This is a genomic window from Thermorudis peleae (assembly GCF_000744775.1).
Taxonomy (GTDB): Bacteria; Chloroflexota; Chloroflexia; order Thermomicrobiales; family Thermomicrobiaceae; genus Thermorudis; species Thermorudis peleae.
Map to the genome: position 1 here is coordinate 286946 of NZ_JQMP01000003.1, position 230686 is coordinate 517631.

Annotated in this window: 216 protein-coding genes and 3 riboswitches (2 of these 219 cut by a window edge); of the genes, 126 read left to right on the plus strand and 90 right to left on the minus strand. The window is 60.2% G+C overall.

Going from position 1 to position 230686, the window contains the following annotated elements:
- A protein-coding gene (locus N675_RS04290) for a TrmH family RNA methyltransferase (protein WP_038038226.1) crosses the window boundary here: on the minus strand, window positions 1-175 show its start. The gene continues 491 nt to the left of window position 1, outside the view; 175 of the gene's 666 nt are visible here — the first part of the coding sequence; its start codon is at window positions 173-175; its stop codon lies off the left edge, out of view.
- A 51-nt stretch (window positions 176-226) separates the two neighbouring features.
- Here N675_RS04290 and N675_RS04295 point away from each other — a divergent pair, with 51 nt between their 5' ends.
- Window positions 227-1381, plus strand: a complete 1155-nt coding sequence (locus tag N675_RS04295) for a class I SAM-dependent methyltransferase (RefSeq protein ID WP_038038227.1) — start codon at window positions 227-229, stop codon at window positions 1379-1381.
- Here N675_RS04295 and dnaA read toward each other — a convergent pair.
- Window positions 1378-2766, minus strand: a complete 1389-nt coding sequence (dnaA, locus tag N675_RS04300) for a chromosomal replication initiator protein DnaA (protein ID WP_038038228.1) — start codon at window positions 2764-2766, stop codon at window positions 1378-1380. The two genes, N675_RS04295 and dnaA, sit on opposite strands and share 4 nt — an antisense overlap.
- Window positions 2767-3065: 299 nt before the next feature.
- Between dnaA and N675_RS13540 the strand changes: the two genes are divergently transcribed.
- From N675_RS13540 to solA, 8 genes are all read left to right on the plus strand, one after another.
- Window positions 3066-3539 carry a MarR family winged helix-turn-helix transcriptional regulator gene (locus N675_RS13540; protein WP_051914137.1) on the plus strand — a complete coding sequence of 158 codons (474 nt, stop codon included), beginning with the start codon at window positions 3066-3068 and terminating at the stop codon, window positions 3537-3539.
- Between the two features lie 12 nt (window positions 3540-3551).
- Window positions 3552-3992, plus strand: a complete 441-nt coding sequence (locus tag N675_RS04310) for a YkvA family protein (protein ID WP_231577931.1) — start codon at window positions 3552-3554, stop codon at window positions 3990-3992.
- A 357-nt stretch (window positions 3993-4349) separates the two neighbouring features.
- A complete protein-coding gene (locus N675_RS04315) occupies window positions 4350-4904 on the plus strand; it encodes a hypothetical protein (protein WP_038038229.1) in 555 nt (184 codons plus the stop codon).
- Window positions 4901-5263 carry a winged helix-turn-helix domain-containing protein gene (locus N675_RS04320; RefSeq protein WP_051914141.1) on the plus strand — a complete coding sequence of 121 codons (363 nt, stop codon included), beginning with the start codon at window positions 4901-4903 and terminating at the stop codon, window positions 5261-5263. Before N675_RS04315 ends, N675_RS04320 begins: the two co-directional genes overlap by 4 nt.
- On the plus strand, window positions 5260-6174 hold the full coding sequence (locus N675_RS04325; protein ID WP_038038230.1) for an ABC transporter ATP-binding protein: 915 nt from the start codon (window positions 5260-5262) through the stop codon (window positions 6172-6174). The genes N675_RS04320 and N675_RS04325 overlap by 4 nt, the downstream gene beginning before the upstream one ends.
- A 20-nt stretch (window positions 6175-6194) precedes the next feature.
- Entirely contained in the window at window positions 6195-6932 is a 738-nt protein-coding gene (locus tag N675_RS04330) for an ABC transporter permease (RefSeq protein WP_038038231.1), read from the plus strand.
- 237 nt (window positions 6933-7169) lie between these two features.
- Window positions 7170-8948, plus strand: a complete 1779-nt coding sequence (locus N675_RS04335; protein ID WP_038038232.1) for a M28 family metallopeptidase — start codon at window positions 7170-7172, stop codon at window positions 8946-8948.
- Window positions 8949-9350: 402 nt separating this feature from the next.
- The gene (gene solA, locus N675_RS04340; RefSeq protein ID WP_038038234.1) at window positions 9351-10505 is read left to right on the plus strand and encodes an N-methyl-L-tryptophan oxidase; all 1155 of its coding nucleotides are present in this window, start codon (window positions 9351-9353) and stop codon (window positions 10503-10505) included.
- Here solA and N675_RS04345 read toward each other — a convergent pair.
- Complete coding sequence (locus N675_RS04345; protein WP_038038235.1) at window positions 10499-11482, minus strand: queuosine 5'-phosphate N-glycosylase/hydrolase; 984 nt, start codon at window positions 11480-11482, stop codon at window positions 10499-10501. The two genes, solA and N675_RS04345, sit on opposite strands and share 7 nt — an antisense overlap.
- 157 nt (window positions 11483-11639) lie before the next feature.
- On the opposite strand from N675_RS04345, the gene N675_RS04350 reads away from it, so the two are divergent.
- The 3 genes from N675_RS04350 (at window position 11640) to ndk (ending at window position 14278) form a co-directional block, all read left to right on the plus strand.
- Entirely contained in the window at window positions 11640-13352 is a 1713-nt protein-coding gene (locus tag N675_RS04350; RefSeq protein WP_038038236.1) for a tetratricopeptide repeat protein, read from the plus strand.
- Between the two features lie 8 nt (window positions 13353-13360).
- Window positions 13361-13711 (plus strand): hypothetical protein, encoded by a 351-nt coding sequence (locus N675_RS04355; protein WP_038038237.1) that lies wholly within the window; start codon window positions 13361-13363, stop codon window positions 13709-13711.
- 120 nt (window positions 13712-13831) lie between these two features.
- Window positions 13832-14278, plus strand: coding sequence for a nucleoside-diphosphate kinase (gene ndk / locus N675_RS04360; RefSeq protein WP_038038238.1), 447 nt, complete (start codon window positions 13832-13834; stop codon window positions 14276-14278).
- A gap of 86 nt (window positions 14279-14364) precedes the next feature.
- Here ndk and N675_RS04365 read toward each other — a convergent pair whose 3' ends face one another.
- Window positions 14365-14778 carry a hypothetical protein gene (locus tag N675_RS04365; RefSeq protein ID WP_038038239.1) on the minus strand — a complete coding sequence of 138 codons (414 nt, stop codon included), beginning with the start codon at window positions 14776-14778 and terminating at the stop codon, window positions 14365-14367.
- Window positions 14779-14901: 123 nt separating this feature from the next.
- Here N675_RS04365 and N675_RS04370 point away from each other — a divergent pair, with 123 nt between their 5' ends.
- Window positions 14902-15465: a DUF1648 domain-containing protein gene (locus N675_RS04370; RefSeq protein ID WP_038038240.1), complete on the plus strand. Its 564-nt coding sequence runs from the start codon at window positions 14902-14904 to the stop codon at window positions 15463-15465.
- Window positions 15466-15722: 257 nt separating this feature from the next.
- A complete protein-coding gene (locus N675_RS04375) occupies window positions 15723-16082 on the plus strand; it encodes a zinc-ribbon domain containing protein (RefSeq protein ID WP_038038241.1) in 360 nt (119 codons plus the stop codon).
- Between the two features lie 122 nt (window positions 16083-16204).
- Here N675_RS04375 and N675_RS04380 read toward each other — a convergent pair whose 3' ends face one another.
- From N675_RS04380 to N675_RS04390, 3 genes are read right to left on the minus strand one after another with little or no spacing between them, the layout of a single operon-like run.
- Window positions 16205-16783: an FHA domain-containing protein gene (locus tag N675_RS04380; protein ID WP_038038242.1), complete on the minus strand. Its 579-nt coding sequence runs from the start codon at window positions 16781-16783 to the stop codon at window positions 16205-16207.
- A 50-nt stretch (window positions 16784-16833) separates the two neighbouring features.
- The gene (locus tag N675_RS04385) at window positions 16834-17361 is read right to left on the minus strand and encodes a hypothetical protein (RefSeq protein WP_038038243.1); all 528 of its coding nucleotides are present in this window, start codon (window positions 17359-17361) and stop codon (window positions 16834-16836) included.
- Between the two features lie 18 nt (window positions 17362-17379).
- Complete coding sequence (locus N675_RS04390) at window positions 17380-18567, minus strand: MFS transporter (RefSeq protein WP_156100815.1); 1188 nt, start codon at window positions 18565-18567, stop codon at window positions 17380-17382.
- A gap of 101 nt (window positions 18568-18668) precedes the next feature.
- On the opposite strand from N675_RS04390, the gene N675_RS04395 reads away from it, so the two are divergent.
- Entirely contained in the window at window positions 18669-19724 is a 1056-nt protein-coding gene (locus N675_RS04395; protein ID WP_038038245.1) for a threonine aldolase family protein, read from the plus strand.
- Between the two features lie 132 nt (window positions 19725-19856).
- On the opposite strand, the gene N675_RS04400 is transcribed toward N675_RS04395, so the two are convergent.
- Together N675_RS04400 and N675_RS13545 are read right to left on the minus strand one after the other, a co-directional pair.
- Entirely contained in the window at window positions 19857-20366 is a 510-nt protein-coding gene (locus tag N675_RS04400) for a DinB family protein (protein ID WP_038038246.1), read from the minus strand.
- 179 nt (window positions 20367-20545) lie between these two features.
- Window positions 20546-22144 (minus strand): lysozyme family protein, encoded by a 1599-nt coding sequence (locus N675_RS13545; RefSeq protein WP_051914143.1) that lies wholly within the window; start codon window positions 22142-22144, stop codon window positions 20546-20548.
- A gap of 403 nt (window positions 22145-22547) precedes the next feature.
- Between N675_RS13545 and N675_RS04410 the strand changes: the two genes are divergently transcribed.
- Complete coding sequence (locus N675_RS04410) at window positions 22548-22853, plus strand: 4a-hydroxytetrahydrobiopterin dehydratase (protein ID WP_038038248.1); 306 nt, start codon at window positions 22548-22550, stop codon at window positions 22851-22853.
- Here N675_RS04410 and N675_RS04415 read toward each other — a convergent pair.
- Complete coding sequence (locus N675_RS04415; RefSeq protein ID WP_038038249.1) at window positions 22850-23524, minus strand: HAD family hydrolase; 675 nt, start codon at window positions 23522-23524, stop codon at window positions 22850-22852. The two genes, N675_RS04410 and N675_RS04415, sit on opposite strands and share 4 nt — an antisense overlap.
- 128 nt (window positions 23525-23652) lie before the next feature.
- Here N675_RS04415 and N675_RS04420 point away from each other — a divergent pair, with 128 nt between their 5' ends.
- From N675_RS04420 to N675_RS04440, 5 genes are all read left to right on the plus strand, one after another.
- Window positions 23653-24054 carry a DUF2089 domain-containing protein gene (locus N675_RS04420; protein ID WP_051914145.1) on the plus strand — a complete coding sequence of 134 codons (402 nt, stop codon included), beginning with the start codon at window positions 23653-23655 and terminating at the stop codon, window positions 24052-24054.
- The gene (locus N675_RS04425; protein WP_038038251.1) at window positions 24051-25475 is read left to right on the plus strand and encodes a DUF4097 family beta strand repeat-containing protein; all 1425 of its coding nucleotides are present in this window, start codon (window positions 24051-24053) and stop codon (window positions 25473-25475) included. The genes N675_RS04420 and N675_RS04425 overlap by 4 nt, the downstream gene beginning before the upstream one ends.
- A gap of 43 nt (window positions 25476-25518) precedes the next feature.
- Window positions 25519-25728, plus strand: coding sequence for a hypothetical protein (locus N675_RS04430; RefSeq protein WP_038038252.1), 210 nt, complete (start codon window positions 25519-25521; stop codon window positions 25726-25728).
- Window positions 25729-25798: 70 nt separating this feature from the next.
- Complete coding sequence (gene rmuC / locus N675_RS04435) at window positions 25799-27031, plus strand: DNA recombination protein RmuC (RefSeq protein ID WP_038038253.1); 1233 nt, start codon at window positions 25799-25801, stop codon at window positions 27029-27031.
- A 45-nt stretch (window positions 27032-27076) separates the two neighbouring features.
- Window positions 27077-28093: a uroporphyrinogen decarboxylase family protein gene (locus N675_RS04440; protein WP_038038254.1), complete on the plus strand. Its 1017-nt coding sequence runs from the start codon at window positions 27077-27079 to the stop codon at window positions 28091-28093.
- Here N675_RS04440 and N675_RS04445 read toward each other — a convergent pair.
- Window positions 28064-29566, minus strand: coding sequence for an aminotransferase class I/II-fold pyridoxal phosphate-dependent enzyme (locus tag N675_RS04445; protein WP_038038255.1), 1503 nt, complete (start codon window positions 29564-29566; stop codon window positions 28064-28066). The genes N675_RS04440 and N675_RS04445 overlap by 30 nt on opposite strands.
- A 177-nt stretch (window positions 29567-29743) precedes the next feature.
- Between N675_RS04445 and N675_RS04450 the strand changes: the two genes are divergently transcribed.
- From N675_RS04450 to N675_RS04480, 7 genes are all read left to right on the plus strand, one after another.
- A complete protein-coding gene (locus tag N675_RS04450) occupies window positions 29744-30532 on the plus strand; it encodes a hypothetical protein (protein ID WP_038038256.1) in 789 nt (262 codons plus the stop codon).
- 413 nt (window positions 30533-30945) lie between these two features.
- Window positions 30946-31488, plus strand: a complete 543-nt coding sequence (locus tag N675_RS04455; protein ID WP_038038257.1) for an OsmC family protein — start codon at window positions 30946-30948, stop codon at window positions 31486-31488.
- A 47-nt stretch (window positions 31489-31535) separates the two neighbouring features.
- Complete coding sequence (locus N675_RS04460) at window positions 31536-32438, plus strand: sulfurtransferase (protein WP_051914147.1); 903 nt, start codon at window positions 31536-31538, stop codon at window positions 32436-32438.
- Window positions 32439-32516: 78 nt separating this feature from the next.
- Complete coding sequence (locus N675_RS04465; RefSeq protein WP_038038258.1) at window positions 32517-33014, plus strand: beta-class carbonic anhydrase; 498 nt, start codon at window positions 32517-32519, stop codon at window positions 33012-33014.
- Between the two features lie 120 nt (window positions 33015-33134).
- The gene (locus tag N675_RS04470) at window positions 33135-34526 is read left to right on the plus strand and encodes a selenium-binding family protein (RefSeq protein ID WP_038038260.1); all 1392 of its coding nucleotides are present in this window, start codon (window positions 33135-33137) and stop codon (window positions 34524-34526) included.
- Window positions 34527-34614: 88 nt separating this feature from the next.
- Window positions 34615-35319 (plus strand): hypothetical protein, encoded by a 705-nt coding sequence (locus tag N675_RS04475; protein ID WP_051914149.1) that lies wholly within the window; start codon window positions 34615-34617, stop codon window positions 35317-35319.
- A gap of 147 nt (window positions 35320-35466) precedes the next feature.
- Window positions 35467-37104, plus strand: a complete 1638-nt coding sequence (locus N675_RS04480) for a thiamine pyrophosphate-dependent enzyme (protein WP_038038261.1) — start codon at window positions 35467-35469, stop codon at window positions 37102-37104.
- Window positions 37105-37225: 121 nt separating this feature from the next.
- Here N675_RS04480 and N675_RS04485 read toward each other — a convergent pair whose 3' ends face one another.
- From N675_RS04485 to N675_RS04495, 4 genes are read right to left on the minus strand one after another with little or no spacing between them, the layout of a single operon-like run.
- Window positions 37226-38920, minus strand: a complete 1695-nt coding sequence (locus tag N675_RS04485; protein WP_038038262.1) for a cbb3-type cytochrome c oxidase subunit I — start codon at window positions 38918-38920, stop codon at window positions 37226-37228.
- Window positions 38917-39384 (minus strand): cytochrome c oxidase subunit II, encoded by a 468-nt coding sequence (locus N675_RS04490; protein ID WP_038038263.1) that lies wholly within the window; start codon window positions 39382-39384, stop codon window positions 38917-38919. The genes N675_RS04485 and N675_RS04490 overlap by 4 nt, the downstream gene beginning before the upstream one ends.
- 3 nt (window positions 39385-39387) lie before the next feature.
- On the minus strand, window positions 39388-39531 hold the full coding sequence (locus N675_RS14260) for a hypothetical protein (protein ID WP_156100816.1): 144 nt from the start codon (window positions 39529-39531) through the stop codon (window positions 39388-39390).
- The gene (locus tag N675_RS04495; RefSeq protein ID WP_038038265.1) at window positions 39518-39748 is read right to left on the minus strand and encodes a hypothetical protein; all 231 of its coding nucleotides are present in this window, start codon (window positions 39746-39748) and stop codon (window positions 39518-39520) included. The genes N675_RS14260 and N675_RS04495 overlap by 14 nt, the downstream gene beginning before the upstream one ends.
- Window positions 39749-40107: 359 nt before the next feature.
- On the opposite strand from N675_RS04495, the gene hemW reads away from it, so the two are divergent.
- Window positions 40108-41388, plus strand: coding sequence for a radical SAM family heme chaperone HemW (hemW, locus tag N675_RS04500; protein WP_081886860.1), 1281 nt, complete (start codon window positions 40108-40110; stop codon window positions 41386-41388).
- A gap of 284 nt (window positions 41389-41672) precedes the next feature.
- On the opposite strand, the gene N675_RS04505 is transcribed toward hemW, so the two are convergent.
- The 6 genes from N675_RS04505 to metG all read right to left on the minus strand — a co-directional run bounded on the left by N675_RS04505 (window position 41673) and on the right by metG (window position 47318).
- A complete protein-coding gene (locus tag N675_RS04505; RefSeq protein ID WP_038038266.1) occupies window positions 41673-42053 on the minus strand; it encodes a hypothetical protein in 381 nt (126 codons plus the stop codon).
- On the minus strand, window positions 42010-42393 hold the full coding sequence (locus N675_RS04510; RefSeq protein WP_038038267.1) for a hypothetical protein: 384 nt from the start codon (window positions 42391-42393) through the stop codon (window positions 42010-42012). The genes N675_RS04505 and N675_RS04510 overlap by 44 nt, the downstream gene beginning before the upstream one ends.
- A 216-nt stretch (window positions 42394-42609) precedes the next feature.
- Window positions 42610-42996 carry a hypothetical protein gene (locus N675_RS04515; RefSeq protein ID WP_038038268.1) on the minus strand — a complete coding sequence of 129 codons (387 nt, stop codon included), beginning with the start codon at window positions 42994-42996 and terminating at the stop codon, window positions 42610-42612.
- Window positions 42997-43050: 54 nt separating this feature from the next.
- Window positions 43051-43341 (minus strand): hypothetical protein, encoded by a 291-nt coding sequence (locus N675_RS04520; RefSeq protein WP_038038269.1) that lies wholly within the window; start codon window positions 43339-43341, stop codon window positions 43051-43053.
- Between the two features lie 1137 nt (window positions 43342-44478).
- The gene (locus N675_RS13550) at window positions 44479-45177 is read right to left on the minus strand and encodes a helix-turn-helix transcriptional regulator (RefSeq protein WP_231577932.1); all 699 of its coding nucleotides are present in this window, start codon (window positions 45175-45177) and stop codon (window positions 44479-44481) included.
- 383 nt (window positions 45178-45560) lie between these two features.
- On the minus strand, window positions 45561-47318 hold the full coding sequence (gene metG / locus N675_RS04535) for a methionine--tRNA ligase (protein ID WP_038038273.1): 1758 nt from the start codon (window positions 47316-47318) through the stop codon (window positions 45561-45563).
- A 165-nt stretch (window positions 47319-47483) separates the two neighbouring features.
- On the opposite strand from metG, the gene N675_RS04540 reads away from it, so the two are divergent.
- From N675_RS04540 to N675_RS04565, 6 genes are all read left to right on the plus strand, one after another.
- The gene (locus N675_RS04540) at window positions 47484-48506 is read left to right on the plus strand and encodes a hypothetical protein (RefSeq protein WP_038038275.1); all 1023 of its coding nucleotides are present in this window, start codon (window positions 47484-47486) and stop codon (window positions 48504-48506) included.
- A 279-nt stretch (window positions 48507-48785) separates the two neighbouring features.
- Window positions 48786-51512 carry a bifunctional acetate--CoA ligase family protein/GNAT family N-acetyltransferase gene (locus tag N675_RS04545; protein WP_038038277.1) on the plus strand — a complete coding sequence of 909 codons (2727 nt, stop codon included), beginning with the start codon at window positions 48786-48788 and terminating at the stop codon, window positions 51510-51512.
- 264 nt (window positions 51513-51776) lie between these two features.
- Window positions 51777-52157 carry an ArsR/SmtB family transcription factor gene (locus tag N675_RS04550; protein WP_051914154.1) on the plus strand — a complete coding sequence of 127 codons (381 nt, stop codon included), beginning with the start codon at window positions 51777-51779 and terminating at the stop codon, window positions 52155-52157.
- A complete protein-coding gene (locus tag N675_RS04555; RefSeq protein ID WP_081886862.1) occupies window positions 52147-54303 on the plus strand; it encodes a heavy metal translocating P-type ATPase in 2157 nt (718 codons plus the stop codon). The genes N675_RS04550 and N675_RS04555 overlap by 11 nt, the downstream gene beginning before the upstream one ends.
- A 247-nt stretch (window positions 54304-54550) precedes the next feature.
- Window positions 54551-56488: a S8 family serine peptidase gene (locus tag N675_RS13555; RefSeq protein WP_051914156.1), complete on the plus strand. Its 1938-nt coding sequence runs from the start codon at window positions 54551-54553 to the stop codon at window positions 56486-56488.
- A gap of 84 nt (window positions 56489-56572) precedes the next feature.
- Window positions 56573-57049 carry a hypothetical protein gene (locus N675_RS04565; RefSeq protein WP_038038279.1) on the plus strand — a complete coding sequence of 159 codons (477 nt, stop codon included), beginning with the start codon at window positions 56573-56575 and terminating at the stop codon, window positions 57047-57049.
- On the opposite strand, the gene N675_RS04570 is transcribed toward N675_RS04565, so the two are convergent.
- The 4 genes from N675_RS04570 to N675_RS04585 form a co-directional block, all read right to left on the minus strand.
- The gene (locus N675_RS04570; protein WP_038038282.1) at window positions 57046-57993 is read right to left on the minus strand and encodes a PRC-barrel domain-containing protein; all 948 of its coding nucleotides are present in this window, start codon (window positions 57991-57993) and stop codon (window positions 57046-57048) included. The genes N675_RS04565 and N675_RS04570 overlap by 4 nt on opposite strands.
- Before the next feature lie 219 nt (window positions 57994-58212).
- Entirely contained in the window at window positions 58213-59721 is a 1509-nt protein-coding gene (locus N675_RS04575) for a DUF4129 domain-containing protein (RefSeq protein ID WP_038038283.1), read from the minus strand.
- Window positions 59722-59786: 65 nt separating this feature from the next.
- Window positions 59787-61109 carry a DUF58 domain-containing protein gene (locus N675_RS04580; protein ID WP_038038285.1) on the minus strand — a complete coding sequence of 441 codons (1323 nt, stop codon included), beginning with the start codon at window positions 61107-61109 and terminating at the stop codon, window positions 59787-59789.
- On the minus strand, window positions 61109-62056 hold the full coding sequence (locus N675_RS04585) for an AAA family ATPase (protein WP_038038287.1): 948 nt from the start codon (window positions 62054-62056) through the stop codon (window positions 61109-61111). Before N675_RS04585 ends, N675_RS04580 begins: the two co-directional genes overlap by 1 nt.
- Before the next feature lie 247 nt (window positions 62057-62303).
- Here N675_RS04585 and N675_RS04590 point away from each other — a divergent pair, with 247 nt between their 5' ends.
- From N675_RS04590 to N675_RS14265, 5 genes are all read left to right on the plus strand, one after another.
- Window positions 62304-64058, plus strand: a complete 1755-nt coding sequence (locus N675_RS04590) for an ABC transporter substrate-binding protein (RefSeq protein WP_038038289.1) — start codon at window positions 62304-62306, stop codon at window positions 64056-64058.
- Between the two features lie 21 nt (window positions 64059-64079).
- A complete protein-coding gene (locus N675_RS04595) occupies window positions 64080-65048 on the plus strand; it encodes an ABC transporter permease (protein ID WP_051914158.1) in 969 nt (322 codons plus the stop codon).
- 15 nt (window positions 65049-65063) lie between these two features.
- A complete protein-coding gene (gene opp4C / locus N675_RS04600) occupies window positions 65064-65957 on the plus strand; it encodes an oligopeptide ABC transporter permease (protein WP_081886864.1) in 894 nt (297 codons plus the stop codon).
- 56 nt (window positions 65958-66013) lie between these two features.
- Entirely contained in the window at window positions 66014-67201 is a 1188-nt protein-coding gene (locus tag N675_RS04605) for a M24 family metallopeptidase (RefSeq protein ID WP_038038291.1), read from the plus strand.
- 102 nt (window positions 67202-67303) lie between these two features.
- Window positions 67304-67450, plus strand: coding sequence for a hypothetical protein (locus N675_RS14265; RefSeq protein WP_156100817.1), 147 nt, complete (start codon window positions 67304-67306; stop codon window positions 67448-67450).
- On the opposite strand, the gene N675_RS04610 is transcribed toward N675_RS14265, so the two are convergent.
- Entirely contained in the window at window positions 67447-68118 is a 672-nt protein-coding gene (locus N675_RS04610; RefSeq protein WP_038038292.1) for a helix-turn-helix transcriptional regulator, read from the minus strand. The two genes, N675_RS14265 and N675_RS04610, sit on opposite strands and share 4 nt — an antisense overlap.
- A 64-nt stretch (window positions 68119-68182) precedes the next feature.
- On the opposite strand from N675_RS04610, the gene N675_RS04615 reads away from it, so the two are divergent.
- The 5 genes from N675_RS04615 to N675_RS04635 all read left to right on the plus strand — a co-directional run bounded on the left by N675_RS04615 (window position 68183) and on the right by N675_RS04635 (window position 74173).
- A complete protein-coding gene (locus tag N675_RS04615) occupies window positions 68183-69370 on the plus strand; it encodes a hypothetical protein (protein WP_038038294.1) in 1188 nt (395 codons plus the stop codon).
- A 134-nt stretch (window positions 69371-69504) separates the two neighbouring features.
- Complete coding sequence (locus tag N675_RS04620) at window positions 69505-71229, plus strand: ABC transporter substrate-binding protein (protein WP_051914160.1); 1725 nt, start codon at window positions 69505-69507, stop codon at window positions 71227-71229.
- 15 nt (window positions 71230-71244) lie between these two features.
- Complete coding sequence (locus tag N675_RS04625; protein WP_038038296.1) at window positions 71245-72189, plus strand: ABC transporter permease; 945 nt, start codon at window positions 71245-71247, stop codon at window positions 72187-72189.
- A gap of 17 nt (window positions 72190-72206) precedes the next feature.
- Window positions 72207-73091, plus strand: coding sequence for an ABC transporter permease (locus N675_RS04630; RefSeq protein WP_038038297.1), 885 nt, complete (start codon window positions 72207-72209; stop codon window positions 73089-73091).
- A gap of 305 nt (window positions 73092-73396) precedes the next feature.
- The gene (locus N675_RS04635; RefSeq protein ID WP_231577933.1) at window positions 73397-74173 is read left to right on the plus strand and encodes a DoxX family membrane protein; all 777 of its coding nucleotides are present in this window, start codon (window positions 73397-73399) and stop codon (window positions 74171-74173) included.
- Window positions 74174-74183: 10 nt separating this feature from the next.
- On the opposite strand, the gene N675_RS04640 is transcribed toward N675_RS04635, so the two are convergent.
- Window positions 74184-75104, minus strand: coding sequence for a DMT family transporter (locus N675_RS04640; protein WP_038038298.1), 921 nt, complete (start codon window positions 75102-75104; stop codon window positions 74184-74186).
- 270 nt (window positions 75105-75374) lie between these two features.
- On the opposite strand from N675_RS04640, the gene N675_RS04645 reads away from it, so the two are divergent.
- From N675_RS04645 to N675_RS04655, 3 genes are all read left to right on the plus strand, one after another.
- Complete coding sequence (locus N675_RS04645; protein WP_231577934.1) at window positions 75375-78755, plus strand: vitamin B12-dependent ribonucleotide reductase; 3381 nt, start codon at window positions 75375-75377, stop codon at window positions 78753-78755.
- Between the two features lie 149 nt (window positions 78756-78904).
- On the plus strand, window positions 78905-79381 hold the full coding sequence (locus tag N675_RS04650) for a methyltransferase family protein (RefSeq protein ID WP_038038300.1): 477 nt from the start codon (window positions 78905-78907) through the stop codon (window positions 79379-79381).
- 10 nt (window positions 79382-79391) lie between these two features.
- Complete coding sequence (locus tag N675_RS04655) at window positions 79392-80495, plus strand: winged helix DNA-binding domain-containing protein (RefSeq protein WP_038038301.1); 1104 nt, start codon at window positions 79392-79394, stop codon at window positions 80493-80495.
- 11 nt (window positions 80496-80506) lie between these two features.
- On the opposite strand, the gene N675_RS13560 is transcribed toward N675_RS04655, so the two are convergent.
- Complete coding sequence (locus N675_RS13560; RefSeq protein WP_051914162.1) at window positions 80507-80986, minus strand: universal stress protein; 480 nt, start codon at window positions 80984-80986, stop codon at window positions 80507-80509.
- Window positions 80987-81000: 14 nt separating this feature from the next.
- The gene (locus N675_RS04665) at window positions 81001-82272 is read right to left on the minus strand and encodes an SLC13 family permease (RefSeq protein ID WP_038038302.1); all 1272 of its coding nucleotides are present in this window, start codon (window positions 82270-82272) and stop codon (window positions 81001-81003) included.
- A 99-nt stretch (window positions 82273-82371) separates the two neighbouring features.
- On the opposite strand from N675_RS04665, the gene N675_RS04670 reads away from it, so the two are divergent.
- From N675_RS04670 to N675_RS04690, 5 genes are all read left to right on the plus strand, one after another.
- The gene (locus N675_RS04670) at window positions 82372-83217 is read left to right on the plus strand and encodes an MBL fold metallo-hydrolase (RefSeq protein ID WP_231577935.1); all 846 of its coding nucleotides are present in this window, start codon (window positions 82372-82374) and stop codon (window positions 83215-83217) included.
- Between the two features lie 152 nt (window positions 83218-83369).
- On the plus strand, window positions 83370-84791 hold the full coding sequence (locus tag N675_RS04675; protein ID WP_038038303.1) for an alpha/beta fold hydrolase: 1422 nt from the start codon (window positions 83370-83372) through the stop codon (window positions 84789-84791).
- 32 nt (window positions 84792-84823) lie between these two features.
- Window positions 84824-85837, plus strand: a complete 1014-nt coding sequence (locus N675_RS04680) for a thiamine pyrophosphate-dependent dehydrogenase E1 component subunit alpha (RefSeq protein WP_422396422.1) — start codon at window positions 84824-84826, stop codon at window positions 85835-85837.
- 17 nt (window positions 85838-85854) lie between these two features.
- Window positions 85855-86874: an alpha-ketoacid dehydrogenase subunit beta gene (locus N675_RS04685; RefSeq protein WP_038038304.1), complete on the plus strand. Its 1020-nt coding sequence runs from the start codon at window positions 85855-85857 to the stop codon at window positions 86872-86874.
- Window positions 86875-86885: 11 nt separating this feature from the next.
- Entirely contained in the window at window positions 86886-87878 is a 993-nt protein-coding gene (locus N675_RS04690) for an ATP-NAD kinase family protein (RefSeq protein ID WP_038038305.1), read from the plus strand.
- Here the strand turns inward: N675_RS04690 and N675_RS04695 are convergent.
- Together N675_RS04695 and N675_RS04700 are read right to left on the minus strand one after the other, a co-directional pair.
- Window positions 87875-88255: a hypothetical protein gene (locus N675_RS04695; protein WP_038038306.1), complete on the minus strand. Its 381-nt coding sequence runs from the start codon at window positions 88253-88255 to the stop codon at window positions 87875-87877. The two genes, N675_RS04690 and N675_RS04695, sit on opposite strands and share 4 nt — an antisense overlap.
- A gap of 20 nt (window positions 88256-88275) precedes the next feature.
- Window positions 88276-88599: a hypothetical protein gene (locus N675_RS04700; RefSeq protein ID WP_038038307.1), complete on the minus strand. Its 324-nt coding sequence runs from the start codon at window positions 88597-88599 to the stop codon at window positions 88276-88278.
- 174 nt (window positions 88600-88773) lie between these two features.
- Here N675_RS04700 and N675_RS13565 point away from each other — a divergent pair, with 174 nt between their 5' ends.
- From N675_RS13565 to N675_RS04725, 5 genes are all read left to right on the plus strand, one after another.
- Window positions 88774-90366 carry an HD domain-containing phosphohydrolase gene (locus N675_RS13565; RefSeq protein WP_051914164.1) on the plus strand — a complete coding sequence of 531 codons (1593 nt, stop codon included), beginning with the start codon at window positions 88774-88776 and terminating at the stop codon, window positions 90364-90366.
- 103 nt (window positions 90367-90469) lie between these two features.
- Window positions 90470-90685, plus strand: coding sequence for a hypothetical protein (locus N675_RS04710; RefSeq protein WP_038038308.1), 216 nt, complete (start codon window positions 90470-90472; stop codon window positions 90683-90685).
- Window positions 90686-90748: 63 nt separating this feature from the next.
- On the plus strand, window positions 90749-90961 hold the full coding sequence (locus N675_RS04715) for a hypothetical protein (RefSeq protein WP_038038309.1): 213 nt from the start codon (window positions 90749-90751) through the stop codon (window positions 90959-90961).
- Window positions 90958-92361 (plus strand): amidase, encoded by a 1404-nt coding sequence (locus tag N675_RS04720; RefSeq protein WP_051914167.1) that lies wholly within the window; start codon window positions 90958-90960, stop codon window positions 92359-92361. Before N675_RS04715 ends, N675_RS04720 begins: the two co-directional genes overlap by 4 nt.
- 8 nt (window positions 92362-92369) lie before the next feature.
- The gene (locus tag N675_RS04725; protein WP_038038310.1) at window positions 92370-93443 is read left to right on the plus strand and encodes an LLM class flavin-dependent oxidoreductase; all 1074 of its coding nucleotides are present in this window, start codon (window positions 92370-92372) and stop codon (window positions 93441-93443) included.
- Here N675_RS04725 and N675_RS04730 read toward each other — a convergent pair.
- A complete protein-coding gene (locus N675_RS04730; protein WP_081887012.1) occupies window positions 93421-94620 on the minus strand; it encodes a glycosyltransferase family 4 protein in 1200 nt (399 codons plus the stop codon). The two genes, N675_RS04725 and N675_RS04730, sit on opposite strands and share 23 nt — an antisense overlap.
- Window positions 94621-95091: 471 nt before the next feature.
- On the opposite strand from N675_RS04730, the gene N675_RS04735 reads away from it, so the two are divergent.
- Complete coding sequence (locus tag N675_RS04735) at window positions 95092-95817, plus strand: response regulator transcription factor (protein ID WP_038038311.1); 726 nt, start codon at window positions 95092-95094, stop codon at window positions 95815-95817.
- On the opposite strand, the gene N675_RS13570 is transcribed toward N675_RS04735, so the two are convergent.
- The 9 genes from N675_RS13570 to N675_RS04780 form a co-directional block, all read right to left on the minus strand.
- Window positions 95804-98467: a hypothetical protein gene (locus N675_RS13570; protein WP_051914169.1), complete on the minus strand. Its 2664-nt coding sequence runs from the start codon at window positions 98465-98467 to the stop codon at window positions 95804-95806. The genes N675_RS04735 and N675_RS13570 overlap by 14 nt on opposite strands.
- Before the next feature lie 170 nt (window positions 98468-98637).
- On the minus strand, window positions 98638-98874 hold the full coding sequence (locus tag N675_RS04745; RefSeq protein WP_038038312.1) for a hypothetical protein: 237 nt from the start codon (window positions 98872-98874) through the stop codon (window positions 98638-98640).
- Window positions 98875-99048: 174 nt separating this feature from the next.
- Window positions 99049-99312 (minus strand): hypothetical protein, encoded by a 264-nt coding sequence (locus tag N675_RS04750; protein WP_038038313.1) that lies wholly within the window; start codon window positions 99310-99312, stop codon window positions 99049-99051.
- Window positions 99313-99534: 222 nt separating this feature from the next.
- Complete coding sequence (locus N675_RS04755; protein WP_038038314.1) at window positions 99535-102564, minus strand: AfsR/SARP family transcriptional regulator; 3030 nt, start codon at window positions 102562-102564, stop codon at window positions 99535-99537.
- Window positions 102565-102710: 146 nt separating this feature from the next.
- Window positions 102711-103586, minus strand: a complete 876-nt coding sequence (locus tag N675_RS04760) for an ABC transporter permease (RefSeq protein ID WP_081886867.1) — start codon at window positions 103584-103586, stop codon at window positions 102711-102713.
- 16 nt (window positions 103587-103602) lie between these two features.
- Window positions 103603-104541 carry an ABC transporter permease gene (locus N675_RS04765; protein WP_051914555.1) on the minus strand — a complete coding sequence of 313 codons (939 nt, stop codon included), beginning with the start codon at window positions 104539-104541 and terminating at the stop codon, window positions 103603-103605.
- A gap of 93 nt (window positions 104542-104634) precedes the next feature.
- On the minus strand, window positions 104635-106359 hold the full coding sequence (locus N675_RS04770; protein ID WP_051914171.1) for an ABC transporter substrate-binding protein: 1725 nt from the start codon (window positions 106357-106359) through the stop codon (window positions 104635-104637).
- 41 nt (window positions 106360-106400) lie between these two features.
- A complete protein-coding gene (locus N675_RS04775; protein ID WP_051914173.1) occupies window positions 106401-107393 on the minus strand; it encodes a succinylglutamate desuccinylase/aspartoacylase family protein in 993 nt (330 codons plus the stop codon).
- Window positions 107390-108088 carry a GntR family transcriptional regulator gene (locus N675_RS04780; protein WP_197066270.1) on the minus strand — a complete coding sequence of 233 codons (699 nt, stop codon included), beginning with the start codon at window positions 108086-108088 and terminating at the stop codon, window positions 107390-107392. Before N675_RS04780 ends, N675_RS04775 begins: the two co-directional genes overlap by 4 nt.
- A gap of 466 nt (window positions 108089-108554) precedes the next feature.
- On the opposite strand from N675_RS04780, the gene N675_RS04785 reads away from it, so the two are divergent.
- Entirely contained in the window at window positions 108555-109799 is a 1245-nt protein-coding gene (locus tag N675_RS04785) for a YeeE/YedE family protein (RefSeq protein WP_038038317.1), read from the plus strand.
- 89 nt (window positions 109800-109888) lie between these two features.
- On the opposite strand, the gene N675_RS04790 is transcribed toward N675_RS04785, so the two are convergent.
- On the minus strand, window positions 109889-111085 hold the full coding sequence (locus N675_RS04790; RefSeq protein WP_051914175.1) for an enolase C-terminal domain-like protein: 1197 nt from the start codon (window positions 111083-111085) through the stop codon (window positions 109889-109891).
- A gap of 113 nt (window positions 111086-111198) precedes the next feature.
- A riboswitch (Fluoride riboswitch) is annotated at window positions 111199-111281 on the plus strand.
- A gap of 38 nt (window positions 111282-111319) precedes the next feature.
- On the opposite strand from N675_RS04790, the gene N675_RS04795 reads away from it, so the two are divergent.
- Window positions 111320-112537: an MFS transporter gene (locus N675_RS04795; protein WP_338417742.1), complete on the plus strand. Its 1218-nt coding sequence runs from the start codon at window positions 111320-111322 to the stop codon at window positions 112535-112537.
- A gap of 58 nt (window positions 112538-112595) precedes the next feature.
- Here the strand turns inward: N675_RS04795 and N675_RS04800 are convergent, their stop codons facing one another.
- From N675_RS04800 to N675_RS04825, 6 genes are all read right to left on the minus strand, one after another.
- Complete coding sequence (locus N675_RS04800) at window positions 112596-112985, minus strand: DUF4383 domain-containing protein (protein ID WP_038038318.1); 390 nt, start codon at window positions 112983-112985, stop codon at window positions 112596-112598.
- 127 nt (window positions 112986-113112) lie between these two features.
- A complete protein-coding gene (locus N675_RS13575; RefSeq protein WP_051914179.1) occupies window positions 113113-114456 on the minus strand; it encodes a polysaccharide deacetylase family protein in 1344 nt (447 codons plus the stop codon).
- 680 nt (window positions 114457-115136) lie between these two features.
- A complete protein-coding gene (locus N675_RS04810; RefSeq protein ID WP_038038319.1) occupies window positions 115137-115844 on the minus strand; it encodes an ABC transporter permease in 708 nt (235 codons plus the stop codon).
- 11 nt (window positions 115845-115855) lie between these two features.
- A complete protein-coding gene (locus tag N675_RS04815; RefSeq protein WP_051914181.1) occupies window positions 115856-116884 on the minus strand; it encodes an ABC transporter substrate-binding protein in 1029 nt (342 codons plus the stop codon).
- A gap of 78 nt (window positions 116885-116962) precedes the next feature.
- On the minus strand, window positions 116963-117838 hold the full coding sequence (locus N675_RS04820) for an LLM class F420-dependent oxidoreductase (RefSeq protein WP_038038321.1): 876 nt from the start codon (window positions 117836-117838) through the stop codon (window positions 116963-116965).
- 187 nt (window positions 117839-118025) lie between these two features.
- A complete protein-coding gene (locus N675_RS04825; protein ID WP_051914556.1) occupies window positions 118026-118502 on the minus strand; it encodes an Hsp20/alpha crystallin family protein in 477 nt (158 codons plus the stop codon).
- A gap of 208 nt (window positions 118503-118710) precedes the next feature.
- Here N675_RS04825 and N675_RS04830 point away from each other — a divergent pair, with 208 nt between their 5' ends.
- From N675_RS04830 to N675_RS13585, 4 genes are all read left to right on the plus strand, one after another.
- A complete protein-coding gene (locus N675_RS04830) occupies window positions 118711-119454 on the plus strand; it encodes a polysaccharide deacetylase family protein (RefSeq protein ID WP_038038322.1) in 744 nt (247 codons plus the stop codon).
- On the plus strand, window positions 119441-120262 hold the full coding sequence (locus N675_RS13580; protein ID WP_051914183.1) for a glycosyltransferase family 2 protein: 822 nt from the start codon (window positions 119441-119443) through the stop codon (window positions 120260-120262). Before N675_RS04830 ends, N675_RS13580 begins: the two co-directional genes overlap by 14 nt.
- Entirely contained in the window at window positions 120166-120864 is a 699-nt protein-coding gene (locus N675_RS04840) for a glycosyltransferase (RefSeq protein WP_081886869.1), read from the plus strand. The genes N675_RS13580 and N675_RS04840 overlap by 97 nt, the downstream gene beginning before the upstream one ends.
- Window positions 120865-120941: 77 nt before the next feature.
- Window positions 120942-121532, plus strand: coding sequence for a YkoP family protein (locus tag N675_RS13585; protein ID WP_422396426.1), 591 nt, complete (start codon window positions 120942-120944; stop codon window positions 121530-121532).
- Here N675_RS13585 and N675_RS04850 read toward each other — a convergent pair.
- Both N675_RS04850 and N675_RS04855 read right to left on the minus strand, forming a co-directional pair.
- Window positions 121529-122026, minus strand: a complete 498-nt coding sequence (locus N675_RS04850; RefSeq protein ID WP_081886870.1) for a vitamin K epoxide reductase family protein — start codon at window positions 122024-122026, stop codon at window positions 121529-121531. The genes N675_RS13585 and N675_RS04850 overlap by 4 nt on opposite strands.
- Window positions 122023-122772, minus strand: a complete 750-nt coding sequence (locus N675_RS04855) for a DsbA family protein (protein ID WP_051914188.1) — start codon at window positions 122770-122772, stop codon at window positions 122023-122025. Before N675_RS04855 ends, N675_RS04850 begins: the two co-directional genes overlap by 4 nt.
- Window positions 122773-122945: 173 nt before the next feature.
- Between N675_RS04855 and N675_RS04860 the strand changes: the two genes are divergently transcribed.
- The 12 genes from N675_RS04860 to N675_RS04920 all read left to right on the plus strand — a co-directional run bounded on the left by N675_RS04860 (window position 122946) and on the right by N675_RS04920 (window position 138259).
- Window positions 122946-124967: an endonuclease/exonuclease/phosphatase family protein gene (locus tag N675_RS04860; protein WP_038038325.1), complete on the plus strand. Its 2022-nt coding sequence runs from the start codon at window positions 122946-122948 to the stop codon at window positions 124965-124967.
- A 76-nt stretch (window positions 124968-125043) separates the two neighbouring features.
- A complete protein-coding gene (locus tag N675_RS04865; protein ID WP_051914192.1) occupies window positions 125044-126045 on the plus strand; it encodes a TIGR01777 family oxidoreductase in 1002 nt (333 codons plus the stop codon).
- A gap of 15 nt (window positions 126046-126060) precedes the next feature.
- On the plus strand, window positions 126061-126804 hold the full coding sequence (locus tag N675_RS04870) for a DUF72 domain-containing protein (protein WP_038038326.1): 744 nt from the start codon (window positions 126061-126063) through the stop codon (window positions 126802-126804).
- A 51-nt stretch (window positions 126805-126855) separates the two neighbouring features.
- Window positions 126856-126938: riboswitch (Fluoride riboswitch) on the plus strand.
- Window positions 126939-127024: 86 nt separating this feature from the next.
- Entirely contained in the window at window positions 127025-128209 is a 1185-nt protein-coding gene (locus tag N675_RS04875; protein WP_038038327.1) for a cation:proton antiporter, read from the plus strand.
- 3 nt (window positions 128210-128212) lie between these two features.
- On the plus strand, window positions 128213-128638 hold the full coding sequence (locus N675_RS04880) for a universal stress protein (protein ID WP_038038328.1): 426 nt from the start codon (window positions 128213-128215) through the stop codon (window positions 128636-128638).
- 60 nt (window positions 128639-128698) lie between these two features.
- The gene (locus N675_RS04885; protein WP_038038329.1) at window positions 128699-129460 is read left to right on the plus strand and encodes a DUF6062 family protein; all 762 of its coding nucleotides are present in this window, start codon (window positions 128699-128701) and stop codon (window positions 129458-129460) included.
- Window positions 129461-129478: 18 nt separating this feature from the next.
- Complete coding sequence (locus N675_RS04890; protein ID WP_038038330.1) at window positions 129479-131131, plus strand: hypothetical protein; 1653 nt, start codon at window positions 129479-129481, stop codon at window positions 131129-131131.
- Between the two features lie 138 nt (window positions 131132-131269).
- Entirely contained in the window at window positions 131270-134413 is a 3144-nt protein-coding gene (gene fdh, locus N675_RS04900; protein ID WP_156100819.1) for a formate dehydrogenase, read from the plus strand.
- Between the two features lie 14 nt (window positions 134414-134427).
- Window positions 134428-135264, plus strand: a complete 837-nt coding sequence (locus N675_RS04905; protein ID WP_051914194.1) for a 4Fe-4S dicluster domain-containing protein — start codon at window positions 134428-134430, stop codon at window positions 135262-135264.
- A 10-nt stretch (window positions 135265-135274) separates the two neighbouring features.
- Window positions 135275-136297, plus strand: a complete 1023-nt coding sequence (nrfD, locus tag N675_RS04910) for an NrfD/PsrC family molybdoenzyme membrane anchor subunit (RefSeq protein ID WP_231577936.1) — start codon at window positions 135275-135277, stop codon at window positions 136295-136297.
- Between the two features lie 103 nt (window positions 136298-136400).
- Entirely contained in the window at window positions 136401-137375 is a 975-nt protein-coding gene (locus N675_RS04915; RefSeq protein WP_038038334.1) for a daunorubicin resistance protein DrrA family ABC transporter ATP-binding protein, read from the plus strand.
- Window positions 137376-137392: 17 nt separating this feature from the next.
- Window positions 137393-138259 carry an ABC transporter permease gene (locus tag N675_RS04920; protein ID WP_051914196.1) on the plus strand — a complete coding sequence of 289 codons (867 nt, stop codon included), beginning with the start codon at window positions 137393-137395 and terminating at the stop codon, window positions 138257-138259.
- Here the strand turns inward: N675_RS04920 and N675_RS04925 are convergent.
- Complete coding sequence (locus tag N675_RS04925; RefSeq protein ID WP_038038335.1) at window positions 138256-139068, minus strand: fumarylacetoacetate hydrolase family protein; 813 nt, start codon at window positions 139066-139068, stop codon at window positions 138256-138258. The genes N675_RS04920 and N675_RS04925 overlap by 4 nt on opposite strands.
- A gap of 121 nt (window positions 139069-139189) precedes the next feature.
- On the opposite strand from N675_RS04925, the gene N675_RS04930 reads away from it, so the two are divergent.
- Entirely contained in the window at window positions 139190-140068 is an 879-nt protein-coding gene (locus tag N675_RS04930) for an HAD family hydrolase (RefSeq protein WP_038038337.1), read from the plus strand.
- Here N675_RS04930 and N675_RS04935 read toward each other — a convergent pair.
- Window positions 140065-140712 (minus strand): cyclase family protein, encoded by a 648-nt coding sequence (locus N675_RS04935; RefSeq protein WP_038038338.1) that lies wholly within the window; start codon window positions 140710-140712, stop codon window positions 140065-140067. The genes N675_RS04930 and N675_RS04935 overlap by 4 nt on opposite strands.
- A 143-nt stretch (window positions 140713-140855) precedes the next feature.
- Between N675_RS04935 and N675_RS04940 the strand changes: the two genes are divergently transcribed.
- From N675_RS04940 to N675_RS04950, 3 genes are read left to right on the plus strand one after another with little or no spacing between them, the layout of a single operon-like run.
- A complete protein-coding gene (locus tag N675_RS04940; protein WP_038038339.1) occupies window positions 140856-142658 on the plus strand; it encodes a glycosyl hydrolase in 1803 nt (600 codons plus the stop codon).
- 29 nt (window positions 142659-142687) lie between these two features.
- A complete protein-coding gene (locus N675_RS04945) occupies window positions 142688-143236 on the plus strand; it encodes a VOC family protein (protein ID WP_038038340.1) in 549 nt (182 codons plus the stop codon).
- Window positions 143237-143250: 14 nt separating this feature from the next.
- Window positions 143251-143685 (plus strand): hypothetical protein, encoded by a 435-nt coding sequence (locus N675_RS04950; protein WP_038038341.1) that lies wholly within the window; start codon window positions 143251-143253, stop codon window positions 143683-143685.
- A gap of 9 nt (window positions 143686-143694) precedes the next feature.
- Here N675_RS04950 and N675_RS04955 read toward each other — a convergent pair whose 3' ends face one another.
- Window positions 143695-144489 (minus strand): LLM class flavin-dependent oxidoreductase, encoded by a 795-nt coding sequence (locus N675_RS04955; RefSeq protein ID WP_038038342.1) that lies wholly within the window; start codon window positions 144487-144489, stop codon window positions 143695-143697.
- Window positions 144490-144545: 56 nt separating this feature from the next.
- Window positions 144546-144893, minus strand: a complete 348-nt coding sequence (locus tag N675_RS04960) for a hypothetical protein (RefSeq protein WP_038038343.1) — start codon at window positions 144891-144893, stop codon at window positions 144546-144548.
- 210 nt (window positions 144894-145103) lie between these two features.
- On the opposite strand from N675_RS04960, the gene N675_RS04965 reads away from it, so the two are divergent.
- The 8 genes from N675_RS04965 to murJ all read left to right on the plus strand — a co-directional run bounded on the left by N675_RS04965 (window position 145104) and on the right by murJ (window position 152034).
- A complete protein-coding gene (locus tag N675_RS04965) occupies window positions 145104-145808 on the plus strand; it encodes an HAD family hydrolase (RefSeq protein WP_051914199.1) in 705 nt (234 codons plus the stop codon).
- 109 nt (window positions 145809-145917) lie between these two features.
- Complete coding sequence (gene ispH, locus N675_RS04970; RefSeq protein ID WP_081886872.1) at window positions 145918-146910, plus strand: 4-hydroxy-3-methylbut-2-enyl diphosphate reductase; 993 nt, start codon at window positions 145918-145920, stop codon at window positions 146908-146910.
- Window positions 146894-147643, plus strand: coding sequence for a phosphatase PAP2 family protein (locus tag N675_RS13590; protein WP_051914201.1), 750 nt, complete (start codon window positions 146894-146896; stop codon window positions 147641-147643). The genes ispH and N675_RS13590 overlap by 17 nt, the downstream gene beginning before the upstream one ends.
- Before the next feature lie 4 nt (window positions 147644-147647).
- Window positions 147648-148535, plus strand: coding sequence for a glycerophosphodiester phosphodiesterase (locus N675_RS04980; protein ID WP_038038344.1), 888 nt, complete (start codon window positions 147648-147650; stop codon window positions 148533-148535).
- The gene (locus N675_RS04985) at window positions 148510-149472 is read left to right on the plus strand and encodes an LLM class flavin-dependent oxidoreductase (RefSeq protein ID WP_038038345.1); all 963 of its coding nucleotides are present in this window, start codon (window positions 148510-148512) and stop codon (window positions 149470-149472) included. Before N675_RS04980 ends, N675_RS04985 begins: the two co-directional genes overlap by 26 nt.
- 62 nt (window positions 149473-149534) lie before the next feature.
- The gene (locus tag N675_RS04990) at window positions 149535-149726 is read left to right on the plus strand and encodes a hypothetical protein (protein ID WP_038038346.1); all 192 of its coding nucleotides are present in this window, start codon (window positions 149535-149537) and stop codon (window positions 149724-149726) included.
- A gap of 179 nt (window positions 149727-149905) precedes the next feature.
- Window positions 149906-150436: an adenylyltransferase/cytidyltransferase family protein gene (locus N675_RS04995; RefSeq protein WP_038039351.1), complete on the plus strand. Its 531-nt coding sequence runs from the start codon at window positions 149906-149908 to the stop codon at window positions 150434-150436.
- A complete protein-coding gene (murJ, locus tag N675_RS05000; protein ID WP_051914202.1) occupies window positions 150433-152034 on the plus strand; it encodes a murein biosynthesis integral membrane protein MurJ in 1602 nt (533 codons plus the stop codon). Before N675_RS04995 ends, murJ begins: the two co-directional genes overlap by 4 nt.
- Here murJ and N675_RS05005 read toward each other — a convergent pair.
- Window positions 151993-152256 (minus strand): hypothetical protein, encoded by a 264-nt coding sequence (locus tag N675_RS05005; protein ID WP_038038347.1) that lies wholly within the window; start codon window positions 152254-152256, stop codon window positions 151993-151995. The genes murJ and N675_RS05005 overlap by 42 nt on opposite strands.
- A gap of 613 nt (window positions 152257-152869) precedes the next feature.
- Between N675_RS05005 and N675_RS05010 the strand changes: the two genes are divergently transcribed.
- From N675_RS05010 to N675_RS05030, 5 genes are all read left to right on the plus strand, one after another.
- Window positions 152870-153835 carry a PrsW family glutamic-type intramembrane protease gene (locus tag N675_RS05010; RefSeq protein ID WP_038038348.1) on the plus strand — a complete coding sequence of 322 codons (966 nt, stop codon included), beginning with the start codon at window positions 152870-152872 and terminating at the stop codon, window positions 153833-153835.
- The gene (locus tag N675_RS05015) at window positions 153832-154611 is read left to right on the plus strand and encodes a hypothetical protein (protein ID WP_038038350.1); all 780 of its coding nucleotides are present in this window, start codon (window positions 153832-153834) and stop codon (window positions 154609-154611) included. The genes N675_RS05010 and N675_RS05015 overlap by 4 nt, the downstream gene beginning before the upstream one ends.
- Before the next feature lie 10 nt (window positions 154612-154621).
- Entirely contained in the window at window positions 154622-155776 is a 1155-nt protein-coding gene (locus N675_RS13595) for a PrsW family intramembrane metalloprotease (RefSeq protein WP_051914205.1), read from the plus strand.
- Complete coding sequence (locus N675_RS05025) at window positions 155731-157605, plus strand: hypothetical protein (protein WP_038038351.1); 1875 nt, start codon at window positions 155731-155733, stop codon at window positions 157603-157605. The genes N675_RS13595 and N675_RS05025 overlap by 46 nt, the downstream gene beginning before the upstream one ends.
- 605 nt (window positions 157606-158210) lie before the next feature.
- The gene (locus N675_RS05030) at window positions 158211-158462 is read left to right on the plus strand and encodes an SHOCT domain-containing protein (RefSeq protein WP_231577937.1); all 252 of its coding nucleotides are present in this window, start codon (window positions 158211-158213) and stop codon (window positions 158460-158462) included.
- A 164-nt stretch (window positions 158463-158626) separates the two neighbouring features.
- On the opposite strand, the gene N675_RS05035 is transcribed toward N675_RS05030, so the two are convergent.
- The gene (locus N675_RS05035; protein WP_038038352.1) at window positions 158627-160948 is read right to left on the minus strand and encodes a xanthine dehydrogenase family protein molybdopterin-binding subunit; all 2322 of its coding nucleotides are present in this window, start codon (window positions 160946-160948) and stop codon (window positions 158627-158629) included.
- Between the two features lie 218 nt (window positions 160949-161166).
- Here N675_RS05035 and N675_RS05040 point away from each other — a divergent pair, with 218 nt between their 5' ends.
- From N675_RS05040 to N675_RS05050, 3 genes are read left to right on the plus strand one after another with little or no spacing between them, the layout of a single operon-like run.
- Window positions 161167-162672: an ABC transporter substrate-binding protein gene (locus tag N675_RS05040; protein ID WP_051914206.1), complete on the plus strand. Its 1506-nt coding sequence runs from the start codon at window positions 161167-161169 to the stop codon at window positions 162670-162672.
- An 11-nt stretch (window positions 162673-162683) separates the two neighbouring features.
- Window positions 162684-163577, plus strand: coding sequence for a carbohydrate ABC transporter permease (locus tag N675_RS05045; RefSeq protein WP_038038353.1), 894 nt, complete (start codon window positions 162684-162686; stop codon window positions 163575-163577).
- Window positions 163578-164492, plus strand: coding sequence for a carbohydrate ABC transporter permease (locus tag N675_RS05050; RefSeq protein WP_081886875.1), 915 nt, complete (start codon window positions 163578-163580; stop codon window positions 164490-164492).
- Between the two features lie 63 nt (window positions 164493-164555).
- Here N675_RS05050 and melA read toward each other — a convergent pair whose 3' ends face one another.
- Window positions 164556-165974: an alpha-glucosidase/alpha-galactosidase gene (gene melA / locus N675_RS05055; protein ID WP_038038354.1), complete on the minus strand. Its 1419-nt coding sequence runs from the start codon at window positions 165972-165974 to the stop codon at window positions 164556-164558.
- Window positions 165975-166111: 137 nt separating this feature from the next.
- Between melA and N675_RS05060 the strand changes: the two genes are divergently transcribed.
- The gene (locus N675_RS05060) at window positions 166112-167293 is read left to right on the plus strand and encodes an NAD(P)/FAD-dependent oxidoreductase (protein ID WP_038038355.1); all 1182 of its coding nucleotides are present in this window, start codon (window positions 166112-166114) and stop codon (window positions 167291-167293) included.
- A gap of 33 nt (window positions 167294-167326) precedes the next feature.
- Here the strand turns inward: N675_RS05060 and N675_RS14270 are convergent, their stop codons facing one another.
- A complete protein-coding gene (locus N675_RS14270) occupies window positions 167327-168226 on the minus strand; it encodes a hypothetical protein (protein WP_038038356.1) in 900 nt (299 codons plus the stop codon).
- Window positions 168227-168593: 367 nt separating this feature from the next.
- Here N675_RS14270 and N675_RS05070 point away from each other — a divergent pair, with 367 nt between their 5' ends.
- From N675_RS05070 to N675_RS05080, 3 genes are all read left to right on the plus strand, one after another.
- On the plus strand, window positions 168594-169985 hold the full coding sequence (locus N675_RS05070) for an FAD-binding oxidoreductase (protein WP_038038357.1): 1392 nt from the start codon (window positions 168594-168596) through the stop codon (window positions 169983-169985).
- 20 nt (window positions 169986-170005) lie between these two features.
- On the plus strand, window positions 170006-170302 hold the full coding sequence (locus N675_RS05075) for a putative quinol monooxygenase (RefSeq protein WP_038038358.1): 297 nt from the start codon (window positions 170006-170008) through the stop codon (window positions 170300-170302).
- 173 nt (window positions 170303-170475) lie between these two features.
- A complete protein-coding gene (locus N675_RS05080) occupies window positions 170476-171369 on the plus strand; it encodes a VOC family protein (RefSeq protein WP_051914208.1) in 894 nt (297 codons plus the stop codon).
- A gap of 166 nt (window positions 171370-171535) precedes the next feature.
- Here the strand turns inward: N675_RS05080 and N675_RS05085 are convergent, their stop codons facing one another.
- The 16 genes from N675_RS05085 to rlmN form a co-directional block, all read right to left on the minus strand.
- Window positions 171536-172513, minus strand: a complete 978-nt coding sequence (locus N675_RS05085; protein WP_231577938.1) for an alpha/beta hydrolase — start codon at window positions 172511-172513, stop codon at window positions 171536-171538.
- 56 nt (window positions 172514-172569) lie between these two features.
- On the minus strand, window positions 172570-174687 hold the full coding sequence (locus N675_RS13600; protein WP_051914210.1) for a glycoside hydrolase family 20 zincin-like fold domain-containing protein: 2118 nt from the start codon (window positions 174685-174687) through the stop codon (window positions 172570-172572).
- 66 nt (window positions 174688-174753) lie between these two features.
- Window positions 174754-175977, minus strand: a complete 1224-nt coding sequence (locus tag N675_RS05095; RefSeq protein ID WP_038038359.1) for an anhydro-N-acetylmuramic acid kinase — start codon at window positions 175975-175977, stop codon at window positions 174754-174756.
- 3 nt (window positions 175978-175980) lie between these two features.
- The gene (locus tag N675_RS05100) at window positions 175981-177111 is read right to left on the minus strand and encodes a serine hydrolase domain-containing protein (protein ID WP_051914212.1); all 1131 of its coding nucleotides are present in this window, start codon (window positions 177109-177111) and stop codon (window positions 175981-175983) included.
- On the minus strand, window positions 177098-178297 hold the full coding sequence (gene nagA / locus N675_RS05105; protein WP_051914214.1) for an N-acetylglucosamine-6-phosphate deacetylase: 1200 nt from the start codon (window positions 178295-178297) through the stop codon (window positions 177098-177100). Before nagA ends, N675_RS05100 begins: the two co-directional genes overlap by 14 nt.
- Before the next feature lie 15 nt (window positions 178298-178312).
- Window positions 178313-179350: an SIS domain-containing protein gene (locus N675_RS05110; RefSeq protein WP_038038360.1), complete on the minus strand. Its 1038-nt coding sequence runs from the start codon at window positions 179348-179350 to the stop codon at window positions 178313-178315.
- The gene (locus tag N675_RS05115; RefSeq protein ID WP_051914217.1) at window positions 179347-180654 is read right to left on the minus strand and encodes a Gfo/Idh/MocA family protein; all 1308 of its coding nucleotides are present in this window, start codon (window positions 180652-180654) and stop codon (window positions 179347-179349) included. Before N675_RS05115 ends, N675_RS05110 begins: the two co-directional genes overlap by 4 nt.
- A 27-nt stretch (window positions 180655-180681) precedes the next feature.
- On the minus strand, window positions 180682-182580 hold the full coding sequence (locus tag N675_RS05120) for an ABC transporter substrate-binding protein (protein ID WP_038038362.1): 1899 nt from the start codon (window positions 182578-182580) through the stop codon (window positions 180682-180684).
- A gap of 115 nt (window positions 182581-182695) precedes the next feature.
- The gene (locus N675_RS05125) at window positions 182696-184588 is read right to left on the minus strand and encodes an ABC transporter substrate-binding protein (RefSeq protein WP_038038364.1); all 1893 of its coding nucleotides are present in this window, start codon (window positions 184586-184588) and stop codon (window positions 182696-182698) included.
- A gap of 66 nt (window positions 184589-184654) precedes the next feature.
- Window positions 184655-184840, minus strand: coding sequence for a hypothetical protein (locus tag N675_RS05130; protein WP_038038365.1), 186 nt, complete (start codon window positions 184838-184840; stop codon window positions 184655-184657).
- 20 nt (window positions 184841-184860) lie between these two features.
- The gene (locus tag N675_RS05135) at window positions 184861-185931 is read right to left on the minus strand and encodes an ABC transporter ATP-binding protein (protein ID WP_231577939.1); all 1071 of its coding nucleotides are present in this window, start codon (window positions 185929-185931) and stop codon (window positions 184861-184863) included.
- Entirely contained in the window at window positions 185924-186952 is a 1029-nt protein-coding gene (locus tag N675_RS05140) for an ABC transporter ATP-binding protein (protein ID WP_038038366.1), read from the minus strand. The genes N675_RS05135 and N675_RS05140 overlap by 8 nt, the downstream gene beginning before the upstream one ends.
- 7 nt (window positions 186953-186959) lie before the next feature.
- Window positions 186960-187868, minus strand: a complete 909-nt coding sequence (locus tag N675_RS05145; protein ID WP_231577940.1) for an ABC transporter permease — start codon at window positions 187866-187868, stop codon at window positions 186960-186962.
- Window positions 187865-188968, minus strand: coding sequence for an ABC transporter permease (locus N675_RS05150; protein WP_231577941.1), 1104 nt, complete (start codon window positions 188966-188968; stop codon window positions 187865-187867). The genes N675_RS05145 and N675_RS05150 overlap by 4 nt, the downstream gene beginning before the upstream one ends.
- A 17-nt stretch (window positions 188969-188985) precedes the next feature.
- Window positions 188986-189798, minus strand: a complete 813-nt coding sequence (locus tag N675_RS05155; RefSeq protein ID WP_231577942.1) for a GntR family transcriptional regulator — start codon at window positions 189796-189798, stop codon at window positions 188986-188988.
- Between the two features lie 293 nt (window positions 189799-190091).
- Entirely contained in the window at window positions 190092-191228 is a 1137-nt protein-coding gene (gene rlmN, locus N675_RS05160; protein WP_051914559.1) for a dual-specificity RNA methyltransferase RlmN, read from the minus strand.
- A 127-nt stretch (window positions 191229-191355) separates the two neighbouring features.
- A riboswitch (Fluoride riboswitch) is annotated at window positions 191356-191431 on the plus strand.
- A gap of 41 nt (window positions 191432-191472) precedes the next feature.
- Between rlmN and N675_RS13605 the strand changes: the two genes are divergently transcribed.
- Window positions 191473-193071, plus strand: a complete 1599-nt coding sequence (locus N675_RS13605; protein ID WP_051914219.1) for a dynamin family protein — start codon at window positions 191473-191475, stop codon at window positions 193069-193071.
- A 213-nt stretch (window positions 193072-193284) separates the two neighbouring features.
- Here N675_RS13605 and N675_RS14275 read toward each other — a convergent pair whose 3' ends face one another.
- Window positions 193285-196104, minus strand: coding sequence for a right-handed parallel beta-helix repeat-containing protein (locus tag N675_RS14275; protein ID WP_197066271.1), 2820 nt, complete (start codon window positions 196102-196104; stop codon window positions 193285-193287).
- Between the two features lie 307 nt (window positions 196105-196411).
- On the opposite strand from N675_RS14275, the gene N675_RS05175 reads away from it, so the two are divergent.
- Entirely contained in the window at window positions 196412-196972 is a 561-nt protein-coding gene (locus N675_RS05175) for an OsmC family protein (protein ID WP_081886880.1), read from the plus strand.
- Here N675_RS05175 and N675_RS05180 read toward each other — a convergent pair.
- The gene (locus tag N675_RS05180; RefSeq protein ID WP_038038367.1) at window positions 196969-197649 is read right to left on the minus strand and encodes an RraA family protein; all 681 of its coding nucleotides are present in this window, start codon (window positions 197647-197649) and stop codon (window positions 196969-196971) included. The genes N675_RS05175 and N675_RS05180 overlap by 4 nt on opposite strands.
- 153 nt (window positions 197650-197802) lie before the next feature.
- Here N675_RS05180 and N675_RS05185 point away from each other — a divergent pair, with 153 nt between their 5' ends.
- Complete coding sequence (locus N675_RS05185) at window positions 197803-199422, plus strand: amidase (RefSeq protein WP_231577943.1); 1620 nt, start codon at window positions 197803-197805, stop codon at window positions 199420-199422.
- A 116-nt stretch (window positions 199423-199538) separates the two neighbouring features.
- Window positions 199539-200150, plus strand: coding sequence for a superoxide dismutase (locus tag N675_RS05190; protein ID WP_038038368.1), 612 nt, complete (start codon window positions 199539-199541; stop codon window positions 200148-200150).
- 84 nt (window positions 200151-200234) lie between these two features.
- Here the strand turns inward: N675_RS05190 and N675_RS05195 are convergent, their stop codons facing one another.
- From N675_RS05195 to N675_RS05235, 9 genes are all read right to left on the minus strand, one after another.
- Window positions 200235-201221 carry a ring-cleaving dioxygenase gene (locus tag N675_RS05195; RefSeq protein ID WP_038038369.1) on the minus strand — a complete coding sequence of 329 codons (987 nt, stop codon included), beginning with the start codon at window positions 201219-201221 and terminating at the stop codon, window positions 200235-200237.
- 78 nt (window positions 201222-201299) lie between these two features.
- Window positions 201300-202112 carry a 2-keto-4-pentenoate hydratase gene (locus tag N675_RS05200; protein WP_038038370.1) on the minus strand — a complete coding sequence of 271 codons (813 nt, stop codon included), beginning with the start codon at window positions 202110-202112 and terminating at the stop codon, window positions 201300-201302.
- Window positions 202105-202857, minus strand: a complete 753-nt coding sequence (locus N675_RS05205; RefSeq protein ID WP_038038371.1) for a 2-keto-4-pentenoate hydratase — start codon at window positions 202855-202857, stop codon at window positions 202105-202107. Before N675_RS05205 ends, N675_RS05200 begins: the two co-directional genes overlap by 8 nt.
- Window positions 202854-203051 (minus strand): tautomerase family protein, encoded by a 198-nt coding sequence (locus N675_RS05210; RefSeq protein WP_038038372.1) that lies wholly within the window; start codon window positions 203049-203051, stop codon window positions 202854-202856. Before N675_RS05210 ends, N675_RS05205 begins: the two co-directional genes overlap by 4 nt.
- Window positions 203052-203054: 3 nt before the next feature.
- A complete protein-coding gene (locus N675_RS05215; protein WP_038038373.1) occupies window positions 203055-203918 on the minus strand; it encodes an alpha/beta fold hydrolase in 864 nt (287 codons plus the stop codon).
- 23 nt (window positions 203919-203941) lie between these two features.
- Window positions 203942-204487: a flavin reductase family protein gene (locus tag N675_RS05220; RefSeq protein ID WP_051914220.1), complete on the minus strand. Its 546-nt coding sequence runs from the start codon at window positions 204485-204487 to the stop codon at window positions 203942-203944.
- Complete coding sequence (gene dmpG / locus N675_RS05225) at window positions 204484-205542, minus strand: 4-hydroxy-2-oxovalerate aldolase (protein ID WP_051914223.1); 1059 nt, start codon at window positions 205540-205542, stop codon at window positions 204484-204486. Before dmpG ends, N675_RS05220 begins: the two co-directional genes overlap by 4 nt.
- Window positions 205539-206462 carry an acetaldehyde dehydrogenase (acetylating) gene (locus N675_RS05230; RefSeq protein ID WP_038038374.1) on the minus strand — a complete coding sequence of 308 codons (924 nt, stop codon included), beginning with the start codon at window positions 206460-206462 and terminating at the stop codon, window positions 205539-205541. The genes dmpG and N675_RS05230 overlap by 4 nt, the downstream gene beginning before the upstream one ends.
- Complete coding sequence (locus N675_RS05235) at window positions 206399-207220, minus strand: IclR family transcriptional regulator (RefSeq protein WP_038038376.1); 822 nt, start codon at window positions 207218-207220, stop codon at window positions 206399-206401. Before N675_RS05235 ends, N675_RS05230 begins: the two co-directional genes overlap by 64 nt.
- A gap of 202 nt (window positions 207221-207422) precedes the next feature.
- Here N675_RS05235 and N675_RS05240 point away from each other — a divergent pair, with 202 nt between their 5' ends.
- From N675_RS05240 to N675_RS05305, 15 genes are all read left to right on the plus strand, one after another.
- Window positions 207423-208952, plus strand: coding sequence for a 4-hydroxyphenylacetate 3-hydroxylase family protein (locus N675_RS05240; RefSeq protein ID WP_038038377.1), 1530 nt, complete (start codon window positions 207423-207425; stop codon window positions 208950-208952).
- A gap of 89 nt (window positions 208953-209041) precedes the next feature.
- A complete protein-coding gene (locus N675_RS05245; RefSeq protein WP_038038378.1) occupies window positions 209042-210028 on the plus strand; it encodes a VOC family protein in 987 nt (328 codons plus the stop codon).
- 70 nt (window positions 210029-210098) lie between these two features.
- The gene (locus tag N675_RS05250) at window positions 210099-211466 is read left to right on the plus strand and encodes an ABC transporter substrate-binding protein (protein WP_038038379.1); all 1368 of its coding nucleotides are present in this window, start codon (window positions 210099-210101) and stop codon (window positions 211464-211466) included.
- 14 nt (window positions 211467-211480) lie between these two features.
- On the plus strand, window positions 211481-212338 hold the full coding sequence (locus N675_RS05255) for a branched-chain amino acid ABC transporter permease (protein WP_038038380.1): 858 nt from the start codon (window positions 211481-211483) through the stop codon (window positions 212336-212338).
- Window positions 212339-212357: 19 nt separating this feature from the next.
- Window positions 212358-213401, plus strand: a complete 1044-nt coding sequence (locus tag N675_RS05260) for a branched-chain amino acid ABC transporter permease (RefSeq protein ID WP_156100823.1) — start codon at window positions 212358-212360, stop codon at window positions 213399-213401.
- Window positions 213398-214168, plus strand: coding sequence for an ABC transporter ATP-binding protein (locus tag N675_RS05265; protein ID WP_038038381.1), 771 nt, complete (start codon window positions 213398-213400; stop codon window positions 214166-214168). Before N675_RS05260 ends, N675_RS05265 begins: the two co-directional genes overlap by 4 nt.
- Window positions 214146-214862 carry an ABC transporter ATP-binding protein gene (locus N675_RS05270; RefSeq protein ID WP_038038382.1) on the plus strand — a complete coding sequence of 239 codons (717 nt, stop codon included), beginning with the start codon at window positions 214146-214148 and terminating at the stop codon, window positions 214860-214862. The genes N675_RS05265 and N675_RS05270 overlap by 23 nt, the downstream gene beginning before the upstream one ends.
- Window positions 214863-214955: 93 nt before the next feature.
- The gene (locus tag N675_RS05275) at window positions 214956-215957 is read left to right on the plus strand and encodes a substrate-binding domain-containing protein (RefSeq protein ID WP_038038385.1); all 1002 of its coding nucleotides are present in this window, start codon (window positions 214956-214958) and stop codon (window positions 215955-215957) included.
- 17 nt (window positions 215958-215974) lie between these two features.
- A complete protein-coding gene (locus tag N675_RS05280) occupies window positions 215975-216685 on the plus strand; it encodes a class II aldolase/adducin family protein (RefSeq protein ID WP_038038386.1) in 711 nt (236 codons plus the stop codon).
- 17 nt (window positions 216686-216702) lie between these two features.
- Entirely contained in the window at window positions 216703-217695 is a 993-nt protein-coding gene (locus tag N675_RS05285; protein ID WP_051914227.1) for an amidohydrolase family protein, read from the plus strand.
- A 157-nt stretch (window positions 217696-217852) separates the two neighbouring features.
- A complete protein-coding gene (locus N675_RS05290; RefSeq protein WP_051914229.1) occupies window positions 217853-218680 on the plus strand; it encodes an ABC transporter ATP-binding protein in 828 nt (275 codons plus the stop codon).
- A 3-nt stretch (window positions 218681-218683) separates the two neighbouring features.
- A complete protein-coding gene (locus N675_RS05295; RefSeq protein WP_081886881.1) occupies window positions 218684-219514 on the plus strand; it encodes an ABC transporter permease in 831 nt (276 codons plus the stop codon).
- A gap of 130 nt (window positions 219515-219644) precedes the next feature.
- Window positions 219645-219842: a hypothetical protein gene (locus tag N675_RS13995; protein WP_081886882.1), complete on the plus strand. Its 198-nt coding sequence runs from the start codon at window positions 219645-219647 to the stop codon at window positions 219840-219842.
- Entirely contained in the window at window positions 219829-220050 is a 222-nt protein-coding gene (locus N675_RS05300; protein WP_038038388.1) for a tautomerase family protein, read from the plus strand. The genes N675_RS13995 and N675_RS05300 overlap by 14 nt, the downstream gene beginning before the upstream one ends.
- Before the next feature lie 534 nt (window positions 220051-220584).
- The gene (locus N675_RS05305; protein WP_038038389.1) at window positions 220585-221661 is read left to right on the plus strand and encodes an ArsR/SmtB family transcription factor; all 1077 of its coding nucleotides are present in this window, start codon (window positions 220585-220587) and stop codon (window positions 221659-221661) included.
- 291 nt (window positions 221662-221952) lie between these two features.
- Here N675_RS05305 and N675_RS05310 read toward each other — a convergent pair whose 3' ends face one another.
- Window positions 221953-222597 (minus strand): cysteine dioxygenase family protein, encoded by a 645-nt coding sequence (locus tag N675_RS05310; RefSeq protein ID WP_038038391.1) that lies wholly within the window; start codon window positions 222595-222597, stop codon window positions 221953-221955.
- A 513-nt stretch (window positions 222598-223110) separates the two neighbouring features.
- On the opposite strand from N675_RS05310, the gene N675_RS05315 reads away from it, so the two are divergent.
- Window positions 223111-223605, plus strand: coding sequence for a cupin domain-containing protein (locus tag N675_RS05315; protein ID WP_051914231.1), 495 nt, complete (start codon window positions 223111-223113; stop codon window positions 223603-223605).
- 91 nt (window positions 223606-223696) lie between these two features.
- A complete protein-coding gene (locus N675_RS05320; RefSeq protein ID WP_038038392.1) occupies window positions 223697-224605 on the plus strand; it encodes a VOC family protein in 909 nt (302 codons plus the stop codon).
- Between the two features lie 205 nt (window positions 224606-224810).
- Here N675_RS05320 and N675_RS05325 read toward each other — a convergent pair whose 3' ends face one another.
- Complete coding sequence (locus N675_RS05325; protein WP_051914232.1) at window positions 224811-225059, minus strand: Zn-ribbon domain-containing OB-fold protein; 249 nt, start codon at window positions 225057-225059, stop codon at window positions 224811-224813.
- Window positions 225056-226222, minus strand: a complete 1167-nt coding sequence (locus tag N675_RS05330) for a thiolase domain-containing protein (RefSeq protein WP_038038393.1) — start codon at window positions 226220-226222, stop codon at window positions 225056-225058. The genes N675_RS05325 and N675_RS05330 overlap by 4 nt, the downstream gene beginning before the upstream one ends.
- A gap of 198 nt (window positions 226223-226420) precedes the next feature.
- On the opposite strand from N675_RS05330, the gene N675_RS05335 reads away from it, so the two are divergent.
- Window positions 226421-227413, plus strand: coding sequence for a daunorubicin resistance protein DrrA family ABC transporter ATP-binding protein (locus N675_RS05335; RefSeq protein ID WP_038038395.1), 993 nt, complete (start codon window positions 226421-226423; stop codon window positions 227411-227413).
- Between the two features lie 4 nt (window positions 227414-227417).
- Entirely contained in the window at window positions 227418-228191 is a 774-nt protein-coding gene (locus N675_RS05340; protein WP_038038397.1) for an ABC transporter permease, read from the plus strand.
- 108 nt (window positions 228192-228299) lie between these two features.
- On the opposite strand, the gene N675_RS05345 is transcribed toward N675_RS05340, so the two are convergent.
- Window positions 228300-228503 carry a hypothetical protein gene (locus N675_RS05345; protein ID WP_038038398.1) on the minus strand — a complete coding sequence of 68 codons (204 nt, stop codon included), beginning with the start codon at window positions 228501-228503 and terminating at the stop codon, window positions 228300-228302.
- Between N675_RS05345 and N675_RS05350 the strand changes: the two genes are divergently transcribed.
- On the plus strand, window positions 228443-228805 hold the full coding sequence (locus N675_RS05350; protein ID WP_479685944.1) for a hypothetical protein: 363 nt from the start codon (window positions 228443-228445) through the stop codon (window positions 228803-228805). The genes N675_RS05345 and N675_RS05350 overlap by 61 nt on opposite strands.
- On the opposite strand, the gene N675_RS05355 is transcribed toward N675_RS05350, so the two are convergent.
- A complete protein-coding gene (locus tag N675_RS05355) occupies window positions 228802-229299 on the minus strand; it encodes a hypothetical protein (RefSeq protein ID WP_038038401.1) in 498 nt (165 codons plus the stop codon). The two genes, N675_RS05350 and N675_RS05355, sit on opposite strands and share 4 nt — an antisense overlap.
- Window positions 229300-229477: 178 nt before the next feature.
- On the opposite strand from N675_RS05355, the gene N675_RS05360 reads away from it, so the two are divergent.
- Window positions 229478-230686: the 5' portion of a glutamine synthetase family protein gene (locus tag N675_RS05360; protein WP_051914233.1), read on the plus strand. 126 nt of this gene lie beyond the right edge of the window; only the first 1209 of its 1335 coding nucleotides appear in the window; it begins with the start codon at window positions 229478-229480; its stop codon lies off the right edge, out of view.

Below are 230686 nucleotides of genomic sequence, written 5' to 3' on the forward strand. Positions count from 1 at the left end.
AGACGAGATGGACGGTCAGCACCCCGACCGCATCGCAGGAACGCAACACCGCGCTGACATTGTGGGGATCATGCACGTTCTCCAACACAACAGCCAAATCAGGCTGCCGCCGCGCTAAGACACCCGTCATCCGTCGCAGTCGCCGCTCAGTGATCGGTCGTCCTGTCTGCCCCATCGCGCTTCTGCTCCCGCGCTAGACTTTCCTTCGGAAGGAGTGCCGGCCGCGATGTCAGCGAACGGTGACCCAGCACTGATTGCGCTTCTTCACGACGAGATCCGCGCTCACGGGCCAATCACCTTCGCGCGCTTCATGGCTCTTGCACTCTACCACCCAACCCACGGCTACTACCAGAAAGCGGTACGGGTCGGCCGCGAAGGCGACTACTTGACCGCGCCGGAAGCACACCCGATCTTCGGCTGGACCCTCGCACGCCAGCTCGACGACTGCTGGCAACTGCTCGGCCGGCCCGAACCGTTCGTCCTGCGCGAGTATGGTCCTGGCCCTGGCACGCTCATCCACTCACTGATCGAGGGACTCGACCGTATCGGCACGCCGTTGTCCCAGCGTCTGTGGTACCAGCCAGTTGAGCCCAGCGCAGCTCACCGTGCTGCCCTAGAAGAGCGATTGACCGCTCATGGCCTCGGCCAACGTCTTCTGGACGCAACGGCACAGCCGATCACCGGCGTTGTGTTAGCCAACGAAGTCCTTGATGCATTACCTTTCCATCGTGTCAGCTGGCACGACGGCCAACTGTGGGAACAGTATGTTGATTGGCAGGAAGGCCGCCTAGTCGCCGTCGAGGGGCCTCCGTCCACTCCAGCACTCGCTGAAACACTTCACGCGCTCGGCGTCACCCTTGCCGAAGGCCAAACGACCGAAATCTGCCTCGCCTTAGCTGACTGGGTCGCCGAGGTAGCTAAGGCACTCGAACGTGGCTACGTGCTTGTCCTCGACTACGGCTATCCTGTTCCCGAGCGCTACGACCCCCAGCGCTTCCCACATGGCACGCTCAAGACGTATCGCGCGCATACCGTCAGCGACGATCCATTAACCGCCGTTGGTGAGCAAGACATCACCGCCCATGTTGACTTCAGCCTGCTCGCCCACTATGCTCACCAGCACGGGCTGACGGTACTCGGTTTGACGACGCAGGCCGAGTTTCTTGCCCAAGCCGGCCTTGGCGACATTCTTGTAGCACTGCAGCACGAACCCGGCATGACCGCCCACCAGTACCTTGCCGCCCGGGCCGCTGCCTTTCACTTGCTTGATCCGGCTGGACTTGGCCGCTTCCGGGTCATGATCCTTGGCAAGAACGTGCCACCGACGCCGCCCCGCGGCCTCGGCCAGCGTCTCCTCTGCGGGGTTGCGCCAAGCCACTAACCAGCAAGTAACCGCTCTCGTACAGCCAGAACCTCGCCACGCAACTGCGCATCGTGCTGGAGTTGCTGCTCAATTTTTTCGATCCCGTGCAGCACGGTTGTATGGTCACGGCCACCAAGCCGCTGGCCAATTTCCACCAGCGACAACCCCAGTTCTTCGCGCAGGAGATACATGGCGACCTGCCGAGGCACAACGATGTCACGCCGCCGGCCTGGTCCCACGAGGTCGGCAGTCGAGATGCGATAGTAACGGCAGATCGTGTCGAGCACCGCCTCTGGCGTGAGCTGACGCCGCTGGGCCTCGGTATGCGCATCAGTCAGTGCCTCAACCGCGAGCTCAAGCGTTACTGGCCGATGGTAGAGTTGGGACAACGCCACCACGCGGTTCAGTGCCCCTTCGAGCTCACGGATATTCGACTCCACCTTGCGGGCAATGTACTCGAGCACGTCTGGAGGGATGGTGACGCCAAGTTCACGGCCTTTTTCGGCCAGGATCGCCTGCCGCGTCTCTAAGTCAGGAGGCTGAACGTCGGCAATCAGCCCGCCTTCAAAGCGTGAACGCAAGCGATCCGTCAAGTTATGGATCGCTTTGGGCGGGCGATCGCTGGAGAGCACGATCTGCTTGCCAGCCTGGTAGAGCGCATTGAACGTATGGAAGAACTCCTCCTGCGTGCTTTCTTTGCCGGCAATGAACTGGATGTCGTCGATCATCAAGATGTCGATCGTGCGATAGCGGTTGCGGAACTCCTCGGTCCGCTGCAACCGAATCGCCTCAATCAGATCATTGGTGAACGTCTCCGATGAAACATAGCGCACTTTGAGATCGGGATGTCGGGCTAGCGCACGATGACCAATCGCATGCAGGAGGTGCGTCTTTCCCAGACCTACTCCGCCATAGATGAAGAGTGGGTTGAACTTATCTGCAGGTCGATCAGCAACCGCCAGCGCCGCTGCGTGCGCGAGCCGGTTATTCGGCCCGACAACAAACTTCTCAAACGTATAGCGGGGATTCAGCCCATGCTCAGGGGTAACCGCCAGCTCGAGCTGACGCGGGGAAGCTGGCGGTTCCGGTTCAACCACCGTGCTACGCCGCCCGCTGCGTCGCTGTCCCACGCTCGCAGCTGCCGGAACTGGCGCTTCACTGTTCAAGACCGTGAACTGTACGCCGACTGGCCGGCCAAGGATCAACTCGAGCGCTTCCTGGATCAGCGGGGCGAATTTACTGCGCAACTGCTCAGCTGCAAAACTGTTTGGCGCTCCAACGGTCGCGACATCACCCTCGAGTGAGACGAGTTCCGTATGACGGAGCCAGGTCTCAAAGTTTGCGCGCGAGACCCGCGTCTCAAGCTCCCCTAATGCTGTTTGCCAGAGTTGCTTGGCTCGCATTGGCCCGGCCCCTCCCACCGTGTACGTACACATGGTGGGATCAGCGTAGCACGTCGTGAGGTTGCTGACAAGGTGTGTCAGCCAGACAACGCCGAGCCGGGCAGGGCGCCCGGCTCGTGCGCGGGAAGGGGAGGGGTGGAGCGGGTCTCGCTCCAGCGGGATCAGAAGCGGGCTGGGGAACCCCGCTTCCACTATAAGTATACGGCCGACGGTTGCAGAAGGTTCCCAGTTCCCCAACGCGCCAGATCATGGTACCCTGTGACAAGCACGACACGGTCTTGGGTAGCTCGGGAGGAAGAATGACCGATCCAAGTCGTGAGCGGTTGATTCAGGAGATCTGGAACGCACTTGATGTTGTCCTGCGCACGACGCACGCGCGCGCCGCGCCTGTCTGGCGAGAACTCGATCTCTCCACTGCCCAACTGAAAGTGCTCTATCGCCTCGCGCATACTCAGCCTGTGACGGTGGGTAAACTCGCACGCTGGCTCGGCGTCAGTGGGCCAACCGCCAGCCATCTCGTCGACCGACTCGTCCAGGCCGGTCTGGCTGAACGCGCTGAAGACCCGCATGACCGACGCCGGACGCTCGTTCGTCTCACTGAAGCTGGTGAGCAACTCCATCAACGGCTGCGCGATGGCAACCGCGCTGCATTGAACGAGTTACTCACCCGGCTTTCGCTCGACGAATTGTCCGCGCTTCACCAGGGAATGGCTGCGCTCGCCCGCGTTGCTGAGGCCGAGCAGGAACACCCCGCTCCAGCGCCATCGCGGTAGGTGTTGCCGGCCATGAACGAGCCCAAGGACCGATCACCACAGCTACCACGTTCGCTGTTCGGTCGTGCTCGCACCTGGGCGACGGAAACCTTGCCGGCCGATGCCGCGATGCTTGCAGCATTGCTTGCGGCACTGATTCACGACCGGCGCGTTCCGTGGTCATCACGTGTGCTGGCTGCTCTCGCCCTTGCCTATCTCGCAAGCCCAATTGACCTGATTCCTGACGTTATCCCCGTTCTTGGTCAGCTCGACGACGCCGTGATCACTCCTGGCTTACTTACCCTCGCGCTCCGGCGGATCCCACCTGACGTCGTCGCCGAAGCGCGCCAAACTGCGAGGAGTTGGCAAACGCACTGGCGCTTGGTTGGCATCGCACTCGTCGCGCTCGTCTGGCTTCTCATTCTCGCCCTCATCTGGCAAATCATCGCAGCCGTGCTCACGACCATCAGGTAGTCTTCCAGCTTGTCTGCTTCTACGCCACGCCATATACGGGCGCATTCCACAGGGCGACGCTCGCTTCTCCCGCACAAACGCTTCATTCCCAATCCGTTGCGGGGAAGAGCCGACATGATCCAGAAGAACTGCAAGCTTGCCTACCCTCTTACCGACTGAAAGCCTCACGGTGAGGCCTTGCCTGCGTCTATCAGACGAAAAGTCGCAGAACGTCTCTCGGCTGAGAGGCTCAAGCAGGACATTCGCACCGAGCATGAGCAATGAACCAGGGCTTGACAAGCACGTCATCATAGAGTACTCTGCATTGCAGAGTACTCTACAGATCTTGTGAGTACTCGATGGAATGGAGCGACGTCGATGCAAACCGAGGAAATCCGCCAAGCGTTGGTCCTTGTCGATCAAACGAGCCAGAAAGTGCGGCGTGCTCTCCTCCGCGATTCCTTCGCCCCATTTGCCATCCTCTGGGGAGCAATCTGGATCGTTGGATTTTCGACCAGCGCCTTGTTTCCAGCCGCTGCGGGGATCCTTTGGATAGCGCTTGATATCGTTGGCTTGGTCGCCAGCATCATCATCGGAAACCAGTATTCCGGTCGTGTCCTTTCGCCGAATGGGCTACGGCTGTTCTGGTCCTGGATCGCGTTGGCCGGATACGCGGGACTCGTCCTCTTTGTAGCGCGGCCTCTTCCCCCGCTGAGAAGTAGCATGCTGCTCGTGATCATCATTATGGCTGGCTATGTCATCCAGGGCATCTGGCTGTGGCGAGGCCAATTGATCGTCGGCCTCGTCATTACGGCGGTGACGCTCCTTGGAGGATGGTTGCTGCCAGACTACTACTTGTGGTTAATGGCGCTCCTCGGCGGCGGCACGCTCCTCGGCACTGGCCTCTATCTCTGGATTGCCTACCGGCCATGAGTCAATTGAACGAGCTAATCCACCAACCGACACGGTTACGCATTATGGCAGCGCTGAGTGCGCTCGGGCCTGGAACTGAAGTTGAGTTCACGTATCTCCGTGATATCCTCGACCTTACCGACGGTAACCTTGGTACGCACTTGGCGAAGCTCGAGGAAGCAGGATACGTCGCTGTGCGCAAGACGTTCGTTGGTCGGAAGCCCCGCACCTTCGTGAGCCTCACACCCCATGGGCAACATGCCTTCGCCGAGCATCTCGCGGCGCTCCGCGCCATCCTCAACCCAACGCTCGTTGAGCCAAATGGTGCATCACCTGCCACAACCGACACGCAGCCGAATCGAAAGGGGGACAAAGCATGACGCCGATCATCGTCGTTGATCACCTTCGAAAAATCTACGGAACTACCGTTGCAGTTGACGACCTCTCGTTTACTGTTGAACAGGGAGAGATCTTTGGTCTGCTCGGACCAAACGGGGCAGGCAAAACAACGACCGTCGAATGCCTCGAGGGGTTGCGGCGGCCGGACGGCGGCAGGGTTGCGGTACTTGGACACGATCCCTGGCGCGAACGACACGTGTTGGTGCATGAGATCGGCGTCCAACTCCAAGAATCGGCCCTCCCAGACCAATTGAAGGTGCGCGAAGCTCTCGATCTCTTTGGCTCGTTCTACCGACGCACGCGCGACGCGGCCCAGCTCCTTGAACAGCTTGGCCTTGCCGAACAAGCGCGCACACCGTTTGCCAAACTCTCGGGCGGGCAAAAACAGCGCCTCTTCATCGCCCTCGCGCTTATCCACGATCCCCAGGTCCTCTTTCTCGATGAATTGACGACCGGACTTGACCCTCAAGCCCGCCGCGCTATCTGGGAGTTCATTCGCCAGATTCGCGAGCACGGGAAGACAATTCTCCTCACCACCCATTACATGGAAGAGGCGCAAGCGCTCTGTGATCGGATCGCCATCATTGACCGCGGACGGCTGATTGCCCTCGATTCCCCGGCAAACCTGGTGCGGCAGTTTGCTGGCCAAGTCCGCGTCCTCCTCCAGGCTGGAGCAACCCACGAATGGGATTGGCTCCGCCAAATTCCGGGGGTCAGCGCCGTCGAATTCCGCGATGGCCAGGTAGTGATCACCGTCTGCAACGAGCAGGTCGTCAGCGAGATTATTCAGGCCTTAGCGGCTCGCGGAATTCCCCCACTTGGACTCACGGTACAGCACGGCTCGCTCGAAGACGTGTTTTTGGCGCTCACCGGCCAACAGGTGCGCGATTAGCGTGGATGAGGAGGCAGACAATGCGCGGCTTCTGGATGCTCACCTGGACTGAATGGAAACTCTATCTCCGCAATCCGTTCGCAGCGTTCTTCACACTCATTTACCCAGTCATGCTCATCTTCTTGTTCGGCAGTATCTACGGAAACGAACCTCGTTTCGCTGGTTTCGGCACCATTGATCTTTCTGTCCCAAGTTACATTGTCCTTATTATCACAACTGTTGGGTCACTCTCACTGCCAATCCACCTCTCGACCTATCGTGAGCGACGGATCCTCCGTCGGCTGGCAGTTACCCCAATCTCGCCGCTCGCGCTATTGGGAGCTGAAGGACTGACCCTCTTCGCCTTCACGTTGAGTGGCACCCTGCTTATGATCGTGGCAGCGCGCCTCTTCTACGGCTTACGTTTTGCCGGAACCATCACCAGCGTGGCTGTCGCGTTCGTGCTCAGCTGCCTCGCCCTGTTCTCCTTTGGATTCCTCGTTGCCAGCCTCTGCAATTCGGCACGCATGGCTCAAGCAGTCAGCTTCGTCATCTTCTTTCCGATGATGTTTCTTTCCGGCGCCGCTCTGCCACGCGAGATTCTCTCTGAAAACCTGCGACGCATCTCCGTGATCTTCCCGGCAACCCCAGCTGTTACACTCCTCCGTGCAACGTGGGTCGGAGAATCACTCCGCACCCACCTTCCGGCACTTGGTGGCCTGTTAGCCGTCTGGATCGTCTCTTCAGTGCTTGCCAGCCGCCTCTTCCGCTGGGAATAGAGGCGCTCTGTGGGCGTCGCAGGACTCCCGCCCTGCGATGTCCTCTCCATCCAGCAGGAGGCAAGGAAAGCGACTCCCTCAGTCGCTCTCCAGTGCCTCCTGCTGGTGCATCTCAGGCCGCCTGCAGCGTGACTACTCAGCAGCGCGTTCCTCAGTTACGATTCCGCGGGAAGCGAGCACGCGGCGGCAACGATGCACGCAACGATGCCCGGCTGATGGATAACCAGGGAGGAAGGCATGCTGACACAGTGGCGCGACCCAGAAGCTGAACAGGCCATTCTCGAGCAGATTACGATCGATGAGCCGTGGGCTCTCCTTGAGCGCTTTAGCACGCTCGAACGCCTCTCCGGCAGTCAGGACGAAGCCGAAGCGGTTGCGTACATCCAGGAACGGCTGGAAAGTTGGGGTATCCCTTACCGGCTCTATCACCCTACATGCCTCATCAGCCTGCCGCGCCGCGCAACACTCCGCACCCTCGCCCCTGTTGAGCGACCGATCCGTGCCAAAACTCTTTCGTTCAGCCCATCAACCGACGGGCACGAGATTGTAGGCGAACTGGTCTACGTTCCAGGCGAGCAGCCGACTGACATCGCCGGCGTCCTTGGCAGCGGCCCAACTCGCCTCACTGCCGATGTCCACGGCAAGGTCATCCTGACCGACGGCATGGGCATGGCCGCACGCGGTGTCGAGCTTGGACAGAGTGGCGCACTCGGGGTGATCTTTATCCACCCTGGCCAGTACATCCATGAAGGCATTGCGACGACGAGCTGGGGATCACCTGACCTTGATGCCCTCGGCCGCGTGCCGCATGCCCCACTCCTGTCAATCGCTCGGCCTGATGGCGAGTGGCTCAAAGAACAACTTGCCAAGGGGCCGGTTACTGTTGCCCTTTCCACGGTCGTCGAAACCAGCTGGCGTCCTATCCCCGTCCTTGTCGCCGAAATTCCGGGTTCGCCAGCAACTGATGAGTTCGTCCTGCTGCACGCGCACCTTGACTCCTGGCACGTTGGTATCGGCGACAATGCGACTGGTGACGCGACGTTGCTTGAGCTCGCCCGCGTCTTCTGGCAGCATCGCGATCGCCTCCGCCGGACACTCCGCGTCGCCTGGTGGAGCGGCCATTCACACGGTCGATACGCTGGATCGACCTGGTTTGCCGACACATTTGCCCAAGATCTCGTGCCAAACTGTATTGCTCACATTAACTGTGACTCTCCGGGCTGCCGCTGGGCCACCGAATACCGCGACCTCTCATGGATGGCTGAGGCAAGCGACCTGCTCCGCACTGTCGTCTACGATCTGACACGGCAGCAGGCAACGGGTACGCGCCCATCACGCGCCGGCGATTACTCGTTCAACAACCTCGGGATCACTGGTTTCCTCATGCTCTCATCGACCATGCCAGAAGAACTCGCCCGTGCGAAGGGCTTCTATCCCGTCGGTGGCTGCGGCGGCAACATTGTCTGGCACACGGAAGACGATACCCTCGAGGTTGCCGACCCCGATAACCTGCTGCGCGACATGCGGGTCTATGCTGCCACAGTCCTGCGCGTGCTCAATGCGCCCGTTCACCCCTTCGACTATCGTGCGACGGTTCGCGAACTTGAAGGAGCGCTGCTCCGTTATCAAGAAGCTGCGGGCGACGCGTTTGACTTTGGGCCAGCCTTCCGTGCTGCCGGCAACTTGCTCACCACCCTCGACCGATTCTATGAGCTTGCCGAAACCCTGCTCGATCGCGAAGTCGATGACCCCGATGTCCGACGGATCAATGCTGCCCAACGTGCACTTGCCCGACACCTTGTTCCGCTCGGCTACGTCCGGCAGGGACGGTTTCGCCACGATCCAGCACAAAACCTCCCACCGATTCCGGAAATTGCGCCTGCCGCTGAACTGGCGCATCTCCCACCCGAGAGCGACCGCTGGCACGCTGTTCGCGTTCACCTTGGCCGTGGACTGAATCAGGTCGTCTGGACGCTTCGCGCCGCCCAACGACGAATTGCCGAGATCCTTCCGTGATACGGCGCGTGCTCTACCCCACTGCATGCTTCTGCCTGCCAGGCACAGCGCTACGCGGCTTCGCCAGGAGCCAGCCGTGGGATGTGGAGAACTTACCCGCAAATGTGGATAACTCCATCAGGTTATCCACACCATCCGGGGAGAGTTGGCGCTTTCTTCGGGGATATCATGGGGATCACTCCTCCCGCAACGGGGATAGTTCCCCGACTCGTCACTGCGTCACAGGGCACCAGGGAAAACACCAAGCTGAAACGGGCTGTTGCCCACACAGTCATCCAGGGCAACATTGCCGTCCCGACGAGGGAACGTGCGGATTTCCCCACAATCCACACGCCCGACGAAGGACGACGAGATATACACAAAGAAGAGAAGAAGAGATCCACACGAGGAAAGGAACGGTGCGTGGAACACTACGATGTAATTGTCCTTGGTCTCGGAATTATGGGAAGCGCAACCGTTGCTACGCTTGCTCAACGTGGCTACCACGTCCTGGCACTTGAGGCGTTTTCGCGGCATCATACCAATGGCTCATCCCATGGCCGGACACGGATTATCCGTGAGGCCTACTTCGAATCGCCGGAGTATGTGCCACTGGTCCGGCGAGCGTATGCGCGCTGGCGCGAACTCGAGGAGGTGACTGGACGCCGCCTTCTCCACATCACTGGCGGCTTGAGCATTGGCCGACCAGAGAGTGCATTCGTTGCGGGAGCGCTGGCAAGCGCCGAGCGCCACCAGATTCCCTATGAACTCCTCGATGCCTCAGCACTGATGACGCGGTTTCCTTTCCGCGTGCCTGACGACTTTGTCGGCTTACTTGAATCACGTGCTGGCTTTCTTGATGCTGAAGCTTGCCTCGATGCCTGCTGGGACGTTGCCCAACGCCACGGAGCCGCGTTGCGCTTTGAAGAACCGGTGCTGCAGTGGTGGGTTGACGGAGAAGGGGTAGCTGTTCAGACAGCAAAAGCCCGCTATGCCGCTGACCGACTCGTCATAACGCCTGGTCCATGGGCTCCGCAGGTGCTCGCCGGCCTTGGCCTTCCCTTGACTGTCCGACGAATCGTGAATGTCCATTTCGCGCCTGCTGACCCAAGCCGGTTTGCCGCTGATCGCCTACCGATCTATCTTCTTGCGGTCGATGAAGGGCAGTACTACGGCTTCCCGGCCTTGCCTGAGCAGGGCGTGAAATTCGGCCGTCACGATGCTGGCGAGCCATGCACCCCTGAGACCTGCCGTCGGACTGTCACCGCTGACGAAATTGCCGCGCTCCAGTCTGTGCTCAACCGGTATGTGCCCGGTGCGGCGGATGGTGTGCTCTGGTCGTTTACCTGTCTCTATACTATGACCCCGGACGAGCACTTCATCATCGATCGCCATCCCCTCTGGCCACAGGTTGTGCTGGCTTGCGGCTTCTCGGGCCATGGGTTCAAGTTCGGGAGCGTTGTTGGAGAGATCGTGAGTGACCTTGCTCTCAACGGCAAAACCGAGCATCCAATCGGCTTCTTGCGCCTGCAACGCTTTGCCGAGAGCACAGGGAGCCAGGCGGCTAAGCATCAGTAGAAGATAGTTCGCGTTCGGTGGTAGGGCGGCGCCTCGGGCGGCAATGTTTGACCAATTTGCCAAAGTGCCCAATCGACTCGCCACGCTGGCCAGTTGCCGCTTCGTTGGTCGAGCATTGCTGCGAGCCGTTCAACTGCTTGTACGGTCGCAGCGCGGATTTCGACCTCCCACGCACTCCCAGCGGGAATGAGCATTCGCTGGTCAATATGCGCTGCCAGATCAGGCGTGTAACGCAGTACCCCATGCCAACGGAGTACCTGGGGCAGCTTGTAATCAGCGAAGGCGGTCAATATCGTCATATCCGTGAACTGCCCCAGAGGATGCCCGTGCAGCGCCCCAGCGATATCGCTCACCAGCAACTGTGCCCGCTTGTAAAAGCGCACTTCCTGCCCCTCATAAATGGCGATGTCGTTGAATGAAGGAAAAGCCTGCACGACGAGCCGGACGAGCGTGGCTGCGCTTCCCTGTGCACGTGCAAGCAATGTGTGAAAGTGCCCGTCTGCGTGCGCAAGGAGCCCCTTCCCGACTTCGCGCATGTGGCGCACGCGGGCAGAAAACAGGGGGATTTCGCCCTCTCCTGCAAGAATCGCTGCCACCTCGTTGTCCGTGATCGTGGCCAGGTAGTGCGCGTCCCAGAGTGGTTTACCTTGTTCAATAGCGCGCCGCAACGCTGCTGCCAACGCCCAGTACCCGTCGTATGTGACGCCGCGGTACTGCACGCGCCAGCGTGGCTCACCCCAAAAGCAGAAGTTCAGTGCATCGAGCACCAGCACATAGTTTGCCGTTGCTTCTGGTGCCCTTCGCCAGTGAAGCGGATGGTCCCAACTTGGTTCCCCCTCGGCATAGCGAGCAATTTGGTCAGCGAGTGCAGGAAGTGCTTCGTCCGCAATGGCAACACTTTTTGCCCGGCTCATGACCCAGGCTGTTGTCTCGCGCACGCCAAGGGGGTCGCTAACCGGTTCTCGCCGTTCTGTCATCGCTCTTCCTACCGTTTCCTCTCGCCGATCTAGGACGAATGGCAGCTGTAGCTCTGCCGCGCAAGCTCGTATACTGGCGGTGAAGTATTCCGGATCAGCCGCGAGGCGTGGGAGTAGGAGCGGACGCCGCGTCGGCGCAGGGTGGGGGTGAGTGGGAATGACCATGCGACCCATAACTGAAGTGGTGCAGCAGGCGGAAATGGCGCTTGAACAGGGTCGCCAGCTTGAGGCAGTGCGGCTTTGCCAAGCGTTGGTGACTCGCTTCCCGAAATACTTCCGGGCTTATCTCCTCCTGGGCCAGGCGGCGCTGCGACTTGGCGACCTCCTTCTTGCTGAAGAAGCGTTGCAGGCAGCCCGCCGCTATCATCCTGGCTCGTCCGAAGCTCTGCTTGGCCTTGCCGATATTGCCGAGCAGCGTGGCCAGCGTGAGCTTGTGTTGCGTTATTGTCAGGCTGCGTGGGAACTCACTCCATGGCAAAGCTCGCTCCGCCAACGCCTCGCCCGCTTGAGTGCCGCCCTCTTTGGCGAAGGTCAGCTCTTCTTCACGCTCCCCGCTCTTGCTTCAATGTACATCCATCAGGGGCGCTGGATGCGGGCTGCTTTGGCTCTGGAAAGCGCGCTCCGTGATCTGAATGATCGTCCGGATCTTGAGCAGATGCTGGCGCTCGTTCTCTGGCGTGCTGGTCGCGTGCGTGACGCGTCGCAGTGGGCACATCGAGTGCTTGAGCGGTTGCCAGATGCTATCGTACCGTTGGCGGTGGTGATCGGTACTGACAATGGTGACGCGTCGGTGATTGCTCCTCGCTTGTACGACGTTGACCTTGATGGTCAGGTCATGGCACAGGTGCTTGCTGAGTTCGGGGCGGTGGATGCATACCAGAAGTTGAAGTATCCCGAGCCGCCGATGATTGACGAGGATGCGTTGGTAGCAGCGCAGCGTGAGCCTGCTCCCTTGCCCTCAGCTGAATCGACCGTCTCGCTCGAGCAAGAACTGGCGCTCCTTGACCAGCTCTTTCGTCTCCCGTCCCTCGACGAGCTCAGTACCCCGCCATCGCAACCAGCGGCACAGGGTGAGCCCGTTGCTCACACGCAGGATCAAGCTCCTCCACCAGAACCGCTCCTTTCCTTGCCGTCGGATGAAGAGCTTGAGGCGGCGCGGCCTTCGGATATCCCTGCCGCGCCCGAATTCGTACCGCTTGATTCTTTGCCCGATATTGCACCGTTCTCTCCCGAGGAACTCGGCCTCGTTGAGGCTGCTAGCCCTCAAGCTAGTGAGTCTACCCATCATCCCTCGGCTCAGGCTGAGCCGAATGAGGCTGAAGATCAGGTCGCCGAAACGCTCGCGCACCTCGGCGTTACTGACGACGTCGTTGAGCGTGCCCGTGCGGCCAAGCAGCAACTGCGCGAAACCGGCATCTTGCCGCCACTCCCGCCTGAGCCGCCATCTGAGCTACCTTTCCAGCTTCAGCAGGAAGCGCCAGCCGAACCAGCAGCGGCAAGTCCATCGGCTGACGTCCCGCCAGCAGTACCTTCACCTGCCGTGTCCGCTGAACCGGTTCCTGACCAGCCGAGTTCCGCCGGTGCGCAGGCGCCTGCTCCACCAGGTGATTCAGCGGACGCTCTTTTCGCTGCAGCGCAGGCTCAGCTTGAAGCGGGCCATCTCGATGAAGCATTGCGCCTCTTTCATCGAGTTTTCCGTCTTGGTCCGGCCTACGACCAGCAGCTTGTTGCTGTGCTGAGCAGGATTGCTGAAGAAACGGAAGGGCGTGAGGCGGCTGCGGCTGACCGTCTACTCGGTGCCATCTATCGTCGGCAAGGTGCCGATGCCCTCGCTCGCCGCCACTATGAGCGTTCGCTTCGTCACCGCTAGGGGTTCGTATGGTGCTCCACGAGCAGGTGCGTGCGGTGTTACTTCGGCTCCTTGCCGAGCAAGCCGTCCTCGGTGCGCTTGCTGCCACGGTCGACGGATTGATTATCGACACCCTTGCCTTGAGTGCTGAAGATGCTGAACGACTTGGTGCTGCCTCAGCGCTCCTTGCACGCCATGCATTGGCCCGTGGCGAGCGCAGCGGCGTCGTCGCGCTTGGTACGGGCGCGCTTGCCTTTGCGCTTGGCGAACGGATTTTGGTGGCTGCGTTGCTCGATGCGACACTTGCTGGGCAGTCAATTCCTTCGTTCCTGACTTCGGCGGCTGATCAACTTGATGCGGTGTTGATGAGTGAGCGCTGAGTGCTGGCGTGCGTTGTCGCAACGCCGTTTGCCATGCTAGGCTAGGGAGTCCGGCATGTGCCGGCTTTGTTTGTGTATTGTGCATGCTTGCCGATGTGGAGATGTGGAGAGGAGTTGAGTGTGGAGCGCACGCTCATCATTATCAAGCCGGATGCCGTTCAGCGTGGCTTGATTGGCGAGATCCTCGCCCGCCTCGAGCGGCGTGGACTCCGCTTCGCTGGTCTCAAGCTCATGCACGTCAGTCGTGAGTTAGCCGAAAAGCACTATGCAGTGCACCGGGAGAAGCCGTTCTTCGCCGACCTCGTGCAGTTCATTACCTCTGGGCCGGTGGTTGTGGGCGTCGTCGAAGGCCCAGACGCGATTGCGATTACCCGGCGCACGGTTGGCGCGACGAATCCTGCGGAAGCGGCTCCTGGCACGATCCGTGGTGACTTTGGCTTGACGATTGGCCAGAACTTGATCCATGCCTCTGACAGTCCAGAGTCGGCTGCGTACGAAATTGACCTCTTCTTCCGCCCCGAGGAATTGCTGAGCTATCAGCGCGCAATTGACCCTTGGATCGCCTAATCCCGGCAATGTTTCACGTGAAACATGATGCGGCCGCTGACAGAGGCGGCCGCGCTGTTTTGCTGTCCTGCTGGTCTTGGTACACGCTACGTATCTGACTGGTAGATGAATAGTGGCTGGGCATGCCAGGCGCCAATAAGCCGTGCTAGTTCATCGCGGAGTTCAGCATCGCTCAAATTCGGTGCAAGCGAGCGACGGATCACGCGCGGCGTTGCTCCAAAGCGCTCGTGCCCGGCACTTCGCCCTACCTCGCGGTCTCGCCAGTCCGGCCGGATGATCTCGACCACGAGGTGGTCACCTTCTTGCAAGACGGTGAGGCTGTGTCCGGGCGCAAGTTCTAATCCTATCGCTCCACTACCCTCGATATCATCAAAAATGACGGGATAGCCTGGATAAAACGCCCGATCGCGAAACTGCGCGACAAGCGCCCGAAGAATGGGCAGCAGCCGCGCACGCAACGCCTGCAACTGTACCTGCCCTGTCCTTGTCTCTGCCGTCACGGTTGCCTCCTCACTCGCTCCCTCTGCTGCTCAACTATATACTGTCGCGTTACCCTTCATCCTCCCGAGGCTTCGTTCCTGTATTCTTTGCGAGGGTAACGTTATAGGGTGAGGAAACAAGCTGTGGGAATTGTCCACGTACCGCCACAGCCGCTCAGCCGCCGGGGACAGTGGCTCGCTGGGTTGCTCGTGCTCGAACTTGTCGCAATCTGGGGAATTGGACTTGGACTCTTCTTCCGCCTCCCGCCCGTTGTCCCAGTGCACTTTACCCTGCACGGCGAGCCGGATCGCTATGGAAGTCGCACCGAATTGCTCTTCCTGTTGCCAGCGTTGAGCATTGTTCCGGTGCTGTTCTTGGCTATTGTCCGCTGGCGCTTCGTGCTCGTTAACCGGTTCCCTTATCTCATCAATCTGCCGGCCTTCTTTCTCGCCCTACCATCGTTGCCGCCTGAACGGCGCTCTGCCTGGTTCAACCGGTATATCGAGGCAATGGTGGTCTTTGCCGTTCTGACCACGCTGTGGCTCCTGGTTCTTGAGGTTAGTATCCTGACGAGTGCACTTGTCCAGATTCCGGGATCGATCTTTCTGCTCGTGATGCTCATTGTGCCCTTCGCTCTCGTCGTAGCCTTTCTCGTCTGGCTTCGTTCGCTCGACCGTGCGCTACGGGCGGAAATCCAGCATGGGTAGCCGGTATGTCCTGCTCCCTTTGTCAAGGGAAATGGGGAAGCGGAAGAAACACGGTCTGCCCCTCTTGCGAAAACGGGAAACGTGTGATAAAGTGAAGTGGCTGGTCTGGGGTGCCGCGTGAAGCCCGAGGCGACAGAGAGGGCCTGTCCCCGAGTTCATCTCAGCGAGATACCCCCTGCAGCCAGTGTGAAGTGTGTTCGTTTGTTGTTCGCACCAGCAATTGGTGCGATGAGCCCTACTAAGGAGTACCGGAAGAGATGAGCTTCGGGTTCCAGGATAAGACCCTCGTCTGTCGTGACTGTGGTGAGACCTTCGTCTTCACCGCGGGTGAGCAGCGCTTCTACGCTGATAAGGGATTCACTAACGAGCCAACGCGCTGCCCTTCGTGCCGCCAACTCCACCGCTCCCGCAGGAACAGCCGTCAGGAAGGTTCCGGTGGGTACCGCGGCCGTGACAACCGCGATCGCGAGCCGCGTGGCGAGCGTCAGCTCTACCCCGCGATCTGCAGCGACTGCGGCCGTGAGACCATGGTGCCGTTCGTCCCGCGGGAAGATCGGCCCGTCTACTGCTCAGACTGCTATCGCGCTCACCGGCAGTTCTCGCCGCGCGGGTACTAACCGCGCAGCGTAAAGCGTGAAATCACCGCCGCTCGGTTGCCCTCGCCGAGCGGCGGCTCTTTTTCTCCTACACGAGGTGGCATGCCTGCTGCACGCGTTCGCTTGTGCGAGTGCTCTACTTCCTAGCGGCGGATCGGCATCCCGCCACGGTTCAGCGCCTGCTCCGTCGTCGATGTCGCTAAGTAGTGCACGGTGATCGCGCCAAACGTAATCTGGTCACCGTGGCGCAAGATCGCGTTGCGTACCGGCGTGCCGTTAATTCGCGTCCCGTTGCGACTCTCGCGGTCAATCAATTCGTATCGTCCATCTGGCCGTCGGATCAGTTCGGCGTGGTATGCCGACACGGTGGGGTGGTCGATCACGATGTCGTTGTTGGGGTAACGTCCAATCCGAACCCGATCTTGCACGAGCAGCACCGTCCGCCCCGGCATGACGAGCCGGGGCGTGGACTGAAGCTCAGGTGTCGCTCGCCCGGTCAGCGCCTGCACAACGCGTGCCCAGAACTCGCCGACCTTCTCGACGATGCCTGGCGCGGTGTTCACGACTGGCAATGCCAGCACAAAGAAGATCACTGCCCCCGAGAGTAACGTAAGTGGATCACGGCCAAGCAACGGAGCTCGCCGATACACGGCTACAAGCTCAACGACCCAGAGGACGATGAGGACGATGTAGATTAATGCTAGCCAGGGATGTGCGCCCACTGGTCGCCTCCACCCTCTTGCTATTTCGAAGTATACGGTCAGTGTATCCTCTATTGTATCCGACGGTTATCCTCATCCAATGCAAGCTGTACGGCAAGGGTCTGCAGGGCGCCTTCGCGATCGGCTCCGGCAGCTGCCAGTTGGCGAAAAACCCGGCACAGGACTGCTCGAATTCGCTGCTCACGTTCAGCATAGGGCGCGGTGGCAGCATTAGCCCACGCGTCGGCAAGCGCAGCGAAAACGGTGTACGCATGGCCCGGTGCGAGCTCGTTGACGAGCGTTGCCAGGAGCGCGCGCCCAGCTTCATCGGGTTTCGCATGTCGAGCGCTCAACGTGGTGATGGCAAGGAGGGCCGGTGCGCCGAGTTCCGCAGGCACGCGATCAACGAGTAGCCGCAAGAGGTCGCTCTGCGCATCCCAGAGTGCTTCCCAGGCGAGCGAGGTGTGTTTGGCCAACGCCGTTCGGTAGGCCGTCACGCTGGCTTCACCGGTAAACCAGCGCGCCCATTCTTGCGCTCGTTCGATCCGCAGTTCCGCTGTTGTCTTCTGTCTCGTCCCTCGCTCGTCGGATCGCCACATGCTCCCCCCACCCGTTGCTTAGGGGATAAGCGTACGCTCGTCATGTGCGACTGGCTCGGGCGCCGGCGCTTGGGCTAGCTTCTGCTTAATGGCCACAATTCCCCAACAGAGCGGCACAATTGCGCCGAGTGCCGCCACGATGGGCGTTCGCGGATGAATAATGTAGAGCCAGCCAGCAGCATACGGTGCAAGGGTTGAGCTGGCACTTCCGATGATTTCAGCCAGGGCAAACGCTGGTGGACGCAGGTGCTCCGGGGTTACTTCGCCGTAGGCTGCGTAAAAGACTGACCAGGCTACCAGGAATCCTCCCCGCAGCACGTATGCGACAACAAAACTTGCCAGCGAGTGGCCGATCAGGAGGAGCACCATACCCGCCGCAACGAGCCCAACCGAGACCATGAGTGCGGTAAACGGGGCCTGAAGTGCTCGCACGCGGCTGATGGCAATGCTCAGGACGACGCTTCCCACCGCGGCAGCTGATCCGAACCAGCCAATCCACTCGACCGGCACGCTGTGCACGTCTTGCAAGTAGTTCGGCGCAAGAATAAGCCCGAGTTGCAGGACTGTCAGCGTAATGAGCATCAGTGCGCTGACCCAGCGCACTCCCGGATGGGCTAAGGCGATTCGGTATCCGGTTGCGCTACCAGGGGCAACCGGCGACGTTGGGGCTGGCACCGTTGCGAAGGTCAACGCTGCACACGCGGTGAGGATGCCTGCCCCGATCAGCGTCCAGCGAAGCCCAAATGTTTGCCCGATCATCCCACTAATGGCCGGCGTGATCACGTAGGCGAACGATGGCGCGACAGTGTAGACGATCGTAAAGATACGTGTTCGCTCAGCCGCATCCCCACCGAGTCCAGCAAGGAGGTTGGAAAGCGCTGGAAACGCCAGCACGCCCACGCTTACCAGGACGAGCGGCAGGAGCACATGCCACCAGTGCTGTGCAATGCCACATCCCAGCAAGCCAAGCGCAGCAAGTCCCCGCATTGCCACGATCAAACGCCGTGGTGGTACGCGGGTAGCGAGCATGGTGCTTGGCAGAAGAAACACCATGCGCGCTAAGCCAGAAAGACTAATGACCAGCCCGATTTGTGGCGGTGACGCGCCAAGTGACGCTAAGTACAGAGGCCACAGGGTATTGTAAAGCCCGATCGCCCCTTCATTGAACAGCATGCCGATGGAGAGTCGGAGCATTGTTCCGCGCACAGTGTTCCTCCCACACCCTGACCCGGCAGGTCATCTGGAGTAGTATACGGGGCGCAAACGCGGTACCGTGACCGCGTCATCGATGGGAAAGGCAGGACGGTATGATTGACCTGTATAGCGATACGGTAACGCAACCAACACCGGAAATGCGCCGGGTGATGGCTGAGGCACCGGTTGGCGACGAGCAGCTTGGTGAAGATCCCTCAGTCAATCGGCTGCAGGACATGGTAGCGGCACTGACTGGCAAGGAGGCCGCGATCTTCCTTCCTTCTGGCACGATGTGTAACCTCATCGGCATCAAAGTCCATACGCAACCCGGTGATCGTGTCATTCTCGAACGGACTGCTCATCCGATGACGTCAGAAGCTGGCGGTGCTGGCCTGGTCTGCGGCGTCCTCACCGTTCCGCTCGACGGCGTCCGCGGCGTCTTTACGCCCGAGCAACTTGAGGCGGCTGCCTATCCCGGCGATGGCGTGCACACGCCACCTGTCACCCTTGTCTGCCTCGAGAACACCCACAATCGCGGCGGTGGCAAAGTCTGGCCGTTCGAGACGTTCAAGGCCGTGACTGACACAGCACATCGCCTTGGCTTGAAAGTCCACCTCGATGGTGCACGATTGCTCAACGCCGTCATCGCTTCCGGTATTCCTGCTCATGTCTGGAGCGCCAGCGTTGACACCGTTTGGATCGATCTCTCCAAAGGGCTCGGTTGCCCCGTTGGTGCCGTGCTTGCTGGCGACCGGGAGACGATCCAACGAGCGCGCCGCTACAAGCAGATGTTCGGTGGGGCAATGCGCCAGGCTGGCATTCTCGCTGCAGCGGGCATTTATGCCCTTGAGCATCACGTTGAGCGACTTGCCGAAGACCATGCAAATGCTCAACTCCTCGCTCGGGGCCTGGCTGAAATTCCAGGTATCCGCCTTAATCCTGCCGATGTTGAGACGAATATCGTAATCTTCGATGTTCGTGATACCGGGTGGACGGCGGACGAGCTGAATCAGGCCTTTATGGCGCGAGGCGTTCGCTGCAGTGTCTTTGGCCCGTACCTCCTTCGCGCGGTCACGCACCTGAACGTCTCACGGGCAGATATCGAGCGCGCCATCGAGATTATGCGAGAGGTTCTTGTTGGTCAGCGCTCGTCTTCGAGCTATGCCTAGCAGGCGATCCCTTCTCCGCGCTCGCTGCTGAGCTATCGCGGCAGTGATCGTGCGTGTGAACACCAGCGTGGGTGTGGACAACGCTTTTCGAACCCGGCATCCGTTTACGAGACGGGAATGCCGGGTTCGACTCTAGTTCTCTGTCAGTGTGATCACGCCCTCTTCCTCAGCATATGCCCAGAGGTCAAGTTCTGGTGGCGTGAAACCAAAAAGCGTCAACGCGGTTGCAAGCTGTGAGCGATGATCACAGCCATGGGCGATTGCCTGCCCAAGTATGACCCACGCCGGCAAGGATTGTGGCTGGGGAAGCCGTGCTGATCGCCGCAGGACACGTTGCTCCCCGTCCAGCGTTCGTGCAAGCTCAAGGAGCGCACTGCCCGATGCTGCAAGTGCCGCGCTGATCTCATCGAGTGTCGCATCTTCTGCGACAGTCGCCACTGGCTTCACTGTCGGAGCTGCGCTCGCAAGTACGCTCACGTAACGCGATTCTGCTGCCGCGATATGGACAAGTGTCGCACGCACACTGCCGTACAGTCCTGGTACTGCCTGGTCGAGTTGCTCAGGCGAGAGCTGCCGGCAGGCTTTGACCATTTCGATGTTGGCCCAGCGATTAAATTCGAAGAGTCGTTCAAGTGTGCTCATACCTTACCCCTCCACTCGCTGCCCACCGTCGCAGGTGGGAGCTGCCAAAGAGGAAGCGAGTGTATTCCCCGCTTGCTCTTTTGTCAATGGTCGCCGGTCGTTGCTGAGCCAGACATGGCGATAACAGCAGGAGCGCCTGGATTGTATCCAGGCGCTCCCCAGTAGTGCGGGCCAGTGGTCTAAGACGGCTGGTAGACCGCGACCCAATTTGCGTTGTTCAACCCAAGGGCCTGGAACGTATCCCAGGCGAGCTCAATCACCCACTTGCTTCGCCAGGCTGGGATGTCGCCGGGGCTCACCGTATCACCAATGGTGCACCAGAGTGCATGCCCGTTTGCAATCAGCAGCAGGCGCTGGCCCGGCCGGAAATCTGGATGCACGCAGTAGTACCCATTGGGATCAGGCTGTGCCCCGGGGGTTGCACCTCCCCAGCTGGCATACGATTGCAAGGTGCTGTCCCACCATTGCCGGGTGTAGTTCGGCGAGTAGAATGCCGCTTGCCCTTGACCAATCAGCCGATACGTCGTCGCGCTGGGCGGCTCACTCAAATGGGCGAAGCGAGCGCGATAGGCGTTAGCAGTCTGGCGCAAGGTATCGAGACTGACCGCAATCCCAGCGCGCTGGAGATAGGCTCCCCAGGCGGCATCGTCATCGCCGTTGCCACGGAGTGACGCCACGGTTTTCGCCGCGAGTTGCGCATTCGCCGTCGGGTCTTGGGCTGCATTACCGAGCGAAGCGGCTACGTCGCGTGGCAATCCCAGTAACCCGATGCCGTTGCCCGTCTGCGCAAGCGGATCGAAGTGGCTTGCAAGCTCAGCCAATGCCACAAAGCGATAGGGATCGAGTCCATTCGCCAGCGCTTGCGTGACCAGGACTTCTCCGGCTGGCACGTTCCGGGCGAGCGCCGCCAGGGTTGGATCGTCAGGTGTCTGTTCCTGCCGCCAGATCCGATAGTGGATCCCAACGTTCTCGGATGTCACCTGCCATCCTTGCGGGCTTGCGGGATTGTATGCCAGCACCCGACGTTCGAATGCTTGGATGAGCACGGTCGTCGGTTGGCCATTGATGTTCGTCTCAACCCAGTACGGATCGGTGAGTGGCAAGCCCGTCAACGTGACCCACGGGAGCGGCTGGGCTTGCATCCACTGCCAAAAGACATCCGCAACGTTGTGGCCAAGGGTCGGCTCGTACCAGCCAACTGTCACGCCATGATCTGGCACAGCATCGGAGTGCACGGTACCGTCGGCATCGAGCAGTGTGGTTACTGCCTGGCCAATGCGGTTTGGTTGCCGTCGCCCGGCCAGATCGTTGCCGACCGAAGCGAGGCGACCAAGCACAGCATAGGTCGGCGCTCGTGGATTGGCGCTCACATCGCCAGCGACCGGCACAGATGCTGGCTGGGCAGTAACGTAGAGCTGGTCGCCAACCTGGATTTGCCCGGAGAGCAAATCACGAACCAGCGAGGCAAGCTGCGCAGGACTGTTGTCCCCGTTCAAATCGAGACGTCCCTTGTCGAAGTAGTAGACTGTCCGAGCACCGCCTGGGGCCTCGCGGTATGGCTCTTTGCCAACTGCTCGGACGCTCGGACCAAGCAGCCATGGCTGCTTTCCTCCGTTGAATGCGTTCGCCCCATCAAGTTGAAACCACACAGCGCTGACCGATGGTGATATCCGGAGCGGGTCATATTGCCGATCGGCAGCGCGCACCGGTAAAGCTCCAAGGCTGGCGACAAGGAAGAGACAAGCGGCCAGCCGGAGCGCGCGTCGGAACCCCGTCACGATACCCCTTCCCTTGGCGCGTTCTTTTTGATCCCCCACTGTTGGGCGCTCGTTCGGCGGCCGCCATCACGCCCTATTGCGTTGTCTTGCTGTGTGATTCCATCTATCACACAGCGTTCGCTACTCTACTCATACGTGATGCTCTTGTCAAGGATGAATCGACTTCTCACACATCCATCACGAATACCTCAAGATCATGTTCTTGGGGTAAATCTCTCCGTTCTCCGAATATCGATCATCTATGACGAGCATATTCGAGGGGATGGTCAAATATGTGATAAGCATGCATTTTGCCGATCTAGTTGGCGATGTTGTCGCCTTTTGGTCCGCAGCCAGGCATACTTGCGCTGAGGCTATTCACCGTCGATGATCGGTCAACGCGTGTAGCGGAAAGGACACGGAGATGCCCCGCTTGTCAGACGAACAAATCGCCCAGGAGTTAGCGCAGTTACCGGACTGGGAATACGCGGACAATGCGTTGCGCCGGGAGTTCCGCTTTCGCACCTTCCGTGAGGCGATGGCATTCGTCAATGCGGTTGCCGACCTCGCGGAGGAGCTTCGGCATCATCCTGACATTACGATCACGTATAACCGCGTGCAGCTCGCGTTAACGAGCCACGATAGCGGTGGCGTGACGGAGCGCGACGTCAACTTCGTCAAGCAACTTGAGCAACGCCAGCTTTGGCATGTGCGATGGGGAGAAAGCTAGGGGTCACAGGCAAGCGCCGCGAGGTCGCGAATCGCTTCCCAGCTCAGGGTCGAGACGATGCGATCTGCTCCGAGCCCAGCACTGAACGTCCCGGCGCGGTCGACGGCCAGGCAGCGCATCTGGGCAGCTTTGGCTGCCTGGATACCTGCCGGTGTATCTTCAACAACGACGCAGGCAGTGGGAGGCAACTGTAGCCGCTGCGCCGCGAGAAGATAAGGTTCGGGGTCAGGCTTGCCGTACCGCACATCGTCTCCCGTGACCAGCACGTCGAGTTGAAGGCCATCGAGCAAGTGCTGTACCACCCACTCCGCTTCATGACGGCGTGCGCCGGTCACGATGCCAAGGTGCACTCCAGCCTGGGTGGCGCATTGCAGCGTCGCGGCAGCGTCGGGAAACAGCCGGAGCGCGCTGAGATGCTCGGCAAAGGCCCGGGCTTTTGCTGCAACGAGTTCCTCAACCAGCGTGTCATAGGTCGGGAGCCCTCGCGCGGCGAGGTAGTCGCGAAAGCTCGGGCGGTCAGGCCGCCCATACATCCAGCGGGTGTACTCCTCCCATGGCAGTGGACCGAGTCCCAGCGCCAGCAGCGCTGCATTACTGGCGGCGTAGTGTGCCTGTTCGCTATCGAGCAACGTTCCGTCCAGATCGAAGAGCACAGCCAGGGCGCAGCCCATCACCCCATCCTTCCCTTGCTCCAACTCTAGCGGGTTTCATTGCCGCAAGCAAAAATTGAAAATTTTCATCTTTTGATTGACATTGGACAGGAACTCTGCTATGCTTTTGCATGATAAAGGAGGTGCCAATGTTCCCTGCACCGACACAGTGCCCAACCTGTAACGAGCCCCTGCAGCTCCGTGAGCTTGCCTGCCCAAACTGCGGCACGGTTGTCCGCGGTCACTGGGCGCCGGGCCCGTTTGCTCGCCTCTCGCGCGATCAGCAAGCGTTCCTGCTCCTCTTCGTCCGCAGTCGCGGCAACCTCAGTGAGGTTGAACGAGCGCTGGGAGTTTCCTATCCCACCGTCCGCGCCAAGCTGGAAGAGGTCATCGATGCCTTGCGTGATGAACCGGCAGCCCAACCCCCGCGGCGGCCAAATCCCCGCCGCGAGGTGCTTGAACGTGTCGCCCGTGGCGAGCTCAGTCCCACCGAAGCTCTCGCGCTACTGCGTCAACAAAAGCCGGCTGAAGGACAAGGAGGTGAAGGATGACCGAGAACCAGCGTCAATCTTTTGCGATAGGCCATGCCTCACGGCTGTTTCTCCGCTTTGACCGTGCCCGCGTCGCCGTGCGCTGGGAGCCGGTTGATCAACTCATTGTCGAGCATGATCCAGACCTCCCTGTCCGCGTCGATGTTGGTGGCAGCGATATCACTGTTGTTGCTGAGCGGAATGATGGCGATGAACCTGAAGATTGGGGATGGGGATTAACCGGCGACTGGTGGGCTGGGCAACATCACCGGGCAACAAGTCGGCCTGGCCGCTTCACCGTCGGCGAGGGTGGCGTTCATGTCAGCCTCGGCCCTTTTGGTCACGTTGCAGTGACCGAGCAAGGTGTCGACGTCAAAGTTGAGACGCGGCTCGAAGCGCTCCGCGGCCTTGTCGATTGGCTCTTTGGCGGGTGGCGTGGCGGTGCCGAGCCTGTCGGACTCGTCCTCCGTGTTCCGCTTGCTGTCACCCAGCTGGAAGCACGTGGGAAACGTGGCACGCTTGTCCTCTCGAACCTCAACGGTGAGGCAACGTTGCATCTACGCTCTGGCGATCTCCTCGTCTCTGGTGGTCGCGGCCACATTACCGCGTCGCTTGGTTCGGGTGATGTCCAGGTTGTCGATCTTCAAGGAGATGTTGATGTCCAGGCTGGTTCTGGCGACATCACCCTGAGCGCAATTGATGGAGCGATTCACCTCAAGGGCGGCAGCGGTGATGTCATGATTGAGGGCGGATCTGGGGCAACACAGATCGCCTTTGGCTCTGGCGACGTGCGGTACATCGACCGTATAGCGTCGTCGCTTGTTATCCAAAGCGGCTCTGGCGATATTGACCTGCAAAGTGGACGCGCTCAGCAGACCTCAGTGCAACTCGGCAGCGGTGACATCATCAGCCGACTCTGGCTTGACGTTGGCCAGCACGAGTTCGTTACCGGAACTGGTGACGTCAAGATCAGCATCCCGCAAAACCTGCCAGCTCGCATTGAAGTCGTTGCCCGTGGTGATATCGACTCCGATATCCCTCTCGTAACAGTCGGCCAACGGGGACCACGCAGCATGTTTGGTCGGCGTATGGTCGGGAGTATCGGCACGGGCGAACCACGCGCTGAAATCCTCATCCGCTCAGGGCAGGGCGACGTAACGCTTCGCTGGCTTGCTTCTCGCGCTCCCTCATCTCCCGCGGCCGCGCCAGAGCCGCCCACACCACCGCAGCCCCAACCGGCCGATACACCGTCTGCGCCAGCCGAGCCGGCTGGCCCTACGGCATCGGCTGAACCAGCCGCAGCCACAACTCGTACCGCTGATACTGAAACCAGCGAACAGCGCATGTCGGAGCGAGCTGTGCTCGAGGCCCTTGCTCGGGGAGAAATCAGTGTTGCGGAAGCCGAAGAGTTACTGGAGTTACTGTCCCGCCGCTCAGAATAGACCATGTATTGTGCATATGTGGTAAGCAAAGGAAGAGAAGAAGATGCATCCGTGGATAGCCCAGGAACTGAGTCGTTTCCATCGCGAGCAGGTGCTTGCATATGCTGCCGCGGAGCGCCGAGCGCGGCAGCTCCCGCGGGCGCGCCCGCGTCATGTACGGCTCTGGATCGGCCTCGTGTTGCTGCGTCTGGGGTCTTGGCTCGTTGATGCGCCAGCTCCGGCTCTCCTGATGCCGTTACCGCCACGAGCCTAGTCTCGTTTTCCCTTCTCCTGCCCGGTGATCTATACTGCGTTGTGCCAGCGGGCAGGGGAAGGGGGCAGCAGTGACAGTCTCGCTTGGGGTTCTGGTAGTTCTTGTTATCCTCGTGCTTGCTGTTGGGTTCTTCCTTGGGCAGTTGCTGTCTCGCCGCCAGGCCACGTCGCTGCCATCTCCCTTGCCGGAAACAATTGCCCGTCTCGAAGCCGTCCAGAGTCAGCTTATGCCAACACTTGCTGCTCTCCGTGAAAGCGTTGGCGAAGTTCGGGGACGGCTTGATGACACGAGCCAGCGCCAACAAGCGCTTGAATCCACACTGCTCGCGATTCAAGAAAAACTGGTGACGCTGCAAAACAACGAAGAAGAGACGCGGCGCCGGCAGCAAGACATGGCGGCGATCCTCAGCCGCCTCGAGAACGCCAGCCAGCATCAACAGACGATCGTCTCTTCCCTGCAGAACTTGCACAACGTGCTGAGTGACGCGCAGTTGCGGCTGGCTGCGTTGCAGCGTGGTGAGCAGGAAACCCAACGTCGCCAGCAAGAGATGACGGAGACGCTCAGCCGGCTGGAAGCCGTTGTTGCAGGTGTGCGTTCTCGTGGCCTCGCGGGTGAGCGCATTCTCAAAGCAGTTCTCGAGGCACTCCCGCCAGACTATAAAGTTGTCGGGCAGAAGATTAATGGGCGTGAGGTCGAGTTAGCCTTTCGCCTTCCCAATGGCAAGTGCATTCCGATTGATTCCAAATGGATCGCGGCTCAGGAACTGGAGCGGCTTGCGACCTGCACTGATGACGTTGAGCGCGATAAGCTCGTCCGTGAGATCGAACGAGCTCTCGAGCGGAAAGTCGACGAGGTTGCGAGCTATCTTGATCCTGAGCTGACGATTGGCATCGGCATTGCTGCCGTTCCAGAGGCGGTGTATCAGTCGGTTGAGCGCGTTCATGCGCATGCCCTGCAACGTGGCGTGGTCATCATTGCGTATAGCATGGCCGTGCCTTATCTCCTCACCCTTCTCCAGCTCTGCATCCGGTTTCTACCGCGGAGCGATCTTGATCCTGCCCGCTTGAACGCGCTGATTCACCAGCTGAGTCAGGCGTTGATGCAGGTCGACAATGAACTGAACGGTCGCTTCTCTCGTGCGCTCACCCTCCTGCAGAATAGCCGCAATGATCTTCAACGCCACATCGCTGATGCGCAGGGCGCGCTGACCCGTCTCTCGCAGTCCACGAGCGCGCTGCTTGGTGAAGAGAACGCGTTGCTGCCTCCCCCGACATCATCGTCATCGCCCGAACTTCCGGCATAATCCTGCTGATAACGCAATGCGCTGCATACCGTGGAGGAAGTTCCAATGCCCACCGCGTTCGAGCGAATACAGGCAATAGTCGCCGGAGAACAGCTTGATCGTCCGCCGGTGAGTCTCTGGCGACACTTTCCGATTGTCGATCAGACGGCTGACGGTTTAGCTGCCGCAACACTCGCCTGGCAGCGTGCATTTGGCTTCGATCTCATCAAGCTTATGCCACCAGGGGATTACCCGACGATCGACTGGGGAGCGGAAAGTGTCTACCGTGGGAGTCCTGGCGGTACGCGGGAGACAACGCGCTTTCCTGTCACGACGCCAGAAGATTGGGCACGGCTGGCGAGCGTGCCGGTCGATCGGGGCATGTTTCGTGTTGTTATCGAAGCAGCTCGGTTAGTTCGTGCAGCGATTGGCGACAGCGTCCCAATCCTCCAGACGGTGTTCAGCCCGCTGACCGTTGCGGTGAAGCTCTCGGGTGGCCGTGTCTTTACCCACCTCCAGGAGCATCCTGACCTTGTCCGCCAAGGACTTGAGACAATAACTGCAGTAACTCGGGCATTTGTTGCGGCGACGCTTGATCGTGGGGCACATGGCCTCTTCTTTGCGACACAATGCGCAACAGCCGATGTCTTGTCCCGTGAAGCGTATGCGACATTCGGCGTGCCGTACGACCTCGCTGTTCTGGAGGCGGCAGCTGGCGCCTTTCCGGTGCTCCTCCACCTCCACGGCGCACAGCCGTTCCTTGATCTTGCTCGCGACTATCCTGTGCACATCGTGAATTGGCATGATCGGCGTGCTGGCCCGTCGCTTGCGGAGGGTGCGCAGCGAACTGGTCGCGCCGTTGCTGGCGGGATCGACGAGCGGGCGATCCTCTTCCTCCCGCCCACAGAGGCCGCTGCCCAAGCTCGTGACGCGGTCGCCCAGTGCGCCGGCCGTGGGCTGTTGGTTGCTCCTGGCTGTGTTATTCCGGTTGCTACCCCATGGGAAACCGTTCGCGCTGTCGTCACCGCCGTTCGCGGCAGAAACGACGGCGAATTACTCCGCCACGACGCGGATAGTGTGTAAGCGCGGATCGGCTGGCCCGCTGGCATACATGCCGGCGGCTCGGCCTGCTTCAAGATAGGCAATCGCCTCAGCAGTAATCAGCTCTCCCGGTGCAATCACCGGAATTCCCGGTGGATACGGCGTGACCGGCTCAGCAGCGATTCGCCCGATTGCTTCGCTGAGCGGCACAGCGACACTTGGCGCGAAGAAGGCTTCGCGGGGAGTAAGTGCGGGTGGGCATGCCGTTAACACCGCGCCGGTCGAGCGGAACGCTGCGAATGCTGATGCCCTGGCTGACGATGCTGGCCCTTGAGCCCGTGCCCATTCGGCGAGTCCACGCATGCCGTCGACCAGACGGTCGATGGTTTCCTGAGTATCGCCAAGCGAAATCACAAACATCACGCTTACGAGATCGCTCATCTCCACGGCAACACCAAAGCGCTCGCGGAGGACGCGTTCAGCCTCGTATCCCGTGATGCCAAGTCCCTGCACATCCACCAGAATGCGCGTTGGATCAAACGCTGCTCCTGGGCGATCAGCAATCAGCTCCGGCCCGTGTACCCACAAACCACGGATCTGTGCTAAAGCAACCCGGGCCTCAGCCGCTAAAGCCAGCACTCGATCGAGCAGTTCTTGCCCCTCGAGAACCATACGTCGACGGGCTGCATCAATTGATGCGTACAAGAACGCCGCAGGACTGGTCGTCTGCACCAGTTCAACACAAGGTCCAAGGTGGGCTCGCGTCACGCGCTCGCCCCGGCAGAGCAGGAGCGCTGCCTGCGTAATCCCCCCGAGGAGCTTGTGAATACTCGTTACTGCTGCATCAGCCCCAGCCTGGACCGCTGGTGTTGGCAACGCTGGGTGAAACGCAAAGTGTGGTCCCCAGGCCTCGTCGACATACAGTGGTACGCCTGCCTGCTGGCAGATGGCAGCGATTGCTGGCAGATCACTTGCCACACCGGTATAGGTCGGGCTGACAAGCATCACGGCTGTCGCGTCAGGATGCTCCGCCAGGGCTCTGGCGACGACCTCAGCTGGCATATCCAGCAAGAGGTTGGCTTCGGGGTGTAAGGCTGGTGTGAGGTAAACGGGCCGGGCGCCACTCAAAATGAGCCCGGCGAGCAACGATTTATGCAAGGCCCGTGTCACAATGAGCGGACGTCCTGGCCGAGCCAGGGCAAGCATAGCCGCGACATTGCCGGTCGTGCTGCCGTTGACGAGGAAGAGAGCATCATCAGCACCCCATGCTTCAGCTGCTAACTGCTCGGCCTGCCGCAGTGTTTCCGCTGTGAGATGCGTGTCATCAACACCGCCGGCGTGCGGGATATCCAGCGCCAATGCCTGCGCCCCAAACACTTTGGTTAACTCTGGAGGCGCACCGCGTCCTTGCTTATGCCCAGGCACCGAAAACGAGACAAGCTGCTGCTCCTGGAATGCTTGCCAGGCGGTAAAGTATGGCGCCTCGACTTGTGCTCGCGTTGCTGCTCGTGCCACTGCGCCAGCTGTCCTCCCGTCACGCCCATGCCCCATAATGGGGCTGCCAAGGCGATAGGTTTACCACAGATCGCGCGTTATACTCCAGCATAAAAGGCTAGACGGCGTCGCGTTGACGTGCCACAATTGCACAGTGAACGCCAACACGCCATGCGTGGCGAGTAGCGGAGTTCGGCAGTGGCAGAAGAACCGATCCGCGACGGGCAACCGACCGAAGACGATCTGTTTGAAGCGATTCAGCGTTTCTTGGCTGAGCAGACTGGCGATGAGCTCGATGCCGATCTGCGTGCTGCCTATGACGGTGCCCGCCATTTTGTGCAACAGCAACTCCAAGGGCGACCGGAGTTAGCACGCTTACTCCTTGCCCTCGAGCGCTTGATCGAAAGCGAATTTCCTGGCTTATTCACGGCTCCTGTCCGGTCTCGCTTGGCCGAGATGCTGTATACCTACGGCATTGCGCACCTGCTGCTTCTCCAGGGGCAGCGCATTCCCGCCTTGCCGATTACGCCCGAGTCCTATAGCGAGGCTGAGGACGAGGAAGAAGATGACGGAGGCGAGGCTCGGCCGCTCGTTATCTACGATCTGTGGTTCCCGCATGATGTTGCCCTCGAGCAGGCTGAAGATGGCTACTATCTCCATGTCAGCGACGGGCGCATCGACCTTGCCCTCTACCTTGGCGAAGAGCCGAACGAGCGTGGAGCGCTTACCGACTTGCTCAACCACCTCCGCTATGCCCGGGCGCATACGCCACCGGGTGAGCCGCTTGCGGAGTCTGACCGCATCACGCCAGTCCTGACGGTTGAGCTCGACTATAGTGGCTCCGAGTTGGTTGAAGCCAACGACCATGTCGATATCCTTTTCCTCGACCCTGATGGTGAGCCGATTGTCCGCATGCATGCGCGCGCAGCTGAGCTGCAGCTCATTGTTGAGGAACTCCAGGCAACGGGCCCTGACCGTGGCCTCTAACATCCAGTGTCCTCACCGGCCCAGGAGAGGCACCTGGGCCGGTTTGACGTTGTCGTAACATTCTCGCTATACTCGGGAATTGGCTGCTGCAGTGAGGGCGGAATGATGGCGACCATGCAGCTTACGATCGACAAGCAACTGCTTCACCTTAATGCCACGCGCGCATGGCTCGTACCGCCCTGCCCGCCGATGATTGGCGTCTTCTCCTTCTGGCCCCGTATCTGCAACTGTACCGGGCGCTGACCGTCGCCCTCTGGTGGGCGGGTCAGCGAACGTCGTGCCTGACGGGAGCGTCGGGCACTGTGCCATCCTGCACGGCTCGTGCACACGATGGCCAGTTTGCCTCGACATCTCGCTTTTGTCGCCGTTGTTTTGACACCCTGACACCAATGCAGAGGGAGGTTTGAAGGACGATGGCGCGCAACGGCAATGGCGAGCAGATCAAGGAGACCTTTGCTACGCTGGCTGAGGCGATCAAGGCCAATCCGCTCATGGCCGAAGGGCTGATGACGGTTCATACCCGCTGGATTGGCGGGACGCAGGTTGAAGGACATGTCCGGAATTTCCCACCGATGATTATCGACGAGCCGCCTGCCCTTGGTGGCCAGGATACTGGGCCAAATCCCGTGGAACTCTTGCTCCTCGCGCTCGGAGCCTGCCAGGAAATTACGTACAGCGTCTTAGCACATCAGCTGGGAATTCAGCTTGATGGCGTTGAGATTGATCTCACTGGCACGCTTGACTTACGGGGCTTCCTTGGGTTGGATCCGAATATTCGCCCTGGCTTTACCAAGATTGAAATGCGTGTCCGGCTGCAGAGCCCAGAGCCTGAGGAGCGGCTCCGCGAGCTTGCTGAACGGGTTGCTCGCGTCTGCCCGGTCGAAGACATGCTGACGCGCCCAGTACCGATCGCAACGCAACTCGAAATTACTCGTCCGGCTGTAGCAGCCGATTAGCGCACCAAGCGAAGCAACGAGGAAAGTCGAGAAGGAGGGAGGAAACAATGGCACAGGTACAGCTTGAGGTTGATCCGCGTATCGCCAACCGTGGCTATGCTCACCCTGAGGTGCTGGTGTCGACCGAGTGGGTTGCCGAGCACCTTGATGATCCCAATGTCCGTATCGTCGAGTCCGATGAGGACGTGCTGCTCTATGAGCTGGGTCACATCCCGGGTGCGGTCAAGATTGACTGGCATACGGACCTGCAAGATCCGTTGGTCCGTGACTTCATCGGCCCGGAGCAGTTCGCTCAGCTCATGAGCCGGCTCGGCATCACGCCGCAGACGCGCGTCGTCTTCTATGGTGATAAGAACAACTGGTGGGCCGCGTACGCCTACTGGTTCTTCCGCTACATGGGCCATGGCCCGCTCTCGATCATGGACGGTGGACGCAAGAAGTGGGAGGCCGAAGGACGCCCGCTCGTCCGCGAGGTGCCGAGCTACCCACCCACGGAGTATCCAGTGCCGACGCCGAATCCGGAATTGCGAGCGTTCCGCGACGAGGTGCTCGCTCACATCGGGTATCGGGGTCGCCAGAAGGTTGGTGAGGGTAAGCCGCTGGTCGATGTGCGCTCGCCAGGCGAGTACCGTGGTGAACTCCTCCACATGCCGGATTATCCGCAGGAGGGTGCGCTCCGTGGTGGCCACATCCCCGGCGCAGCCAATATTCCGTGGGCACAGGCAGTGCGCGAGGATGGCACCTTTAAGGATGCGGAAGAGCTGCGTCAGCTCTACCAGAGTCAAGGGGTGACTCCTGATAAGGATGTGATCGTCTACTGCCGCATCGGTGAGCGATCGTCACACACCTGGTTCGTGCTCCACGAGCTGCTTGGGTATCCAAAGGTCAAGAACTACGATGGCTCGTGGACAGAATGGGGCAACGCCGTTGGTCTGCCCATCGAGCGGTAACCGTGTCGTGAAGTCTCGGCCGGGCGGTTGACCTGTCCGGCACGCCCGGCCGAGCTATCGTCGGAAGGGAGAGGCACTGTGTCTGCAGTCTCCCAGTTCCTTGAGGCGAATGCACGCTATGCATCGTCGTTTGCCAAGGGCGATCTTGCCGCACCGCCAACCAAGCGCGTGGCGATTGTGACATGCATGGATGCTCGCCTTGATCCAGCGAAATTCCTTGGGCTTGAAGAAGGTGATGCGCACGTCATTCGCAACGCTGGCGGGCGCGTCACGGCTGATGTTCTCCGGTCCCTTATCATTTCCCAACAATTTCTGGGCACCCGTGAAATCCTCGTGATTCACCATACAGACTGCGGCATGCTGACCTTTACCGATGAGCAACTGCGTCAGCGGCTCCGTGAGCAGTTTGGCGTACCCGCCGACGATTGGGCCTTTCTGCCGTTTACCGATCTCGAACAGAGTGTCCGTGACGATATAGCGCTTATTCGGCGTTCGCCGTTCATTGTGCCGGAGACAACGGTTACGGGTTGGATCTATGATGTACGAACGGGGAAGCTCTTGCCAGTTGACCAGTGATCCTTGCCCTTGACAGTGGCAGCCTTGGTGAGGATGATACCACGTATCCAATGCACGCTTCGACGCATGCGTGGTGCTTCGCATCGCGTTTGAGCGGCAAAAGAAAAGGAGGGAGTCTCCATGGCAACGTGGCGCCCAGATCCAACCTTCTATCCGTCGCCTCGCTCGGCAATGAAAGCGCCGCCCGAAGAACTGGCCTATGTTGTCCGTCTCAATCCCAATGGCGATGGGCGGCCCGACGCCTTGTGCGTCGTTGATGTCAATCCACAGTCATCGACCTACAGCAAGATTGTGGCGACGGTCGAGATGCCATACACCGGTGGTGAGTTGCACCACTTTGGCTGGAATGCCTGCAGTTCGGCACTCTGCCCAAATGCCCCGCATCCGCATATTGAGCGTCGCTACCTCATCATCCCTGATATTCGCAGCTCGCACATCACCGTGATCGACACAAAACCTGATCCCTCAAACCCCAAGGTCGTGAAGGTGATCCAGCCGGAAGAGGTTGCTGACCGCGCTGGCTATTCGCGTGGTCATACCGTCCACTGTGGACCGGATGGCATTTACGTCAGTGCGCTTGGGTCACCTAATGGCGAGGGTCCAGGAGGCATCTTCGTGCTCGATCATGATTCATTCGATGTCCTGGGACGCTGGGAAATCGACCGTGGCGAGCAGTACCTTGCCTACGACTTCTGGTGGAACCTTGGCCATGACACGCTGGTCACCAGCGAGTGGGGTACCCCGAAGATGGTCGAGCACGGGGTTCAAGCTGACTTGCTGCTCAATGCGCAGTATGGCCATAAGCTCCACTTCTGGGACTTGCGCCGTCGCCGCGTGATCCAGACCGTTGATTTGGGGGCTGAGCACCAGATGGCGCTTGAGCTGCGCCCAGCGCATGATCCGACCAAGGCCTACGGATTTGTGAATACGGTAGTCAGTCTGCACGATCTCTCAGCGAACATCTTCCTCTGGTATCGTGAGAATGGCAAGTGGGCGGCACGCAAGGTTATTACGATTCCAGCCGAGCCAGCTGAAGAAGACCAGCTGCCACCCGTCCTCAAGCCATTCAAGGCGGTGCCGCCGCTGGTCACTGACATTGATCTCTCGCTCGATGACCGCTTCCTCTACGTCTCCTGCTGGGGCACTGGCGAGCTGCGTCAGTATGACGTCAGTGATCCATTCAATCCCAAGCTCACTGGTGTCGTCCAGATCGGCGGCATTGTCCGCCGGGCAGGACACCCTGCAGTCAATGGCCCGCTCAACGGCGCCCCGCAGATGGTTGAAATTAGCCGCGACGGCCGCCGAGTCTACGTCACGAACTCGCTTTACGCCGCGTGGGATGCCCAGTTCTATCCTGATGGCATCCGCGGGTGGATGGTGAAGATCGACGTGAATCCGGAGGGTGGCATCGCGCTCGATCCGAACTTCTTCATCGACTTCGGCGACCAGCGAGCGCATCAGGTGCGGCTCCAGGGCGGTGATGCATCGTCCGATTCCTACTGCTTCCCATAACGCATGGGGCAGTGATGGATGTCTGCTGCCCCGGGTATGGTGACGCCCGGGGCAGCGCTGTGTCTCTGGCTGAAAGGACGACCGAGCAATGAGCCCGCTCTGGCCCTGGCTTTCACTCATCTTCCTCGGAGCGTTTCACGGTGTAAATCCAGCGATGGGCTGGCTCTTCGCCGTTGCGCTTGGCCTGCAGGAACGGCGCACGCGTGCCGTCGTCGAAGCAATGGGGCCGATCGCGCTTGGCCACGCTCTCGCGATTGGTGTGGTTGCGGTCGTCGTTGGCGTGTTGCGAGTTGTTCTCCCCCAATGGCTCCTGCTTCTCTTCGGTGGCGTCGCGATCCTCGGTTTTGCTGCCTATAAGCTTGTGACGCGCTTCCGTCATCCGCGATGGGTTGGGTTCCGCGTTAAGCCGTACGAGCTCGTGATCTGGTCGGCCTTGATGGCAACGGCTCACGGCGCTGGCCTGATGCTCGTGCCGGTCATCGCCGCGCTCCGTGGCGGCCCAGCGCCTAATGTTGGTGGCCATGCAGCGCACCTCGTCCTCGCTGGCCAATCACTGGGCATGGCCCTACTCGCAGTTGTGGTGCATACAGTGGCGATGCTGGTCGTCATGGCGGCCGTTGCCCTCGTCGTCTACCACGAACTCGGTGTTGATATCCTGCGGAGTGCGTGGATCAATCTCGATTTCATCTGGCTCGCAGCGCTCGTTCTTGCTGGGGGCATTACCCTTGCGCTCGGGTTGTGGCCCGTTGTGCACGGTACCGCACACCTGTCAGTGCTCGGGCGCACAGGCTAAGCTCAGGGTAGAATAGCCCGGGTGCGTGACGCGCGCTGACCGAGCAATGCCCTGACCAATGGCGGTAGGGGCCCTGGGCGCAACGGCGCGCGATTGCGGCGCGGCGGGCACCATGTCATCCTACGGCGTCATTGGAAGGGGTGAACCATGCCGCGAATGACCGGCGGGCAGGCGCTTATTCAGCAGTTGCTTCGTGAGGGAGTCGATACCGTCTTTGGCCTCCCTGGTGTCCAGCTCGATGGTGCCTTTGATGCCTTGTATGAGGCTCGCGACCGCATCCGCGTGATCCACACGCGCCACGAACAGGCAACCTCCTACATGGCCGACGGCTATCATCGCACCACCGGGAAGATTGGGGCGTGTCTCGTCGTACCCGGACCGGGGTTGCTCAATGCCATGGCCGGTTTGTCAACGGCCTATGCTTGCAACTCCAAAGTGCTCTGTATTGCTGGTCAGATTCCCAGCGACCAGATCGGCAAAGGCCGGGGCATGCTGCATGAGATTCCCGATCAACTGAACGCTGTCCGCTCGGTTACGAAGTGGGCAGCACGAGCGATGCGCCCGGAAGAGGTGCCCGGTATTGTCCATCACGCTGTGCAGCAACTCCACACGGGCCGCCCGCGTCCTGTCGAAATCGAAGTCCCTCAGGACATACTGCTCATAGAAGGTGACATCACGTTGATTGATGAGCCGGTCCAGCCATCGTTACCTGAGCCTGATCCTGATGCGCTTGATCACGCTGCACGATTGCTTGGCCAGGCCGAACGCCCAATCATCTTCGCTGGCGGGGGTGTCGTTGCTGCCAACGCGAGCGAGGAATTGCAGGCGCTGGCCGAGATGCTTGAAGCTCCGGTGATCCTTTCGATGAACGGCAAAGGAGCGCTTTCGGATCGTCACTACTTAACGCAGGCGATGGTTGCTGCCTGGACGCTGTTGCCCAAGGCTGACGTGATCTTCGCCGTTGGCACGCGCTTTCTGCAGCCGGCAACGGCCGACTGGGGGCCGAAAGGACAGCCACTGATCCACCTTGATATCGACCCTGAGGAAATTGGTCGCAACTACCCGGCGACGGTTGGTATTGTCGCTGATGCGAAGCGCGGCCTGGCGGCGCTGCTCGAACGTGTTCCAGCGTATAACCGCAAGCGCGCGAGCCGTAAAGATGAACTGCTTGCGCTGAAGGAGCGCGTCCATGACCTCTTCTGGGAAGTGCAGCCCCAAGCGGCATTCGCACAAGCGCTCCGTGACGCGTTGCCCGAAGAGGGGATTCTGGTCAGTGAGAGCACGCAAGTCGGGTATTGGACCTGGCAGGCTTTCCCTGTCTATCAACCCCGAACCTTCTTGACTTCAGGGTACCAAGGGACCCTTGGCTACGGGTTTGCAACGGCCCTTGGGGCAAAGGTTGGCAACCCTGATCGTCCAGTTGTCTCGATTAATGGCGATGGCGGCTTCATGTACAACGTCCAGGAGTTGGCGACCGCTGTCCAGCACCACATCAATGTCGTCACTGTCGTGTTCAACGACAATGCCTATGGCAACGTGAAGCGGATTCAGAAGGAGCGCTTCAACGGCCATGTGATCGCTTCTGACCTTGTCAATCCTGACTTTGTGAAGTTAGCAGAAGCCTTCGGCGTCGAAGGCCGGCGTGTCACAACGCCCGATGCGCTCCGTCGCGCCCTGGAAGAGACGATCTCTGCCGACCACCCGGTACTCATTGAAGTCCCAGTCGGCGAAATGCCGAGTATCTGGCCAATCTTGTTGCGTGGGCAGCACGGTATCGTCGACTAGCAACGGCGTGTCCGCTGCGTGGTCGGACAGGCGTTGCCGGCGCAGGTGCCGGTGCCATCGGAGAAGCAGCGGGTCGGAGGATGCCCCGACCCGCTGCTGACCGCCGAGCGCATGTGCAGCGTTAGTAGACCTTAACCGGTGGCGAGACGGGATGAAGTGGCAGATAGGTCAGTAGGAACGGCCCATAGGCTAGCACGACAAGGGCAACAGCAAGGCCGAACCAGAGGCCAAGGCGGTCAAATCCTGCCCAGGTTTCCTCTGGTCCGTGAACATAATCAGTCTGCGGGATGGTGACCGGCTCAGCTAACGGCGCACCAGCCAGGACCGTGCCGAGTGTCACAACGAAGAAGAGTAGGCCGCTGATTCCAAGGATTGTTCCACCGATTGCTGTGAGCCAGTTCGCCAGATCCCAGTGAAAGAGGTGGAGATAGGTCGCGTTGCCGATCATCGTGCGGCGTGGCTCGCCGGTCAGTCCGCCAACGAACTGGCCGTTCGAGAAGAGGAACATGCCGATAGCCCACAGCCAGGCTTGCCAGCGAGCGAGTCCTGGCCAGGCAAGTTGCCGCCCAGTGAAATAGGGAACGAGCCAGTAGCAGACGCCAATGATCGTCAGGGCAACAGCCGTACCAACGGTCAAGTGGAAGTGCGCTGGGATATACGCCGTGTTGTGAACAACCAGGTTCAGCGTGTAGCTCGCGTTGACAATACCGGTTGCCCCACCGATCACGAACAGCAGCATTGCCAGGAGTTGTGCGGTCACGCTCGGATTGTCCCAGGGCAAGGTGCGAATCCAGCCGAGCAGTCCCTTGCCGCCACGTGCTCGCCCGCCTGATTCCAGCGCCGCCCCGACGGTAAAAGCGGTAATGAAACTGCCCGCTGCAACGAAGAAGGTGAGGCTCATTTGCAGTGCCTTGACGAAAATTGGGATGCCTGGATCAAGGAACTGGTGATGGACGCCGACCGGCGTTGAGAACAGCAGGAAGATAATGAACGCCAGTCGCCCCAGCGCATCGCTCGGCAGCCGCCCCCCAACCTGCTTGGGGATCATGACATACCAGGAGACATACGCCGGCAGAAGCCAAAAGTAGACGATGGCGTGACCGGTATACCAGAAGAGCGTTCGCGTAAACTCCGGATCAATGGTCTCGACCCAGCCAAGTGACCAGGGGAGCAGGAAGAAGATTACCTCGACCGCAACGCCGAGCGAGGCGAGATCCCACATAAGGTAGGTCATGATCGATATATAGGCGAGAAGAGGAATGCGCTCGCCGGGATGCTCCCGTCGCCAGGCTCGCAAGGTCAAGAGCTGGTTAGCCGAAACCAGCCAGGTTGAGACGACCAGGAGTGCGGCGCCGAGATAGAACAGGGGACTGGCTGGCAACGGTGCATAGAAGGTGTAGAGCACAGTCGCCTGATCCGTGAACATGGTATAGCCGGCAAGTAGCGCGCCCAGCAGAAGCGTCACAAACGAGAGTTGGAGCAGCCACGTGCTTGCCAGCGGACGATTGAATCCTTTAATCGTCGTCAGCGAAAGGAAACTGTTGGCAAAGGCAAAGGTAAACAGAAACGCCAGGAGAACGCCATGAATCGTCAGCCCCTGGTAGTAATACGCACGGCCCATGATCGGCGTTGGGTAGAGATCGAGTCCAATGCGATTGAGCGCCTGCAGGATGCCATAGAAGCCGCCGATGGCAAGACCGACGAGTCCGATGACGAGTTGTCCAGCGATTGGCCAGCGCTGGTTTGCTGCAATTTCGAGCGCGCCAACCGCGCCACTGCCGCCGCGTGCCGCAGCAACTGCCGCCGTCCCGCTCATCGCACCACCACCTTCCCGTACATCGTCTGGTGGCCGAACCCGCAGTATTCGTTGCAGAGGAAAACGTAGTCCCCTGGCTTCGTAAAGTGCGCCGTAACCTTTGTCACTTCACCAGGAACGACCATGGCATTGACATCAGTGCCAGTGAGCTCGAACCCGTGTGTGACATCAGGCGAAGAGACAAGGAACGTCACTGTGGAACCAACCGGCACCGTAATTTCATTGGGATTAAACTGCCACGCCTGCGCAATAATGACCGCTTCGTAGGTGTTCGGCCCGGTTTGGCGCAACCCCGGCTGGTTAAACGGCGGGGTTTGGCGGAGCGTGCGAGCGTCCACACGCTCGACCGGTGCGGGAAGGCGTACGCGCGTTAGAGCAACGCTGATGCCAATGGCTGCTTGGAAGCCAAGGAGAACAGCGACGGCGACGATCAGGAACATGCGCTCATAGCGGTCGAGCTTCATTGCTCACCCCCGCTGAATCAGCAAGAGCAACACTGCGCCCCAGGTTCCAAGGATGATGAACAGAAAGAGCAGGGATAAAAACAACGTGCCGACCGGGCGGGTTTCCTCCCCGTCCGATCGGCGAGCCGAGGGATCAGTCGTGGCCATGGCTCCCTCCTTCGCCAAGTTGCCGGTCAACGGCCTCGACCGCTTGACGCCAGACAAGCAGTGCGGCGGCAATGATAAGCAGTGCAACACCACCGAGCAAGAGTGTTCGCGGTGTCGCTCCGCCGCTCAGTATCACCAGTGCACTGTGAAGGAAGACCACTGCACTGATCCCTCCAGCCACAAGGAGTCCGATCCAGAGCAGAAATAGCCGATTCATTGCTTATCCTCCCGCCAGCGCCGATTTCGTCAGGAGTTGCGCTGGCCTTCTAGCAAAAGCCTAGAATGCGCCGGATGCCTACGCCTCACCCCGGAGGAGAGTTTTTCCCTACCCGTTTGGGTAGGAGCATTGTGCGGAAGTTATTGGACACGGCTGCTGTCCGCGCTCCTCGCGCACGCTGATCTGTGTGAAGTTGGGCGCACGAGCCGGGTTCGCTCGAGATCAGCGCTCTCTCGTCGAGAGGGTAAGGAGAAGACGAACGAGGCAATGGGCGGACTATCGTGTGCTGCGTGTGTCGTAACACCGTCGAGCACGTCAAAAAGAGGTTGCTCAGGCATACTTGCATGAAGAGATGCTGCATGATCTCGTCGCATTGCCGCTTGCTCATGGTGAAAGCTGAAAATCAAATGCTGACCCGCGCGCCATTGCCAGACGATGCACCGCTTGGCTGCTATATCCACATCCCCTTCTGTACCCGCATCTGCCCCTACTGCGATTTCACTGTCTATCGGGCACGGGGGGCACCGATCGAGCAGTACGTTGATGCTGTCATCCGTGAGCTTACGCTGACAGCTGAGCACTACGGTTGCCTGCCAATCGCGACCGTCTACTTCGGTGGCGGGACGCCGTCACTGCTTCCTCCTCAAACAGTTGGGAACATCCTTGACACCGTCGCCCGCTACTTCCAGCTCTTGCCTGGCGCAGAAATAAGCCTTGAGGCAAATCCGGAATCGGCACAAGTGGAGAACTTGCGCGGCTATCGCGCAGCAGGAGTAAACCGGCTGAGCATTGGCGTGCAGTCGTTTCAGCGCCGGGGACTCAAGATATTGGGCCGAGCGCATACACCGGAGACGCCGCGGCAGGCTGTTCAGGCTGCAAGGGCGGCAGGCTTTGCCAATGTCAACCTCGATTTCATCTATGGCTGGCCAGGCCAGACCCCGGCTGAATGGGCTGATGACCTTGCCCAGGCACTCGCCCTTGAGCCAGAGCACCTGTCGCTCTATGCGCTCACCATCGAGCCTGGCACGCCGTTTGCCCGCGGTGTCGCGCGTGGCGTGATCCGTCCACTCGACGACGATACGGTCGCTGACTTCGCGGAACTGGCGATCGATAGACTGGCTACTGCTGGCTGGGAGCAGTACGAGATTTCAAATTGGGCGAGCGAACCGCAATTCCGCTCACGCCATAACCAGCTGTATTGGCAAAACGGCCGTTACCTCGGCATTGGCGTCGGTGCCCATGGCTATCTCGGCACCGTGCGGTATCGCAACACGCGTCGGCTCGACCGTTACATAGCGATGCTCGCCGAAGGTCGCTTGCCAGTGGCCGAACAAGAGGAGATCGATCACCAGACGGCGATGGCCGAAACCATGATGTTGGGGTTGCGGCTGGTGCAGGACGGAGTAGATGCTGCGGCGTTTGCCGTTCGGCATGGCAGTGCACTTGAGAGCGTCTACGGTCCTGTGCTGCATGAACTTGCGGAGCTTGGGTTGCTAGAGTGGGATGGACGGTGTGCACGGCTGACCCGTCGCGGCATCTTGCTTGCCAACGAAGTAGCCGTGCACTTTCTACCAGAGCAACTGCCGACTGCTGTTGCTACGAGCGCGCGGGGATCGTCCAGCGAAAAGCAGCCTGTCTGACTGGATCGCGGGGACGTCTGGCAGACAACAGGAGCAGGGTGTTTCTCACCTGGCTGCATGCGAAACCAACAAGGCTGCCCTTCTGACAGCAGGAAGTTGGGCGTGAGAGCCGCTGACCTGCGTGCAGCGCGACAAGCGCGAGGGACAGGGGGTGGCGATGGAAGAAGCGTTCGTGTTGCCAACACGACGTCGACAGCCAGGAAGAGCCCAGACATTCCGGGTGGTGCCTGGTGTACTCCCCGGACTAGTGCAGCAATGCGGCAAAAGATGTTCCCTTCGTGACGCTACTCTGACCCGCGTTGGGCAGCCTGACGAGCGTGCTGCCAATACCATCGTCCCCTCAGGAGCACAACTGCCCAGATGAGGAGCATAGTGACAAGCCGGAGTAAGGATAGGTGCGTGGTAAGCTCTTGGGGAAGCGGGCCGGGCTGGAGTAGCCCTCGCAGACAAGCGATTCTTGCGGGACAAGCCAGAAGCAGGAATGACACTGTCCCGAAGACAAACCACCCCTCGACGAGAAACGTCAGCAGCAAGCGCCACCATGTCCGACGCGGCGCAGCTCGCACGTTACCCCAAAACGGTGTGCCAAACCAGAGTGAAAGGCCAAAGGTGAGCAGGCATTCACTGAAGACGATCAACCAGGCGAGACGCACGACGAACGCCATCGGCAGCCCCTTTCCAGGATCGGACCAGTGGTGAGACAGCCGGAATGACAGCCGTGCGAAGGAGCATCACGCTCTCGGATACACTCCAGAGCGTCAGGCAGAACGTAAGAGAAACCAAAACCGGATCCGGTAAGGAGCCCCGCAAGATGGTGCGAAAAACAACATCGGGTGAGCCGAAGAACAGGAGTTGGGCGAAAAGGAGAAGTAACCAGAGGATACCGTCCAAACGGGCAAGTCCGGGAGGCTGTGAGGGCCACCAGCCAGTTACGAGCCGAACTATACTGAACGTTACGAGCAGCGCCACATCGAAAAGCCAGAGCCGCGTAATCAGGAAGTCCATACCCATTCTCCGTTTGTGTCAGGTCGCGTCAAACGAAATTGTATAGCACTCTCTGCGCCGTAGTAACACTGAGGCGCACAGCAGCGAGTGGCGAGCAGGTAGGTCAACTGAGCCAGTACCGTTGGCTTTGGCCTGGTCGACAGCCGGGCTAGACGTGTACGCCAGGATTCAGAAGTCAGCCGAAGCTCTCTATCGTATGGTTCGTTGCTCGCCATGTCACGTCGCTCCCTGGGCATCCTTCTGCAACGGAATTCGCCGGGCACGCCGCCATATGAGCACGAGCAAGACCGCCACATATGCAAACAGCATAACGAGGCGAATAATGGCAGCGGTGCTGGTCAACAAGGGCGGTAGTGGTCCCGGATGGAGAAGGGCCAGGAAGCAGGCCGTCCGTGAAGAGCAATCGAGCAGGAGCCAGAAGATGCTGGAATACCCGAACCAAAGCATGAGGAGAAGAGTGGTGAGGCGTTGCCACACTTCCCGTCGCGGCAAGGCACGAGGGATAAACCGAGCCGGTTCCCTCCATTGAAAGAGCAAGAGATACGTCATCAGCAGATATTCGCTGAAGAGGAGTACCCATGCAAGCCGGACCACAAGCGACATCGTCCATCTCCTTTGAGTTTAGCTAGACCGTGCTGCAGCGCTGGTGTGCCTCCCTCACCGCCGATCGCTGGCACCCGGTCGCCAGCGCAACACTGCCTCGAACGCCAGGGTGAGCAGAAAGAGCACCAGGCTCCACGCCAGCGCCCGGCGCCAGGCGAAGGGTTCCAGGTGGCCGGTCTGCGTGACAGCGAGCAGGCTACCGAACAGCAGCGCCGTGCCGCCGATGAGGACGAGGGTACGCCAGGTCAGCGGGCGAGGAGGCTGGCGCTGGCTGACCAGGGCGTAGGCTAGGATGATTAGGAATGGGAAAGCGATCAGGAGCAGGTTCATGATGTTGCTGATCATCACTCACTCCTTTTCGTGTTCACTTATGGGAGGCAAGATAGACAATTGCAACCGGCTGAAATAGAACATTCACTAGCTGCGGTAAGGCATGAACCAACGACCTCGGGGCAGCAAGCAAAGGCAAGCGGACTCCCTGTAACACAGCAAATGAAAATGCCAGCACAAAGTGCATCTAAGGCTATGCACGTCACACATACAGGACAACAAGTGTCCGCGACTGAGAGAACCGGTTCATCCACTTGTTGATGCTGAAGTAATAAGGCTAGTCCTTGGTTATGGATAGAAGTTGGTCGGTTGGTAGATACAATGCTTTCTCCTTTAGCATAGATAAGGATCATGCTATTTGCAGAATCCATTTTAGCAGCGTATGGTTTTAGTCCATTAATAGTAACTACCACGCTTTGGCCAAGCTTGTCTCTGATGATTGCTCCTGAGTAGGTTTGCTGTTTGATCGAAGTTGAAAAAGCCCAGCCGTGATCAGGGATCCAATTCTCTTCACGCCTAAGCCAATTAACAATTGTGGATGTCTCGTGACTCTGTGCCTGAAGATAACTCTTTATAGACTGCAAGGCGGTAAAAGAATTCACCTCAATATTACTCTTCGTCGCTCGTGCGCTGCGCGGCAGTGAAAGGCTACCACTGAGCAGCACGTTTGCGGCGAGGGCCATGCCACCCAGCTGGCGCAACACTGCCCGCCGACTCCCTCGCCAGCCCCCTGATGTCGCTGCCAGCTGACTCGCCAGGGTGAGTGCTCGCCCCGGGCCAAGGAGCCGGGCCAGTTGCCAGGCCATCTGCCTCCCGGTCCAGGCTTGCACCTGATCCCCCGCAATTCGAAACAGGGTCGGCGTCCAGGGCGCATCTGGTCCCAGCGCCTGCACACGCCAGGCGGCTACCTCTGGTTCCCGCAGGCTGCGGACAGTGAGCCGGCCGTCGGCCAGGCGGGCGACTTCCGCCGCCAGTTGCGCACAGGTGGCACAGTCGCCGTCGAATCCAAGGATCCAGGTCGGTGCCATTCCTGCACCTCACATTCCTATGACGGCAGTGTTCTGTTGAAAGGGTAGGTGGGGAAGCGTGGGGCCGTCAAGGCACAACGTGATGAATTTTTGTGTCGCCATTCAGAGGCGACAGCGGGCGTCCTCACCGGTGCAGGAGTCCTCGCGCTCGAGCGGCGTCGACAACTGCCCTGCGGGTTGGAGGCACACCGAGCTTAGCGGCAAGTCGGCGCACGTGCGTGCGGACCGTGTGACGCGAGCAGAAGAGTTGCTGGGCGATGGTGGCGTAGTCAAGGGTGGCGTCGGCCAGTAAGGGCAGGATTTCCTGTTCCCGGGCACTCAGCAGCGGCGTCGGTCGACTGATGCGGTCCCGAGCCAGCGGGAACAGGACATCGGCGAGTGCCTGACTGATCATGACAAGGCGGGGGTTGCTACAGAGCAGGGCGCAGTAGAGGGAGAGCGCCTCGCCCGTCAGCTCGTGCCAGAGGAAGTAGCCGGTGATGGCGAGTGCTGGATCGAGCCACGGGGCAAGAAAGGTCAGATCGGCATACCGAGCAAGGGCGAGGGCCGAGCACTGGTCAGCGGGACAAGGTCCCTGGCGGAGCGCTCGCAGGATCGCTGCAGTATGCGCGGCATCACGCGTAGCGCTGAGAATCAGCAACTGGGGACGTTCTTGGCGAGCAGTTGCCTCAGCTGCTGCCTGGGAGGCCGCATCGCCAATGAGCCGTACGGCCTGGCTGGCTGCCAGCAGCGCACAGATGGCGTCCTGGTCGGCTGGAGCAGCATCGTGGATCAGGAGGGTGGGGACTGGCTCGAGTGGCATGATCGCCATGCGTGCCTTCAACCGTTCTCCTAGGCCCCTCGGAGACGAATGAAGTATTTGGCTCTGACTATCTCCGGGGGCCATAAAAAGGATAGCTGGGGTTGCGGCACCTGGCAACAAGTCAATTTGGTAAGGGAAACCATCGGGAAGCCACCCGGAAGGGCAAGCCGATGGGCATAAGCTCGAGCGGGAGTAAACGGCACAGTTCGGCTACCGCACAGTGCGGCAGATGCGTATCCCAGCATGGATTCGCTGGATACGATCGCACCATGCCTTCAGCGTGGGCTGTTTGTGGAGCTCGTCACGTGGGCAGGCTCGCCGGATGCGATCGTATCGCGCATTCGTGAACCAGAGGTCGGAACCTCTGGTGTGCAGGCCAGGATGACGGTTTTCCAGCGAATGATTTAGCCGCGCGATTGTGCGAGCAGGCGCTGACGCTCTGCTTCAATCACCGACTCGTCCAGTTTCTGGAACAGCACCTGGGGTGGCTGGAGCGCCCGCCCGGGCTCGAGCGTGCTCGGTTGCCAGCGGTCGTGTGCCTCGTCCGGTGTCGGACGATACACCAGCACCTCATGCCCGCCGTCAGCGACCTCACCCGCGATCTCGCTTTGGCCAAAGAGCGGTGCCTGATAGCCGAGGAAGCGGCGAACCTGTTCGCTTGAGAATGGCAGTACTGGAGCAAGCAGTAGCGCAAGGCTGTCGATCGCCCGCAGTGCTACAAAGATGGTCGTTGCCGCCCCTTCAGGATTGTCACGAATCTGTGCCCACGGAGCTTTCTCGTCCAGGTAGCGGTTCACTTCCCGAGCCAGCGCCATTGCCTCACGCTGGGCAGCCTTCAGTTCAACGCGCTCATAGAGCGTAGCAATGGCCGGAAATGCCGCGGCAATCTGGTCAAGCAAACTAGCATCGCGGTCGGCCAGTGGACCAGGCTGTGGGACACGCCCATCGAAGCGGCTGTGGGTAAAGCTCAAGACGCGGTGGACGAGGTTGCCCCAGGTAGCCAGCAGTTCATTGTTATTCCGCTCAACGAATCCCTGCCAGGTGAACTCGCTGTCCCGCGTTTCTGGCGCAATGCTCGTCAGGTAATCACGGAGTGGATCAGGCGCATACCGGTCGAGAAAATCAGGTGCCCAGATCGCCCAGTTGCGGCTCGTCGAGAACTGCTGCCCTTCAAGGTTGAGGAACTCGTTGGCTGGGATGTCGTAGGGAAGGTTCAGGCTCGGGTCATAGCCCAGCAGTTCCGCCGGCCAGATAATAGCGTGGAACGGAATATTGTCTTTGCCGATGAAGTAGTAACTGCGTGCTGCAGGGTCACGCCACCAGGCCTGCCATGCTTCTGGATCGCCCTGACGCTTTGCCCACTCGATACTTGCTGAGAGATAGCCAATCACTGCTTCAAACCAGACGTAGAGCACCTTTTGCTCATAGCCAGGCACGGGAACTGGAATGCCCCAGTCAAGGTCGCGGGAAACCGGCCGGGGTTTGAGCCCTTCCTGCAGGAAGTTGCGGACAAAGTGCTGGACATTCGGACGCCAGTGCCGCTGCTGGTCGATATAGGCGAGGAGTTGGTCCGTGAAAGCTGGCAGGTCGAAGAAGAAGTGCTCGGTCTGGCGTACCACTGGTGTGCGACCGCAGAGCCGGCAGCGTGGGGAGATCAACTCCGTGGCATCAAGCGTTCGCCCACAGTTATCGCACTGGTCGCCGCGCGCGCTCGGATAGCCACAGAAGGGGCATGTACCTTCAACATACCGGTCGGGAAGGAAGCGCCGGTCGAACTCACAGTAGAGTTGCGTCTGTGTCTGGGTAAACAGATACCCACGCTCGAGAAGCCGAAGAAAGACGTCCTGGGAGATGGCGAAGTGATTCGGCGTGTGGGTATGGGTGAAGAGGTCGAAACTCACTCCAAGCCGCACGTAAGTGTCAAGGAAGCGGCGATGGTAGCGGCGGAAAATCGCTTCCGGGGTGACGCCTTCGCGCTCGGCAGCTACAGTAATCGGCGTCCCGTGTGCATCGCTTCCACTCACCATCAGCACGCGGTTTCCACGCAGCCGGTGGTAACGGGCGAAGGTATCGGCAGGCAGGTACACGCCAGCAATGTGGCCAAGGTGCAAGTCCCCGTTCGCGTATGGCCAAGCAACGAAGATGCCAATTTGTGCAGGCATGGTGTCTGCTCCACCCCTTCTGGTGCTCACGCGGACATTCCCGCGCCGGTCTTTCCCTTGATTAAAGCAAATTGCGTCGTGCCTGCGCTGTGTGCTTGGTTCCCAGAGGATAGGAGGAGGCGGTATACTTCGCTGCCGCACACCCGGTGTGGCGGGAGGTGGTAGATGCACGCGGTTTGGGCGGCCTTCAGCGCGGCATTCCTCGCCTCGGCAGTCGAGTTTGTTGAAGCTTTTACCATTGTGCTCGTCGTCGGGCTGACGATTAACTGGCGGAGCGCGCTTGCTGGCACTGCAGCGGCGACCGCGACCCTCGCGTTGATTGTTGTCACACTCGGCGTGGCCATCACGCGCTGGGTGCCCTTGGAGACACTACGCCTTGTCATTGGCGTGCTGCTCTTACTGTTCGGCTTGCAATGGCTCAAGAAAGCGATCTTGCGCGCGAGCGGATTAAAGGCCCAGCACGATGAGCTCGCTGTCTTTGAGAAGACGGCGGCCGCGTTGCGCGCTCAGGGGTTACGACCGGTGCATCGGCTTGAGCCTGCTGGGGTTGTGCTTTCGTATAAAGCCGTCTTCCTTGAAGGGTTGGAAGTCGCGTTTATTGTCGTCACCATGGGTGGCAGTGTCACAGCCCCCAGCTGTGATGCGCGCTGTGGACTGGGCAGTGCTGCCCTTGGAGCACTCGCAGCTGGATTGCTAGTGGTGCTCGTCGGCTGGCTCGTACGGGCACCACTTGCTCGCGTGCCCGAGAATACACTCAAGTTCATCGTTGGCCTTATGCTGACGACGTTCGGCACATTTTGGTCTGGTGAGGGCCTCGGCCTCGATTGGCCGCTGGCTGACGCCTTCCTGCTCGTCCTCCTCGCCGGATACACTGCTGTCGCTCTTCTCCTCGTTGCACTCTTGCGACGGCAAACGCCTGCAAAACGCGCTGGCACAACGCCGCAGTGGACGTTCTGGCGTGCGAATGCGCTCGGACGGGCGCTCTACGCCGTCTACGACTTTGTCGCAGGCGACAGCGTGCTCCTCGTTGGTGTCGCCGTGACACTGGTTGTGCTGGCGGCCCTCCGTGCGCTGGTCACGCATGCGCCCGGCGGCGTCGAGCTAGCCCTCCTGGTTGTCGCCATTGTCGTGACGCTGCTGGCATCACTTGGCCATGAAGTTGGAATGCCCGTAGCGCGAACACGGTAAGTCCGCGTTACGGTAAAGAGGGCGGGTACAGGCGAGCGTTCAGGTACGCTGAAGTGCAGTTTGCCTGTACCCGTCTGACTAGGCGGCGAGGCATCTTCACTGCTTGCAAGGCGAAGCGGGATACTACCGCTTCTACCGAGGAGCGTACCAGCTGCTGGAACGACTTCGCCCTACCCGCCTGCACGTTTTTTTACCTACCCAGTTGGGTGGGGCGTTTGCCAGCACGCTCGGTTATGCTGGAACTGCAGTGGTGTGCGGCCTGGCTGAAGGAGGCCGACAATGGCGACGCCAGTCTACCCTGCCCACCGCGAAGCTGATGTTGCCCTGCGTGATGGCACAACCGTTCACGTCCGTCCCGTGCGACCAGACGATGCCCCAGCGCTCCAGGCATTCTACGAAGGCCTGTCACTCGAAGCTCGAATCTTGCGCTTCTTTTCTCCCGCAGTCGACTTGGCTGCTGCGGCCCGGCGCGATACCGAAGTGGACTATGTGAACGACTGCACGCTCATTGCGCTAGCCGGGCCAGAGGCGCGGATTGTCGGCGTCGCAACGTACCGGCGTATCCGTGGGGAGCGTGCGGAAGTCGGGATCACGATTGCGGATGATTACCAGGGGCGCGGTCTTGGCACGATTTTGATCGGGCACCTTGCCGAGATCGCTGCCGCTAACGGCATAACCATTTTCGAGGCGATTGTCTTGCCTGAGAACTACCGTATGGTCGAAGTCTTCCGTAACCTTGGTGTTCCCGTTGAGGTTCGAACTGGCCCTTCGGAAATTCGCGTCATCTTCCCCACCTCGCTCACGCCTGAAGCGATCGAGCGGTTTGAGCAGCGCGAACAGATTGCCGCGGCCAGTGCCTTGCGCGCGTTCCTGTGTCCACGGGCTGTTGCGGTCATTGGGGCGTCGCGCCAACGGGGAACGGTGGGCGGCGAGCTGTTCCACAATCTGCTCGACTTCGGCTTCAACGGCCCGGTCTATCCGGTAAACCGCAACGCGCCAGTGGTCCAGTCGGTGGTCGCATATCCCTCGATCGAGGAAGTTCCTGGGCCGGTTGACTTGGCGGTGATTGCGGTTCCAGCCCCGGCTGTGCCTGAGGTCGCTGAGCAGTGCGGTCGGAAGGGCGTGCGCGCCTTAGTGGTCGTCTCGGCTGGCTTTGCTGAAGTCGGTGGCGAGGGCCGAACCTTGCAGGATGAACTCCTGCGGATTTGCCGAGCATACGGTATGCGGCTTATTGGCCCAAACTGTATTGGCATCATCAATACCGATCCCGAGGTACGACTCAATGCAACGTTTGGCCCACTTCCGCCGCTGGAAGGGCGGATCGGGTTTGCTTCGCAGAGCGGCGCGCTTGGCCTCGCAATTATTGACTATGCGCGTTCGCTTGGGCTTGGCCTTTCGAGTTTCGTCTCGATGGGGAATAAGGCGGATATCTCTGGGAATGACTTGCTGAACTACTGGGAGACTGATCCACGGACAAGTGTCATCCTGCTGTACCTGGAATCGTTCGGGAATCCGCGGAAGTTCAGCCGCATTGCACGTCGTGTTGGCCGTGTGAAGCCAATTGTCGCGGTGAAAAGCGGACGAACCGCTGCCGGCGCGCGAGCAGCATCCTCGCATACGGCTGCGCTGTTGTCTTCGTCAGACGTGACCGTTGATGCGCTCTTCCGGCAGTCTGGTGTGATCCGCACAGAGACGCTCGAAGGGCTCTTCGATGTGGCGGCATTGCTCGCAAATCAGCCGCTGCCGCCCGGGCGGCGCGTTGGCATTCTCACCAATGCTGGCGGCCCGGCGATTCTGGCTGCTGATACCTGCGAGGCACAGGGGCTGACTGTGCCGGTCTTAGCGCAAGAGACGCAGGCAGCGTTGCGAGCCGTGCTTGCTCCAGCTGCGAGTGTGACGAATCCAGTCGATATGACGGCGACGGCAACGGCTGAGCATTATCGCCAAGCTATCCCGATCCTCGCCCGCGATCCATCGGTCGACGCCGTCATGGTGATCTTCTTGCCGCCGTTGCGCTTGCCTGAGGAGTCGGTTGCCCGGGCCATTGTCGAGGCAGCACGCGACGTCAACGCACAAGGCAAGCCGGTCGTCTCCGTCTTCCTCTCGTCTCACGGCGTCCCTGAGGCATTACGAACAGCTGACGTTCGTGTGCCGTCATATGCCTTCCCTGAAGCAGCCGCGATTGCTCTTGCCCGGGCAGCACAGTACGCTGCCTGGCGCAATCGTCCTGTTAGCCAGCCGCCGTCGTTTCCGGATCTCCGTCGTGATGAGGCGGCGGCAATCGTTGCTGGTGTCCTCGGTCGAGGAGGCGGCTGGCTTGATCCAGCAGAAATCGAGCGCCTGCTTGCGTGCTACGGCATTCCTGTCGCCGAGCAGGCATTTGCCGAGACGCCCGAGGAAGCGGTCGAAGCAGCATTGCGCATCGGCTTCCCGGTTGCTGTTAAAGGCATTGCACCGGGACTACTCCACAAGACCGATCGTGGCATGATCCGCCTCGCGCTTGCCTCACCGGAGGCGGTGCAGGCAGCGAGTCGCGAACTCTTGGATCGGCTCAAGGCCGAGCAGTCTCCAGCAACACCCGTCCGGCTCCTCGTCCAGCGGTACGTCTCCGGCGGCGTTGAGTTACTCGCTGGCATGACGCATGATCCCCACTTTGGCCCGGTCATTGTCTGTGGCATCGGCGGTGTCCTGGCCGAGCTTGTCCGAGACATTTCCGTCCGCCTGACCCCGCTCACGCCCGAAGACGCACGCGAGATGCTCGAAGAATTGAAAGGGTATCCCGTGCTGCAGGGTTATCGCGGTTCACCGGTCGTTGACCTTGCTGCGTTGCAGGACCTGCTGCTCCGGCTCAGTACCCTTGCCGATGATCTGCCTGATATCGCTGAGCTTGATCTCAACCCAGTTATTGCATTGCCACAGGGAGCGGTTGTCGTTGACGCTCGTGCCCGGATTGCGCCAGCTCAGCCGCCGTTGCCGTTAAGCGCCCGCACCCGTCCCTGGTGGTAGGCTCTCCGCATGCCTCGTCACCTGGCCTGGCTCCCAGCCGCGATTGCGTACGACGACAAGGGCTGAATCGGCTGGATGCCAGGTGCAATCGCGTGCGTACCGGGTATCACGCGCATACGCATCTGGCGCAGACTCTGCCGCCGATCAATCCTGCGTACTCTGCCGAAGTTCCACCGCGAGCGGCGTAAGCAACACTTGACGGGCGACGCGAAGGAGGGTAGACTATACTTCAGTATTGACTGAAATGTTCCGGGGAGGGCATCGATGGTTCCTGATCGTGCTGATGTGTTGTGGCTGAAGGCCAAGCTCTTTCGCGGCTTTGCTGATCCAGCGCGCCTCGCCGTCCTCGAAGCTCTCCGCGATGGCCCGCAGACGGTCGCACGCTTGCGGCTGCTTACCGGCCTGACTGCGTCGAACTTGTCCAATCACCTGCGTTGTCTGCTTGACTGCGGCCTCGTCGAGCGCCAGCCTGCTGGGCGAACGGCATACTACCGGCTCCGCGATGATCGGGTAGCGATGGTGCTTGCGCTGGCTGAGGCGGTCGTTACCGAGACTGCCCATGGCGTCGCCATGTGTTCGAACTATGAGCTTGGTGATCACCACAGCGTATCCCCTGGATGTGTGGAGGTGGCCCATGGCCGCTAAGCGTGCCGAGCAGTTTCCGACGCTCACCATGGTGGTCGAAGGGCTCGACTGTGCTGACTGCGCTCGCCTCATTGAGCGCACGCTTGGTGCATTGCCCGGCGTCACGAGCGTGATGGCCCTACCGGCCAGTGGCGCGGTTCGCGTGACCTACGACCCGACGCAGGTAGATCCAGCGCGCATGCATGCAGCGCTATCAGCTGTTGGCCATCCTCCAGTGCTTCCGGAAACTGCAGCGCCACGTTCACGGCAGGCTGACCGCCGTCTCCTTATGGCCGGCCTGGGTATTGTCACGCTGGTCATGTTGACGGTGCTTGGCGAAGCGATGGGGTGGCTTGACCGGCTCCAGGCCATTTTGCCCTGGCCAATCTGGCTTGGCCTGACGCTGATAGTTAGTGCGCCGGTAATCCGTGACGTTAGCCGTGCTGCCTGGCATCGACACGTCACGGCCCATACGGTGATGACGCTTGGGTTGCTTGCTGCTCTGGCCCTCGGGCAATGGGTTACAGCGTTGCTCGTGGCAACGTTTATCCGTTTCGGGGACATGGTCGAACGGATCACCACAGCTCGCGCGCGGACAGCTATCGCAGCGCTTGCTGCGTTTGCCCCGCACGCCGCCCGAGTGGAACGCGAGGGGCAAGAAGTGCTTGTGCCGGCAGATGCAGTACAACCCGGTGACATCGTTGTCGTTCGACCAGGCGAAACGATCCCCGTTGATGGCCTTGTGATCAGCGGTCAGGCAACCGTCGAGCAGTCAGCGCTGACGGGCGAGAGCGTGCCCGTCGAGGCAGAAGCAGGGATGCCAGTCTATGCCGCAAGTATCGTGCGCCTTGGTGCGCTCCGTGTCCAGGCGACTGCCGCTGGGGAGGGGACGACATTCGGGCGGATGCTCCGGCTTGTGCAAGAAGCAGAGGCGAACCGGACGCCGATCCAACGCATTGCCGATCGCTTTGCTGGAGCGTATTTGCCTGTCGTGCTCGCCGTCGCTGGGATCACGCTCCTGCTCCGTCATGATGGGGTAGCCGCTGCGGCTGTCTTGGTCGTTGCCTGCGCCTGCCCAATTGCGCTGGCCACCCCAGTTGCGGTCCTCGCGGCGATCGGCGCTACTGCACGCAAGGGGATTGTTGTCCGAGGGGGTGCCGTTCTCGAGGCATTGGCCCAGGCTGACGTGTTGCTGCTCGACAAAACAGGGACGCTCACGACTGGGCGTCCGTCACTCACCGCCGTTGTCCCAGCCGATGGCTGGTCGGCTGATACCGTGCTTGCGCTTGCTGCGGCGGCTGAGCGAGACTCCGAGCATCCCCTGGCTGAGGCCGTACGGGAAGCCGCTCGCATGCGCGGGCTCGCCATTGAGCGGCCAGACAGGTTTAGCGCGCGTCCAGGCTTTGGCGTTGTTGCTCAGGTTGCTGGGAAGACGGTTGTTGTCGGTCGCGAGCCGGAAGGGAGTGTGCCGGAGACGCTCGCCACAGCTGCTGCATCTCTTGTTCAAGCCGGGAACACGCTCCTGTGGGTGAACGTCGACGGCCAACCGGCAGGGGTGCTTGCTGCAGCTGACACGCTCCGAGGTGACGTGCCACTGGCGCTTGCTGAGCTCCGAGCGCTCGGCTTTCGCGAGATTATGCTCCTGACTGGTGATCACCCACAAGTTGCTGCCGCGTTTGCTCAATCACTCGGGATCCCCTACCGTGCAGGTATGTTGCCCGAAGAGAAGATCAGTGTGGTGCAGGATTACCAAAGGCAGGGGCGACGCGTGGTAATGGTCGGCGATGGCGTGAACGATGCTCCTGCATTAGCGCAGGCTGATGTTGGGGTTGCGATGGGAGTGATTGGCACGCCAGCGGCAATTGAGGCAGCATCCGTTGCGCTGCTGCGCGAAGATTGGATGCTACTGCCGGCGCTTGTGCGGCTCGCACGCCAGACTCGCCGCGTCATTTGGCTCAACCTTGGATTCGCCGTTACCTATAATGTGCTTGGTCTTTCCCTCGCTGCGAGCGGGATGCTTTCTCCCGCGCTTGCTGCGGCAGCGCAAACATTGCCTGATCTTGTCGTGCTGGGCAACAGTGCGCGCCTACTCCGTGGGCTGCGCCCTGTTCACGCAGTGCCTCAACCTGGGGCGGCGCATTGCCAGAGATCGCATTGTCGCAGCTGACCTGTGTCGGTGCCTGGCCATGTGGAAGGCGTGTTTCCTTCGACCGTGACCACCTTCTGATAGGGGATAGCCTTTCGGTACCACGCGCTAGCCCAATTCACCCTATCCGGTTGATGCCAGGCGGCATAGGAAAAACCAGCGGGTGAATTGGGGACGGTTGTCCCTCTCTCCTCCGTGTCACTCACTCGAAAACCATCAACGAAATGCCTGCCCGCAGGCATGTGTGTTGGTGACAGGAGGAGAGCTCATGCGGCAGCGTGTACTCATTGCCTTGCTCGTAGTCAGCCTGCTGGTCGGGTGGCTCGTTACCGGTGGGAAGGTCGAGCGTGCACAAGCGGCAGACACGCCGCAGCGTTACATTGTCCTCATCCGGACAAACTCGGGGGATCTTGCAGAGAGTGTCGTAACAGCGCGCGTCGCTCAGCTTGCCGCTCGTCTCCAATTTCGCCCTGAGCGTGTCTTCACACGAGCATTACACGGCTTTGTCCTGCAGGCGACGCCTTCCCAGGCCCTTGCGCTCGCAAGCCAGCCCGAGGTTGCCCTTGTTGCGCCAGACGTACCCCTGAAAACCTCGGCTCAGACGGTGCCAACTGGTGTCCAGCGCATCGGCACACTCCAGAACACAACCGCCAAGATTAATGGCGTCGACGATCCGATGCCCATTGATGTCGCGGTGCTCGACAGCGGGATTGCCAGCCATCCAGACTTAAACGTTGTTGGTGGCTATGATTGCACCGGGAGCGGTGATACCCAAGACCGGCTCGGGCATGGTACGCACGTCGCTGGCATTATCGGCGCTCGTGATAACGGATTCGGCGTCGTCGGTGTTGCTCCCGGTGCTCGCCTCTGGGCGGTGAAAGTCTTTAATGACCAGGGGACTGGCTATACCTCGTGGCTGATCTGTGGGCTTGACTGGGTCACTGCCCATGCCAATACCATCAAGGTCGTCAATTTCAGCGGTGGTGGAAGTGGCTCAAATACCCCGAACTGTGGCGCAGGTGTCGATCCACTACATCAGGCAATTTGCCGCGCTGTGGCTGCCGGTGTGACGGTTGTTGTCGCCGCCGGTAATGACGGCCGTGATGCAAGCAACACGATTCCCGCAGCCTATCCCGAAGTTATCACCGTGGGAGCGATTGTCGACACGGACGGCAAACCTGGTGGGCTTGGCCCAGCAACAACCGTTGGAGCTGATGATACGCGGGCGAGCTTTAGCAACTATGGTCCTGCAGTGACGCTCTATGCTCCTGGCGTGCTCATCCTCTCGACATATCTCAATGGTGGCTATGCTACGCTTTCTGGGACCAGCATGGCCACACCACATGTGACGGGAGCCGCAGCGCTGTATCTTGTGACCAATCCAGGAGCTAGCCCGAGTGCTGTCAAAAGCTGGCTGGTCAACCACGGCGAAGCTGGCCCCTGGGGCCCCCAGCCACTGGTCAATGTCGCGTGGTCATCGAGCGCAACCCATGACCTGCAGGTTACCAACCTCACCGTACCGTCGACTGTCACTGCCGGGGTAACCGCGACGGTTCAGGTCACGGTTCGCAATGCGGGAACGACCACGGATACAGCGCTTGTTTCGGTCACGGCCAATGGCAGCGCGATAGCCCCAACGCAGTCGGCTTCATTAGCTCCTGGTGCGAGCCAGACCCTGAGCTTCTCCTGGAAGCCAGCAAGCGCTGGCACGGTGACTCTCACAGCACAGGCAGCTCTGAGCAGTGGCACTGATGCGAACCCCGCTGACAATACCCGCAGCGTGACTGTCACTGTGCAGTCGGGCTCGAGCCAGGTTTCACCAACGCCATCACCAACTCCGAGCCAGCCAGCTCATGACGTAGCGGTCACGGCTATAAACGCACCGAGTACGCTACGCCAAGGGGAAACAGCGAGCGTTCGTGTCACGGTCGTCAATCGGGGCACTGTTGCCGAGACAGTTACTGTTCAGTTAGCCAGCAATCCTACAAACCCATCTGCTGGCACTATGACAACGACAATATCGCTCTCGCCTGGGCAGACGAGCGGAATAACCTTTGCCTGGCGTACGACGGGAGCAACAGCGCCTGGCACCTACCAGTTGACCGCAACTGCCTCCATCGCCAACGATGTCGTACCCAGTAATAACACGGCCTCGACAACACTCACGGTCACTGGGCGAACGACTACCACCGGCCGCTGGCGCTAGCTCGACCGTTCCCCGCGCAGTTGCGCCCGCTCCCGTGCTCAGCTACCCTCAAGACGGAACGTGAGCACGAGAGGAGCGGGCGCCGTGCGCGATGCACTCCAGCAGGCCCAGCAGGTCTTTCGTGATGTTGCCCAACGTGGGCCGCAGTATCTCGACCTTGCGCAGCGTCTCGCCAACGATGTGCGCCTCGCAGGACAAATCCCTGCCCTTCCGTCAGGAGCGGAGAGACTGACCGGAGCAGCGTTCCGGCTCTTGCCTGGTCTTGGCGGTGTTCTCCGGAGTTTGCAAACCCTGCTACGTGGCCTCCGCATGCTCCAGGCGGCCGTGCGCACAGCGCAACCAGACGTTGTGGATGAGCACCTTGCGGCCGTTGGCTTGACCCGGGATCAGCTTGATGCTGATATCGCAGCCTTGACTGCGGCGCTTGCCCAACTCGGCGTTGCTGCCAAGAACGGGGCGGCCGACGTGCTAGAACGTGGCGCGCGCTTTGCTGGGAAGATGGTCGGCCGCGGGTTGCGCGCGCTGCGGTCGCGCCGGCCGCCGGACAAGACCACGCCTTAGCTTTCAACATCGGGCAGTTGATCAAACTCGGCAGCATCGATGACGAGCACAACGGTATGCTCTTCGACATGGTCGATGACGTCGGCTGGAAGTCGCTTACGCTTTCGTCCAAAGAGCCCATGCGTAACTGTAAATCCTGTCAGTTTCCCGCTCGTGCTGTCTCGGAAGACTTCGTCGATTGTCCCAAGCTTCTTGCCGTGAGCTCCAAGCACATCCATCCCGTTCACGATACCGAGATCGGTGGCGTGAGTGGCCGCGATCTCGGCGTGTGCTACTGCGGTGATGGGCACTGCCCCAACAAGCCGGCCCTCGGTATCAACGACCGGCAGGGCATCAACACCGCTGAGCTGGTCACCCAGGGTGCGTAACCAGGCTTGTGCAGCATGAATCGGCATTGTTGGCGTCAGCTCTGGCGTGATTGGCAGTGCAACGGCGCGAATTGGCTGATCGAGCGCATCATCAGGGAGTGAACTCAGGTCGCGGAGCCGCACGATGCCGACAGGTCGGTCGCCTTCGACGACGATGAGCGAAAGGCGACTTTCACCGCCAAGCCGTTCATGGGCTACACGTGCTGGCTGATCGATCTCGATCACGCTTGGCGTCGGGGTCATCAGTGATGCAATCGTTGGCTCGGTGCTCGCCGCTGTCTCCGCTGTCTCTGGCATTGGCGTCTCTGGGGCGATGAGCGGTAGGTCTGGTTGCGAAGCATGCGTGGTGTCGTGCATAGCATCGAGTTCGTCACGCGAGACACGCAACGTGACACGCCGCTCTTCGGGAAGCGCTTCCGCCACAGCGGCGAGTGGAATGGCACGTGCTGGCCCCCGTTCTGAGCCAACAAGCAACACTGGGGGGTCGACGGCTTGGACAATCCCGAGTTCTTCGCCAGTAGCATCGAAGACACGCATACCAGGTTGCACCCATGCAGATTCTGGTGTCGTCATCATGATTCCTCTCCTTCCTTTTGAGTTATCCATGAAGATATATCGAGAGTATATCAAAAGAATGTGAAGAGTGCAAGCTTGGAAAGACAACTTATCACATACTTCATATAATCGATTATGAACAGATTCTTCCCTTCTTTGTTTTGAGATTGCTGATTTAGCTCACAAGGATGCGATGGTAAGTGTAAAACAGGGCACTAATCGATGATCGTTTTTGGGGAATCAGCGGTGGGGCGGGAGTGTTTGCTGGAGTGTTTCCCACGCCTGTTCGGCGGTTTCCGCAAGCACCGCATCAGCTGGCTCAGGACGATAGCGAGCGACAATGTATGCCTGAGTAAGCTGTTGGAGAGCGGGCGCTGCCTCGGGGAAGCGTTCAGCGAGCTGAGCTGCATACTCGCTCGGCGTTTGGTTGGGCTTCTGGGGTAGTCCAAGGCGCTGCCCGAAGCGGAGCAGCCGGCGCCAGCAAAGTCGAATCGCAACAGTATATCGCCACCGTGGATCACGGCGGAGTGCATCAAGGGGGTCTGGACGTGCACGGCGAAGCAAACGCGCCAGTCGATGTCCAATCGTGGCAAGCGGTGCCCGTTCTCTGGCGAGCGGCTCGCGATCGAGCTGATAGGTTCGCCGCCAGCGCCATTGCCGGCGGAAGACGCGGCGGACCAGCCATGAACCCAAAACAGCAAGGACAGCTGCAGCGAGGAGATAGCGTGCTGGATCCGTGAGCGAGAGCTGTATCCGCGCGAAACGCTCGGCCTGCCCCAGCGCCTCAAGCACACTGCTCAGGCGACCACCCCCGGTTAGGTGCAAGTGCTGGTGCTGGAGCAGCCAAAGCACGGGAAAGAGGATGACGAAGGTTACTGCAGCAAGGAGTAAGATCACCGCTTGGACGAGGAGTGCCACCAGCCAGAGGATCGGCAACATGATTGCCCAGATAACGATCAACGTTCGATAGGTGAGCAGCAAGGCGAGGCCCACCGCCACCACGAGTACCGCCGTAAGCGCAAGCACCGTGAGCGCGATCCAGCTGCGATAGGGAAGAGGTGCGCTTGCCCGTAGTGCTTCGATCCGCAGCCGCGCAAGGCCGATCGCAGCCAAGCTGGCGACCATATACCAGAGGACAACGAGCGGGAGTTGTCGATGCAACGCTGCTCCGGGCGGCAGGAGAAGAAGCGCCAGGATCAGTCCAAGTACGATCCCGCCGACGCCGAGGCGAAACTGCTCATACGTGCTCTCCGTGTCCGGCGGCTCACGCGTTCGACCGCGCCACCATGCATAGGCGACCAGTGCGACGATGCCCCACACGGGGCGTTCAGCCGTGCTCGGTCGGAAGATCAGCGCATGGGCAAGCTCACGCGGCCAAGGGGCTATCCATGCAATCTGGGAAAATCCCAAAAGCTTTGTGCTGAGGACGAAGGCAAGTCCGAGGCCAATCCAGAGAACTGGCTCCTCTGAGGTGCGAGGCAGACGACGGCGCTCCACCAGCCGGGCGAAGGCCGTGCAGGCGAGCAGCAAGAGGGCAATCCCCCAAGCTGGAGGCGGGGCGTACGGAGGCTGATAGGCTGGTATCAGGGCTCCGGCAAAGAGGTAAACGATCGCCGCTTCGGCCAGGACGAGCGCTGCTGTCACCAACCAGCCAGGGACGTCGTGCACCGCTGTGGCGAGCTGGACTTTCCCTTGGCGTCTCCAGCGCCAGGCGCCAAGGTGACGCCGGAGTAATGCTGGGAATGCCATCCCATGCCCTCCACCGTGTGCTGCCTCGTCACCAGCATAACCATGCGGATGTGAGTTCGCCAGGGTTACGGTGGGATTGGCGAAGGTGGGAGATGAGCGTCAAGTGGCAGACTGTACCGCGGCGTATGATGGACAAGACGCGCTGGCAAGACAAGGAGAGGAAGGCCAGCCGGAGGAATGCATTCTGGCTGGCCAAGCGTCACCAGTACCAGTGGACGCCCAAGCAGATGTTGCTGTGCCAAGAGTTGCACAAGCGTCGGTGAAAGCAGCGGTGTCACGACGGCAAGCGTACAGCCTGAAGGCAGGCAGCTTATTTCGTGCGCGAGGAAGCGCGTGAAGCGTAGCGCAGCCAACGGCGTCAGCTTCGCTAATGCCTCCATAATGGCACGTAGTTGCGATGGTCCGCTGCTTGGCCCAAGGCGCAGCGGCTGGTCAGACCCGGCAAGGACACCGTTGGCGTAGACGCCGACAGCCCATCGTGCAGCCAGCGCGTCTCGCGCAAAGGCGGCCGCTGCGGCGATGACGCTCTCTGCCCGTTCGAGATCAAAACCCTCCCAGGGGCGCTCCGTTGTCTCCAGGTTCAGAAAAAGCGCAAGCTGAAGCGATGCTGCTGGTTCAAATTGCTTCACCATGAGCCGTTGCGTACGTGCCGTCGCCTTCCAGTGAATGAGCCGAAGCGAGTCCTCGGGACGATAGTCACGGACGCCAATTGGGCGAAAAGGGTCCGCAAGCAGCGCACGGGGCAAACGCGCTTCTCCCGAAGGCGTTTGCGGCGGCGGGACAAGAGCCGGGACAGTAATAGGGTGTGGATAGACCAGCAGCCGCAGGGTTATTGGGCGACTTTCGGCCCGGCTAAAGAAGCCAAACAGGTCGCCAGCCCGCAGGTCAACTGGCCCAATGGCAAAAGCGCCGCGCTCGGGGCTGCTGAGCGTATAGGTCAAGCGAATTCGTTCGCGCCAGCGCAGTGCTGTCGTAAGTTGGATACTGACCATGCCATAGCGTTCGCTTGGCGCAGGATCAGCACCAGCCACCTGGAGCCGATCAGCAAGATGGATGACGAGCTCGAGCCACGGGAGGGGAAGCCACCGTCGGTTTACCACACTGACTGTCAGCTGCGTCTGTTCCTCAGGAAAAAGGCGCGATGCAGCAAGCTGGAGGGTTACCTCCACGCCGTCGAGGCTCATCCGCGTCCACACCCAACTCACAATGATCGCTGCCAAAATGCTTGCTCCAAGGACCCGCAGTGCCGGTTGTCCTATCAGGACGCCGAGGACAAGCACGAGGGCGGCACCCCACGTCCACAAGCTCGAGAAGAACCGCCATTCAACTGGCACAGCCCGAGTATGTTGACGTAACCAGAGAACGATACGATGCCAGAAACGGCACATCAGCGGGACTCCACAGGAACCGGCAGGGTATCGAGTAATTCGGCGACGATCTGTTCCGCGTCTCTGCCGCGCAGTTGCGCTTCCGGACTGAGAATCAGCCGGTGACTCAGCACAGGAATCGCCAGCGCCTTCACGTCGTCTGGGATGACATAATCGCGTCCCTGCAACGCAGCACGCGCTTGAACGCTCTGGAAGAGTGCCAGCGTTGCGCGCGGACTTGCCCCCAGCCGAATTGCCTCATGGGCGCGCGTAGCGCGAACCAGGTCAAGCAAGTACCCGCGCACGTCGTCGCTGACAGCGACAAGTCGGCAGGCTCGGGCTGCGGCTACGACCTCCTCGAGTGCAGCGACGGGTTCAATGGCTGCTACTGGATCGGCATCCTGAAAACGCGTGAGCAGTGCGTCCTCAGCTGCGCGATCAGGATAACCAAGACGCACCCGGAGCAAAAACCGATCAAGCTGGGCTTCGGGGAGTGGGAACGTACCCTCTAATTCAACCGGGTTCTGGGTGGCAATCACCAGGAATGGCCGGGGTAGAGGAAAGGTTTGCCCTTCAATGCTGACCTGTCGCTCTTGCATGGCTTCTAGCAGCGCGGCCTGCGTGCGCGGTGTTGCGCGGTTCAGTTCATCAGCCAGGAGCACGTTGCTGAAAATTGGCCCTGGATGAAAGACGAAATCACTGCTTCGTTGGTCATAGATCATCAACCCGGTGATGTCCGAGGGCAGCAGGTCGGGAGTGCATTGAAGACGCCGGAACTGGCCACCGATTGCTTGCGCCAGTGCTCGTGCCAGCGTGGTCTTGCCAACGCCTGGGACATCATCAATCAACACATGTCCCTCGCAGAGCAAGGCGACGAGGACCAACTCAATGACCGTTGGCTGGCCGATGAATGCGCGGGTGATGGTAGCGGCGAGTCGTGCGCCGAGGTCAGCAACCGGTGTAACCATGCCAAGAAAACCTCCTGATCTGTATGGTCATTGTACGCGCACGCTTGACAAACGAGGCAATTGCGCCGTCTTCTGTTTTCGGCAGGGCAGCAAGCAGGCAAGCACAAAAGAAGCCGAAAACAGAAGAAAACCCGCAATAAGGTTATTTCTCGGCACGATCTCCCCAGAATATTGCCGAGCTGATCTTCATCGGTTACAGTACGCTGTAACGAAACGTTTACGGCGTGAGTAGAGCAAGGGGGAACAGGTGACAGAGTGGGGTGAGCCAGGACAAGATTGGATTTGGGTATTCCTCCATCAGCAGCTCGGACGACGGGCCTTTTTGCGCCGCGCTGCCGAACTCGGGTTGAGCGGGCCAGCATTGCTTGCTGTGCTTGCAGCCTGTGCAGGTGAGACGAAGACGCCGACGACTGGCCCAGGTGCCGGAACGCCGCTTGTTGCCAGTCCAACGAGTGCTGGCACGAGCGTAGCGACCAAACAAGCCACACCAGCTGGGCAACCCAAGCAGGGCGGGCAGATTATCATCGGTACCCTTGGCGAGGCGCAGACGATTAACCCGTTTGTCTCCAATGAGTCTGAAGGCAACTGGCGAGTCAAGATGCTCTTCGACCAGTTCGTCCGCCTCAAGCTGGACACGCTCGAACCAAAACCGGGACTTGCCAAGTCGTGGCAGCGTGACAATCTGACCTATACGTTCCAGCTCCAAGACAATGCCAAGTTCTCCGATGGCTCTGACCTGACGGCCGACGATGTCGCCTTTACAATCAAAGGCATCTTGGCCAAGGCGACGGCGAGCCCGCGCCAGTCGCGGTTCCTGTCAATCCAGGGGGCGAAGGCCTATGCCGCTGGCAGTGCCGACGACGTTGCTGGGATCAAGGTGCTCGACCCGAAGCGGCTCCAGATCACCCTCGAGCAGCCGGATGCCTCCTTCCTCATCAACTTGCGCTACGTCAGCCCAGTGCCCAAACGCTTGCTTGAAGGCAAAGACCTCTCCGCCAAATCCCAGGATCCGTTCTTCCAGAAGCCAATTGGGGCTGGGCCATTCAAGTTCGTCTCCTGGACAGTTGGCGGTGATTTTGTGGCCGAGCGCAATCCCTACTACTACGAGCAGGGCCTTCCCTATCTGGATCGCTTCACGCACCGCGTGATTGCTGATGCGCAGTCATTGGCGAATGCCTTGTTATCGGGCGACATCGACGGCTCACTCTATCCCACCCCAGCAACCTACCAGCAACTCAAGAACAACGCGAACCTGACCGTCATCGTCCCGCCGTTCACGCAACCAGATGGCTGGCTCTTCAACCTGAAGCACCCCTATTTGTCCAAGAAAGAGGTGCGCCAGGCAGTTGCCTATGCCCTCGATATGAACCAGTTTGCGAACGACTCGCTCTATGGGCTCGGCAAGCCTGGGCGTGGTCCAATCGCGCCGAGCAACTGGGCCTTCGATGACAGCATTCAGCCATGGCCCTATGACCTGGACAAGGCGAAGCAGTTGTTGCAACAGGCTGGCCCGCCCCCGAGCGATATCGAGTTCCTGGCTAACAAAGGCAATATTCTTCGCGAGGACTTCCTCACCTACACGCAGCAGCAATTGGAGAAAATTGGTTGGAAGATCAAGGCCTCGGTCATCGAGTGGACGGTGCTGGTGACCCGGACCATTAACAAGAACTTCGATGTAAGCCAGGCCACCTTCGTTGGCACCACGATTGATCCTGGCGATCTTGCCATCCAGTTTATGACCAACGGTTCGCAGAACTATGCGAGCTACAGCAATCCGCAGCTTGACACGCTGCTGGATCAGGCCCGGAAAGAGCTTGACACCCAGAAGGCCAAGGACTTATACAAGCAAATCCAGCGGATCTTGCTTGATGATCTCCCGGCGTATTGGGCCTGGTACCGGCCATTCTTGCACGTCATCAAGAAGCAGTTCGCCGGGTATGTGCCAACAGTGGAGACAGGCGGAATCTTCGCCGAACTCGAGCGCGTCTACGTCGCGAAGTAGTCAGCGAGAGGGAGTGTTGCTGTGACGACTGGCATCGTCGCGTATCTCATTCGTCGCCTGGTGGCGGCGGTGCCATTGTTGCTCGGGCTCACGCTTTTGCTCTTCGTGCTTGTCCATCTTGCGCCGGGTGATCCTGTTGCTGCCTTTGTCTCGGAGCAGAGCGCGAGTCCTGAGTTTATTGAGCAGGCGCGCAAGAATTTTGGGCTCGATAAGCCATTGCCGGTACAGTACGTGATCTATCTCTCGCATCTCCTTCATGGTGACCTCGGGCGGGCGTATGGCTTTGGTGGCAAGCCCGTGCTGGTCCTGATTAAGGAGCGGGTAACGGCGACGCTGGTGTTGCAGGCACTGGCAATCGCCTTAGCGCTACTCTGTGCCATCCCGTTAGGGATCATCTCGGCTGTGCGGCAGTACAGCGTGCTTGATCACACGGCAACGGTCGGAGCCTTCATCGGGTTGGCCCTGCCAAATTTCTGGCTTGCCCTGCTCTTGCAGTTCTATTTGAGTGTCAAGCTTGGGTGGTTGCCAGCGTTGAGTGCTGGGCAAGCCCAGGCGCCGCTTGCCGAACGCTGGAAATTCGTGCTCATGCCTGTGCTCGCGCTCGCTCTGCCGCTCATCGCGTACTTTACTCGATTCGTCCGCTCCGCAATGCTCGAGGTCTTGCGTCAGGACTATCTCACCACGGCGCGTGCCAAAGGGTTAAGTGAACGGGTGGTCCTCTGGCGCCATGCCTTGCGCAATGCGCTGATTCCACTTATCACGGTGACTGGGCTTCAGGTCGCGCATATTGTTGGCGGCGCAGTGATTATCGAGCAGATCTTTGCCTGGCCTGGATTGGGGAACTTAACCTATGAAGCCATTACGCGCCGGGATTATCCGGTAATTCTCGGAGTAACCCTTCTCGCTGGAGTCTTTGTGGTCGTCGTCAACATTGTTGTTGATCTCCTCTATGTCCTTGTTGATCCTCGCGTGACGTTCGACCGAGCATAGGACGGAGGAGCGGACGTGCAGGCCGTTGACGTTGCAACGCAATCCCAGCGCTCGCTTCAAGCGCCGCCGCGGCAGGCGACATTCTGGCGCCGCTTTGCCCGCAACCGGCTCGCTGTGCTTGGACTCGGCATTTTGATCGTCTTCTATGTCATCGCATTGCTTGCGCCGTTGATCTCACGCTATCCCCCTGATCGCATTCAGGCGGGCTATCGTGACCGGCCGCCTTCGGCCGAGCACTGGCTTGGCACGGATCGGAACGGCCGTGATGTCTATGCACGGCTTATCGTTGGTGCGCGCATCTCCTTGTCCGTTGGCCTCGCTGCTGTTGCCATCATCATGTCAGTTGGGGTCGTGTTGGGAGCGCTTGCTGGTTATTTCGGCGGCTGGGTGGACATGGTCTTGATGCGCTTAACCGATGTGCTCTTGACAGTTCCACAGTTACTCCTACTCATCGTTGCTGCCGCACTCTTTTCACCGGGATTGCCGACGACCATCGTGGCAATTGGGCTGACCTCATGGCCTGGAACCGCGCGCCTTGTCCGAGGTGAATTCCTCTCCTTGAAACAGCGGGAGTTCGTTACCGCAGCACGTGCGCTCGGGGCATCGACTCCCCGGATCATCTTTCTTCATCTCTTCCCCAATGCCATCGGTGTCATTGTCGTGCAAGCGACGCTGTGGTTGTCCTATGCTGTACTGCTTGAGGCAAGCCTGTCATACCTCGGCCTTGGCGTGCAAATCCCCACCCCGTCCTGGGGAAATATGTTGCAGGACGGACAACGTGAACTCTTGAACGGTGCGTGGTGGCTCACCGTCTTTCCCGGGTTGGCGATTTTCTTGTTCGTCTTGGCGTTTAACCTGGTTGGCGATGGGTTGCGTGATGCCCTCGACCCACGTCTGCGTCGGCGATAGACTGCCGGAAGAAGGCCTGTCTGGTAACAGGAAGCATGAGCGAAAGGATGGAAGCGATGCCACGACTGCGTTTGAGTGACGCGGAGTACGCTCGGCGGCGAACAGCGATCCTCGACCGACTCGGCCAGCAGCAGATCGATGGCCTGGTCGTGTTTGGCCCCAACAATGTCTCGTACTTCAGCCGTTTCGGTTTCATCCCGACCGAGCGGCCGATGGCGTACGTGCTCACGCGAGATGCCTCGGCTCTGCTGGTTCCGCGGCTTGAGCTCGAGCATGCTGAAGCCTTTGCGCTTGTCGATCGTGTCACTGCGTATCCCGAGTATCCCGATGCGCGGCACCCCATGGAATACCTGAAAGACCTGCTCATTGATATGGGGATGGGGCGAGCACGGATCGGAGTCGATTCCGATGGTTATGGCCGGCTCTATGGCTATCGCGGGCCGAAGCTGAGCCAGCTCCTGCCAGATGCGACCGTCATTGATGTGGCCGACGATGTCGAGTATCTCCAGATGATCAATTCGGAAGAAGAGCTCGAACTCCTGCGTGAGAGCGCGCGCTGGGCGAACCTTGCGCATGCCTACCTCCAGGAGTATTGCCGGCCTGGAGCAACCGAGACCGAAGTCTCGATGCGCGCGTCCTATGAGGCATCGCAGGCCATGCTGCGTGCCCTTGGGCCAGAATTCCTGCCGCGTGGCTCCGGACTTGCCTCAGCTGGTTTCCGTGGCCAGATCGGCAAAGCGTCGGCCCTGCCACACGCGATGACGAGCAATGCCCGCATGCAGGCGGGGGACGTGCTGGTAACCGGCGCAACGGCATACATCTGGGGCTATAGCTGCGAGCTTGAGCGAACAATGATCCTTGGTGAGCCGACGCCTGAGCAGGCGCGGTTTTTTGACCTCATGCTCCAGGCGCAAACCCTCGCCATTGAGACGATTAAGCCAGGCATCCCCTGCTCAGCGGTTGACCAGGCTGTGCGCGCCTTCTTCAAGGAACACGGCCTTGAGCAATACTGGCGGCACCATACGGGGCATGCGAAGTCGACTCAAGTCCACGAAGCGCCATTCCTTGACATCGGCGATCATCGGATTATCGAAGTCGGCATGGTCTTCACCGTTGAACCGGGGATCTACGTGCCAGAAATCGGAGGATTCCGTCACTCAGATACGGTCGCGGTTACACCCGACGGTGTGGAGATGATCACCTATTATCCGCGAGATCTCGAGAGCTTAACTATCCCGGCGTAAAGAAGCGTGTCAATACCGCGTGGCCTGGGAGGGAATAACCACCTTCCAGGTCACGCTTTGTCTCGTGCCTCACATTTCCACCGAAGATGGGAGTCTGTGGCAGTGTCGGAGAGTCCCTCACCGCGTGGATCACCAGAACGTCACGCAGTACGGCGTGCCGCCTTGCTCGGCATTGCCTTTGGCCTTGTGCTCGTCGTGATCGTTATTGGGATCGCGCTGCTCTTGGCAGCGTTGACACTGGTGCGCTAGTCGTGGTGCGCGCCAGTGCCCGCTGGTGTACGTGGGCGAATCGTGTATGCGCAGCAACCGTCACCGTCGAGCAAGTAGCAACACCGCTCGATTTCAGCACCAAGCACGTCGCGGTATGCCTCAAGCTCAAACCGGCAGGCAGCTGGGAACGCTTCGGCAACATGGCGGAGTGGGCAATGGTGCTGGATAAGGCGATAGGTTCCGTCGGGGAGCACTTCGCAGCGGGCAAGGTAGCCAAATTCGTCGAGTTGCTCAGCCAGAAGCTGGACGCGTTCGGCAAACGACGGCGTGTTACCGAGCGCCGTCGCAAGTGCCGCTCGCATGCGATCCGCCCGCCGTGCGAGGAGCAACTCGACCTTTGCTGAACCATCAATCGCCGCTAAATCGGTCAGGATATCCCGAGCAATGCCTGCATACTGGGTTGGGAACAGGGTATCTGCTTGGGCCGACAATCGATAGAGCCGAGCCGGGCGGCCAACGCGCCGGCGGATCATGGTCGTCTCGACAAGCCCATCACGCTCAAGCGCAGCCAGATGCTTCCGTACAGCCATCGTCGTGAGGCCAAGTGTATGCGCAAGCTGGTCAGCAGTCAGCCCGCTGCTCTGCTTCAGAAGCGAGAGGATCGCTTGTCGCGTCGGCTGCCGCTTCGTTCCTGTCTCAATGCGCATATGCGCCTCCAGTCGCTTATCATACCATATGAAGTAATCCGGACGGCGTAAGGAGAACGGCGCGATGTCGGCGTGGCAAGCCAGTGCAAGGGAAAAAGGAGAACCGTTGCGCTATTCGCTGCGAGCACGTCTCCTCGCTGCTGCAAGCTATGTTGGTGCACTCTGTGCACTCTGGTTGGTCTGGCCAGTACGCAGTCCGTTTATCTTGCGACATGCCCGTGTTGCTCTTGTGGTCCATGGTATGCGTGCCCTCCTCCTCATCAGTGCGCTGCTTGTTGTCGGGGTACGTGCTGGCCTTGATCTGTGGCAAGGCGTGCAAATTGCCCTCAGCAGCGTGCTCGTCTTATTCGTGGGTATACCCTGGGTGCCATCGCTTGCATCGGTGTGGCATGGGCCGATTTTCTGGCTGACACTCGGGACGTGGGTGCTCAGCCTGTTGGGAGCAGTTCTTGCACTCGCCGGCAAGACGATTGATATCGGGGCAATGCTCAACGCTGGGTGGCCAGAGGAACCACCAGCCGAGCCAGTTCAGTTCGGCAGCGCTGAAGATCCCGAGCGTCTGCGCGCCCTCTCTCAAGCGCGGCTGACGCGGATACAGGAGGCCTCTCGTACCGCAGCCCTTGAGCGACAGCGGTGGGAGCGCATTGCGCTTCTCGAAGCCCAACGCCAGCTTGTCGCTGAGCGGCGGACACAATTGCGGCTCCTGGCAAGTCAAGGCGAATTGAGCGAAGTGCAGCGCGCCTTAGCTGACCGCGAGCTTGCGGACTATGATCGTGCATTGGCTGCTGAGCTCGAGGACTGGCGACAGCGCCGGCCAGTACGTCAGCCTGCCCCAGCCGCTCCCGCCGTCCTTACCCATCTGCCCGAAGCTGTGGTGCAAGCGGTGACCATCATCGACCAGGCGGGCGTTCCACTTGCCAGCTGGGGAGACCCAGTCATGGATGATGCACCAGCTGCGGGCATGATGCTGGCGCTTGAATCGTTAACCGAAGGCATGACTGGAAGTCCCGTGCAAAAGACAGGCCTGGGAGAAGGCACAGTCGTCCTGGTCGCTCGCGGCAACTGGACACGGTTGCTCGCCTGGTTCTCGGGTGATCCTGCCCCGGCACAAGAGCAACGACTCCGGGCCTATCTTGAAGCGTTCGAGCAAGCCAACGAGCGGCTACTCCAACATGTGGCCGTGCGACCGGAACACCTCACGCTTCCGCCCTTTCCCTATGCTTTACCACCCCGTACCCCTTCCACCCGATAGCGAGCATTGCCGAATTGGCATCGAATTTTGTCTCTTGACAGGTAAAGCTTGCTCGATTACTCTCCTCTTCTGTCGGAATATGGCGTGTTAGCACGCAGGATGACTCGCGGCGGTATACACAGGAGAGGAACACAATGGGGCAGGAGCGTCGGAGTGGATTCATCATCTGGCGGCGAACAGCGACTCGACGTGAGCTTCTCCAGGGCGCAGTAGGGCTCGTCGGCGGTGGGATTGCCGCAAGTGTGCTTGCCGCCTGTGGCGGGAGTAGTGGTGGGCAAGCAAGCCCAACCTCGGCGGCAAGTGCTGGTGGTAAGGGGAGCACCCCTGCGCCAAGCGGGACGAAGGCCAGCACGGGGACAGCGCCAACGGCGACAGTGCCACCGTTAAGCCAAGGCAAGAAAGGCGGAGTTCTGCGCGTTGCCATTATCGGCGAGCCTCCCGCGCTTGACCCAATGTTTACTACGGCAACCATTACGAGTAATCTTGCGTGGCATCTCTTTGAGCCTCTCTTTTATCGTGATGCACACTTCACACCCAAGCCCTTGCTTGCTGATTCATTCCAGTTTCAGGATGACAACAAAACCCTTGTCATCATCCTGCGCCAGGGCGTGAAGTTCCATGATGGACGACCAATGACGGCCGACGACGTTATTGCCTCCCTCGTGCGCTATAGCAAGCTCTCGGGGCGTGGCAAGATCCTCTTTAAACGTGTCAAGAACCTTGACAAGGTTGACGATCACACAATTCGCTTCCAGTTCTCTGATCCAACTGGCATTGCTCCCATCTTCCTGTCGCAAACAGACGCGTTCATCATTCCCAAGGATCTGGCGGAAGCCTATCCCGATAAAGCGCTGGGCCAGTTTATCGGGACCGGACCGTTCAAGTTTAAGGATTGGCAGCATGACCGACAGATTACCTTTGTCCGTTTTGACGACTACGCTCCGCTCAAGGGCAATCCAGACGGCTATGGCGGGGCGAAAGTCGCGTTCTTTGATGAGCTGCGTTTTATTCCCGTCCCGGAACAAGCGGTTCGTGGGGATGGGTTGACAACGAAGGAGTTTGACTTTGCTGAGCAATTGAGCCTTGACAATTATCAAGAATTCAAGTCACAACCTGACCTCGGTCTGCAGATTACCTTACCGTACTATTTCTATGGCGCCCATTTCAACAAAGCAAAAGAGAGCATGATGAGCAACCGCACACTGCGCCAGGCGTTACTGGCGGCTGTCAACGTTGATCCAGTTGCGAAGGCAGGCTTTAGTGCTCCTGACTTTTACCGGCTCTATTCGAGTCAATCGGCTCCCGAGACCCCGTGGTATACCGAAGGGGGCAAGGAGTACTACAACCAAAAGAATCCTGACAAAGCCAAGCAATTGCTGAAAGAGGCTGGGTATGACGGCAAGCCAATTCGATGGCTTGCGACGAAGGAGTACTCCTATAACTACAACATGGCCGTCGTGCTCAAGCAACAACTTGAGGCGATCGGCGTGACGATCGACCTTCAGGTAATGGACTGGGCAACACTTGTCAAAACGCGCAGCCAGCGTGATGCGTGGGATATTTTCATCACCGGGCATGAGTCCTACCAGCATCCTGTCCTGCAGCCGTACATGAGCCCGACCTGGCCTGGTTTCTGGGAAAATGCGCAGCGGGATGACCTCGTGGCAAAACTCATGGGTGAAACTGATGAGGCAAAGATCAAGCAATACGTCACTCAGCTTGATCAGGTCTGGTGGGAAGATGCTGCAATGATCAAGGTGTGTGAAGGTGCTGTCTTGCGCGGCTACACCAAAAAGCTCCAAGGATACGCGAATCTACCCGACTGGTTCTTCTGGAACTGCTGGTTCTCAGGTGCATAAGCAGGAGCCAGCACCGTGATTGCGTACATCGTTCGTCGCGTGCTCATGGCTATTCCGGTGATGCTGCTTGTTGCGGTCACGACGTTTCTCTTGCTCCATATGACACCGGGTGATCCCGTGGCCGTCTTACTTGGCCCTGATGCAACGACTGACCAGATCGCGGCTCTGCGTCGGCAGCTCGGCTTGACCGACCCCCTCTATCTCCAGCTCTATCACTGGTTTGCTCGTCTGCTGCATGGGGATCTCGGACAAAGCATCTTCCTACAGAAACCCGTCACCGCAGCAATTGCTGAGCGTCTTGCACCAACGCTCGAGTTGAGTATCCTCGCTCTCGTTGTCGCAGTCATTATTGGGATCCCAGCTGGCGTGCTCGCAGCTGTTCGCCAGGGGAGACTGCTTGATGTTGGCGTCATGCTTGTGGCGATGATTGGGATTTCCATGCCAACGTTTTGGCTCGGCTTGAATTTGATTTTCCTCTTCGCCGTAACACTGCGGTGGCTCCCCGCTCAGGGGTATGTGCCACTCAGCCAGGGGGTTTGGGACAATCTCAGTCGGCTTATCTTGCCTGCACTTACCCTTGGTGCTGGGCAAGGAGCCTTCCTGGCGCGTATGACCCGTTCGGTGATGCTGGAAGTGCTCAATGAGGATTTTGTCCGGACGGCACGCGCCAAAGGGCTCGTTGAGCGACGCGTGCTGCTCGGCCACGCGCTCCGTGCTGGACTCGTTCCGATCGTGACCGTGATCGGCATTACCTTTGCCTTGCTCATGGGTGGCGCAGTGGTGACCGAGCAAGTTTTTAACCTCCCTGGCGTTGGTCGCTTGCTCGTTCAAGCTGTCCTTCGACGAGATTTTCCCTTAATCCAAGGGATCGTCTTAGTTATCGCCCTTACCTATGTCCTGATTAATCTTGGTGTCGACTTACTGTATGCTTTGCTAGATCCACGCATCCGCTATAGCTAATAAGAGGATGGATGCGAATGGTCGTGCAAGAGCACATCGTGCTGTCCCCAGTCCAGCGGCGCCATCGAGGTCAGCTTCTGCGCGTTGTCCGCCGCTATCCAAACGGTGTTATCGGTGGGGTGATTGTGCTCCTTGTTGTGCTCATTGCGCTCTTCGCTGGATTGTTGACGAATCAAAGCCCGACGCGTGTCGATCCAGCGAACCGCTTGAGTCATCCCAGTGCTCAGCACTTCTTCGGGACGGACAATTTTGGACGCGATCTCTACGCGCGGACGCTGTATGGCGCGCGAACCTCACTCCTGGCCGGGTTCGGCGTCGCCGCGCTCGCTGTTGCCGGCGGGATCATCGTTGGATTGTTAGCTGGGTACTATCGACGGCTCGATGGGCCCCTCATGCGTATCATGGACGCGATCATGGCCTTCCCGGGCATTGTGCTTGCCATCGGTATCGTTGCGGCGACGGGGCCGAGCCTTTTTAACGTGATCCTCGCACTCGGTGTCATTGCGATGCCGCGTGTGGCGCGTGTTGTCCGGAGCATCGTCCTCAGTGTGCGTGCGCAGACGTATGTCGAGGCCGCACGAGCGATTGGTGCAAGTGACGGCCGCATTGTGCTTCGCCATGTATTGCCCAATGCCTGGTCGCCGATTGTGATTCAGGGAACGTTTCTTTTCGCTGAAGGAGTGCTTGGAGAGGCGACGTTAAGCTTTCTTGGCGTTGGGCCTCCGCCTGAGTTTCCCAGTTGGGGAAATATCCTTGGTGAGGCGCGCCTCTATATTCGTGAAGCGCCGTGGATGATGCTGCTGCCGGGGATTGCCCTCACGCTCACAGTGCTGAGTTTGAATTTGCTGGGGGATGCTATCCGCGATTTGCTTGATCCCCGTGTGCGGCGGCGAGAAGGGTAGACACCTCGATCAGTAAAGGTAGGGCTGGCGATCACGGCACAGCCGAGCTATCGTGCCGTGATCGCTGGTTTCGGCATGAGATTGTCAGGTTACCCATCTGACATGCGCGATCGCATGCGTGGCGAAAGATATTGCCAACGTTACGAATGGTAATCCGGTGGCACTTCCCTCCCTCGCAGGCACCCCAAATCCCATCCAAACGGATGGGGGCAAACGCTCCGTTGGGGTGGGGTCATCTGGCCTGTTGCCCACGAGAATATCTCCTGGAAGCACGGAATGCGCCGTGCAGAAAGGAGAGTCAAGCCATGCGACGTCTCAGTCTTGTTGAAGTGATCGCGCTTGTGGTCGTCGCTGGATTCTTCGCGCTCCACATCATGCGCTCGTTTGGTGGAGGTGGTGCATCGTCGTTGATTGCCGCGTTGACGGTGCTTGTTGTGCTTGGAGGGATCGCGACCTTCGTATATGAAGGATATCTTGGGAGCCGAGCGGCGTCGCCGGCGCCAACCTTTACTGAGCCTCGGCTTGCACATGCACTGTTCAACGATACACGGGCGGCTGGTCTGTGGTTCGTCGTTCGTCTCTATGTCGGTGCGCAGTGGCTCGAGGCTGGATATCACAAGTTGACCGATCCAGCCTGGATGCAGGGTGGCGTTGCACTCAAAGGCTTTTGGCAGCGCGTTGTGCAAGTGCCGGCAAACGGCCAACCGCCGATTACCTATGGCTGGTATCGGAGCTTCATCCAGTACATGCTCGATCAAGGCTGGTATAGCTGGTTTGCCAAGCTGGTGGCAATTGGCGAGTTCCTGGTCGGCATTGCCCTCATCTTGGGCCTCCTGACTGGCATTGTGGCAGCAATCGGCGCCTTCATGAACTTCAACTTCATGCTGGCGGGTGTGGCAAGCACCAACCCGGTGCTGTTCGTGCTCGAGATCGGGCTCATCCTTGCCTGGAAGGTCGCTGGTTGGTGGGGCGTCGACCATTACCTGCTGCCATTGCTTGGTGTGCCCTGGCAGCCCGGTCAGCTCTTCCGGCATGAACCGCAGACGCCACCCGCTCCAGCGCCTGGGACCGGCAATGCCTAGTAAGAACGCCTCAGCCTGCGTTTCCCGCGGGTGGCGGTGGGATGCTCAACCGCGCATCTCGCCGCCACCGCGGTGTGATCGCCAGCCACACAAGGCCGCTGAGCAGCAGGAGCATGCCAACGGCTGCCATCAGCGGCGGCCGTTCGCCGAGTACAACGATTCCGAGCGTCGTGGCTGTGAGCGGCTCAGCAAGCGAAAGCGTTGTCGCGGTCGACGCAGGCGTGACTCGGAGTCCACGGCTAAAACAAATGTAGGCAAGTGCGGTAGCAATAAGGCCGAGGTGGAGCGCGACTGCAAGCCCGCGGGGATTCGCAAGCCAGTCATGTGGACGAAGCAGCAACAGCGGGAGGAGCAGTGCCGCGCCGCCGGTGAACGCAATTGCCATCGTGCCGGTTTCCGGAGTGCCAGCCAGCAGTGCTTGCCGACTCGCCACCGTGAACATCGCATACGCAGCCCCAGCCCCGGCACAGAGCATGACACCGAGGAGATCGACATGATTCGCTCGGCCAGGCAGGAGAATACAGGCGAGCCCAAGCAATGCCAGGAACGTGGCAATCGGCCAGCCAGGTTCCCATGGTTCGCCGCGAAGCTTGGTCACCATGCCGGTCAGGATCGGGGCGCTACCAAGGGCAACGACTGTGCCAAGCGCAACCCCAGCGCGGACAACGCCAGCAAAGAAACAGAGCTGATACGCTGCAACCCCCAGCGCTGCAAGGAGGAGAGGAAGCCGAGGCCAGCACGCAGCGTGCCGGGAGAGTTGCCCTTGCAGACCAGCAACAACCAGAAGCGCAAGGCCGCCAATAAGGATGCGGCTTGCGCCAACACTTGGTGGCGTTGCGCCCGGCGGGGCAAACGCTTGGGCGGTGCCGGTGGTTCCCCAGAGAATCGCCGCTGCAACAATCCAGAGGCGCCCAAACGCTTTTCCTCGCATGCCCCCTCCCACTGAAGGATAACGCGCCTGCTTGCAGGAGAGGGCAGCCGCTGGTAGACTAATAGTAACACTGTACGTACAGTTCTGATGTTCGGCTTTCGGTGACAAAGAGACACATCTAGACAGGTAGCTGCCGGCAGGCTACACTAGATATCGTGGTTCTGTTGAATGGGGCCCTAGATATCGGGTGTACCCAGTCTGTATCGCGGGTGCTGCGCCGCAGCAAAGGATGGGGGACAGACGATGGGAGCGGCGAGCAAGCGGAGTGAAATGACTAAAGGATTGCGAATCCCACGGTTCTACACGCGGCCAGGTGAAGATCCATACAGTACGGTGCGCTGGGTGAAGCGCACATCGCGGATTACGAATCCCGATGGCTCGGTCGTCTTTGAAATGGCCGATGCCGAAGTGCCGGAAGACTGGTCGCAGGTCGCGACGGATATTGTCGTCTCAAAGTACTTCCGCAAGGCCGGCGTACCGCAGTATGACGCTGATGGCAAGCCGCTGCTCGACGAAGATGGCCAGCCAGTGCTTGGGCCGGAGCGAAGCGTGCGGCAAGTCGTGCGTCGACTCGTTGGCTGCTGGCGCGATTGGGGTGAGCGCTACGGGTACTTCGCGAGTGCCGAAGATGCCCAGGCGTTTGAAGATGAGCTTGCCTACATGCTGCTGCACCAGATTGCGGCGCCGAATTCGCCACAGTGGTTCAACACAGGACTGCATTGGGCGTATGGCATCACCGGACCGGCTCAGGGACATTACTATGTCGATCCTGCAACCGGTGAGGTCAAGCCGTCGCCCGATGCTTATTCTCACCCAGCCGCCCATGCCTGTTTCATTCAGTCGGTTGAAGACGACCTCGTGAATCCCGGCGGTATCTTCGACCTGGTGCTGCGGGAAGCACGTGTCTTCAAGTATGGCTCGGGTTCGGGGACGAACTTCTCCAAGATTCGCGGTGAAGGTGAGCCGCTCTCTGGCGGTGGTACGTCCTCGGGCTTGATGAGCTTCCTCAAGGTCTTTGATCGTGCTGCTGGCGCCATTAAGAGCGGCGGCACGACACGCCGCGCAGCCAAGATGGTGGTCGTCGATATCGACCATCCGGACATCGAGAAGTTCATCCGCTGGAAGGCGGAAGAGGAGAAGAAGGTTGCTGCCCTTATCGCCGCCGGATATTCAGCTGACTTCAATGGCGAGGCCTATGCAACAGTCTCTGGCCAGAATGCCAACAATTCCGTCCGCGTTCCTGACGAATTTATTCATGCCGTGTTGACTGATGGAGACTGGCATCTTCGCTGGCGTACTGATGGACGGATTAGCAAGACGCTGAAGGCGCGCGAACTCTGGGACATGATCGCCGAGGCGGCCTGGCAGTGCGCCGACCCAGGTATTCAGTTCGATACCACCATTAATGACTGGCATACCTGCCCTGCCTCTGGCCGGATCAATGCCTCAAATCCCTGCAGCGAGTACATGTTCCTCGACGATACGGCCTGCAACCTCGCCTCGCTCAATCTGTTGAAGTTCTATGACGTCGAGACTGGCAAGTTCGACCTTGCGGCCTTCCAGCATGCGGTGCGCCTCTGGACGATCGTCTTAGAAATCACTGTGCTCATGGCGCAGTATCCCAGCGAGACGATTGCCCGCAAAAGCTACGAATTCCGGACACTCGGCTTGGGTTACGCCAATCTCGGCTCGCTGCTCATGACGATGGGGCTGCCCTACGACTCCGATGCAGCGCGCGCAATCGCGGGCGCCATTACTGCCATCATGACCGGCCAGGCCTACGCGACTTCGGCTGAGATGGCGAGCGTGTTGGGGCCATTCCCGGGCTTTGCTGCCAATCGCGAGCACATGCTCCGGGTCATTCGCAATCATCGTCGCGCGGCCTACAACGCGCATCCCGCTGAATACGAGGGGCTGCATACCCCGCCGGTTGGTCTCGATCCGCAGCATTGCCCGCCGGATCTCCTCTCAGCCGCGCGCGCGGCGTGGGATCGCGCGCTCGAGTTAGGCGAGCGCTACGGGTATCGGAACGCCCAAGTAACCTGCATCGCTCCGACCGGTACCATCGGCTTGTTGATGGATTGTGATACGACCGGCATTGAGCCAGATTTTGCCCTCGTCAAGTTCAAGAAGCTGGCAGGCGGTGGATATTTCAAGATTGCGAATAAGTCGATTGCTCCGGCGCTGAAGCGACTCGGCTACAGCCCTGAGCAGATCGAAGATATCCTGCGCTACGTCCTTGGTACCCTCTCGCTTGATGGCGCTCCCCATATCAATCGCGATTCACTGCGTGCCAAGGGCTTTACCGATGCTGATATTGCCCGTGTTGAGCAGGCCTTGCCCGGTGTTTTCGATCTCACCATGGCCTTCTCTCCGTGGGTGCTCGGGGAGGAGACGCTGCGCCGCCTTGGCTTTACACCTGAGCAGTGGACCAAGCCTGGCTTTTCGCTCCTCGAGGCGCTTGGCTTTACAGCGCAGCAGATTGAAGAAGCCAATGATGTCATCTGCGGCCGCCAGACGGTCGAAGGTGCGCCTCACCTGCGCACTGAACACCTTGCGGTGTTTGACTGCGCCAACGTGTGCGGCAAGCACGGCACACGCTATATCCATCACCTCGGGCATATCCGGATGATGGCGGCCGTGCAGCCGTTCATCTCGGGGGCTATTTCCAAGACCGTGAACATGCCCAACAGCGTGACTGTGCAAGACGTCGCCGATGCGTATCTTGCTGCATGGCGTCTTGGTCTCAAGGCGCTCGCGATCTACCGCGATGGCTCGAAGCTTTCGCAGCCACTGTCAACCCGGGCCAGCGACAAGGACAAGAAGGAGACGGGCGAGACAGCAGCGCAGGGTGCGGTAGCGCAACCCGAGCAGCGTGTGATTGTCGTCGAGCGGCCAAAGCGCCGGCCGTTGCCACCGAAGCGCCGTGGGCTGACCTTCGAAGGCCGAGTCGCTGGACATAAGATTTACCTGCGAACAGGCGAGTACGAGGACGGGACGCTCGGCGAGATCTTCATCGATATGCACAAGGAAGGAGCTGCCTTCCGCAGCCTGATGAACTGCTTTGCGATCGCGATTTCCAAGGGCTTGCAGTACGGCGTACCCCTGGAAGAGTTCGTCGACACGTTCACCTTCCAACGGTTTGAGCCGCAGGGCATGGTCGAAGGCCATCCCTACATCAAGATGGCCACATCCATTGTCGACTACATCTTCCGCGTGCTCGGGTATGAGTATCTCGGGCGAACCGACTTTGTTCAGGTCCAACCACCGATCCATGGTGGTGAACACGAACAGCCTGTGTCCTCGTCGGAGGCGTCGAAAGTCTCCGCGAGTGCAATGGGCCAGCCGAGTCCTGCTCGGTCGAGCGAGGCAGACGAATCCGCGAACCCATCGCCAGCGTCTGCAGGTCCTGCCGAGCCGCCGAAGAATGGCCATCGCACGCCGAACAGCCAGCGGCCACTCGCTGAGGAGCTCGTGCCGGTTGCCCAGGCCGTGACGGCTACCTTGCCGCGGCCAGTTGACCCGCTCAATGAGCAGCTTTCGCAGCTCATGGGTGACGCGCCGTTCTGCGACGTCTGCGGGCACATTACTGTCCGTAATGGCTCCTGCTACAAGTGCCTCAACTGTGGCAACAGCCTCGGCTGCTCGTAACCACGCGTTCAGCAGTGGTCCCACCCTGGGAGAAGGTATTTCTCCCAGGGTTTCATTTTGAATGGCCAAGCATGCGCGATCGCCTACGAGGCGCGATATCCTACCAGTGCGGAGGAAGTAAGTAGCGCTCATATCATGAGGAGACAGCGATGGACAACAACACCCGTGGTCCGGCTTGGATTACGCCACCCCCACTGTTGTACCTGCTTGGCGTCCTTGTTGGGATTGCGCTGAATCGCCTTCATCCAGTGCCGTTTATCCCCGCTGTGTCAAAGCGGTGGCGGCGCGCGCTCGGCGTGGGGCTGCTTGCTGGCGGACTTGGGCTGGCCGGAGTCGCTGTCCGCACGTTTCGTGAACATGGTGTCAACCCTGACCCGCGCACCCCTGTTCCCACGCTGGTGACGCAAGGGCCCTATGCACGGACGCGCAATCCGATCTACCTCGGCTTTACGCTTGCCTCAGCCGGACTTGCCTGTCTTGCTAACGCAGGCTGGTGCTGGCCGAGCCTGCTCGGGGTTCTGGTCGTGATGCAGCGGGGTGTTATCCCGCGGGAAGAGCGTTATCTTGCCCAACGGTTTGGTCAAGCCTATGCCGACTATTGCGCCCGTGTTCCGCGCTGGCTCTAGGGAGCGATCTATGATGCAAACGATAACGATACGCGCGCTGAATCGGGCGACGCTCGCTCGGCAAGGCTTGCTCGCACGACAGAACCTCCCGCTGGTTGAGGCAGTGGGACGATTTGGCTGGCTCCAAGCGCAGTTGCCTGCTTCCCCAGCACTGAGCCTCTGGACTCGTGTCGATGGTTTTCGTGTGGACGCATATCGAGCCGCGCTGAGCGCACGCCAGCTCGTACGTGCACCGTTCCTGCGCAATACGCTGCACCTCGTACCGGCCTCGGACTACCTCCGTTATTGGCCCATCATTCGCCTAGCACTGGAGCATGCTTTTCGGAGTTTCTTCCGCCCTCACCAGCGCCAGTTTGACCGAGATCACGTACTCACTGCTGCCCGATCCCTCCTAGCCGATGCGCCCCGGACAAACGGCGAGTTGGGTGCTCTCCTGACTACCTACATCCCTGAAGCAGAGGCAAGTGCGCTCGCGTATGCCGCACGAACCTTCTTGCCCCTCGTGCAAGTGCCTGATGAGCGAGCGCGGTGGGGATTTCCCGCGAATCCTGCGTATACACTAGCTGAGACCTGGCTTGGCCAGCCGGTTGCTGATCGGTGCGACGTCGAGGAGCTTGTGCTGCGTTATCTTGCCGCCTTCGGCCCAGCGACTGTGAAGGACATTCAGGCATGGCTTGGTGCACGTGATGTTGGAAAGGCGTTGCGTGCTGACCTGCCTGCCCTCTGCCAATTTCGTGGGCCCGATGGCGATGTCTTTTATGACAACCAAGATGCCCCGCGACCTGATGAAGACATTCCAGCGCCGCCGCGGCTTTTGCCAGAATTCGACGCGTTGCTCCTAGCCCATGCCGATCGCTCACGGATTATTGCCCCAGAATATCGCCGTGCGGTGTTCCTTAGTGCAGGGCGTGTCCGTGCAACAATCTTGGTCGACGGAATGGTAGCTGGAACATGGAGCATGCATGGAACTACGAGCCATGCACGCCTTGCAATCACCCCATTTCGACCGCTTACGAAAGCTACGAGTGAAGCGCTCGTGGCTGAAGCAGAGGCGCTGCTCGCGGTCTTGGCGCCAGGGGTGCCGACTCTTGCTGTCGATATAGTCTCACCGTAAAGCCATGCGTCTTATTCGGCTGTTGCTGTCCGGACAAGCAGGACATCGCATGGCGCATGGTCAAGGACAAAACGGGCAGTGTGACCAACTGAGCCAGGGCCGTGCACGGGGTGATCTCCAGGGATTTCCCGCGCACGTATTGCAATCACGTCGGCCTGTACTTCACGCGCAATCTCGACGATAACGCGCTCAGCTGGACCATCAGCAAGCCGCATCGATGCCGGCACACCAGCCTGTTTCGCGACCTGAAGGGCCTCGTTGAGTGCAGCTTGCGCAGCAGCCTCCTCAGCCGTGCGCAGTGCCCGCTCGCGCTCAGGGCCACCCACGGGCCCACGGCGCAGCGGGCTCGCCAGCCGTTCCAGTTCGCGCCGTGGCCGCGGATCACGGACATAGAGCAAGAGGAGCTCAACAGCATGGCCGCCAGTAAGTGCGAGGACGCGGGCAACCAGTGATGCACCGCCGCGTAGTCCGATAGCGCAGAGGACATACATTGCGGCAGCTCCTTTCACTGAAGGCTTATCCAAAGTAATAACGCGCCAACCAGCAGCATTGCCGGCACGACCGTGAGCCCAAGCGTCAGGTATTCCCGGGTTGAGATGTCCAGCCCTTGGCGCCGCAGGAGAAGGACCCAGAGCATCGTCGCTAATGAGCCAACTGTCGTTAAGTTTGGGCCAAGATCAGCGCCAAGCACGGTGGCAAAGTGCAATGTGGTCACCATCGTTGGATCAAGATGGGCGCTTGCTAGCGCAGCGCGCATGACCAAGGCCATTGGCACATTGTTGATCAAATTGGCTCCGATCGCTGTCCCGCTGGCGACGACAAGAATGGTTCGTAGTGGCGCTCCTCCTCCGAGACGCAACAAAGCGTTGCCAAACGCCGCGGTAAGCCCAAGATTCTCGACTCCACGAACGACGATGAACATGCCGCTAATGAAACCAAAGAGCGCCCAGGAAATACCCTCCCGCAGCACGTTCCAGTCGAACGTGTCCGTCAGGAGCGCGATGACCATCAAGAGTGCCGCTCCAGCCAAGGCCACTGGGCCAAGGGGAAAGCGTACCAGCGCTGCCAGAACATAGCCCAGGCCGAGGAGCCCAAGTCCAATTAGCGTTGGAACGAAAGCCCGAGGCCGCGCTGGCTGAGCCTCGTTCAGCGAGCCAAGGTCATAGCGCAATCGCAGCGCACGATGAAACCAGAGCGTGAACACCGTCGTGTTAATCACAATAGCACAGAGGCTTGGCAGGAGCAGTGCCCGGAGAAAGAGCCCTAGGCCCACACTGTTGCCGAGGACAAGCAAATTAATCGGATTGCTCACTGGCAGCAAAAATGATGCCGTGTCGGCGATGAACGTCGTCGCAAACATGAACGGCAGCGGCGGTAAGCGGAGCCGAGTGACAAGCGCATAGACAACCGGCGTCAGGATTAAGGCAGTCGCATCGTTGGAAAGGAACGCGGTGATAACCGTACCAAGCAGGAAGATCGCCAGATAGAGCCGGCGTGTGTTGCCACCGCCCCAGCGCGCTGCGAGCAGCGCCAGTGCGTCAAACACACCAGCACGGTCAGCCAGCGCAGAGACACCCATGAGTCCGAGAAAAAAGAGATACGCATTCCATTCGTTTGCCAGCACCTGCACTGCTTCGTGGAGGCTGACATAGCCCCCAAGGAGCATACCGACGGCTCCCGCGAGGGCTGCTATAGCTTTAGGGATACGGTAGGGGCGGAACATGACCACAACAAGCGTCGCCGCAAAGATGAGGATTCCCCCGACGAGATAGGCCATGTTTCCCCTCCCTTCGCCGCGAGTCTACCAAGCTGGACAGGGTGTGCAGAAGCGGCGATGATGAAACGGCGCATGTCAGTGAAGATGAGGAGAAGCGCTATGGCACCATGGCCAGTCGAGCAAGCAATGCAAGAGGCGCCGGTGTGTGTGACCTGTGGCACACAGTATCCACCCGCCTCTGCTCCAGCCACCTGCCCCGTGTGCACCGATGAGCGACAATATATCCCACCCGAAGGCCAACGCTGGACATGCCTCGCTGCCATGCAGGGGCAGTATCAGAACCGCTTCACAACCCTCGCCACACAGATAACGGAAATCATGACAGAGCCGGCATTTGGCATCGGCCAACGGGCGTTTCTCATCGAAACCGAGCATGGCAACGTGCTGTGGGATCTCGTTGCCTTCATCGATGAGGCGACGATTGCGACAATCCACGCCCGCGGCGGCGTTCGCGCTATTGCGATTTCCCATCCGCACTACTACACGACCATGGCCACCTGGGCGGCTGCGCTCGAAGCCCCAATCGTGTTAGCAGCAGCCGATCGCGCGTGGGTCCAGTACCCATCGCCATGGCTTCAGTTTTTCGATGAAACAGCGACGCTGCTGCCTGGCCTTACCGTCATCCGTTGTGGCGGACATTTCCCCGGTGCAAGTGTCTTGCATTGGGCAGATGGTGCTGATGGCGAAGGAGTATTGTTCAGTGGCGATACCTTGCAGGTCGGTGCTGATCGGTGCTCAGTGAGTGTCCTTTATAGCTATCCCAACTCCATTCCCGTTGATCCGGTGACGATCGGTGCGATTGCGGCCCGGCTCGAACCGTATTCGTTCGCACAAGTCTATGGTGCGTTTGGTCGGCATATCGTACGCGATGCCAAGGCGGCCGTCCTGCGTTCACTCGCACGGTACATCCAGCACATCACTGACCCAACCACGAACGCGCGCTAAGCCGCAACACGAGCATGCTGTGAAACCTGCTCGCAAGCACACGTGATGAATGAAGCCCCGCTCGGCGACGGTGTCATGCTAGTTGACAACATCGCCTAAGCTCGCTAGTCTGTGAGTAAAGATTCCCCTGCAGCCGAAGAAAGGCGGTGAGCATGGCACAGCTCATCGTGATGCCGAAGTTAGGGCTCACCATGACAGAAGGGCGTGTTTGTCGATGGTACAAGCAGCCTGGTGAGTCTGTGCAACAAGGTGAGCCAGTCGTTGAGGTGGAAACAGAGAAAATTACCATCGATGTCGAAGCACCAGAATCAGGTGTACTTGCTGAAATTCTCGCCCCGGAAGGAGCGACGTTGCCGGTTGCTGCACCACTCGCTGTTGTTGCAGCGCCTGGAGAAGTGGTCGACGTGACCGCGTTCGCTAGCAGCACGTATGCGCAGTCCAGTAACGCACCACAGCGTGATGCGGAATCTGCGCTGGCGGGTGCCAAGCGTGCCGCAGATGGATTCCAGTCATCGCAAGCAGAGACGCACAGTGGAACAATCGTTGCCACGCCAGCCGCACGGAAACTCGCTCGTGAGCATGGTCTTGATCTCAGCCAAATTCGTGGCACTGGGCCTGGGGGGCGAATTACCGCTGAAGATGTCGAGCGTGTCATTGCAGCGCGCCGGACGGAACCAGGCGCTGGTGAACCGGTGACGGTATACAGTGATGGGCTACGTCTCTCCGGTGAGCTCTTTTGGCCCCAGCGCCCGCTTGCTGAGCCAGTGCCGGCCGTTGTGCTCTGCACCGGAATTCAGGGAGTGAAATCCCTTGGCATGCTGCTGCTTGGTCAAGCCCTGGCAGAAGCTGGCATTGCTGCTCTTGCCTTCGATTACCGCGGGTTCGGCGCAAGCGAAGGGCCGCGTGGCTGGCTTGATCCGCATCTCCAGGTCCGCGATATCCGGGCTGCTGTCGCGTGGCTAGCTGGAGATGCTCGCGTCGATAGTCGATGGCTTGGGCTTGTGGGCATGAGCTTTGGTGGCGGGCACGCATTGGTTGCTGCAGCAGATGACCCCTTGGTACGAGTGGTCGTTGCGCTCGCCCCAGTGACGAATGGTCGGCGGTGGCTGCGGTCGCTGCGCGCAGAGTGGGAGTGGCAGACGCTCCTGCAGCAAATTGCGGACGATCGGCAGAAACGAGCTCGGGGTGGCGATGGGGAGTGGGTGCGGCTGGATGCATTAGTCCCGCCTGATCCCGAGAGCCGTCTCGTGCTTGAAACCATTAGCCGGCAGCAACCGGGGTTGGAGGTGTTCCCACGAGTACCACTCTGGGCAGGTGAAGCCATCGCTGCGTATCGACCAGAGGAGGCTGCGGGACGACTCAATGGTCGACCACTCCTCATCGTGCACGGTGAACTTGATGTTCTCGTGCCTCCGGAAGAGGGCGTAGCGGCTGCAGCACAAGCGACAGAGCCGAAACGCCTCATGCTGGTTCCCCAGATGGGACACTTCACGTGGCTTCGCCCAGACCATCCGGTTTTCCAACAGGTCATGACTGAGGTGATCAACTGGCTGCGAATGGGCTGGAACCTCTAACGGCGGGTAGATGAACAGAGAGGAGGCCGACGATGGCAATGACCACAAGCCCAATCACCCTCCCGCGGGAAAAGCTGCTCTGGATGTACGAGCGGATGGTGACAATCCGACGTTTTGAGGAGCGAGTAGCGCGCGAATTCGGCGCTGGGAAGCTTCCAGGCTTCGTCCATCTCTATGCTGGAGAAGAAGCGATTGCTGTCGGCGTGTGTGCCCACTTGACTGATCATGACTACATTACCAGTACGCACCGAGGTCATGGTCACTGCATCGCCAAAGGGGTTGATGTCAAGGCAATGATGGCCGAGCTTTTCGGCCGAGCAACCGGCGCTTGCCGAGGCAAAGGTGGCTCAATGCATATCGCTGACGTCGACAAAGGCATGCTGGGAGCGAACGGCATCGTCGGTGCGGGCGCGCCCTTAGCCTGTGGAGCTGGGTTGACCGCGAAAACGCTCGGCACCGATCAGGTTGCCGTTTGCTTCTTCGGCGACGGCGGCGCTGAACAAGGCGCTGTCCATGAATCGATGAACCTTGCAGCCATTTGGAAGCTCCCCGTGGTCTTTGTCTGTGAGAACAATCTCTACGCGGAATCGACGCCATGGACCTATCACTGCGCTGCTCCCGACATTGCGAGCCGGGCCGCGGCCTACGATATACCTGGCGTCCTCGTCGATGGCGCTGACGTGTTTGCAGTCTACGAAGCGGCTGGTGAGGCAATTGCGCGAGCTCGCCGTGGCGAAGGTCCAAGCTTGCTGGAATGCCGCGCATTCCGCTACTTTGGCCACTTCCAGGGCGATGCCGTGACCTATCGGACCAAGGAAGAAGAAGAGGAATACCGGCGCCGCGATCCAATCGCGCGCTTTCGTGCCACGGTTCTCGAGCAAGGACTGCTCAATGAAGATGAGCTGAACGCAATCGACGAAGCCGTTGCCCGTGAGATCGAAGAGGCGGTGCAGTTCGCTGAAAGTAGCCCCTATCCACCAGGCGAAGAATGCCTGACTGACGTCTACGTTACCTATCCAGCTGAACAACTGGCATATCGCAATTAGTGGTGAGGAGGCTGGCCATGGCGGTCACCACGCGAACGCTGACCTATCGTGAAGCGATCAACGAAGCGATTCGCCTCGAGATGCGGCGTGATCCTACGGTTGTGCTTATGGGCGAAGATGTTGCAGGAGGAGCCGGCATTGGCCATATTGAGGCGCAAGGAGCATGGGGTGGCCCGCTTGGTGTGACCAAGAGCTTAGTCAGTGAGTTCGGCCGCTCACGCATCCTTGACACGCCGATCAGCGAAACCGCCTTCATCGGGGCAGCGGTCGGTGCAGCCGCAACCGGATTGCGACCAATTGCTGAGTTGATGTTCGTTGACTTCTTCGGCGTCTGTATGGACCAGATCTTTAACCAGGGTGCGAAGTTACGGTACATGTTCGGTGGCAAGGCCAAGGTGCCGATGGTCATTCGCACAATGATTGGCGCTGGCTTTGGCGCAGCGGGCCAACATTCCGGCTGTCATTATTCTGTCTTCACCCACATGCCAGGACTCAAGACCGTTGCTCCAGCAACACCCTATGACGCCAAAGGCCTCCTCATCGCTTCAATTCGTGACGACGATCCCGTCATCTTCTTTGAGCACAAGATGCTCTACGACATGCCCGGCGACGTGCCCGAAGGCGAGTACGTTATCCCCCTTGGCAAAGCAGAGATTAAGCGAGAAGGGAGCGATGTGACGATCGTGGCCATATCGCGCATGGTGCATGTCGCGCTCGAGGCAGCACAGCGGCTCGCCCAAGAAGGAATTGAAGCGGAAGTCGTCGATCTCCGAACACTCTCACCGCTTGACGAAGAGACGGTCCTGAGTTCTCTCGCCAAGACGCGTCGACTTGTTGTCGTCGATGAGGACAACCCACGCTGCAGCGTAGCAGCCGACATCGCTGCGTTAGCAGTCGACAAAGGGTTCGATTATTTAGACGCGCCAGTCAAGCTAGTAACGGCACCGCATACGCCAGTGCCATTTAGCCCGGCGCTTGAGCAGTACTACATTCCAAGCCCAGAGCGCGTGATTGCCGCCGTGCATGCCCTGAGTTAGGTTGCCGTGCAGTGACGGAACCAGCAGTTGGGTTAATCGCGAACCCCGCTGCGGGAAAGGATATTCGCCGACTCGTTGCTCCAGCCTCAACATTCGATAACAGCGAGAAGGTGCGAATCGTCCGGCGTATTCTTGCCGGGCTGGCTGCTATGAACATCCCCAGCGTCGCTTATCTGCCAGATGCCTACGGGATTGTTGAACGCGCGCTGGCTGGTATGGAAGGTCTTCCTCTTTCCTGTCAGCCGTTGCCAGTGCCACTCCAACATACGGCGGAGGATACGCTCGCTGCGACGCAACTGCTCGTCGCAGCCGGCGTACGGTGTATCGTCACGCTCGGCGGCGACGGGACGAACCGCATCGTGGCGAAAATGTGTGGTTCCGTGCCCGTTGTGGCAGTTGCGACGGGCACGAACAACGTGTTCCCAACGATGGTCGATGGAACCCTCGCTGGAATTGCCGCTGGGCTGGTGGCCCGTGGCCTTGCATCACCTGTGTGCATTGTGCCGACACCGCGTCTCGATGTCCTCGTCGATGGCAAACTGGCCGAGATAGCGCTTGTCGATGTCGCAATCTCCGCCCATTCGTTTCTCGGCGCTCGGGCTGTTTGGGAGCCAGAGTTGCTCCGCGAGCTGATTGTTGCGCAGGCTGCTCCGGGTGTCATCGGCCTTGCGTCAATCGGCGCCCATCTTGCTCCAGGCGCAACCGAGCGTGGGCGAGGTCTCCACATTGTCCTTGGCCCTGGCGGACTGCGCGTTCAGGCAATTCTCGCCCCAGGTCTTGTCCGTCCCGTATCGGTGCGGCATTGGCAGCAGCTTGAGCCTGGCGACGTGGTTGAGATTACCGAACTCCCCTGCACCGTCGCGGTTGATGGCGAGCGTGAGTTGCGCGTCGCTGCAGGACAACGTCTTAGCGTACAGCTCACGATGGATGGTCCGCGGCGGGTGGATATCCGGTCAACGTTGGTTGATGCTGCTGCACGCGGGCTGCTGCGAGCCATGCCCTAGCGTTGTCGCCGTGGACGGAGCGTGCGTACCATTGCTCGCAGTCCAGCAATGCGACTGTAGGTGCGGATGACTGGGCGAGCTGTTGCCTCACCCAGAAATTCGGTTGTGCCACGAACCCGGCTGAGCGTCTCGGCTGCTGTCTGGAGTAAGGGGACAATATGGTCTCGCAGAGTGAGCGCAAGCCAAAGGATGATGCCAATGAGGGCGCCGAAGAGCAGGACGACGAGGATCGTTGAGAGCGCAAGAAAAATCACGGCAATGTCACGAATGCGCTCAAGGGCGGACTGGTTTGGCCCACCAAGGAGATAGAGCACGACAAAAAGCACAACGAAAACGACAAGTAACCCACCGGTAATCAAGGTAATCCAGCGACGCATAGCGGCTCTTCCCCTTCTCCCTACCCATTCCGTTCAAGATGCGGTGTTCGAACACGACGAGGTCGACGCACTGCCGGCGTTTGTGACTCAGGCACTGGCGTCGTCAAGAGCCAGGTTAATCCCAGGAGCAATGCTGCACCGGCAAACCCGCCCGGGAGGAAGACGCTCCCGATCCGGGCAACGGTGATGCCGCTCAGCCCCTGCAGGATGTCGCCCAAGAGAAAGCCGATGATGGCAACGATCCAGTAAAGCGGGAGTTGCCAGAGCCGACGGCCAAAGGCTGCATGGAAAAGCAGACCGACAATACTGGCAAGTGTCCCGGCAAGCAGCAGGCTTGGTGGCACGGCATCCCTTCCCTTGCCCTCTGCGCCAGTGTGCCGCTTCCCCTGACCGGCGCGTTGTTTACTCTAGCACATGAGACATGTCCTCGTCTGCTTTCAGCTTTCCCATGTTTGTGCCGATACATTGAGGCAGGAGCTTTGTTGTGTGATTGGTCCGAGGCGGTATAAGGGGGAGGAATGGCTGGCACAGCGTCGTTTTTGCCGTCAAGCAGCAATGGCAGACGCACACTCAAATTTCAGCGCGCTGATAGCCTCCTGGTGTTGGCTATGGCAGGACCGCTTGGACTGTGGGCGCTCGTTCGCCTTGGGGTGTTGCCCGATCCATCACTTGTCTTACCGGTTTCCCACTTTGTTATCGGAACAGTTGTCAGTTGTTTAGCGGTATTGCTGGCCGGCGTCCTCGTGTTGGCGGCCAGTCAGCTCACCGATGGCCGTGTGTTGTTCATTGGCTTGGCGTTTCTCTGCCTCAGTGGCATGTTTCTCGTCCATGCCCTGACCACGCCGGGGATCTTGGTCCAGGCGGTCACCCCCTGGGTCACGCTTTCTTCTCAACTGAGTCTCACCAGTGCAGCAGTCCTGCTTGGATTGAGTGTCGGACCGGGGCAATCTCGCCTGCACCGTTGGCTTGTTCGCCGTCGTGGCTGGGCAATCGGTGGCGTAATCGGTGGTCTGAGTTTGTATGGCATCGCTGCGCTTGCCAGTGCACTGTCGATAGGCCAAGCACCAGCTGAGATGGCCACACTCCACGATCACACTGCGATGCCGATGTACGCGAGCGGCAGTGTGGAGAGCCCGGATGCGCTGCCCTTGCGTAACCTCAATACCCTTGCAGGAATGCTCGTGCAATCCCCACTTGGCCCGGTCATCGGCCTGGTCACGTTGGGGTTACTCCTGACAGCGAGCGTGCGGTATGTGCGCCGTTATGGGCAGCAACGCGGTGTGCTGCTCTGGTGCATGGCTGCAGCGACCTGCTGGCTGACTGGTGCCCAGCTTGCCTTGCAGTTCAGCCCAGTCTGGCACCTGAGCTGGTGGTCCTATCATCTCATGCTGCTTGCAGCGTTAGCAGCGGCGGTCATCGGCGTCAATCGAGCGTACGAGCAGCAGGGCTCGCTCGGCGCTGTTGTCGCTGGCATGCTCGTCCATGGTGCTGTTGAGCGCTTAGAGCGGGCATACACCGAAGTCATTGCGGCCCTGTGTGCGACCGTTGAAGCCAAAGATCCCTATACCCAGGGGCATAGCGCCCGTGTTGCGTGGCTCGCGGCCCGCATTGCCGCCGAACTGGGCCTGCCGCCCCAAGAGATCAGTCGCCTCTATCAAGCTGGCCTCCTTCACGACATCGGCAAAATTGGCATTCCCGATGCAGTGTTGCAGAAGCCAGGGCGGCTCACCCCTGAAGAGTTTGCGCTCATCCGCGAGCATCCAGTCCGCGGAGCGGCAATCCTGCAACATGTCCGTTCCCTCGTGCCACTCCTGCCGGCCGTGCGTTGGCATCACGAGCGCTTGGACGGTAGTGGCTATCCCGATGGCCTTGGCGGTGAGGATATACCGCTTGATGCACGGATCATGGCCGTGGCTGATGTCTTCGATGCGTTAACCTCAGCACGTCCGTATCGCGCAGCGATGTCGCTCGAGGAAGCCTTTGCCGTACTCCTCAGTGAAGCTGGAACCAAGCTGGATCCTGACTGTGTCGCGGCCTTGCGTCGGGTCGTCGCGCACTATGGTTGGCCGCTCGCCGTTGAGCTACCCAGTGTTGTCGCGTTGCACGCCTAGCGGCACGTGCAGCGCACGTCTTGCCTGTGGTACAGTGAAGTGAACCGGTTATGGCCCTGTGTGCGTCGTCTCTGGAGTCCGGTACTCGGAAGGGAGGGAGACGATGCTACGCAGTTCGTTGCTCCGCAGTCGACGGGCTGGCCTGCTTGCTGACCGCGCGCGGCGTCGTCCGCATCGCTGGTTACCCGTTGTGCCAGTGCGCCGCAGGAGTGCACCGCTCACGCTGCCAGCACGGCAGCCGATGGCGCTCCTCGCGCCGCCAGCGCAGCCTTCAACTACCCTGATGCAGCCACCGTCGGGTATGCCAGTGGAGGATTAGCCATCGACGGTTACCTGTGGGATAATCGGCCGTGCTGGCTGGATGACACGGGTGCAGGGCGGAATGCAGGAAGCAGAAAATCCACTGGTGATGGCGCGACTCGCGGTATTGCGGGCGCGGTTTGGCTCGCGGCTTGACGAGTCGCAGTGGGATGATGTTGCGCGTGACATTCTGACGCTCTGGCGCGCTGCTGAGGAGCTCCAACACGTCTCGCTGGACTATGCAGATCCGCCGATGAGCTGGTTGTCTTGTCGACCGGAAGAGACGCAGCGATGAGCCAGGCGGACTGGGCGTTTCGGCCGATCCGAGAGCTTGCACAGCGCATTCGAGCAGGTGAACTCACGCCAACGGCGCTCGCTGAACACTGCCTGGAACGGCTTGACGCAGTCGGCCGTTCACTGAACGCTGTCGTTACCCTCACTCCCGAACGGGCCTTGCGTGAGGCGCGGCAAGCCGAAGAAGAGTTACGGGCTGGCATCGATCGCGGTCCGCTGCATGGTATCCCCTACGGGGCAAAAGACTTGTTAGCTGCTGCTGGCTATCCCACGACCTGGGGAGCTGCGCCTCTCCGAGACCAGCGTTTCGCCGAAGATGCTGCTGCGGTCGCTCGCCTCCGTGACGCTGGCGCCGTACTCGTCGCAAAGCTGGCGACGGTCGAGCTCGCTGGTGGCATGGGCTACCAGCAACCCAATGCCTCGTTGACAGGTCCAGGGATCAATCCCTGGAATCGCTCGGCATGGAGCGGTGGTTCTTCGAGTGGGCCAGGTTCGGCTGTCGCTGCAGGAGCCGTGCCGTTTGCGCTCGGCACCGAAACCTGGGGCTCAATCCTTACGCCGGCAAGCTATTGTGGTATCAGCGGGCTCCGTCCGAGCTATGGCCGGGTGAGCCGCTATGGCGCAATGCCGCTCAGCTGGACACTCGATAAAATCGGCCCAATGGCTCGTTCAGCTGATGATTGCGGCCTTGTGTTGGCAGCCATTTCTGGCCCCGACCCTCGTGATCCTGCGACACTCGCTTTCCCTTCCTCTTATGACGATCGTCCAGAGGCTGAGCCAGCACACGGTTTCCGGATCGGTGTGCTCGACGATGCGCTCGCGCACTGTCAGCCGGAAGTTGCGGCAAACTTCCACGCTGCCCTCGCCGTCTTGGCAGAGATTGCCACTGTCGAACCGGTCCGTTTGCCAACCTTCCCCTACACGGAAGTGGCAACGCTCATTCTCTGGGCTGAAGCAGCCAGCGCGCTTGAGCCGCTGTTGCAATCCGGTGCGGTCGGCGAGTTAACGGCGCCTGAGGATCGCACCGGTGGATATGCTGGCCTCGTGATCCCGGCTGTTGATTACCTGCGGGCCCAACGCATTCGTCGCCAGATCGTCGCAGCACTCGATCGCGTACTCAGCCAGTACGATGCCATCGTCGCGCCAGCCACTGCCGTCGTCGCCAGCCCGCTTGATCAACGGTTCCGTGACTATGCTGGCGAGCGCCGGCTCGTGATCAGCGCAGCGAGCAACCTCGCAGGCGTACCGGCAATCAGTGTGCCGACCGGCTTTGGTGAACGTGGCTTGCCGACTGGTATGCAGATCATTGGCCGCTATGGTGCTGACGGCCGTGTGCTCGCTGTTGCTCGAGCCTATCAGCAGCGGACTGACTGGCACCTGCGGCGGCCTCCGGAAGGGTAAACAGACGAGTGGAATTCTGCCTCGACTTATCGTATCGACGGTGGGTCTCGGCACCAGATGCCGAGACGGGTGTTGCTTTCACACTCCAAACCATCGCTGCGGCAGATCGTGCCGGCCTTCACTCGGTTTGGCTCAGTGAAGATCCAGATGGGTGGGATGCCTTTGCTGTCCTGGGTGCTGCTGCTCGCCAGACCGAACGCATTCGCCTGGGGCCTGGCGTGACGAGCCCGTCACTGCGTCATCCTGTACTCATGGCGATGTCAGTCACAACGCTCGACTGGCTTTCTGGTGGCCGCGCGTTCCTCGGTCTTGGGCGTGGGCAACCGGAATGGTATGACCGTGGACTCGGCATGCCGGTTTCTCGGCCGCTCGCAGCGCTCGAGGAGACAATCCAGCTCTTGCGCCAATGGTGGCAACCACCCCATGTTGCGCATGGAACTGGCGAGCGATTCCCTGTCCAGAGTTGGGCGTTGGGCTTTGGTCCGTTGCAACCAGCTGTCCCGATCTATCTCGCAGCCATTGGCCCAAAGGCTGTGGCCTTGGCCGCCCGGCTTGCTGACGGACTCCTCACACCCGATTTCATCAGCGAAACCTACCTTGAGCAGACATTACTCCCAGCGCTCCATGCCGAATTGTGCGCTCACGGACGTGATCCTGCTCAGTTTCCGGTCTTCCTTCGCACGGCAATTACCATTACCAACGATCCAGAGCCAGTACTCGCCCAACGCAAGCGCATGTTCGCCCTGCTCGCCACGCTGCCCGGAATGGATCGCGGTCTTGTCGTCCCAGGCTATGATGTGCCCGCACTCATCGCCCAGCTTCGACGGGTGATGCGCACAGAAGAAGCATTAGCGCGCGGCAGCGGCTTCGTGACCTATCGCAAGCTGGCTGACTTCACCGCTGCCGAGCGCCTTATTCCCACTGACTTTATCGCCCAGCTTAGCTACGTCGGCACAGTGTCCGAGATCCGGTCACGTCTTGCTCGGCTTGCTGCCCTCGGTGTGACGCATGTCTTCCTCTCAGCACTTGCTGAGCCCGATCCTGCAGCCTATGCCGAGCTCACGGCTGCACTTCAGCCGTAGCTGCCGTCTTCCCATTACGCTCGATTGGTCCACGCTGCGTTGCGGATGTTGTGTGGCCAGTGGCCAGCGAAATGGTTCGTGTTGGCCGGACAAGATCGGCAATCGATGCATGGCCGTTGGCCCGCGTCAAGATACGCTCGCCCGTAAGCACGCGCTCATAGACGGCCTCATAGCCATCGGCCATCGCCTGGGCACTGAAGTGCTGTTCGACGTGCCGGCGGCAGGCTGCGCGATCGATCTGCTCGACACGTCGCACTGCTTCGACCATCTCTTCAACGGTGTGAGAGCGGCAGATAAAGCCCGTCACGCCATCCCGCACGACTTCCTCAACGGAGCCACCAGGGAATGCAATCACTGGTGTGCCACAGGCCATGGCTTCGGTCATGGCAAGGCCAAACGGCTCCGGCCAGTTGATCGGGAAGAGCAACGCCAGCGCGCCGCCGAGTAATTCCGCCTTTTGTCGTTCATCGACCTCGCCCAGATATTCAACTCCAGGCGTATCAAGCAACGGCAGGAAATGCTCTTCAGCCCAATCACGGTCGGCCGGGTCAATCTTTGCCCCAATCTTGAGTGGCAGCCCAACCCGGCGTGCCACTTCAATGGCGATCGTTGGCCCTTTCTCCGGTGAAATGCGCCCAATGAATGCCAGATATGGCGGATCATCTGGTTCTGGACGGAAGGGAAAGTGCTCAAGCCGGATGCCGTTATAGACTGTCGCCTGCCAGTTGAGCGGTAAATCAGCAACGGGAAGCCGTTGACTGTAACTAATGCTGACGAGTCGCTGTTCGGGGAAGCGCGCAAGCACGCGTCGCGTCTCTGGCAGATCGAGCCGGCCGTGTAAGGTCGTGACAGTCGGCGTGGTGACACTGCGAGCAAAGGGGAACGTGAAGTAGTCGACGTGCGAGTGGATGATGTCAAACTGGTCGGCTTGCTCGTAAACGGCCTCGAGCATTGCGATGTGGTAGGCCAACGGATCTTTAATGCCGCTGAGCCGCAGGCCTGCTTCTGCCATCGGCACCAGCCGCGCGCTAGTCTGCGAGTCAGCAGTTGCAAACAATGTCACCTCATGCCCGCGACGAACGAGTTCCTCGGTTAACGCGTAGACAACCCGTTCCGTCCCGCCGTAGAGCTTGGGTGGAACCGCCTCATAGAGCGGTGCGATCTGGGCAATGCGCATGCCAATCCCTCCCGTGTCCTGTCGTGCCGATCCCGTCAGGACGAGCCTGACGCCCGCCACGATCAGGTGGCGCACGCTCGCCAAGATCGGCTCCGTTGTAACCCCACACAAAAGATACGCGATTGCGCCATCTTGTGTCAAGGTAACTGCTTGTCGTTGTGAATAACCGGTGAAGGGCATGATTGGCTGCCGTACCACCTGGAAGAAGCTGGCCCTGAGCGGCATGCCATGAGAATTGCGTGAGAAGCGATACAGAAGGGGACAGCGCAAAAGTATGCAATGATCATGAGCCCTGATGGAGGGGGTATATAGACGAAAGTACCATTCCTGATCAGTCAGTTGGGGTGATACATTACGTAATGCCAAGTGACTAGTAGGATTCATGGAATGTTATGACAAATGGGAGGTAGTCAACGATTGGAGGACGGACCTGAGCCGTAAGCGTCGTCCGGGATGAGGGAGGGATTCGGCATGGACGTGCTCCTCGTCAACTCTGACCCAATGATGACCAAAATGGTGCGGTTCTTGCTGGAAGATCGCGGCTATCGCTGTCGCACGGCGACGCCGTCGCAAGCGCTTGCACAGGCTTTCGGCGGAGAAGTCGATGCGATCTTGCTCGAAATTCTGCTGCATGAGGGTGATGGCTTTGCTCTCTGCGAAGCGCTGCGTGCTCGCGGCTATCGCGGAGCCATTGTATTCCTTTCGCGGCGTCAGGATTTGGCTGATCGTTTGCGGGCGTTTGAAGCTGGAGCTGACGATTTCGTCGGCTGGCCAGCTGAACCAGCTGAACTCCTTGCGCGCTTGGAAGTAGCAGTGCGCCGTGCCAAGGCGTTTGATGCCCAGCCCCTTGGCACTCGCGTCATCGTCGGAGACTTTACCCTCGATCTCAGCGCTGGTACCCTCGTGATGCCTGGCAAACCAGCCATCCGCTTAACTCCGGTTGAGTTGCGCCTGCTTGAGTGTCTCATGCGGAACGCGGGCCTCACTCTACGCCGTGAAACGCTGATTGAGCGCGTCTGGGGATACGACTACGGCGGAGATAACCGGCTCGAAGTCTACATTCGCCGACTCCGCCGGAAGATCGAGCCTGATCCCGATCACCCATGCTATCTGCGAACAGTCCGGGGAATCGGCTATGTCTTTGGTCCGCGTGTCGGCACAAGCCGCCTTGACCGCGCAGCATTTACGGTCCGCTAATGGTCACTCGCTGGGAACAGGTGACTGACTGCTTGGCTGTTGTCGCTGTATCCTTCCCGCCTTGCTGTACCGCATTGACCTGCTGACTGCTGGTCGCTGAAACCGCGCCATCGTTCGACTGAACGCTGTGCGCTTGCTGACAGGTTGCTGTTGACGTCCCCTCACCAGACGACGTCACCACAACGGTTGCAACGACGGTCACCCGTGGCGATGGTGCGGTTGTTGCTGGCGGAGCAGAGGGCGTGCCTTCTCCTTGCTGAACTGAGGGATTTTGCGGCTGGGGAGATGGCGTTCCACTATAGCGCCACAGGTAGTAGTGCTGTCCAATATTCCCCATCTCTACTTGCCATCCAGCTGAGTTATCCGGCGTATACGTGAGGCAACGCCGCTCGAAGCACTGGAGAAGGACGTCGTGTGGATGCCCGGCCACGAGCACCTGGGTCCAGTAGGCTTCGGTAATTGGCAGGCCAGTAACATAGAAGGGTGGGGAGAAGAGTGGCGCGGTATGCAACCCGTCGGGGTCGGCAACGATATCCTGTGCTTGCAGCATGCCCCAGAAAACGGATGCGATGCTGTGACCAGTCTCAGGTGCCAGGTAGGCCGCGGTAACGTGATAGCGGGCGAGTGCTGGGTCATTCGTTACTGAACCGTCGCGATGAAGAACGCTCGTCAGCACTGTGCCAACGGAGGCCGGTGGTGCCTGAAGCAGCCCAGCAAGACTGGCATAGGTCGGCGCGTTTGGATCGTCCAGGTCGCCCGCAACAGGAATCTGGGCCGGCGCGCGCGGTTCAAACGTTGTATTGCCCGTCTGGAGTTGACCAGTAATTAACTCTTTGGCTAACAGGCCGGTCGTGACGTACCACGCATCAGCGGCTTGCTCGCTGGGATGGGTAACCTCCATGCGTGCTTTGTCAAAGTACAGCACGAGGCGCTGGCCTCCTGGTGCGTCGGTATATGCTTCGAGCAGGAGTGCTGTCCGCGGAGCTGGCCCCCATACCCAGCTGCGTTGCACCATTCCTTGTTGCACGGGCTGGTCAAAGCGAGCCCAGGTAGCAGTCAACGCTGTGATTGCGTGCTGGAGTTGATCTGGGGGCAGGGCCTGTGCTACCTGGGATGATGAGGTGATCGTTGTCGCTGGTTCAGATGCGGCCTGGCTGCCAAAACGGTCAGCAACCGGCAGGAACATTCCACCAGCGCCAACGAGTACAACAATGGCCAGGAATACGGCGACAACCAGGGGGTGCCGTGCTTGCCGGAGGGAAGGCCGCGCGCGGAGTCGAGACACGAGGTGGCGTCCGAGGCGCACCGTCGCAATCGAAAGCGCGAGAGCCATCCGTGCAACTGTCCGCACAAAGAGCCCAAGCCCGAGGACCATGATGAACCAGAAGAGCAGTTGCAGGCTCACGGCCGCGAGCAAAACGGGATCAGTCCGCCAGGCGGTCAGCCAAGCGCGGAACAGCGCTCGCCCTTCCCACCAGAGCAAGGTGACAACCTCTTTACCATAGAACGTGCCTAAGAAGAATGGATAGATCAGAAAGTAAGCCACGAGCACCAGGTAAGCTATGAACAAAAGGCGTGGCAGTGGACGCATGCGAGGCAATTGCTTCTTCCGTCCGCGCGGCCACGGCCAAAGGTCACGAAGGAATGGCCCAACAAGGGCGAGTGGATCTGGCACACCGAGGAGATCGGCGATTGCATAGTAGCCGTCAAAGCGCAGAAACGGGGTGAACTGGCGCATATAGTGTAAGTCAATTGAAACAATCCCCAGCAACCAGAACGGCCAACCCGTAAGCTGGTAGAGCATGGCGTAGCCAAGGATAAGGAAGAGCTGAAAGTACATACCCCCCAAATCGACCCGTAGGCGCTGCAGCCGGTTGAGCCGGTAAACATCCGTGACGTCAGTGTAGAAGGCTGGCCAGATCAGGTAAATTGCCACCCCAATCGGCCCATGACGGCAACCACCCCGCCGCATTGCAGCAGCGTGCCCAAGCTCGTGGAAGAACGATGACCCAATTTCCATACCGAATAACACCAGAACAAGCGCTGGGTCGCGCAAGAGTGTCTGTGCGCCAACAAGCAATGCTGGTGAGCGATAGAGCCAAATGTGCACCCCGATCGCAAGCAGGACAGTGAGAACAATGAGCGGCGGCCAGTAGAGGTGCTGCAAGATTCCGGTAATGGGCGCGATGGTCTCGTACGATATCAGCGGCACGCGAGCACGCAGTCCCAGTGCTTGCTCGCGCGTGCGAGGGGCTGCTGAGGTCGGGTTCCCTCGCGTTTCACCATGCGTGGAACCTGACGCCGCAGATGCCGGTACAGGGATCGCCAGCATGCCTGCCGGAATGAGTCGATTCGTAACCAGCCACCGGATATCGTCAGCCGAAAGCGGTCGGCCGCACTGCTGGCTCACCTGCGCAGCAATGATCGCTGCAGGGGTCTTACCATCTGCCGCGGCTAAAACATGATAGAGCAGTGGCGTAACCTCATGATATTGTCCGTTGACGCAGATCAACCATCGCTCTTCTGCGAACGCGGTGTCTGGCATTCGCCCATGGAGCTCGACGTTAGGGCGACGCTTGGGTCGCTCAACCCATGGAGGTACAGCGTGTGCACCCGGTGACGGAGTCAGTGGTTGCAATTCAATCATCATGACCGAGACCCCTCCTTCGCTCGTACGTTGCTCCCCCACGGTCAGGAAGCGAAATGATTGAGCCGGCCATCGGTGGGGGATGGTCACCTGGCCGGCTCACGACAGGGGAAAGGGATGAAGGAAGCAACGCCACGAAACTGAGCGGCCAGTGGCCCCGGTGGTGCGGTACGTTAGTGGGAGCGTGGTCCGTTGGCCAAACCATGCATGACCAAGATCTGATTAATCACCGCAATGTTGAGTTGGACCACGATGGTGGGGCAGCCCGCAAAGCAGCGATTGCCTCCTGCCAGTGCCCAGTTGCTGCCTCCAATTTGGCCCCAGTTGGTACCGCCCAGGGCGAGTGGGCCGGTCTCAAGGCGATCGGGTAAGGGGCGGATTGTTTCTGCCGCTAAGAAAGACGGTTCCATGGCCCCAACTCTCCATTCGTTTTCATACGTCCGCTCTAGTCGCTACCTGCTGAGGTGGCGAGCCGGCTGCCCTCACCGGGACGGATATCGGGCAGCCGGTCTCTCGCGAACCAGGCTTAGCCTGGAGACCGCGCATGGTGTAGCACGGGCTAAGCCTGGCGTCTTAGGTCCCTACTACAGGCGCACCGAGACCTTAAAGTTCTGGCAGACCTTGGCCCAGTTGCTTTGGGTCACGCTATGGCCAGCACCGGCCATGCCGCCGTTTCCATTCCCAACGTTAACCAGACCAAGCGTCGGCCCGCCATTGGCGTTCGCCGTGCTATCGCCACGTGTGGTCGCTGAATTCGACTGATCCACGCCAGCATAGTTGCCAATGATCGTGTCCGTCTCATACCGCGCCGGCAGTTCGGCAATCAGCTCACGCTCGAGGTCGTACATGATGGTCCTCCTTTCCGGGACAGCCCCGGATGATAGTCCTGAACTCCACTCACTGGTGAGAGCGCTCTCACTAGTGTTGAGTGTAAGGGGCAAAGCTGACAATTCCCCGATAGAGCAAGCGGGATAAGCTGACAACTGGCTCAGTCATTTCCATCAACGTTGTGCCGTCTGGACAAGGAAAGCTGGCTTGGCAAGGGAACCGGTGCGAACCTGACAATCCTGTCAGCTTGCCAGTGCAGTGTGCAGGTCGCTCAGAAGATGCTCCAGTGGCAGCGAGTGGCCAACCAGCCAGAGCGCATCGCGTTCCGCCTCCGGGAGCGGAGCCTGGGCAAGAGCGCGTTGCACTTCGTCCTGCTCAAACCAGAGAGGCGGCGAACCAAGCTCTTGCTGCAAGGCATCCATCGCTGCTGCAGCCCGCCATGCGTCCTGTGGCTGGCCTGCTGCGGCAAAGAAAAGGGTAAGCGTCGTCAGGGTGAGTGCCAGCTCGCGCCGGAATCGCTGTGCTTGACACAGCGTCAGCGCTTCACTCAAGGCGTGCCGCGCTGCCGACAAGTTGCCGTCATGGATGTGCAGACGGGGAAGGAGCAACAGAGCAAGCACAACGGCACGTGAAGGACCAGCGAGTCGTGCTTGGGCAAGCGCAGCATCAGCAAAGACGCGTGCCGCCCCAAATGCTCCTCCCAAATAGCTCAGAAAGCCTTGCTTGACCAACACCTGTGCTGGCTCTCCAGGATCAGTTGACGCTTTGTGAAAATGTGCCAGCGCATCACGGTAGTAGGCCGCCGCTCCCTGGAGATCACGGGTCGCGAGCGCGACATCGCCTAAGACATGCAGGCAGAGTGCGATGTCACGTGGATCTTGGAGTTCCCGCCGGAGCGTCAGTGCTTGGTGATAAAGGTCCTGGGCGGTAGTGTAGTCCCCACGGGCAAACGCAACGAGTCCAAGCTGGAAGATCGTATCGGCGAGGTGCTCGCGTTCCTGCAACGCTTGGAAACAGCCAAGGGCATCAGCGAGCGATGCAGCGGCGTCATCGTAGTCACCTTGGATGAAGGCAAGCCGACCGGCAACGAACTTCAAAATTGCAGCAGGCAAGGTTCCTGGTTGAACATCAGGCCGCTGGAGGCACGCGGCAATCCAGCGTCGGCCTTCGCTCGTCGCCTGGCTGGACCAGAACGACCAAAGCCCCCAGGCAAAGGCAGCAAGTTGATCGGGATCACCATGCTCAAGCAGCCATTGCGCAGCACGGCGCAAGTCCGGCAGTGCACGCGTGAGTCGCGCGATCCAGTCTGGCTGCTCTGGGCCCCGAAGCTGACTCTGCGTAGCCAGCGCAATGTACTGCGCGGCATGGCGTGCGTTAACTTCCTCAGCCCGCGGTGAACGAGCCAGCACAGCTGCCGCATATTGCCGCACCGGATCGAGCAGGCGGTAGTGAGCAATGTTGTCTTGCCATTCGACAACAAGCAGTGATTTCCGGGCAAGCACATCAAGCAGATCAAGCGCTTCAGCTGGATCAATCGCGGCAACGGCAGCAATGTCGTCGAGTGTGAAATTGCCGGCAAATACTGAAAGCACAGCAAAGAGCTCTTGCTGTGCTGGGCTCAGCAGTTGATAGCTCCACTCAAGCGCAGCGTGAAGGGCTTGATGCCGTGGAGAGCGTGTCTCGGCGCTGGACTGGAGTAAGCGCAGAAGATTGTCCAGCCGACTCGCAACTTGCTGCACCGACAGGACGTTCAGTCGTCCGGCAATGAGTTCGATGGCGAGTGGCATGCCTTCAAGCCGGGCGCAGATTATGGCAAGAGCCTGAGCTGTCTGCTCATCGATGAGCAGCGATGGCTGCTCAGCACGCGCTCGGGCGAGGAACAGCTGAACAGCCGGGAACGCGGCAAGAGCCTCTGGCGTAAGCGGTTGTGTCGGATCGGGAAATGGTAGTGGGCGCACAGCATAGACGTGCTCGCCAAACGCCTGGAGGGGTTCCCGGCTGGTCGCCAGAATCCTGAGCCGTGGACAGGCTGTAAGGAGGTGCGTGACGAGCCGAGAGCACGCTTCACGTAGATGCTCACAGGTGTCGAGAATCAACATCATGTCATGCGCCGCTAATGCATGGGCCAGCGTTGCCTCCGGTGACTGCCCTGTGTGCCCAGATACAGCCAGCTCTGATACTTCAAGTGCCGTCAGGAGCACATTCGGGAGGAGCGCAGGATCCTCTAAGCCCGATAAATCAACGAACCATACCCCACTGGAAAACCGCGGAAGCACGTTGTTGCCCACTGCAAACGCCAGCCGTGTTTTGCCGATCCCACCAGGTCCAGTGAGTGTAATGAGTCGCGTTGTCTCGAGCGCTCGGGAGACCGCAACGATATCCTCATCGCGACCAATAACTGGAGGGAGCGCAGGTGGCAAATTTGTGCGCGGTGTGCCCATACGCTCTCCTGGTTGGGGAGCGGCCGGCGGTGGGATGGATGACGCGTGCATTTGGCCCGCGGCGATAGCGGTGTACAGCGCATGGCTGGTCGGCAAAGGATCCGTGTCGAGTTCTTGCCGCAGGATCTCGCGGAGTTGCTGGTACTGACGGAGGGCGAGATGACGAGAGCCCGTGCGGGCATAAAGCCGCATTAACGCGACATGGGCATCTTCGTCTGCTGGATCATGGGCAATCACGCGGCGGAGCGTCGTGAGCGCCAGGGTAATCTCTCCGCGCTCCTCGTAAACCCGAGCTAGTGTACGGAGCAGCAGTCCATAGCGTTCACGGAGGCGGAAACGGTCTGCAATCAGCCAGTTGCCATCCATGTCAGCGAGCAAGTCGCCAGTGTACCAGGATGCAGCTGCTTCGAGTAAGGCTGGTTCTTTGGCAGCAAGCGCAGCATCGGCAGCAGATTCAAAAGCGTGAACGTCGAGCCAGATGCCGTCTGGACTCCGCAGTTCGATCCAGGGGCCACTGGTAAAGAGATAGCGTGAAGGGGAATAGGGAGGAAGGCGTGGCTCGAGAGCACGCCGAGCCGCATGGAGCGCTTTATTCAACCGGTTCAACGCAGCATCTGGATCATCCTCGGGCCAGAGCGCTTCGCAAACTTGTTCCCGACGCAGACGAAATCGCCTGCTGAGTGCCAGACAGGCGAGTACAGCCCCTGCCCATGCCTGTCGAAGGGCTTCTGGCGTAACGTCATACTCGCCAGCTTTGATCCGTAACTCGCCGAGAAGCCAAATTCGGAGCATCCCAGGGGTCTGCGGGTGTGCCAGGTCGCTTGCTTGCATGGCTGTGGAGTCCCCTGTAGTGGTAGAGGATAGGCGCAGTATGCTCTACCGATTCTCCCGCCCTGCCCGTCCGGAGCATACACTGCGCCACATGGCTATGCTCCGATAACCTAAGTGTACTGCAATGATGAGAAACCAGTTTCGAATTAACGGAGGCGGAAAAGGTCAGCGAGCCCATCGCCAATGAGGCTGAGCGCAATACCCGTTGCAATAATGGCGGTTCCCGGAAGGGCACTAATCCACCACGCCGTTGTCATAAATGGCTGTCCCTCAGTAATCATCGCTCCCCATTCCGGTGTCGGTGGCTTAACGCCAAGTCCAAGAAAGCTGAGCGCTGCTGCTAGCAAGATGTAGAGAGCCATGTCGGCAGTGGCGAACACCAGTGAGGGGAGAATGACGTTCGGCATCAGATGCCGGAAGATCACTCGACGGTCAGTGTTGCCAAGAGCGCGAGCGGCCAGAACATACTCTTTCTGTTTCTCGACCAGGATCTCACCGCGAATCAGCCGGGCATAGACGACCCATGCAACGAGTGCCACTGCCACGTACATATTCCGTAAGCCAGGACCCAGAATCGCAACAATAGCAATGATCAAAATAATGAACGGGAATGCTTGGACAACATCGACGATGCGCATCACCAGCGTATCCCACCATCCACCAAAGTAACCGGCAAGCGCCCCAAGCAACGTGCCGATCAAGAACGGGGCAAGAACGCTCAACACGCCGACTTGAAGGTCGATCCGCCCACCATAGAGCACGCGCGTAAAGATATCCCGTCCATACATATCAGTCCCAAACAGATGCTGCAGACTGGGTGGCTGCAAGGCGTGGGCGTAGTCGGTGGTATACGGGCCGTAGGGAGTAATGAGCGGCGCGGCGATCGCCAGGAGCAGGATCACTCCCAACAGCCCGATGCCGAGCATGAGGTTCCGCGTGTGCAAAGCCCGCTCCCACCACGGCCGACGCGCAGGAAGTCGCGCGGTGAACAGCGCTGCTGCGGGCGTCTCGAGTGTTGCCATCGACGGCCCTTTCTCCTCAATAGCGGACACGTGGGTCGAGGAACGAATACAGCAGGTCAGTCAACAGGTTAACGAGAATGACAAGCAGAGCAAAGACCAGTGTCAGCGCTTGGACGACCGGATAATCGCGCGCTGCAACGGAATCGATCAGCAAGGCGCCTGCCCCGGGCAAGGCAAAGACTTTCTCCGTAATCACTGTTCCACCCATGAGAAAGCCGGTATGGACGCCAAGGAGCGTTGCCCAGGGAATCAACGCGTTGCGGAGCACGTGGCGTCGGATCACCAGCCCTTCCGCAAGGCCTTTTGCTCGAGCAGTTTTGACATACTCCTCGCTGAGTGTCTGGAGCATGCTGGCCCGTAATGCTCGGATAAGAATCGGCGCGAGGCCGAGCGATAGGGTCAAGGCTGGCAAAAACAGATGCCAAAGATGACCAACAATCCCGTCGCCGAATCCAGAAACTGGGAACCAGCCAAGCCGAATGCTAAAGAACAGAATGAGCATGATGCCAACCCAAAACGTCGGCATGACCATCGTGACAACCAGCGTTGAGCGTACGAGATGGTCGAACCAACTGTCGCGATAGAGCGCGCTTAGCACCCCGAGCGGCACGGAGAACAGTGTCGTCAGGACGACTGTGTACAACGCGACAGCGATCGAGACAGTAAGCCGCGGGCCGATCAGCGCCGCAACCGGTGACCCATATCGATGTGACTCGCCAAGGTTGAGTGTTACCAGGCTGCGCAGATAGTAGAGGTACTGCAACCAGATCGGCTGATCAAGTCCAAGGCTGTGTCGCACACGCGCAATTGTCTCGTCGCTGGCATGCTCGCCAACCAAAGCGGTGACGGGATCTCCGGGAATCAGGCGGAGCATGGCGAAGACCACGAGCGTAACGCCAAAAAGCGCGGGAATGAGCTGAACCAGCCGTCGAACGACGTACTCGCTCCGCGTCATCGCCATGCCTCCGCGTTCTGCCCAGTATCGATGCGTCCCTCTCCGCCCGCGTCAATCTGACTCCTGAGGCTGGGCCGAGGTCGCGAACCCGCTTTATCCGGTGACGTACATCCGCTTAAACACCCACTGCCCCATCGGATGGTGGAAGAAGCCCTGAACGCGCTTCCGCAACACATCGACATAGGGAATAACGAAGAGATAGACGAATGGCGCATCATGCATATGAATTTCCTGGATACGATAGTACAGCTGGCGGCGCTTCTCAGGGTCAAGGGTCTGCCGCGCTTGCTTGGCGAGGTCGATGGCCTCTTGGTTCACCCAGCCAGTGTGATAGTTTTCCGTTTGGTCTGGCAAGATCGCGTAGGAAACGAGTTCATCTGGGTCGATAATGTCATTCGTCCAACCAGCGAGCCGGGCCTGGAACTTGTTTTGGCGATAGTTGTTGGTGAAGACGCCCTGCTCCAGCTGGACGATGTCCAGGTCAACCCCAATCTTGCTCCACATATCTTTGAGCGCCGTCGCAATCTGCAATTGCTGCTGATTGCCAGCCAGAATCTGGAATTCGAGCTTAAATCCATTTGGAACGGACGATTGTGCCATCAGTTGCTTCGCCTTAGTGAGGTCAAATGGATAGCCCGGCTGGTCTTTGTTCCAGTACAGCGCTCCATTGGGCATAAAGCTGTTTGATGGTTCCCCAATACCAAACAGCACCGACTTGATCAATGTCTGCTTATCGGTTGCATAGTTGAGCGCCTGGCGCACGTTGATGTCGTTGAGTGGAGCCTGGCGCGTATTGAGGACAACAAAATTGTTGTATGTCGAGGGGAAAATGAGCACCTGGAGGTTCGAGTCACTCTTGAGATCATTCACCTGGCTCAGCGGCACGTCATTTTGGCCAATGATCCCATCGACTGCCCCACCTTTGACCTGAAGGATGCGGCTGTTACTATCTGGAATCACGGTCAGCGTAATCTGATCGAGACGTGGCAGGCCTGGCTCCCAGTAGTTCGGATTGCGCACAAGTGTCATTGCCTGGCCTTTCTTCCACTCCTTTACATGGAATGGGCCAGTGCCCATCGTCTGCTCAACGAGCTTGTCAACGCCGATCTTTTGCGCAAAGTCCTGCGAAATAATGCTCGCGTTAAACATCGAGATGTCAGACAGAAACGGGGCCCAAGGCTGGCTGAGTGTAATTACGACGGTGCGATCATCCGGCGTTGTTATCTCCTTGACCTGGTCAAGGGTAAACGTCCAGATACTCTCTTTCGTGGTCTTCGCGCGTTCAATCGACCACTTGATATCGCTCACCTTCAGCGGCGTACCATCGTAGAACTTGACGCCTTGGCGAATGTGAAAGGTATATGTTGTCCCGTCCTGAGAGACGTCCCACTTCTCAGCAAGTCCGGGCATAAGCTCCAGCCCGTTGTCTGCCACTGTCACGAGCTGGTCGTAAACATTCATCAAGACCCAGATATCGACATTCCCGTCTTGAGTGACAGGGTCCAAATTGTCGGAGTCCGTACCACGCGCCAGGTTCACCGATCCTCCGCTCTTCCCGGCTGGCGACGCAGCTGGTGTTGGTGTTGCTGGACTTGGCGTCGCGGTAACGTTCTGCTCAATCCGGATCGCTGGAGTGCTAGCTGCGTTCCCTTGCGCGGTTGGACTTGCTTGCCCACCCCCACCGCCGCATGCTGTTAACGCTGCGCTGATTGCCGGAGCGCTGAAGCCGAGCAAGGCTGCTCGGCGAACGAATTCGCGACGGGTGATGTGGCCAGCAGCCAGATGGTGCTGCAATGTCTGAAGCCAAAGGGGATACATGACTCTCCTCCTCCCAGCAGGTTTCTCATGACCGCACGGGACTAGTCTTCGGGCACGGCGATACCCATGAGCAGGCCATGAGCTGGCATCGCCGGACTCGTGGTAACAAAGAGCACTCGTCCGTCAACGGGACTCTTGATCTCTTCGAGCACTTCCCCAAAGAGCGATCCAATGTGTCCCACGCACTGGCCAGCGCGCACAGATTCCCCCGGCTGAACCGCTGCATAAAACAGCCCGGCATGTTCACCGTAGAGCCATTCAAACGCGCGGTAACGGGCTGGTTGCGTTGGCGTTGTCGGTGCTGGTTCGGCGAGCATGCCTAGGTGGGCCAGCACGCGCAAGACCCCATCACGAAGGAGCGCCACCGCCTCAGGCTGTAACTGCCCGATCCCGCCAGCTTCAGCGATAAACGCTGGGACACCATACTCTGCTGCAGCCAGGAAGCTCATTGTGCCGGTTCCCGCCTGTACGCTCCCGCTGATCGTGACGAGATGAGGCAGCCCAAAAACACTCGCAAGCTCCTGCGCCCGTTGATCGACCGGGCGGTCGCCACTGCGGCAGATGGCAAACGGCTCAAGTGCTTCAACGAGGTCACCACCATGAAGGTCGATGGCAACATCGGCCCGGCGGATAAAGTTGTGGAAGAGGGCATGGACCAGTTGTTGCGTGTAGCTCCCATTTGGATCGCCTGGGAAGACTCGATTGGGGTTCAGCCCATCAACTGGGCAGACGAACATCGTTCGTTGCCAGAAGGCAGGCAGATTGACAACGGGCATGAGCACAATAACGCCACGCACGTGCGCTGGATCAAGCAAGCGACTGAGTTGAATGACCGCCTCAATCGCCGGATATTCAGCTCCGTGGATGCCTGCGTTGACGAAGACGGCTGGACCTGGTTCCGCTCCAGCAATGGCGATAATTGGCCATCGATCGCGCACAAGCGCGGGACCAGGCAGAATCAGCTCGCGCCGTGTCACCGTGCCTGGCTCCAGGATGCCGAGGAGCGGGAAGCGGCCGAGTTCTTCACGCATCATCGTGTTCCACCCCCTTTCGACTGCTCCATGTGTAACTCGGCAGCTCGGCGAATCTCGTCTTCAAGCGAGCGATAGTGATCAGCCAGCGCTGCAGCCGCAACAGAGCGATCAGTCTGCGTTAGCGCATCGAGCACGGCCTGGTGTCGCGCGGCTGTTCGGGGACCAGTAATAGAGCTGTAGCGGAACGTCAGTGTGACAAGGATGCCGAGAAGGGCATTCAGGTCGCTCCAAAATTGCAAAACGCGACGCTGCCCGAGCGCTCGAACAATCGCTCCATGGAAGGCATGGTCGAGATCGAGAAATCGATCGACTTCTTCAGGGAGTTGCAGAGCGCGCATCTGCCCGATGATCCGGGCAAGTTCAGCGCGCAACGCCGCTGGGATTGGTAACGGTAGGTGACGAGCGCAGTATTCGCCAAGCAGCGCGTGGAGTTCACAGAGTTCATAGGCATCGGTGGGCTGGAGTTCCGCGACCCGTGCCCCACGATGTGCGTGGAGTTCGATGAGTCCTTCGCCTTCAAGACGGCGAAGCGCCTCTCGGACCGTGCTTCGACTGACATGCAGCGCATCGACGAGCGCTTGCTCGGTGAGCCGTGTCCCCGGCGGTAAGTGTCCCAAGATAATCTGCGTCCGCAGTTGGCGAACAACCTGGTCGGAGAGTGTGCGATCCAACGGTGGTGTCAGGACCATCATCATCTTCTTTTCAGAATCCCCGTACATCAGATTGTCTGATGATTTCACTCTACCAGCATCCTCTCCCTTGTCAAGAAAAGACTGTTCAGTAGTTTCTGCTCTTCCCCACCGACTGCCAAGCATAGCGTGCAGATCGCAAGCCCGGTAGAGCGCAATGGCATTCCGTATGACGGTTGGTCATCGTAGCGTATTGCGGTTATACTTCGCGGCTGGCTATTGGAAGGTGGCGAGGGGAATGGCAGCACGAATCTGCTGGCATCTCCATGAGCTTTCATCGAGGCCATTATCCAGTACTATCCCGCCGTGCCCCTCAATGATCGGCGTCTTCTCCTTCTGGCCCCGGATCTGCGACTGTACCCGTCTACCGGTGCGCTAACGCAGCTATTCGCCCGCTCATACATCGTCCGTATTCTGCTCCAGCAGGACTGGAGAGCTCTGGCATTGCCTGTCTTTGGGGAAAGGAAGCACAATGCAGCGAACGGAGACGTTCGTCCGGCCACGCTTCGGGTACATTGTTGGTGATCTCCCGTCACCACGATTCGGGGTCGCCGTTGGCGCTGCCGGCGTTGCGGCAGTATTGGCGGCTGTACTTGTTTCGCGGTATGGCGTCCGTCAGGGCATTCTGTTCGCACTTGGTCTGCTCCTCGGCATAACGCTCTATCATGCCCGTTTCGGTTTCACCTCGGCTTTCCGGCAATTCGTCGCGGTTGGTCAAGGGGCTGGTTTACGCGCCCATATGCTCATGCTCGCGGTTGCAAGCGTGCTCTTTGCGCCCATTCTTGCGAGTGGGAAAGGCCTCTTTGGCGTTCATGTTGCCGGTTCGCTTGCGCCGGTTGGCCTCGCTGTTCTCGTCGGTGCCTTCCTCTTTGGTGTTGGGATGCAACTTGGTGGGGCGTGCGCCTCAGGTACCTTGTTCTCGGTTGGCGGCGGGCAGACGGCCACGCTCTTCACCCTCGCTGGCTTCATCGTCGGCTCGGTCCTCGGGGCCTGGCACTGGGGATTCTGGACCCAGCCAGCGCTTAACCTGCCAGCGCTGTCACTTGCGACGGTATTTGGTGGTTATTTTGGTGCCCTCATCGTTCAGCTTGGTGTCATCGGGGCCATCACGCTTGTAACGATCCTCATCGAGCGAAAGCGTCGTCCACCTCAGATCGCTCCACAACCGAGTGCACGAGGCCTGGCCCGCGTCATCCGAGGCACGTGGCCGCTGTGGACCGGTGCTGTCGTGCTCGCAGTCCTGAATGCTGCGACGCTGCTCGTGAGCGGTCACCCGTGGGGTATCACGTCAGCATTTGCACTCTGGGGCTCGAAACTCGCCCAGGCACTCGGCGTAAACGTCTCGTCGTGGGCCTATTGGTCTGGCAGTCGGGCTGCGAGCCTTCATGCTTCGGTCCTCGCTGATGTCACCTCGGTCATGGACTTTGGGATCGTGCTTGGCGCCATGATCGCTGCAGCATTGAGCGGCACGTTTGTCCTGCACCGCCATCTGCCACCGAAAACGGTCGTCGCCTCGTTGTTGGGCGGTGTGTTGATGGGCTATGGTGCACGACTTGCCTACGGCTGCAACATCGGCGCTTATTTCTCGGGCGTAGCGTCCTTTAGCCTGCATGGCTGGATCTGGGCGATCGCTGCTTTGCTCGGTACAACTGTTGGTGTGCGCTTGCGCCCGCTCTTTGGCCTGACTGTCCCCAAGCAGACAGACGCAGTCTGCTGAGTCATCAACTACTTGGTAATTGGCAGCGAGGTGGTTGGCTTTGTCAATGGTGCTGCCACCTCGCTGCTCCCATTCTCGTCGTGCTACCCTTACTCCCAACTGAGGTCGCGTTGGTCTTCAACTTTCTCCCACGCAATATCGACGCCCATGCCCGGCCGCTCCGGCACGACGATCACCCCGTTTTGAGGCTCGACCGGCTGGTCCCAAAACCACTGCAACAACTGATTCCACTTCACGAGGTATTCAACCATCGGCGCCACTGGTTCCGGTAGCGCTGCAAGAAACTGGACCGTCGCGGGAACCGAATGCCCGTGGGGAATGAACGGCACACCGTAGCTGCTTGTCAATGCAGCGATCTTGATCCCTTCGCTGATTCCGCCAGCCCAGTAGAGATCTGGCTGGAGCACGTCAGCTGCACCGGCTTCCAGCAGATGCCGAATGCCCCAACGCGTATATTCATGCTCGCCGAGCGCAATCGGCACCGGGCTTTGTCGACGCAGCGCAGCAACCTCGGTAATCTGATCCGGCAGGTATGGCTCTTCAAGCCAGCGTGGTCGAAGTGGCGCAATCGCATGCACAACTGCTCGGGCAAACTCCGGCGTCCAACTCATCCACGCGTCAAGCATGAAGTCGCGGTCAGGCCCAAGCGCATCACGGAGCGTCTCTGCCAACGTGAGAATCTTCCGCAATCCCTCTCGACCATCTGCCGGCCCCCATCGGGGAAACCACTTCGTTGCGCTGAAGCCCTGCTCGACCAGTGCTGTCACACGCTCGCGGACGCGTGTTGGCTCAAGTGAAAAGCCAAGCATGCTGGCATAGACAGGCAGGACGGTGCGCACCGGTCCACCGAGAAGGCGATGGACCGGTACACCGTGCCAGCGCCCACGCAGATCCCAGAGTGCACAGTCGACTGCGCTGATCGCCATCATGGTTAACCCTTTGCGGCCATGCACCTGCGCGCGGTACAGGCGATCCCATATCCGCTCGCTGGCAAGTGGATCGTGGCCGAGGAGCAGGGGACGTAACTGCGTGGCGATCGCCCACGCGACATCCCGCTGTACCGGACCAGCAAGTCCTGTTACCCCCTCGTCAGTCTCAATCAGCAGCATCACCTCGCGTAGCCGATACGGTCCCGGTCCGCTCTCTTCTGGCAGCCACCACTCTCGCTCCTCAGCGTGGTGCTCAGGATAGATGTCCACTGGACGGCTCAGCCGTTCTTCCCAAAACATTCCCTCATAGGGGAACGTCCCGGTAAGCTCGACAAGCCTGACCGCTGTAATCTTCATCGTTCCCGTAGCTCCTTTCGCGTTGCCCGTCTGCGGAGAAATATCCCGAGCCTGCTGGCCTGTCAATCCGTATTCTCCCAGCCTTGCTCGCAACCAGGCGATCATCTACCCTTGATCCCACAGGTGATGGAGTCCACCCGCGCGGCAAGCGCAAACCGCTGTGTTCTCTCCTGCGGCTGATGACTCCTGACGGGGTGTCAAGGCATTCCAATAAAGTTGGCCTGAAGGGAGTGCATGATGACAGCCAGTCGGTCGTCAGTACCGCCGACAGCACGTGATGTGCACGTGGCGCGGCGGGCCGTCCAGTTCATTATCCTCATTGGCTTGGTGAGCTTCTTCGCTGACTTGACCTACGAAGGTGCTCGCAGTGTCACGGGGCCATTTCTCGAACTACTCGGTGCTCCTGCCGTGGTTGTCGGGCTCGTCGCCGGACTTGGTGAGCTGGTTGGGTATGCCTTGCGGTTGGTTTCCGGGCGGCTTGCTGATCAGACGCGCGCGTACTGGCCGATTGCCCTCGCTGGTTACCTTATTCAGATGGCCGCAGTGCCGTTACTCGCGCTTGCTGGGAGTTGGGAACTTGCCGCATTGCTCATCGTGCTTGAGCGAATCGGCAAAGCCATCCGCAATCCGTCGCGTGACGTGATGTTGTCCTATGCAGCTCGTGGCATGGGGTATGGCTGGGGCTTTGGTCTGCACGAGGCAATGGACCAGGCTGGCGCCCTAGTTGGTCCGCTGGTTGTCACGGGAGTGTTACTTACCGGTGGCGACGAGCGCCGAGCGTTTGCCCTGTTGGCCATTCCGGCAGCAATCACCTATGGACTGCTGGTTTTCGCCCGTATCGTGTTCCCCCGTCCACAAGCCCTGGAGCCGGCAACACCCACAGTCTCGACCACGGGCTATACCCGAGCGTTTTGGCTCTACCTGATCGGCGCTATGCTCGTTGCTGCTGGCTTTGCTGACTTTGCGCTGATCTCTTATCACTTTGCGGCGGCGCGAACCGTCAACGGTGTATGGGTGCCGGCCCTCTACGCCATTGCCATGGGCGTTGGTGGCGCTGGATCATTGCTCTTCGGCCGTGCCTTTGACCATTGGGGCGTCGGCATCCTATTCCCACTCACTCTCCTGAGCGCACTCTTCGCGCCGCTCGTCTTCTTGGGTGGCCTCACCGCAGCCGCGTTCGGTATGGCATTGTGGGGTATTGGTACCGGCGTCCATGAATCAATCATGGCAGCAGTTGTCGCAGTCATGGTGCCGGCTGAGCGCCGCGGTTCAGCCTATGGGTTGTTTAACCTTGCCTATGGCATTGCTTGGTTTCTCGGCAGTGCGTTGCTGGGTGCACTCTATGGTTGGTCGGTCGTGGCGACCGTCGTTGCTGCGCTCGTGCTGGAATTGGCAGCGCTCCCCTGTTTCTGGGTAGTAGCCCAGGCTCTTCGCAATCACCATCAGGCGTAACAAAACCGGGCGTGGGATATACCCACGTCCGGTTCTGCCTTCGCCAGCCCTGCGCCGGTCACGCAACTCGTGTCTGTGTTTGGCCGATCGTCGTGAAGCCGACGAGGGCTGATAGCGCTCCGACCACAAGGTGAAGGAGATTGTCCGCCATATTAATGTGCACAAGACCAAGTAACATACCATCCGGCGCGAGCCCAGGAATCAGCCCGAGGATGCCAACCAGCAGATACACAATCCCAAGCCCCTGAGCAAATAGCCGCGAACGGCCAGTATACGCTGCGGCGATGCCAAGCACCCCAACGACAACATGAATAAGGTTGTGCACAACATTGACAGCAAAGATGCCAAGCAACTCCCCACCTGATGGATTCAGCAGAAAGCCGAGTACGCCAACTAGGAGAAAGACAATCCCGATCACGAGTGCGAAGAGCCGTGCTAGATCACGCATACGTTACCTCCATCCGTCCTCCTTCGGAAGACCGTTGTGAGCATCCGCGCTTGGTTCCAAGCGCTGGACGTGCACCGGTGCTCACTCGAGAATACGGAGGGGCAACCCAACAAGATCACTGGTCACGCTACCAATGCTCAACAAGCTGTGCGAATTGCTCAAGGGTCAACAAGCCAGAGACCTCGACACGTGGCTCGTTCCACCGCCGTTCTGGTGTCCACTGGGTACCACCCCAAGCGGCGAGTGCACCGTCATACCCCGCCGCCTGCACCGCCGCGATCGTTGCGGCGTCGTACTCACCATATGGATACGCAAAGAAACGTGGTGGCTCGCCCACGATCGCTGCTAACTGCTCGCGACTTGCCGCGACTTCACGCCAGCGTTGATCTGCTCCAATCAGAGGCAGATGAGCGTGGGTGAGGCTATGTGAGCCGATTTCGTGCCCCTGGGCGACAAGCGTCCGCAGCTGGTCAGGCGTTAACTCGGAATGCCCAGCAACGATGAAGAACGCCGCATGCATCTCGTGGGCTTCTAAGACTTGTGCCGCGGCCCACTGTCCAGCGGTACCATCGTCAAACGTAATCACGACCGGTTTATCAGGTAAAGGTCCGCCGTTTAAGACAGCATCATATGCCTGTGCAAGTGAAATCACGGTATAGCCGTGATCCCGCAACCAATCAAGCTGCTGGGCAAACTTCCAGAGCGGAATCCGGTAGCGGCTCGCCGGCTCGCCGACCTGATGGTACATCAAGACGACGATCCGCGTTGATCGGGCAAACAGCGACCAGGAAAAGTCAGGCGCTTGCGGTTGCTGGGCAACCGGATGGGTATCAATGCCCCGTTGCGCTGCATACGCTGCACCAAGGCGGCCAAGCTGTACCTCCCATGGCGTGCCACGCTGGTCGGGGTGCCATTCAAAGCGTGCCCGCTCGAACCACTGCACGGTGTATGTCTTGCCATCGTCGGGGTTAACCTCTTGGTGCTCTTCGCTAATCGGATAACCGAACATGGCAAGCCCCCCATTGCGTTCCCAAAAACGCTTGAAGCCGTAAGCGAGGAAATGTCCGGTTTGCGGAAAGTAGCGACGATCAGGTTGCTCCGCCGGCGGTGGATCAAGGCGGATCGGCGTGAAGGCCGGATCCTGTTGCGCCTGGTCGCTGGTCAGAAGAGAACCAAGTCGTGCCAAGAGGATCTGCCCCTGGAGCTCCGGATGCTGTTCAAGCCGCACCCGCTCAAAATCCTGAACGAGGAGCCCATCTTCCGTGTGCGCTTCATCAATCGGGTAACCGAACAGGCGCACCGCGCCGTGTGTTCGCCAAAACGTGAGGAACGGCTCCGCCACATGATGGCCTGTCTGCGGAAAATAGACCATAGATGGGGCTGCTGACACCGGCGATGGTACGATCGTCAACAGCAGGAGCATTGCTCCAATCCAATAGCTGTGCCTGAGCAAGCGCGCACCACCGCGCATCGTAATCCCCTCCTCTTCTTCCCATCCCCAGACCGATTCGCAGCCAGCCGGCGCCTGTCGCTGTCAGCCAAAGCCAGCAGTTTGGGCTTGTCATTCGGGACTGTCAAGTCCCGTTGCTCAGCACTATTCTTCGCTGTGTTCCCTCACGGGATGTGTATGAATCGTGGCAGGCCAGGGGCTTGACAACGTGTCACCGGTATGGTATAAAGAGAGTGCACGGTTCCGAGGAGTTAGCGGACCGGCGATCGGAAGCCTCGACCGAGGCAACCGAGATCCAGCTCGCCAGCCACCTGGCGAGAGCCAAACCCCCAAGAGGGGTGCGGCGCCGGCAAACGGATTCATCAACAACCGACGCTCGTCGGAAGGGGGTGAGTTCGGGAGCCGGATGGAGCCGGTGCCGGAACGGCTCGTCGGAGCCGTGCTTTATTTTCGTCCCCAAATGAGCCACCCCTCATCGGATGGCATCGCGCTTGGATGCCATCGCTTTGTTTCCGTAAGTGCAGGATGCCTTAACGCAGAGCGTGGAACACAGTTCGCTCGCGGTTGCCTCCTCGCTTGGCGTTTCTCCCGCGCTGTGTCCCCTCGATCACGCATCAGCTACTGTCCTGCAGTACACGAAGCCACGCCGAGTCTCGCGGCTGTCCAGGACAGATACGTCATCCGCAAACGAGCACAAGCCGTTACCGTGGGGCGAGCAGTGCACTGAGTGAAGGAGCAATCCGCAAAGCAGCATTTACCAAAAACGCGAGTGCGAGCAGCACGATACCCAAAGCGAGGGCGAGTGCGAAATCGCCTCGGCTGCTCTCCAGTGCAATTGCGGTGGTCAGAATTCGCGTCTGTCCTTTAATATCTCCGCCAACCATCAACGAGGCCCCAACCTCCGCAATTGCTCGACCAAATGCTGCGGCAATCGCAAAAATCACCTGTGGCAGCGCCGCGCGGATCAATTCCCAACCCATCGTGATCGGGCCTGCCCCAAACACGCGCAGGGCGTCGACCAATTCGGGATCAAGCAGACTCAGCGCCGAGCGGGTAACGCCTGCCGCAATCGGTGCGGCCACGATGAACTGCGCCAGAATCATCGCCTGCGGCGTGTACAGTAACTGCAACGAACCCAGCGGCCCGCTCCGCCAGAGAAAGAGCATCACCGTAAGGCCGACAACCACTGGCGGCAACCCCATGCCGGTGTTCACAACAACCTCGAGCGTTGTCCGGCCGGGGAAGTGCCCAAGCGCGAGCGCAACCCCGGCCGGGATACCGACGATCGCGGCAAGCAGCGTAGCCAGCCCTGAGACAAGCAGAGAGAGCCGAACGATGGCCAAAAACTCTGGATCAGCGTGCAGAATCAGCTGCAGTGCACCGGTGATCCCATCCCAGAGCAAGGCCATCCCATTGCCTCCTATGATGTCCCGAGTTGATCTTCACGTTTGCCCGCGTCGGGGAAGAAGAGTGGCTGGCCGTACTTATCTTTCCCGTAGTTCGCAATGAGCTGCTGGGCCTCGGGTGAAACGAGCCAATGTGCAAAGGCCATTCCGCCGGCCGCATTCACCTTCGGGAACTTCGCTGGATTCACCGGCATCACGTGGTAAATGTTGAGGAGTTGCCGATCGCCTTCAACCAGAATCTGCAGCTGGATCTTGCCCCGATAAGAGAGGAATGTCCCCCGGTCGCTCAACGTATACGCGCGTTTCTGGTCAGCGATCGTCAGTGTTGCTCCCATCCCTTGCCCAGAGGTAACGTACCACGGTTGGCCCTTTGGATCGATCCCAGCCTGCTTCCATAACTTCTTCTCCAACTGATCTGTGCCCGAGTTGTCATCCCGGCTGATCCAGGTTGCGCCCTTCGCAGCAATCTGCTTCAGCGCCGCAATGGCAGAGCGTTGGCCGCGAATCCCAGCCGGATCATCTGCTGGACCAACAATGACAAAGTCGTTGTGCATCACCAGAAGCCGCTCTGTGCCGTTGCCTTGCGCCATCCATTGCTGCTCAGCGTCTGGCGCATGCACGAGCACAACATCAGCTTCGCCGCGCGCTCCAAGTTCGAGCGCTGCGCCAGTCCCCACACTCACGACCTTCACGGTGTAGCCAGTCTCTTTCTCAAAGACTGGAACTAACACGTCGAGCAAGCCGCTGTCCTTTGTGCTCGTCGTTGTCGCCAGGATAACGTTCCGGTTCGCATCAGTTGCTGTTGGAATCGGCAAGGTTGTTGCTGTTGGTGCGCCAGTTGGCATCGTGGTGACCGTGGCAGGTGCCGCGCTCGCTGTCGCCGCTGCTGTAGTGGCTGTTGGACTCGCCGTGGCCAGCACCGCTGGTTGGCTGCTTGCCATTCGGCTGGGAATGGCAGTTGGGCTCGCTGTCCCAGCCCCGCTGCAGGCCACGAGCAGCCACCCCAGTACCGCCAGGATGCTAAGCAACAGAGATCGGCGCATGCGCTTCCGCTCCTCTCACAATCGCTCCGCTCCTACGCTCTGCCCGTGAATGCGACACTTGATGCGATTGGCGAAGGCTTAGGCACTGGGCTTGAGTCCAATCTCCTCGGCAAGTTGCTGGATCATCGCAAGGTGTTCTCGTGGTGAGAGACCAAGCCCCATCAGATTAATGCCCAAATGTGTTGCCCCAAGCGCACGCCAGGCCTCGATCTCTTGGAGCAATTGCTCACGTGGAACCTGTGACAAGGAGAGTCGTCCCTCAATCCCGAAAGTTGCTGGATCACGCCCTGCGTCGCGGATCCAACCGCGCAGTTCCTCAAGCATGGCGTAGAGTTGCTCACCAGGACGAATCTGCGGTAGCCAGCCATCGCCAAGCCGCGCTGCTCGGCGTCGCGCAGCTTCCGACATCCCACCAACCCAGATTGGAATGGGGCGTTGGACTGGCAACGGGTTAATCCCAACGCCGGGGAGCGTATGCCATCGGCCTTCAAAGTTCACGATCTCTTGTGTCCAAAGCAGACGCAAGACATGGATCTGCTCGTCAAGTCGTCGACCACGCGTGTGAAAGTCCTCGTTCAGCGCAATGTACTCGGCCTGGTTCCAGCCCACGCCGACGCCAATGCGCAGTCGCCCCCCAGAGAAAACATCAAGGGTTGCTGCCTGCTTGGCGACAAGTACCGTCTGCCGCTGGGGCAAAATGATGACGCCAGGAATGAACTGCAAGCGCTGGGTAATAGCCGCCAAATAGCTAAAAAGAACAAACGGCTCGAGGAATTGATGGGCGGACGTGTATGGCCCTGTCCAGTTCGGGTATTGCCGAATATCAACCCCAACGACGTGCTCATAGGCAAGGAGATGGCTATACCCAAGTGCCTCAGCAGTCTGCGCATATTCTCGAATAAGGCCAATATCTGTCCCAATTTCCGTTTGGGGGAACACCAACCCAATCTGCATAGGGCACTACTCCCTCTGTAGCACACCCGTCCTTGCCGGCAATCCTACAGCATGCTTCGCCAAAGCGAGAAGCTCCTTCATCCGTTGCAGCAACGCTGAACGCGACGCGAGCGTCGCTGTTGCGTATCTGCAGAAATGCAATGCGCCCGGGAGCGCTCCCGGGCGCATTCACCAGCGATAATCAGGATTAGTTGAGTGAACTGGCCAAGGCCTGCGGCGCGTGAACTGGGATCCGCTTGATCCGAGCTTGCTCAGCCTTCGGCAACGTCAGCGTCAAGATGCCATCAGCAAAGGTGGCCTCCGCGTGCTCCGTGTCGACCGGCACCGGCAGCGTGAAGCTCTCAGCGAACTGACCCGTGCCAATCTCGCGGCGATACCAGGTCACCTTCTTGGCCTCGTCCTCGCTGAGGTGATAGCCATAGTGACCACGGATCGTCAGCGTGTTCTGCTCAAAGCTGACCTCCAGGTCCTCCGGCTTGGCCCCCGGTACCGCCACCTTCACCACTAAGGCCTCGCCCGTGTCATAGATGTCGGTTGCCGGCCGATAGCTCAGCACACGGCTGGCCAACGGGCGTGCTGTCCGGCCAAAGGCCTCCTCAAAAATCCGGTCCATTTCGTTCCAAAGCCGCTCCATTTCCGCAACCGGATTCCACCGCTCCAGCATTGCCATCACCCTCCTTCCTGCTACAGGTTTCTCAGCAATGCTTCCGTTATATACTATACTCATCTCACACAAGTTGTGTCAAGAGCGTTGCGCGCTACGTTTTCCCGGCATCCTCGTAGGCGAAAAACGCAGTAAGATTCAGTGGTGGTTGGGTGGGGAGTGCCCAGAGAGGGTGCCCGTGTCCTCATGGGCTGTGTGGGGCAGAGCTGTGAGCAGTGCGGTTGTTGTCTCGATCCATGATGTAGCACCAGCCTACACCGCCGAGGTCGTTTGGCTGCTTCGCCAGCTCGACGCCATCGACGCCGTTCCGCGGAGCCTGCTCGTGATCCCCTACGAGCGTGGTCAGGACGACGTCCGCCAGTCAGCAGAACTTGTCGCACTCCTCCAGGAGGAGCAAGCCCGCGGCTCAGAGATTGTGCTCCATGGCTATACCCATCGTCGCGCTGGGGCGTGGCGGGGTTCGCCACTCACTATCGCCCGTGCTGCTGGCTTTGCTCGGCACGTTGCTGAATTTGCAAGCCTCGATTGGCAGGAACAGCGCGATCGGTTGCTGCGTGGTCGCCAGCTTCTTGCCGAGATCGGCTTGCAAACCAGTGTCTTCTGCCCACCAGGCTGGCTTCACACTGGCGAGTTGCCTGATCTGCTACGTGAGGTAGGGTTTCGTGCCCTCGTCGAAATGCTCTGGCTCCACGACGTGGAATGCCGTCGACGCGTTGTCACGCCGTGGTTTGGGTATATGGGCGCAGGTGTACTCAATGAAACACTGACACAACTGGGAGCGATCGCGCTCACACCGTGGCGGACGTCGGCGCGTGTCCTGTCCGTTTTCTTTCATCCGCAAGGCGCGTCGCGTTCGCGAGTTTGTGCACACACGCTCCAGATGCTGGCGCAGGTACTCGATCGTGGGGCAAGACCAATGACATATGCGCAGGTGCTCGATGTCGTGCATTGATCTTTCGATCGTCATTCCAGCGCGGAATGAGGAACGCTATATTGGCGCAGCATTGGCGTCAGTAGCGGCACAGGCCTGGCCGCTGGAGCGGCTCGAGGTCATCGTCGTTGATAATGGCTCGACGGATCGAACAGCGGAAATCGTTCAGGAGTTTCAGCAGCAGCACCCCTCGTTGACTGTGCAACTCTTGCATGAACCACAGCGTGGTGTGAGCCGAGCGCGGAACCGTGGCCTTGCTGCTGCACGTGCACCGCTGGTGCTCTTCCTCGATGCCGATTCGCGAATGGCTCCGAGCCTCACCGCCGCGATCATCGCCTGCTGGCACCGAGGCTACGCGGCCGCAAGCATTCGCATCATCGCAGATTCACCTGACTGGCTTGACCGCGCGTACTTCGAACTCGCCGACCTTGCAAAGCGCCTCTTTCGTGTCTACACCCAGCTCTGCTACTGCGAACGAGCCCTTGCGTTGCAGGTCGGCGGATTTGACGAGCGCCTTCGCGTTTCGGAGGACTACGACTTTTTGCGGCGTGTCCAACGTGTAGGCGGGCGCCTGGCGTTCTTGAACGACAGCTGGATTGCCACCTCTCCCCGGCGGCTACGACGCTGGCCGTTCCGCCTGGGGATGCTGGTCATGACTGTGCAGTGGCTGCTTGCGCTCTTCGGCGTTGGGCGTGACTGGCCCTACGCCAGTGTCAGCGAGGAGGCAGAGCCATGGGCGTCGACGTCTCCGTTGTCATCCCTGCCTATAACGAAGCCAACTACATCGCCCGGGCGTTGGCCTCGGTTGCGGCGCAAGCCTGGCCCGTAGACCGGGTCGAAGCCGTCGTCGTGAATAACGGATCAACCGACGAGACGAGCCAGGTTGTCCGGCGTCTTCTCCCTACTCTCCCGATTCCCGTCCAGTTGATCGACGTTCCGTGGCGTGGACGAAGTCGAGCCAAAAACCTCGGTGCTGAGCACGCCCACGGTACGATTCTCGTCTTCCTCGATGCCGACTCAGCGCTCGCGCCACATCTTGTGCCTAGCATCGTTGCTGCGGTCCACGCTGGCTATCCGGCTGGCAGTATTGCTGTCCTTGCCGATGAAACGTCCGATCCGCTCGACCGTGCCTTCTTCCGCCTCATTGAATTTGGCAAGCGACAGTTCGCCATCTATGCCCAGATGCTCTTTTGCACGCGTGCGTGCTTCCTCTCCCATCGTGGCTTTGATGCACGTCTTGAGCTGGCTGAAGATCGCGAGTTCCTTGTCCGACTACAACGATCGGGGGTGCCACTCTGTCATCTCACGACGACCTGGATCGTCACATCACCACGGAGACTCCATCGCTGGCCACTCCATCTCGGGATGATGGCAATGTTCGCACGCTGGGCGCTCGGGCACATTGGGATCGGCCGTTCCTGGCGCTACTGACCTGGTTCAAAGAAGTACCGTGGGCGCTCATACGCCTTGGCCGTGCGGGTGGTGGCCGAGCTGTTGGCGTCCTTGCCATCTGGCTCGGTTGGGAACGGCTGACTGAATGGTGGTGGCACCCGAACGATGTGCGACCTGCTGGCGTCTTTCGCTATCGTCCTGTGCGCTACCATGGCCCTCCGGTGCACTTACAGGATGGCACCGTCGTCCGCGAGGGTGACCTGATCCTCGAACTCCACCTCAACAACCGTACGCTCTCCCGGTTGAGCGAGCGTCAGCCGTTTCGCCCTTGGCCACTCCTCGCTGAAGCGAGAGAGGACTTGCATCACCTTGCCTGCGAAATCCAACGCGGCACCCTCGGACCGATACGGGCATTGCGTGGGATCACGCTGCTTGCACGAGCAGGACGTCGACTTGGCTTTGAGGTGCAACCAGCGCCAGCCACCTGGTATACCCGGCTCCAGCGTTTCTTCTTCGTCGGGCTTCTCGCGATTTATCACCCGCAGGGGTGGGACGTTGCCCAGCGCTTTCGCCAGCGTGGCTGGCCTGGCGTCGCCTGGATGAGCACGCACGTGCTCATTGCCCGCTATGGTGACGGCTGTGCCGAAGCGCTTCCCGTAGATTTGCCCTCACAGGCAATTGCTGCACCGTGCGAGTCTGGCAACTAGCGCCGCGCGCTTGAAACTCGATTCGCAGCGGTCGCGTGACGTGGCGAAGATGGCGTAGCTGGGCTTGGTGTTATACCCCGCAGCAGGATCGTTCCCTCAACAAGCAAGATCGCTACTGTAATCACGGCTGAGACCACGCACCACTGGCAAATGGCATGGATCACAAAAAGTTCAAGGTAGGTCAAATATGCCGCGTAGAGCGTGCCAGCCAGGGCAATGGCCGTATTTGCCGCAGTCAGGAGTTCAGCTCGCCGAGGCTGCCGCAGCCGTGCCAACGCCAGCATGCCCAAGACGAGATACATGCCTGCGCCGAACAACGCAATCGGAATCCCGGCAATCTCAGCATATTGGCTCTTCTGCACAGTTCCGCAGTCACCAATGTTGCAGATCAAGAGTGATTGCCGGTAATGAACAAGCGTGAGGTATCCAGCATCAAGCAGTCCGGCAAGGGCCAGAATTGGCGTCGCAAGAAAGACCCGTGGCTGGACCGTCATGACTGTGCTCCCAGCGCCTTATCCAGTGCCTTCTTGAGATCATCATAGCTAGAAATTGTGAACGGTGCGCCGTTGTTCACCGAGAACGACGGTGTGGCTTGCACCCCTTGGCTCGAGCCTTGCTTGGTCATAGCCTGCACATCGCCTTGATGCTTATGGCTGTCGAGGCACTGATTAAACGCGTTCATGTCGAGCCCAACGACCTGAGCGATCTGCTTGAGCCGCGCTGGCGTGAACGAACCGACATTCTCGCCAAGCTGGTTTGCGTAAAGGGTTTCATGGAAGTCCCAGAACTTGCCCTGATCGAGGGCGCAGAACGCTGCCTCAGCAGCAGTCTGTGATTCCTGACCAATGAAAGCGAAATCGCGGAATTCTAGCCGGACTTTGCCAGGCCGGATGTAGTCATTGATGAGTTGTGGTAAGACGAGGTCTTCAAAGTTCTTGCAGGCCGGGCACTGATAGTCGCCCCATTCCACGAGCAACACTGGCGCATTCGGATTGCCCAGCACTCGGCCATTTTGCGGAATACCCGTAAAATGGCCAGTTGCTGGCTGAACAGGAGCCGTCGCCTGCTCGGCCTTGGGCCGATTCAGGTAAATCAGCACTGCTGCGGCCAAGACTGCAACGACGACAACACCGCCAATCAGCAACTGGCGGCGCCGGCGTGCAGCACGTTCCTGCTCAGCGCGTCGCTGGGCGCGGCGTGAAAGTTGTGCAGCGGTCGATTGGCGAGGTTTCGTAGCCATTGGTGTTCGTTCCTCCTGCTCGGGCCTTCCATTGTTGGGCTAATGGTAGCATTCAGCTGTGCTCAAGAACGATTGCCCTTGCACCGTTCAGCCGAGCTCCGCTAGCCTCGTACCAGCGTAGCGGAAACGGTGACCCAGAATCGACAGCAACCGAAAAAGCCGAGGCGACCCAAATGCCCACTGTGCAACCAGGCGTCACTATGACTGTTCCATGGCGAGCCGCCCGATGCCTTCGTGCGGTGTCGCGTCGCACCGATCATGTGCGAGCCATCGTGGATGCCTGTGCATCAGCGTATCATCCGTCGGCTGGAAGGCAAGCTGATGCACTAGCCACAAGGACATCGCTGGATATCCAGACGTTTACCGCTGGTGTGCTTGGCTTGCTCGTGGCCACAGTGGTGCTCTTCGGTGTCGAACTGACGCGCGTCTTCGTTGCCGATCTCGTCTTCGTCGTCGATCAGAGCCGTCGTACGGCACTGGCGTTGGCCACGTTCGGTACGTTTGCCTCGCCAGTGCTTGCCCCGCTCTTGGCTCGTATCCTTGGTTGGCGTCGTTTGCATGGGATTGCGCTCATCGGTCTGTGGGTGACCCGCTTGCTCGTGCAAGGCATTGCGGATCCCTTGCCCCGCGTTGTGCTGGCAGGCATCGGCCTTGTCTGCTGGGGGTGGGTCCTCATCTGGCTCCTGCGCATGCCTAACCAGGCCATCGCCTGGGGAGTCCTTGCCGGCTTGGTTGTGGATATTGGACTGCGCGCCCTCTGGCAGACAATTGATCTCCCTTGGCTCCAAGCGCCGGTTCCGCTCGCGCTGACGACCGCGCTGGTGCTCAGCAGTGCTGCTTTTGCGGTATGGGAAGAAGTGCTCTTTCCGCTCACGGCTGAACCGCAAGGACGTCAGCTGAGCCGCCTCGCAGTGATTGGCCCAGCACTGGCGATCTTCCAGATCGTCGCCGGCAATCCCGGCTTTGTCCTCGTCCATGGCGGGCGTACGCTGCCGCTGAGCGTTGCTGTGCTCGGGAGTGCAATCGCGCTCGGCTGGTGTCTCACGCTTTGGCTTGGCCGTCATTGGCTCGGCTGGGCTGCACTCGTGCTGGTCGGCAGTTTTGGTCTTTGGCTTGCCTGGCGCAATGATCAGGGAGCAATCCTTGGCATCGTCCTTGCGATTCTCGCGTGGAGCGCGCTGCTAAGCATCGCAGTGCGAGGCAGTGACGAATCCGCAAATACACGCCTTTGGCCTGCTGCGCTCTGGATTGCAGTGGGACTGCTTGTTCACGTCGCTGGCTTGTTCTGGTACTACACCAGGACAGGCGATGGACGAGCGCTCGCGTTCATATGGGGAGTGCTGAGCCTTATTACCGCGGTCTGCTGGCCCCACGCCCCCGTTCGTCGCAACCAGTTGGCAACCCTGGGCGGTGCCGTGGTCTTGCTTCTTGCTATCGGTGTCGCCACGCTGATGACTATGCGACAGGGACCGGAAGCCGCCGTCCAGACGCCTCTCCCCTCGACCTTCAGCGTCATGACCTATAACATTCAGTCAGGCTTCGCGCGCGATCACCGCTGGAACCTTGAAGAGACCGCCCGCACAATTGCGGCAGTCCATCCTGATGTGGTGGTCTTGCAGGAAGTCAGTCGCGGCTGGCTCGTGACAACTGGGGCTGATGATCTGCTGTGGTTGAGCAGACGCCTCGGCATGCAAGCCGTCTGGGGACCAACGTCGAGCGATGGCTTATGGGGCAACGCCATCCTGACCTCAGCGCCAATCGTGCACGTTGAACGGTTGCGGTACCCGCAGACGCAAAACCTGCGTCGTGGCGCAGTGGCTGTGCAGGTACAAGCCCAGCATGGGACAATCTGGGTGGTTGGAACGCATCTCGACGACCCACGCAATGCCGATGCCGTCAGGCTTGCCCAAACAGCGAGCCTCCTCTCGTTCGTGGCAGATCGCCGCCCGCTCGTCCTCGCCGGCGACTTCAACGCTGATCCCGGCACACCAGTCGTCACGCACGTGCTCGCAGCTGGCCTCGTTGATACGGGGGCGTCCTTCGGCCCTGATTTCACTACGTCCTCCGATCGCCGTCGGATTGACTACATCTTTGTTTCTCCGCCACTTCAGGTTGAGCAGGCTGGCATCGTCGATCGCTGGTCATCCGATCATCGCCCAGTCGTGGCTTGGCTGCGTCTGCCTTCAGCATCCTGAAGCGAGACTGCGCATTCCTTCGGCCCTCTGGTAGGCTTGGAATGCGACGAAGTAGCTGAGAGAAGGTTGTGGCAGCATGATAACCGTCACAGAGCCGCAGCAGCAGGCTCACGGAGCAAGTGAAACCCGCCCAGTCCTGGTAATCGCTGGAGGCACCGGTCTTGTCGGACGGCATCTCATCGCGCAGGCTCGTGATCGCTACACCATTCGCGTCCTCAGTCGAAGCGGCCGGTCGCAAGATCCTGCTGTGCAGGTCGTGAGCTGGGATCCCCAAGCTGCCGCCCGTGGTGCGCCAGATGCGCTCGCCACGCTCCGTCAAGCACTTGACGGAGCAAGCGCCGTTGTCAACCTTGCCGGTGCCTCGATTGGCGAAGGCAGGCTTACCCCACAGCAGCAACGTCGCGTGCTCCAAAGCCGCTTAGATGCAACGAATGCCCTGGTCGAGGCGTGCCTTCGCTGCACTCGCCCGCCAAGTGTGTGGGTACAAGCCTCGGCCGTCGGGTATTACGGTGACACCGGCGACCTCGAAGTTGATGAGACCTGTCCCCCACAGCCTGGCTTTTTCCTCTCCGATGTGTGTGTCGCCTGGGAACGCGCAGCGCGGCGCATTGAATCGCGCGCCGATGGTGCTGTTCGGCTTGTCATCACCCGCTTTGGCCTCGTGCTCGGCCCTGACGCTCCCGCCTGGCAGCGCCTCGTGCTGCCGCTCCGCCTCGGCGTTGCTGGTCCGTTTGGCAGTGGTCGCCAGTGGTGGCCCTGGGTCGATGTCGACGATGTTGCACGCGCTATCTGTTTCCTCATTGAGCATCCCGATTGTCGTGACGTCTACAATGTCACTGCACCCGATCCTGTTCGCCAGATCGATTTTGTGCGTCGGGCGGCACGCCGTCTGCATCGTCCCGCGGTTATCCCAGTCCCAGCGTGGGCGCTCCGCCTCGTCCTTGGTCCGACTGCTGATCAATTGCTGCTGGTCAGCTGTCGTGCAGTGCCGCGGCGATTACGCGCAGCTGGCTTCGACTTCCTTGTCCCTCTCCTCGATACTGAACTCGATCGGTTGCTTGGCCCACGAACGAGGTAAGGCTGTTGCAGCACCATGGCCTGGCGCATCGGCACCTCTGGCTGGTTCTATCGCCACTGGCGTGGACGCTTCTACCCAGCTGAGCTCTCACCGCGCTCCTGGCTGTCCTACTACGCGCAGCACTTCCGCACAACCGAAATTAACCGCAGCTTCTACCGCTTGCCGACGCGTCAGCAGTTTGCCCAGTGGGCTGCAGCAGTTGCTCACAGCCCTGGCTTCTGCTTCGCCGTCAAAGCCAGTCGGCTCATTACCCACGTGCACCGCTTGGGTGATGGTGTGGAGGCGCTTCAGCAATTGCTTGAAGCTTCAGAAGGCCTTGGGCCAGCCCGGGGCCCGCTCCTGGTGCAGCTTCCACCAAGCTTTTCGCGCGACGACGAGTGTCTCCGGCAGTTCCTCACGCGCTTACCCGCTGATCTGCCTGTGGCATTCGAGTTCCGGCACCCGAGCTGGTACACGCCTGAGGTCGTCGCCATGCTCGACCGTGCCGGATGCGCTTGTGTCCTGGCCTACGGTGGCGCGCATCCGACACCCGAAGGATGGTCAGCATTCGGGTCGTTCGGGTATCTTCGCGTCCACAGTGGCCGCTTCGACATTGGCTTGACTGACGACGAGATTGCGTGGCTCGCCGATCGCATTGCGCACTGGCCTGGGCACAGTGCTGGGTTCGTGTACTTCAACAACGATCTTGGTGCCCATGCTATCGCTGATGCCCATCGGCTGCGGGCTCGCTTGCAGGCCATCGGCATCGATGCCATCTAAATGGCCGTGGATGCGCTCGGTATTGACAGGGTGAGAGAGAGAAGCTATACTCATGCCTCGGGCGATGGAGTCCGCCCAAGGCTAGGTATGCTAGCCTGAACCGCCGAGACAAGGCTGATGGCTCCTGCCTACAGGATGTGGGCAGGAGCATTGTTTTTGGTTCTGCCTCCGTCCTGTAGGTGCCTCTGGCAACAGGAGTGCTGGAAACGGAGGTGGAATCGTGGACAATCTCTGGGCTATCGCGGCGGTCTGGATGGCGCTCGCCCTGGCTGCAAGCGTCCTCTCCATTCGCCTCGGTATTTCCGTTGCCCTCATGGAAATCCTCGTTGGGGTGTTTGGCGGCAACGTCCTCCACCTCAGCGTCAATGATTGGATCAATGCCCTCGCAAGCTTCGGCGCCGTTGTCTTAACCTTCCTCGCCGGGGCTGAAATTGAGCCCGACACCTTCCGCCGGCATCTCAAGCCGAGCATTGTCATCGGCCTTGCTGGCTTCTTCTTCCCGTTCTTGGGTGCCGCTGCCTTCGCTCGTTTCGTCGTCGGCTGGGCACCGAGCGCATCCTGGATCGCTGGCATCGCACTCTCAACAACCTCGGTCGCGGTCGTCTATACGGTCATGGTCGAGAGTGGGTTGAACGAGACCGATCTTGGCAAGCTGATCCTGGCTGCCTGCTTTGTCAATGGCCTCGGCACCGTGCTCGCGCTTGGTCTCATCTTCGCCAACTATAACCGCTGGCTTGTCCTCTTCGCTGTTGTCACCGGCGTCGTGCTCGCGCTCTTGCCGCGCTCGACCCGTTGGGTCGTCGCGACCTGGGGCAACCGGGTGACTGAGCCCGAAATCAAGTTTCTCTTCCTCGTGCTCTTCGCGCTCGGCTGGCTTGCGACTCAAGCCAAGAGTGAAGCCGTGCTCCCAGCCTATCTCATCGGCCTGGTTGTCGCAGGCGTCTTCTCTCAGCACCGAATCCTCATGATGCGCATGCGCACCATTGCGTTTGCCATGCTCACGCCGTGGTACTTCCTCAAGGCTGGCCTCTATGTCTCAGCTTCCGCAGTGGTACAGAGCATCGTCCTTATCCTGGCATTCCTGGCCGTCAAGATGGTCGCTAAGCTCATCGGTGTCGGCCCCTTAACACTAGCCTTCCGCCTTGGCCGTCAGCGCAGTGTCTATACCACGCTCCTCATGTCAACCGGCTTAACCTTCGGCACCATTTCCTCCTTGTTTGGCCTGAACCACGGCATCATTAATCAGTCCCAGTACACCATCCTCGTGACCGCTGTTATTGGCTCAGCTCTCGTACCCACCTTCATTGCCCAGACCTGGTTCCTGCCACGCGATGCCTTGACAGAACGTGCGATCGGTGAGTCCGCACCTGCCCACGAATTCGCAACAGTCGGAGAGGAGCAATAGCCAATGTACCGCAAGATCCTCGTCGGATTCGACGGCTCACGTGGGGCGCAGGAGGCGCTACGCCACGCAATCGCAGTCGCGCAGGCCTTCGGTGCCGAACTGTGGACGCTCTCAGTCATCGAAATCCCACAACTCGCGACCGCAACCGTCGGCGAAGTCGATGAGCAGCGCCGGTTGATTGAACAAGAGTTTAAGACCCTCCAGGAACGTGCGCAACAGCTTGCCCGCGAAGCCGGCATGACCGTACAGACCATCACACGGGTTGGTCATCCTGCCCAACTGCTTGTCCAAGAAGCACAGCGTGGTGGCTTTGACCTGCTGGTTATCGGTCACAGTGGTCATTCCGGCATCTGGGGCGTCTTCCTCGGCACGACTGCTGACAAGGTCGTGCGTCACGCTCCGTGTACGGTGCTCGTCGCACGCTGGTAGCGTCCACCCTGGAGCACCCAGCGCGCGTGAAATACGCGTGAAAATAAATGGAGTAGCGTGATGCCATCAGCCGCCATTGCGCACATGGTTACCGCGAAAAAGGCAGATATCCTCAAACTCCTTGCCCGCCGTGGCTGCCCAATTTGCTCTGGGTGTCATGATGAGCTTGAACGTTACTGGTTCTGGTTCTTCAACGAGTCCTATGGCGAAGCCAGTGTTGCCGCACAGTACATCGCATCGTACGGTTTCTGCCCTGAGCATACGCGAGCCATTGCCCGACGGGGGGCCGTCTGGCCAATTTCCGTCATCTACGACTGGACGTTGAGGAATACGCTTCCGTCATTGCGCCAGACACGGCAAGCTCTCGGCGAGGGCGAACGCATCCGCTTCCGCGCCCTCAAACGACAACTCGCTGCCGTGCAGCCCAAGGGCCGCTGCATCATTTGCCAGATGGTCGACGAAACGGCTAAGCGCCTTGTCGACGATCTCCTCCTCGTCCTTACCCACGACGCCGAAACACAACACTGCTTCCGTGCAGGCGATGGCCTCTGCATGCCGCACTTCTTCCTCTCTCTGCAGTGCGCCCAGCCCGATCGGCTCGCTGGCCTGCGACTCGTCTTTGATGTGCAGCTTGCCCAGCTCGAGACGCTCTACGCTGAGCTTGAAGAATATTTCCGTAAATCCGATTACCGGTTCGCCAATGAACCGCGCGGCCCCGAGCAAACTGCCTGGCTGCGGGCTGTTCAGCGCTTTGCTGGTGACACCACAATGCTCGCCCACGGACAGGAGGAGATGCGGGATAGCGGCAACAGTAATTCCTAGTCCAGAGCGAGGGAGCCAATGGTGGCTTTGCAGGGAAGCATTCGCACGTACCAGTATCGCTGTGCCATGCCAGTTGAAGGCCTCACCATTGTCTTCACCCAGCAACGCCTCCGGGTAGCCTACTGGAACGCGCTGGCCACGCACGTACGGCGCGCTCGCCGCTCCTTGTCTCGTTCTCCACGCGCAAAAACGCCCGATCCTCCGCTTGCTCCTCAATCAGCAGGCTTCGATCTCAAAACTGTCCGCGCGCAGTTCCGAGCCCAAGGGCTTTACCATGGGAATTATCAAGATGTCGAGCGCGCCTTCCGGGCAGTGCTTCGCCGGGTTGGGCCGCCGCATCCCCGCCGCTATGACCCGTGGTCTGGAACCGTCTCGTATTGGTTTATGAAGGGCTTGCCGGTCTCCCAACTCACCTGCGATCCCCGTGTTCGTCTCGAACCGGTTCCCCCATGGTCGTCCCGAGCTGGTGTGCGTCATACAGTCCGGACAAGGCTCTTGCGCGTTCGCGTCGGTACCGATCACGAACGGCAGCCAATCTGGCTCGCGCTCCCCATCTTCCTGCATCGCCCGTTACCAACCGACGGCATCATCCGCCTCGTGCGTGTCCAGTGGCGGCCTTCTCCGCGCATCCATTTGCCGACGCCCGAGATGGTCGAACGCTTCCAGCGTGCTCTCGGGCTCGACAACGCTGAGATCGCTGCAGCACTCCGTGCTGTTGGCCTCGACTGGACTATTCCGGAACAACTCGCTCCTTGGGTACGACGCCAGCTTGAGTGGTCAGCGAGCTTTGTCGTTGCTTTGCCAAGTCGGCCAACTCAGCCTGGGCCGGCCCGCCGGTCTGCAGCAATGGCACTCTGCTGGCGAGTGGTCGCGAATCACGGACTGCGATGTGGCTATTGGCTCGGCGACGATGGTGCCGAGGGCGACGTTGTCCTTCCGCACGCGTGGCTTGCCGACATAGCTCAGGCCGATCGCCTGCGCAGCCTACGGGCACGGCGGCGCAACGAACTTGTTCGATCCCTACTCGTGTGGGGGCAGTCAGCGAGCAGTTGTCCATCGTGGCTGCGCCACGCCCTCAACGCGCTGCCGTCTTGGCGCTCACCGACCCTCTTCGCATTCTTAGCCTGGTTCTGGCAGTGCCATCGCTTCGCTGGCGACGAACAGGGCTTTGCTCTCCTCTGGACATGGCGTGTCGATGACCGCCGCCTTGCGCTCCAGGAGTGGAGTCGACGTACAACGTACTGGCGTCGGCGTCGAGAGGCGTATCGGCGCATTGCCGCACAGCTGAGTAGACGCTATCGGGTCATCCTGCTCGAAAAGCAAGACCTTCGCCCCTTAGCAACGGCCAACGTACCTGGAGCCGTGCCGTCGCCAGAACAACATCAGCGGATGCTCGCTGCTCCGTCGCTCCTCCGCGCGTTACTTGCGCATGCGTTTCGCCGCGACCATGGCCCTGGAGCGGTGGTGCTCGTGCCTCCTCCCACACTGCACCTGTGTCCAACCTGCAGCACGGCTCGCAATGCAAATCGCGGCGCATCGCCAACCTTCGTCTGTCCAACGTGTGGCACGGCTGAGGATCACGATCGTCGAGTGTGCCTGTACCTGCTCGCGCAGGTACACGATACGCTGGCACAACAACGGGGTGATCAGCCGGCAACGACGACACAGTGATTCAGAAACACCTGTTTGTGCCTGGTTCCCGGCCTCGTAGGGAACACACAATCCATCCACTCCCTCGTTACGTCATTGCGCTACCTGGGATCGAGCGCTATCCTCAAAACCAGAGGGGAGCCGAGGGAGGCAGACAACATGGGTATCGTCGAGACGCTCCGGGCGCATGTCGGCCGTGTCCCGAACCCGGTCAGCCGCACAACCCGTGAGGCCCATGCTCGTATCCGCGGCGCAAAAGTAACAATCAGCGTGTGTCCCTACTGTGCTGTCGGCTGCTCGCAGCTCGTCTACACCAAAGAAGGCCGCGTCATTGACATCGAAGGCAACTACGAGAGCCCGATCAATGGCGGCACGCTCTGCCCCAAGGGAGCCGCAACCTTCCAGCTCATGAACAGCCCCTATCGCGTCACGACTGTGAAGTACCGCGCTCCCTATAGCGACCATTGGGAAGAGCGGCCGCTGGAATGGGCAATGGAGCGGATTGCCCAGCTGGTCAAGCAGACCCGCGACGCGACCTACGAGCATACCGACGCGAACGGTATGGTTGTCAACCGCACGTTAGGCATTGCACATCTGGGCGGTGCGACGCTCGATAACGAGGAGAATTACCTGATCAAGAAGCTCTTCACCGGTGGGCTCGGCATCGTCGCCGTCGAAAACCAGGCCCGTATATGACACTCGAGCACGGTGCCCGGTCTGGGCGCCCGGCTCGGTCGTGGCGGTGCGACCACAATGCAGCAGAGCCTTGCTGACAGCGACTGCATCGTGATCATGGGCTCGAACATGGCCGAGAATCACCCGGTTGGCTTCCGTTTTGTCCTCAAAGCCAAAACCCGGGGTGCGACGGTTATCCACATCGACCCGCGCTTTTCCCGCACCTCGGCCTTGGCCGACTACTACGTTGCCATCCGGCCCGGCAGTGACCTCGTCTTCCTCGGCGCGCTCATCAACTACGTCATCAACCACCCGCGCTGGCAGGCTGATTCGTTCTTCCATGACTACCTTGTCCACTATACTAACGCCGCAGCGATTATTCGCCCCGACTTCAAAGACACGGAGGACCTCGCTGGCCTCTTCAGCGGCTACGACCCCCACGCGCGGCGCTATGATCCCTCTACCTGGCAGTACACCACCGCTGCACGTGCCACGTTGCCTGGTGTCTCTCACAGCGACCATCACGATTACCAGGCGCCACAAGACAGCGAGGCGCAATCTGAGACTTCTGAAGAGCCAGCGCGCCCGCGCGTCGAGCCGGAGCGCGATCCAACGCTCCAACATCCCTTCTGCGCGTTCCAGCTCGTCCGCAAGCACTTTGCCCGTTACACCCCCGAGTTAGTCGAACAAGCCTGTGGTGTGCCACAGGATGTCTTCCGTACCATTGCCGAAACCATCCTCGCCAATTCTGGTCGCGACCGTACCACGGCCTTTTGCTACGCTGTCGCCTGGACGCAACATACTATCGGGACGCAGATTATCAGTTGCTGTGCCCTGCTCCAGTTGCTGCTCGGCAACATCGGCCGCCCCGGCGGTGGGATTCTTGCGCTACGTGGGCACGCAACGATTCAAGGCTCGACCGATATTCCAACGCTCTACGATCTGTTGCCGGGCTACTTGAAGATGCCTCGTGCCCTACCAGGCTACGCCACGCTTGCAGACTACCTGCGCAGTGAACGTCCGCAGACTGGCCAGTGGTACGACATGCCCAAGTATCTGGTCTCCCTGCTCAAAGCGTGGTACGGCGACGCAGCCAAGCCCGAAAACGACTTCGCGTATGACCTCTTACCCAAGATTGGCGGCGACTACTCCTTCGAGGCCATGATCCCGCTTATGCGTGATGGTGTCATCAAGGGCCTCTTCTGTATGGGGATGAACCCAGCTGTCGGTGGGCAGAATGCTGTCCTGGCTCGTCGTGCACTGGCAAACCTCGACTGGCTTGTCGTCCGCGACATTCACGAGATTGAGACGGCCGCCTTCTGGTATGACGCGCCTGAGGTCAAGCGGGGTGAACTGCGCCCAGACCAGATCAAGACCGAAGTCTTCCTCCTGCCAGCAGCGGTTGCCGCAGAGAAAGCCGGCAGCTACACCAACACCCAACGCCTTGTTCAGTTCCACGAGAAAGCCGTCGATCCTCCTGGTGATGCCCGCTCTGAACTCTGGTTTGTCTACTGGCTCGGCAAGCGGCTCAAGGAGCTCTATGCCGGCGATGAGAGCCCGGCAGGTCGCCAAATCGCAGCCCTCACGTGGGAGTATCCAACCATCGGCCCACATCATGAGCCCGATCCCATTGCCATCAATCGCGAGATCAACGGCTACACCGTCGCTGATGGCAAGCTTGTTCCTGGATACACTGCTCTGCGCGACGACGGCTCAACCGCCTGTGGCTGCTGGATCTATTCCGGCATCATGCCGGAAGAAGGCCGCTTGCTCTCACGCCGGCGCAAGGGCGATGATCGTGCTTCGCTCGAATGGGGCTTCTCCTGGCCAGCCAACCGACGCATCCTCTACAACCGGGCTTCGGCTGATCCCCAAGGTCGCCCCTGGAGCGAGCGCAAGAAGTGGGTCTGGTGGGACCCGGAAAAACAACAGTGGACGGGATACGACGTCCCAGACTTTCCTGTGACCAAACCGCCCGACTATCAGCCCCTGCCTGGCGCAAAAGGCCTTGATGCCCTGCCCGGCGATGCTCCCTTTATCATGATGCCGGATGGTGTCGGCTGGCTCTTCGCTCCGACTGGCCTGATGGATGGCCCGTTGCCGACGCACTACGAACCGTGGGAAACGCCAGTTCCCAATCTGCTCTATCCCTCCCAGCCACGCAGCCCTGTCGCGCCTGTCTTCGCTCGGCCAGAGAATCGCTATCACGACATCGGCGACCCGCGCTATCCCTATGTCATCACAACCTATCGCTTAACCGAGCATCACACCGCTGGTGGCATGAGCCGTTGGGTGCCCTGGCTTGCTGAATTACAGCCCGCCGGATTCGTCGAAATAAGTCCTGAATTGGCCGCAGAGCTCGACATCAAGAACGGTGATTGGGTCGTTGTAAGTACCGCGCGTGGTGAAATCGAGCTCCGTGCCCTCGTCACCTCGCGCATGCAACCGTTGACAATCAACGGCAAAACCGTGCACGTGATCGGTATCCCCTGGCACTTCGGCTTTGGCGGCCTCGCAACCGGCGGGATTGCCAACGATCTCAGTGCGCTGATTGAGGATCCGAATTCCTTAATCCACGAAGCCAAAGCCTTTACGTGTGCGGTGCGCAAAGGACGATTGTCCTCATAGGGTAGGAGTGCGTGATGGCGGCAGATCTCCGCGTCGGCACAACTGGTGCTCGGCCAGGCGCTATGGGCTTCCTCACCGACACCACCCTTTGTATCGGCTGCAAAGCCTGTGAGGTTGCCTGTAAACAGTGGAATCAGCTGCCCATGGACAACTTCGGTTTCACCGGGATGAGCTACGACAACACCGGCGATCTCGGTGCGACAACCTGGCGCCACGTCGCATTCATCGAGCGGATCGACGACCACACTGGTCGCCGCCCCGTGAAATTGCAGCCCTTCCAGAGTAACTGGCTCATGCTCAGCGATGTCTGCAAGCACTGTGTTTACGCTGGCTGCATGGAAGCCTGCCCAACTGGTGCGATTATCCGCACCGAGTTCGATACGGTTGTGATTCAACAGGACATCTGCAACGGCTGTGGCTATTGTGTGCCCGCTTGTCCCTTCGGTGTGCCCGAGTTGAGTCTCACCGACCGGAAAGCGCACAAGTGCACGCTCTGCTATGACCGGCTCAAAGATGGTCTCGAACCAGCCTGTGCCAAGGCCTGTCCAACGGACGCGATTCAGTTCGGTCCCGTGCCGCAGCTCATGGAGCGTGCGCGCAAGCGTGTGGAAGAGTTACACCAGCAAGGCGTGACAAGCGCCTATATCTACGGCGATCGCGCTGTCGGTGGCACTGGCGGCATTGAAGGCCTGAACGCCTTTTTCATCCTGACCGCACCGCCCGAGGTCTATAACCTGCCTGCGCAGCCAGAGTTGCCTCAGCGCCGTGTCCTTCCTGCGTTCCTCAGCACGGCAGCTGCGGCGCTTGCCCTCGGCCTAGCGGCCTGGCGTGCTTTGCGCGGTGTGAAATGAGGAGCAGCAGATGATGACGGTCGACACTGGCGTACGACGCTGGGAACATCGGCGGGCCCGCTCTGTTGGCGAAGCTGCTGCAACCAGCTACTACGGTGTTCCACCAATCCATAAGGCTCACTGGCGGTGGTCAGTTGCGCTCTACTTCTTCCTCGGTGGTTTGGCTGGCGCGAGTGGGGTGATTGCGTCCTTCGCACGGCTCTTCGGCGGCCGCGAAGCACGGCCGCTCGTGCGGCTCGCGCGCTACCTCTCCTTTATCGCTATTCTCCCTGCCCCCTTCCTCCTTATTTATGACCTTGGACGCCCCGAGCGCTTCCATCACATGCTCCGTGTTGTCAAGTTCCGCTCCCCGATGTCGCTCGGTGTCTGGGGGCTCATCGCTGCGAGTGCAACAGCCACCCTCAATGCGTTCCGCCAGGCGGCCGACGATGGCATGCTCGGCCAGCGCACGCCGCTGGCTGCCCTTGGACGTCGCTTGCCTGACCGTGCGATTGCTGCACTCAGTGTCGGCCCCTCGTTCTTCCTCAGCGGCTACACTGGCGTCTTGCTTGGGGCAACGGCGGTGCCGCTCTGGGCCAAAAATGCGCTCTTGCTCGGTCCGCTTTTTCTCTGTTCCGCCCTTTCGAATGCGTGTGCCGCCCTTTCCGTGCTCCTTCGTCGGCTCGGACCAGCGTCCCTGCCCCTGATCCATCGGCTGGAGCGCCTTGAACGGGTCGCGTTGGTCAGCGAACTAATCTTGCTGGTAGCGCTCGAGCAGCAGAGTGGACCAGTCATTGCGCGCCCGCTTCGCACTGGCCGGCTCGGCCGCGTCCGCAACGCCTTGCTCAGCGCTGGCCTTGCACTCCCTATCTCCGTGCACCTGCTTGTCGGCCAGCGCCGCGGGCGCTTGCCTGAAGCCCTACGGCACATCGCGACGCTCTTCGTCCTTGCCAGCGGCTTCGCCCTCCGCATCCTCATCCTCTTTGCCGGTCACGCCTCCGCTGATGACCCCGAAGCCACCTTCGTCTTCAACCGCCGCGGAAGTCGCCCCTGAGAGATGAATGGAAAGAATCAGCCAAAACAGTTGCCTTCATCTTTGTAATCATGTATGCTTGCTTGCACGGTTTGCGGTCGCGTGCGCAATACCGCGGGGGACAATGGCTGAAAGCATCGTTGTGCAAGGACTAGTCAAGCGGTACGGCTCAGTGCTCGCCGTTAACGACGTCTCGTTTACCGTCGGTGAAGGCGAGTTCTTTGGCTTTCTTGGCCCAAATGGCGCTGGGAAAACCACCACGATCAGCATCCTCTGCACGCTCTTGCGTCCAACTGCCGGCCGAGCGTGGGTCGGCGGCCATGAAGTCTCGCGTGAGCCCGATGCCGTCCGGCGTGCCATCGGCGTCATCTTCCAGGATCCGAGCCTCGATACTCAGCTGACCGCCGAGGAAAATTTGGCGCTGCATGCCCGTGTGTATGGCCTCCCCAGCACCGTGTGGCGTCCGCGTGCTGAACAACTCCTCAAACTTGTCGATCTCTGGGAGCGACGCCGCAGCCCTGTCCGCACCTTCTCGGGTGGCATGAAGCGCCGGCTCGAAATCGCCCGAGGCTTGCTTCATCAACCCCACGTCCTCTTTCTCGATGAGCCGACCCTTGGGCTCGATCCCCAGACTCGTCGCGGTATCTGGAGCTACCTCGAGCAACTCCGCGCGGAAACTGGCGTGACGCTCTTCCTGACCACGCACTACCTCGACGAGGCCGAGCGCTGTGACCGCGTTGCGATCATCGACCACGGCCAGATCATTGCCCTTGATACCCCTGACCGGCTCAAGTCACAGGTTGGCAAGGACATTGTCACGCTAACGACCGCCGATAATACGCGGGCGGCTGCCGAGTTGCGCGAACGCTTCGGCCTGAATCCATCCATTGTCGATGGAACGGTACGTGTCGAGGCTGCGCAAGGCGCATCACTCATCCCACAACTCATCCAGCACCTCACGGTGCCGATTCAAGCTGTCAGCCTCCACCGCCCGACCCTTGATGACGTCTTTGTCGCACTGACGGGGCGGCAAATCCGTGACGAAGAGGTGAGTGACCTTGACCGGATGCGCGAGCGTGTCCGGCGTGGTCGTCGCTGATTGCCAAGGAGTTGTCGATGACTACCACAACTACCGCGCGTCCAGTTTCTCCAGTTCTGCCCAGTCCTCTTGTCCGTGCAGCGATCGGCGCATTCACCCTCTGGCAGCGCGACCTCTTGCGCTTTTGGCGCGATCGCACCCGAATTGTCGGCAGCCTTGCTCAACCCCTCCTCTTCCTCGTCGTCTTCGGCGCAGGGCTTTCACCATGGATCGGTCGGCTTGGTGGAGCGCAAGGTGGGCCTGACTACATCCAATTCCTTTATCCTGGCATCATCGGGATGTCCGTGTTGTTCTCGTCGATCTTCAGCGCGGTCTCAATTGTTTGGGATCGGGAATTCGGCTTTCTCAAAGAACTCCTGGTTGCCCCCATTCCCCGCTGGTCGATCATCGTCGGCAAGGCCCTCGGCGGCAGCACCACCGCCATGATTCAGGGCCTGCTCATGCTTGTCCTTGCGCCGATCATCGGAGTCAAGTTGACGCTCACGAGCGCCCTCGCGTTGATCCCAGCGCTGTTCGTGCTTGCCTTCGCCTTGAGTAGCGTTGGCTTGGTGATCGCTGCCCGAATGCGCAGCACCGAAGGCTTCGGCCTCATCATGAATTTCTTAATGACACCGCTGCTCTTCCTCTCCGGCGCTCTCTATCCCCTAAGCAATTTACCGTCCTGGCTCACTGTCCTCACGCGCATCGATCCCGTGAGCTATGGCATTGATGCTGTTCGCAAGATCGTTCTCGAGGGCAGTGGCGCTCCCGAGTACGTCGTCGCCCAATTAGGGCTCACCCTGTTTGGGCGTTCGCTCTCTCCCCTAGTCGATATCGCACTGGTCTTTGCCCTCGGTTGCGTCCTGATCGGTGTGGCGTCCTGGCTTTTTGCCAAGCAGGACTAAACGACCGGGTTTTCTAGCACGAGCCCGTCAATCTCAATCCGCACCCTGTCGCCAGGTAGAAGCGAGAAGTCATCTGGCGGCACGATGCCAGTACCGGTCATCAGCACACCGCCAGTCGGAAACTGCAGTTCCTTCAGCAGCCAGCGGACCAAGTCGTCCGGTGTCCGCTTCATTAGCGCCGTCTGCGTTTCACCCTGAAAGACCACTGTTGCACCGCGGGTAATCGCCATCGTCACGCCAAGTGTTGTCAACCGTTCTGCCGTCACAATGCGGATCGCCGGTCCAAGTGCTGCAGCCCCGTTATAGATCTTTGCTTGTGGCAAGTAGAGCGGGTTTTCACCCTCAATATCGCGCGAAGATACGTCATCCCCAACGGTGTAGCCGAGCAACGACCCATCCGCACAGAAGTAGACGGCCAGTTCCGGTTCTGGCACGTTCCAGTTGCTGTCCTTTCGGACATGAATCGGTGCCTGTGGGCCAGCAACACGCCACCCAAGCGATTTGAAGAACAGTTCTGGCCGCTCTGCTTCGTAGACAAGGTCATAGATCGTCTTCACTCGTGCCTCTGCCATCCGGGCGTCGCGGCTCCGGAGATAGGTCACCCCTGCTGCCCAGACCTCCATATCGGGCTCAATCGGCGCAAGCAACGGATCTGTTGCCTGCTCAGAGGTCGGAAGCGCTGCGAGGAGCGTATGTGCCTCAGACGCCGAAAGCTCCGTGAGCAACCTGAGTGTGAAGTGCGCTGGTAAGTACCGCCCGTCACGTGCCCAACGTGGGCCGCTTGGTGTCGCGTGCCGTGTTAGTTCCATCCGCGCTCTCCCCTCCTATCTCCGCTGCCGCATCCTACGGCACTGGCCATATCCGTGTCGAGAGACGACCATGCGTCTTGGCCACCAATTGCGTATGGTTAAGGCGAGGGTAGGTATCTGAATGGACTGGACGATGTATCAACTCATTGCACTCGATATCGATGGGACGTTACTCGGGCCAGACGGCACGATCCCGCCACGCGTGCACAAGGCCCTCGCCGCTGCGCGCGATCGTGGTGTGCTCCTTGTTCTTGCAACTGGCCGCCGTCTCCGTTCAACGCTCCCTGTTGTTGACCAGTTGGGTGCAATCGTACCGGTTGTCGTCCAGAATGGCGCGCTCGTCTGGGATACCGCACGGGATACCCCAGTATCCATGACCCCATTTGACCGTGCCAACCTGGAGCGCGTCGTGCACGAGGCGCTTGAACGGCGCATCGGCCTCGTGCTCATCCGTGGGCCAGAAACGGGCGAGCCCGTCGTCATTACAACCCAGCCTGATGATGCCTGGCCCCAGCCTGACATCATCTCGGCCTTTCGCAGTGGTCGCATCGAACGACTCTCGGCAGACGAACTGCTTGCTCTCCCCGATGTCTATACAATCGATCTCTTTGGCTGGAACGATCGTCTGCTGCCACTCCTTCACGCGCTACGCGCTGATGGCTTCAGCGTCTATTCCGGCGCCTTAGTAACCGATGCCAACCTCCCGGCGACCGTTGCAAACGTCCACATGCCGGGTGTAAGCAAAGCTGCCGGTGTCGCTGCGCTTGCCCGTCAGCACGGCCTCACCCTGGAACATGTCCTCGCCGTTGGTGATGGCGACAACGATTTGCCACTCATTGCTGCCGCTGGTCTCGGCATTGCCATGGGGCATGCCCCGTCACATGTCCGAGAGCAGGCCAAACTCGTCGTCTCCGCCCCTAACGGCGTCGCTGAAGCAATTGAGCGTTTTATCCTTGAACCCCGCCAGCCACCAGTACTCTACCCGACGGCCGAACGCTAAGGCGCAGTATCACGCCAGGCGACTGCTCGAATTGGTGCACCGTCCAGACCGCGCAGTCGTAGTGGCAGGAATGCGCAGCGATAGGGCTGTTGAGCTTCCAGTGCTGCTAACCCGCGGAGGTTCTCGACAATGAGCACATCAGCTCCAAGCAGGCGCTCGTGTGTCGCGCTTGTCCCGCTCTGTGTTGCGTCAACGTTCAGTGCATCGATCCCAACGAGCGATGCGCCAGCGTCAACAAGCGCAGCTACGGCGTCCTCTGCCAGATAGGGATGGTGCAGGTAGCGCTCAGTGCCCCAGTAGACGTCCCATCCAGTCCGCACCAGGGCGAACCAGCCAGGATGGAATCCCTCCAGTTGCGGCAGGATGTGCGCTGCTGTAATCGGCGTTGCCTCGGCAAGCCCGGTGACGTCGAGCACATATCCAGTGCCAAGAAAGCGATCCACCGGGTATTCGTCGATGGTTTTGCCGTTCGGGAAAACGTGCGCCGGCGCATCAACGTGCGTGCCCGTATGCGTGCCAAGATGCAATGCAGTCACACGCCACGGTGGTGGCAGCGGATGCGGTGAAAACCGTGGTTCAGGATCCCCTGGAAAGATCGTCATGCCTTCCCAAATCTCATGCGAAAGCTCGAACGTTACCATCATCTTCTCCTCATCCTTGGCTCTTTCTCGCTGCTTCCGTCTTCCGCGCAGCATTGCCTTCGTGGCCCGCTTGCTGCTTTCCACCCGTGCCCGATCTGTGATAGAACCCACTCCTGAGCGGGGATTGGGCCTGGGAAGGGGTGGGAATGCCCAACCGAAGAGTGTGGTGGCGAATCGCGCTTAGCATCCTGCTCGCCCTCGTCTCTGCCTTACCGTTACCCGTGCCAAGTCGCGCTGCCACAAGTACGACAGCTGATCCACGCGATTTCTACGGCATGGTCATCCGTGACCCCTGGTATGAATTCAATACTGACCCCGAGCGCTATCCTCTCCAGGTCAACTGGACCTTTGTTGATACCATGCTCGCTGGTGTGGCTGATGTCGGCGCCCGCTGGATACGTTTTGAGTTTCACGCAGAGTACGATCAGCCACAGGGTTCAGGATGGATTGATTGGGCCAAGTACGATCCGCTTGTCAACCAGCTTGCCCCGAAATATGGATTCCGTCTCCTTGCTCTCCTCAGTTCCGGCATGCTTGCCGACGTCGACCCGTCCTATCACTTCTTCCATATTAACGACGCCCCCGACACTAGTGGCCGCAACGCTTATACTCGCGCCTTTGTCAGTCGTGCCAAAGAGATCGTTGATCATGCCGGCGATGCGATCTCGGCCTATGAAATCATCAATGAGCCGAATGCGAACCTCATCCTTCATCAAGAGACTGCTGGAGCGACCAAAGCTGTTGATCCGGTCATCTATGGCCAGCTTATGGTCGATCTCTACCAAACCGTTAAGCCTGCTCATCCAACGGTCCAGCTCGTTCTTGGCGGCATGCTTGTCGAGCAAGAGGACCCGACCGGCTACCTCACATGGTTTCAGGCCGTTGTCCAATCGCCGGCAGTCCAGTCGTTCCGTGCGCAGCACGGCCACAACCCGTGGGACGCAATCGCCATCCATCCCTACAGCCTCGCCAACTTCAGCGCCGCCTCCGTGCTCGCAGCTGTTCAGCAACTGCATAATCTGCAGCAACAATACGGTGATGCTTCACCAATCTGGGTCACTGAAGTGGGCATGCCAGCCGATGCTCCTTACTGGAACGACATCAAGATCATGGATCCCACACCCAGTGAGCTTGCTCAAGCCAATTTCTTGCGTGACGTCTACACTGGCCTCCACCAATGGCCCTATGTCGCCCATGTCTTCTGGTTCAAATACGAAGATTTTGGCGAAGGCGACCAGGAGGCGCACTGGGGTCTCGTCCATCTGCGTGATTCAATGCTGCATTACGCCCGTGAAGCAACCCCCTGGCCACGCAAAGTTGCCTACTTCGTCTACCAATCCCTGGCCAATCCCTCTGCGGTACCAACGGCGCCAGTTCCACCACCCACGAACCCAGGACCAGATGTTCGTTATTTCCCTGAGACTGGCCATACGGTGCGTGGGCCTTTCCTCCAGTACTGGCAACAGCACGGCGGGCTCGCCCAGTTCGGGTATCCCAAAACTGAAGTTTTCTTTGTTGCTGGCCGTGCTGTTCAGTATTTTGAGCGTGCACGGTTCGAATACTGGCCGGAGTTCCGTGGTACACCGTGGGAAGTCCAACTTGGTTTCCTCGGCCGCTATGCCCTCCAAGGTCGCGTCTTCCCACGCCAGCCTGCCCCCGACCCCAATCTTCCTCCTGATCCCAACCGTCGCTACTTCCCCGAGACTGGCCAGTATGTCCAGGGCCCCTTCTTGAAATATTGGGATGCGCACGGCGGGTTAGCGATCTTTGGCCTGCCAATCAGCGGTGAACTCCAGGAAATGAATCCCGCTGATGGTAAGGTCTATACCGTGCAATATTTCGAACGGGCACGGCTTGAGTATCATCCCGAGTTTGCTGGCACGGAGAATGAAATCGAGCTTGGCTTGCTTGGGAATCAGGTGCTCCGTACGCTAAGCTGGTATCGATAAAGGAAGCCAGGCGGGAGAGGATGTAGAACATGGCAGAGCAGACCGAATCGCGCGTGGCAGTCTCCGTCCCCCGGAGCAGCGAACTACTGCCGTTTCACCTGCCAGTACCGTCGAGTACTCCCTTGTTGCCTGCCCAGCGCCAGGTCGACATCGAGGCTATCCAATATATCTGCATCCGCGTTGCCGATATCCGCAAGGCGGAAGCCTTCTATCAAGGCCTCTTCGGCATGGACGTCCTCTATCGCGCGCATCGCACTGACGACGGCTGGACGTTCTTGCCCGCCGACTTTGACTGGGACGCTGGCATTCGCCAAGGGGTGCTGCCTGATTATGTCTTGCTACGCAATGGTCCGCTCTCGCTCTTGCTGGAGTTTGCCGGCCGTGGCGCGGTCTTCGTCGAACCTCGCCTCAGTCACATCAGTCTGCGCGTTGCACCTGAAACCCTGCTTGATATTCGAGGAGAAGTCCTTGTCCGCGGCTATGCTGTAGCCGAGGATCTACCACACTCATTCCTCTTCCGCGACCCATTTGGTGTCATGTGGCACCTGGCAACCAGTGAGACTGGACCAGGACAGTAAAAGGATGGCTGACAGTGACCGATCCGCTGCACGAACTCATCGACTTGCTTGCTGAGACACCCAAGCAGGTCAAATCCCTCGTTACCGGGCAACAGGAGAGCGCTAACGCGGCGACCATCGGTGCGGTGCTCGCTGATGCTCTGGCCGAGGAGCGGCGTGTCCGCGCGCATGTCATCAAGATGGTGCATGAAAACACGCCCTACCTCCGTCAACGCGACGCTGGAGTAACGCCCGAGGAGGCAGCACAGAGCCTTGAGGCGCTCGCAGAGGTGTTCGGCCGTGAACGTGGCGAAACCTTGACCTTGCTCATGAACCTCTCAATGCGTGACTGGGAGCGCGAGGGCATTCACGAGCAGCACGGTGAGCAGAGTGTCGAGGACCTCATCGAACGCCTGGTTGAGCACGACCGAGCAATGCTCGATCGTCTCAACCAGCTGCGCAAAGCATAGCCTGTAGCCTTACGCCGTGAGCTTTGGTGCCGGTGCCGCTGCCTCAAGTACCGCCAGCACCGCGTCGATCTCATTCGTGGCTGGGATTGCTCGCACGACGACTTCGTCGAGTATCTCATCCCATTCCGCAAGCCCACGCTGCACGGCTTCAGCCGTCTCTCCCGCGACCGCCGTCTCGATCGCGCGCACGCCCATCCGTGCGAAGTGCGCGGCGTAACTCGGAATCGCTTCATAGGTTGCTGCCTCACGAGCCAGCCGCGCTTGTCCTTCAGGGCCAAGTGCTACCCGCACATAGGCATACCCGAGTGGTGCTGGCCGTCCAGCAGCCGCCGCTGCCTCATGGACCCACTGCATTGATTGCCGCGCGTGGGCTGGCGTAAGCCAGTTCAACAACACCGCGTCAGCCGCCTCGCCAGCCAGCCGGCACATACGCGGCCCAAGTGCCGCCACCACCAGTTCTGCCGGAAGTGCGGTCCGCAGTTCCGTAAGCCCCTTGCGGACTAGCTCGACTGACCGCGCTGACCCGCTCCCAATTCCGAGACGCAGGCGCTCGAGCGGCAAGCCCAGCGTGCGCACGTGCTCGATGATCTGTTGCGGTGTCCGCCGCGAGAGTGGCAAGACCCCAACCCCTAACCCAATGTGCTGCGTTACTCCCGCAGCGTAGGCCAGTGCAACCAACCCATCTCCCTCGGGTGTGTCATTGACCCAAAACGTCCGATAGCCGCGTTGCTCAGCCGCCGCCGCTGCAGCCTCAATCACTGTCCGAGGCAACACTGCGGCAATGCCGAATCCTCGTGCACCCATCCTGTCCTCCCTCGCTCTCGCAGAGAGGATAACACGTGGCCTTGTCGTGCTGGGGCTCAAGGGCGACGCAGCCGGTGAGCCGTCTGCTGCTCAACGCGGTGAGCTGGTGCCTGGTGGGGCGAACTCGGCGGATCAAGGCGCACCAGCCGAATGATCAGCTCAAGGACCAAGAGCTCAATACCGAACGTTATCAGCAGGGCGAACGGCGTGCTCAGCCACCGACTGCTCAGGAGCCAGATACTGCCAAGCATCATGACAAGGAGCACGCTAAATCCCATCCAAAAGAGGAGCCGCCCCACCCGTGAGGTCGCCAGCACGATCCGCGGATGCAGCGGGACACGAGCGAGCGACCAGGCGACGACGACAAGCACGACCCCAGCAATGGCAGCGATGACCGTTTCCATGGGTCTCTCCCTTGGTAGTCCAAGTTCTCCATAGAAACTATCGGCAGCATCCTGGGTTCAGGACATCCATCATGAGTGTGAGATTGCCCTAGCCCATTGCGGCTATGATCATCCTGGGGCGAATGGCGAAGATGTCCTACGGGTCACTTGTGCTATGATGCCGTCCTGCCAAACACCTGTGGCATGATCTGGGGATGAGGAGGCAGGCCAATGTGGCCCATTCAACTCGTCCTCTTTGACCTCGATGACACCCTTTGTGATCAAACGTCAGCCTTGCGCTGCCGTGTGGAACTTGCCTTCCGTGCTGCCTTGTTTGACCAGTCGCCCGAGCATATTCAGCCGCTCGTCGAACACGTCGTTCAGTTGCGTCGCATGGACGCTGGTGTCCTGCGCGAAGTCTTGGCAGCACATGGCTGGAACGAGCAATGGCGCGTTGAACGCGCAATGCAAACCTATAGCGCAAACCGTTTTCGTGGCCTTGCCTTATTCCCCGAAGCCCGAACTATCCTCGACCGTATTCAGGCCCACTTTCGCACTGGCCTGATCACCAATGGACCAAGCCTTATCCAGCGAGCCAAACTTGTCCATCTCGGCTTAGCTGATCGCTTTCCACTTGTCCTGATCTCTGAAGAGGTCGGCTTTGCGAAGCCAGCGCCGCAACTCTTCGAACGAGCGTTGCAGTGGGCTGGTGTTGCGCCCGCCGAAGCCGTCTACGTCGGCGATGATCCCTGGGGCGATATCGCTGGGGCGCAAGCCGTCGGGATCCATACCATCTGGCACAATCGCTGGGCAAAGCCGTGGCCTGCCTTGCCACCACCTGAATACGAAATCCGGAACCTTCAGGCGCTGCTGCACGTCTTGCTCGGTGAGGGGCCGGACGGGGCCGAGGATGCTGCGTTCAGTAAGGCCAGCTGAAACGGGTATACTCTCTGATCGTGAGCGCCCCGTGCGGCGCCCTGGCAAGAGCATCGCGGCTGGCAGAACGGGCAAGCCGCACTATCATACATGAAGGGAGATCACCGGCATGATCGATGTAGCGACCGCTGCGGCATCTTCGCCAAACCCCAGTCCGTCAACGCCGCAGCCTGAAAAACGCATTGTCCTTGCGCCGGTGTTTGGATTCTGCTGGGGAGTGCGCCGCGCGCTCACCTTATTGGAGCAAGCCGCAGCCAGTGGCCCACTGGCTACTGTCGGTGACGTGATCCATAACCCTCAGGTCGTCGCTGCGCTACGCGAGCGTGGCATTGAGGTCGTCGGCAGTGTCGCCGAAGCTGCCGCTCGTGGTTTTCAGCGCGTTGCCACCACAGCCCATGGCGCCGGCCCTGGCCGTGCCCAAACAGCCCAGCTTGCCGGCCTCACCCATCTTGACCTCACGTGTCCGCTCGTCACCCGTGTCCAGCGGCTTGCCGTCAAGCTCGTGAACCAGGGCTATTTCCTCGTCGTCTATGGCGATGCCACCCATCCTGAAGTACGTGGCGTGCTCGCCTGGGCCGGTACTGCCCGCGCGTGTGCGGCTAAGGAACCCGACGCACTCCCCTGGGCAAACAACGTTGCCGTGCCCCGCAAAGTCGCTGTCATTAGCCAGACGACCAAGATGCCTCAGGCCTTTGCTGCCTTTGCTCAGGCTGTCGTCGCGCGCGTGGCCGCTGCTGGTGGCGAAGTACGGATCGTCAACACCATCTGCGGCCCGACCCGTGCGCGTCAGGGCGCGATTGCTGCGCTCGCTGACGCTGGCGCAGAACTCGTGCTCGTTGTCGGCGGCCGGAAAAGCTCCAATACCGCCCGCCTCGTTGAGGTGGCGCGTGCGGCTGGCCTCGCCGCAATCCAGGTCGAGGGCCCTGCCGAAGTCACCGCTGACGTCGTCGGCACCGCCCGCGTCGTCGGCGTAACTGCTGGAGCCTCAACCCCCGATGCGGTCGTCGCTGCGGTTGTCGAACAGCTCCAGATGCTCGGCTATGCGCCTCCTGAATGGCCCGAAAACCACGATGACGTTGACCTCGATGATGACGACGCCTAACGTCACGCTGGCAAGCCCTCGGCGTGATTGGCGGATGTTCCCTCAACGAATCGTGGCCCGGCAACAGAATGTGCGGGGCACTACCCAGCGTTTCAGTGCTCAGCCCCTTATCCTTGCGCTCAGCGCTGTTGCCTTTGTGCTTTACCTCGTCCTTGCCTGGCGCGTGCGCCGCCGGCCGCAGTCCCAGCTCGACCTCCGCGCGACGCTGCTGCTCCAGCGCCTTCGCTCTCCTCTCATTGCGCGCATTTTCCACAGTGCGAGTTGGTTCGGCTTTCGGCCGCAAAGTCTCATCTTACCCAGCCTGACCATCGTTGGCTTCGCGGTGACCGGTAATCGACGCGAAAGCCTCTATCTCGTCCTCGCTTGGCTTGCAAGCCTTGGGAGTTTCTTCACAAAGCTCGTCGTGCGGCGACCTCGCCCACAGGATCCATTAATCCGTATTGTTCCCGCCGCGTTACGCGATACCAGCTTCCCCAGTGGACATACCATCCATTACACAGCATTCTGGGGTCTCACCGCCTACTTCCTGCGCCGCTGCTCGTCTGTGCCGGTCGCACTCCGGCGCTTACTCATCAGCTGCCTTGGCGCGCTCATCGCACTCGTCGGGCCCTCCCGCGTCTACCTCGGTCATCACTGGACGAGTGACGTTATCGGATCCTATCTCTTCGGCGGTGGCTGGCTGGGCCTGTTGATTACGGCGTACCAGTGCGGTCGGCAGACGCAACGGGAGTGACGTCATGGCAGGCACGACGCTGCTCATCGCCCACCGTGGTGGTGCCGTTCGCCCCGACGAAGAACACACCTTGACGGCCTGCAGCCGTGCGCTGGCCTACGGTGCCCATGCGCTCGAAGTCGACGTGCGGCGCACTGCCGACGGCGCACTCGTGCTCTGGCATGATGGCGCACTGGTCGACTCCACCGGCCGTTCCTGGCCAGTTCGAACTACCACGCTCGCCCAGTTGCGCCAGCTCTGGCCTCCGCTGCTTCAGCTTGAAACCGTCCTTGAGCGGTTTGGCTCCCGAACCCTCCTCGTCCTCGACCTGAAAGATCCAGCCGCCGTGCCTGCCCTTGCTGAGACACTCACCCGTTGGCCCTATCCTGACCGCGTCCTTGTGACTTCGCAGCAGTCGGCCGCCCTGCGCCGCTTGTCGACCATGGTTCCCCAGATCCATTGTGGCTTGTCTCGCGGTCACGCTATCCAGCATATGACGCGTATCGGCGCGGCCGGCGGCCGCGTGGGCCAATGGGCACTGACCCTTCAGCTCTGGTTTGGCCTTCGCCAGGCTGGTTGTCGCATCCTTGCCATTCAACATCGCCTCATCCAGCCACCGCTGATTCGCATGGCCCAGCGATCCGGCATCGCAATCCTGGCCTGGACAGTCGATTACCCCGCTGAAGCCCAACGGTTAACCAGCCTCGGCGTCTGTGGTATCACCACGAACGCTGTCCAGCGACTCGCCGCCCTCGACATCTGGCGATACGACCAACCAGTGAGTTGGCGTGACGTTCTTAGTCATCCTGCTCCTCGGGAATGTTCCGCTGCGCTTGCATGTTGTTCAGAGCGAGGAATGCGTGACCAGGCGGAAGGGGGACACCAACATGGGGTGGCCGCGGATTGGGATTGACCAACCAGACCGGCGTAGCGCCGTTGGCATGATTGAAGCCATCGTTCGCGCTGAGCAGCACGGCGTGCCAATGGTCTGGTCGATCACCGGCGCGCGAAGCCCTGATGCGCTCACGGCCTTTGCTGCAGCTGCCGTTCGCACAACGACTATCCAGTTCGGGACAGCAATCGTGCCGACCTATCCCCGTCATCCAGTCGTCATGGCCCAGCAAACCCTCGTTGTGCATGAGCTCGCACCTGGGCGCTTCCGCCTCGGCATCGGCCCAAGCCACCGCCCGACCATCGAAGGTGCCTATGGCATCCCTATGGAAAAGCCCCTCGCCCACCTGCGTGAGTACCTCACCGTGCTCCGTGCTCTGCTCTGGGAGGGACGAGTCGAGTTCCATGGCCAATACTTCCACGTGAACACGGAACTCGTTGGCAAAGCCCCTGTACCGATCTACACCTCTGCCTTGCGCGAAAACGCCTTCCGCTTGGCCGGCGAACTTGCTGACGGTGCAATCTCGTGGATGTGTCCTGCCCACTACGTACTGACCAAGGCGCTGCCAGCCCTCGAAGCCGGCGCAACGCGGGCCGGACGAACCGAGCGCCCACGGCTCGTTGCCCATGTTCCCGTCGTCCTCACCGATGACCCAACGCAAATGCACCAACGGGCGCGGAATGTCGTTGGCTCGTATGCCCGAATGCCGTTCTACGCTGCAATGTTTGCCGACGCTGGGTTCCCGCTTCCTGCCGACGGTACCCCCACGGATGAACTGCTTGATCATCTGGTTGTGTGGGGTGCTCCACAACGCGTAACCGAACGTCTCGTGTCCTTGCTCGATCAGGGAATCGATGAGCTCTTGCTCATGCTCATCTACGGCCCAGACCGCGAAGGCGATGAGGCGCAGTTCTATGACATCGTCCGCACCGTGCACCAGCACGTCGGTGAACGCTAGCGGATTCGCCGTTGCTGCTGCTAAGATAGGGACGAGGTGGCGGCTTTGTCGGGGAGGACGACATGACGGTCTATAATCCGGCAATGATTGCGCTCGGCATCCTCGGGTTCTGGGGATCAGTCTGGAGTCTACCCATCATCATCCGAGCGCGCCGGTTCGGCTATCGCACGCTGTCAACCATCGGCTGGGTTGCCTTTGCCATCAGCGTCATCATGACCCTCGTGCTCTTCGTCGTCGGTATCTTCGGACGCTAACGTCTGCCAAGCACGTATTACCTGTCCAATGCCCAGGATAATGCTATCCTGGGCATTCCGTGTTTGCCATGCCGCTGACGCTTCCCCTCCTCGTTCAGCGAACCCGAAGTGGTAGACTGGGGCGCGGCAACGCCGAGGAGAGCAGCGTTGCCGAAAACGGAATGGGGAAGACTCGCGCCATGGGCCAAGTCGTGCCCTTTGCATCATTAGTAGACCTTGGCCAACACCTTCACGCGCGCGGCCAGCGGATTGTTTTTACCAACGGCCACTTTGATCTCTTACATCCTGGGCACGTTCGCCTCTTGCAAACTGCTCGAACACTCGGCGACGTCCTCATCGTCGGGATCAACACCGACCAAACTGCTCAGCAGCGCAAGGGGCCTGGCCGCCCAATCTTGCCGGAGTCAGCGCGCGCCGAGTTGCTCGCTGCCCTCGCCTGTGTCGACTATGTCACCATCTTCCCACACCCCACAGCCGAGGAAGCGATCCGTATCCTCCGTCCCGATGTCTATGTTAAAGGCGGCGATTATGCCGCAACCCCTGATGAAGAAGCTGCCGGGAAGACTCCGCTCCCCGAAGCAGCAATCGTTCGCAGCTATGGCGGCCAAGTCGTGATTCTCCCGCTGGTGCCCGGCTGGTCAACGACCGCTATTGTTCGCCGCATTCTCGATGCCTATTGTCCAGGTCAGTCCAGGGATGCGCAACCATGAGCATGACAGCGCAGGCGACCCGCAGTGAGCGCCGCCAGATGGTGCGCGCCGCAGCGCTCCTCATGGTTGGCACCCTGCTCAGCCGTCTCCTCGGCCTTGCCCGCGAGCAAGTCAACGCCACACTCTTCGGCACCGGAGACGCCATTGCTGCCTTCACCATCGCCGATAATGTCCAAACGCTCCTCTTCGACTTGCTCATCAGTGGTATGTTGCAGGCTGCACTGGTTCCTGTCTTGAGCGCATACACCGCCCCCGAGCAACGAGCTGAGTTACGTCGCATCGTCGGTGCGCTCCTCACACTGGCATTCTTCGTCGTTGGTGCCGCAGTGCTCGTGCTCGAAGCCGGTGCCCCGCTCGTTGTCGCCGTCATGACCGGCCTCGGCGGTGGCGCTGCTGCGCGGGGTGCGCAGACCGTTGCCTTGACCGTCCAGCTAGTCCGCTGGATCCTGCCAGCCACGCTCCTCCTTGCCTGGGCTACCATCTTGATGGGAACGCTCTACGCGCTCGATCGATTCGCGCGCCCCGCCCTGGCGCTCGCCACACGCAATGCCGCCATCGTCGTCGCTGCGCTCCTCCTCGGCCACACGCTTGGCGTGCGCAGCCTTGTGCTCGGCACGCTCGCCGGCGCCCTGCTCTTAACGCTGGTCCAGCTTGGCGGACTCCGCGATCTCCTGCCTCGACCAAACCTGGGATTCGGCCACCCGGCGATTCGGCGCGTCTTGCGGCTTTACGTACCAATCTTCCTTGGCCTGATCGCCAATACCGCTGCCGTGATCCTGGACCGTAACCTTGCCTGGGGCGTGAGTGAAGACGCGCTCGGGGCAATGCGCTATGCCACGGCGCTCAACCAGATGGTGCTAGGCCTGGTTGCTGCTGCAACGTCACTTGCTGCCCTGCCCCAACTCGCTCGTCACTTTGCCGCTGGCGACGAGCTGGCCTACCAGCGCACGCTCGGCCTCGGCCTCAAACTGGTTGGCTTATTGATCTTTCCAGCAACGCTCGGCCTTGCCGCGATCGGCTGGCCTGCCGTAACGCTCATCTACTTCCATGGTGCCACTGACCTTGCTGGCGCACATGCTATCTGGGTAGCGCTCCTTGGCTATCTGCCGGGAACCCTCTGTGCGGCCTTTGACCAGGTCGTAATCTTCGCCTTCTATGCCCGCCAGAATACCCGCACCCCTGTCATCGTCGGCGTCCTCGCCGTTGGAATCTATCTTGTAACCGCGCTACTCCTCGTCCATCCCTTGGGGATGCTTGGGCTCGTGCTGGCAAACTCCGCCCAGTTCATCGGCCACCTCATCATCATCGGCTGGCTCTTGCACCGCGAACTTGGTAGCATCGGTGATCCCACGACTTGGCCGGCGATCGGACGAGCCGCGCTCGCCGCCGTCATCATGGCTGCCGTCGTCTTCGTGGTGACGATTGGTCTGCGCCTCGTGCGTGCCCCCGAGTCGGCTGGCCTCAGCTGGCGGCTCCTCACTGTCGGAGTCCCGGTCGTCATTGGTGCCCTCGTCTACTGGATCGGCCTGCGACTGCTCCAGGTCGAAGAGGCGCAATTACTCGTCGCCGCACTCCGGGCTCGCCTGCTCAACCGCTGACTCCCCTGTGCTGTTCGGCGAGAACGTCGTGTCGTCCTCCGGGCAGGTAATGCAGAGTGCCTGGCGCACATCGGCCAGGGCATGCTGCCAATAGCGCAGCCGTAGCCGGATCACTGTCCCGTCGCTGTTGTCCGGCTGGAGGTTCTGCACAGCAACAAGGCAACTCTCAAGGGCACAAGCGAACGTCTCAAGTGCGCGGCTCACCTGTGGGTCGATAACCATTCGGGCATACCTTTCACGTCAGGACGGCTTCGTCTCCTACGCTTCAATTTTGTTCGGTGCAAGAGAAGAGTGGGGTTCCCGTACATGCTCGCTGCGCACTGCCAACCAGCGAACTGGTCGCCTACGCGAGGCTAACAGCAGCACAGGCTCCGGTACGACAGTGCCGTGCCAGCCTGAACCGAGAAGCATGATGTGTCGGATCCCTGTCCATGCCATGCATGCCCCGTGGCGATCTCTCCACTCGCCCTGCTCGTCGGCAGGCTGACTGGCATCTCCCCTGGTGTACCGCGCCCTCGATCGCCGTTGTGCAATAGCCCAACCCCTTGTGTGCTGTCGTACGCAGGTGGCTGAACACGCGCCTACGCCTTTTATCGTATGTACGTACATGCGGCATACGACAAAAGGCGTATGTACGTACAAGCGGTATACGACAAAAGGCGTATGTACGTACACATGGCATACGACAAAATGCGTATGCCCAAAAGTGGTCGACTACGCCTTTTGTCGTATTCCCTCCGCGCGCCTTTTCCACTTGACTGGCCAGTGGATGGTGTTCGGCGAGTCCCGTCGCCTGCTATCCCCGCCTGTAGGCGACTGGGAGATTGGAGGGGTGATGGCTGGATTAACCGCAATTGTGGTCGGTTTCCTTGTCAGCCTGGTGCTCGCGCTGCTCTCGCTGGTCATCCTCTGGTATGCCGACCGCTACGAGAAGGAGCCGGTGCGGCTCGTGACCCTCGCGTTCGGCGGTGGCCTCATCGTGGCGCCACTGCTCGCCTGGCTCATCGAGTTGGCTTTTGGTGTACCAAGGACGCTCGCGCCGTTGCTCCTCGATCGCTTTCCGCTAACCGGACCGAATTACACCGGTGCCGCGATCGACGAGCTTGCCAAATGGGTCGTCCTGCTAGCTGTGACCTGGCGGTGGCGCGACGAGCTCGACGATGCGCTCGATGGCCTGGTTTACGGAGGCGTGATCGGCGCTGGGTATGCCCTGGCCCAGGCCAGCGTCTACTACGTCCAGTTGCTCGGGATCGCCTCGGTGGTTCGCCTGGACATCGGCACGATTTGGGCGCTTGCCCTGTCTGGGATGCTCAACTGTGTCTTCACTGGAGTCGCTGGTGCACTCATCGGCTATGGCGCTGGGTTGCTCAGTGGGCGGGGCGGGCAACTCGGGGGTGCGCTCGTCGGTTTGGTTGTCGCCGTGCTCTATCACCTCGGTTGGGTAGCTGTCGTGCGGCAAGGCGTCCCGGGGCCTGCTGCCCTCAGTGCTGCCCTGATCACGCTGCTGACCTGGGCGGGGCTGCTGTTTTTGGTGGGCGTGGTGATCTGGGCGCTCCAGCACGAGCGGGCTGTAATCCGGTGGGCACTAACCGAGGAAGTGCAACGCGGCGTGTTGACGGAGGCAGAGCTACGCCAGTTGCTCACTGGCGGCCATCGTCTTGGCGGTGGCGAGCGGGCGAAGCTCGCGGTCGAGTTGGCGTTTGCGAAGTGGCGGCTGGCTCAGGGGCGAGCAACGCCCGAGACAGTCACGGTATTGCGCGAAGAGCTCCAGACACGTAAAGCAGAAGGGGGAGCAGCATGAGTGAACAACCAATTGGCGCTTCAACGCAGCCATCCGGCACACCACCGTCAACTCCCCCGCCGCCCTCTCGCGGAGGGGGCGGCGTTGGTAAGGGGCTGCTGCTTGGGCTCGGTGGCGGCTGTGGCTGCCTGACGTTGCTCGGTATCGTGCTCCTGCTTCTCATCTTTCTGCTGGTGTTGCTCGGAAGTGGGGGCTCTAAGCAGGCGACGCCGACACCAGCGTCACCACCGCGTCCGACGGCGGTTGCTGCTGCAACGCCGGGTACCTCGACCGGTGGGCAGTCAGGAAGCCAGCAAGGCCAGCAGGGTCAACCAGGTAATCAGGGCGGGAGTCAGGGGAGCGGTAGCACCAGCGGACAGACGGGAACGAGCAGCCAGCAACCACGCAGCCTCTGTGATGTGTCACAACCACAGGGTGATGCCGACATCCAGGTCTGCCTTGCGCTCGGTCGAGTACAGAATGGAAAGGCTGTCGGCCTCTTCCCGGGCAACACGCTGACGTCCGCTGAGACGAGCCAGGCGGGGCTCCTGATCCAGGTCCGACAGGCACGGGCAACGGTATCGGTTGGCGTTGGGCTCTTCCGGCGAGGTGGTGAAAAACCCGAGCTGATTGGTGAGCCGGTTACCGGCCAACTCGGGCCCCAGGATCAGGATACGCTGATCGTCCTGCCGATTGGCGGGCAACTACCGGTCGGCGAATACATCTTTGGGCTCTTCCGTGAACAGCCCGATGGCACAATGCGGCTGATTGCCGCTCTGCCGTTTACGGTACGGTAGGAGGGTGAGGATGAGTACGCGTATTGGCCTCCACCGCAGTACGCAGTGGCTCGGGCTTGGCTGTGTGACCATCGTCATCTTCTTTGCGGGTTTGCTCTCGCTCCTGGCCAGCTTCCTGGAAGCCCGTGGCCATCTTGGGGTCTTCCTCTTAGCTAGCCTCCTGGCCATTCTCGAACCCCTGCTTTACGGCTGGCTTTTCCTCGCCATCGACTCGCGTGAACCTGAACCACTCCCCCTGATCCTCGCCACTTTCTTCTGGGGAGCAACGGTTGCGAACCTCATCGCACTCGTGCTCAATACCACCTGGTTCGTTCTTCTCCGTGCCATCTTCGGTTCTACCAGCCCCTTACCACTGCTCGGAGCGCTTTCCGGTGCTGGTCCGGTCGAGGAGACGGCCAAAGGGCTCGCCCTGCTCCTGGTCTACCTGACTGGCAACATCGACGGCCCGCTCGATGGCCTGGTCTACGCGGGAATGGTCGCCCTCGGCTTTGCTGCGGGTGAGGACATCGATTACTTTGCTCGTGCCTACCTGGGTGGAGGATTTGGTGGGCTCACGATCACCTTTTTCCTCCGGGTGCTGCTGACTGGACTCGCCCACCCGGTGTTCACCAGCTTCATCGGCTTGGGGCTGGGCTTTGCTCGCCAGAGCTCGAGCCGGGTGCGCAAGCTCGCCTTGCCCGTGCTGGGCTGGGTCGTGGCCGTAGCATTCCACTCCGCCTGGGATGTCTTGCTCGGCCTTGTTGACCTGCTTGGAAAGGCCGGTGTGGTGCTTGGCCTGATCCAAATTTTCCTCATTTACCCAGCACTCTGCCTGCTGGTCATCGGAGTGGAAGTGGCACTGGTGCTTCGGTTCGCCGGACGGAAAGAAGCGGCAGTCGTGCGCGAGCAGCTCGGCGCCGAAGTCAGTGCCGGTATAGCGACGGCCGAGGACGTGGCGGTGCTGAGCAGCGGGCTGGGACGGCGCAAGCGCGAACTCCAGGCGTTGCTGCGGGGCGGGCTGCGGCGCTGGCTGCTGCAGCGGCAGTTAGACGAGTACCTGTTGGACCTGGCGTTCGTGAAGTGGCACCGGGCGCAGGGAGATCGGCTGCCGCGCTGGTTGCGGGGGAGTAGCGAGGAGGAATGCCGGGCCAAGATTCTGGCCTTGCGCCAGGAATTGGGGCAATAGAAAGCAGTAACGTCACGCCAGCGTCTCTGGCTGCCCTTGACCCGCGCCCAAAGATCGTGCGCCTGAGCAGGTTGCCGGTTCTCGCGCAGGTCTGGGTTGTTATGGGGCTTGTCCTTGTGGTGGGCAGCGTCGTGGTGTCGGCGCTGCCCGACTGGCTAGCTCCCTCGCTGCCCGTCCCGTTGCCAGATGGCTCGGTGGTTGCATTCAGTTGGCCAGCCCTTGTGGTTGGCCTGGCGACGTTGCTCCTCGCCTGGACAAGTGCGCTGACTGCAGCGGCGCTCATGCGCTGGCCAGCCGGTATCATAACGGCTGGCGCTGTCCTCGTCTTCATGTATCCAGCGCTGCTCTGGCCACTAGATCTCCTGAGCGGCTTGCCCATAGGCGTAGCCGTTGTTGGCCTGCTCGGCGCCTATCTTGTCGTCCGCTGGAGTCTCGCTCGTGACCCACTCCTGCTTGTCCTGGACGGTCTGGTCTTCGGCGGCGTAGGGATTGCCCTGCTCGTTACCCTGGTCATGGCTAGCGCCCGTGGTGGCCTCACGGAAGCAGCTTCGTTCCTTGTCCTGGTCGCTGCCACCGCTAGTGTGCGACTGTTCCCCGTCCAGGCAACCTTGCTGTTCTTAACCGGTGTCGACCTTGCCGAGGTCAGTCAGTTCGTCGGTTACCGCCTCAGTGAACGACTGGCAGGTCGCTCGCGTCAGCTCGGCATCGGAATCAGCCTCGTGCTGCCGTTCGCCTGGGCAGCGATTTGGCTCTTCCAGACCGGCGGACGACCACGCCTGATCGAGCTTATCGGTGCGGGCGGCCTTGTCGCATACCTCATGCTTCTTTCTCTCTTGGCCCGTGGGCATCCCGGGCCGCCACTCGAGCCACGGCTCGGCGCCCTCCTTGTGCTTGCTGTACCCTATGCGGTCGGCACGGCAGTATCCGGACTAACGGTCGGAAGCCGGTGGTACGGCGCGGTTCAGTGGCTCGTCAACCCCGCCGTGCTCGCGCCGGCACTTGCGCTCTTCCTTGCGCCGTTCATGGCTTGGCGTGCCCGTGACCATCGCTGGCGTTGGTTGGCGGTCCTGGGTGCAGTTGGCCTGCTCTGGCCACTGACGGAACGAGGCTGGCTCTCCGTTGCGCCACTGAGCCTCGTGATGAGTGGCGTGATCGCAGCCGTTCTCCTCTGGCGCACCTGGCGCCGTTCATCTCCACTAGCGTCCCTTGCTCTTGGCCTCGGTGCAGCAGTAAGCCTTAGTGCTGCAATTGGAGCCGAAGGCTTGTACTACCAGCTCTTTCGTGGCCATCTTCCTGTGGCAGTGTCTGATCTGCTCTTTTTGTTCCAGTTCGGTTGGGTTGGCATCGGAAGACTCAGCCGGTGGCGACCGAGCGTTCCGGTGGCACGCTCTGGCCGGTTAGCCTATTGGGGCAGTCAATTGCTGGAGCGTGCCACCCTGTTTGGCGCGTTGCTTCTCGTACTCCTGATCCCTGCACTGACACTGCCGCGCGGACGCGCCGATGGCACTGGTGCGCCTGGGAGTTCAATGCTGGGGAATCTTACCCTCGTCCTGGCCATCATGCTGCTCTGGGATTTTGCCCTTTCTGGCGAACGATTTACCAATGGCGAGAGCGCAACCCTCCCACAGGTGAGCCGGGTGCTGCTCTACCTGGCCTACACCTGCAGTGTTCCACTCGGTCTCCTGTTTGGTGGAGTCGGTGAGGTAGGCCCAGGCATCTTCGCCGATGTCATTCCCGCCTGGGGATTACTCTATCTCGGTGTGCCACTGTTACTCGCAGACATCCTGAGTCTCTGGCACGCCCAAACGGATGCCCCAGAAGCCGAGTAATCGAGTTCGCTCTCATCGCCTGGAAATCATCGTGCGCAGCCGGCGTGTTCCGTCGCTCGCGTGGCCAAGAGCGTTTGCCGGGAGAGCAAAACCAGTTATTCCTCTGTACTCCTCGCGATGCTCTCCCGGCGTGGGAGCGACGGCCGGGGGCTACTGCACCACACGCCGCGACCGGGAGAGCATCGCGAACAGGCAGGATGCACCTGCGCCCCACATTGCCGCATGTGACAAGACAGTTGTCAAGACTTCGGACTCAGCATGAAGCGCTCCGCCTCAAGGGGCGCGCGGCCCTCGCAATACTGCGCGCCCCCTTGTGCTACCAGTCATCCCCCAGATCGTGTCCCACGCTGCTAGATTCCTGGTATCACCGCCACGGTCGGCTGAGGCAAGCGCTAGCGTACGCTGCAAAGATTTGTCTGCCGCCCCCTTTCACGGCTCCGTTTTGTCTCCTTTACCCTACCACCCATGCCTTCTGTTTCCCTTCCGATCCCATTCTCCTTCCATTCCGCGGCTCAAAACACAGCCTGGGAGATACCGACAGGGGGTATACTGATAGTGGGTGGGGAACAAGGAGCGAACATTGAGCGTTGACAGGAGGGACCGAGATGTGGATGTGGCCAATGATGGGTGGTTGGGGCGCGATGCCGTGGTGGGGTGCACTCATCATGACGCTATTCTGGGCTGTGATCGTCGCTGGGATTGTCGTATTCATCGTCTGGATCGTGCGCAATATCAGTGCCCACGCTCCCACCCAGGCTGGCCAAAACCGGGCGCTCGAGCTCCTCAACGAGCGGTATGCGCGCGGTGAACTCACACGTGATGAGTACCTGCAGATGCGCCACGACCTCGAAGGCTAAGAACAAGATACAGGCAGTGGGCCCTCTGCTCGCGAGCGTACCGTACTGTACCCAGTCCGCGTGCTTCCATCTCCCCGCAACGCCGCACATCAAGAACAAGCAGAGGGCCTGGTTTACTTACCTCAGGCCCTCTGCTACAGCGAACGTCGCGTACCAAGCAGGCTCTAGCGCCCTTGCTTCGCGTGCTGAATCGCCTTCCAGACCTTCTGCGGCGTCAGCGGAATATCGATATGGCGGATGCCAAACGGCTCCAGGGCATCCATTACCGCGTTCACGACCGTCGGCGTTGAGCCAATGGTCGCGGCCTCGCCGATCCCCTTGACCCCAAGCGGGTTTAGGTTCGTCGGCGTCACGGTGTAATCCGTAATATACGCCGGGAGCATGGTCGCGCGTGGTACGGCATAGTCCATCAGCGTCCCGGTGAGCAACTGCCCTCGCTCATCGTACTTGACTTCTTCGTAGAGCGCTTGCGCAATGCCCTGGGCCAGCCCACCATGTACCTGCCCTTCCACAAGCAAGGGGCTGACCCGTGGCCCGCAGTCGTCGACCGAGACGTACTTGAGGATCTTGACCTCGCCAGTATCTGGCATGACCTCGACCAGGCAGACGTGCGTACCGAACGGGAAAACCTCGTCAGGCGGCGCGAAGAAGTCGCTCGCCTCAAGCCCTGGCTCAATATCGGCGGGCAGTCCGCCTCCATAGGCCGCCGCAGCAATCTCCCGGAGCGTCAGCGCGCGGTCTGGCGCGCCCTTCACCCGGAATTTCCCATCGGCATACTCAATATCTTCGACAGCCGCCTCAAGCAAGTGCGCCGCAATCCGCCGCGCCTTCTCCCGCACCTTCTGAATCGCCCCAAGTAACGCCGATCCGCCAGTCACCAGGCTGCGGCTGCCCATCGTGCCGTTGCCCTGCGGCGTATTCGCCGTGTCCCCGTGATAGACAACGACTTCATCAAAATCCGCCCCAAGCTCATCAGCAACGATCTGGGCAAAGGTCGTCTCCTCGCCCTGGCCATGCGGCGAAATGCCGGTGAAGACACTCACCGCGCCGCTCGGCTCGACGCGCACCATCGCGCTCTCCCACGGCCCAAAGCCGCAGATCTCGACGTAGCTCGCAAGTCCAACCCCGAGATAGCGCCCTTGTTGCCGCGCCTCTGCCTGCTGGCGCCGCAGCCCCGCGTAATCAGCAACCTCAAGCGCCTTGTTCAGCGCCTTCTCATAGTCCCCCGTGTCATACCGCTCACCGGTTGCCGTCGTGTAGGGGAACTGTTCCGGCCGAATGAAGTTCTTGCGCCGAATCTCGGCTGGGTCCATCCCAATCTCGTCAGCGATGATATCCATCAACCGCTCAATGTAGTACGCCGCCTCTGGCCGCCCAGCCCCACGATAAGCTCCAACCGCCATCGTGTTCGTGTAGACACCATAGGCGTGAATCTCAACTGCCGGAATATCGTAGCAGCCAACCAGCATCGAGCCCGTTGTCGCCGGCAGGAACAGCCCACGTGGGTGCGATCCAAGGTTCTGGATAATCGTGGCACGAATCGCTAACACCTTGCCGTCTCGCCGCACCGCCGCCTCATAGTCAACCACCTGCTCCCGCCCATGGTGCGTATTCTGCAGGTGCTCGGAGCGACTCTCGACCCACTTCACCGGCCGGTTAAGCGCTCGGGCAAGCGCGGCCAGCACAAAGTCTTCTTGATACGTGCCAATCTTAATCCCAAACCCGCCGCCAACTTCCGGCGCAATCACTCGAACCAGGCTCTGCGGCAGACCCAACGCTGCCGCCAGGGCGTTCCGATTCCAGTGTGGGGCCTGCGTCGAACTCCACACCGTCACCCCACGCGTCAGCGGATCAGGCGCAGCCGCAATAGCCCGCGGCTCCATCGAAATGCCTGAAACACGCTGGCTGCGAAAACGCTGCTTAACCACAACAACATCTGGTTGACTGAACGCCCCCTCGACATCACCGTGCGTATGGTCCCACCGCGTGCCAATGTTGTTCTTGACACCGGGATACAGCTGCGGTGCCCCGTCACGCATCGCTTCTTCCGGGTCGACGACCGACGGCAGCGGCTCATAGTCAACCTGGACGGCGCCAGCGGCATCCTCAGCCACATAGCGGCTTTCAGCCACAACCGCAGCAATCGGCTCCCCAACGTAGCGTACGACCGTGCTTGCCAACGGCTCAGCCGCTGGCCCTGCCGATCCTTCGCCTCCACCTTCTCCTTCACCTTCGGGAGCTGTCACCGGCCCTTTGAGCCACTGCCGCAATTCCTTGGCCGTAATGACTGCAATCACGCCGGGCATCGCAAGCGCTGCCGACGCATCAATCCCGCGGATGCGCGCGTGCGGATACACACTCCGGACAAATGCGACGTGTGCCATGCGCGGCAACTGCAAGTCGTCGACATACATCGACGTCCCAGTAATCAGCCGGGGGTCTTCCTTCCGGCGGACACGCGCGCCGACATAATGACTGATGACCATATGGTCACTTCCCCCTTCCCTGTGCGCTCAGGGCGCCAGCTGTCCAACCCGACTCCGCATCATGCGTCTCCTTTGGCCATTCTACGGCCAACATCCCTCTCCTGTCGAGATGTTTCCCAACCCCCGCACGTGCACGTTGCCCCCATCTCTTGACAACCTCACGGAACAAGACTAGAATGCCGGTGACCAGACAACTTCCATGAGAGAGGAGATGCGGTATGGGGATGAGCGGCCACGATCAAGAATTTGTTAATCCTAGCATTCAACTAACCCGTCGTGCCGTGTTGAAAGGCTTGTTCGGTCTCGCAGGAGCCAGTGCTGTCTCTGGGTTGCTCGCTGCCTGCGGTGGAGGTGGCGGTGCTACCCCAACCGCAGCTCCGCAGACCGGTGGCGGCGTAACCCCAACGACTGCTGCCACGACTGCTGGCACGACTACGAGTGCGACCGCAGGTACCACGGGCGGGGCGACGCCGACAACTGCTGCAGCCAGCGGCTCGTGGATTGCTCGGGTGAAGGGTAAGGGTGGGCAGGTCTCTGTCGGCAGTAACCAGTCTGACCCACAACCCAAAGCTGGCATGGAGCAAGTCAATGCCGCATTCACCAAAGAAACTGGCGTCAATGTTAAGATGAACACCGTCGACCACGGTACCTTCCAGGATCAGATCACGTCGTACTTGCAAGGTACGCCGGAAGACGTCTTCACTTGGTTCTCCGGCCATCGTATGCGCTTCTTTGCAAATAAGGGCCTCATTGCTCCAATTGATGATGTCTGGAATGTCGTCAAATCGAATTTCACCGATGCCTTTGCCGTCGCCGTCACTGGTGACGACGGCCATATCTACGGCATTCCCGTCGACTACTATCCATGGGCCATTTTCTATCGGAAGAGCGTCTTCCAGGAACGTGGGTATAAGATCCCCAATACCTGGGATGAATTCAAAGCCCTCTGTGCACAGATGCAGAAAGATGGCCTTATCCCAATTGCCATGGCGGATAAAGACGGCTGGCCGGCCCAGGGGACTTTCGACTTCCTCAACCTTCGGCTCAATGGCTACGACTTCCACGTTGAGTTGCTCACCGGAAAGCAGAAGTGGACCGATCCTCGGGTGACCAAGGTCTTCCAGACCTGGAAGGAAATTATCCCCTACTACAATTCCGGCTTTGCCGGCATGACCTGGCAGCAAGGAGCCCAGTTACTCATTCAGAAGAAAGCCGGAATGTACGTCATCGGCCTTTTCGTGTCCCAAGAATTCTTCTCCGCTGGGCAGTCCGAGTTAGCTGACCTCGATTTCTTCCCCTTCCCGTATTTCGGTAACCAATATGATGCCGAGAAAGCCCTCGATGCCCCAATCGATACGATGAACATGAGTGCAAAGTCACCAACTCTCAAGCAAGATATGGATCAGGCGAAGGCGTACTTAGAGTTCTGGGCAAAGGGCTCGACGCAGCTCATCATGTTCAAAGCCACCGGTGGTGCAACGATTCCTACGGCAAACGATACCGATACCAGTAGCTATACGCCCCTCGTTCAGAAAGCCGCGGAAATCATCAAGCAGGCCAAGCGCATTACGCAGTACTTCGATCGTGACTCTCGCCCGGACTTCGCCGGCCCGAACGGGATGCAGAGCTTCTTGCTCACGTTCCTCCAAAATCCCAATGGCGATATCCAGGCGCTGCAAGCCAAGATGCAGAATTTCTGGGATTCGTTGCCGCCTGAGCAGTAAGAAGGTCTGCCATGGTCCGCTTTGGCTTATTGACCAAGCGCGATAAGGTGCTCCTCGCACTCATCGTCGCCTTTCTCGTCCTGCTTGATCTCGCCTTCATCTGGGGACCAACAATCGCGTCGTTTATCCTCTCCCTCACGAACTGGAACGGAATTGGCGCAATCACCGCGCGTTCTTTCGTTGGGTTGAAGAACTACGTTACCCTGTTCACCTCCTATCTCTTCTTTAAACCGGCGCTGCTCCATAACCTCATCTATCTCGGCGTTCTCGCCTTCGTTGCTACGCCGCTCGGCATCTTCTTTGCTGTCCTGCTCGATCGCGAGCTAGCCGGCACGCGCATTTACCAGACAATCTTCTATCTCCCCGTTGTGTTACCCCTGGTCGTCGTCGGCTTTATTTGGGAACTGCAGTACGCGCCAACCGATGGGTTTATCAATAATGCGCTCGGCCTTGTTAAGAGCAACCATATTATCGATTGGCTCGGCGACCCCCGTATTAACCTCTTCGCTGTGCTCATCGCAGCCAGCTGGCGCCACGTGGGATACATCATGGTCCTCTACCTCGCTGGCCTCAAAAGCGTTGATCCCACGCTCCGTGAAGCCGCTCGGCTCGATGGCGCCAACGCCTGGCAGACGTTTTTCCGCGTCGTCTTCCCTGTCATGATGCCAATCAACGTGGTCATTGCTGTCATCACGACCATTGAATCGCTCCGGGCATTTGACATTGCCTACATTATCAACCGCGGGAAAAACGGCCTTGAGTTGCTCTCAACGCTGATTGTCAACAACAGCATCAGTGAGGCCAACTTGATCGGTTTCGGCTCGGCAATCGCTGTCGTGTTGCTTGTTATCTCACTCGTGCCAATTGTGACCTTCCTCGTCACCATGGATCGGAGGATCGAATAAATGACGGTTGTCACGACTCCCCGAGTTCGGGCCCGCACGACACCAGCGCTGCTCCAGCATGTCAATCTTGCGCGCCTGCTGCTCCAAACATTCTTGGTCGTCATGGCAGCGGTTTGGCTGTTTCCGTTGCTCTGGGCGCTCTATGAAGCCCTTCGTCCCATCAGTGACACCACCAAGCGCGGCTACTTCTCCTTGCCCGGTCAGCCGCTCACCCTCGCGAATTTCGTCACCGCGTGGGACCAGGCAAATTTGCCCCACTATTACCTCAATACGCTCCTCGTCGCGATCCCAGGCGTCGTTGTCACGTTGCTCTTGGCGTCTCTCTTGGCATTTACCATTACAAAATTCAGCTGGAAGCTGAATCTCGCTGTCCTCATGCTGTTCACTGCCGGTAATCTTTTGCCGCCGCAAGTCATCATCATTCCGCTGTACTGGGTCTATCTCAAGACGCCGATGCCACATTTCCTCAGTGACAATGGCCTCTTGTATGACCAGTACATCGGCATTATCTTCATCCACATTGTGTTCCAGCTTGGATTCGCGACCTTCGTCCTCAGTAACTATATGAAAACACTCCCCAAAGAACTGACGGAATCGGCCTTGGTCGATGGCGCGGGCCTGCTCCGTATCTGGGCGAACGTGATCATGCCGCTTTGTCGACCAGCCTTAGCCGCGATGGCCACGTTGCTCTTTACCTTTATCTACAACGATTTCTTCTGGGCCTTGCTCTTGATGAAGTCCGGCAGCAAGCGCCCGATCGTCTCTGCGTTAAACAACTTGCAGGGTGAGTACTTTACGAACTACAACCTCTTAGCAGCTGGGGCCCTCCTCGCTGCGATCCCGTCAATCCTCATCTTCTTGGCCTTCCAGAAGCACTTTGTCCGTGGCCTCACCCTCGGGGCGACGAAAGGCTAGATCGCGATCGTGCCGTTCGTCGCCCGGTATCATCAGAACCAACACCGCTCCCGAGGCGTCAGCCTACTGAAACGCCTCGGGTAGCCACGCACGGTGCGCGGCCAAGAGCTCGTCGACCAACGCCGTAATTTGGTCAGGATCCAGCTCTGCCGCAGTGTGCGGATCAAGCATTGCCGCCTGGTAGACCAGCTCCCGCTTCCCGGTCAGCGCCGCTTCAACAGTCAACGCTTGCACATTGATGTTCGTCTGTATCAATGCCGCAAGCTGCGGCGGCAGCGCCCCAACATGCACTGGCTGCACCCCATTGCGATCAACCAGACACGGCACTTCCACACAGCAACCCGCTGGCAAGTTGTCAATCAGCCCCGTATTCATCACGTTGCCGTTGATCACCCGTGGTTGCCCTGTCTCGATCGAGTGAATAATGAGCGCCGCATATTCCTCCGAACGCGTAAGCTGCCCGCTCTGGGCCTCTTCCGCCCACTGCGCGCGAAGTCGGGCTGCTCGCTCATACTCGCCAGCTGCTTCCAGTTTGGCAAGTTGCCGGGCACGCCGCGCTTCCTCATAGCGGTCGAATGCCGCCGGATCCGGATCAAGCAAGGCAGCGCGCATCTCCATCCAATCAGCAATCTGCGCCTCACAACGCCGCGGGTACTCGTCAAGCGGAATATTGAAGCGTTCGATCAGATCAGGTCGATCTCGTTTGATGTACCACGGCACATACTCCGCAAAATGCTCGCTCGATTCCGTGACGAAGTAACCAAAGCGCCGAAACACATCGAAGCGCACGCGGTCGTGATCTGGCACCTTGCCCTCCACGAGCAGCCGGCGGAGTTCCGGATAGAGGTCTCGCCCCTGATGCTCGAAGCGCAGATAGAACGCCAGATGGTTGATCCCAGCACAGACATAACTGACTTCATCCGCCGGAATACCGAGCAAGCCCGCCAGGTAAGCAGCTGTGCCCTGCACGCTGTGACACAGCCCAACCGTCTGAATCCGGCTTCCCCGACTGACCGCCCACACCAGCATCGCCATCGGGTTCACATAATTGAGTAGCCATGCCTCCGGGCATACTGCTTCCATCTCATGTGCCACGTCCAGCATGACGGGAATCGTCCGCAACGCTCGCATAATGCCGCCAATGCCCAGCGTGTCGCCGATCGTTTGCCGCAGCCCGTATTTCTTCGGAATCTCGAAGTCGACCACCGTCGCCGGACGGTAGCCGCCAATCTGAAACATCGTCAGGACATAATCCGCACCGTCGAGCGCGCGGCGCCGGTCAGTCGTCGCTTCAATCCGCGCGTGTGCGCCCGCTTGCTCGGCAACGCGGTGTGCCACGCGCTCTGTGTCGCGCAACCGCTCTGGATCAATGTCCATGAGCGCAATCGTTGCCTCGCGTAACTCTGGAAAACTAAAAATATCCCGCAGTAACGTGCGGGCAAACACCGTGCTCCCTGCGCCGAGAAAGGCGATCTTCACCATCGCCCAATTCCTCCGCTCATCCGGTCATCGCTCTTCAGCGGCATTATACCCAGGCGTTGACAACGCGCAGCAGAACTGGTTCACTGCCACACAATAGCTGGTGCGCAGAATGGTTCGAGAGCACGAGAGGACAACCGATGGCTGAGCGAGCGGACGTGGTCATCGTTGGGGCAGGGGTCAACGGAGCCAGCCTGGCCTTCCATCTCACTGCCCTTGGGGTGCGTAATGTGCTCGTAATTGAGCAGCGCTACATCGCAGCCGGCGCAACAGGCAAATCCGGCGCGCTGGTGCGCATGCACTACACGAATCCCCACGAAACCGCGCTCGCGCTCGCCAGCCTCCGCCAGTTCCAGGCTTGGCCCGACCTCGTTGGCACGCCGTCCCCGCTGGTGCGCACCGGCTTTGTCCAGCTCGTTCCGCGCTCCTACGCCGACGACCTTCGCTCCACCGTAGCCATGTTGCGAGATGTTGGTGTCGACACCGTGCTGCTCACCGCCGACGAACTCCGTGAACTCGAGCCCGCCATCGCCCTCGACGACGACCCCGCGATCGCCTACGAGCCCGAAAGTGGCTACGCTGATCCCTATGCCACTGCGTGGGGCTTCCTCACCCGCGCGCAGGAGCGCGGTGCGCGCCTGTGGGAAGGGGTCACCGTCCTTGGTGTCCGTCACCACGGCGATCGCGTTCTCGGCGTCGAGACAACCCGCGGCCCTGTCGATGCTCCGATCGTCGTGCTCGCGCCTGGTGCGTGGGCAAATCGCCTGCTCCAGCCGCTTGGCATCGATCTCGGCCTCGAGCCGCATCGCGTCCAGGTCGTCCTCTTCCGCTGGCCTGGCACGTTCCACCAGCGCCTGACCTACATCGATGCCGGACTCAACCTCTGGTTCCGTCCCGAAGGCACGAACCTCACCCTGAGCGGTGTCGAAGTCGCCGTGCGGAATGCCGACCCCGACACCTATCAGGAAACGGGTGATGCCGAATTTGTCAACCCAACCCGGCAAACCCTTGCTCGGCGGTTCCCTGCACTCGCAGCAGCGCCGCTCCGTGGCTCTTGGGCCGGCATCATCATGATGAGCCCCGATGGCCATCCCATCATCGATCAACTGCCTGGCTACCAGGGGCTCTTTGCTATCCTTGGCGATAGCGGTACGTCCTTCAAGACTGCGCCTGCCATCGGCCGCTGCCTCGCCGAATGGATCGTCGAAGGGCAACCACGCACCGTCGACCTCACGCCATTCTCCGCTCGCCGTCTCCTCGAAGGCCGCCCCTGGCGTGATCCCACAAACTACGGCCGCGTTCGCCCAACAATTAGCCGCTAGCAGGCAGTGCCCAACGACCGCATCCCCTCTCGCTTATGGAAAGGCTCCCTCAGGCGTCATATCTTCGTATTCCTCACCGGGTGCTTGCCAGATCGCGCGTACAGCCCAGTCGAAGTGATCGGGGAGGAAGTCAAGCTGGCTCCAGGGAATCCAAACCGTAAAGGCAAGCCCGTCCCACGACCCATTCACCCCACTCAGGCCACGCCGTTCCCCATTTGCAACGCCCCAGATCTTCCAACCCGCCTCGGTGCCAATAAGGTCAATCGATGCTGCTTGCCCATTGATCAGGACGTGGTACTCAAGTCGCTCATCCGGTCCCAAGTTTTCAGGAATTGGCCCGGCGGCTTCAAAGACAATCCGTAAAGTTTGTCCATCGCTTTCAAGCGTCACGGCCGTCAGGTCGACTGGCAAGTCAATCGGCGGCGTGTGCTGACAGGTGTAGTCGCAGGCATCGCCAAGCTCATCACTCACCCGGCTATACGTGCTCGGCCGCTCCGGAGGCCGCGGCTTTGGTGTTGGTGTTGGCGGCGGTGGTGGCGGTGGGGTTGGCGTCGGCGGTGGCGGTGGCTTGGGAGTCGGTGTTGGTGTCGCCGTTGGCGGCGGAGGCGGTGGCGTTGGCCTCGCTGTCGGTGGTGGTGGGGGAGTCGGCTGCGACGTCGGTGACGCCGGAGCCGTCGGCATAGCGGTCGCCGCTGGACTCGAGCGTCCGGTCGCCGTTGGCGTTGCCAGCTGAAGTGTGCCGAAGAATTGGGGCGTTGCTGTGGCTGTTGGTTGGGCAGCGGCTGTCGCCAGCGCCTGGGCTGTCGCAACAACAGCCGGTGGTAAGGTCGGGCTTGGCACAGGCGGCGGCGTGCTTGGCCCTGAGACAGCGCAGCCGCTTGCCAGCCAGCTCGCAATCCACAGCCAGCACCATGTCGTGCGTGTGATGCGCATACGTCGATTCCCTTCTCCAGCAGAAGTGCGGTACTTCCCCCTGCCACTCTATTCCGCACGTGCGACCAAGGGAATACGACAAAGCGCGTAGTTGCCGGGTGTACGTACTACGACAAAGCGCGTATTTTATGTTGGCATCCTTTATATTTCGTTCTTGTCTCTCCCCAGAATGCCGATGGAACGCGCGAGGAACCCTCGGAGAAGGCGTGGCTGCTAGTTTCCAGAGAGCAGTTGAGGCCAGCACGAAAGGGGGTACCGTGAAATGGCGCTGAAATGACCGCCTCGAGCCTCTTCTGAGGCTACTCCAGACGACACTGATGTATAGCGAACGGGGCAAGGATCTTGTCTACGCAAAGGAGCACACACAATGCAGTCACTCGACCAGACACAGCTTGCAACCCTGCGCGAGCGACTCCGCGGCCCAAGCGTTCTGCCCAATGAGTCAGGCTATGATCTCGCCCGGAGTGTCCACAACGCGATGATTGACAAGCGTCCAGCGCTCATTATTCAGGCGGCCAATGTTGCCGATGTCCGCGCGACTGTCCAGTTTGCCCGTGAACAGGAACTCCCCCTCGCGATCCGCGGGGGCGGCCATAACGTTGCCGGGCTTGGCACCTGTGATGATGGTATCGTCCTTGACCTTGGCCATATGCGCGGGGTGCGAGTTGATCCACAAGCCCGGCGTGCCTGGGTTGAAGGAGGTGCAACCTGGGGCGATGTCGATCACGCCACCCATGCCTTTGGCTTGGCGACAACAGGCGGCATTATCTCGACGACTGGCGTTGGCGGGTTAACGCTTGGCGGCGGAATTGGCCATCTCTCCCGGCGTTTCGGCTTGTCGATTGACAACCTCGTCGCGGCCGATGTCGTTACTGCCGATGGGCAGTTCATCCACGCGAGTGAACATGAGCACCCGGAACTCTTCTGGGCCCTGCGCGGTGGTGGAGGAAACTTCGGCGTCGTTACCGCCTTCACCTTCCAGCTCCATCCAGTCGACACGGTCTTCGGCGGCTTCATCGCCTATCCGATTGAGCGAGCAGCTGAAGTCTTGGCCAGCTATCGCGCGTTTATTGCCGATGCGCCGCGCGAGGTCAATGCCTTCTTCGGCTTCCACCTCGCACCACCAGCCGATTTTATCCCCGAGTCCGCACGACTGAAGCCAGTGGTGCTGATCGTTGTCTGCGCGATTGGTCCACTGGACGCTGCTGAGCAGGCCGTCCGCCCACTGCGGGAATTCGGTCCCCCCTTGCTCGATATGCTTCATCCCCTACCCTATCCGGTGCTAAATAGCCTGTTTGACGCATTCCTGCCCCATGGGCTCTTCCAGTACATGAAAGCCGGCTTTGATGCTGCATTGACCGACGCAGCCATCGCCGTGCATGAAACCTATGGGCCGGAGGTGCCGTCGGTCCCATCCATAGTGCACCTCTATCCGATCGGCGGGGCAGTTGCCGAAAAGCAGCCAGCCGACACCGCCTTTAGCTACCGTGATGCTGCGTTTATCCATACCATCCTTGCTGCCGAAACTGATCCAGTTGCTCTGCCTGCTGCAATGCAATGGGTGCGCGACTACTGGTCAGCCCTGCAGCCCCATGCGATGAAGGCCACCTACGTCAATTTCCTGATGCAGGATGAGGGAGACGATCAGGTTCGCCAGACTTATCGCGACAACTTTACGCGACTGCGCCAGATCAAGGCACAGTACGATCCGACCAATCTCTTCCGCGTCAATCACAACATTCCACCGGCAGCCTCGTGACTGGTCGCAAGGAGGATACCATGTTTGGGACTGTTGCCCAATTGCATCCAAAACCCGGACAAGAACAAACCCTGCTCCAGCTGAGTCAGACTTGGCGGCGTGAGCGTGGGGCAAAGCTCCCGGGCTTCGTCGCTGAGTACCTGTTTCGCTCCGTTTCCCATCCTGGAGAATACACCCTCGTCGTGCTCTTCACTGACCGTGCCAGCTATCAGGCGAACGCGGCCGATCCGGAGCAAGACCGCTGGTATCAGCAGATCCGTGCCTGCTTAGTTGCCGATCCGGAATGGAACGACGGGGAAGTCGTCCCACTGGCCTAACCCCTCGCTGCTGCAGGAAAGCTCCCCTACCCGCCCTCACTCCATCCTAGTCAAACGACGAGGATGGAGTGTCGTTCTCGCACACCAGAAAAGGGAAGAATGACCTATTCCACTTGTTGCCCCATAATGCTACACTCATCGTACTAACAGCATGACGGTGAGAGGAATGCACGATGGACGAGTCGGTTGCTCGCCTGCCTGATGCAACCACACTCGGCTGGGTGCGTCTCCGGGTGCCGAACCGTGAGCGTGCTTTAGCCTTCTACCGTGACATGCTCGGTTATCTCGTTACGGAGGAGACCTCGGGTGTCCTCGCGCTGCGCCCCGAAGGCGGCGGCCGCCCCCATTTCCTCCTCCACGAACAGCTCGGCATCCGCCCGCGTGTGCAGTCGGCCGCCGGCCTCTACCACACCGCCATCTTGTTACCCGATCGTCGCTCCCTTGCCCGCCTCATCCGTCACCTGCTCGACCGACAATGGCCGCTTACCGGTGGAGCTGATCACGGCGTGAGTGAAGCCTTCTATCTCGATGACCCCGATCATAACGGCCTCGAACTGTATGCTGATCGCCCCCGGGATCTCTGGCCTCGGGCCGCTGACGGCAGTATTGCCATGTATACTGACCCGATCGACCTTCCGAGCTTGTTCGCTGAACTCGGTGACCACCCAGCTCCCTGGACGACAATGCCGGCAGACGCGCGCGTCGGCCATGTTCACCTCCAGGTCACCGATCTCCGCAAGGCCGAGCACTTCTATTGCGACATCCTCGGCTTCACCGTCATGCAGCGCAGTTATCCCGGCGCCCTTTTCGTCTCCGTCGGCGGCTATCACCATCATCTCGGCCTCAATATCTGGCACAGCCGTCATGGCGATCCACTCCCGGCGGATACTGCTGGCTTGATCAGCTTTGCGCTCGTCCTGCCGGATCGCACCTCCTGGGATGCTGCGCTCGCGCGACTCCAGCAGGCCAAGCGACCAATTGAAGACAACTTGCGCAGCGAATTAGGCTACGGCGCGCGTACCCGCGACTTTGACAACATCGCCGTCGAACTCTGGTATCCTGCCTAGTCGTCGCAAAATCGATTGGCGGTTTTTGCCGCCCAAAGTGCATTGATAAGAATAGAAGGGGAAGACAAGAGGCAGTCTCCCCCGTGCCCGCATGCCGCCAGCTGTCCCGATCCTGCTCGGTTGATGCCTTCCCGAGTGTACCCCGCCTGCGTTCGTTCACGCGCCACTACGCTGTGCGCACGCCGCCCTGGAACGCACGCTGGAGCGCCGCCGCGATCTCTGCCCGCGCCCGCTGGCTCACTGACGCCTGCGGCGCAAACCCGTCAAACCCGTGAAACGCGCCTGGGTAGACATGGAGTTCCGTCGCAACGCCGGCCTGCAGCAGTCGCTGGGCATACGCAATGTCTTCATCCCGGAAGAGGTCGCATTCGCCGACCATGACATAGGCTGGCGGGAGCCCCGTCAGATCCTCAGCTCTGGCCGGTGCAGCATACGCCGGAACGTCAGCGCTGCCCGGCTCTCGCCCAAGATAGGCCCGCCAGCCAATCAGGTTCAGCTCCCGCGTCCAGATCAATCGCCGATCCGTCACCTCGTAACTCGATGGCGTTTGGTTCCGGTCATCCAGCATCGGGTAGATCAGCAGTTGAAAGGCCACGGATACCTCGCCGCGGTCGCGCGCCAACAGCGCCAACGCAGCCGTTAACCCGCCGCCAGCGCTTGCCCCGCCGATCGCAATCCGCTGTGGATCGATTCCCAACGCCGTTGCTTCATCCCACACCCAGCGTAAGGCGGCATAGCAGTCCTCAAGTGGTGTCGGATACGGATGCTCCGGCGCCAGCCGGTAATCGACCGAGACGATCACACACGGCACCTGCAGCGCAAGCGGCACAAGCCGGTAGTCCTCTTGCGCAACGGTGCCCATGACGTAGCCGCCGCCGTGAATCCACAGCAATGCAGGCGCTGGGCGCGCAACGCCCTCCGGCTGATACAGTCGAACGGGTATCGCTGGCCGGTCGCCCTGCGCAGGCACCTGCGCGTCGCTGATCGTCACCCCTGCTGGCAGTGGTGGCGCCTGAGCTGCCAGCCGACGCGAACGTTCGAGCGCCGTAATCCGTGCAGCTGGAATATCGTGTAAGTCGACCAGCCATTCTTCCGGTAGTGCTGCCAGGGCTGCGGCGAGTTCAGGGTCAAGCCGGTTCAGCATCGCTATCCCTTCTCCTCTCTTCCGGCACAAGGCGATCCAGAGCGTACGCTCAGCGCCTAACTGCCGCTGCTCAACCCGCCAACTAATCCTGTCTGGAGCACGATCTCTCGTGCCCAGTCGGGGACTGCCTCGATGCCGGCCAGCTTCGCCAGTTCCACAATGTTCCAGAACCCTTCTTCCCACAGCACCGCGTAGGGCCCTGGCTGATAGCTTGTTGCCTCAGCGTCGAGCGCGTTGCCTTGCGCATAGCGCGCACGCTGGTCAGCCAGCCACTGGAGTGCTGCAGCATAGCGCCCATCAAGCGCACGGAAACGCTGCAGCGTCTGCTCAATCTCACTGCGCCGCGCATGACGCAGCCAGCACTGCTCGAACTCCTGCCGGTATGCCAGAAGCGCAGACCGCTCTGCCTGCAACTCGTCAAGCATCTGGTCGAGCACGGCCAGCCCCCGGGCGCGTCCCTCCTCCGGCTGCGGATCAGGCAGCGTCCGCAGTTGCTCACGCCGCCGTTGCGCTTGTCGCGCCTTGCGGGCTGCAAATGCCGTCAATCGCGCAATGAAGCCATAATCGTACCGTAGCCAGGGGTCAGGAAGCGTTGCCCACGCCTGCGCCGCGTCGGTCGCCGCTGCCTCCAGCGCCTCGAGCGCAGTTGGGTCAGCTTCCGCAATGAGCCGCCCCGTCAGCGGGTCATCAAAGAGAGCATAGGCACTGTTCGAGCGGTTCGATGATCCGAGCGTCGATGCGGTAACAGCTCGCCCAAGTTGCCGAATCGCGACCATGGCCGCGTCGCCAGCCGGACGGCGCAGGACCAGCGGTGCAAACGCTGCATCGATGTCCGCGTCAGTCGTTTCTGGTCCATGCCAGGCCACGGCCGCTCCAACGGCGTAGGGATACCAGGAGAGAGACAATGGCTGATAATGCCCGTAGTCGCCCCAGTCGGTCAGCAACATACCCTCGGCGCCAGCCGCCAACCCGTCACGCACGAAGTTCCGAATATTCCCGATCGCGTTCTCGATCCGTGGGAAAAGCGTGTTCCAGCTCGAGGTGCCCGGGCAAACCCAGAAGCGCCGCCCGCTCTGGCCAAGCAATGTCGTCGTCGGATAGCTGTCTTGCGCCTCATACCACCAGTCCAGCAGCACAATATCCTCGGGTAATTCCCCGAGCAGATCGGGATAATGCACGAGGATATCTGCCCAGACCATCAACTGCTTGCCGTAGCGCGCAGCAAGCTCACGGATGCGCACAAGATGGCGCAAGTAGAGACGGCCACGACCGAGTTGCTCCGCCAATGCACGCGCCTGCCCAGTACCCAGATCCCACGTCTCATCGCAGTCAGCGTTGAACCAGGGCGCGCGGAAATTGGGTAGAAACTCGCGGTAGAGCGTGTCGAGCAACGTATACGTCTCTTCACGTGCTGGCGTCAGACTCCAGCGCCAGCCGACCTCATCAAGATGCGAAAAGCGGGGCAGAGAAAGCAGCCGCCGCTGATGACCAAATGACTGCAGGTTGGGCACAAAGGCAATGTGTCGCGCGGCGCAGTACGCATCAAGCGCGAGGATATCGTCAGCCGTCAGCGGATCAGTGCCGTCTTGCAGTTCCGGTACGCTCGGGAAGGCAAACGTGTGCTCGATATAGAGCTGGAAATGGTTGTACTTCAAGCTCGCCAGGTAGTCGATCAGCCGATAGAGGGTTTCTCTCGTCGGCACTTTGCCCCGGGAGACATCCAGCATGACCCCACGGTTCGCCAGCCGCGGCCAATCCCGAATCGTCAGTGCGGGCAACCGGCCGCCTTTGGTTTGGATCAATTGACAGAGCGTCTGGACGCCGTAAAACAGCCCAGCCTCGTCAACCCCGGTGACCGTGACCCGGTCAGCCGTGATGCGCAAGCTGTACCCTTCGGCTGGCAGCGTCGCCAGCGTCCCGGCTGCTTCGTCGCGCCCAGCGACGGCAAGCACTATCGCGCCCGCCTCATCAAGCGAGAGCGCGCGCCGAATAGTCAGCGTCAGCCCCGTGGCCTCGCGCACCGCTGCTTGGAGCCAGCGTGCTGCAAAGAACGTTTCCTCACTCGCTGCCGCGCTCAGCACGATTGCCGTGTGTGCCGTGAGCGTGAACGCCTCATCCGCTGGCCCACGCGTGACCTCGCGTGGCATCGGAAGCAACGGCAATTCTGTGGTCATTGCCATCCTCCTCGAGAGTCGACCCGAACACGAGTTCCTGCGCCGATCCATGCAAACTGCACGCAGCTACGGCGGTGCTCCCAACCGTGGCGGCGTCAGTGACCCTAACGTGACTGCCTGGCGAGCACCGGTTGCCCGTGGCATATTCGTTGGCAGCCCAAGCAGCGCATCGTGGGCGAGCAACGCAAACGCCATCGCCTCTTTTGCCTTGCTGTCAATGCCATACGCCTCGTGGGGAACGACGCGGGCCGGTGCCAGCGCTCGCGCAAGCGCAGCCATCAGCACTGGATTGCGCGTTCCGCCGCCGCCGACGATGACCTCATCGACCGGCCCCAACCAACGTCGGTATGCCTCGGCAATGCTCTCAGCCGTCAAGGCGACCAGCGTTGCCAGAAGATCACAGGCGCGCTGAAACTCGACCGTTTTGGGTTCTGCCCCTAGCCGGAGCGCACCCGGCCGCAAGCCGACATGCTCGAGAATCGCGCGGCAGCGTTCCCGTCCATAGGCTTCGCGGCCGGTTGTCTTCGGCGGTGGGAGCTGGAAATACGGATCGTCAAGAAGAAAGGCCAGCAGTTCTGGCAAAACCCGGCCACGCGCTGCAAGCTGCCCATCACGGTCATACGCCTGTGCATCATCCGTAAGCAGTTGGACAACGCCGTCGATGAGCATATTGCCCGGCCCGGTATCGAACGCCAGCACGTCATCGCGCCCAGCGCCAGCTGGCACATACGTGACATTCGCAATGCCGCCAAGGTTCTGAACAGCCCGGTGCACCGTTGGATGACGGAAGACGACCCAGTCGAAATACGGCACCAGTGGAGCGCCTTGTCCGCCCGCCGCAATATCGGCCGATCGGAAGTCTGCAATGACCGGCACGCCAGTCCGCTGAGCGATCACCGCAGGTGAGCCAATCTGAAGCGTGCCCGATGCCGCAAGTGGCAGTGATGGGTCAGGAGCCGGCTGATGCCAAACTGTCTGCCCATGCGAGCCAATAACCATGAGTGCCTGCAGAGGCACGCCTGCCGCGTCACAAAGGTGCTGTGCAGCGGTGACGAATGCTTCGCCAATCAATGTGTCCAGGACGCAGAGTCGCGGTAACACTGGTGCGGTTTGGGCGAAGAGCGCAAACAATTCCTGTCGCAGCGCTGCTGGATACGGATAGGTCGCGAAAGCCGTGAGCGTGAGGCGAGCATGCTCGCCTGCCCCGCTGATCGTAACCAGGGCTGCGTCAACCCCATCTGCCGATGTCCCCGACAACAGCCCGAGGCAACGCTGCGGTGTCGCGCTCATCACCTATCCCCTCGCTGGGAAGGCAGCAGCCAATTCCCTCAGCACCGCTGCTCGCACCGCTTGTATCCCTTCGCGCACAACCGGATGCACGCGGTTGGTCAGGAGTACGACGATCAGGTCCCGTAGCGGATCGACCCAGAGCATGGTGCCCGTAAAGCCAGTGTGACCAAAAGCTCGCATGCTCAAGGGGGCGGAGAGCGGCGAAGACGTGTCAGCACAAACCCAGCCTAAGCCGCGCCCGGGTGCCTGCTGAGTCGTTGCTTCAGCAACGAGCGCGCCAGGGAGCAGTTCATCACCGTGTAACCATGCGGCAGCGTAGCGTGCGAGGTCCTCGGCTGTGCCGAAGAGTCCAGCATGCCCGGCAATCCCGTCCAGCCCGTAGTACGCATTGCCGTCGTGTACCTCGCCCCAGATCAGCGAGGTTCGCCAGGGAAACCCGTGCCCTCGCGCTCCAACGTTGTTGGCTTCGTAGCTGTTGCCGCGTTCTGTTGCGGCGATCTGCCGCCGCAACGACCGGGGCGGACAAAACTGAAGGCTGGCCAGTCCAAGCGGCGCAAAGACACGCTGGCGTGCAGCCGTTGCCAGATCCGCGCCAGTCAGTTGCTGGACGAGTATGCCTAGGAGGATGAAGCCTAAGTCGCTGTAGACCACCTGTGCTCCTGGCTCTCCAATGGGCATTGTCTCGGCAATTGCCGTTGCATACGCTGCCTCGCCGTGAGCGTCAAGATAAAGCGGCAGCCAGGCTGGAAGCCCAGCCGTGTGCGTAAGCAGGTGACGGATCGTTGCGCTGGCGTATGGTGAGGTGGCGAGTGAAGGAAGAAGTTGTCCCAATGGCGTCTCGAGCTGAAACAGTCCTTCAGCGACGAGTTGCAGCACGATCGGCGTGGTTGCCACGACCTTCGTTAATGAGGCCAGGTCGAAGAGCGTGTGCCGCGTCATTGCAATGGGCTCAGTCACCTCTGGCGGTGTCGCAGGATCGCCGATGCACGATGGATGAAGTGCCCAGCCGGTCGCTTCCCACCAAACGATTGCATCGCGATGCTGAACAAGCAGCACCGCTCCCGCATAGGCCTGCTCTCCTCCAGCCACGACCTGTTGCCAGGCGGCCGCCAGTGCAGCGCTAGTGCGTGGCATATGCGGCCTCCGCCGGGAACCGCTCCCGCCATTCCTCGCTCACGTACGCCAGCCGGCCACGGCAGAACGTTGCCTGCACGCAAAGGCCCTTGTCGAGGAGCACGATGTCAGCGTCATACCCAGCAGCGATGATGCCTTTGCGTTCTGCTGCCCCTGCAACCCGTGCCGGGTTGAGGCTCAGCAAGCGACTTGCTGTCGGCAGGTCAAGTTCCAGCGTCTGGACAAGGTTGCGCAGCGCTTGGTCCATCGTGAGGATGCTGCCAGCGATGGTTCCGTCGGCCAGCCGGGCTGCTCCGTCGCGCACTTCGGCTGGCTGGCCAGCGAATGTAAAACCGCGAAGTTCAGCTACACCCGCAATCGGTTGGGCGTCTGTGATCGCCACGGTGCGCTCGGCGCCAAGCGCGTAGAGTAACGCTCGTGCTGCCGCCGGATGAACGTGGACGCCATCGACGATCAGTTCGCCTGTCACATGCTTGGCTTCGATGATCGCGCCGAGTGGTCCCGGAGCACGGTGAAGCAGCGGTGGCATCGCGTTGAAGCAGTGCGTCGCATGCGAAATGCCGTGGGCGATCGCGTCACGGGCCTGCTCATAACTTGCGTCCGTGTGGCCAATACTGACAGTTACCCCCGCGTCTCGGAACTGCGTAATTGCGGCAGCTGCCCCAGGCAGTTCTGGCGCAAGTGTAACGAGGCGGAGTTGCCCTTGGGCGGCAGCGAGGAGGGCGCGGACATCGTCGGGGTCAGGAAGTCGCAGCCACGAGGGATGATGAGCGCCTCGCCGCGTTGGATTGAGGTATGGTCCTTCGAGGTGAATGCCTAACGGCTCAGCTCCCTGGCTTGTCTGGGCTATCGCGCTCGCCGCAGCGTGCAACTGGACGATTGGTAGTGCCTGCGGCACCCCCACAACGGTGATCAGAAAAGCCGTTGTACCGGTTGATGCGACCCACCGTGCGTACGCGAGGATTTCGTTAGGATCAGTTGTGTGAAGGGCAAAACCACCTCCGCCGTGGGTGTGCAGCTCAATGAATCCAGGCAGCGCGAGCATGCCGTCGAGTGCGACACGGTGGCCAGCCGGTGTCACGTCTGGCCCGACAGCGAAAATGTGCCCGTTGTCAAGGACAATCCGACTTGCCGGTTGCTCGCCTCTTGCATCAATGATGTGGACGTCCTCGAGTGTCAGCGCCATTCCCCCACCCCTTAACTACCGCGTTTCCGTCACTTTGCGCAGCCCTCGAGGCTGATCGGGGTCAAGGCCGCGGAGCAGTGCAAGATGGAGCGCGAAGAGCTGGCCGGGGATGACCGCAACCAGCGGCGAGAGCCATTCTGGCACGCCAGGTGGCAATGGTAACGGCGTTCCGGCGCGTTCGAGCAGCGCGGCATCATCCGAAATCACGATAAGCTCCGCCCGGAGTGCCGCAAGCTCATGCGCAAGAGCAGCCATATCCGCGAAGACGAGTCCACTTGGGGCAACTAGCACAACTGGGAAGCCTGGTTCAATGAGCGCGATTGGCCCATGGCGGAAGTCTGCTGATGAATATGGCTCGGCGATGGCGTAACTTGTCTCTTTCACTTTGAGCGCGATTTCGAACGCGGTCGCGTAGTTAAAGCCGCGCCCGATGACCGCAAAGCGATCGGCATAGCGAAAGCGCTCAACCCGTTGCGCAATGATCGTGTTGCGCATCAGCGTTTCCTGCACCAAGGCCGGGACCTGGCGCAGCGCATTCCATCGGGTTTGATCACCGCTGAGCGCTGCACTCAGCATTGCCAACACGAGTAACTGCGCCGTATAGGTCTTGGTTGCTGGTAGCGCGCGTTCCGGTCCTGCGTAGAGGGGAAGCACGTGGGCTGCACTGGCGGCGAGTGGCGAGGAAGGGTCATTCGTAATCGCAAGGGTGAGCGCGCCTTGTTGCCGTGCTTCGGCAATGACTCCAACAATGTCGGGCGATCGTCCGGATTGGCTAATGCCGATCACGAGCTTGCCAGCAAAGTTCGGTGGCTGGTGGTAGAGCGTCACCAGTGATGGCGTGGCCAGTGCGACAACGAGCCGGTTAAGTGCGCCGAAGAGGTACTGGGCATAGCGCGCTGCGTTGTCAGAGCTGCCTCGTGCCGCAATGACGACGCTGTCAGGGGCAAAGGTCACGACTGCGTTCGCCGCGGCTTCGACGGCTGGCTGCGCCTGGATGAGCGCCCGGGCCAGCACCTCTGGCTGTTCGGCGATTTCCTCAGCTAACACACTCATCGCGTTACGGCCCCGCCGACTGCTTCAGGTAAGTGTGCTGCTGCCTCCGTCACCTTTTGGCGAAACTCCTCCATGTTGACGACTGCGCCACCTAATCGCGCGCTTTCGGCCGCAAAGGCGAGCAAATGGCTTTCAACCGACTGCTGGGCCGAGGTCAAGATCGGCCGCCCTTCACGCACAGCGGCGACGAATGCCCGCATCAGCCCTTCATCGCCGCCACCATGCCCACCAGGCGGCGTTGCCAGACGAAGCGTTTCTGCTGTGCCAGTGAGATGGTCAAAGAGCTGGATTTCGCGGCGTGACTCGTTGGCCAACAGCGTTGCGCGCGTGCCGTCAATGCGCACCGTTCGTCCCTCGACGTGTGAGCAGCCTTGCATCGTTAACGACACAGCGAGTTGGCCATCGAATTCCATGAGGACAACCTGGTGGTCGACGGCTGTGTTGTCGCAGTGATAGACGCAGCGGCCATATGGGCCTGTGCGCAAGGCTGCGAGCATGCCTTCGCGGCTCTGGTCGAGCGAGACTGCTTGGCGGAAGGGGCTCGTTGGCGGCACAAGGTCGAGGTAGATCCGTGGCGCGTAGTATGGGCAGTTGTCGGCGATTGGGCAGCCATCAGTGCACCGCTCGGGGATCTCTGGGCCAACGCGCTGTGGCGTGAAATGGGTGAGTGAGCCAAAGGAGGAGAGACGGACGCAGTGCCGGCCAATGATCCAGACCAGAAGGTCGAGGTCGTGACAGCACTTGGTCAGGATCATGGGGCTTGCACGTTCGGTATTCGACCAGTTGCCACGGATGAAGCTATGGGCGAAGTGGAGGAAGCTCAAGTTCTCGCGCCAGTCGAGAGAGACGATCTCGCCGAGCCGTCCGCTGGTGACGATCTCGTAGATCGTGCGGAAGAAGGGAGCATAGCGCAAGACGTGCGCGATCTGCAGGATCCGCCCGTGGCGCTCGGCGAGTTGCGCCAGGAGGACCGCGTGTTCGGGTGTCGTCGTCATCGGCTTTTCAAGAAGGACGTGGTAGCCGAGGGCCAGGAACTGGACAGTGCTAGGGAAATGCTGGCGATCCATGGTGGCGTTCACCAGCCCCTCAGCAAGCTGTGGGCGCTCGGCAAGCTCTTCCCACGAGCGAAACTGGCGCTCGGGCGGGATATGGTGGGCCTGCGCGAAGCGCGCACGACGCCCTTCATCAGGCTCGGCGACGGCAACGAACCGCACATCTTCTGGATGGCGTTCGGCGTAGCCGCCGTAGGCAAGATACCCGCGGTTTCCCGCGCCGACCATGACGAGCTCGACTGGCTTTGCCATTGCTGCGTATCCCTCCTCCTCTGCGGATTAGACGGGTTGGAGCGTGCCATCCATGAGCATCATGATCCCGAAGTTGTCGCCGTAGGGTGAGTTCAGGTAGATCGGGTTGCTATCCGGCGGCCATGGCTTGACGCGAACGTTTTCAAGCACTGGATTGTTCCCGTAGCGCTCCCAGAGTGGAATGATAGGTAAGAGTTCGTTGAAGGCGAGCGCTAAAGTCGTGACGGTCTGCCGTTGCTTGGCCTGATCAAGTCCAGCCGCGGCTTGGACGACGAGTTGCTCAAGGTCGACCGGGCCCACGACATCGGTCTGCTGCTTGAGTTCGAACGCCATACCGCGGCCGCCGAAATTCGCGGCGATCGGAATGTTGTTGGTGAAAAGGTCTTGGACAAAGGAGAAGTGTGGATGTGGGCTGCTGCTCGATCCCCAGGCGAGAATTGCCCATTGGAAATTTCCTTTAGCGATCTCGTTGGTGTATTGGGGCGTGTCGATGCTGCGTAAGGTGATCTGGAACGCTGGCTTGAGCTGGTCAGCGATATTTTGGGCAGAGGCTGACCAGTCGGGATAGCCAGAGGGGAAGACTAGTTCGTACTTGGCCGGCTTGCCGTCCGGCGTCTGCCAGCCGTCTCCCGTTTGCTTCCAGCCGGCAGCGGTCAGGAGTTGCGCGGCTTTATTCGGGTCGCGTTGATAGGTGTTGAGTTTGCCCATTGCATCAGCATCAAGCCAGCTTGGCAAGAGGACGTCGGAGAAGCCAGCCATGTACTTGACGCCTTTACCAGAATCGCCCAACGAGACTGCCCCGCTCTGGTTGCGATCGATCAGGTAGGCCAGTGCCTGGCGGACGCGCTTGTCCTTGAACTCCGGTACCTTGTCCAAGTTAAAGCCGAGAGCGGGGCCAGAGTAAATCGGCGGACGGATAATGCGAAAGCCTTGCTGGATTAGCGCTTTCTCCGTTGGCGGAGGGAATGCGCCGGTGTGATAGTCGATTTGCTTGGAGAGAACCAGGGTCGTTAGATCGGGAAGGCCGGTGTAGTTATAGAGGACAACGCGATCGAAGTGTGTGGTGCTGGCCATGACGCCGTTGGGATTTTTGACCAGCACGAGCTGGGCGTTGGTAATGCTCTTATAGTCGAACTGGAAGGGCCCACTTGCGAGGATCTGGTCGGGGCGGAAACGGGTGATCTGATCGAGCAGTGCTTTGGCCTCGGGATCGTCCTGGGTCTTGCCAGCTTGCGCGAGTTGCTGTGCTTGCTGGCCGTATTGACCGTAGAGCTTTGCTGGCACGATGTGCAACTTCAGCGCGTAGCGTTCAACCACGCTTGAAACGTCGCTCAAGCGCAAGATAATCGTTGTGTCGTTCGGAGCTTCGACGGTTTTGACATATTTCCAGAGTACGTTGCGCAAGACCCATTCGCACCAGAAGGTTGCGAGGTAATCTTGCGATGTTAGTGGTGAGCCATCACTCCACTTCAACCCGCTCTTGAGGTTGATGGTAAAGGTCCCGGCGTTGGCATCGAACCCCCATTTCTCGGCGAGCAGTGGCATCCACTTCTGTTCTTTCCAGTAGTACATTGCGCTTGGAGCGAGCACGAGATCGTAGTAGATTGTGGGCGCGAGGATGCCTTGGGTCACGCCCTCGAGGAGATTGAAGTGGCCGTTCGGTGGCAGCTGGTACGAGGCTGCACCGTGAATTTCTTTCGTTCCCCCAGTTGTCGTGCGTGCGGGTGTCGCAGTAGCCGGTGCGGACGTCGTGGCCGGTGTTGTCGTGCTGGTCGTGTTGCCAGCGGTGGGCGTACTGCCGCCCTGGCTTGTCTGCTTGCCGCCGCAGGCAGCGAGCAGTGCGCTTGCGGCAATGCCACCAGTAAGGGTCAAGAACCGACGGCGGCTATAGCGGGGTGTCGTCTCAGGGCTATGCAACTGGACCATCCTCCTTACTTTTTCTCTTACTGCTCCCTGTTCTCCAGCCGCTGTGTGCTCCCCCAGAGGGGGCGCGCGAAGCGCAACCATGCGCTTCGCGCGCCTGCTCAGTGCGAGGCTGACACTAGACTGGTTTGAGCGTGCCCGTGAGCAGCATCATGACGCAGAAGTTGTCCCCATAGGGCGCGTTGAGATAGATCGGATCGCTATCAGCAGGCCACGGTTGAACACGCACGCCTTCGATCACCGGATTGTTGCCGTAACGCTCCCAGAGTGGGACCATCGGCACCAGTTCGTTGAAGGCGAGCGCGACCTTGGCGACTGCGTCTTTCTGTTTCGCTTCATCAAGACCTTGGCCAGCTTGGACGACGAGCTGTTCGAGGTCAACTTGACCGAGCACATCGGTCTGCTGCTTGAGCTCGAACGCCATGCCCTTGCCGCCTTGGTTGGCGGCAATCGGGATGTTGTGGGTGAAGAGGTCTTGCACGAAGGAGAAGTGGGGATGCGGGTTGGTGCTCGAGCCCCATGCCTGAATTGCCAGCTGGAAGTTACCTTTGTCAACCTCAATCGGCTGTTGGCTATAGGTGATTGAGCGTGGCGTGACCTTGATGCCGAACTTGGTCAGCTGTTCGGCAGCGTTCTGCGCTGCGGCCGACCAGTCAGCGTATTCGGCGGGGAAGAGCAATTCATACTCGGCGTTCTTGCCATCTGGTGTCTGCCAGGTGTTGCCGTTCTTCTTCCAGCCAGCAGCGGTAAGCAATTGTTCAGCCTTGCTGGTGTCATACGGATAGGTGTTGAGTTTGCTCAGGGTATCCTGCCCAAGCCAGTCCGGCACCATGATGTCGGAGAAGCCTGCCATATACTTCACGGCTTTGCCTGAGTCGCCGAGGGCGACTGTGCCGTTCTGGTTGCGGTCAATGGCATGGGCGATGGCCTGCCGAGCCCGCTTGTCCTTGAACTCTGGCAGCTTGTCCAGGTTGAAGAGCAAGGCCGGGCCGGAGTAGACCGGCGGGCGAATGATCCGGATGCCAGCCTGCTGGAAGGCCTTTTCGGTCGCGGGCGGGAAGCCGTGTGTTGCGTAATCGACTTGCTTGGAGAGCACAACCGGCGTGACGTCAGGTGTCTCGCCATTGAAGATCACGAGCTTATCAAAGAGCACCTTGTCGGCGTTGACACCGTTCGGGTTCTTGACGAGCGTGAGCTGGGCGTTGGTGATGCTCTTGTAATCGAACTGGAATGGGCCGCTCGCCAGGATCTGGTCGGGGCGGAAGTTGGTAATAGCATTGAGCACTTGCTGGCCTTCGGGCGCGTCCATGTTCTTGCCGCTATTGAAGAGGTCTTGGACTTGCTTGGCGAGGCTGCCGTACTGTTTGTCGGCGACGATGTGGAGCTTGAGCATGTAGCGTTCGACGACGGTGGAAGGATTGTTCATGTGGACGCGCACCGTGCGCTCGTCTGGTGTTTCGACCGTGTCGATGTACTTCCAGACGACGTTTCGCAGGGCGCGGACACACCAGAGGGTTGTGGCCACGTCCTTGGACGTCAAGGACGAGCCATCGCTCCACTTGAGCCCGGTCTTGAGCGTGACGGTGAAGGTGTTGGCGCTTGGGTCGAAGCTCCACTTCTCGGCCAAGAGCGGCAGCCACTGCTTCTGTTTCCAGTAGTACATGGCCATGGGGGAGAGGACGACGTCGTGGTAAATGCCGCCGGCGAGGATTCCTTTGGTCACGCCATCGAGCAGGTTGAAATGGCCGTTCGGTGGCACAAGGTACGGCCACGCACCATGGAATTCTTTGCCGGTCGTCGCAACGGCGGCCTTGGTCGGCGTTGCCGCAGCAGTCGGTGTTTGGCCAGCTGCCGCAGCGGTTGGTGATGCGCTGGTTTGTGCGGGGGCGGTGGTTGGCGTGGCCTTGCTCCCGCCGCCGCAGGCCGCGAGCATCGCACTTGCGGTGGCACCACCGACGAACGCCAGGAACCGGCGTCGGCTCAGTCGTGGCATGTGGCGCTCTTGCGTCATGGTTGCTCCTCCTCTCGGCTTGGTGTTGCTCTGACCGTTCACGACAATGTGTCCACGCTGTGCTGTTCATTCATGTCGCTGTCGCCGAACAAGCGCGATGACAAGCCCGAGAAAGCAGAGGCTGATGAACAGGCTCACGAGGCTGATGGGGAAGGCAGGCGTGCCACGCGGGGCGAGGGCGACCGCGAACAGGCTAAGGATGAGAAAGAACAGCACGAGTGTGAAGGCTGCGCGCCCGAGTTCTGGTGACATCCTGCCGTCCCGCTCTGCCGTTACCCGGATGGATTCAGACCGCTTGACGGCGACAGCGCTGTGCTCTCACCCCCTGTTCCCGCTGCTGCCGGTGGCAGCGCATGACCGTTCGCGTGCTCACGAGCGACGATGTGGCAGGCGACCCGTCGTCCATCCAGTGGCGTCAGTTCCGGCACGATCGTGTCGCACAAGCCGGCTTCAAAGAGTGGACAACGTGGGTGGAAGCTACAGCCCGGTGGAATGTTGAGGAGGCTGGGAATATCAAGACTGCGGAGCTGCAGCTTCTGCTTGCTGCGGGTCAGATCTGGATCGGGCTCCGGGATCGCAGCGAGCAAGGCACGGGTGTATGGGTGCTGCGGGGTGTTGATTAAGGCTGGAGTCGGGCCGATTTCGACGACGCGGCCAAGGTACATGACGGCGATCGAGCCTTCCCAGCCGAAATATTTGGCGATTGCAAGGTCGTGCGTGATGAACAAGAACCCGACGCCCAAGTCGTCGCGCAGGCGGCGAAGGGTGTTCAGCAGGCTGACCCGAATGGAGACGTCGACCATCGAGGTTGCCTCATCGGCCACGATGAACTGGGGTTGGACGGTCAGGGCTCGCGCGATGGCGACACGCTGGCGCTGGCCACCAGAGAGTTGATGCGGGTATTTCCAGAGGAAGTTTTCGGGAGGCGTGAGATCAACGAGGGTAAGCAGCTCGTGGACACGCCGGAGTGTGGCGGCCTGGCCGCGCGTGAAGCCGTGATGCTGGAGGGGCGCGGCAAGGGTATCGTAGACGGTATGGACCGGATTGAGCGATGCGTAGGGATCCTGGTGGATGATCTGGACGGCACGGCGGAAACGGCGGAATGCGTCATGGTCGAGTTGCCAGATGTCCTGACCGCCGAAGCGCACGCTGCCGGCCGTAGGTTTGAGCAATCCTGCAGCAATTTTGCCGGTTGTTGTCTTGCCAGAGCCGCTTTCGCCAACGAGACAGATGACCTGGCCCGGGGCGATGGTGAGCGAGACATGATCGACTGCGCGAACCGAACGCCGACCAACGCGGAATTCCTGGGTGACCTGGTCAAGGGCAAGCTGAAGCTCAGGCATGCTCGACCACCTGTCGTTCGAGGGTGACGCGCTGCCAGTAGTGGCAGGCGCTGGTATGACCGTCGGCGACGTGATACAGGGGCGGCTCTTCCTGGCTGCAGCGTGGTTGGGCATAGGGGCAGCGTGGATGGAAGCTACAGCCGGAAGGCGGTGTGATGAGTCCAGGCGGGCTACCCGGAATTGAGGCGATCTCGTAGAGGTCGCCAGTGATTGGCGGGACCGCTTTGAGCAAGCCGACGGTATATGGATGCCGTGATCGATAGAAGATCTCGCGGACGTTGCCGAGTTCGACGATTTTGCCAGCGTACATTGTCGCGACACGGTCGGCTAGCTCAGCGGCGAGGGCGAGGTCGTGCGAGATGAAAATCATGGCGAAGCCGAGTTGGTCGCGAAGCTGACGCAGCATGTCGATGATGGCGCGTTGCGTGAGGATGTCGAGGGCAGTGGTCGGCTCGTCGTAGATGATCACCTGGGGGTCGAGCAGCAGGCTAAGTGCGATCATGACCCGCTGGCGCATGCCGCCGGAGAGTTCATGCGGGTAGGCGCGCAGCACCCGGCCCGGCTCGAGCTGGACGAGGCGGAGCAAGTGCTCAGCGCGATCATAGACTTCGGCTTTCGAGAGGCGGGCATGGGCACGCGCGGTGTCCCAGAACTGCTCGGCGATGCGGAGCACGGGATTGAGGGCGTTGAGGGCACCCTGGAAGACCATGGCGCACTCTTTCCAGCGGTACGCGCGGGTCGCGTCGTCGTCGAGTGTCAGGATGTCGGTGGTCTGTCCATCGCGGAAACGGTAGTGGACGGTGCCGCGTGTCTCGGCGCTTTTCGGCAGCAGACGGAGGAGGGCAAGGCCAAGCGTCGATTTGCCACAGCCGCTTTCACCGATCAGCGCGAGGCTTTCGTTGGGATAGAGGTCGAAGCTAATGCCGCGCACAGCGTGGACCCATCCGGCACGGGTTTGGTAGTCGACGATCAAGTCGCGTACAGCGAGCACGGGCTGCGTGTGAGGTGTTTGTGCCGTCATCGTGTCATTACCCTTCACGCAATCGTGGGTTAAACACCTGCTCAAGCGATCGTGTCATGGTGACCATCGAGAGCTGAAGCAGTGAGATTGCGATGACTGGCGCGAGGATATACGGCATGCTGTCGCGGTAGAAGATGGCGCCGCGTGTCCAGGCAAGGTTGAGCATGATGCCCCAGTTGTCGCCGGCAAGCGGGGCAAGACCGAGGAAGTAGAGCACGACTTGACCGTAGATGGCGCCAGTCATGCCGATGGTAAAGCTCATCAAGATGTAGCTGGCCATGTTGGGCAGGATTTCGCGGAAGAGGATATGGAACAGGCCAAGGTCAAGTGCGCGGGCCGCTTCGACATACTCACGCGCTTTGAGGGAGAGGACCTGGGCACGGACGGCCCGGAGCAGTGTTGGCCAGTTGAGCAGTGCCAGGATGAGGGCGAGGAGCCAGGGGCGATTCAGCCGGACGAATGCGGCAAGGACAACGAGCAATGGCAACTGCGGGATCGTCAGCACGACGTCGGTGATGAGCATGACAATGCTGTCGAGCACCCCTTCAACGTAGGCGACGAGGGCGCCGAGCGTGATGGCGATGAGCGTGGAGAGGATTGCGGCGAGCGCGCCCACGAGGATGATTGGACGGCCGCCGCGCACGACTTGCGTCAGCACATCGCGGCCTTCGTAATCGGTGCCAAGGGGGTGAGACCAGCTTGGCGGCTGATAGATTTGGGCCATGTTCGGCTCGCCGGATGAGGGGGCGATGAGCGGGCCAAAGAGGGCGAGCGCAATGAAGAACAGCACGCCGAGAAAGCCGAGGAAGCCGACCTTGTTCTGCCAGAGCACACTCAGGCCAAGGCGGAGGCTCCGTGCGAGGCGGTGCGCGAGGCTGGGCGGCTTCATCGCCAGGAGCTCAGGCTGGGCGGTCATCGCTGGCTCCCTCCCATGGCGCGAATCCGGGGGTCGAGGCGGCTGTAGAGCAAGTCGGCAAGCACGTTTGCGAGCACGACTGCGAAGGTGATGATGAGGAAGATGCCCTGCATGATTGGGTAGTCTCGTTGGTTAATGGCTTGGAGGAGGATGTAGCCGATGCCTTGATATTGGAAGATTTGCTCGATCACGACTGCACCACCGACGACGAAACCCGCGGCGATCGCTGCCTGGGTGAAGAGCGGCAGGATCGCGTTGCGACCGACATAGGCGCTCATGATGCGGCCATCTTTGAGTCCGCGGGCGCGTGCGACAGTGACGAAGTCTTCGCCGAGGGTGGCGATTGTTGACGATTTCATGAGGAGGAGCCAGGAGCCGATGGTCGTCAAGACGTAGGTCGCGATGGGCAGGGAGGCATGGTAGAGCGCGTCTTTGATGAAACTAATACTGAGTGACGGCTGGACACCGGGCGAGTACGCGCCGCGCATTTCGGCGATGGGGAACCAGCCAAGCCGGACGCCGAAGAAGACGACGATCACGATGGCGACGAGGTAGTTGGGTACGGACTGGAAGAAGGAGCCGAGCGCGGTGAGAAGGTGGTCAATTGGGCGTTCGCGGCGATAGGCAGTCAGCATGCCGAGGAGGACCCCGAGCGCGAAGCTGAGGAGGAGGCCAAGACCGGTGCTAAAGAGGGTCCAGGGGAGATACGTTGCAATGATGCTCGTCACGGTCGTACCGGGCGAGGTAATGGACTTGCCGAAATCACCGTGCGCGAGTGCCTGGAGGTAGTCGCGGTACTGAGCGAGCAGCGGCTCGTTGGGATTGAACGCGAAGAGCGCTGCGGCTTGGTTGGCCGCGTCCTGGTAGGAGAAACCGTACTGCGAGATCAGGGTGTTGATGTAGACGTCGACCGGGTTGCCGGGCATGAGCCGGATCAGGAAGAACGTCAGGGTCGAGACGAGATAAATGGTGAGGGCGGCTTTCAGTAGACGGCGGACGATGTAGCTTCGCCAGAGGATGAGAGCGAAGCGTCCGAGTGTTGCCGCTGCACTGGCAGCTGATTGAGCTGACGTTGTCTCAACAGTGGCAGGCCGTGCCACAGGTACTCCTCTCTGCGCTAGGTACCGATCGATTGATGCGTGTCCGCTGCGACATTGAGCTGTTCGGGGAAGGTCCAGTCGGGTTCAGTCAGGACGAGTTGTGGCGGTCGAGTCAGCGGTGTGAAGAGCTTATAGCGGTCGCCACGATAGAGGCTACGGACGAGTTCGACAGGGCGATCGAATTGGTCGTAACTTAAGCGCACCTGGCGGAAGGCCGGCAAGCCGGGTGGCAAGCCGAACAGCCGAGCTTCTTGTGGGGTGAGTACGACCGCTTCAATGGTCTGCTCACCGTGGGTGAGTTCGATGCCGTAGTGCTCAGCCAGCCAAGCGTAGAGCGAGCGGTCGGTGAGGTCGGCTTCGGCGAGCAAGGGAAAGCGTTCGGCAGAGATGTAGACCGTTTCGAGTGCCATGGGTTCGCCGTTGGCCAGGCGTAGTCGGGTGAGCATGATGACGGGCGCGCCTTCGGCGATCGCCAGTCGAGCGGCGAGTTCGGCATCGGCGGGAATGTGCTGGTTGGCGAGCGTGCGGCTGCCTGGTGTGAGGCCACGGCGGCGCATCTCTTCGGAAAACGAGGTGAGGACGAGTCCCTGCTCGACCTTCGGGCGCGCGACGAAGGTGCCGCGGCCCTGGATGCGTTCGAGTTTGCCGGCGAGGACGAGTTGCTGCAGGGCCTGACGCACCGTAATGCGGCTGACGCCGTACTCTTGCTCGAGTTCGCGCTCTGAGGGGAAGCGATCGCCGGGATGAAGTTGCGCGATGCGCGCTTCGAGTGCCTGTTGTAGCAGCCGGTATTTTGGCAGCGACGGGCGCTGCGCGTTCCACGTCTGCACGTGGGCTATCCTTCGCTTCAATTGGTCAAGACGTTCGGATGTTATAACCACCTCTTGTTGGCAGTATACCGATGTAACCCTGCGTTGTCAACTCCCAGGTGTGGAAGGGGCGCGGGAGTGGATTGTTTGGCAAAAAGGGCGAAGGGGTGCAGGACAGCGCGTGAGATAGGCAACAGTGCGGTGGGTTACGGGAGAGCAGGACGCGAGGGCAGTGGGGCACGAGGGCGGTGGGGCTTGGTGTGGTGCGGCCGTGTCTTGGGGATACGGCACGGCGTGAGAGGGTTGCGCAGAGGCTAGGCGTGCTGATCGGTCGAGGATGTGGCAGCGATGGCTGCTTCCGCGTCGGCTTGGGCGCGGAGTTGTCCGCAGGCGGCAGCAATGTCGACGCCGCGGGAGTAGCGGACAGTGGCGGGGATGCCGTGGCGGTGCAGGATTGCGGCGAAGCGTGCGATGCGGTCTGGCGTTGGGCGAGCAAGGTGCGGGGCGGCAGGCGTTGGATTGAGTGGAATCAGGTTCACGTGGCAAAGCAGGCCATGGAGCAAGCGCGCGAGGGCTTCGGCATGATGATCCTGGTCGTTGACGTCGCGAATGAGGACGTATTCAAAGGAGATGCGCCGTCCAGTCTTGGCGACGTAGCGCCGGCAGGCAGCGAGGAGTTCGGCGATGGGATAGCGCCGGTTGATTGGCACGAGTTGTGAGCGGAGTGCGTCGTCCGGCGCGTGGAGCGAGATGGCCAGCTTCACCTGGTAGGGCTCCTCAGCGAGACGGTCGATGAAGGGGACGAGGCCGGACGTTGACAGGGTGATCCGCCGGGCGCCGAGGCCAAAGCCAGCGGGATCATGCAGGATGGCGATCGCCTTCATCGTAGCATCGTAGTTTTGGAAGGGCTCGCCCATTCCCATGACGACGATGTTAGTGAGTGTACGGCCGCGCTCGCGGGCAAGCCGGGCGGCATAGACAACCTGGGAGACGATTTCACCGGCGCTGAGGTTGCGGATGAGACCAGTCATGCCGGTGGCGCAGAAGGCGCAACCGACCGCACAGCCGACCTGGCAGGACACACAGACAGTGGTTCGGTCAGGATAGCACATGAGGACGGTTTCGACATGCTCACCGTCGACGGTACGGAAGAGGAGCTTTTCGGTTTCGCCGTCGTCGCTGGTGACGGTGCGCGTCAGCTGGAGCGTTGTGAGCGGCAGGGTTTCGGCAAGTTGCTGGCGCAGCGCTTTGGGGAGCACCGTCATGGCATGATAGTCAAGAGCGAGTTGTTGGTATGCCCAGTGGAAGAGTTGCCGGGCTCGGTAGGGTTGGTGGCCCTGCGCAACCAGCCGCTGCTCCAGTTCGGCAAGCGTGAGGTCATGGAGCGTGGTTGGGCGTTGCTGGCGTGGTCGGCGCGGGCGTATGGTGCGTAGCGGTGTCGGCGTCGTCATCGTTTGTGATGCTTGTGTCACATCGATCTTGCTCATGACAGCAAGTGTAGCATGGGAAGGGCAAGGCCGTAGGTGAGGGCTGCGTGGCTGAGAGCACGGTGCTGGTGGCTGCTATACTGTGATGCCGAATGATCATGGCGATGGAGCCCGCCAGTGGCGCGGTGCGCCCGAACTGCGGATCAGCTGATGGCTCCTGGCCGTACGGCCAGGAGCTTTTCTTGTTGTGGTGAAGTGGAGGACTGGCATGGATACGACACTGACGATGCTTGGTTCGCTGCTTCAACAACTGGAGCCGCTTCTAACGACGACGGCAGCTGCTCAGCGTGTTCATGCCCTGGCCGATCGTCTGATGCGTACAACGCTGAACGTGGCAGTGCTGGGACATTTTAAACGCGGCAAGTCGACGCTGGTAAACGCGCTCGTTGGCTATCCAGTCCTTCCGATGGGCATGGTGCCATTGACAGCGATCGTCACGTATGTCGAAGCTGGTCCGGCATTCTCGGCGACCATCACGTTTCAGGATGGGCGCACAGCGGAGGTCCCGATTGCGCAGCTTCGGGAGTACATTACCGAAACGGAAAACCCGGCAAACGCGAAGCGGGTCGCTGCGGCAGTGGTCCAGGTGCCAACAGCACGGCTTCCTCACGGGATTCGTCTCGTTGATACGCCGGGGATAGGGTCGACCTATGTCCACAATACCGCGATTGCGCGTGAATTTGTGGCCGATGCAGATGTGGCACTCTTTGTGTTGTCGGTGGATCCGCCAATGAGTGCTGAGGAACGAGCGTTCCTCGAGGAGGTCGCACGCTTCGCTCGCCGCCTGCTGATCGTGCTGAACAAGATTGATCGCTATAGCCCTGCGGATGTTGCCGACGTCATAACGTTTACGCGGAAGGTGGTGGCAGATCGTGTGCCAGCGTGTCCAATTCTTCCCGTTTCCGCGTTGCTTGCGTTAGAAGGACGGATAGCAGGAGATGCGGCACGAATCGAGCAGAGTGGCATCCAGGCGATCGAGCAGTTTTTGGTGCAGGAGGTCTATCAGGCACGTGAAGCACTGCTCGTTTCGGCTGCGGTGAATCAGCTGCACATGCTCATCAGCGAGGCGGAACAGCAGCGACAAGCGACGCTTGCTGGGTTGGCGACCTCGCGCGAGGAGCTTACGCGCCGGCTCGATATGTTTCGACAGCGGGTAGCAGAACTCGACGTCCTTCGTGAAGAGCGCGATGCCTTGTTGCGCGTGGCACAGGCTCGACTGGTGGATCAGCATCTTGGATCAGCGTTACCGACCTTGCGCGCTGAACTGCTTGCACTGGCGAACCAATTGCCTGCGCTGATCATGGAAGGGAGCGAGCGCTCGCTGAGGGCGCAGGTGCGGGCAGGAGGCCACTGGATTGTTGAGACGCTGCGTTCGACGACCGTGGCGTGGATGCAACGCGAGGAGCCGGCGCTGCTTGACGTGCTTGGAGCGATAACAGAGCGGTATCGTGCAGCGCTGCAGCGTGCGCTGGACGCCTTGCAGGCGCTTGCCCAGGACGTGCTTGCTGTCCCTGCGTTGCAGGTGCAGGTACCGGAGCCAGTGCCCGTGACTGCACATGCGCGGCTGCAGGTTGTTGATGAACCGGTCATGCTCGAATTATTGTCGATGTGGTTGATGAGCCATTTGCCCGGGCGGATTGGACGTTGGCTCATCCTCTGGCGAGCACAGCGCCGGCTCGAGGACTATGCTGATCGGATGGTCGGTTCAGCGCGATATGCGCTGCGGCAGTGGATTGCCGAGCAGCTTGAAGAGCGACGGGCGGTGCTTGAGTCAGCGGTCTCAGCGGTTCTTGAGGCGTTGACGTAAGGCGTTGAGGCCGTACAGGCTGCGATGTTGGACGGTGAGGATGCCGTTGCGGCGTTGCGTGTGCGGCTGCAGGCGGAGCTGGCTCAGCTGGAGCAGATTCGTGCGGCACTGGAGGGCGTGGTCTCTGGGGGGCAGCAGGCAACGGTGGCGGAGAAACGATGAGCGGGAAGGGGAAATCCCTTCCCGCTCACGTGCTGGGCCGCAGGGATCGCCTTATGGATACGGCGTGCCGTAGCGGTTGTGCAGGACTTGGGCGCCGAGGCGTCCGAGCAGCACGTCATACCGCTGCGGGAATTCGCCGGGGTGCCATTCGAAACGCTCGCGCTCGAAGTACTGCACGGTATAGACCTTGCCAGTATCGGGGTTGACTTCCTGGAATTCCTCGGAGATTGGATAGCCGAAGGTTGCCAGGCCGCCGAACTGCTCCCAATACGCGCGGAAGCCCGAGCAGAGGTTATGGCGCGTCTGTGGGAAGTAGATGCAGGCCGGGCTGGAGTTGGGCTGAGCCGGCTGGAAGGCTGGATCCGTGCGGCCAGCAGTCACTTCGTCACCGAGCAGGCCGAGCAGCACGTCGTAGCGCTGCGGGAACTGGCCTGGGTGCCACTCGAAGCGGGCCCGCTCAAAGTACTGCACCGTCAGGCCGTTCTCCTGGAACTCCTCGGTGATCGGGTAGCCGAAGATGGCCAGGCCGCCGAACTGCTGCCAGTAAGCTCGGAAGCCAAAGCAGAGGTTATGGCGCGTCTGCGGGAAGTAGATGCAGGCTGGGCTGGGATTCGGGGCAGCCGGCTGCGCTGGGCCAAAGCCTGGTGAGGGTGGCGGTGGCGGAGGCGCGGCGGCCGTCCAGTTAACTGTGGCGGTGGCGGTCGGGTTGCCTGCGACCTGCGCCGTTGCGGTCACGGTGTCGGTGCCCGCGTTGCTGCCGCTATAGGTGATAGTCGCCTGGCCGTTCGCGTTCGTGACCACGGAAAATGTGCGCGGGTTCGCGCCGGTGACGGTAACGGTAATGGTAATGTTGCTCACTGGACCGCTTGGATTAACGAGTGTTGCGGTGAGCTGGGCTTGATTGCCGACCGTCACGTTCTGAGTCGCTGGGACAAGAGTAAGCGTTGGCGCCGCGGCAGGGGTGATCGTGACTGGCACCGAGATCGTCTGGTTATCAACCGTTGCTGACACCGAGACGACGCCGCTCTGCAGTGCGGTGAGGGTCGCCGTTGCCTGGCCGTTGGAGAAGGTGGCATTGACTGGCGCGATTGTGGCAATGGCGAGGTTTGTGCCGAAGCTGACCGGTGTGCCGTTTGGCACGTTGTAGCCCCCGCCAGCGATGGTCGCGATGACCTGCGCTTGACCGTTGGGTGGCAACGTCAAGGGGTTGACGGACAGGACGAGCTGGAGGGTCGGCTGGTAGAGGACGTTACCGTTGAAGGAGTTCGCTGGCGGGATGTTTTGGCCCCACCAGTTGTAGCGGGCGTCAAAGGTTGCGGAGGTTCCGCCGACGCTCTTGGCGTTGAACCCGTTGTTGATCACGATGCGGTTGCCATGGGCGTTGAAGATGGTACCGGTCGCGTTGTTCGTGGCATCGCGGCTAAGGGCGGCGCTCGTCGTGCCCGTGATGACGTTGCTGTTTGCCGTCACGTTGGCGCTACCGCTGGCTGTCGCAACGGCGATGCCGATCGCGCCGTTCTGAATGGTGTTGCCCTGGATGGTTGCCGTGCTGTCAGTGGCAGCGATGCCCGTGCCGCTAGCTGGCGAGGTGATGGTGTTGCCGTTGACGGTGACGTTCGTCACGCCGGTCAGGCTGATGCCCGTGGCGTTGCCAGCCAGCGTGTTGTTGGTGACAGAGACAGGGCCATTTGTATTGGCAATCGCGATGGCGTTGCCCTGGCTAACGTTCTTGATGGTGTTCCCTTGCAGCGTGCCGGTGGCTGAGGTGAGCGCAATGCCCGACTGGTTGGCGTTGTTGCCGCCATTGACGGTGCTGTTGCTCACGTTGAATGTCAGGTTGCCATTGTTGCCGACGCCCTTCATTGCTGCGCCGACATTATTGCCGAGTGTCACGGTCAGCCCGTTTAGGGCGACAGTGTGGGCAGTGTTGCTGCCGGAATTGTCGGCGAGCACGCCGGTGTCGGCTTTGATGGTCAGGTTACTGGCATTGCCGTTCACGCCGCAGAAGAGGACCCCAACTGCGCCGTTCTGGCTGCTGTAGTCGATGGCGAGATTCTGCAACGTGGCGGTGCTTGCTGGTCCAACGACGCCAACGGCGGCGGTCACCGGGCCGTTGCAGGACGTTGGCGAGAGTGAGGATGGCGGGGTGAGTACGGTGGCCCCAGAGCCAGACTGGCTACTGCCCTGGATTGTCAGGTTCTTGTTGACCGTAACCTGTTCCTGGTAGGTGCCTGGTGCGACGCGGATCGTGCTGTTTGCACTGGCGGCGTTGACCGCGGCGCTAATTCCCGCGTTGAGTGTGTAGGACAGTGAGTTTGCTGAAGCTCCGATAAGATTTATGGTTATTTGATATGTTTTGTTCGACTGTGTATTGAGGAAACCGATCCTAAGTTGGAAGGTTTTGGTCTGATTGGCAGGTACTGAAAAGCCAGGTGCTGCTGGGAAGGTGTAAAAGAAGGTGTTTGGATTTTGTTGATTGGATGGATTAACAGATTGCCAGTTGTTTCCGTCCCAATACGAGAGGTCTAAGGGAGACCCCTGGGCAATGTTTACTTGGACGGCGACCTGAACTTGCAAGCCACTAAGGTCCTGGGATCCGGCAGTGATGCTTAGTCCAACTCGATAAAACTGATTGCCGTTTCCCCAGTCTTTCAGGGCGAAGGCGTCCTGGGGGGTCGGCGTGCTGATCACGAGCGGACCGGGATCGCCTTGTTGGACGCTTGAGGGTGTGACTAAGGCAATGGTGGCGTTATTGGCTGCTGCAACAGGCAGCAGGCCGAGGGGGAGGAGAAGATTGGCAATGGTGAGTGCAAAAGCAAGGGTGAGTCGGTGCAGCCATCGTGGCCGATAAAGCGCTCTGCGATTGCGCATTGCTCCAGTCCTTTCTCTCCGCGCTGTGGTCACTGATCGTTGCCTCAGCTTCTCTGGATTGGCTGGTGGTCCGCGCGCGCCGTCGTGCCATCGATGATCAACTGGATTGTCGTGCCGTATCATGGTTCTCTCTCACTGCTGATGGGTTGGTTCTCTTCTGCTCTCCTAATACAATAGAACGATGCTGGAGTGCAAAAGTTACGCGGTGGCTGAGGGGCGACGTGGGGCAGTGGGGGATGGTATGCCTACGGTAGCATACACGCGTGCACGCGTGAGGACGATGACTCAGGAAGGGTGAAGGGTTGCGATGGCGACAGTCGATTTGCGGGCGTTGCAGCAGCCGCTGAAGGACCAATATCGAGCTGATCCGGCGTCGGCAAAGCTCATCTTGCGCGCGACGGCTTCACAGACAGATTCGCCGCTTCGCTGCACTGTCGATTTGGGGCGTGGGCAGATTACCGCTGAGGCACATCCGATGGCGGGTGGTCCTGGGCAGGCGCCGTGCTCAGGCGACTTGCTCTTGGGGGCACTGGCAGCGTGCGCACAGCTGACGTGCCAGATGGTTGCGGCGGCGACAGGTGTGCCGGTCGAGCGGATTACTGTGACCGCTGAGGGCGAGCTTGACATGCGTGGTTCGATGGGCGTTGCGCGCGAGGTGCCGGTTGGGTTTGAGGCGATCCGGCTGCGGGTGGCGATTGACGCGCCGGATGCGCCTCCTGATCGACTCGCCCGGCTCCGTGCGCGGACGGAGCAGTTCTGTGTTGTGTTACAGACCCTCCTTGCTCCGCCGCCGATTACCGTTGAGGCCGTGGGTGACGGCGCGGAGCAAGCAGAGAGCGCGAACAGCGATGCTGCGGGGAATGCCTAGCCGTACAGTTCGGCCAACTTTTCAATGCTGAATTCTGGCGAGTGGCAGAGGTCGATGATTCGGCGTTCACGCGCTTCGACCTCCTTAGCGGCACGGAAGACGTCGGGAGCGATGTCGATTGGGATCTGGATGACGCCGTGCTTGTCGCCATGGAGGAGATCGCCAGGGTGAACAGTCAGCCCGCCAACGGTGACCGGGGTGCCAAATTCGACGACGTGGACGTAGGCGTGCGAGACCTGAACCTGGTTAGCGAAGAAGTGGAAGCCGAGGCGCTCAACCTCGTCGAGGTCTCGCACGCCGCCGTTGGTGACGGTGCCGATGCAGCCGAGCGCGCGGTGGATGCTGACGTTCACTTCGCCCCAAAATGAGCCGATTGGCGGGTTGTCAAGGTCTTCGATGACGACGATCCGTGGTTCAGGGATAGTCAGGATGTACTCCCACATTGCCCGGCGTGGGATGGCTTCGCCTGGCCCGGCTGGCTGAGCCGCGCGGATCTTGGCCGTGACAGCATAGCCGACCATTGGGCCGAAGTGCGGGAACATGCAGCGGATGCTGGCGTCCATAAAGCCGACGTTGCGTGGGCGCACGTTGAACTGTTCGATTGCGTTGGCGATGGTCGGCGTTGAAAGGGTGGCAAGCGCCTTCAGGACTGCCGGGCTGAGTGGAGCATCAGCCATTGTTTATCTCTCCTCTCTCATTTCTGCATCTCGCTCCTGCATCGTTCCTTGTTGCCCGCTTATCTTCGCATATGCTCGCTCGGTTGTCGCCTTGCGCGGAGGGGAGAGCTATGCGACAACCCAGGGTGACGACTAGTGGGAAGGAGGAACGCGGTGGTGGACGAGGGGACGATGCAGCGGCGAGTGCTTACGAATGCCGCGCAGCTTGGGATCGAGGTTAGCGAGGACGACCTGCAGGTGATGATGGAACAGGGCTTTCTTGCGATGCCCCAGGCGTTTGCTGCGTGGCTTGCGCATGCGCCACTGCCTGATACGTTGCCTGACTTCTTGTGGGAACCGATGGCAGCGCCAGTGGAACAGACGGCTCCAGCGGAGCCGATCACAATGCCGGCAGTGCACCCGCGGGGGCAATTGCCGACGCTGGCCGAATTGGCGGTACGCTTGCGCCGCCGTGAGGTCTCCGCGGCCGAACTCGTTGAGCAGGCGCTTGAGCAGATTGCTCGGTTGGATCCGCATCTCAATGCGTTCCAGTGTGTGCTGGAGGATGAAGCGCGGGCTGCTGCCCGGGAGGCTGACGCCGCATTAGCCCGGGGCGAAGACCACGGGCCGTTGCATGGGATTCCGGTTGCCGTCAAGGATTTGCTTGACCTTGCTGGTACGCCAACGACGGCCGGCGGGCGGCTGTTGGCTGACCGCCTTGCTGAACGAGATGCGTCAGTCGTGAACAGGCTGCGGCAGGCCGGCGCGATTGTCCTTGGGAAGACGCGGTTGACAGAGTTTGCGTATAGTCCGGCTTCGGATAACCCGCACTATGGCCCGACGCGTAATCCATGGGATCGGACGCGCGACGCCGGTGGGTCGTCGAGCGGGTCGGGGGCAGCGGTTGCAGCTGGGATGGTGGTGGCAGCGCTTGGCTCAGATACGGGAGGGTCAATCCGGATTCCGGCGACGTTTTGTGGGATTGTTGGGTTAAAACCGACGTTTGGTCGGGTGAGTTTGGCCGGGGCAGTGCCGCTCTCGTGGTCGCTTGACCATCTTGGCCCGATGACGCGGAGTGTGGCCGACGCTGCGCTGGTGCTGGCAGCGATTGCTGGGCCTGATCCAGCTGACCCACGGACAAGCCGGACATCGTCGTGGGGGATGCCGGCGTTCTCAGCCGACGTGCGCGGACTGCACGTTGGTGTGGTTCGTGGCGATGGTGGCACAGAGCCGCTGGGTGAGCCGGAGGTGATGGCAGCGTGCGAGCGGGCCGCAGCAGCACTGGCAGATGCTGGTGCGCTGATTGAGGACGTAACGGTGCCGGAGCTGAGCGCGCTCCGCGTCATCAACAGCGTGCTGATTGGGCTTGAGGCGCAGGTGGTGCACCTGCCCTGGTTGCGTACGCAGCGGGAGGCGTATGGGGCGTTTCTCCGGGCTCGGCTACTGGCGACACTGGCGTATCCGCCGGGTTCGTACTTGCTCGCGCAGCGTTGGCGGGCACAACTTCGCCAGCAGATGGTCGAGCGGATGCGTGTGCTTGACCTCCTGCTCTTGCCGACCGTACCGCATCCCGCGCCGCCGCTTGGTGTGATTGTGCGGAATACGTGGCATACAAGCCCGTTCAATGCGCTGGGGTGGCCGGCGCTGTCGCTGCCCGGTGGTCTGGCGGAGACAGGGCTGCCGGTTGGTGTGCAGCTGGTCGGACGGCCATGGGAGGAGGCGACGGTGCTGCGCGCTGGGGCGGTGGTTGAAGCGGCGGGACTCGGCCCCGGCGATCCTCCACTGGTTGCTTGACGACGAACGGGCTGTCTGTGCCATAATGCGGCTGGACGGTTCGCGTGGCAGCTCGGTGGGCGCACGAGATTGGGAAAGCTCACGGAGCTGGTGATGAAGTGAAAGGGAGGGAAGCGATGCCGTTCGAGCTTCCGCCGTTGCCGTATCCGTATGACGCACTCGAGCCGTACATTGATGCCAAGACCATGGACGTGCACTACAACGGGCACCATGGCACCTATGTCCGCAACCTCAACGCGGCGATTGAAAAGCACCCAGAGCTCGAGGGGCGGAGCGTTGAGGACTTGCTGCGGAACATTCAGCAGATTCCGGAAGATATTCGCACTGCTGTGCGCAACAACGGTGGCGGGCATGCCAACCACAGCATCTTCTGGACGATTATGGGGCCGAATGCTGGCGGCGAGCCGAAGGGTGAGCTGGCTGAGGCGATCAATCAGACGTTTGGCAGCTTCCAGGCGTTTAAAGATCAGTTCTCAGCTGCGGCAGCTGGGGTGTTCGGCAGTGGCTGGGCATGGCTTGTCTTGAACAATGGCAAGCTGGAGATTGTGACCCGGCCGAATCAGGACAGCCCCTACATGGACAACCTCTACCCGGTGATGGGGTTGGACGTGTGGGAGCATGCCTACTACCTGAAGTATCAGAACCGCCGTGCAGAGTACATCGCGAACTGGTGGAATGTTGTCAACTGGGACGCGGTGGCTGAGCGGTATCGGGCTGGGCTGAAGTAGTCCTGCAGGAATGTGCAACGACGAACCGTCCCTCCGGCCTGATACACCGGAGGGACGGTTCGTTTCCTGTGGTGCAGGTACGCGCTAGCGGACGGTGATGTCGATAGGGCGGAGGTTGGCTTCGATTTGGGCGCGGTAGGGCTCGAGGAACGGCGGTAAGGACAAGCGCTCGCCGAGATGTTCGGGGTCTTCGTCGGTTGCGAAGCCAGGACCATCGGTGGCGATTTCAAAGAGGATGCCGCCTGGCTCACGGAAGTAGAGAGAACGGAAGTAGAAGCGGTCGATTTGCGGGGTGACGGAGAAGCCCGCGGCTGCGATACGCTCACGCCAACGGCGGTGTGTCGCATCGTCCGGGGTGCGGAAGGCAACGTGATGGACGCCGCCGGTGCCAAGGTCTGCGAGCGGCAGGCCTGGGTGTACTTCAACGACAACTTGCGCCCCAGGGCCGCCAGGGCCAGTCTCAAAGAGAACCTGTTCGATGCCGTTATCCTGACGATGCAGGGTGCGGCGGAAGCCGAGCAACTCCTCGAGCACGTGTTGCGTGCGGGCAAGCTGCCTGACAGTTAGGGTGACAAAGGCTAAACCGCGGATAGCGACCTCGGGGGGCACGGGGCTGTGCTCCCAGGGAATGCCGCCGCCGGGTGCGCCCTGGTCATCGACGAGGGCGAGGCGCTGTCCTTCGGGGTCGGTAAAGGCTAGGAGGCGGCGGCCATCGAGGCTTTCTCGCTCTTCGACGGGGCGGCCAACGTTGGCCAGGCGCTCACGCCAATAGGCAAGGGCGTCTTCGCTCGGGACGCGGAGTGCGATGAGGGAGATATCGCCAGCGCCTGGGCGATGGGGCGGCAGCTTGGGCCAGTCGAAGAAGGTGACATCGGTGCCGGGTGAGCCGATGCGGTCGGCGTAGAAGAGGTGGTAGGCTGAGACATCGTCTTGATTGACTGTCTTTTTGACGAGTCGCAGCCCGAGCACCTGGGTATAAAACCAGACGTTCTCGCTCGCTCGCCCCGTGACTGCGGTCACGTGGTGCAGGCCAGTAAGGGTAAGCTCGGTCTCGGTTTGGGATGTGGTCATCGTCTGTGGCTCCTTCCTTTCGGTGTTTACGTTCCAAGGATGCCACAGACGATGACGCTCTTGCTCTGCGGATGCTACTTACTCGGTAAAACGGAGTAGAAGTGGGGGTTGCCCGTGCATTTCGACGGTAAAGACGTCGCCGGCACGGGCGGGCAGTGCGCGGGCGAGGGAGCCGGAGAGCACGATATCGCCGGGCTCAAGGGCGATGCCGAACTCGGCGAGCTTGTTGGCCAGCCAGGCAACACAGCGGGCCGGGTGGCCGAGGGCGGCTGCGCCGATACCCTCGACAGCTGGGCGGCCGTTCTGGCTCAGCACCATGCCGATGGTGCGCAGGTCAGCGGTGCGGAGTGCCCGACTCCAGGGGCCGAGAGTAAACCCACCATAGGAGGCGTTATCAGCCACAGTATCGACGAGTTTAATGCGCCAGTCTTCGATCCGGCTATCGACGATTTCGATCGCGACGGCGATGGCTTCGGTAGCGGCGAGGACGTGTTGGAGCGTGACGCCTGGGCCAGCGAGGCGGCGGCCGATGAGGAAGGCGAGTTCGCCTTCGACGCGTGGCTGAATAAACCAGCTGGCGGGGGCGACGGCAAGCCCGCGTTCGGCGGGGACATACCGCGACGCCCAGAGGCTGCCGTAGTCGGGTTCATGTACGCCGAGTTGTTGCTGCATGGCGAGGCTGGTCAGTCCGATTTTGCGACCGAGGATCCGCTCGCCGTTGGCAAGGCGCATTGCGGTCCATTGGGTCTGAATGGCGTAGGCGGCCGCGGGATCAGCGAGGCCGAGTGTCTCCGAGAGGGGCGGGATGGTTGTGCGAGTGCTCCATGCGTGTTCGAACTGGGCAGCGAGGTCGGCAACGCGCTGGTCATCGAGTACGTGTGTTTCAACCATTGCTCTTCTCCTCGTGCTGGGTGACAGCAAAGACGAGGGTCGCGCTTGCTGGCCCGAGCAAGGCGACGGTGCCGGGGTGAAGCGGCACGGCTGGCGCTGGGGAGCCGAACATGATGACCTGGCCAGTATGCAGGCCGCCGACTTGCTGGGCAAGCCAGCAGAGCTGCGCTGGCAAGTCGCCAAGGGCTGCGATTGGGCCGGCGGCAACGTCTTGGCCGTTGATCGTGAGGCGAAGTTCTCCATCGAAGGGCCAGTCGAGTGCGCGCTCACCGAGCAGGATTGCGCCGCCGGAAGCGTTGTCGGCGACGACTTCGGGGGCAGTGAAATGGTAGCCTTCCCAGATGCTATCGAGGATTTCAACGGCAAGAAGCCACGCGCCGACTGCGAGGAGTGCACGTCCGGGGGTAGCGTCGGGAGGGATGTCTGCCTGAAGCACGGCGGCGACTTCCGGTTCGATGCGGGGTTGAAGGAAATGGTTGAGCACAACGGATGATTGGTGGAGCATGTCGGCGCTCAGCCAGCCGGTGATCGGTGCGGTGAGGCCCATTTGCGCTTGTTTGCTGGGGCTGACGAGGCCGAGCTTGTAGCCGATGAGCTGTCGGTCACCGCGGAGCGCGGCCTGGACGCGGTAGGCGCCTGTGAGGTCGAGGGGAGGCGGAAGACTCCCGCTCGGGAGCGTCCGGCGCTCGGCGCGTGCTCGTTGAATCGCCTCGAGCCAGTGCTGTTCATGGGTGGAGAGGGTCATGCGCGTTCCTCTCGCTCAGCCATGGATTGCCCGCCGCTGCCCCAGTTGTCTTTGCTGACTTCGACGATGATGACGCGAATGGCTTCGAGCGGCCAGCCGAGATGTTGGGCAGCAGCTTCGGAGAGCCGGCGAATAAGCGCACGTTTTTGCTCGCGGGTGCGACCTTCTAGCATGGTGACACGCAGGACGAGCATCGTTCAGCGCTCCACAGTGAGGAACCAACGGACCAGGGCGTTGAAGGCGTCACGCTGTTCGATCTGCACCCAGTGGCTGCACTGGCCGAAGACGTGCAACTGAACCCGTGGCAGCTGGCGCAGGAGCGTGAGGCTTGTGTCGAGCGGGACGATGACGTCATCGCGGCCGTGGACGAGGAGGACTGGTTGTTCGATGTGCGCAATGGCGTCTTCGGGCACGACGAGGGCGTCGACGTGCTGCTGGCGGGGCGGAGGGAACATGGCGGCAAAGCTGCGGGCAGCTTCCGGGGCAGTTGCCGCGCCGTAGCGTTGGCGGGCAATGGCTTCGAGATCGCCACCAACGTGCTGGGGGTCGAAGACGAACCAACGGAAGATCTGGGTCAGTCGTTCAAGGGTTGGGTCGTCATAGAAGCCCCAAACGCCATCGAGTCCTTCGGTAATGGGGAAGGGCACGCCGATGGGGCCCATGAGGATGGCGCGGTCGAAGCGCTGTGGTGCGTGGGTGAGCAGGTGAAGGGCAAGTGCGCCGCCGAGCGAGTTGCCGACCAGGTGTGCATGGGAGATGTTGAGCGCGTCGAGGAGGCCGAGCGACTGCTCGATCCAGAGCGGGAGCCAGGCGGCAGCGCCCTGGGGCGCAGGGTCGGGGTGGGCACTGCGGCCAAAGCCGACGAGATCGAAGGCGATGCAGTCGAAGGTGTCGCCGAGCGCTGGGAGAGCATACTGCCAGTTGGCCCAGCCATTTGCGCCGGGGCCGGAGCCATGGATAAAGAGCACGGCCTCGCGGTTCCCGGCTCCGCTGCGATAGATGTGGGTACGATAGGAGCCGACTGTCAGGTCGTGTTCCGTGACCGGAGTCTGTGTTGTCATTCCCCTTCCCTTCTGATGCGCGGTTACCACCACCACATGCTCGTATCGTGGAATTGGACTTCAAGACAGCGGAAATCGCCGCCGAAGAAGATGAGTGGCTCACGATCCCAGTAGTTGAGCCAGCGGACATGGCCGATGAACAGCGTGTGGTCACCGGCTGGGACGCGCGCCCAGACGTCGCAGGCAAGGTGGGCGACGGCGCCGTCAAGTAACGGGATACCCTCGACCCACTGGAATGTTGGGATGTAGCCCGGCTGGGGCTTGCCCGCAAAGTGGCGGGCGGCTGCCTCCTGGTCGCGGGCAAGCACGCTAATGCCATACCGGTCTTGCTGGTCGAGGAGGGCGTGCATGCGAGCTCGGCGATCGACGGCGATGGCGACCAGTGGTGGGTCGAGGGAGACGGACATGAACGCGTTGGCAGTCATGCCATGGACGCCTTCGCCTTGAGCAGCCGTAACGACCGTGACACCCGTCGCGAACCGGCCGAGCGTACGGCGAAACCGCTTGGGGTCGAGGGGAACAGGGGCGGTCGGTTCTGGAGGGTTCGGCTGTCGGGCTGGGAGCGTCATGCGGATCCTCCTTCTGGTGCAACGGCTGGTGTTGGTTGAGCAGCGTTCGCCTGGCCCTTGCGCCGTGCGAGATCGACGGCGACATCCAAGATCCAGTCTTCCTGTCCGGCCACGGCCTGGCGTCGCCCGAGTTCGACGAGCAGTTCACGTGGGTCGAGGCCAAACTCGGCGGCGATGTGTCGAGCGTGGAGCAGGAACGTGGAGTAGACCCCAGCATAGCCGATCGTGATGGCGTCGCGATCGGGGAAGGGCTGATAGGGCATGATCGGGGCGACGATGTATTCGGCGGCATCCATGAGCTTGAAGACATCGAGCCCGGGGTTGATACCGAGGCGGTCGAGCACGGCGGCAAGGAGTTCCGTTGCGGCGTTACCGGCGCCGGCGCCAAAGCCGCGGAGACATCCGTCGATCTGGTCGGCGCCGGCTTCGAGCGCGGCCAGGGTGTTGCCGATGGCTAAGCCGAGGTTGTTGTGTGCATGGAAGCCGACCTGGATCGTCAGCGCGTCTTTGAGGGCTTTGACCCGCGCAAAGGCATCCTGCGGGAGCATCGCGCCGGCCGAATCGACGATGTAGACACAATCGGCGCCATAGGACTCCATGAGTTTGGCCTGCTCGGCGAGGAACTCCGGTGGCCGCATGTGGGCCATCATGAGGAAGCCGACTGTTTCCAGGCCAAGCTCTTTGGCTAGGCCGAAGTGCTGTTCGGAGATATCGGCTTCGGTGCAGTGGGTGGCGATACGCACGACCTGAACGCCAGCGGCGACGGCTTCACGCAGCTCCTTGCGGGTGCCGATGCCCGGGATGAGCAGCGCGGCGATCTTGGCACGTGTGGCGTGCTCGCGTGCGGTGGCGATGAGGTCGAGTTCGTTGGTGCCGGAGAAGCCGTACTGGATGGAGCTGCCAGCGAGTCCGTCGCCGTGGGTAACCTCGATGACGGGAACGCCTGCCTCATCGAGCGCTTGGGTGATGGCCGCCACCTGCTCACGGGTGAACTGGTGGCTCATGGCGTGTGAGCCGTCGCGCAGGGTAGTATCCGTCAGGCGTGGAGCCTTCATGCGAGCACCTCCGCACGAACGCCCAGCAGGTGCTGGGCGAAGAGTTCGCCGACGCGCTTGGCGGCTGAGGTCATGATGTCGAGGTTGCCGGCGTAGGGGGGCAGGAAGTCGCCAGCGCCTTCGACTTCGAGCAGCATGGCGATGACGGGGCGCTCACCCCATGGGGTGAAGCGACGATCGATGACCGGTTCGGCCTTGAGCCGATAGCCGGGCACATAGCGCTGGACTTCTGCCACCATCTGGCTGATGGAAGCGAGGACGGCGCCCTCATCGAAGTCGCCGGCGGGGATGACGTAGATCGTGTTGGTCATGATGATCGGTGGCTCAGCTGGGTTGAGGATGATGATCGCCTTGCCCTGCTCGGCGCCGCCGAGGGCTTCGAGCCCGCGGGCAGTGGTGAAGGTAAATTCGTCGATGTTCTGCCGGGTGCCGGGACCGGCTGATCGGCTGGCCACGGTGGAGACGATTTCGGCGTAGCGCACTGGGGTGACCCGGCTGACGGCATAGACCAGCGGGATGGTGGCCTGGCCGCCGCAGGTGATGAGGTTGACGTTGTCCTTATCGAGGTGCGCGCCGAGGTTGACTGGCGGCACGACGTAGGGGCCGCGGGCGGCTGGGGTGAGGTCGATGGCGATTTTGCCGGCTTCGCGGAGCAGCTTGGCGTGGCGCACGTGTGCCTTGGCGCTGGTGGCGTCGAAGACGAGCTTGATCTCTGGGTCGGCAAGCACGGCCGTAATCCCCTCAGTGCTGGTGGGGATTCCGAGCGCCCGGGCACGCGCGATGCCTTCGGACTGTGGATCGATCCCGGCGAAGAGCGCTAATTCGAGGTGGCCGGGATCGCGCAGGATCTTGTACATCAGGTCCGTGCCGATGTTGCCCGTGCCGAGGATCGCGACCTTGATCCGTTGTGACTGTTCCATGTCCACTCCTCTCCAAAGTAGCCGAGGTGTTCAGAGACACGCCGGGCAGCCTGCACAATTGCCGTCGTGAAGCGGTGCTGGTTCGGATAGAAGCGATGAGCGGGTACCGAAAGGCTCATGGCTGCGACGACCTGGCCGTGTTCGTCGCGAATCGGAGCGGCGGCACAGCACAGGCCGATCATCGCCTCTTCTTGGTCATAGGCGTAGCCTTGCTCACGCACGCGTGCGAGTTCCTCACGGAGTCGTGTGAGGCTGGTGATCGTGTGAGGCGTGAGGGCGGGGAGTCCTTGGCGCTGGACGATGGCCTCGACTTCTTCCCAGGGGCGTGATGCAAGGAGCACTTTGCCGACGCCGCTGCAATGGGCGTAGAGGCGTCCGCCGACGCGGGAGAGGATGATCTCGAGTCCGCGGTCGCCACGGAGTTTGTCGACATAGAGGACTTGACCGTCGACGAGGACGGCGAGATGGGCTGTTTCCCCCCAGCCAGCGACAAGCTCTTCCATGACGCGGTGGGCTTCCGTCCGCAGCTCACTCGTGTTGGCGAGGGTTTGTGCGAGTTCGAAGAGTGTCCAGCCGAGCCGATAACGACCAGCGCTCGTCCGCTGGAGGAGGCCACTTGCCGCCAGGGAAGACAGGAATTCATGTGCGCCGGACTTGGGCAAGCCGAGAGCCTCGGCGACTTCAGTGACACCCCATTCCGGGCGTTGGGGGGTGAAGAGTCGTAGGACTTGGGATGCTTTGATGACTGTCTGTAGCATGGTCAGCCCCTCACTGTTCTCATCCTATGGCAGTGTGTGGTCGTCATCAACGGTTTTGTTCAACTATGCTGAAAACTGACTTCGTTCATCTATATTGGAAGCATTGCTTGACACTGCCGGCGTGTGCCGTTAAGAAGTGGGCAGATTCCGAAGGTGGGCAGTGCTGGCGCGGTTAGCCGTTGCCAGGAGGAGAGGTGCAAGCATGGAACAAGTGGTGGCGACGACTCGTCCATTGACGGGGGATGAATACCTTGAGAGTCTCCGCGATGGGCGGCGCGTCTATTTTCGAGGTGAATGGGTCAAGGATGTCACGACGCATCCAGCCTTTCGCAACGCAGCACGCTCCGTGGCACGTCTCTATGATGCGCTGCATGACTCGGCGACGCGTGATGTGCTTGTGAAGACTGACCGGCAGGGCATTCTGACGCACAAATTTTTCGCTCCAGCCTATTCACCACAGGATTTAAAGGAAGCAGCTGATGCGATTGCGCTGTGGCAGCGCATGAGCTTTGGGTGGATGGGCCGAACGCCGGAATATAAAGCCTCGTTTATGGCGACGCTGGGAGCCGATCCTGATTACTATGCGCCGTTCGGGGATAATGCACGGCGCTGGTATCGAGAGTGTGCTTCTAAGGTGCTCTTTATGAACCACGTGATCGTTGATCCGCCGATTGACCGCAACCGGCCACCGAGCGAAGTGCGCGATGTGTTCATGCATGTCGTGAAGGAAACAGATGGTGGCATTATCGTCAGTGGAGCAAAACAGGTTGCAACTGCGTCGGCACTCACCCATGCCACGTTTGTGGGGGTGAACAGTGGCAGTGCCGCTCGGTTACAGGAGGGGCGGGACGAAGATGTTGCCCTGGTTTTCTTTGTGCGCATGGATAACCCACGGCAGTATCTGATTTCCCGCGCCTCTTATGAATTGCGAGCCGAAAGTCCCTTTGATAATCCGTTGTCAAGCCGATTTGATGAAAACGACGCGTTCCTAGTCTTGGATAATGCATTTATCCCCTGGGAAGATGTGCTGGTCTATCGCGATGTGCAAAAGGCAAAGAAATTCTACGCGGATTCTGGGTTTTTCAATCGCTTCAATTTGCAGACGACGATCCGCTTTGCAATCAAAGTTGAGTTCATGATCGGCTTGTTGCAAAAGGGGCTCGAGTGCAATGGGACAGCCGACTTTCGGGGGAATCAGGTTCTTGTCGGTGAGTTAATCGCGCTCCGGCACCTTTTGTGGGCCGTGATCACGGCAATGGTGAGTGATCCGGAGCCGAGCCTTGGTGGCTCAGTGGTGCCACGGCTCGAATATGCTGCGGCAGCGCGCGTCTACACCAACTTTGCGTGGGATCGCATCCGCGAGATTTTCGAGCGTATTCTTGGAGGAGCGCCGATCATTAATGTCTCGAGCTACCGTGATTTCCAGGATCCAGAAGTGCGTCCGCTGCTGGATCGGTATCTGCGTGGAACGGGCATGAGTGCCGAGGAGCGGAGCAAGCTCTACAAGCTCATTTGGGATGCAGTGTATTCAGAATTTGGTGGTCGGCATGGGTTGTATGAACTGAATTACGCGGGGAACCATGAGCAGAAATATCTTGATCCGCTTGCCTGGGCGCAGCAGCGCGGGTTGATGGGTGAGTGGAAGGCGCTGGTTGACGAGTGTCTGTCGCAGTATGACCTTGAGGGGTGGCGAGATCCGCACTGGGTATGGGAGCCAACGGACGCGTCGTAAGCCGGCAGTGGATAACCTGCCGGCTTTGTGTCTCTGTTTGGGTGTCGTGGGATCTGTTTGGGGGTGTCGTGGGAGAGGAGCGAAAGGCCATGCCAGTAACCGTCACATTACCGACGGTAGCTCAGCTTGCGCATGTGGAGTTGCTAACGCCAAAGCTTGAAGAGAGTTTGTGGTTTTTTACCGAGATTTTAGGTATGACCGAGGTTGCGCGTGAGGGGTCCTCGATCTATTTACGGGCCTATGAGGATTTCTATCTTTGGACGTTAAAGCTCACGGCATGGGAGCATGCTGGGTTAGGACATGTGGGGTGGCGCGTCTCGGCCCCGCAACTGTTGGATGAGGCGGCTGCGCAACTGGCGGCCGCTGGATTGGGTGATGGATGGTTTGAGCACGGGGAACTCGGTCAAGGTCGTGCCTATCGTTTCCATCTGCCGGATGGCCATCGCATGGAATTACTTTGGGACTTGGAGTACTACCAGGCACCTGCTTCACAGCAGAGCCCGCTGCGTAACCGGCCCCAGCGCCGTCCGTCGCGCGGGGTGCCAGTGCGACGGATTGACCATGTGAACTGCTTTGTCAGCAGTGTTGAGGAAAACGAGGCGTTCTTGTGCGAGCAGCTCGGCTTTAAGGTGCGCGAGATCAAGCTTGGCGCTGATGGGCGCAAAGTTGGTTCTTGGCTGAGTGTAAGCCCGTTGGTGCATGAGATTGCCATCATGCGTGACGGAACTGGCCAGGGCAATCGATTGCACCATGTGGCCTACTGGTATGGCTATCCACAAAACCTCTACGATGTTGCTGACCTCTGCCGTGACTGGGGAATTCGGATTGAAGCTGGCCCGGGCAAGCATGGGACAACCCAGGGGATGTTCCTCTACCTCTTTGAGCCTGGGGGGAATCGCATTGAGCTCTTCGGTGACAGTGGCTATTTGATCTTCGACCCCGATTGGCACACAGTCGTCTGGGATGTCTCAAACGAATCAGATTTGTACGCCAGTACCCTGTGGATTGGTGCATCGACTATGCCTGAATCGTTCTACACCTATGCGACTCCGGAGCGCGTGCTGGTCGAACGCTAGCGCGCTGATGCTGAGGTGATGCCTGGAGTGCCTGGTTGGGCGGTGTTTCGCTGGTGGGTGAGGAGGCGTCATGGACGAGCCCCGCGGAGTGGTGCGATTTTCTCGTCGGCAAGTGTTACGGGGTGTTGTTGCTCTCTGTGTTCCAGCGCTCTCTGGGTTGCTGAGCGCGTGCAGTGGGAGTGCGACACCGACACCAACGGTAGGTCAATCGGCAGCCTCGGCATCGCCGACGCCAACAAAAGCAGCGGTGGCGAGTCCTGTGGCGACACCCTCTCCGGCTGGTGGGACAACGCCAACGGCTGCATCGAGTGGAACACCGGGCGGGCAAGCAGGTGGGGCAGCGATTAAGATCGGCTACGTCGCTTCTCTCTCTGGGGTCTATGCCTCACTGGGGCAAAACATGCTGAATGGTCTGAAGCTGGCGTTGGATGAAGTCAACAACGTTGTGGCAGGGCACCCGATAACGCTTGTCGTCGAGGACGATGCAACGAATACCGATCAGGGGGTAACCAAAGTCCACCAACTCGCGGAGCGCGATCAGGTGCAGATTTTGACGGGGATCAATCTGACGCCAGTGGCTGTTGCTGTCCGTGATTATGTGACCCAGCGCAAGTTACCCCTGATTATTTCCAATGCTGGTGCGGCGGCGATTACGCGTGATCCCAACCAGCGGAGTCCATACATCTTCCGTGTCTCGTTCGCCAATGGGCAATATGAGTGGCCACTTGCTCCATATGCCTATCAGAATCTTGGCTATAAACGATTGATCATTACTGCATCGGACTTTCAAGCGGGACATGAGAAGGCTGATGCGGTCAAGGCAGCGTTTCAAAAGGCAGGCGGGCAAGTCGTTGCGGAGGTGTATCCGCCGCTCAACACCGCCGATTTTGGGCCGTATTTGCAGCGGATTCAGCAAACGAAGGCGGATGCGGTGTGGGCGTTCTATGCTGGTGCTGATGCGGTGCGATTTGTTCAGCAATACAACGATTTTGGGTTGAAGGGGCAGCTACCGTTAATCGGCGCTGGCGACTTGGTTGATGAGGCATATCTCGATCAAGAGGGCGATGCAGCACTTGGGGCTGTCACGTCGCTCCATTACACTCCCTGGTATGACTCACCGGAAAACAAAGCGTTTGTCACCGCTTATCAACAGAAATATGGGAAGATTCCGAATCAATTTGCCTATCAGGGGTATTTGGCTGGGCGAGTGATTGTCGAAGCCGTGAAGGCGGCTGGGGGAGTCCAAAATACGGAGGCGTTTTTGCAAGCGCTGAAGAATGTGCAGTTTACGGGTCCGGCTGGACCATTCCGGTTTCATCCTCAAACACAGAATGTTGTGCTCACCGTCTTCATTCGCAAGGTTGATCATGTGCCGAGCGGTGGGCTTGGGAATGTCGTGCTGTACAAGTACGACAACATTGATGATCTCTCCTACTAGATAGGGAGGCGAGCGTGCAGACGATCATTGGCATTGGAGCGATTGGGATTTCCTACGCCAGCCTCTTATTTTTAGTGGCAGTCGGCCTCTCGATTGTTTTTGGTTTGATGCGCTTCGTGAATTTGGCGAGCGGATCCTTTTACATGCTCGGGGCGTATCTTGCGATTTCGATCGTGCACCGTGGGATGAGTTTCTGGTTGGCCGTCTTGATCGGCGGTGTTGTGGTTGGGCTCATTGGGCTGGCTATTGAGCAGACGATTCTGCAGCGACTTCACCGGCAAGAGTTACTGCAGGTTTGTTTGACAATTGGGTTGATGTATATCGTGGAGGATCTTGCCCGGGTCATTTGGGGTGGCGATCCGCTGCGTCTACGCCCACCAGCGAGTTTGCGGGGCTCGATTTCGGTATTGGGAGCGGTTGTGCCACTGTACCGTGTTGGCCTGATTGTGATCGGGATTATCTTAGCGCTGGTGCTGTGGCTGCTGATTGAACGAACACGCTGGGGAGCCTTTGTGCGCGCGGGTGTTGATGATCTCGAAATGTGTGAGTGTTTGGGGATTAATACTCGAGTGGTTTTTGCTGTGATTTTCACTGTCGGAGTGTTTCTGTCGGGCCTTGCCGGGGCGCTGGGAGCGCCGTTGCTGGGTGTTGCGCCAGGGACAGACTCAGATGTCCTGCTCATGGCCTTGATTGTCGTCGTGTTAGGTGGACTTGGGTCGATTTCCGGTTCGGTTTTGGCGAGTCTCGTTGTTGGCATTTTGGATTCAGTTGCGCGGATGCGGTGGCCGGGAGCATCCTTCTTCATTATCTATGCCATCATGGCCGTTGTGCTGATTGTACGGCCGCAAGGCTTCCGTGGTCGATACATCTAACGTAAGACAGGGGTGGTTCATGCAACGGCGAGAGGTTATTCATTCCCTGGTACTAGCCGTCTGTGGGGTGCTCTTGCTTGGAGCGCCTCTGGCTCTTGGTAGTTATGGCCTGACCGTGCTCACGGAGATCGTGATTTTCGCGCTTTTCGCGATGAGCACGAACTTGCTCTTAGGGTATACGGGACTGGCTTCGCTTGGGCAATCAGCCTTCTTTGGTATGGGTGGGTACTGTGTGGCGATTTTGGCAAAGGATTTCAATCTGCACTCGGCAGTGACGCTTCTTGCCGCAATTGGTGCTGGTGCGGTGTTAGCGCTGGTGACGGGGCCTGTCGTGTTGCGGTCGACGGGGACGTATTTCTTGATGCTCACGTTAGCCCTCACTCAGGTCTTGTTTGGCGTAGCCTGGTTTCTGCCGGGAATTACGGGTGGTGACAATGGCCTTGGTGGCATTGCACGGCCGACCCTGCCGTTGGTTGGTGACGTCTTGCGTGGAACGACGGCGTTTTATTACTTCTCCTTGGTTTGCGTTGGGATTGGCATAGCGATCCTTGCGTGGTTAGTGAATTCAGGCTTTGGGCTGGCCTTGCAAGGAGTGCGCGAGAATGAGCTCGTTGCCGCAGGCTTAGGACATCCGGTTTGGTGGTTGAAGTATTTGGCCTACATTATTGCCGGGGCTCTCTCAGCGCTTGCTGGTGGCTTGTATACCTTCCTCACCAGCTTTGTGGGGACAAGCTATTTTGGGATTGCGCTTTCAGCTGAAGTTCTGGTCATGGTTATTTTGGGTGGGAGCCGATCATTTTGGGGGCCGGCAATTGGAGCTGGGCTAGTGATCTTATTGCGGGATGAAGTCAGTTCATGGACCCAGCGGTGGCTTCTGGTCTTGGGGTTGCTCTTCGTGGTGACCGTGCTTTTCCTGCCCGGAGGTATTGCAACGCTGCCAGGGCGGCTCAGTCAGGTGCGTCGCAAGCAACGTGGGCAGCAACCGTTGGTGTCGGCGGCCAAGTCGTTGACACCTGTTCAGTCGGTTGAATCGGCTACGAGCCATCAGGAGCGAGTGCCATGAGCGTAGCGTTACGGGTTACGGAGATTACCAAGCGTATTGGTGGGCTCCAGATCCTTGATCAGGTGTCAATGACGGTGTCGGCTGGAGAGCGGCGGGCTCTCATTGGCCCAAATGGGGCGGGGAAGACGACGCTGCTGAATATTATCGCGGGGTTTCTGCGTCCATCGCGTGGGACAATCGAGTTATTTGGCGTCGATGTCACGAAGCTGCCTCCGCACCGACGGGTTCAGCATGGGCTGTTGAAGACGAATCAGCTTCCGGGCGTGTTCCCCGATCTTTCTGTGCGGTCAAATCTGCAGCTTGCACTGCTCCGTGAGCGGCATGCGAGTATGGGATTCCACGTGTTGCCGCGTCGTGATGGGTACTTGCGCGACCGGGTCGAGCAGGTGTTGGAGTTATGGGGATTGCAGGACGTTGCTGATCGTGAAGTGCGGCATTTGCCGCATGGCTATCAACGGATGGTGGAATTGGCGATGCGGATGAGTCGTCAGCCGCGTGTCTTACTGCTTGATGAGCCAGCAGCTGGGTTGACCGAGGCAGAAGTTGCGGTCCTTGCCGAGCGCTTAAGTCAGCTTCCGCGCGAACTCACCGTTGTGATTGTTGAACATAAGATGCGGCTCATTTTTGCGTTTGCTGATCGGATCACCGTCTTGCATCACGGAGCAGTGATCGCAGAAGGGACGCCAGAGGAGATTCGCTCGGATCCGCAGACACGAGCGGCATATTTGGGTGGGGCGGTGCGCAATGTCCACGCTGACCATTCATGATCTCGTCGCGGGGTACGGTGAGAGCGTTGTCCTGAAGGGGATTTCGTTAATGGTTAACCAAGGGCAGATTGTTGGCCTTCTCGGCCGTAATGGTGCAGAGAAGACCACGACAATGCGTTCGATCCTGGGGCTGACGACAATTTACCAAGGTGATATTGCGTGGGATGGGGCATCGATCGTTGGGTTGACACCGCATCTCATTGCTCGACGAGGTATCGCAATTGTGCCCCAGGGGCGACGGATTTTCCCTTCTCTCAGTGTTGAAGAGAACTTGCTTGTCGCTATGCGCTCAACGAATCACGGAGATCGTTTTCCGTGGACGCTCGAGCGGATTTACGAGATTTTCCCGATTCTGCGTGAGCGAAGGAAAATCCGCGGGACCTTGCTGAGCGGTGGTGAGCAGCAAATGCTTGCATTTGCTCGCGCACTTGCGACGCAGCCGCGGTTACTGCTGTGCGATGAGCCATCGGAAGGGCTTGCGCCGCGGATTGTGGCGCAAGTCGGTGAAATTTTGCAGACGTTGAAGCGCGATGGCATTGCGATTCTGCTTGCTGAGCAAAATCTCGAGTTGACGCTTGCGGTCGCTGACATGATTGCCGTAATTGAGGATGGTCAGATTGTCTGGCGTGGAACGGCAGCGGAGCTTGAAGCCAATCAGGTCGTGCAGACGACCTACCTTGGCGTAGCGGTGTAAGTTCTCCGCCGTGTGGGAAGCAGATTGCAGTGTCGCGGATGCAGCCGCCGGGATCGGCGGGTGTTTTCCCTTTGGGGTAGTAGGGTTGGAATCGTGGCGGGAAGCAATCGGGTCACCATAACGCTCGCGATAAGCAGTTATGATCGCGTGGTGCCGCTGCTAGACGGACGGGTGGTGCCACGCGGGATTGATCTTGTTCTCTTGCCTCAAGTGGTGGAAGAAACGTTTTGGCGGATGGCGCGGTTTGCGGAATATGATGCCGCGGAGTTTTCGCTCTCATCGTATTTGATTGCTCGCGACCGTGGCGAACCAGCACTCACGGCGATTCCGGTCTTTCCGTCGCGCATGTTTCGCCACTCGGCGATTTATGTTCATGTCGGGAGTGGCATTGAACGTCCACAGGATCTCATTGGCAAACGGGTTGGTGTGCCGGAATACCAACTGACGGCATGCCTTTGGGTGCGGGGCATTCTGCAGGATGACTATGGAGTGCGGCCTGAGGATATCGAATGGTATGTTGGCGGAGAAGAGCGAACGGGGCGTCAGGAAAAGCTGCCGCTCGAGTTGCCACCGACGGTGCGTCTTCATCCTCTTCCGCCGGGAGCAACGTTGAATACGCTCCTGGAAGAGGGAGCGCTTGATGCGCTCATTGCTCCACGAGCGCCATCGGCGTTTGTGCGTGGGTCGCCACGGGTGAGGCGCTTGTTTGCCAATGCGGTAGAGGTGGAAGCTGCGTACTATCAGCGGACGAAGATCTTCCCCATCATGCATGTTGTCGTGATTCGCAATGACGTACTGGCACGCTATCCGTGGGTTGCACGCAATCTCTATGAGGCGTTTGAACAGGCGCGCCAACTTGCCTGGCAGGATCTTCGGCAGACGCACGTAGTAATGACGATGCTCCCCTGGTTGCATCATGCGCTTGATGCAGCGGTTGGGGAGCTTGGCGAAGAGTACTGGTCCTATGGTGTCGCGCGCAACCGCCATGTACTTGAGACGGCTGTGCGGTACGCCTATGAGCAGGGCTTGATTCGTCGGCGCCTTTCGGTTGAGGAACTCTTTGCCCCCTCGACACTTGAGGAGTTTGTGGTGTAGAGGAAGGGGATCGAGCGTTGGAAGATCCTCGAGAGCTGGTTGCGCTTGGGTGCCGCGTGCTTGGGCTTGAGGAGCAGGACGACTTTATCTGGGGGCATGTTTCGCTACGTGACCCGGCTGGCCGCGGCGTGTGGATGAAGGCCAGTGGTCTTGGATTCGATGAAGTGACCCCCGCGGATGTGATCTTGATTGGATGGGATGGCCGCGTGCTTGAGGGCACGCGGCCACGGCATTCAGAGTATCCCATTCATACGGAAATTTTGAAGCGTCGCCCTGATGTTCAGAGTGTGGTGCATGCGCATCCGGTATATGCAACGGCGTTTGCTGCGCTCGGAGAGCCGCTTCGTCCGATCTCTCATGAGGCGACCGCTTTTGTGCCACCGGATGTGCCGCGTTTCACGATGACTGGCGACTTGATTACCACGGAAGCGCTTGGGCAGGCGCTTGCCGAGACCCTTGGGGAGGCTTCAGCGGTATTTCTGGTTCATCACGGTGTTGTTACGGTTGGGCCTGATGTGCCGACCGCCGTCTTCCGGGCGCTCTTGCTTGATCGTGCGTGTCGCAAGCAGTTGATTGCAATGTCGGCTGGAACACTCCAGCGTTGGTCGAGTGACGACGAAGCCAGGGCGAAGCGGGAGCATTGCTACAGTCCACGGCAGATTTATGCTGCCTGGGAGTTTTTAGTGCGGCGCGTACGGAGTCGTGGTGCACTCCCGTGGACGGAGTAGAGAAGGAGTAGAGAGCAGTGCTCGTTGATTGTCATGCGCATGTTATCCCGCCGGTGCTTTTGGCGTGGCTTCGTGAGCATGCAGCTGTCGTGGGTGCGCGATGGGAGCAGCGCGCCGATGGTACAGAGATTTTGTCGATTGGAGGGCGCTGGCCGTTTCCGCTGAAGCCTGTCTTTTCGGATCTGCGAGCGTTCCTCGATGAACAAGCGGCAGCTGGTGTGGGGTGCAGCCTGATTTCGCCGGTGCCGCAATTGTTTCTCTATGATGCTGAGGCAGTGGTGGCTGCTGAGTTTGCCCATCTGTACAACCATGCGGTTGTAGCCTGGTGCCGGCAGGCTCCGGGACGGCTCCTTGGACTTGCAACAGTCCCATTGCAGGATCCAGTGCAGGCAGCAACTGAGTTGGCATGGGCGATGGGGCAGGGATTATACGGGGCCATTCTTGGCCCTGGCTGTGCTGGGCGGTTGCTGAGTGATGCGATGTTTGCTCCGTTTTGGGAGGAAGCCGATCGGCTTGGCGCGATCGTGTTTCTCCATCCTCTGCTGAGTACAGATCCGCGATTAGGGCGTCCACAAGTGCCCAATATTGTCGGGGTACCGTGGGAAACGACAGTGGCAGCAGTTGATCTCATCTTTGGTGGTATCCTGGATCGCTATCCCAAGGTGCGCATCTTGCTTGCACATGGTGGCGGCTACTTGCCATATCAACTTGGGCGGTTTGAGCAAGGGTATGCGGTCTGGCCACAACTGCGATCGCAGTTGCAGGATCGGCCACATGCCTATCTTCGGCGGTTCTGGTACGACACGGTGCTCTGGCGCTCTGAGGCGATTGCTTTTCTGCGCTCGGTTGTTGGGGCTGATCGGATCGTACCGGGATCGGATTATCCTTTTGATCTCTCCGTCTGGCCGCCAAGTGCAGAGGTGACTGATGGGGTACAGACGCTCCTCGGCAGTGCGCTGACTGGGCACAGTGAACCTTCAGGAGAGGAGCCTGCGCCAGCGGGTGTATGACGAGCGATGCACGTTTTGCCGTTTCAGGAACAATTCTGCTGATCCTGTACGAAGGAAGGAAGTGATTGTGGTTACGATATCGTGAACGTGAAGGTTGTGTTGATGTATTGGACACGATACCGTAGTGCTGATGCGATCTGCGAAGGAAGAGGGTGTGATGGGGCTGCAGGTGCCAAGTAGCCGAGCACAGACCGAGGCGCACCAGCCGGCCATTGCCGTACGGGTACGGGACGTGCGCAAGGCATTCCGGACAGCCCAGCGAGTAGTCCAGGCCTTAGATGGGGTGAGCTTTGAGGTGCCAGCTGGGACCTTCCTCGTGATTGTCGGACCCAGTGGCGGAGGGAAGACAACCCTGTTGCGGATTCTGGCAGGGCTGGAGCGGCCGGATGCTGGAGAAGTCTGGTGGCAGCCCAGTGCAGATGGCTGGCCGCCGTTTGCGATGGTCTTTCAGGAACAGTCCGTGTTTCCCTGGATGACGGTAGAGGAGAACGTGGCCTATGGCCTGCGCCTGCGGCGGGTGCCGCCAGCGGAACGGCGACGGATTGCTGAACAGTGGATTCAGAAGGTGGGATTGCGCTCGTTCGAACACGCCTATCCGCATCAGCTTTCAGGAGGCATGAAGCAGCGGGTGAGCATCGCACGGGCGTTTGCGGTTGACCCAGCGGTGCTCTTGATGGATGAGCCGTTCTCGGCGTTGGATGAGCAGACGCGGACGATTCTCCAGCAGGAGGTCTCGACCCTTTGTGAAGAGCAGCGGAAGACGGTGTTGTTTGTGACCCACAGCATCGATGAGGCGATTACTTTGGGCGATGCAGTGTTGATCCTGACACATCGACCAGGGAGGGTCAAGCAAATCCTGCCGATTCCGTTTGCGCGACCGCGGGATGTGGTGGGGGTGCGGGCGGACCCGCGTTATGGGGAGCTGTATGAAGCGATTTGGCAGCTCATTGCTGAGGAGGTCCGGCAGGGGCCGCGAGAGGAGTAGACCATGGTGGAAGAAAGCGCGCGGCTAGAAGGCATGACAGTGCCCCAGCGGCGGGTGCGGCGGCCGCGGGCCGGAGCCAAGACGGAAGCGGCGGTGCAGATCCTGTCACCAATTGTGCTGCTCGTGCTCTGGGAGGTGGCAGCGCGGCTTGGTCTGGTCGATCAGCGGTTCTTTCCGGCGCCGACGGCGATTGTGCGAGCGTTCTGGGAGGCGGTAACGACGGGCGTGTTGCTCCATCACCTCAAAATTACGTTGTGGCGCGTGCTGCTGGGGACTGTGCTTGGTGGAGGACCGGCGGTACTTCTGGGGCTGGCGATGGGGCTGTGGCGCTGGCTACGGCTGACGCTTGATCCGATCATTGCAGCAACCTACCCGTTGCCCAAGAGTGCGTTGTTCCCGCTTCTATTGCTGATCTTTGGTTTGGGTGAGGGATCCAAGGTGGCGATGGTGGCGATTGGCGTGTTCTATCTCGCGGTCACCAACGCTATGGAGGGGGTCTTGGCAATTAGCCCGGTTTACTTTGACGTGGCAGCGACTTTTGGTGCCAGCCGCTGGGATGTGATTCGGACAGTGGCCTTGCCAGGGGCACTGCCGTTAGTGCTGGCGGGGCTGCGACTGGGTGTGGGGACTGGGCTGATTTTAGGGGTGCTAGCGGAGATGTTGGGGGCGCGCGATGGGCTTGGCTACCTCTTGTGGAGCGCCTGGCAGACGTTCTCGGTCTCGTCGCTGTATGCCACGTTGTTTGTGACAGCAGTATTGGGGTTTGTGAGCGTGCAGATTGTTGATCTGCTTCGCCGACTTTTGGTTCCCTGGCAGCAAACTGGGCGTCGCTAAGGGAGATCCAGAGCAGACCGGTGCGCATTCGTTTGGTCGGCTTGTAGGGTGAGGAGGATGACCATGCGGCCGATAACCCGGCGGCAGGTGCTCCGTGGCCTTTTGCTCGGTTTCGCTAGCGGGGGGACGAGTGAGCTTCTCGTGGTGTGCACAGGTGCTGCCGCTTCGATTTGCAAGGGGAAAGGTTTTCCTGGCGGAAACGATGCGTGTGATCGATAATCTCACTGCTTCGATTGAGGATAAACAGCGCATTTATGAAGGGAATGCTCGTCGATTGTTGCGTTTGCGTTTGCCAAACGGAGAGGTGGAACGCAATGCCAATGCTTGAGGTGGTGGCAATGCGAGAGGAGCCGCTGTCGCTGGAGGCGAAGCGGGCGTTTGCTCGGACGGCGGTGGAGATTTTCCGCGAGGTTCTGGGGACGCCGCCCGGGCGATTGCAGCTCGCGTTTGTGCATCTGCGGCCGGAGGATAGTCTTGGGCTCCTTGCGGAGATGAATGAGGTGGATGAGGGCACGCAGGCGCAGTCAACGTCGTGAGGGGCAGCACTGCGCACGGGCGGCGTGGAGCCGGTGGTGGCGCAGGCGCGGTTCTGACAGACTTTCGGCTGCTCGCTTCATCATGTTCCCAATTGCTGCGTGATAAGCAAGCGATCACTTGTTGAGCGGGAAACGCTGTGCGTGCGGCAGCGTCGGCGGGGCAGGGTTGCCCGCTGTGGTGGTGGGTGGGAATGGTGCGCAGTGAAGCGGCGCGTGGTCTTGCCTGGAGTCGATCCTGCGATAGCGGGAGGGTGCATGGACGCCGCTCACGGGGCGGCTCGCCGGCAACACGGTGTGGCGATGGGCTGCTTGACCGATGTTGATGGGGCGCCGCCGCTGATGTACGCGGGTTAGCGCGGTTGAGGCTGCGTTGAGGGGACAAGCGTAGTAGAGATCAGCGGAACGAGTTGGGGTGTTTGGCGGCCGCGTGGCAAGCAGTGGGGAGGGGAAACACCGGCGGATCAGGGGTTGACAGCGTGAGGGTTTTCGGTTATGCTGATATCGTCATAGCGAGGGAGGCCCGGCCAGGGCAGGATGGGCGAGCTACTGGTGGGCCGGCCGGCGCTCAAACTCGATGTTGCGGTGTCCGTGCCGCTCGATCTGACGTCGGTGATTTCCTTAGTCTTTCGGGCTACCGACCCGCGCCGGTTTGATCGCTGGCTGGTCGAGACGAGACAAGCACTTGGAGCGACGTGGGAGCACGATCTCGATACCTTGCTCGGGTTTTCGGGGCGGCTGCTCTACTACATTGAAGAGCTGTTGATGTCGTTTGATCCGTTCCGGCCCGAGCGGCTCGCCGCCAGTTTTGATGACTATCTGGCTCATCTGCGGTCCCTGCCCGCGTGGGCCTACCGAAGCATGGCGATTCAGGCGATGCTGCGGGTGCATCAGGACCGTGGTGTCCTGGAGGCACCGCCGGACACGGATGATGCAGCTGCCTGGCGGGCGTTCTTTGAGCCCGGCATCACGCGCGCCGATTTAGATGAGGTCGTCGCGCTGGTGCGTGCACCTGAACAACTCAAGGAGCGGACGATTCGCTTACTTGAGCGCTTCTGGGTGGAGCGCTATGCGGCGGAGTTCGCCCGGGTTCTGCCGGTTATGAAGCGCGCAGTGCGGCAGGCGAAGGCGACGACCTATTCAAGCGTCGCAGTTGCCTTCGAGGAGCTGAGTGGCCATCGTCTGCCGGAGGAAGTGCAGCTGGCGCTGCCGCGTGTCGAGCGGGTGACGTTTTGTCCATCTTATCATCTTGGTAATTTCGTGCAGTTCATCCTGTACCCGCCTGAGCTGATCCTCTACTTTAACTGCCAGCGCACGAGTGCTGCGACGCAACCGGCTGAAGGCTCGGTGATTTCACCTGATCTCTTGCCCGGACTCCGCGCGCTCGCTGATGGAACACGCTTGCGGATTATCGAGTTGTTGCGTGGTGGCGAGCGCTACGCCCAGGAGATCGTTGGCCAGTTGGGCATCAGCCAGTCAGCGGTTTCGCGACATCTGGCGATGCTTGAAGCGGCTGGTATTGTGACTGTCCGGCCGGCCAACGGGATGAAATACTACGCGATCAACGTCCAGCGGCTTCGGCAGATTGCCGAGGAGCTGGAACAGATCGGCTAGCGGTCGTACTGCGACCGTGCGACAATATAGTGCGTGTCTGAGGGTCAGCCGCTTCCGGCCGAGGACTGCCACCTGATCCCGCCGTTGGATCAGGCCCGGCATCACCTCTTTCGACCCCTCAGTGGCTCTGCATGGCAGAGCTACTCCTCCTTGACCCTCACCCCGCCAGGTCGGTTCGGCCACGGTCTGGCGCGGCCCACCCCCTGGTGGCTGCCCCTCGGACAGCAGAAGGGCCAGGCTCCATGCCTGGCCTTTTTGCTTTGCTTGGGTCTGATGCCGCGTGCTGGCCGGTCACTGTGCTGAATCACGGTCGCATGGCTGGTTACTATAGCCTGATCGGAACGGGGTGACCGTGCCACGGTCAGGATCGTAGCGATGACGCCAGACGCAGCCAGTGTCGTTGCCGAGGAGGTGGATCGAGACCGACGGTTCAGCCGAGATGGTGGTCACGCGGTGGATATCTTCTTCGGGCGGCAAGAGGGGATAGCACTCGCCAGGATTGATTTGGCGCTCGCGGATGCGCTGCAGTTGTGCGTGGCCAGCGTCAGGGTCGCCTTCGACAAGTGCAAACACGTCCTCGCGCTGTTGTCCTCGGTAGAGGCCAACGATGCCCCAGGCCAGGTGATCATGCACGGGCGTGCTGGCACCGGGCGGGACGACCAGGGAGAAGAGGCTCAGGCTGCCATCGCCGGCACGGAAGAGGAGGTACTGGCCGATGCCGTTTCCCATGCCACTTGTCATATCGGGCTGCGCGAAGGCGTCGGGGAGCCAGCCTTCCTGACGGAGCAGGGCTTGGAATGCTGGAAGGAGGCGCGCGACGCGTTGTGCGGGATCAGGCTCTTGCGCAATGATCTTGCGCGCTTCGGCGATGAGCTCACGCACGGCGAAGGCATCGACAAACCATTGATCGTCAGGATGGGATGCGAACCAGGTCATTCCATGCTCCTTTCTGATGCATGTGCCCTTGGTAATTCAGTATGCGCGATTCGTGTGGGATTGCGGCATGGCATTCATCGCACGGGAATACCAGCCTCGGCAATGGAACGGCGTTCGCTCAACAAAGGGGCGGGGCCGTCGATGACGGCCCCGGGTACAGGGAGGGAGGGAGTTGTATTCCTGCGGAGCGGGTTGCGCACTTCCGCGTCCTTGGTGTACGTACAGCTCGTACGCTTCTATTGTACGTACACTCTACGCTGGTGTCAAGTGCTCGCCGCTCCGCTCTCCGGGGTGCTGTGTGGCGTTGACACTGAGATCGAAGTAACCTGAGGCGAGGCTTCAACACGGCTATCGTCTTGCTGCCTCGTCCGCCATTGTGCTTTCGGCGGAACATCCTTGCGTCGCGAGCTGACAACGGGTACGCTTGCGAGACGGCTCTCGTCCAGAACGAGATCTACGGTGCAGTCGGATTCGGTGCCGTGTTCATGTCGTGTACCTTGATGAGGGGGCATCATGCGAGCAGGGGAAGCGTTTGGTTTCCCCAAGACCTACCTTGTCGCCGGAGAAGATGCCTTTGGGGCGGTGTGGGGCTTAGGGGTGAGCAGGATTGCGTTCAAAGTCTTGCCCAAAGGGCCGGATGATCCACTCGTGATCGAAAACATCTTCCATCAACGGGGCGGGCCCGGGCGGCACGTGCATGACCAGCAGGATGAATGGTTCTATGCGCTCGAAGGCGAGTTCCTCGTTGAGGTTGGGACTACGCAGTATGTGCTGCGTGCCGGCGACGCGCTGTTGGCGCCGCGCAACGTCCCGCATGTTTGGGGATACGTTGGGCATGGCCAACAAGGACGGATCCTGATTGCCTTCTTGCCAGCGGGCCGCATGGTCGAATTCTTCCGGGAGGTTACCCGATATAACGCGATGCCACCGCAAGATCCAGAACTGTGGCGCGCCTATGGCATGGAACTGCTTGGGCCACCGCTGGCACTAGAGGACGCCGAACTCTAGCGTATCGAAGGTAATCGGGGCGAGCATCCTGGACATCACCTGCGTTCTTGTGGCACCTCTGGAGTCGTCGATCGTGAAAGGGGAGTTGACAATGAAGATTCCGACGCTCGTGCCATGTCTCTGGCTGACACAGAATGCCCGGCAAGCGGCTGAGTTTTACTGTGCGCATTTCCCTGAGTCGTCTATCCGCTACGCGGCTCGTATTCCTGTGCCTGCTGCAGAGGCGATGGACGTGGCCGCCTTTACGCTAGCTGGTCAGCCGTTTGTGGCTATGAGCGCTGGGCCATTTCAGGCGAACCCGTCGCTCTCGTTTTTTGTGCACTTTGACCCCTCGCGAGATGAGCACGCACGTGAGCATCTCGATGCCCTCTGGGAGGTGCTTTGTGATGGGGGACAGGTCCTCATGCCACTTGGTGAACAGTCTTTTAGCCAACGCTATGGCTGGGTACAGGATCGCTATGGCGTCTCGTGGCAGCTGATCCTCAGCAACCCGAGGGGTGAGCCGCGGCCCGTGATCGTGCCGTGCTTGTTCTTCACGGGGGCGGTGCGGGGTAAAGCCGAAGAAGCAGGCGAGTTTTATCGTTCCGTGTTTCCTGGTTCTTGCCCGGGTCAGCTCTTTCACTATCCAGCGGGCAGCGCCAACCAGAGCGAAGGAATGGTGATGTATTCCGATTTCCGTTTAGGCGAGACCTGGGTTGTTGCCATGGACGGCGGACCTGATCGCCATTTCAGTTTCAACGAGGCGATCTCGTTGATGATCGAATGTGAGACGCAGGAAGAGATCGACTTCTATTGGGAACGGCTCTCGGCGGTGCCTGAGGCTGAAGCCTGCGGGTGGTGCAAGGATCGCTATGGCATTTCCTGGCAAATCGTCCCTCGGCTGATCCACGACGTTTTTGCCAGTGGTGATCTGGAGCGTATCACGCGCCACATGGAAGCTGTCTTGACGATGAAGAAGCTAGATCTTGCTGCGCTGCAGCGTGCGGTGGGTCAGGCATAACGGCCTGGGTGGATCTGCGCGAGATCGCCGACGTTGCAGTCAGCCGGGCAAACGAGCCGGTTTGGCGCTCGTTGGTGTCGCGCTTGTAGATAGGTGACATAATCCAGTCGCCCACGCTCGTAACGCCGCAGGGGGTGACCATTGGCCGAACAGCTTGGCCGGCCGCTGAACGCTACGGTTCTCCCTACTGGGTGAACGCCGAGAGCTAGGGGTGAACGAGCCGGAACAATGGCCCTCGGCTCGGATCCCAGCCCTGCAGTTCGACGGTTGCGCCAATGGCAAGGTCGCCGTGTTCCCAGTTCAGGACGCGGCCCAGGAGCCGTTGGCCACCATCAAGCTCGATGATGGCAAGGGCATAGGGGGCCTCGGCAGCAAAGGACGCTGGTGGAACACGAATGATCGTGTAACTCACGACGTGACCAAGGGTTCCGGGTTGGATGGTATATGTGGTCATCGCCCATCTCCTTTGGCGAGGATGGTGACGACACACGTTGCGCCAGAGCCGCCAATGTTGTGCGCGAGTCCGACTTCGGCACCTTCCACCTGGCGATCGCCAGCGTCGCCACGGAGCTGGAAAACCAGCTCGGCGAGTTGGCCGACACCAGTGGCTCCCACAGGGTGGCCTTTGGCTTTGAGCCCGCCACTTGGGTTGATCGGGATCTGACCGTCACGGCTGGTGGCCCCAGCGAGTGCAGCGGCTCCGCCTTCGCCGGGTGCAAAGAAGCCAAGGTCTTCGGTGGCGATGATCTCGGCGATGGTAAAGCAGTCGTGCACTTCAGCGACATCGATATCCTGTGGGCTGACGCCGGCCATGCGGTAGGCCCGGTTGGCAGCCTCGCGGGCTGCGGGCAATGTCGTGAGTTCAGCGCGTTCGAAGAGGGCGAGGCTATCCGACGCTTGGCCAAAGCCGAGGACGCGTACTGGTGGCTTGGCGAAGTGGTGTGCAGCATCGGCAGCGACAAGCACGAGGGCGGCAGCGCCATCGCTGATTGGCGAGCAGTCGTAGAGCGTCAGTGGATCGGCGACGAGCGGCGAACGGGCGATGTCATCGCGGGTGATGGCCTTGTGGAACTGCGCGTAGGGGTTCGCGAGTGCGTTCTGATGGTTTTTGATCGCGACAGCGTCAAGGATGTCGCGCGTGTAGCCGTAGCGGTAGAAGTAGGCGTGCGCCATGAGTGCAAAGACGCCTGGGAACGTAAGGCCGATGGCACTCTCGCGTTCCCAGTCAGCTGCTTCAGCGAGGATTTGCGTTGTTTCCTCGGTGGACGTTGCCGTCATCTTCTCGGCGCCGATCACGAGGACGACGTCGTAGAGGCCAGCGGCGACAGCGAGGCACGCGGTGATGAATGCGCTGCCGCCCGAGGCGCAGGCATTCTCGACACGGGTTGCTGGTACGTGCGGGAGACCAAGTTCGGCGGCGACGAGTGGCGCAACATGCTCTTGGTGGATGAAGGTACCGGGGGAATAACTGCCGAGGAAGAGGGCCTGAATGTCTTCAGGGCGCGCGCCGGCATCGGCAAGCGCGGCGCGTCCGGCGGCGGCAGCGAGTTCGCGGTAGGATTGCTCGAGTTTGCCGAATTTCGTCTCGGCGGCACCGACAATTGCGACAGCGCGCATGGCTTCCTCCTGTTCAGCTGCGTGGGCCAGCGGTAAGGCTGATTGCCCAGGATGAGCGTAGCACACTGCGGCGCTGCTGGCGTAGCGGGATGATGTTCATTGGCTGATTTCATTTTTTCATTATTTTCTTGACATTGTTCATTTTTATTGCTATGCTCTGTGACGGTACAACGATGCAGCGTTGGGAAGGGGTGTTGCATGGATGAGGTCATCGTTGTTGAAGGGTTGCGCAAGCGCTATGCCAATGGTGTACAGGCGCTCGACGGGTTGTCGTTTCGGGTAAAGCGAGGCGAGATTTTTGGACTGCTTGGGCCCAATGGCGCTGGCAAGTCAACAACCGTGCGGATTTTGGCGACATTGACCCTGCCGGATAGTGGGACCGCGCGGATCGCTGGGTTTGATGTGGTGCGGCAGCCGCAACAGGTGCGGCGACAGATTGGCTACGTTGCTCAGGCATCGGGCGTGGACCGCTGGTTGACTGGACGGGAGAACTTGCTGTTGCAGGCACGGCTAGAGCGTTTGCCAGCGAGAGAGGCGCGGCAGCGGGCTGACGAGCTGCTCACCTGGCTAGGTTTGGCTGATGCAGCTGACCGGATTGTGAATACCTACTCTGGCGGAATGCGGCGGCGACTTGATATTGCGATTGGCTTGATTCACCGGCCAGCTGTGGTGTTCCTCGATGAGCCAACAACGGGGCTCGATCCAGAGGCGCGAGCTGCGCTGTGGCAAATCTTGTTGCAGCTTCGTGCGGCGCAGTCGATCTCCATCTTGCTGACGACGCATTACCTCGATGAAGCGGACCGGCTCTGCGACCGGCTTGCGATTGTCGATCATGGACGCGTCGTGGCAGAAGGCACGCCGGAGGAGCTCAAAGCGGAACTGCAGGGCGATCGGGTAACGCTCGAAGTTGGTCGCGAGCAGACAGCGATGGCGCGGTCGGTGCTTACAGGCTTGCCAGAGGTGCTAACGGTCATTGTTGATGGTCCAGCGGTAATCGCGCGCGTGCCTCACGGCGCAAGCGCCTTGCCTGTACTGGTGACGACGTTGGAGCGTGCGGGGATCACGGTCCAGACGGCGGCGGTGCATCGTCCATCGCTTGACGATGTCTATCTCCACCATACAGGCCGGCGATTCGAAGACGAACGTGAGGCATCGGAGATGCTCGCTGGTGCTGGTACGAAGGGATGGTAAGGCGATGAGCTGGTTTTTGTGGGATACGTGGCAGCTGACCTGGCGCCAGATCCTGCGGACGCTACGACTACCGATCTGGATTGCCGTGTCGCTGGTGCAGCCGATCATCTGGCTTGGCCTCTACGGACAGCTTTTCCGTCGGATTGTTGAGTTGCCGGGCTTTCAGACGACTTCCTACATCACGTTCTTAACCCCGGGTGTCATGATCATGACTGCATTCTTTGGCGGCGGCTGGGCGGGCATGTCGATGATCGATGACCATGACCAAGGTGTGCTGAGTCGGCTCCTCGCAACACCGGCATCGCGTGGCGCAATTATCGCGGCACGGGTGCTCCATACAGCGCTGACGGTGCTGATACAAAGTGGGCTGATTCTTGCGCTTGGGCTGATTTTAGGGGCACGCTTCCATGGTGGGGCACTTGGTTTGATCTCGGTCATGCTGATTGCCGCGTTGTTAGCTTCGGGTATTGGGGCGTTGTCGTGTGGTGTTGGTCTCCTGGCACGACGGGAAGAGACGTTGATTGCGGTCATGAACTTCTTGAGCATGCCGCTCACGTTCCTCTCGACAGCGTTCATTGCAGCGCCGCTCATGCCGCGCTGGATCCGGGCGCTTGCGCGGATTAACCCTGTGAACTGGGCTGTTGAGGCGGCGCGGGGGGCAGCGCTCGGTACCGACAGTGGGATGGTGCTGACGCGGCTGGCGTTGTTGGCAGTGTTTACGATTGTGTGCTGCCTCCTGGCGACGCTCGCCTTTCGGCGCTACCAACGCGCGCTCTAAGCCGCGCAGCTTGAATCTCAGCAAGGCCGTCCTGTTGCAGCACGATTGCTGAGGCAGGACGGTCATATTTTTGTGTGCGATGCGGTACGCGGCAGTGCTGACATCATGCTACTGGAGAGCGTTGCCAACGACCGAGATGTTGCCGATGATATGCGTGTTAGTCAGCTGGGCGAGAAGAACGAGGAGCCGGAGCAATGTCGCCAGTATCGCCACACGCTGCATCTGCACGGTGCCAATGGTGTCATGCGCTGCTGCCAGCTGATGCAAGAGTCTGTCCAGCATGTGGAGCGGCGGTGCCCACTGGCCAATCATCGATGTCGCTGCCTGAGGAGACGGTCACCACGCTCCTTGGCTTATCGCCAGAGTCCAAGCCTGCGCCACGTGTTACGCCAACCGATCCGCTGATAGAACTGGCCATCCTTGGGCTGTCACTGCTCGTCGGAGTCGCGATTGGATGGCTGCTGTTTCCGCTGCCGCTGGCTGCGCTCTTTCAGGGATTGCTTGGTGTACCGGCGCAGCCGAGTGATCTGGGGCGGCTGGGCGCCTTGCTTGGAGGGCTCGCAGGGCTCGGCGTTGGGGCAACGGTACGGCTGGTGTTTCGGCGTGAAGGTTAGGTTGCGTCGGTCAGGATGAGCATGATCGTTGTGTTGCCAGTGCCGCCGGTAGCAACAGCGGTTAAGGCAACTGGTCCACGGCGCGCGACAACTTGATGGCCATCGGCTCGCTGTTCCTGCCAGCCGAGCAGCGTAAGCGCACCGCGGTAAAACGCGATAACTTGCTCTGGGCTATCGGTGGTGTGGAAGAGCATGATGCCCCCGTTCTTGACCTGAGTGGAAAACGTTTCGAAGCTGCCACGTTGCGCTCCTGGGTAGCGTGGGACAGCGTTCTCACGCCATTCATCGATGAGGGTGAGTTTGCTCACGTCAACGTGGGCTGGTGATGGGGCTGGAGCAGGTGTTGGAGTCGGGGATGGCGGCACCGCAGGAGTAAGCGAGAGCGGCGTACCGGCAAGGGTTGGTGTTGGTGTGGGTGGTGCGGCTTTGCTACAGGCCAATGTCAGGCTGGCGATGAGGATGAGGGTGAATCCCCAAAGCAACCGTTGACGCATCTCCTCTCCTTCCCACGGCGTTGCGCCGCGCTCTGTCCTGTCTGATTCTACGCGGAGCAAGGAGCAGTTCATGTGAGTTGGCAGGTTTGGCATTTGCCTTTACGGATCGGGTGGAATATCAGTGAAGCGCACGCTGTTCGAGAGATCGGTTAAGGGGAAATAGGGAAAGGAGAGGGGTATGACGGCGTCGGTGATGGCAAGTGCCCACGCCTCAGGAGTGCGACTTATCCGCTTTCTCTACTGCGACAACGGTGGGGTAGTGCGTGGTAAGGCGACGCATATCTCGGCGCTCGAGGCGCGCTTGCACTCGGGAATCGGCCTGACGGTGGCGATGCAAGCGATGAACGCGTTTGACCAATTACAGCGGGTTGAAGGTATGGGGCCGGTGGGTGAGATTCGGCTGATGCCCGATCCGTCAACGTTTGTTGTGCTGCCCTATGCACCACATACTGCTGCACTGTTGGTTGACCTCTGCACGCAGGAAGGTGAACCATGGGGGGCGTGCCCCCGCTCGTTCCTCAAGCGTGTGACACAGCAGGCGGCGGACATGGGGCTCATGTTCCGTGCGAGCATTGAGAACGAATTCAGTCTGATTACGCCGGTTGATGCGCCACTGGATCCGACACTCTGCTTTTCGACGGCTGGCATGCTGGCAGCCCAGGCAGTGATTGATGATCTCTTTGCGTGGCTGGAGGCTCAGGGGATTATCCCTGAGCAGTACTATCCTGAGCTTGCACATGGGCAGCATGAAATTTCAGTGCAGCACGCTCCGCTCGTTGCTGCGGCTGATCGACAGATTCTCGTGCGGGAGACGATTCGTGCAGCAGCCCACGCGCATGGACTGCGCGCCTCGCTTGCGCCGAAGCCGTTTCTCGATCAGGCCGGGAATGGCGGCCATATCCATATAAGTGCATGGACGACAGATGGGCGCAACGCGTTCTGGGATGGGAGCCAGCCGCTGGGGTTGAGCGCGATGGGCCGGCAGTTTATTGCGGGGATCTTGGAGCACCTACCGGCGGTGCTGGCATTGACGACGCCGTCGGTAAATTCCTACCAGCGCCTCCAGCCGAATACCTGGAGTTCTGGTTTTCGCTGTTGGGGACCGGATAACCGAGAGGCGCCGGTGCGTGTTGCATCACCGTATCGGCATGATCTGGCGGGGACGATCAACCTGGAGTTCAAGCCGGCTGATCTCTCAAGCAACCCCTATCTTGCCCTCGGTGCGCTGGTCGTGGCAGGACTGGACGGCATTCGACGTGGGCTTGATCCAGGGGAGCCAGTCATGATCAATCCAGCTGATATGCCAGAGGCTGAGCGCAGTGCGCGAGGAATTACGCCACTGCCGCGCTCACTTGATGAGGCGCTGGATGCATTGGAGCGTGACCAG

Bases quoted from the DNA above. Each gene is read 5' to 3' on its own strand.
- N675_RS05110 (WP_038038360.1), bottom strand. From the start codon at position 179,350: ATGAGTGTGTTAGCTGAGGAAATCGCCGAACAGCCAGAGGTGCTGGCC.
- N675_RS04490 (WP_038038263.1), bottom strand. From the start codon at position 39,384: ATGAAGCTCGACCGCTATGAGCGCATGTTCCTGATCGTCGCCGTCGCT.
- N675_RS05175 (WP_081886880.1), top strand. From the start codon at position 196,412: ATGGCGACAGTCGATTTGCGGGCGTTGCAGCAGCCGCTGAAGGACCAA.
- N675_RS13575 (WP_051914179.1), bottom strand. From the start codon at position 114,456: ATGCGCGGTGGTGCGCGCTTGCTCAGGCACAGCTATTGGATTGGAGCA.
- N675_RS05355 (WP_038038401.1), bottom strand. From the start codon at position 229,299: ATGCGTCAACGGTTGCTTTGGGGATTCACCCTCATCCTCATCGCCAGC.
- N675_RS04460 (WP_051914147.1), top strand. From the start codon at position 31,536: ATGGCACAGGTACAGCTTGAGGTTGATCCGCGTATCGCCAACCGTGGC.
- rlmN (WP_051914559.1), bottom strand. From the start codon at position 191,228: ATGACGACGCCGACACCGCTACGCACCATACGCCCGCGCCGACCACGC.
- N675_RS04415 (WP_038038249.1), bottom strand. From the start codon at position 23,524: ATGGGCTGCGCCCTGGCTGTGCTCTTCGATCTGGACGGAACGTTGCTC.
- N675_RS04395 (WP_038038245.1), top strand. From the start codon at position 18,669: ATGATTGACCTGTATAGCGATACGGTAACGCAACCAACACCGGAAATG.
- N675_RS04770 (WP_051914171.1), bottom strand. From the start codon at position 106,359: ATGTATCCCCTTTGGCTTCAGACATTGCAGCACCATCTGGCTGCTGGC.
- N675_RS05205 (WP_038038371.1), bottom strand. From the start codon at position 202,857: ATGACCCTCTCCACCCATGAACAGCACTGGCTCGAGGCGATTCAACGA.
- N675_RS05325 (WP_051914232.1), bottom strand. From the start codon at position 225,059: ATGACCACATATACCATCCAACCCGGAACCCTTGGTCACGTCGTGAGT.
- N675_RS05030 (WP_231577937.1), top strand. From the start codon at position 158,211: ATGTGGATGTGGCCAATGATGGGTGGTTGGGGCGCGATGCCGTGGTGG.
- N675_RS05195 (WP_038038369.1), bottom strand. From the start codon at position 201,221: ATGACCACATCCCAAACCGAGACCGAGCTTACCCTTACTGGCCTGCAC.
- N675_RS13580 (WP_051914183.1), top strand. From the start codon at position 119,441: ATGTCGTGCATTGATCTTTCGATCGTCATTCCAGCGCGGAATGAGGAA.
- N675_RS04715 (WP_038038309.1), top strand. From the start codon at position 90,749: ATGCAGGAAGCAGAAAATCCACTGGTGATGGCGCGACTCGCGGTATTG.
- N675_RS05230 (WP_038038374.1), bottom strand. From the start codon at position 206,462: ATGGAACAGTCACAACGGATCAAGGTCGCGATCCTCGGCACGGGCAAC.
- N675_RS05005 (WP_038038347.1), bottom strand. From the start codon at position 152,256: ATGGTTATCGACCCACAGGTGAGCCGCGCACTTGAGACGTTCGCTTGT.
- N675_RS05265 (WP_038038381.1), top strand. From the start codon at position 213,398: ATGAGCGTAGCGTTACGGGTTACGGAGATTACCAAGCGTATTGGTGGG.
- N675_RS05260 (WP_156100823.1), top strand. From the start codon at position 212,358: ATGCAACGGCGAGAGGTTATTCATTCCCTGGTACTAGCCGTCTGTGGG.
- N675_RS04315 (WP_038038229.1), top strand. From the start codon at position 4,350: ATGCAAACCGAGGAAATCCGCCAAGCGTTGGTCCTTGTCGATCAAACG.
- N675_RS04825 (WP_051914556.1), bottom strand. From the start codon at position 118,502: ATGCTGGAGCGGTGGAATCCGGTTGCGGAAATGGAGCGGCTTTGGAAC.
- N675_RS04495 (WP_038038265.1), bottom strand. From the start codon at position 39,748: ATGAATCGGCTATTTCTGCTCTGGATCGGACTCCTTGTGGCTGGAGGG.
- N675_RS04865 (WP_051914192.1), top strand. From the start codon at position 125,044: ATGATAACCGTCACAGAGCCGCAGCAGCAGGCTCACGGAGCAAGTGAA.
- N675_RS04775 (WP_051914173.1), bottom strand. From the start codon at position 107,393: ATGATGCGTGAAGAACTCGGCCGCTTCCCGCTCCTCGGCATCCTGGAG.
- nrfD (WP_231577936.1), top strand. From the start codon at position 135,275: ATGATGACGGTCGACACTGGCGTACGACGCTGGGAACATCGGCGGGCC.
- N675_RS05100 (WP_051914212.1), bottom strand. From the start codon at position 177,111: ATGCCACGCACTAGCGCTGCACTGGCGGCCGCCTGGCAACAGGTCGTG.
- metG (WP_038038273.1), bottom strand. From the start codon at position 47,318: ATGCCTGCACAAATTGGCATCTTCGTTGCTTGGCCATACGCGAACGGG.
- N675_RS04870 (WP_038038326.1), top strand. From the start codon at position 126,061: ATGGCCTGGCGCATCGGCACCTCTGGCTGGTTCTATCGCCACTGGCGT.
- N675_RS05035 (WP_038038352.1), bottom strand. From the start codon at position 160,948: ATGGTCATCAGTCATTATGTCGGCGCGCGTGTCCGCCGGAAGGAAGAC.
- N675_RS05050 (WP_081886875.1), top strand. From the start codon at position 163,578: ATGACGGTTGTCACGACTCCCCGAGTTCGGGCCCGCACGACACCAGCG.
- N675_RS05025 (WP_038038351.1), top strand. From the start codon at position 155,731: ATGCCGGGCCAAGATTCTGGCCTTGCGCCAGGAATTGGGGCAATAGAA.
- melA (WP_038038354.1), bottom strand. From the start codon at position 165,974: ATGGTGAAGATCGCCTTTCTCGGCGCAGGGAGCACGGTGTTTGCCCGC.
- N675_RS04610 (WP_038038292.1), bottom strand. From the start codon at position 68,118: ATGCGCATTGAGACAGGAACGAAGCGGCAGCCGACGCGACAAGCGATC.
- N675_RS13565 (WP_051914164.1), top strand. From the start codon at position 88,774: ATGGCTGGCACAGCGTCGTTTTTGCCGTCAAGCAGCAATGGCAGACGC.
- N675_RS05305 (WP_038038389.1), top strand. From the start codon at position 220,585: ATGGGCGAGCTACTGGTGGGCCGGCCGGCGCTCAAACTCGATGTTGCG.
- N675_RS04485 (WP_038038262.1), bottom strand. From the start codon at position 38,920: ATGAGCGGGACGGCGGCAGTTGCTGCGGCACGCGGCGGCAGTGGCGCG.
- N675_RS05075 (WP_038038358.1), top strand. From the start codon at position 170,006: ATGTTTGGGACTGTTGCCCAATTGCATCCAAAACCCGGACAAGAACAA.
- N675_RS04930 (WP_038038337.1), top strand. From the start codon at position 139,190: ATGGACTGGACGATGTATCAACTCATTGCACTCGATATCGATGGGACG.
- N675_RS05130 (WP_038038365.1), bottom strand. From the start codon at position 184,840: ATGTCACCAGAACTCGGGCGCGCAGCCTTCACACTCGTGCTGTTCTTT.
- N675_RS05215 (WP_038038373.1), bottom strand. From the start codon at position 203,918: ATGACAACACAGACTCCGGTCACGGAACACGACCTGACAGTCGGCTCC.
- N675_RS05295 (WP_081886881.1), top strand. From the start codon at position 218,684: ATGGTGGAAGAAAGCGCGCGGCTAGAAGGCATGACAGTGCCCCAGCGG.
- N675_RS04350 (WP_038038236.1), top strand. From the start codon at position 11,640: ATGACCATGCGACCCATAACTGAAGTGGTGCAGCAGGCGGAAATGGCG.
- N675_RS04940 (WP_038038339.1), top strand. From the start codon at position 140,856: ATGCCCAACCGAAGAGTGTGGTGGCGAATCGCGCTTAGCATCCTGCTC.
- N675_RS14260 (WP_156100816.1), bottom strand. From the start codon at position 39,531: ATGGCCACGACTGATCCCTCGGCTCGCCGATCGGACGGGGAGGAAACC.
- N675_RS05335 (WP_038038395.1), top strand. From the start codon at position 226,421: ATGGATGAGGTCATCGTTGTTGAAGGGTTGCGCAAGCGCTATGCCAAT.
- N675_RS04855 (WP_051914188.1), bottom strand. From the start codon at position 122,772: ATGGCTACGAAACCTCGCCAATCGACCGCTGCACAACTTTCACGCCGC.
- N675_RS04935 (WP_038038338.1), bottom strand. From the start codon at position 140,712: ATGATGGTAACGTTCGAGCTTTCGCATGAGATTTGGGAAGGCATGACG.
- N675_RS04295 (WP_038038227.1), top strand. From the start codon at position 227: ATGTCAGCGAACGGTGACCCAGCACTGATTGCGCTTCTTCACGACGAG.
- N675_RS04780 (WP_197066270.1), bottom strand. From the start codon at position 108,088: ATGATGATGGTCCTGACACCACCGTTGGATCGCACACTCTCCGACCAG.
- N675_RS04330 (WP_038038231.1), top strand. From the start codon at position 6,195: ATGCGCGGCTTCTGGATGCTCACCTGGACTGAATGGAAACTCTATCTC.
- N675_RS04695 (WP_038038306.1), bottom strand. From the start codon at position 88,255: ATGCGTCGCTGGATTACCTTGATTACCGGTGGGTTACTTGTCGTTTTC.
- N675_RS05330 (WP_038038393.1), bottom strand. From the start codon at position 226,222: ATGCGCGCTGTCGCAATTGTCGGTGCCGCCGAGACGAAATTCGGCAAA.
- N675_RS04965 (WP_051914199.1), top strand. From the start codon at position 145,104: ATGTGGCCCATTCAACTCGTCCTCTTTGACCTCGATGACACCCTTTGT.
- ispH (WP_081886872.1), top strand. From the start codon at position 145,918: ATGATCGATGTAGCGACCGCTGCGGCATCTTCGCCAAACCCCAGTCCG.
- N675_RS04765 (WP_051914555.1), bottom strand. From the start codon at position 104,541: ATGACGCGGAGCGAGTACGTCGTTCGACGGCTGGTTCAGCTCATTCCC.
- N675_RS04615 (WP_038038294.1), top strand. From the start codon at position 68,183: ATGTCGGCGTGGCAAGCCAGTGCAAGGGAAAAAGGAGAACCGTTGCGC.
- N675_RS04620 (WP_051914160.1), top strand. From the start codon at position 69,505: ATGGGGCAGGAGCGTCGGAGTGGATTCATCATCTGGCGGCGAACAGCG.
- N675_RS04335 (WP_038038232.1), top strand. From the start codon at position 7,170: ATGCTGACACAGTGGCGCGACCCAGAAGCTGAACAGGCCATTCTCGAG.
- N675_RS04605 (WP_038038291.1), top strand. From the start codon at position 66,014: ATGCCACGACTGCGTTTGAGTGACGCGGAGTACGCTCGGCGGCGAACA.
- N675_RS04685 (WP_038038304.1), top strand. From the start codon at position 85,855: ATGGCGGTCACCACGCGAACGCTGACCTATCGTGAAGCGATCAACGAA.
- N675_RS04675 (WP_038038303.1), top strand. From the start codon at position 83,370: ATGGCACAGCTCATCGTGATGCCGAAGTTAGGGCTCACCATGACAGAA.
- N675_RS04785 (WP_038038317.1), top strand. From the start codon at position 108,555: ATGCAGCGAACGGAGACGTTCGTCCGGCCACGCTTCGGGTACATTGTT.
- N675_RS05135 (WP_231577939.1), bottom strand. From the start codon at position 185,931: ATGCCTGAGCTTCAGCTTGCCCTTGACCAGGTCACCCAGGAATTCCGC.
- N675_RS05040 (WP_051914206.1), top strand. From the start codon at position 161,167: ATGGGGATGAGCGGCCACGATCAAGAATTTGTTAATCCTAGCATTCAA.
- N675_RS04480 (WP_038038261.1), top strand. From the start codon at position 35,467: ATGCCGCGAATGACCGGCGGGCAGGCGCTTATTCAGCAGTTGCTTCGT.
- N675_RS05320 (WP_038038392.1), top strand. From the start codon at position 223,697: ATGAAGATTCCGACGCTCGTGCCATGTCTCTGGCTGACACAGAATGCC.
- N675_RS13555 (WP_051914156.1), top strand. From the start codon at position 54,551: ATGCGGCAGCGTGTACTCATTGCCTTGCTCGTAGTCAGCCTGCTGGTC.
- N675_RS04955 (WP_038038342.1), bottom strand. From the start codon at position 144,489: ATGGGTGCACGAGGATTCGGCATTGCCGCAGTGTTGCCTCGGACAGTG.
- N675_RS04795 (WP_338417742.1), top strand. From the start codon at position 111,320: ATGATGACAGCCAGTCGGTCGTCAGTACCGCCGACAGCACGTGATGTG.
- N675_RS05340 (WP_038038397.1), top strand. From the start codon at position 227,418: ATGAGCTGGTTTTTGTGGGATACGTGGCAGCTGACCTGGCGCCAGATC.
- N675_RS04585 (WP_038038287.1), bottom strand. From the start codon at position 62,056: ATGGTTACACCGGTTGCTGACCTCGGCGCACGACTCGCCGCTACCATC.
- N675_RS04985 (WP_038038345.1), top strand. From the start codon at position 148,510: ATGGGGTGGCCGCGGATTGGGATTGACCAACCAGACCGGCGTAGCGCC.
- N675_RS05070 (WP_038038357.1), top strand. From the start codon at position 168,594: ATGCAGTCACTCGACCAGACACAGCTTGCAACCCTGCGCGAGCGACTC.
- N675_RS05080 (WP_051914208.1), top strand. From the start codon at position 170,476: ATGGACGAGTCGGTTGCTCGCCTGCCTGATGCAACCACACTCGGCTGG.
- N675_RS13570 (WP_051914169.1), bottom strand. From the start codon at position 98,467: ATGATGATTGAATTGCAACCACTGACTCCGTCACCGGGTGCACACGCT.
- N675_RS04470 (WP_038038260.1), top strand. From the start codon at position 33,135: ATGGCAACGTGGCGCCCAGATCCAACCTTCTATCCGTCGCCTCGCTCG.
- dmpG (WP_051914223.1), bottom strand. From the start codon at position 205,542: ATGAAGGCTCCACGCCTGACGGATACTACCCTGCGCGACGGCTCACAC.
- N675_RS05180 (WP_038038367.1), bottom strand. From the start codon at position 197,649: ATGGCTGATGCTCCACTCAGCCCGGCAGTCCTGAAGGCGCTTGCCACC.
- N675_RS05120 (WP_038038362.1), bottom strand. From the start codon at position 182,580: ATGGTCCAGTTGCATAGCCCTGAGACGACACCCCGCTATAGCCGCCGT.
- N675_RS04550 (WP_051914154.1), top strand. From the start codon at position 51,777: ATGGTTCCTGATCGTGCTGATGTGTTGTGGCTGAAGGCCAAGCTCTTT.
- N675_RS05015 (WP_038038350.1), top strand. From the start codon at position 153,832: ATGAGTGAACAACCAATTGGCGCTTCAACGCAGCCATCCGGCACACCA.
- N675_RS04520 (WP_038038269.1), bottom strand. From the start codon at position 43,341: ATGATCAGCAACATCATGAACCTGCTCCTGATCGCTTTCCCATTCCTA.
- N675_RS04475 (WP_051914149.1), top strand. From the start codon at position 34,615: ATGAGCCCGCTCTGGCCCTGGCTTTCACTCATCTTCCTCGGAGCGTTT.
- N675_RS04510 (WP_038038267.1), bottom strand. From the start codon at position 42,393: ATGGACTTCCTGATTACGCGGCTCTGGCTTTTCGATGTGGCGCTGCTC.
- N675_RS04920 (WP_051914196.1), top strand. From the start codon at position 137,393: ATGACTACCACAACTACCGCGCGTCCAGTTTCTCCAGTTCTGCCCAGT.
- N675_RS04540 (WP_038038275.1), top strand. From the start codon at position 47,484: ATGCACGCGGTTTGGGCGGCCTTCAGCGCGGCATTCCTCGCCTCGGCA.
- N675_RS05250 (WP_038038379.1), top strand. From the start codon at position 210,099: ATGGACGAGCCCCGCGGAGTGGTGCGATTTTCTCGTCGGCAAGTGTTA.
- N675_RS05235 (WP_038038376.1), bottom strand. From the start codon at position 207,220: ATGCTACAGACAGTCATCAAAGCATCCCAAGTCCTACGACTCTTCACC.
- N675_RS05270 (WP_038038382.1), top strand. From the start codon at position 214,146: ATGTCCACGCTGACCATTCATGATCTCGTCGCGGGGTACGGTGAGAGC.
- N675_RS05210 (WP_038038372.1), bottom strand. From the start codon at position 203,051: ATGCTCGTCCTGCGTGTCACCATGCTAGAAGGTCGCACCCGCGAGCAA.
- N675_RS04645 (WP_231577934.1), top strand. From the start codon at position 75,375: ATGACTAAAGGATTGCGAATCCCACGGTTCTACACGCGGCCAGGTGAA.
- N675_RS04515 (WP_038038268.1), bottom strand. From the start codon at position 42,996: ATGTCGCTTGTGGTCCGGCTTGCATGGGTACTCCTCTTCAGCGAATAT.
- N675_RS13590 (WP_051914201.1), top strand. From the start codon at position 146,894: ATGATGACGACGCCTAACGTCACGCTGGCAAGCCCTCGGCGTGATTGG.
- N675_RS04635 (WP_231577933.1), top strand. From the start codon at position 73,397: ATGCGACGTCTCAGTCTTGTTGAAGTGATCGCGCTTGTGGTCGTCGCT.
- N675_RS05300 (WP_038038388.1), top strand. From the start codon at position 219,829: ATGCCAATGCTTGAGGTGGTGGCAATGCGAGAGGAGCCGCTGTCGCTG.
- N675_RS04400 (WP_038038246.1), bottom strand. From the start codon at position 20,366: ATGAGCACACTTGAACGACTCTTCGAATTTAATCGCTGGGCCAACATC.
- N675_RS04980 (WP_038038344.1), top strand. From the start codon at position 147,648: ATGGCAGGCACGACGCTGCTCATCGCCCACCGTGGTGGTGCCGTTCGC.
- N675_RS04815 (WP_051914181.1), bottom strand. From the start codon at position 116,884: ATGCGCCGATCTCTGTTGCTTAGCATCCTGGCGGTACTGGGGTGGCTG.
- N675_RS04575 (WP_038038283.1), bottom strand. From the start codon at position 59,721: ATGGCATTCCCAGCATTACTCCGGCGTCACCTTGGCGCCTGGCGCTGG.
- N675_RS05095 (WP_038038359.1), bottom strand. From the start codon at position 175,977: ATGAGCGCGACACCGCAGCGTTGCCTCGGGCTGTTGTCGGGGACATCG.
- N675_RS04420 (WP_051914145.1), top strand. From the start codon at position 23,653: ATGTTCCCTGCACCGACACAGTGCCCAACCTGTAACGAGCCCCTGCAG.
- N675_RS04960 (WP_038038343.1), bottom strand. From the start codon at position 144,893: ATGGAAACGGTCATCGCTGCCATTGCTGGGGTCGTGCTTGTCGTCGTC.
- N675_RS04410 (WP_038038248.1), top strand. From the start codon at position 22,548: ATGCCCCGCTTGTCAGACGAACAAATCGCCCAGGAGTTAGCGCAGTTA.
- N675_RS05085 (WP_231577938.1), bottom strand. From the start codon at position 172,513: ATGCTGAACCGGCTTGACCCTGAACTCGCCGCAGCCCTGGCAGCACTA.
- murJ (WP_051914202.1), top strand. From the start codon at position 150,433: ATGAGCATGACAGCGCAGGCGACCCGCAGTGAGCGCCGCCAGATGGTG.
- nagA (WP_051914214.1), bottom strand. From the start codon at position 178,297: ATGGCGCTGACACTCGAGGACGTCCACATCATTGATGCAAGAGGCGAG.
- N675_RS04320 (WP_051914141.1), top strand. From the start codon at position 4,901: ATGAGTCAATTGAACGAGCTAATCCACCAACCGACACGGTTACGCATT.
- N675_RS04885 (WP_038038329.1), top strand. From the start codon at position 128,699: ATGCCATCAGCCGCCATTGCGCACATGGTTACCGCGAAAAAGGCAGAT.
- N675_RS04720 (WP_051914167.1), top strand. From the start codon at position 90,958: ATGAGCCAGGCGGACTGGGCGTTTCGGCCGATCCGAGAGCTTGCACAG.
- N675_RS05125 (WP_038038364.1), bottom strand. From the start codon at position 184,588: ATGACGCAAGAGCGCCACATGCCACGACTGAGCCGACGCCGGTTCCTG.
- dnaA (WP_038038228.1), bottom strand. From the start codon at position 2,766: ATGCGAGCCAAGCAACTCTGGCAAACAGCATTAGGGGAGCTTGAGACG.
- N675_RS04990 (WP_038038346.1), top strand. From the start codon at position 149,535: ATGACGGTCTATAATCCGGCAATGATTGCGCTCGGCATCCTCGGGTTC.
- N675_RS05240 (WP_038038377.1), top strand. From the start codon at position 207,423: ATGGAACAAGTGGTGGCGACGACTCGTCCATTGACGGGGGATGAATAC.
- N675_RS04735 (WP_038038311.1), top strand. From the start codon at position 95,092: ATGGACGTGCTCCTCGTCAACTCTGACCCAATGATGACCAAAATGGTG.
- N675_RS04570 (WP_038038282.1), bottom strand. From the start codon at position 57,993: ATGATGACGACACCAGAATCTGCATGGGTGCAACCTGGTATGCGTGTC.
- N675_RS14275 (WP_197066271.1), bottom strand. From the start codon at position 196,104: ATGCGCAATCGCAGAGCGCTTTATCGGCCACGATGGCTGCACCGACTC.
- N675_RS04310 (WP_231577931.1), top strand. From the start codon at position 3,552: ATGAACGAGCCCAAGGACCGATCACCACAGCTACCACGTTCGCTGTTC.
- N675_RS04750 (WP_038038313.1), bottom strand. From the start codon at position 99,312: ATGTACGACCTCGAGCGTGAGCTGATTGCCGAACTGCCGGCGCGGTAT.
- N675_RS04925 (WP_038038335.1), bottom strand. From the start codon at position 139,068: ATGGAACTAACACGGCACGCGACACCAAGCGGCCCACGTTGGGCACGT.
- N675_RS05315 (WP_051914231.1), top strand. From the start codon at position 223,111: ATGCGAGCAGGGGAAGCGTTTGGTTTCCCCAAGACCTACCTTGTCGCC.
- N675_RS04755 (WP_038038314.1), bottom strand. From the start codon at position 102,564: ATGCAAGCAAGCGACCTGGCACACCCGCAGACCCCTGGGATGCTCCGA.
- N675_RS04840 (WP_081886869.1), top strand. From the start codon at position 120,166: ATGGGCGTCGACGTCTCCGTTGTCATCCCTGCCTATAACGAAGCCAAC.
- N675_RS04860 (WP_038038325.1), top strand. From the start codon at position 122,946: ATGCCCACTGTGCAACCAGGCGTCACTATGACTGTTCCATGGCGAGCC.
- N675_RS04905 (WP_051914194.1), top strand. From the start codon at position 134,428: ATGGCGGCAGATCTCCGCGTCGGCACAACTGGTGCTCGGCCAGGCGCT.
- N675_RS05190 (WP_038038368.1), top strand. From the start codon at position 199,539: ATGCCGTTCGAGCTTCCGCCGTTGCCGTATCCGTATGACGCACTCGAG.
- N675_RS05245 (WP_038038378.1), top strand. From the start codon at position 209,042: ATGCCAGTAACCGTCACATTACCGACGGTAGCTCAGCTTGCGCATGTG.
- N675_RS04430 (WP_038038252.1), top strand. From the start codon at position 25,519: ATGCATCCGTGGATAGCCCAGGAACTGAGTCGTTTCCATCGCGAGCAG.
- N675_RS05220 (WP_051914220.1), bottom strand. From the start codon at position 204,487: ATGACGCTCCCAGCCCGACAGCCGAACCCTCCAGAACCGACCGCCCCT.
- N675_RS04820 (WP_038038321.1), bottom strand. From the start codon at position 117,838: ATGCAGATTGGGTTGGTGTTCCCCCAAACGGAAATTGGGACAGATATT.
- N675_RS04505 (WP_038038266.1), bottom strand. From the start codon at position 42,053: ATGGCGTTCGTCGTGCGTCTCGCCTGGTTGATCGTCTTCAGTGAATGC.
- N675_RS04425 (WP_038038251.1), top strand. From the start codon at position 24,051: ATGACCGAGAACCAGCGTCAATCTTTTGCGATAGGCCATGCCTCACGG.
- N675_RS14270 (WP_038038356.1), bottom strand. From the start codon at position 168,226: ATGCGCATCACACGCACGACATGGTGCTGGCTGTGGATTGCGAGCTGG.
- N675_RS13540 (WP_051914137.1), top strand. From the start codon at position 3,066: ATGACCGATCCAAGTCGTGAGCGGTTGATTCAGGAGATCTGGAACGCA.
- hemW (WP_081886860.1), top strand. From the start codon at position 40,108: ATGATCTCGTCGCATTGCCGCTTGCTCATGGTGAAAGCTGAAAATCAA.
- N675_RS05060 (WP_038038355.1), top strand. From the start codon at position 166,112: ATGGCTGAGCGAGCGGACGTGGTCATCGTTGGGGCAGGGGTCAACGGA.
- N675_RS05345 (WP_038038398.1), bottom strand. From the start codon at position 228,503: ATGATTGGCCAGTGGGCACCGCCGCTCCACATGCTGGACAGACTCTTG.
- N675_RS04355 (WP_038038237.1), top strand. From the start codon at position 13,361: ATGGTGCTCCACGAGCAGGTGCGTGCGGTGTTACTTCGGCTCCTTGCC.
- N675_RS04995 (WP_038039351.1), top strand. From the start codon at position 149,906: ATGGGCCAAGTCGTGCCCTTTGCATCATTAGTAGACCTTGGCCAACAC.
- N675_RS04655 (WP_038038301.1), top strand. From the start codon at position 79,392: ATGATGCAAACGATAACGATACGCGCGCTGAATCGGGCGACGCTCGCT.
- N675_RS13595 (WP_051914205.1), top strand. From the start codon at position 154,622: ATGAGTACGCGTATTGGCCTCCACCGCAGTACGCAGTGGCTCGGGCTT.
- N675_RS04760 (WP_081886867.1), bottom strand. From the start codon at position 103,586: ATGGCAACACTCGAGACGCCCGCAGCAGCGCTGTTCACCGCGCGACTT.
- N675_RS04385 (WP_038038243.1), bottom strand. From the start codon at position 17,361: ATGTGGCGATCCGACGAGCGAGGGACGAGACAGAAGACAACAGCGGAA.
- N675_RS04555 (WP_081886862.1), top strand. From the start codon at position 52,147: ATGGCCGCTAAGCGTGCCGAGCAGTTTCCGACGCTCACCATGGTGGTC.
- N675_RS04730 (WP_081887012.1), bottom strand. From the start codon at position 94,620: ATGCGCATTGCCCAGATCGCACCGCTCTATGAGGCGGTTCCACCCAAG.
- N675_RS13600 (WP_051914210.1), bottom strand. From the start codon at position 174,687: ATGACCACAGAATTGCCGTTGCTTCCGATGCCACGCGAGGTCACGCGT.
- N675_RS04375 (WP_038038241.1), top strand. From the start codon at position 15,723: ATGAGCTTCGGGTTCCAGGATAAGACCCTCGTCTGTCGTGACTGTGGT.
- N675_RS04890 (WP_038038330.1), top strand. From the start codon at position 129,479: ATGGTGGCTTTGCAGGGAAGCATTCGCACGTACCAGTATCGCTGTGCC.
- N675_RS04680 (WP_422396422.1), top strand. From the start codon at position 84,824: ATGGCAATGACCACAAGCCCAATCACCCTCCCGCGGGAAAAGCTGCTC.
- N675_RS04710 (WP_038038308.1), top strand. From the start codon at position 90,470: ATGCTACGCAGTTCGTTGCTCCGCAGTCGACGGGCTGGCCTGCTTGCT.
- N675_RS04630 (WP_038038297.1), top strand. From the start codon at position 72,207: ATGGTCGTGCAAGAGCACATCGTGCTGTCCCCAGTCCAGCGGCGCCAT.
- N675_RS05140 (WP_038038366.1), bottom strand. From the start codon at position 186,952: ATGACGGCACAAACACCTCACACGCAGCCCGTGCTCGCTGTACGCGAC.
- N675_RS04650 (WP_038038300.1), top strand. From the start codon at position 78,905: ATGGACAACAACACCCGTGGTCCGGCTTGGATTACGCCACCCCCACTG.
- N675_RS05145 (WP_231577940.1), bottom strand. From the start codon at position 187,868: ATGACCGCCCAGCCTGAGCTCCTGGCGATGAAGCCGCCCAGCCTCGCG.
- N675_RS04440 (WP_038038254.1), top strand. From the start codon at position 27,077: ATGCCCACCGCGTTCGAGCGAATACAGGCAATAGTCGCCGGAGAACAG.
- N675_RS05310 (WP_038038391.1), bottom strand. From the start codon at position 222,597: ATGACCTGGTTCGCATCCCATCCTGACGATCAATGGTTTGTCGATGCC.
- N675_RS04545 (WP_038038277.1), top strand. From the start codon at position 48,786: ATGGCGACGCCAGTCTACCCTGCCCACCGCGAAGCTGATGTTGCCCTG.
- N675_RS04325 (WP_038038230.1), top strand. From the start codon at position 5,260: ATGACGCCGATCATCGTCGTTGATCACCTTCGAAAAATCTACGGAACT.
- N675_RS05045 (WP_038038353.1), top strand. From the start codon at position 162,684: ATGGTCCGCTTTGGCTTATTGACCAAGCGCGATAAGGTGCTCCTCGCA.
- N675_RS04665 (WP_038038302.1), bottom strand. From the start codon at position 82,272: ATGGCCTATCTCGTCGGGGGAATCCTCATCTTTGCGGCGACGCTTGTT.
- N675_RS04745 (WP_038038312.1), bottom strand. From the start codon at position 98,874: ATGGAACCGTCTTTCTTAGCGGCAGAAACAATCCGCCCCTTACCCGAT.
- N675_RS05115 (WP_051914217.1), bottom strand. From the start codon at position 180,654: ATGGCAAAGCCAGTCGAGCTCGTCATGGTCGGCGCGGGAAACCGCGGG.
- N675_RS04810 (WP_038038319.1), bottom strand. From the start codon at position 115,844: ATGGCCTTGCTCTGGGATGGGATCACCGGTGCACTGCAGCTGATTCTG.
- N675_RS04915 (WP_038038334.1), top strand. From the start codon at position 136,401: ATGGCTGAAAGCATCGTTGTGCAAGGACTAGTCAAGCGGTACGGCTCA.
- N675_RS04800 (WP_038038318.1), bottom strand. From the start codon at position 112,985: ATGCGTGATCTAGCACGGCTCTTCGCACTCGTGATCGGGATTGTCTTT.
- N675_RS13605 (WP_051914219.1), top strand. From the start codon at position 191,473: ATGGATACGACACTGACGATGCTTGGTTCGCTGCTTCAACAACTGGAG.
- N675_RS13560 (WP_051914162.1), bottom strand. From the start codon at position 80,986: ATGTATGTCCTCTGCGCTATCGGACTACGCGGCGGTGCATCACTGGTT.
- N675_RS05200 (WP_038038370.1), bottom strand. From the start codon at position 202,112: ATGGTTGAAACACACGTACTCGATGACCAGCGCGTTGCCGACCTCGCT.
- N675_RS04790 (WP_051914175.1), bottom strand. From the start codon at position 111,085: ATGAAGATTACAGCGGTCAGGCTTGTCGAGCTTACCGGGACGTTCCCC.
- N675_RS04945 (WP_038038340.1), top strand. From the start codon at position 142,688: ATGGCAGAGCAGACCGAATCGCGCGTGGCAGTCTCCGTCCCCCGGAGC.
- N675_RS04455 (WP_038038257.1), top strand. From the start codon at position 30,946: ATGGCGCGCAACGGCAATGGCGAGCAGATCAAGGAGACCTTTGCTACG.
- N675_RS04670 (WP_231577935.1), top strand. From the start codon at position 82,372: ATGGCACCATGGCCAGTCGAGCAAGCAATGCAAGAGGCGCCGGTGTGT.
- N675_RS05290 (WP_051914229.1), top strand. From the start codon at position 217,853: ATGGGGCTGCAGGTGCCAAGTAGCCGAGCACAGACCGAGGCGCACCAG.
- N675_RS04345 (WP_038038235.1), bottom strand. From the start codon at position 11,482: ATGACAGAACGGCGAGAACCGGTTAGCGACCCCCTTGGCGTGCGCGAG.
- N675_RS04580 (WP_038038285.1), bottom strand. From the start codon at position 61,109: ATGTGCCGTTTCTGGCATCGTATCGTTCTCTGGTTACGTCAACATACT.
- N675_RS04640 (WP_038038298.1), bottom strand. From the start codon at position 75,104: ATGCGAGGAAAAGCGTTTGGGCGCCTCTGGATTGTTGCAGCGGCGATT.
- N675_RS05010 (WP_038038348.1), top strand. From the start codon at position 152,870: ATGGCTGGATTAACCGCAATTGTGGTCGGTTTCCTTGTCAGCCTGGTG.
- N675_RS04850 (WP_081886870.1), bottom strand. From the start codon at position 122,026: ATGACGGTCCAGCCACGGGTCTTTCTTGCGACGCCAATTCTGGCCCTT.
- N675_RS04880 (WP_038038328.1), top strand. From the start codon at position 128,213: ATGTACCGCAAGATCCTCGTCGGATTCGACGGCTCACGTGGGGCGCAG.